Raw genomic sequence first — 225,828 nt, 5'->3', positions numbered from 1 at the left:
CTTCAGAAGTCGCCTGCTGTGATGCAGAACAAGCAATCCAGAGATCGGAGTAGGTCAGCGGATCACGGGTTGGATTACTGACGGATCCTGCACTGAGACGTTTGGATTGCGCGCCCCGCATTTCTTGCAGATAAAACGCGATTTCAATTCACCGATGGAGCAGTCATTGGTCGCAAAAAGTTTCAATTCTTCAGGCGAAAACAAAGCTTTGGTTCGGCACAAGATGCGAGAGCAAACTGTCAACATTCCCCATCCTTGATCGATCCAGACCTGTAGCGATGCTTCTGCCTTGCGCAGCACTTGGGTATGCTCCTTCAATTCGTCTGCCAATGCCTCATTCCATCCCTTTCCGTAATAGATGGACTTCACGTAAAACGCGCAAACACCAAGGTTTTTGGCTGGCTTACTTTCATCGCGTCCATCTTTGAACAACTCAGATTCATACTGCACCAGACTTTCGGGCGATAGTGGAGTGGTGTCAAAGACCACCCGCACCACATTGTCGTCATGGTCTTCATGTCCTGAGTGCTCTTCAGATCTCACGGTGATCGACTGAGTGCCCATTCCACTGATGTCACGGTTGTGGTTTGTCATCAACCCCCATCGTTGTTCAAAGACATGGCGGTGATCGCGCATCGTCACAACCAACCGCCCGATATCGTCATCTTTGAGGATCTGTTTCATGGTCGTCCTTGAGTGCTGATTACAACAGGGCGTCAGGTCCACACAGGATGCCTGTTGTGACAGCCACCAGTGTTCCACACACTGCTATCGTCGGCCACCAACTCCCCCGCTGCAACTTGACTGGCCACCGTTTTGCTGTCAAAGCAATACCGCCGCTTCAACGTGAACCGCCCCGGGATTCCTGGAGGCTCCAACTCTTGAGAGGATGGAGTCATGAACAAGCCAGTGAAGTATTCCAGGAAGTACGGGAGCGAGCGGTGCGGATGGTGCTGGAGCACCAGGACGGCCACAGTTCGCAGTGGTCGGCGATCGAGTCGATCGCCGGGAAGATCGGGTGTACGGCCGAGACGCTGCGCAACTGGGTGCGTCGGGCCGAGCGTGACGAGGGGCTGGGGCCGGGGCTGACGACGGACGAGCGGGCACGGATGAAGGCGCTGGAGCGGGAGAACCGCGAGCTGCGGCAGGCCAACGAGATCCTGGGCAAGGCGTCGGCGTATTTCGCCCAGGCGGAGCTCGACCGCCGCTTCAAGCCATGACGGGCTTCGTGGCCGACAGCGCCACGCCTACGGAGTCGAGCCGATCTGCCGGGTGCTGGAGATCGCTCCGTCGACCTATTACAGCCACGTAGTCCGCCAGTCCGATCCCGAGGCACGCCCGGAGCGCTGGCAGCGGGACTAGGCACTGGAGGTGGAGGTTCGCCGGGTCTGGGACGAGAACCGGCAGGTCTACGGCGTGCGCAAGGTCTGGAAGCAGTTGCTGCGGGAAGGCTGGCAGGTGGCGCGATGCGCGGCTGGCCGAGGCCGGGATCGAGCCGTCGGTGGGCAGCGTGGGCGACAGCTATGACAACGCGTTGGCCGAGACGATCAACGGCCTGTACAAGGCCGAGGTGATCCACCGTCAGTCGTGGCGCCGCCGCGAACAGGTGGAACTGGCCACGCTGGACTGGGTGTACTGGTTCAACCACCAACGACTGCTGGGGCCGATCGGGCACATCCCGCCAGCGGAAGCCGAAGCGGCTTACTATCGGCAGCAAGCCGGTCAGGCCAAGGCGGCCTGACTCAAACCAAACAGCCTCCAAGAAAGTCGGGGCGGTTCAGCTTCCATGAGGCCTAGCGCCTGAGTAAGCCGACTCGCGAAGCGGGTTTGGCTTGAATGAATTGTTAGCCACCACGACTGCTTGCTTTACGCGCCTCTCTGATCACGTCCGACGAGGCAGATGTCAAACCGCCTAATAGAAGACCTGCTAGTGATGAAGGAATGAGTCTTGCCGTTGTAATGAACCAACCGGGCATGTCAAGCGAGGAAAGATTGAGGAGCGTCGGAAGATTAAGCGCTAGAAATATCAAAAAGGTTGCGAACGAGACGCGGCGCACCACGAACGCCGTAAATGCGCTTGGGTACGTAAGGAACATCGTGGCACGCTCTGCCTCACGGGCATTGATTGCACGAATGGCCTCGCCACCACGTCCGAGCGCCTTGACAAAGAAACGCTTGATCTGGCCGTAAGCCGCGACGAAACCTAAAACGAGGCCTGCCAAGCTAAGAAGAATGCTGATCGTTCCAGAGTCCATAGAGTTTTTTCGTGGTGGCTAACGCCTGAATTAAGCCCGCCGCGAAGTGGCGTCGGCTTGAATAAATTGTTAGGTGGCTGCTGCATAGCCATTACACCCGCCCCTCACAAAGTGTTCCAATGATCTCAACATCTCTAAGGTCTTTGGCGCGTCCATAAGCGCGCTTCCAGTCAGCCAGCGTCTCTAAGTCTACGCATGGAATGCCATGTATTGATTCTGCATTATCTATAAGCCATGAGGTGTCTCTACCAAAACTATCGGTATTTACATCGAGATACGCCTCGAAACACCCCAGGCGAAGTCCAGGCTTCCCGTCTGGCCGCAACTTTTCGCTCCAGCCAGAGAGCGAGAGTAACTCGAAGAGCTCTGCTGTGACCACCAAATCAATGTCATCCGTGTCACGAATTCCGCGAATTGTTAGTGCGGCCCCGCCAACGACAACATACTGCGTCTCAGGCAGTTGAAGAGAACGAATCAGAGCAATGACTTCCTGTTTGTCCATCTTGCGAACAACTCTCTGGCCACCTGACGCCTGAATTAAGCCGCGCCGCGAATCGGCGTCGGCTTGAATGAATTGTTAGGCAGCAGTCTAGTCCTTATGGCGGTAGAAGGTGTAGCCAGAGGGTTTGCGACCAAAGACGCCGGTCATCCAGCCCACAGGAATTGACTGCTCGATGGACAGTGCAGGCAGCGAGCCACGGTTTGCTTGAGCATAGGTGCCGCCGGAGCGCCACTCGGACAGCACGAGCTCTTTAGCCAAAGACTCAGCGCTTGCATGGTCAGCAGCACGAATCAGCCTGGTGGTGAAGAATCCGGCAGCCGACTCACCCTCGAATGGCAGGTCAATGCCTCGGCCAGAGAGAATGAACTTGAAGTACGGCATAAGTTGTTCTGCTGCCTAACGCCTATTGGACCGCCTAAACGCGGTGTTGCGCCGAGTATCGGTCATGATCGATACGGTGGGAAGAGGGGAAATCCTACGCCGTATCAATAGCTTGCCGGGTTCCACTGGATGCTGCCGGTGCGGAAGCTGTCTGCGTTATCCGACATGGACACGGACGTATGAGTTACACCGCCGCGAACGAAGGTGTAACGGCGCCGAAGCCGCCTCGGCTTTGGGATCAGGTCCGGGCCCGGCCCCGGCTCCGGCATTACAGCCTGCGCACCGAGCAGGCGTACGTGGGGTGGATCCGGCGGTTCGTCATCGCGAACGGGCGACGTCACCCCGTGACTTGGGGCTGACGAGGTCGAGGGTTTCCTGACCCGGCTGGCCACGGAGGGGAATGTGTCGGCCGGAACGCAGAACCAGCTGCTCTCCGCGCTGCTGTTCCTGTATCGCGAAGTGCTGGGGCGAGCGGTGACGGGTGTTTCATGGACGGCTCCTCACGATGGAGAACGGCATCCGCCCCGATGCTGCGCGGACGCTCGACGTGATGGCAGGCAGCCGATCGTCAGCCACGCGTCTTCGCGCAGGCGCCCCGGTCCGCCATGCGGTACCCTCTGCGCGCCGAACGGGCGGCCGGATGCGCCCGCGGCTTCTTCCGGGGGAATCCACGCTTGCCTGCCGCGCCCGTCCACGCGACGCGTCCGTCGCTGCCCGCCGCGCGCCGATCCGGCGCGCCCGGCCCCGCGTGCCGTCTCCGCGGCATGCTGCGGCGATGCGCAGGGCTGCTCGCGGCCTGTGTACTGGCCGCGCCCCTCATGGCCGCAGCCGTACCTGTCGAGGACCGCCTCGATCCCGATTACCGCAACACCCTGCGCCACTACGGGGACGAGCAGGGGCTGCCGCAGGCCAGCGTGAACGCGATGCTGCAGACCCGCGACGGGTTCCTGTGGCTGGGGACGTTCGGCGGGCTGGTGCGTTTCGATGGGCGTGAGTTCCGCCTCTACGGCGCCGATGCGCACGACCCGGGTGCGTCGGGCGACGACGGGCCGCCGAGCAACCGGGTCCTCGCACTGCACGAGGATGCGTACGGCCGGCTGTGGATCGGGACGCAGGATGCGGGGATCGGCCTGCTCGAGCGCGGCCGCTTCCGGCAGTTGCCGGTGTGCGGGGAACGCTGCCAGGTCAACGCCCTGTATCCCGATGGCGACGGCGCGGTGTGGGCGCTGAGCACCCAGGGCGTGTTCCGGATCGACACCGCGACGCTGCAGGCCCGGGTCCAGGTGGATGCCTACAACGCGTTCGACTGGGCCGCGCCGATGGGCGAGGGCGTGCTCTATGCCGGTGGCCGGGACGGACTGTGGCGGCTGACGGCGACCGACAGCGTCCGTGTGCCGTTGCCCGACGGACGCGCGGTCGTTCGCCGGATGGCGTCGGCGCCGGATCTGCTGTGGCTCCTGCTCAGCGATCGTGCGCTGTACCGCTTTCGGCCCTCGACCGGCGCGTGGACCCTGATCCGGCGCGACCTGCCGCTCGAGACCCAACTGGTGCCTTCCAATGACGGCCGTGTGCACGTGTCGGACGAGGCGTCGGGGCTGCGCCTGCTCGCGGCCGATGGGCGCGAGGTGCCGGTGCAGGGCGCCGAGTCGCTGCATGCGCGCGTCCTGCATCTCGACGATGCGGGCAACACCTGGATCGGCACCACCGGCCAGGGCCTGTGGCGGATGCGGTCCGCGCGCGTGGCGATGCTGCACGCACCCGGCCTCGGCGGGCGGGCCCCCGGCCGGGTGGTCGAGGACGACGGCCGTGGCGGGCTGTGGATGGGCTTCGGCTGCGCGGGGCTGTGGCATCGACGCGCGGATGGCGGCACACGCCGGCTGGCGGTCGAGGCGGTGCTCGACGATGCCTGCATCTCCAGCCTGTTCCGCGACCCGGCGACAGATGCGCTGTGGATCGGCACCTCGAACGCTGGGCTCGGCCGGGTCCGCGATGGGCGCCTGGAGCGCGTCTGGCACTGGCCGGGCGAGGCGATGCTGGGGATCTGGCGTTCGCGCGGCGGCGACTGGTGGGCGGCGACGCTGCGCGACGTTTATCGGCTGCAGGTGGACGAGGACGGCACTGTGCGCGATGCTCGGCCGGTCGCCGCGTTCTCGGGCATGAGCATCGTCAGGATGGTCGACGCCCGCGCCGGCGGCGTCTGGTTCGTCGGCGACCGCGGCGCATTCCGGCTGGTAGGCGATGCCGTCGTGGAGCGGTGGACCGCCGAGCAGGGCGTGCCGGCGTTTGCGCGCGCGCTCCACGAGGACGACGACGGGCTGTGGATCGGCACCTACGGCGGTGGCCTGGTCCACGTCCGCGATGGCAAGGTGCAGCGCTACACCACGGCCGACGGCCTCTTCGATGACACCGTGTCGTGCATCCTGCCCGACCCCGACGGTCGGCTGTGGCTGGCCGGCAACCGCGGCCTGTCGGTGCTGCTGTCGCGCCCGATCGGTGCGGCCGGCCCGCGCCTGACCACCATCGGCACCGCCGACGGGCTCGACCCGGTGGAGTTCAACGGCGGTACCGTCTCGGCCTGCCGGACCGATGCCAACGGCCGGCACCTGTTCGCGATGATCCGCGGGTTCGCGCTGGTCGAACCATCGCGCTTCGAGCCGGCCGCCCGCCGGCCGCCGACGCCGTACGTCGATCGCGTGACGCTGTCGGGCCGCGCGCTCGACCCGTTCGACCTGCCCGAGATCGGCGTGGACGCAGCCAACCTGGAGATCGTGGTCGGCGTCATCGGGCTGGCCGATCCCGGGCGCACCCGCGTGCGCTATCGCGTCGGCGAGGGCGCGGACTGGGTGGAGGCCGGGCCAGGCCGCAGCCTGCTGTTGCCCGACGTGCCGTGGGGCGAGCTGCGGTTTGAGGCGCAGGCGCGTTATCTCGACGGCGACTGGTCGGCCCCGGTGACATTGCGCTTCCAGCGCCCGGTGCCGTGGTACCGCCGCGACTGGATCTGGCTGGCGGCGAGCCTCGCCGGCCTGCTGTGCCTGCTGTGGGCCACGCGCGAGCGCCGTGCCGACGAGGGCGACTACGCGGCGGTCGTCGCGCGCGCCCGCGCGCGGCTCGGGGACGGGCGCACGGCCGAGTGAACCGCGCCGCTATGCCGCCGCCCGGTCGGACGGCACGATCTGCAGCGGCAATCGCACGACGAACCGCGTGCCTGCGCCCGGTGCGCTGTCGCAGTCGATCGTGCCGCCGGCCTCGGTCACGATCCGGTGCACCATCGCCAGGCCGATGCCCGAGCCGCGCTCGCGCGGCTTGGTGGTGAAGAACGGCTCGAAGATCCGCGCCCGCGTCTGCGCCGACATGCCGTGGCCGGTGTCTTCCAGCCGCACGTGGACCGCCTCGCCCTGGATCTCGGTCGCCAGTGCCAGCCGTCCGCCGCCAGGCATGGCATCGACCGCGTTCTTGGCCAGGTTGAGCACCGCGGCCTCGAACTCCGCGCGGTCCATGCGGATCCAGGCCGCGTCGCCGCACAGCGCCGCCCGCGTCTCCACGCCGGGGCCGGCAATCGAATGCAGCACCGGCTGCAACTCGCGCAGGACCTCGTTCGCATCGAAGGTCTCGCGCACCGCGGCATCGTTGCGGGCGAGTGTCAGCAGCTTCGACGTCAGCCCGCGACCGCGTCGCGTCGCCGCCTCGATGCGCTGCAGGCAGTGTCGCGTCTCCTCGTCGATCCCGCGATGGCCCAGCCCGCGCTGCGCGAAGCCCAGCACCACGCCCAGCAGGTTGTTGAAGTCGTGCGCGACGTTGCTCGCCAGCTTGCCGAGCGCGTCGATGCGCTGGGACTGCAGCAGCTGCGCCTGCGACGCCTCCTTGTCGCGGATCTCGAGTTCCAGTTGGCGGCAAATCAGTGTCAGCTCGCGGTTGCGGCGCGCGGCGACGTCCGACTTGAGGATCAGCCGGTCGAGGATCAGCGCGACGATCGCGTTGGCCAGCACCGGCTGCAGCAGGTGCGAGGCGATTTCGCGCCATTCGTCGGCGTTCGGCACCTGGTGTTGCAGGTCGGCCCAGGCGCCGAGCAGCAGGATCGCCAGGTACGCCGCCGCCGTCGCCCACAGCCCGCGCCGGCCGAGCAGCAGGCCAGCGAACAGCAGCGGCAGGATGCTGAGCATCACGCTGCCCGACTGCGCCGCCAGCCCGTAGCGCACGTGGCTCAGCCCAAGCAGCACCAGGCCGGCGGCGACCAGCGCCGCGGCGATCGCTCGTTGGACGGGGTGGCGACGGAGGGGCATGCCGGGATTATGGCCGCACGGCCCCTCGGACGGCGTCTCGCATACGCAATTGGATCCGCGGCCGATCGGCTGTATCGATTGCCGCTACGGCGCCTGACCGCGGCACCGCGGGCTCTCGTAGGCCTGTTGGTAGCTCGCGTCGAAACAGCGCTCGAACGCCTCCAGTACGTCCAGGTTCGGTGGCCACGGGATCTCGATGGGCTTGCCGTCCGGCCCCTGGACCGTCACGGCGCCGGCGGGCGACTGCAGTCCGGGCGGCGGCGCCACGGTCGACAGCGTCTCGCGCGCCGCCTGCAGCGCGGCCCGGTCACGTTCCAGGAAGGCGATGCTGCCCGCGACATAGGCGTTCCAGCCCGTCAACTCGCCATCGACTTCGCGTATGGATCGGCGCATGAGCGCGATCGCTTCGGTCGTTTGGCCGGCTTTCGCACGCAGCTGCGCCTCGTGCCAGTCGAGCAGGTTGCGCCCCTCAGGCCGATGCACCCGGCGGTATTCGGCGATCAGGTCGGCGGCGGCGAGATGGCAGCCGCGGCCTTCGCCCAGCGGGCGCCATCCACCATCGATGTCCTGGTCGAACGCGTCGATCGACAGGGCCAGCATCGCATCGCGATCCACGCTGCAGTCGACGGGTGCGGGCTCCTCTGCGGTGACGCCGAGCGCGGCGGCCAGCAGCAACGGAATCCATGGCATCGCGGTGATCCTCGAACCGGGGTGGATCGCACCATACCGCAGAGGCCGATCGCGGTGCCGCCGCGATGAATCTGGGCCTTAAAGGCCTGCTACTGGAAGCAGGGCATCGTCAACGCCTGAGCTAAGCCACGCCGCGGAGCGGCCTCGGTTTGGATGAATTGTTAGATCTCACCATCGATTGCGGTCCTCGGATTTCCGAAGACGCGATCGCGCAGCGCCGGGAATAGATGGAGAACTATGCTGACACTTGGTGTGATCACTACCGATGCCAAAATCGGAACATAGAGATAGTAAAAGGCTTCAAATTTGGCGGGGATCATCAGCTGTGCCGCTAGCACAAGCGCAATCCCGACCATCAAGCCACCAGCAGGAAGCCAGAGCGCTTTTGCGCCAAACGTGAATAACAGTAGGCCAAAGAAAGATCCTGCTGCGCCAAGAGCAAGGAACGAGATTGGCCCGGCGAAGCCGACGCTGAGACCGGCGAACCATCCGATGGTGCCGAACGACAGTGCCGAGAGCGCAGCTGCAGCGATTGGTTTCATGAGAGCTAATGCCTTATTAAGCCGCGCCGCGAAGCGTATCGGCTTGAATGAATTGTTAGGCTGCATTCTGATCATCATTGAGCTTGAGTGCTTGCCTAAGGGTGGCTGGATCTAACGCAGGAAGCTTCGCTTCGATCGAATCTAAAAGTTTTGCATTGACTTGAGCAAGCATTGGCCTTAACTCGCGGTTGACGCGATGCGCATGGCCTGTCCAATCGGCCTTCTTGGACTTTAGCGAGCCAATGATTCGTTCGTGATGTTCAATCTTCTCTGAGAGGAGTCGTGCGACATGAATAAGAGAATTGATCTGACTATTGGCGCGGATCTCGTCGCGCTGCAGCTTCAATTGCCAAAGTGTGATGGCGAGAGCAGCGAGAGCAACTAGTAATTCCATGGATCTCTCCCTAGTTATCCGAATGTCCGAAATGTTTCCATGTGGCCTAACGCCTTAATTAAGCCGGCCGGCGAAGCCGGTTCGGCTCGAGTGAATTGTTAGGTGCGGATGAGGCGGTGCCGGGAACCATGCACCATGCGACGATGAGAATAACGACTGCGAGGAGAGTGTCAGCCAGCCGCTGAAGCAGGCCGCGAACTTGAGCAAGCTCTGGTTGAAGCATGAGCGCGAACAGAAAGAACCACATGCAGCCGGCTGCGACAAGGAGTGTGCGCCAGCGTGCCGTGAGCGCGGGTGAAAATGCCAGAAGGACAAAGGCAAGTGCCCCGGAAAAATAGGTGATAAGGCCGAGGAAGTCGTGCGCTACTTGAGATGGAGAACCGCCGATGGGACAGCCTGCGTCACAAGGGACAAGCGCAGCCCCGATAAAGGCGATTGGCTGAGACCAAAGCAGCCACAACCCGGCACGACTGATGCCACGAACATGCGTGATTGGCCAGGCTGCAACAAGAAAGGCGGAAAAAAGCGCGCCGAGGGGTATAAAGCCAAACAGACCAAGCGCCGTTGCCCAAGGCGTGCCACTGGCGTTGAGTTCACTGATGAAGTGGCTGATCTGTGAGTAGCCGGGCTTAAGGGCTGCCCCGGCGGTGTAGAACAACGCGCCAAAAAAGATTGTGACTGCGGCAAGAAGGCGAACAATCCGAACTTTGCTTCTCATGGGGTACGACATCCTTTCTTCCGCACCTAACGCCTGAGTCAAGCCGCGCCGCGAAGCGGCGTCGGCTTGAATGAATTGTTAGGCCACACCCGCCTCATAAATTTGACCAAGCTTGACGAAGTCCAAGGGCGTGGACAACGCTAAAGAACAAGCAAATGGCCGAGCTAACGTACCAAAAAGTCATGCTATTGCCTGGAAAGTGCGCCATGAGAGGGAGAAAAGCAACTCCCCGTAGCAAATAGACGGCAGTAATTGCAATTAAAGCAGGACGAAGAAAAGGGAGTCGACGGATAAGTCCCGAGCCGGAAAGAGCGTACATTGACCAAGCAAGCAAAACGGCAGCTATAACCGATGTGATTACAGTTGGGTACCGATGTCCGGACAAAGCCATCTGGGCCATTCCCTCTCCCGCGCCGAGCAAACGATACCCAGGAGCACCAACAGCGATACATGCCAGATGCAGCAAGGCAGCGAGCGCGCTTAGACCTGCTGCAATGACAAGAAGTGGACTGCGGATGTTAACCATGAGGTTTCCTGTGTGGCCTAACGCCTATCGGACCGCCTAAACGCGGTGTTGCACGGGGTATCGGTCATGATATGAACAGTGAGGAGAGGCCAAATATTACGCCGCATCAACACCTTGCCGGATTCTAATGAAGAGAGCTGTGCGGAAACTGTCTGCGTTATCCGAGACGGACACGGGCGTGTGAGTTGTACCAGTGCGAACGAAGGTATAACGGCGTCAAAGGCACACCGGCTTTTCAATCAGGCAGGCCCTCGAGTTCCTGGTTAAGCCATTGGCTACAACCCGTAGCCGCCGACCGGTGTCGTCTCGAAGCGCTCGCCGAAACCGGTGACGTGGGGTCGGGCCTTCGCGATGGCCTGCTGCACGGCGGACAGCGTGAGCGACGCTTCGTGGCGTTCCTTGCTGTCCCAGACCTCGGTAATCCAGACCGGATTCTCGTCGCTCGGATCCTGCGCCACGATATAGCTCAGGCAACCTGGCATTTCCCGGGTTCCTTCGAGCAGCGCAGCAATCACGAGGTCTCGCTGGCCCGGGGCCAGGGTCATCTTTCCGATCAATCCGTACATGGGCTGTGGTCCTTGATGGGCGCGGGCGCCGGGCGAGGCCGACACGATCGCGCCTGCTGCGATGGCCGTGATGAACGCGCGGCGGCTGAGGGTTTGCATGCCGATGTCCAGGCTCGCGCATCAGGTGCGAATGGCATCCGAATCGTTCGTCAGCCATGACTGTCGGGAAAGGACAGGCCGATCCCGCATTCGGTGCAGTACAGGCCCGTCTCGGCGGGCGTGTGCGGCGCCTTGGCGACAGCGTAGTACGAAACCGGGGGAGAGGCGTGTCGCGCTGCAGCGCGGAGGCCGCGTGGCAGACGGCCGTCGAAATGGAAGACGCACTTCGCGATCGACCAGCCTTGCGAGGCCCCGGTCACGGCCAGGCCATGGGACAGGGCGGCGGCGTAGAAAGATGCGAGGTGGCGGCACGGCGTCGGCATCGCTGCGACTGGCTACCGGCGGACGCCCATGCCGACCGGAATGGGTGCGCCGCCCCCATCATGGTCCCGCGGGCCGCACGTCGCAGAGATCGGACATGAGGCGCAAGCATGCGATCGGCGTGCAGACAGCGCTGCAGGGCGCGGCTGTGGCATCAGTGCGCACTGGTCTTCGAGAGCAGGTTCAGCACGGCAACGCCGCTGACGATGAGGCCCATGCCGACGAAGCCCCAAGGATCGAGCTTCTGGCCGTGGAAGATCCAGGCGATCGCGGTCACGAGCACGATGCCGAGCCCTGCCCAGACGGCATACGCGATACCGACCGGAATCGACTTGAGCGCCAGCGACAGGGCATAGAACGCGAGCCCGTAGCCGACCACCACGATCGCGGACGGAATCGGCCGGGTGAATCCCTCGCTGGACTTCAGCGCGGACGTCGCGACGACTTCGCCGACGATGGCGACCGCCAACAGCAACCAGCTCTTCATCGCCTCTCTCTATCACATCGGGAACGTCATCATGGGTGACGATGGGCGCCGGAGAACAGTCTTGAACAACCTGCGGCGCCGTGAGCACGCATCGCGCACGAGGCGCACTGCGACTTGGCTCGGTGCCGGGCAACAGCCTTGCGCAACGATGGCGAGGGACGCAACGCGTCAAGACATACGCCGGGCCGCCGCCCTATCAGGCATCCATGCGCCGCAGCCGGTCGCGCAACCATCCGGCGAGCGTGGCCTCGTCGAGATCGCCGGAAGCCACTTGCAACCAGACCTGTACGCAGTCGGCGTCGCTCGCGTCCAGCCGGTGGCCGTGCAGATCGATGAAGGTTTCCGCGGCGACGAGGGACGTGCGCTTGTTGCCATCGATAAATGGATGAAGCCGTGCGATCCCGTGGGCATAGGCGGCGGCGAGTGCGGCCAGGTCAGGAGATGGATTTCCGTAGGCCAGGCGCTGCTGCGGTTTGGCGAGGGCGGTGTCGAGAAGGCCCGGATCGCGAATGCCCACGCCCCCGCCATGTTCGGCTAGCTGGTCTTCGTGCATGGCGGTGATCAACTCGCGGCTCAGCCAGAGCCAATCGCTCACTTCGCCAGTTCCCGGAGCGCCGCCCGACGCCGCTTCATCACCTTGCGCGCGACCTCCATCTGCCGCTCGAACTCGGGGTCGTAGGGCGAAAGGCGATAACCGTCAGGAGATTCGCTGAGGTAGAGGGCATCGCCCGCTTCGAGATTGAGCCGGGAGAGAATGTCTTTCGGCAACACGACGCCGACCGAATTGCCGATGCGGGTGAGCTTGAGCATGGTCATGGCAGTGGCCAGAGGTTATTACGAACGTAATTACACTTTCATCGAGGGCCCTGGTCAAGCGGATACGCCAGCCGAGCCCACCGGCGTTCAGTCGCCGAGCAGGGAGAGATTACGGACCGCGCCCTTGTCCGCGCTGGTCGCCAGCAGTGCATAGGCCTTCAGCGCTGCGGTGACCTTGCGGGGACGCGGCTGGGCGGGCTTCCAGCCGGCCGACTGCTGCGCGGCGCGGCGGGCGTCGAGTTCGGCGGGGTCGACGAGAAGGTCGATGGCGCGCCCCGGGATGTCGATGCGGATGCGGTCGCCGTCGCGGACCAGGCCGATCGTCCCGCCGGCGGCGGCCTCGGGCGAAACGTGGCCGATCGACAGGCCGGAGGTACCGCCCGAGAAGCGGCCGTCGGTCAGCAGCGCGCAGCGCTTGCCCAGCCCCTTGGACTTCAGGTAGCTCGTCGGATACAGCATCTCCTGCATGCCGGGGCCGCCCTTGGGGCCCTCGTAGCGGATCACGACGACCTCGCCGGGCTGGACTTCGTCGCCGAGGATGCCGGCGACCGCGGCGTCCTGGCTCTCGTACACGCGCGCCGGACCCTCGAACACGTGGATCGCGGCGTCGACGCCGGCGGTCTTGACCACGCAGCCGTCGGCGGCAAGGTTGCCGGTGAGCACGGCCAGGCCGCCTTCCTGCGAGTAGGCGTGCGCGAGGTCGCGGATGCAGCCCCCGGCGCGGTCGAGGTCCAGCGTGGGCCAGCGCGTGGCCTGGATGAAAGCGGTCTGCGTGGGGATGCCGGCCGGGCCGGCGCGGAAGAACGTGTGCACCGCGTCGTCCTGCACGGTGGCGACGTCCCACGCCGCGAGCGCATCCCCCAGCGTCCTGGCGTGCACGGTCGCGACATCGGTGTGCAGCAGGCCGCCGCGCGCGAGTTCGGCCAGGATCGCCGGCACCCCGCCGGCGCGGTGCACGTCCTCGACGTGGTAGTCGGGCGAGTTGGGCGCGACCTTGCACAGCTGCGGCACTCGGCGCGAGAGCCGGTCGATGTCGGCCATCGTGAAGTCGACGCCCGCCTCCTGGGCGGCGGCGAGCAGGTGCAGGATGGTGTTGGTCGAGCCGCCCATCGCGATGTCGAGCGTCATCGCGTTCTCGAACGCCTCGAACGTGGCGATGCCGCGCGGCAGCGCGGTCGGGTCCTCGGCGCCGTACCAGCGGTGGCACAGCTCGACGGCGGTGCGCGCGGCCTGCAGGAACAGCCGCTCGCGATCGGCGTGGGTGGCCAGCAACGTGCCGTTGCCGGGCAGGGACAGGCCCAGCGCCTCGGTCAGGCAGTTCATCGAGTTGGCGGTGAACATGCCCGAGCACGAGCCGCAGGTCGGGCATGCGCTGCGCTCGACCGCGGCGACCTGCTCGTCGGTGGCGGCGGGGTTGGCGGCCAGCACCATCGCGTCGACCAGATCGAGCTTGTGGTCGGCGAGCTTCGTCTTGCCGGCCTCCATCGGCCCGCCCGAGACGAACACCACCGGGATGTCGAGCCGCAGCGCGGCCATCAGCATGCCCGGGGTGATCTTGTCGCAGTTGGAGATGCACACCAGTGCGTCGGCGCAGTGCGCGTTGACCATGTACTCGACCGCGTCGGCGATCAATTCGCGGCTGGGCAACGAGTACAGCATGCCGTCGTGGCCCATCGCGATGCCGTCGTCCACGGCGATGGTGTTGAACTCCTTGGCCACGCCGCCCACGCGCTCGATCTCGCGCGCGACCAGTTGGCCCATGTCCTTGAGGTGCACGTGGCCGGGCACGAACTGGGTGAACGAATTGGCGATCGCGACGATCGGCTTGTGGAAGTCGCCGTCGGTCATGCCGGTCGCGCGCCACAGGGCGCGGGCGCCGGCCATGTTGCGGCCATGGGTGGAAGTACGGGAGCGATAGTCGGACATGGGCGTGGCTGGAGTCGGCGGGCGCCGACGGTGGCGGCGGGAGGAAGGGGTTTAGATGACGCCCTGGGCGAGCATGGCGTCGGCGACCTTGATGAAGCCGGCGATGTTGGCGCCGGCGACGTAGTCCACGCGGCCGTCGGCGCGCTTGCCGTGGCGGACGCAATGGCCGTGGATGTCCTTCATGATCGCGTGCAGGCGCTCGTCGACCTCGGCGTGGTGCCAGGACAGGCGCAGCGCGTTCTGGCTCATCTCCAGGCCCGAGGTCGCCACGCCGCCGGCGTTGCTGGCCTTGCCGGGCGCGTACAGCGTGCCCGCGGCCTGGAACGCGTCGATCGCCTCGAGCGTGCACGGCATGTTCGCGCCTTCGGCCACGCACAGCACGCCGTTGTCGATCAGCGTGCGCGCATCGCGCTCGTCGAGCTCGTTCTGGGTCGCGCAGGGCAGGGCGATCTCGGCCGGGACGTGCCAGGGGCGCCGGCCTTCGAGGTACTCGAAGCGCGGGTCGTCGGCGAGCTCGGCCAGCCGGCCGCGGCGCTGGTTCTTCAGCGCCATGAGTTCTTCGACCGCATCGCCGTCGAAGCCGTCCTTCGCGTACAGCGTGCCGCCCGAGTCGGAGAAGGTCAGCACCCGGCCGCCGAGCTCGATGGCCTTGAGCGCGGCGTACTGCGCGACGTTGCCCGCGCCCGAGATCAGCACACGCGCGCCGTCGGTGTCGCGGCGCGCGTGGTGCAGCATCTGCTCGACGAAGTAGACGGTGCCGTAGCCGGTGGCCTCGGGCCGCATCAGGCTGCCGCCGTAGCTCAGGCCCTTGCCGGTGAACACGCAGCCGGCATGGTTGGCGAGCTTCTTGAGGTAGCCGGCCATGAAACCGATCTCGCGCGCGCCCACGCCGATGTCGCCGGCCGGCACGTCGGTGTCGGGGCCCAGATGACGATGGAGCTCGGCGACGAGCGCCTGGCAGAAGCGCATCACCTCGCCGTCGCTGCGGCCCTTGGGGTCGAAGTCGGCGCCGCCCTTGCCGCCGCCCATCGGCAGCGTCGTGAGCGCGTTCTTGAAGGTCTGTTCGAACGCCAGGAACTTCAGGATCGACAGGTTCACGGAAGGGTGGAAGCGCATGCCGCCCTTGAACGGGCCGATCGCCGCGCTGTGCTGCACGCGCCAGGCGCGGTTGACCCGGACGCGGCCGTGGTCGTCGACCCACGGCACGCGGAACTGCACGACGCGCTCGGGTTCGACCAAGCGCTCGAGCAGCGCCTGGTCGCGGTAGTGCGGGTGGCGGTCCAGGAACGGCCACAGGCTGGTCATGACCTCGCGCACCGCCTGCAGGAACTCAGGCTGGTGCGGATCGCGCGCGGCGACCGTGCGCAGGAAGTCCCCGAGCCCGGCCGGGGTGCCGTCGCCGCCGGTCATGCAGCCTGTTCGCTGGACAGGGCGAGCCGCTCCACGATCGCGTCGGTGGCCTCGCGGGTCGAGCGGGCACCGTCGTGCGGGGCGAGGTCGGCGGTGAACACGCCGGCATCGAGCGCCGCGTCCACGGCCTGTTCGATGCAGGCCGCTTCCTGCGACAGGCCCAGCGAGTAGCGCAGCAGCAGCGCGGCGCTGAGGATCGTGCCGACCGGGTTGGCGATGCCGCGACCGGCGATGTCGGGCGCCGAGCCGTGGATCGGCTCGAAGAGGCCTTTGGCGCGGTCCGTCGAAGTCGAACCGTCGGCGCCCACGCAGCCCTCGCCCAGCGACGCCGACGGCAGCAGGCCAAGCGAGCCGGCGAGCATCGAAGCCTCGTCGGTCAGGATGTCGCCGAACATGTTCTCGGTCACGATCACATCAAACGCGCGCGGCTTGGCCAGCAGATGCATCGCCATCGAGTCGACCAGCTGGTGCTCGAGCGTCACGTCGGGGAACTCGTCGCGCGCCACGCGGGTGGCGACCTCGCGCCACAGCCGCGAGGTCTCGAGCACGTTGGCCTTGTCGACCGAGGTCACGTGGCCGCGGCGTCCGCGCGCCAGCAGGCAGGCGCGCCGCACGACGCGCTCGACTTCCTCCACCGAGTACCGGCACAGGTCGGTGGCGTCCTCGGCGCTGCGCGTCTTGTCGCCGAAGTAGATGCCGCCGGTGAGCTCGCGCACGACCAGCAGGTCGACGCCGGCCAGCAGATGCGACTTGATCGGCGAGGCGCCGACGGCCGCGGCGTGCGGGCGCACCGGACGCAGGTTCGCGTACAGGCCGAGCGCCTTGCGGATCGCCAGCAGGCCCTGCTCGGGCCGCACCGGCGCGTCGGGCGCCGACCACTTGGGCCCGCCGACCGCGCCCAGCAGCACCGCGTCGGCATCGCGCGCGGCGGCCAGCGTGGCGTCGGGCAGCGGGTGGCCGGTCGCGTCGATCGCGGCGCCACCGATCAGGTGCTCGTGCAGCGAGAAACGGTGGCCGAAGCGGTCGGCGACCGCCTGCAGCACTTCGACCGCGGCTGCGGTCACTTCCGGGCCGATGCCGTCGCCCGGCAGTACGACGATGTCAGCGTGCATGGTGGCGCTCCTCGTAGGATCGGATCTCGGCGCTGCGCGCCAGCAGGTAGCCCATCTCGTCGACGCCCTCGAGCAGGCAGGTGCGCGCGAACGCGTCGAGCGGGAAGGGATGGACGGCGCCGCGGGGCGTGCGCAGCTCGCGCGCCGCGATGTCGACCTCCAGCACGTCGTCGGGCCGCGACATCAGGTCCTGCACGACCGCCTCGGGCAGCACGACCGCCAGCAGGCCGTTCTTGAGCGCGTTGTTGCGGAAGATGTCGGCGATCTCGCTGCTCACGACCACGCGCAGCCCCAGGTCGCGCAGCGCCCACGGCGCATGCTCGCGCGAGGAGCCGCAGCCGAAGTTGCGCCCGGCCAGCAGGATCTCGCGGCCGGCGTTGCGCGGCTGGTTGAATGCGAAATCGGGGTTGGGCGCGCCATCCTCGCGCCAGCGCCAATCGTTGAAGGCGTGCCGGCCCAGGCCCTGGCGCTCGGTCGTCGACAGGAAGCGGGCGGGGATGATCTGGTCGGTATCGATGTTGGTCTGGGCCAGCACGACGCTGGCCGAGACGATCCGGGTGTTCGAAGTCATGTGATGGACCCTGGCGTGACGCGGGGGGGCGCGGATTTAAGGCGTGGGGCGAAGGCGACGGGCGCACGGCGTGCCGGCGGGATCGCCCGCGTCCGTCCCGTGTCGTCTGCAAGGCTTGGCGGTCGGTACGCGCGCATCACGCCACCGCCCGGCGATCGTCGAACAGCTCGCGCGGATCGGCGACGACGCCGCGCACCGCGGCCCAGGCGGCGGTCGCCGGCGAAGCCAGCAGCGTGCGCGCGCCGGGCCCCTGGCGACCTTCGAAATTGCGGTTGCTGGTGCTCACGGCCAGTTGGCCGGGTGCGACCAGGTCGCCGTTCATCGCGATGCACATCGAGCAGCCGGGCTCGCGCCATTCGGCGCCGGCCGCGCGCACGATCGCGTCGATGCCCTCGGCCTCGGCCTCGCGCTTGACGATCTCAGAGCCCGGCACCACGAGCATGCGCACGCCGGCCGCGACGCGGCGGCCCTGCAGCACCTGCGCGACCTCGCGCATGTCGCGCAAGCGGCCGTTGGTGCACGAGCCCACGAACACCACGTCGACCGGCATGCCGGCCAGCGGGCGTCCGGCGGCAACGCGCATGTAGTCCTGGCCCTTGCGCTCGGCGGCATCGGACGCCTCGGGCACCGGCACGTCGACGCCGATCGCCGTGCCCGGGTGCGTGCCCCAGGTCAGTGTCGGGCGGATGTCGGCCGCGTCGATGCGCACCTCGACGTCGAACGTCGCGCCCGGGTCGCTGCGCAGTTCGCGCCAGCGTGCGACCGCGGCGTCGAAGTCCGCGCCCTTGGGCCCGCGCGGCGTGCGCGCGATCCAGTCGAACGTGGTGTCGTCGGGCGCGACCATGCCGGCGCGCGCACCGGCCTCGATCGACATGTTGCACAGGGTCATGCGCTGCTCCATGTCCATCGCCTCGATCGTCGAGCCGCGATACTCGATGACGTGGCCGGTGCCGCCGTTGACGCCGATCACGCCGATCGCGTGCAGGGTCACGTCCTTGGCACCGACGCCCGGGGCGAGTTCGCCGTCGACCGTGATCGCCATCGTGCGGGGGCGCCGTTGCAGCAGGCACTGCGTGGCCAGCACGTTGCCGACCTCGCTGGTGCCGATGCCGAAGGCGAGCGCGCCGAACGCGCCGTGGGTGGAGGTGTGGCTGTCGCCGCAGACGATGGTCATGCCCGGCTGGGTGAAGCCCTGCTCGGGCGCGATCACGTGGACGATGCCGCGCTGGTCGGAGGCCATGTCGAACAGCTCGATGCCGAACTGCGCGCAGTTGGCAGCCAGCGTCTCGACCTGCTTCTCGGCGGCGGGTGTGGCGTAGGGCAGGCGGCCGTCGGGACCGGCCGGCAGCGTCGGCGTGGAGTGGTCCATCGTCGCCTTGGTACGGTCGGGGCGGCGCGGGGACAGGCCGCGGGCGCGCAACTCGGTGAACGCCTGCGGGGACGTGACCTCGTGGATCAGGTGCAGGTCGATGTAGAGCACGGCGGGCGCGGCGTCGGTCTCGGGGATCACGACGTGCGCGTCCCACAGCTTGTCGAAGAGGGTTTTGGGTGGACTGGCGGTCATGCTGGTTCTTGTCTTGTTTGTAGGAGCGCGCTTGCGCGCGATGGGATTGCCGGAAAGCGTCATCGCGCGAGCGCGCCTACGGGAACGGGGGCGCTCAGGCGTGGACGGCCTGTTGCGGCGCGGGTGCGGTCGCGGCGCGGCCGCGCAGGATCCGGTTGGCGACGTCGAGCCAGGCCAGCGCGCTGGCCTCGATGATGTCGCGGCTGGTGCCGCTGCCGTCGAAGATGTCCTCGCCGTGGCGCACGCTGACGCTGGCCTCGCCGCGCGCGTCGCGCCCGATGCCGACACTGTGCACCTGATAGCTCTCCAGCGACAGCTCGACGCCGGTCGCCGAGGCCAGCGCGGCGAACAGCGCGTCGACCGGGCCGTCGCCGAGTGCGCTTTCGCTGACCTTGTTGCCGTCGGGGTCGGACAGCTCGATCACCGCGCTCGCGCGCTGGCCCCGGTCGCTGATCGTCATCGACGCCAGACGCCAGCCCTGGCCGTGCACGTCGCCGTGCATCAGCGCTTCCAGGTCGTCGTCGTCGACCACGCGCTGGCGCTCGCACAGCGCCTTGAACGCAGCGAACACCTGGTCGAGCTGCGCGTCCTCGAGCGTGTAGCCGAGCGCGCGCAGGCGGTGGCCGACCGCGGCGCGGCCGCTGTGGCGGCCCAGCACCAGCTTCGAATCGGGCCAGCCGACGTCGGAGGGATTCATGATCTCGTAGGTGCCGCGGTGGCGCAGCATGCCGTGCTGGTGGATGCCCGACTCGTGCGCGAACGCGTTCTCGCCGACGATCGCCTTGTTGCGCTGCACGCTCATCCCGGTCAGGCGGCGCAGCAGCTGCGAGGTCGGCACCAGGCGGCGGGTGTCGAGCCGGGTGTCGACGCCGTAGAACGCGTTGCGCACCTTCAGCGCCATCGCCAGTTCCTCGACGGCGCAGTTGCCGGCGCGCTCGCCGATGCCGTTGATCGTGCACTCGACCTGGCGCGCGCCGCCCTCGATCGCGGCCAGCGAGTTGGCGACCGCTAGGCCCAGGTCGTTGTGGCAGTGCGCGCTGAAGATCACGTCGCGCGCGCCGGGGACCGTGGCGATCAGCCGCTGGAACAGCGCGCGGCTCTCCTCGGGCGTCGCGTAGCCCAGCGTGTCGGGCACGTTGATCGTGGTCGCGCCGTTGGCGATCGCCGCGGCGATGACCTCGTCCAGGAAGTCGTCCTCGGTGCGGGTGCCGTCCTCGGTCGAGAACTCCACGTCATCGACCAGCCGACGCGCGTGCGCGACGCTGGTCGCGGCCATGTCCAGCACCTGCTGCCGGCTCATGCGCAGCTTGTGCTCGCGGTGCAGCGGGCTGGTGGAAACGAAGACGTGGATGCGCGGACGTGCCGTGCCCTCGAGCGCGCGCGCCGAGGCCTCGATGTCGGCCGGCAGGCAGCGCGAGAGCACCGCGAGCGTCGGGTCGCGGACTTCGCGGGCGATCAGCCGCGCGGCCTCGCGATCGGATTCGGAGCTGGCGGGAAAGCCGGTCTCGATGATGTCCACGCCCAGCTCGGCGAGCGCGCGCGCCATCACCACCTTCTGCTGCGGCGACATGCTGCAGCCGGGCGATTGCTCGCCGTCGCGCAGCGTGGTGTCGAAGATGCGGATCGTGTCGGGAGCGGTCATGCGGGAAGTTCCTCGGGAATGCGGTGTGGCGTGCGGTCGGGCTGTGCGGCGGCGGGGCTGCGTCGAAGTCGCGGCTCGCCGCCTCCGGCCGGCGCGGGCGCGGCGAGATCGTTGCGCCGCCGCGGGGTGGCGACCGGTGCGGGCGGAGACGCGATCACGGCGACCGGCTCGACTGCGCGCTGGCGACGCCGCGGCTTGCGCGGGGGCCGCGGCCTGACCTCCGACAGCAGGCGCGCCAGCACGCCGGCATCCACGTTGCCGCCCGAGACCACCGCGACCTTGCGGCGGCCGGCGACGCGTCGCCCCGCGGCCAGCGCCAGCGCGCCGGCGCCCTCGGCGATCACGTGCTCCTCGAGCGCCAGCCGGACCAGCGTCTCGCGCAGCTCGGCCTCGCGGACGATGACGACGTCGTCGAGCAGGTCGGCCAGCAGTGCGCGGGTCAGCTGGCCCGGGTCCGCCACGCGCACGCCGTCGGCGAGCGTGGCGACCGGCGAGAACGGGCCGTCCTCGCCGCGCAGCACGCGTGCCATCGCGTCGACGCCCTCGACCTGGGCGCCGACGATGCGCACGCCCTGGCTCCTGAGCGCCAGCGCGACACCGGCCGCCAGGCCGCCGCCGCCGATCGGCACGATGACGACGTCGGGGACCAGCGCGGCCGCGATCTCCAGGCCCACCGTGCCCTGGCCGGCGATCACGTCGATGTCGTCGAACGCCGACAGCAGGCGGAAGCCGTTCTGGGCGGCCAGTTCGGCCGCGAACGCCTTGGCCTCGTCGTAGGTGTCGCCATGCAGGCGCACCGTGGCGCCCCAGTGCGCGACGCCGGCGACCTTGGTCTGCGGCGCGTTGCGCGGCATCACCGTGATCGCCGGCACGCCGAGCCGATAGGCGGCCCAGGCCATGCCCTGGGCGTGGTTGCCGGCCGAGGCGGCGATGACCGTGCGGTCGTCGCCGCGCTCGCGCGCGGCCAGCAACGCGTTGAGCGCGCCGCGCACCTTGTACGAGCCGGTGCGCTGCAGGTTTTCCAGCTTCAGCCAGCAGCCGAAGCGCTCGGCATAGTGGATCGGCGTCGCGTCGAGGTGCCGGCGCAGCCGCGCCTGCGCCGCCAGCACGTCGCTGGCGGTCGCACGCGGGGCGCGGCCTACGTCGGGCTCGGACATGCTCAGACCGCCGTCAGCCAGCCGCGGCCGGTCTCGGCCTGGCCGCGGACGACGCGGCCGTAGAGCTCGGCCAGTTCGCGGGTCACCGGGTTGTCGCCGTAGCTGCGGTCCTCGATGGCCTGCACCGGGGCGACCTCGGCGGCGGTGCCGCAGGCGAACACCTCGTCGGCGTCCAGCAGTTCGGCCACGGTGACCGCGCGCACCTGCGCGCCGGTCAGCGCGATCAGCGTGTCGCGGGTGATGCCCGGCAGCGCGTCGCGGTGGTCGACCGACGTCACGCGCCCGTCCTTGACCAGGAAGACGTTGGCGCCGGTGCATTCGACGACGAAGCCGTCGGCATCGGTGAACAGCGCCTCGTCGAAGCCGCGCGACTTGCTCTGCCGCTTGGCCAGGATCGAGTTGACGTAGGCGCCGCACAGCTTCAGCGGCGGCAGCGAGTCGGCGGGGTTGCGCCGCCAGGTGCTGATGCCCAGGCGCGCGCGGGTGCCCGCCAGGTGCACGCGGGTCGCGGTCGTGGCGACCATCAGGTGCTCGGTGTGGCCCTCGACGTCGAGCCCGAAGCCGCCTTCGCCGAACCACGCCAGCGGGCGGACGTAGGCATCGCGGTGGCGGTTGGCGCGCAGCGTCGCCAGCACCGCCTCGGTCGCGAGCGCCGGGTCGAAGGCCATGCCCAGCAGCGCCGCGCCCTGGCGCATGCGTTCCATGTGCTCGGGCAGCCGGAACACCGCCGCGCCGTCGGCCGTGGCATAGGCGCGGATGCCCTCGAACACGCCGCTGCCGTAGTGCATCGCGTGCGTGGTGAGCCCGGCCTGCAGCGTGTCGATGTCGTGCAGCGCGCCGTCGAACCAGACCTGGTCTCTGGGGGCATGGGCGGCGTCGGCGATCGGCGTGACCGTCGCGGCCTCGGCGGTGGCGTTCAGCGACATGGCTGCACCTCCACCGACAGGCAGTCGTAGAGCTTGGCGAGCTGGCCCTGCAGCGCGCCGGCCGCGCGATCGCCCTCGACGGTCATGCGCAGGTTCCAGCGGTCGCTGTCCTCGCGCGCGGCGCCCTCGAACGCCAGCGGCCGGAAGCCGCGGCGTTCGGTGGTGCCCAGCACCCGCACCAGTGCGCCTTCGGCGCGGCGCAGGGTCATCTCAAACTGGTAACGCATGGCTCGATTCCTTGGGAGAGGTGGCGACGGGGTGTGCGGTGGGTGCGGCCGGCGTCCCGACGTCGAGCGAAGTGACCTCGTCGGCGTCGAGCATCTGCGCGTTGTTGTGGTTGGGCGGTACCAGCGGCCAGACGTTGGCGGCGGTGTCGATGGCGACGTGCAGCAGCGCCGGGCCCGGCGCGTCGAGCAGCGCCTGCAGCGCGGCCTCGACGTCGTCGGCGCGGTCGACCGACAGCGCCTGGATGCCGAATGCGCGCGCGACCTGCGCGAAGTCGGGGTTGTCGGACAGGTCGATCTCCGAATAGCGGCGCTCGAAGAACAGCTCCTGCCACTGCCGCACCATGCCCAGCGCCTGGTTGTCGAGCAGCACGATCTTGACCGGCACCCGGTAGCGCTTGAGCGTCGCCAGCTCCTGCACGTTCATCAGGAACGAGCCGTCGCCGCTGACGCAGACCACGCGCCGCGCCGGGTCCTCGATCTGCGCGCCGATCGCGGCCGGTAGGCCGAAGCCCATCGCGCCCAGCGCGCCGCTGGTCAGGTGCTTGCGCGGATGGTCGAAGCGCCAGTGCTGGGCGACCCACATCTGGTGCTGGCCGACGTCGCAGGCGACGACGGCGTCGGGCGCCAGCTCGCTCAGGCGCTTGAGCAGCGCCGGGGCATACACCTTGTCGCCGGGCGCGTCGTAGCGCGCGGCGAAGCGTTCACGCCGTTGCGCGCACAGCGCACGCCATTGCGCGCGCGCGGCCGCGTGCCGGCCCTGCATCTGCGCCGCGCACGGCGCGGCCAGGCGCGACAGGCTGGCCGCGACGTCGCCGCAGACCGCGACATCGGTCTCGCGCAGCTTGCCGATCTCGCAGCCGTCGCCGTCCAGGTGCACGATCCGCGCGTGCGGGGCGAACTCGGCCAGCTTGCCGGTGGCGCGGTCGTCGAAGCGCGCGCCCACGACCAGCAGCAGGTCGGCCTCCTGCACCGCCAGGTTGGCCGCGCGCGTGCCGTGCATGCCCAACATGCCCAGGTTCGCCGGGTGCGACGGCGCCAGCGCGCCGAGCCCGCGCAGCGTCAGCACGGTCGGGATCGCGGTCAGGTCGGCGAACTCGCGGAACGCCTCCAGCGCATCGCCCAGGATGATGCCGCCGCCGCCGTAGACCACCGGACGTTCGGCCTGCGAAATCAGCGCGGCCGCTTCGTGCAGCGCATGATCGGCGCAGGCCGGCATCGTGTCGGCCGTGGAGGGAACGTGCGCGCCCAGGTGGGCCGCATCGCCGACCTGCACGTCCTTGGGCAGGTCGATCAGCACCGGCCCGGGACGACCGGAACGCGCGAGCCGGAACGCCTCGGCGACCGCGCGCGGCAGTTCGTCGACGCTGCGCACCAGGAAGCTGTGCTTGACGATCGGCAGCGTCATGCCGAACACGTCCAGTTCCTGGAACGCGTCGGTCCCCATCAGCGGCGTGGCGACCTGGCCGGTGACGATCACCATCGGCACCGAGTCGAGCATCGCATCGGCGATGCCGGTGACCAGGTTCGAGGCGCCCGGACCGGAGGTCGCCACGCAGACGCCCACGCGCCCGCTGGCCCGCGCGAACCCGTTCGCGGCGAATGCCGCGCCCTGTTCGTGGCGGACCAGCACGTGCTTCAACGACGCGCCGTGCAGCGCGTCGTAGAACGGCATGATCGCGCCGCCCGGATACCCGAAGATCGTCTCGACCCCCTCGGCCTCCAGCGCCTGCACCAGCCAGCGGGCGCCGTTCATCACGCAGCCTCGCTCTGCGCCTTGGCAGGCGCCTGCGCCGCGTCGGCCTGCTCGCCCAGCCAGGTCATCTTCGCGCGCAGTTCGCGGCCGACCTTCTCGATCGGATGGTCGAAGTCGGCCTGCTTGAAGCGCTTGTAGTTCGGCAGCCCGGCCTCGTACTCGGCGACCCAGTTCTTGGCGAACGTGCCGTCCTGGATGTCGGCCAGCACCGCCTTCATGCGCGCCTTGACGCCGGCGTCGATCACGCGCGGGCCGCTGACGTAGTCGCCGTACTGCGCGGTCTCGGAGATGAACTCGAGCATGCGGGTGATGCCGCCTTCGTAGAACAGGTCGACGATCAGCTTGAGCTCGTGCAGCACCTCGTAATAGGCGATCTCGGGCTGGTAGCCGGCCTCGACCAGCGTCTCGAATCCGGCCTGCACCAGCGACGACGCGCCGCCGCACAGCACCGCCTGCTCGCCGAACAGGTCGGTCTCGGTCTCTTCCTTGAACGTGGTCTCGATCACGTTGGCGCGCGCGCCGCCCAGGCCCGCGGCATAGGCCAGCGCGGTGGCCTGCGCGTTGCCGCTGCGGTCCTGGTGCACCGCGTAGATGCACGGCACGCCGCGGCCGATCTCGTATTCACGGCGCACCAGCGCGCCCGGGCCCTTGGGCGCGACCAGCACCACGTCCAGGTCGTCGCGCGGGGCGATCATGCCGTAGTGCACGTTCAGGCCGTGGGCGAACAACAGTGTCGCGCCTTGCTTCATGTGCGGCGCCAGCACGTCGGCGTAGAGCTGCTTCTGCACCATGTCCGGCGTCAGCACGGCGACCAGATCGGCGTCCTTCACCGCATCGGCAGGCGCGTTGACCGCGAAGCCGTCGGCCTTGGCCTTTTGTTCGGTCGGCCCGCCGGGGCGCAGGCCGACGACAACGTCGAAGCCGGAGTCGCGCAGGTTCAACGCGTGCGCGCGGCCCTGGCTGCCGTAACCGACGATGGCGATGGTGGGGTGTGCAGTGCTCATGGGCGATCGTGTCCACTGGGTTGGGAGGAAGGGGCGGGCGCCGCGATCGGGGCCCGGATACGACGACGGCCGGAGGTCGAGGGCATCGCCCTGATCCATCCGGCCGTCCTGCGCGCCGTCGCGGCGCGGGTGCAGGCGGTGCGTCGAGACGTCCGCGCCGCGCTGCACGCCGCGTGGGCGGCGGTGCGGGCAGTGCGGCGGGCGGGCATCGACGTGGACATTTGTGTGCTCTCGGGAAGGTGGTCTGGCAGGGAGGCGGCAACAAAAAACCCCGCGCTTGTCGGCGCGGGGTTCGGTTCTTTCGACCTTGGTGTTCGTTTGCTCTACACGAACCCCGTTCCCGCGCCTGATTGGACGGTAATAAGAAGTACGGCGAGAAGGAGCGCGGTGCCCGCGGCGAACGCGAGGACCCGGCCGTCACCGGCGGCGGTGCGTGCGAGGGTCTGGGGGCGGGTGTTGCGCTGCGTCATGGGTCGAGAAAAGCACGGCCTTGCAGCGCATGTCAACAGTTGCGTCGACAACCAATCCCGTCGGCGCGGCGGATCAGCGTCTGCGCGCGGCACGATGCGCGCGCCGCAGCAGGCCCAGCGTCGCCTGTTCCCACTGTCGCGGTCCGCGCGCGTTCGCGGCCGCGCGCTGCAGGCTGCCGTCGCGCCACGCCGGGTAGAGCACCGGGTCCACGTAGGCCTTGCGGCAGACCGAGACCGTATTGCCGAGCGTGGCGGCGACATCGGCGATGACCTGTTTCTCCTGCAGCGCCAGCGCCCGCTCGCTCGGCGGACCGCCGTTGCGCCCGGTGGGCAGCGGCAGCGCGGCGAACCGACGGAACGCCAGCGCCGTGCCGCCCCAGGTGCGGAAGTCCTTCGCCGTGAACGCCTCGCCCATGGCCTCGCGCAGATAGTCGTTGACCATGCCCGAGTCCACGCCGCGGCATTCGCCGTCCTCGTCCAGGTACTGGAACAGCGCCTGTCCCGGCAGCTGCTGGCAGCGGCGCACGAGCCGGCACAGCCGCGCGTCGTCGAGCGCGATGTCCTGCGCCTGGCCGCTCTTGCCGCGGAAGCGCAGCCGCGCGCCGCCGGCCTTGGCCCGCTCGAAGTGCCGGTTGCGCAACGTGGTCAGCCCGAACGAGCCGTTGCTGCGGGTGTAGGTGTCGTTGCCGACGCGAATCAGGGTCTGCGACAGCAGCGACACGACGATCGCCAGCACCTTCTCGCGCGGCATGCCGGGCAGGGCGAGATCGCGGCGCAGCGCACGGCGCAGGCGCGGCAACGCCTCGCCGAAGGCCACGATCCGGTCGAACTTGCCCATCCCGCGCGTGGTCGACCAGTCGGGGTGGTAGCGGTACTGCTTGCGACCGCGCGCGTCGCGGCCGGTCGCCTGCAGATGGCCGTTGGCGTGGCGGCAGATCCACACGTCGGTGTAGGCGGGCGGAATCGCGAGCTGGCGGATGCGGGCCAGCGTGTCGCGATCGCGCACGATGCCGCCGTCGGGGTCGCGGTAGCTGAAGCCCTTGCCCGCGCGACGGCGGCGCAGGCCAGGATCGCGGTCGCAGACCCAGCGCAGTCCGGCGGCGCGCGCGGCCTCGATGCTGGCCTCGGTGGCGGGGGCTGACACGGGCGCGTTGCGGTTCATGAGCAGCTGATAACAACGCCGCCGGCAGTGCGCCGTGAACGCCGGCCCCTTCACCCCCCAGGCACGGCGGCCTGCGCAGACTCGCCCCACACACACTTCCGGAGGACGCCTCATGAAGACTCTGCACAAGACCCTGATGGCCGGCGCGCTGGCCGGTGCCGTCGCATTCACCGGCTCGGCCCTCGCGCAGGATCACGACCGTCACGACCGCAAGGACCAGACCGCGGCCGCGCAGACCGATTCCAACCAGCCGATGTCCGACACCTGGATCACCACCAAGGTGAAGGCGGATCTTCTGGCGTCGAGCGACGTCTCGGGCCTGGACATCAGCGTCGAAACGAGCAACGGCACGGTGAGCCTGTCGGGCGACGTCGAGTCGCAGGCGCAGATCGACCGTGCCACCGCGATCGCGCGCGGAATCGAAGGCGTGCAGCGCGTCGACACCAAGCAGCTGAAGGTCGCCACCGGCAACCGCGTCTCGCGTCCCTGATCGACGCCTCGCGACCAGCGAAGCCCCCTGCCATGCGGCAGGGGGCTTTTTCGTGGCGCGGGATTGCGGTCGATGCGGGCGCCAGCGGGAATTCCCGTAGGAGCGCGCTCGCGCGCGATGGGACATTCCCGGCCAAGCCCATCGCGCGCGAGCGCGCTCCTACGGGACAGCGGAGCGTGATTCGCGAAAAGCACCCGGCCCACGCAGGATCGACGAACTCGATCATTTCTGCACCCACAACCTTGCCGCGCCGCCGTCCCGTATCCCGCTTTTCGATCCGCTGTCGCACCTGTGTCCAGCGCCTGCCGGGTGCCGTGACCACCAAGCGGATATCGGGCCGCGACTGGGCACGGTACCCGGCAGGCGCCCACGCAGGATTTTCCGCCTGTCCCCGACGCCTCCAAAGATGTTCCTTCCGGCTTCCCGTTAGAGCGCAGCCGCCAGCGCCGCGTGATCCGCCGGCAAGGGCGTGCCCTGCGCAGGGCGCGCCAGGCACGCCGCGAGCGCGGGCGGCAGCGGCACGGCGTGGCCGACCAGCGGTTCGACGATGGTCTCGAACTTGGCCGGGTGCGCGGTCGCGACGACCGCCCAGTCGCGCGTGTCGCCCGCATCGCGCAGCCCGTCGAGCACGGACAGTGCCGTGGCCGTGTGCGGGCAGGGCACGATGCCGTGACGCGCAGGCGCCGCCGCGATCGCCTCTCGGATCGTCGCGTCGTCCACGCGTTCGGCGACGAAGCCCGCCCGCAGCGCCGCATCGTCGGCGTGCCAGTGCCGCAGCCGCTCGAAGTTGCTCGGCGCGCCCACATCCATCGCATTGGCGAGCGTGGCGCGCGTGGGCTGGGCGGCGTAGTCGGCGCCGGCGAAGAAACGCGGCAGCGTGTCGTTGGCATTGCAGGCCAGCCGGATCTCGCCCAGCGGCGCGCCCATGGCGCGCGCGAGCACCGCCGCGCAGGCGTTGCCCAGGTTGCCGGTCGGCACGATGAGGTTCAGCGTCGTGCCGTGGCGCGCGTGGTGCGCGACCGCCGCATGCACGTAGTACGCCGACTGCGGCAGCAGCCGTCCCAGGCTGATGCTGTTGGCCGAGCCCAGCGGCACGCGCGCCCGCAGCGCCGGATCCGACAGCGCACCCTTGGCCAGGTGCTGGCAGTCGTCGAAGCTGCCGTCGACGCGGAACGCCCGCACGTTGTCGCCCCAGCATTCCAGCCCGTGCGCCTGCCGCGGCGACACCCGCCCTTCGGGGTAGAGGATCGCGACACGGAAGCCGGGCCGCCGATGGAAGGCGGCGGCGACCGCCGCGCCGGTGTCGCCCGACGTGGCGACGACGATCGTGGTGTCGGGCGCGTCGGGCGACCGCAGCGCCTCGAGCGCGCCGGCGAGAAAGCGCGCGGCGTAGTCCTTGAACGCCGCCGTGGGTCCGTGGAACAGCTCGAGCACGTGATCGCCGGTGCCGTGCAGCGGTCGCAACGGCGCGTCGAACGCGAACGCCTCGCCGCACAGCGCGGGTAAACGTCCCTCGAGCCGCGAGCCTGCGAACCACGGCGCGAGCGTCGCTGTCGCGGTGTCGGCGAGCGTGGCGCGTGGCGTCGCCAGGTCGAGCACCGGGATCGACGCCGGCACGTACAGGCCGCCATCGGGTGCGAGTCCGGCGACGAGTGCGTCGTCGATCGGCGTCGGCGGCACGCCGCCGCGGGTGCTCAGGAAATCCATGGACGACTCGTCACTGGGGGAAGGACATGCGCGTGGCGCGATCGATGGCCGTGCGCGCCGGCGCCGCGCCGAGGAGCGCGGCACGCGGGCCCGCGACCGGGCCGACGTAGGCGCGCGCATCGAAGCCGGCGTCGGCGAAGGCCTGGCGCATGGCTGGCGCCGCCGTCTCGGCGTCGGCGCGCGAGGCGAACCACGCGAACACGCTCGGACCGCCGCCCGAGATGCTCGCACCGAGCGCCGCGTGCGCGAGCGCGGCCGCCTTCACCTGCGCGAAGCCGGGGATCAGCGCGGCGCGTCGCGGTTCGACCAGCACGTCGTGCAGCCCGGCGCGGACCAGGTCCAGGTCGCCGCGCTGCAGCCCGGTCAGGAACAGCGCCAGGTGCGTGCCGTGCGCGACGACGTCGTGCAGCGGATAGGGCTCGGCGAGCACGGCGCGCGAGCGTCGCGTCTCCAGCACCTGGTCGGGATGCACGACCACCGCGTGCAGCGTGGCAGGCACGTCGAGCGCGATCGCGCGGTCGGCGGTCGCCAGCGTCACTCCGCCCAGGAGCATCGGCGCGACGTTGTCGCCGTGGCGGCTGCCACTGGAGATCGACTCTCCGTCGAGCGCGAACGGATACAGCGCCCCGCGCGCCAGCGGCGCATCGAGCAGCGCGTTCGCGGCGACGAGCGCGGCGACGCACGAGGCCGCCGACCCGCCGAGTCCCGAGCCCAGGGGAATGCCCTTCTCCAGCCGCAGCGCGAACCCGTCCGGCAGCGACAGCGCCTCGCGCAGCGACTGCAGCGCGACCCCGGCGGTGTTGCGGGCCGGGTCGAGCGGGATCGCGTCGATGCCGGCGACGTCGCCGTCGATCGACTCGATGACGACCGTCGGCGCGGCGATGCGGCGGACCCGGGCGACGTCCCGCGGTCCGTCGATCGCATGGCCGAGCAGGTCGAAGCCGACGCCGATGTTGCCGACGCTCGCCGGTGCGAAGGCGGCGATCCAGGGGTGTTCGGGCATGGTGTGGTCTCGTGCGGAAGCGGGATCGGCCGCGCGTCGGCGCGTCCGGCCAGGCGGCGCGCCGGGCGGCGCAACGAAGTGCGGGAAGCCGTCGGTCATCCGTGCGGCCCGGCACCGATCCTCGATGCATCGCCGTCATCATGCCGCAGGAACGGCAGTCCGGCCTGCTTGCCCAGCGCATGCGCGATCGCGAGCACGTCGGCGAACACACCGGCCGCGGTGACCTCCGGGCCGGCGCCCGGGCCCTGGACCACCAGCGGGTTCTCGGCATAGCGGGCCGTGCGGAACTGCACGAGGTTGTCGGTCAGCCGGGTGTGGCGGCACGGGTGGTCGGCGGGCAGCGCGACGACGCCGACGCTGGCGCGGCCGTCGCCGTGCAGGCGGGCGAGGTGGCGCAGCGCATGGCCGTCGGCGTGCGCGGCATCGAGGCGGGCCTGCATCGGTGCGTCGAGCTCGGGCAGGCGCTCGAGGAAGACCTCCAGCGGCACGTCGCGCAGCGCCTCGGGTACCAGGCTCTCGACCGCGACGTCGTCGAGCGACAGCGTCCGGCCGGCCTCGCGCGCCAGGATCACCAGCTTGCGCGCGACGTCCAGGCCCGACAGGTCGTCGCGCGGATCGGGCTCGGTGTAGCCCAGCGCACGTGCCTCGCGCACCAGCGCGGAGAACGGGCGGCTGCCGTCGTAGCTGTTGAACAGCCAGGCCAGCGTGCCCGAGAGCATGCCGTCGATGCCGTGCAGCGTGTCGCCGGTGTCGAGCAGACCGCGCAGGGTCTGGATCACCGGCAGGCCGGCGCCGACGGTGGCCTCGTACAGAAAGCGGCCGCCGCCTTCGCGCTGCGCGCCGCGGATGGCCGCGTAGCGCGTCCACGGGCCGCTGCCGGCATGCTTGTTCGGTGTGACGACATGGATGCCGGCGGCGAGCCAGGCGGGGTAGTGCGCCGCGACCGCGTCGCTGGCGCTGCAGTCGACGATCAGCGCGTGCGGCAGGTGGCTGGCGCGCACGTGCGCGGCGAACGCATCGAGGTTGCAGGCGGGCGCGTCGGCGTCGAGCGCGGCCGCCGCGTGCGCAGGGTCGAGCGGCGCGTCGTCGAGGCGCATCCGCCGGCTGCTGGCGATCGCGCGCAGCCGCAGGTCGACGCCGGCCCGCGCGCGCAGCGCCGGCACCACGTCGGCCAGCTGCGACAGCAGTGCGCGCCCGACGTTGCCCGGTCCGATCACGCCGACCGAGACCGTCTGCGGCGACAGCCAGAACGCGGCATGCGCGGCGCGCAGCGCGCGGGTCGCGTCGGCCTGGGCGATCGCGACCGAGATGTTGCGTTCGCTCGCGCCCTGGGCGATCGCGCGGATGTTGACGTGCGCCTGGGCGAGACCGGCGAACAGCCGCGCCGCGACGCCCTGGGTCCCGACCATGCCGTCGCCGACCGCCGCCAGCACGCACAGGTCGCGGGTCACCGTCACCGCCTGCGCCCGGCCCTGGTCGATCGCGTCGGCGAACGCCGCGAGGATCGCCTCGCGGCCGCGCTCGACCTGGCCCGCCTGCACCACGCAGCAGATCGAATGTTCGGACGAGCCCTGGGAGATCATCGTCACCGACACGCCGGCCGCGTGCAGCGCCGCGAACATGCGCTCGGCGGTGCCGGGCACGCCGACCAGGCCGTTGCCGACGAGTTCGAGCACGGCCACGTCGCGGACCAGGCTCAGGCCCTTGACCGGGGAGGCGGCCGGGACGGATTCGGGCACGATCGTCGTGCCGGGCGCGGCCGGGTTGCGGCTGTTGCGGATGCGCACCGGGATGCCGCGGGCCTGCACCGGCGCCAGCGTCTGCGGATGCAGCACGCTCGCACCGAAGTAGGCGAGCTCGCAGGCCTCGGCGTACGACATCGCCTGCAGGCAGACGGCGTCGGGGACCAGGCGCGGGTCGGCCGACAGCACGCCATCGACGTCGGTCCAGATGGTCAGCGCGCCGGCATCGAACAGGTTGGCGAAGATCGCCGCCGAGTAGTCGCTGCCGTTGCGTCCGAGCGTGGTGTCGTGTCCGTCGCCGTCACGGGCCACGAAGCCGGTGATCACCACGTCGCGCGCGCCGTGCGCCAGGCGCCAGCGTGCGAGCCGGGCGCGGCTGGCGTCCCAGTCCACGACCGCGCCCATCTCGCCAGGCCGGACCACCAGTACCTCGCGCGCATCCAGGCGCTGCCAGCCCGGGCCGAGCGCCGCCTGGACCAGTCGCGAGGACAGCTGCTCGCCGCAGCCGTGGATGCGCGCCAGACGCGCGTTGTGGCCGTCGGCATCCGCGTTCAGGCCCTGCAGGTCGTGCGCGAGCGTGGCGAACTCGTCCTCGAGCGCTGCGTGCAGCGGGCCGCCGGTCTCGGGCTCGAACACGTCGGCGGTCGCCAGGTGGCGCTGGCGCAGCGCCTCCCAGGCCGGCTTCCAGTCCTCGAGCGCGGGCGCGGCGTCGGCCAGCGCGACCAGCGCGTTGGTCGTGCCCGCCATCGCCGACACCACCACGGGCCGTACTCGGGCATCGCCGGGCACCAGTGCCGCGAGCGCGGCGATGTGCGCGGCGTCGGCCAGGCTGCTGCCGCCGAACTTGTGCACGTGGCAGGCGAGCGCAGGCTGCGCCCCGGTGGCGGGCGCGGCGGGCGCGGTGGGGACGGCTGGGGCGAGTGGCGCGACGGCGGACGACATGGGAGCTCCTCGAAGGGGCTCCGCATCCGGTCGGGGCGGGACGTGGCGTCCGCATCCCGGGTCGGGATGCGGAGCGGGCGGTCAGGTCAACTGGCGGCGCGCGTCCACATCCCGGTCCCGGTGGTACCGGTGCCGGTAATGCCGACGATCGTCGTGATGCCCGACGCCGCGCATGCGCCCACGACCGCGCGGGGGGCGGTCGTCGGGGCGGTGCGGGCGTTGGTGCGATGCATCATGGCCGCAGGACACCACGCCGCCGCGCGCGCTGTCAACGGTTTTCGGCGAAACGATCGCGATGCCGGAAAACCCGCCGTGCGCCGAGCGCAATTCGAATCCGGGCGGTGCGCCGCTGTTGCGGCGCCCCTTGGGAGCCCACCGGCTTCGTGGTCTAATCGGCCCCGAAGCGGGGGTACCGGCGCACGCCGGTTGAGACAGTCCCTTCGAACCTGATCCGGCTGATACCGGCGTAGGGAAGCTTCGCAACCGGCTTTCGGACCGGAGGCGCGCGTTCGCGTGCCGGCGTCCGTCGGCCGGACGCGCCGCCGCTTCGTCCCCGCATCGCGAATCCCTCGCGAGCGCCGTGCCTCTGGGTGCGGATCCAACAGGACGAATGCCATGAACGCCCAGCCCGCCAGCCTGCTGCAGCAGGCCCAGCACCTCTCCGACTCGGTGACCCGGCCCATTCCCGGTTCGCGCAAGATCCACGTCCAGGGCTCGCGCCCCGACCTGCGCGTGGCGATGCGCGAGATCGCGCTGACCCGCACGCCCACGCTGTTCGGCGGCGAGGACAACCCGCCGGTCACCGTCTACGACCCGTCGGGGCCGTACACCGATCCGGACGTGACGATCGACCTGGCCGCGGGCCTGGCGCCGTTGCGCGCGGCGTGGATCGACGAGCGCGGCGACACCGAGGTCCTGCCAGGCCTGTCGTCGAGCTTCGGCCGCGCGCGCGAGCACGATCCCCGGCTCGCCAGTGTGCGCTTCCCGTCCCGCACGCAGCCGCGCGTGGCCAGGGCCGGTGCCAACGTCACCCAGATGCACTACGCGCGCCGCGGCATCGTCACGCCGGAGATGGAGTACGTCGCGATCCGGGAGAACCAGCGCCTGGATCTGGTGCGCGACGCGAGGCTGCGCAGCCAGCACCCCGGCGAGGCCTTCGGCGCGCGCATCCAGTCCTCGATCACGCCCGAATTCGTGCGCGACGAGATCGCACGCGGCCGCGCGATCCTGCCCTGCAACATCAACCATCCCGAGAGCGAGCCGATGATCATCGGCCGCAACTTCCTGACCAAGATCAACGCCAACATCGGCAACAGCGCGGTGTCGTCGGGCATCGCCGAGGAGGTCGAGAAGCTCGTCTGGTCGATCCGCTGGGGCGGCGACACGGTCATGGACCTGTCGACCGGCAAGCACATCCACGAGACGCGCGAATGGATCGTGCGCAACTCGCCGGTGCCGATCGGCACGGTGCCGATCTACCAGGCGCTGGAGAAGGTCGACGGCCGCGCCGAGGAACTGACCTGGGAGATCTTCCGCGACACCCTGATCGAACAGGCCGAGCAGGGCGTCGACTACTTCACGATCCACGCCGGCGTGCTGCTGCGCTACGTGCCGCTGACCGCCGGGCGGGTGACCGGCATCGTCTCGCGTGGCGGCTCGATCATGGCCAAGTGGTGCCTGGCGCACCATCGCGAGAGCTTCCTGTACGAGCACTTCGAGGACATCTGCGAGATCATGAAGGCCTACGACGTGGCGTTCTCGCTCGGCGACGGGCTGCGTCCGGGCTGCATCGCCGACGCCAACGACGCCGCGCAGTTCGGCGAGCTCGAGACGCTCGGCGAGCTGACGAAGATCGCATGGAAGCACGACGTGCAGACGATGATCGAGGGCCCCGGCCACGTGCCGATGCAATTGATCAAGGAGAACATGGACAAGCAGCTGCGCGAGTGCGGCGAGGCGCCGTTCTACACGCTCGGGCCGTTGACCACCGACATCGCGCCGGGCTACGACCACATCACCTCCGCGATCGGCGCGGCGATGATCGGCTGGTACGGCACGGCGATGCTCTGCTACGTCACGCCCAAGGAGCACCTGGGGCTGCCCAACCGCGACGACGTGCGCGACGGGATCATGGCCTACAAGATCGCCGCCCACGCGGCCGACCTCGCCAAGGGCCACCCGGGCGCGCAGGTGCGCGACAACGCGCTGAGCAAGGCGCGGTTCGAGTTCCGCTGGCAGGACCAGTTCCACCTCGGCCTCGACCCGGAGAAGGCGGAGGCCTTCCACGACGAGACCCTGCCCAAGGACGCCCACAAGGCCGCGCACTTCTGCTCGATGTGCGGGCCGCATTTCTGCTCGATGAAGATCACCCAGGACGTGCGCGACTACGCCGCCGAGCATGGCGTGGCGGCCGAGCAGGCACTGGCCGCGGGCATGGCCGAGAAGTCGGCGCAGTTCCGCGCCCAGGGCGGCGAGGTCTACCGGCCGGAATGATCCGCAGGCGGCGGCCGGATGAACCGTTCGTCCGGCCGTCGCGTCCGCTCCACGTCGCGCCGCGTATGTTCAGGACCGGTATCGGGACGTGCCGTCACGATCCGGCGATCCACAGGGAGATCCGAAGATGAAGACCTCGACGTCCCGCGTCGCCGCCTGGCTCGTGGCGCTGTGCGGCCTCGCGCTGCTCGCCGGTTGCGCGACCGGCCCCCGCATCACCACCGAGGCCGACCCGCGCGCGGATTTCTCGGCCTACCGCACCTGGTCGTTCTATTCGCCGCTGGCGATCGAGAAGGACGGCTACGAGACCCAGACCAGCGAAGTCACCAAGGCGGCCGTCCGCGCCGAGATGGAGCGCCGCGGCTACCGCTACAGCGAGACCAACCCGGACCTGTGGGTCAACATCAACGCCTACATGGAACGCCGCACCGACGTCAGCAGCTACCCGACGGTCGACTATGCCTACTATTACAGCTACCGCCATCGCGGCTACTTCGCGGTGCCGTACTGGAACGAGCGCACCAGTGTCTACCGCTACACCGAGGGCACGATGAACGTGGATCTCGTCGATGCCCGCCAGAAGCGGCTGGTGTGGGAGGGCATCGCGGTCGGCCGGGTCGCCAACCTCAAGCCGGAGCAGCGCGAAGCGCGGATTTACTCGACGATCGCGGAGATCTTCGCGAACTATCCGCATCAGGCGGGCGCACGCGGGCAGGCGCTGTAAGCGCGATTCATCCCGTTGCCGGAAAGCGGGCCTCAGGGCCCGCTTTTTTGTGGCTGTGTAGGAGCGCGCTTGCGCGCGAAGAACCGTTGCCGGTCGAGCGACATCGCGCGCGAGCGCGCTCCTACACGGCGGATCAGTCGGCGCTGCGGCCTTCGCCCAAGTCCTGCGCCAGCCGCTGCAGCCAGCCGCGCCACGTGGCGCCGTCGCGTGTGGGGTCGTATTCGCAGCCCAGCGCCGTGATGCGCGCGCCCAGTGCGGCTTCGTCGAGCTGCTCGCCCAGCAGCGCCTCGGCTTCCGCGCGGGCGTGGGACACCTGGTCCGGATTCTCGCTGTCGCGGTAGTAGGCGACCACAGCCTCGGGCGCGTCATGCTCGGCCGCCCAGTCCTGGTGGAAATAGCCCGCGAAGAAGTTCTCCAGTGTCGGATATGCGCGCATCAGGATTGCTGCCTCAGGGCTTGTTGGGATAGCCGGTGACGATTCTATAGCCGATGTCGAGCTGGCTGGAACGCTCGAGGACCAGGCGGACGGAGAACACGTCGACTGCGGCGGTGTCGCCGCGACTGACCGAGATGCCGGTCGTGGCGTCGAACGTGGTGTCGACGACCAGGCGGTTGCCGCCCGCGCCATCGACCCAGGCATCGATCCGCGCCTGGTGGTCGGCGATCGTCGCCGAGACGAAATGCTCGGCCTCGGGCAGGTCGCGGAAGCTGGACGCAGCGCTGATGTTCTCGCGGCTCACGCGGTCGAGCAGCCATTGCTCGCTCTTGCCGACATGGCGCTCGATCAGATGCCCGCCGACATCCTCGTGGGCCTCCAGCCCGCCGCCGGGCACCTCGCCGGCGCCATCGGGGCCGTCCACGCCGGCGAGGTGGTCGTCGATCCGCGCCACGGTGGCCTCGACCGCGTCGCGCTCCACCCGGGACAGGGTCGCGTCCGGCAGCGCCGCCAGGGCGTCGCGGATGTCGCCGAGCAGCGGCCTGAGTTCGTCGGCGAAGACCGGGCTGCGTTCGGAGAGCTGGACCGCATCCTCGGTCTCGGCGAGGAAGGCCTCCAGTCCGCCGCGTTCGACCAGCGCCGCGAGGTGCGCATCGAGCGCATCGCGCGAGGTCGCGGCCAGTGCGAGCGGCTGCGCGGCCGGTGCGTCGGCAGCGAAGGCGGGGCGGTCGGGCCCCGCGCGATCGATGCAGCCCAGGGAAACGTCCATCGTCCACGTCCGGGTCGTTCGGGAAGCGGCAGGGTAGGACGCCACAACGGGCGAAACATCTGGGAGCGACCCTAGGCGCCGGGCCTGCCGCCGTCGCTCATCGTGCAGGGCTGCTTTGCCGGATCTGGCGCCGGATCGTGCCGGGTTCAGCTGTCGTTGGCTAATCTCACCGACCTTGCAGGTCGCGTCAGAAGTATTGGAAGCAGCATGACCGGTTCATCCCACCCAGAGGAAGCCGCTCTACCGCAGCGTCTCCTCGTGGGGGCCGGCACGGTGGACTTCGCGACCCGCGAGATCGAGATGCCCGGCGGGCGACGCGCCATACGCGTGACGCCCAAGGCGGCCGCGGTGCTCCGGGCGCTGGCCCGTACCCCCGGTGCAGTCCTGTCACGCAACGACCTGCTGGCCGAGGCCTGGCCGGACACGCTTCCGACGGACGACGTGCTGACCCAGGCGGTCACCCAGTTGCGCAAGGCCTTCGGCAGCGGCAGCGCCGGCGCTGCCGAGGGACGACGCTACATCGAGACGATCGCCAAGGGCGGCTACCGCCTGACGGTGCCGGTGACGGTCCCGGGCGATGCCGTCTCGACAGCGGCCGCGCCAGCGGATGTCTCCACGACTGCAGAGGGCGAGCCCACGCGTGACGGCTCCGACACGCCTGCGCCCACACGGCCAGCGGGCACGACGCCCGCGCCGGCACCCGCGCCTCCGGGGCGCTGGACGCAGGCGTGGTGGGCGGGTGCGGTCCTCGCCGTGGTGGCGATCTGCGTCGTGAGCGCGGTCCTGCTGGCCTCGCGCGACCCCGGTCCGCGGCTTGCCGCGACGGACGACGTCTCGGCGCTGGCGCCGGGCAAGCCCTACCGGCTGGTCACGTCCGCTGCCGGATTCGAGCTGTCGCCGAGCCTGTCGCCGGATGCCGGCATGGTCGCCTATTCGGCCAGCATGCTGCCCGACGGCACCCCGCTGCCGGGCGCGTCCATCCTGGTGCAGGCGACCTCGGGCGCCGCCCCCCGCGCGGTGTCGCGCCCGCGGGCCGGCGAGCGCGACGACCTGCCGGCCTGGTCGCCCGACGGCCGGGATATCGCGTTCGCGCGCTGGGACGCGGCCGGCGGCTGCCGGATCCTGCTCGTGTCCGCCACCGCTGTGGGCGGCGAGCGGGAGATCGCGCGCTGCGACGGCAGCGAACTGCTGAGCTTCGACTGGCTTCCCGATGGCAGCGGACTGCTCTTCGGCACTATGACCGGCAGTCGGGACGGCGCGGGTCTGCGGATCCTCGACCTGGATCCGGCGGCAGGTGGCTGGCGTCCCCTCCGTTATTCCGCGACCCCGGGCGATCTCGACTATCTGCCGAAGGTCTCGCCCGATGGCAGATGGATCGCCTTCATCCGCAACCCGCAGCTGGGCGATCTGTGGCGCATTCCCATCGACGGCGGCGAGGCCGAGCAGCTGACCCGGCTGGGAACCGAGCTGCGCGGGCTGAGCTGGACGCGCGACGGGTACGCGCTGGTCTACGGTCGCCGGATCGACAGCGAGACGCGCCTGCACCGGCTGGACCTGCGGACGGGTGCGACCTCGGACCTGGGGGTCGAGGATGCGCAGATGCCGGTGATCGCGCGCGACGCGGACATGGTCGCGTTCGTGCACCGCCAGCCGCAGTTCGGGATCCAGCGGATCGATGCCGAGACCGGCCGGAGGCGACCGCTGTTCGCGTCCTCGGGGCGCGACACCCAACCCGTCGCTGCGCCGGATGGCCGGCAACTCGTCTTCACGTCCGATCGCACCGGCAGCTTCGAATTGTGGTGGGTCGATCTCGCGCGTCCCGGGTCGCTGCGGCCGATCGCCGGCGTGCGGCCGGACACGCGGCAACCGCCGGTGTGGTCGGCGGACAGCCGCCGCCTGCTGCTGTCGGCGCTGGATGCGCAGGGACGCCCCGGGGTCGTCGAGATCGGGCCGGCGTCCGGCCGGGTCACGCCGCTGCCGGTGCCCGCGGCGCGCCCGGTCCAGGCGGTCTACGGGGCGGGCGGCGGGCTGCTCGTGATCGAGGAGGAGCGCGAGGGCCGGACGGTGCTCGTCGCCTACGATCGCGACTGGCGGGTCCGGGGCCGAATGGAGGGCGTCTCGCATGTCCGATTCGATCCGCGGCACGCGCGGGTCCTCTACACCCGGCTCGACGGCAACGGTCTGTGGAGTGCGCCCGCCGATCTCGCGCTGTCCCGTACCCGCCAGCTCAGCGCGGATGTGCCGTCGCGCTGGCGCTATCGCAGCTGGGCGCTGACCACCGAGGGTCGCCTGTCGTACCTGGACAGCGACGCCGGCTGCCGGACCCGGATGACCCTGTTCGATCTCGGAGACGAGGGGCTGCGGCCCGCGCACAGCGATTGTCTCGACGCGTCCCACCGGAGCGCCGTGAACGGGTTCAGCAGCCTGCGCGACGACTGGCTGGTGGCAGTCGCAGTCGACGATGGCACCGACATCGGGCTCATGCCCGTGCCCAGCGACAGCGACGCGCCGACCAGCCTGATCGCCAAGTGGTTGATTTCCATGAAAAGAAAGTCGTCGTGACGGTTTCGGAAGAATTTCGGGGCGAATTCGGCAAACCCTAGGCGCCGCTTCGGGCAGGTCGTGGGCGCGGGTGGCACAAAGAGGCCCCTTCATCACCGGGTGTCTCGCGATGTCAGCCGCACTCTGGGCCCAGCGTGGCCATCTGCTCCAGTTCGACACTTTGTCCACATCGGCGCAATGCGTGGGTGCTTCGCGCCTGGGGGTCGTGCAGGTGACCGCTCCCGCCTTCAGCATCTGGATCCAGGTCCGTGGCGACGGCTGGATCGAGTCGCGCGAGGGACGGTTCCGCATGCGGCGCGGCGACTGGATGGCGTTCGAGAAGGAATCCGCGCCGTTGATCCAGACCGGGCCGAAAGGCATCTGCATCGGTCTCGCGCTCGATGCCCGGGCGCTGGACGAACTGCAGGCGCTCGACGACGGCGGCCTGTACGCAGGCCGCGGGCGGATCCCGCCGCGCGACGTTCGCGCGTTGCTGCGACTCTGGCGGGAGGCACAGCGAGGGAGTGGAGACGGACTGAGCGTCCGGCCCCTGCTGCTGCAACTGGCGATCATGCAGCGCGACCTGGCGGCCCGGGCACGCCGGTGCCCCGGCCGTTCGCGGAACCGCAAGCGCCAAGTGTTCGGCCGCATGCAGCGCGCCAGGCTCTATCTGGAAGGCCACAGCGACCGTGTGGTGCGCATCAGCGAGCTGGCCGACCTGACGAGCTTCTCCAGCTGGTACTTCTCCAAAGCGTTCCACGCCCTGTACGACGAGAGCCCGCAGGCGCTGTCGGTGCGCCTGCGACTCGAGCGCGCCGGTCATCTGCTGCGCACGACCCCGATGATGGTCGGCGAGGTCGCCGCCGCGACGGGATTCGACAACTGCTGCAGCTTCGCGCGGGCGTTCAAGGCGCACCATGGCACCTCGGCGAGTCGGTTCCGGGCCGCAGCCGGGCGTCAGGCGGGTATCGATGGCGCGACCGAGGAGCTTTACGCGAGTGCATGACATGTCGCTGTGACAGTGGTCGCATCATAACGGCGCATTCATCGAATAAGACAGATTCGGCAAAGCCTTAAGACCTGCAGTGCAAGGCGTGAATCCAGTGTGCAGACGTAACGTGCGATGGGCGTCTTAACGCGTCAGTAACGCAACCACTCTGGAGAGAGAATTTGATGAACCTTCGCACCCCCGCGATTCGCAAGGGCCTGCTGCCCGCGGCGATCGTGTTCGCGCTCGCGCCCGTCGCTGCCAGCGCGCAGGACCAGACGCAGGGCACCACCGAGCTCGACCGCATCCAGGTCACCGGTTCGCGTATCAAGCAGGCCGATATCGAGACCTCGCAGCCGGTCCTCACGATGACCCGTGCCGAGATCGAAAAGCAGGGCTGGACCTCCGTCGCGGACGTCCTGCAGCGCGTGTCGGCCAATGGCGCCGCGCTCAACCGCACGTTCAACAATGGCGGTGACGGCTCGGCCGGCATCAGCCTGCGCAACCTCGGTGAGGCGCGCACCCTGGTGCTCGTCAACGGCCGCCGCTGGACCTCGGGTCTGGGTGGCAGCGTCGACCTCAACACGATCCCGTCGGCGATCATCGAGCGCATCGACGTGCTGAAGGACGGCGCGTCCACGATCTATGGTTCCGATGCCATCGCCGGCGTCGTCAACATCATCACGCGCACCGACTTCGAAGGTGTCGAGGCGAGCGCGTACTACGGCCAGTTCGGCCAGGGCGACGGCGCCCGCGAAGCCTGGGACGCCACCATCGGCACGTCCAGCGACCGCGGTTCTCTGCTGATCGGCGCTTCGTATGTGAAGGAAGACGCGATCATGGCGGGCGACCGCCCGATCTCCGCCGGCGGTCCGCCCCACTTCGGCGGGCAGAGCGGTACCGGTTACCCGGGCTCGTTCGTCGATCCTGCGGACGATGTGCGTTATGTCATCGTCAATGGTGAGCGCGTGCCCTACGACGGCGTGACGCACGGCTACAACTCGTCGCCGGACAACTTCCTGCTGACGCCGTCGGAGCGCAAGTCGTTCTTTGCCCAGGGCACCTACTCGCTGACCGATACGGTCTCGGTGCGCACGGAAATGCTCTATAACGGGCGCATTTCCGAGCAGTTGCTGGCTGCCATGCCGGTGACCGGCCTGACGCTCGACGCCGACAGCCTGTACAACCCCTACGACCGCGACCTGATCTCGGTCAACCGCCGCTTCGGCGAGACCGGCGGTCGTTCGTTCAACCAGAACGTCAAGAACTTCCACTTCTACGGCGGCCTGGAAGGCTACTTCGAGGTCGGCGAGCGGACGTTCGACTGGGACGTCGGTTACCGCTACGACAAGACCGACAGCAACGACCTGACCTACGGCCTGTTCAACCTCGCCAATCTCGAGAATGCGTACGGTCCGTCCGAACTGCGCGACGGCGTGCCGGTCTGTGTGAGCGCGCCCGGCGGCGACATCATCGCCGGCTGCGTGCCGGTCAACCCGCTCGGGCCTCTGGGCTCGATCAGCCAGGAGGCGCTCGACTACACCTCGTTCACCGCGCACGATTCGACCCTGGTCGAGTCGAAGGGCATCACGGTCAACCTCAGTGGTTCGATCGTGGAGCTGCCCGCCGGTTCGCTCGGTTTTGCCGCCGGTTACGAGCGCCGTAAGGAGTACGGCCAGTTCGATCCCGACGCGTTCATCGCCGCCGGCCTGAGCACCGGCAACGGTACGTTGCCGACCCGCGGTGGCTACGACCTGGACGAGGTCTATCTCGAACTGTCGATCCCGGTGCTGGCGGATCTGCCGGGTGCCGAACTGCTCGACTTCAGCGTCGCCAGCCGTTACTCGGACTACAGCAACTTCGGCGACACCACCAACAACAAGGTGGGTTTCCGCTGGAAGCCGTTCTCCGACCTGCTGATCCGCGGTAACTACGCCGAGGGCTTCCGCGCGCCGAGCATCAACAACCTGTACGCGGGTGACTCGGATTCCTACGAGTCCTACGCGGACCCGTGCTCGACGCACTCCCCGCTGAACGCCAACCCGACCGTGCGGGAGCGTTGCGCGGCCGCCGGTGTGCCGGCAGGCTTCGAGCAGCCCGGCGATGGCGCCCTGCGTCAGACGAATGAGCCGTTCACCTGGCAGGCGAATGCCGACCTGCAGCCCGAGGAAGCGAAGAACAAGACCCTGGGCTTCGTGTACAGCCCGAGCTGGGCGCAGGGCCTGAACGTCTCGCTCGACTGGTGGAAGATCAAGATCGACAACGCGATCACCCGTCCCGAGGCGAACTTCATCCTCGAGAAGTGCTACGCGGGCAACGCGACCGAGCAGTCGATCTACTGCGGCCTGATCACGCGCGATCCGACGTACCCGGGCGCCCCGAACATGGTCACCAACATCGACATGCCGCTGCTCAACCTCTCGTCCTACGAGGTGGAAGGCTACGACCTGTCGGTCAAGTACCGTTTCCCGGAGACCAGCTACGGCCAGTTTGCGTTGTCGTGGGACAGCACCTACCTCTCCAACTGGGAGCGTCGCGCGACGGTGGATTCCGAGTCCGAGAGCCTGCAGGGCCAGTACCTGCAGCAGGATCCCTACTGGCGCATCCGTTCGAACGCTTCGCTCGACTGGGCGATCGGCGATGTGGGCGTCACCTGGACCGCGCGCTACATGTCGGGCCTGGAAGAAGCCTGCGCGTATAGCGTGGGCGAGGGTGCCGAGGAGTACTGCTCGGATCCGGGCCGCCGCATTGCGTCCGGTTCAGCGCCGCGCAACCACCTCGCCTCGACCACGTACCACGATCTGCAGGTACGCTGGAATGCACCGTGGAATGCGACGATCTCGGTGGGTGCGAACAACCTGTTCGAGAAGGATCCGCCGCTCGCGCTGCTGGCCCCGTACAACCAGTTCGACCCGCAGTACGACGTGCCTGGACGTTTCACCTACATCCAGTACCGTCAGCGCTTCTGATCGACGCTGGTAGAGGAACGGCCCCTTCGGGGGCCGTTTTTTTTTGAACCTTCCGCAAGATGCGATCCCGCATGGGCACGTCGCGACGCTGCGACGGCGCGCAGGGAGCACCGCCCACACAAGGTAAGGGCACGCGTGTTGCCGTTCACCGCATGTCAGATCGTCGGTGCCGTTGCGCCGCGCAGGGTCGGGCAGCGCCGTAGAGGCCGTCAGCCGGCCAGCCGCTCCATCAACCGCGCCGCCTGCGCCCGCCAGCCGTCGAGCTGCGCGTGGACGCCGGTCCGTGCCAGGTAGTCCTCCCGCACCGGCAGGTCGGCGACGAGCGAGGTCGCGACGTGGACTGCGCCGGCGATCCAGAAGCTGCGCGTGCCGGCGCGGGCGGGGTCGCGCTGGAACGCCACCGCCTCGATGATCGGCATCGGCAGGCCCCACAGGCCGAGCAGGTAGGCGCCGGCTTCCATGTGGCCGGGTGCGTCGGCATCGCGCGTGTCGTCGGGTGCCGTGGCGCCCGGGCGGGCGTCGCGCACGCCCGGCAGCAGCAGGCCGATGTCGGCGAGCAGGGCGGCGGTCGCACCGAGCTCGGCGCTGGATTCGGGCAGCATGCGCCGCGCGAGTTGCGAGGCGAGCAGTGCGCGCTGCTGCAGCGCGTGCCGGTCGATGTCGTGGCCGCCGGGCTGCGCGAAGACCTCGCTGGCGAGCACGAGGTCGCGCATCGTCGACAGGCCCAGGCGGGTCACCGCGGTGCGCAGGTCGGTGATCGTCCTGCCGGCCGAGAAGTACGCCGAATTGCACAGCTGCAGGACCTTGGCGGCGATCGCCGGGTCGCTGCCGATCAAGCGGGCGATATCGGCCGTGCCGGTGTCCTCGTCCGCCTCGAGCGCGTGCATCAGGGCCAGGTAGGTCTGGGGCGGCGGCGGTAGCTGCTCGATGCGACCGATGCAGGTGCGCAGGGCCGGGTCGTCGAGCAGTTCGCGCAGCTCCTCGAGGCTGCCGATCGCCTCGAGCAGTTGCGCCTCGCCGACCGGTACGGGCAGGAAGCGGTGTGCGAGCGACAGCACGCGCGCGTGCGGATGCGCGCCGATCAGCGCGATGCGCGAGGTTTCCGGGCGCAGGGTGCGGATCTGCCCGAGCAGCGTCGCGGCCGGCATGTCCGGCAGTGCGGGCGCCACGACGACGACGTCCTGCGGCGATTCGGCAGCCAGCGCGATCGCGGCATTGCCATCCTCGACGTGCTGGACGTGCCAGCGCTCGTCCATGTCGCCGACGAGCGCGAGCAGGCCGGCAGGCAGCCCGTCCCCGTCCCCTACGAACAGAATGCGCACCTGTGCAACTCCCCCTGCGGGACACCGCGCGGGCGCGGCATCGGGCGGACGGATCCGCCATGCGCGGCGCGCTTGGCGCGCCGCTCGGGCCCCGGCGCCATGGGCGCCGGCGGCGGATCAACCGGCCTGCTTGTAGGCCTCGATCGCGTCGACCAGGATCTGCTTGGCCTCGGCCGCGTCGCCCCAGCCCTCGACCTTGACCCACTTGCCCTTCTCGAGATCCTTGTAGTGCTCGAAGAAGTGGCCGATGCGCTCGAGCCAGTGCTTGGACACGTTCTCCAGGTCGTTGACGTGCGCATAGCCGGCGAAGACCTTGTCCACCGGTACGGCGAGGATCTTCTCGTCGCTGCCGGCCTCGTCGCTCATCTTCAGCACGCCGACCGGGCGGCAGCGGATCACCGAGCCGGGCACCAGGGGCAGCGGCAGCACGACCAGCACGTCGGCCGGATCGCCGTCGCCGCAGACGGTCGAGGGCACGTAGCCGTAGTTGCACGGGTAGCGCATCGGCGTGGACAGGATGCGGTCGACGAAGATCGCGCCGCTCTCCTTGTCGACCTCGTACTTGACGGGCTCGGCGTCCTTCGGGATCTCGATGATGACGTTGATTTCGTGCGGCGGGTTCTTGCCGGTGGAGACGGAATCCAGGCCCATGCTGCTGCGGTTCCAGTGCGGAAAGTGGGCCGTCATTCTACGCGCAAGCCCTGTTGCGGCGCAGCGCGCATCGGCCGGCGGTTTCGACTGAAACGGTTCCGCGCCGGCGCGGCCTCGGGTACGCCCTAGTACGGCGGCGCCATACGCTGGCGTACATATGGTCGCCACTCCTTCTCGCGCAGGCCTGCCATGACCACGTTCGACTCGCTGTCGCCCACGTCCGTCTCCCCATCGAGCGCCCAGGGTTACTGGGACAACCCGCTGGCACCGACCCCGCACCGCCACGACGGGTCGACGACCGAGGTCGAGCACGGCCATCCCGTCGACGGGATGGCCGACGACGGTCCGCAGGTCAGCACGCGCGACCAGCCGCAGCGCGCGGCCAATGGTGCGGTGGAGATCGACGGCACGGCCACCAATCCCGGCGAGAAGACCACCCGCAGCACGCCCGACGGCAAGCCGGTCCAGATCGAGCCGCTGCACAAGGACGACCAGGTGGACATCGCGCGCGAGCGCACCGTCGCCCAGGGCTACGTGAGCCGCGACCAGGTGGTGTTCACCACCGGCAGCGGCAACGACGACGTCGGCGTGAGCCAGCGCGACGACGGGACGCTCGACGTCACCGTCAACGGCGAAAGCTACGAGGTGCGGCTGGGCGAGGGTCAGGAGCTGACGCTGCGCACCGGCGAGGGCAACGACACGATCAAGGTCGCGCCCAACGTCGACGTCAACATCGTCGTCGATGCCGGCCAGGGCGACAACGACGTGCTGGTCGAGGGCAACGGGGACAACCGCATCTCCAGCGGCGACGGCGACGACCAGATCCGGGTGACCGGCGGCGGTCGCAACGACATCCACACCACCGGCGGCACCAACGAGATCCACGGCGGCAGCGGCGTCAACGTGATCTACGGCGGCGACGGCAGCGACACCATCCATGCCGGCACGGGCACCAACTACATCGAGGGCGGGCGCGGCGACGACGTCATCCACGGTGGCGGCGAGTTCGACATCCTCTCCGCCGGCCGCGGCGACGACGTGGTCCACGTCGGCGAGGGCCGCAGCACGGTGTACGCCGGCGACGGCCAGGACACGATCGAGGGCGCGAACGCGCAGACGACGGTCTATTCGGAGGTCTCGGACCTGGTCAACGCCGCGACCGGCGCCAAGCCGACCGTGGTCAACGTCGAGATCGACAACAGCGTCGGCGACCGCGGCATCGCGGTGAAGGGCTCGGAGGCGTTCGTGCAGCGGATGCAATCTGAGCTGGATTTCCTGAGGTCCTCGCCGAACGGCCAGCAGATGCTCGCCGAGTTCGACAAGGCCGCCGAGGCCAAGGGCAACACCGTGACGATCCAGGAGCTGTCGAACGAGGACAACGGCTACGCGCAGACCTTCAGCAACGATGCCGACATCGTCAACGGGCGTCCCGGGGCGGGTGGCGACGTGACCATCAGCTACAACCCGTCCTTCCACATGGACGCGTTCCCGGCGCCGTCGGTGGTGCTCTACCACGAGATGTCGCACGCCTATAACGGCGTCAACGGCACCTTCCTGCCGGGGACCTACCGCGGCGAGGGCCCGGACAGCGGGCAGGTGCCCAATGCCGAACGACAGGCCGTGGGCCTGGAGTCCAGTGCCCAGCCCTACGACTTCGACGGCACCGGCCCGATCACCCACAATCCGATCCACCTGACCGAGAACGGCATCCGCCGCGAGCTCGGCCTGCCGGATCGTCCCAGCTACGCGCTCTGATCGATCACGCCGCGATGCACCGCGGTGATCCGGGCTCGGAAGGCGGCGCATGCGCCGCCTTCCTCGTGCTGGGACGCGCGCCGGGATGCGGTTGAGGCCACGCGCGCCGTGCGCGCCGCGCTCACGGTGCCGGCCGCATGCTGGGCCCCGGTCGCGCGCCTTCCGCAATGCCTGGTCGGCGATGCTTCTGACGGCATCGCTCGCGATGTCTCACCCTTCGGTTTCCCGCGACACGAGGCCCTCCATGACGCCCACCGATACCGCCCGCGCCCATGTCGACGCCGAGGGCGCCGCACTCGACGCCGTGTTCGCCGCGACGGCCCGCGGCACGCTCGAAGTCCGCTACCGGCTGCGCAACACCGGCAACGCTGCGCTCGCCGTATTCGACCGCGGCGACCGCCACGCGGTCCTGACCGGGCGGCAGATGCAAGGCGCGGCGGGCATCCCGTACCTGCGCGACGAAGGCGAGGGCCGGGTCACGCTTTCGCACGTCGCGCAGTCGCTGCCCACGCCGGCGCCGACGGTGCCGCCCACCCCATTGGCGCGCCGCGTCGAGCCGGGCGGCGAACTGGCGGGCGAGTTCGCGTTCTCGCAGTGGCTGGGCGACACGCCGGTCGCGGTGCGCTGGTGTCTGGGCGTCGCCCCGGCCGACGCCGCGCGGCTGCTCTCGCCCGAAGCGGGCGAGGACGGCGAGGTCTGGCGCGCCGATTTCGCGTTCGCCGATGCGCAGCGCCTGCTGTGCACGCCTTGGTTCGACCTGGTGCGGGGCACGTTCCTGCGGGACTGAGCGCGCCTGCCCGCCGCCGACAGAACGGGCGCGGCGCCAAAGGTATCCGCCGTCGCTAGAGCAAGGGCACCAACAGCAGCGCCACGATGTTGATGATCTTGATCAGGGGATTGATCGCCGGGCCGGCGGTGTCCTTGTAGGGATCGCCGACGGTGTCGCCGGTGACGGCCGCCTTGTGTGCCTCGCTGCCCTTGCCGCCGTGGAAGCCGTCCTCGATGTACTTCTTGGCGTTGTCCCAGGCGCCGCCGCCGGTGGTCATCGAGATCGCGACGAACAGGCCGGTGACGATCGTGCCGATCAGCAGGCCGCCCAGCGCGCGGATGCCCGCCCCCGGCCCCATCAGCGCGTTCATGCCCAGCGCGACCACGACCGGGACCAGCACCGGCAGCAGCGAGGGCAGGATCATTTCCTTGATCGCGGATTTCGTCAGCATGTCGACCGCGCGGTCGTACTGCGGCTTGCCGGTGCCGGCCATGATCCCGGGGATCTCGCGGAACTGCCGGCGCACCTCCTCGACGACCGCGCCCGCGGCGCGGCCGACGGCCTCCATCGCCATCGCGCCGAACAGGTAGGGGATCAGGCCGCCGACGAACAGGCCGATGATCACCGCCGGGTCGGCGAGATCGAAGCGGAACTCGACGCCGGGGTACTTCGCTTCGAGGTTGTGGGTGAAATCGGCGAACAGCACCAGCGCCGCGAGCGCCGCCGAGCCGATCGCATAGCCCTTGGTCACCGCCTTTGTGGTGTTGCCGACCGCGTCGAGCGGATCGGTGATCTCGCGCACCTCCGGCGGCAACTCAGCCATCTCGGCGATGCCGCCGGCGTTGTCGGTGATCGGCCCGTACGCGTCGAGCGCGACGATCATGCCGGCCATCGACAGCATCGCGGTCGCCGCGATCGCGATGCCGTAGAGCCCGGCGAACGAGAAGCAGGCCCAGATCGCGAAGCACACCGCCACCACCGGCAGCGCGGTCGACTTCATCGACACGCCGAGCCCGGCGATGATGTTGGTGCCGTGGCCCGTCGTCGAGGCCTGCGCAATGTGCCGGACCGGCCCGTACTGCGTGCCGGTGTAGTACTCGGTGATCCAGACGATCGCGCCGGTGAGCAGCAGCCCGATCAGCGCGCACCAGTAGAGGTTGCCGGCGCCGTGCGCGTTGTCGGCCATCAGCTGCGTGGTGATCGGCCAGAACAGCGCCGCGGCGATCACGCCCGAGACGATTACGCCCTTGTACAGCGCGCCCATGATCGAGCCGCCCGCCCGCACGCGCACGAAGAACGTGCCGACGATCGAGGCCAGGATCGAGGCGCCGCCGAGCACCAGCGGATACAGCACACCGTTGCCGCCCACGCTGTCGGCCATCAGGTAGCCCAGCAGCATCGTCGCGATCACCGTGACCGCGTAGGTCTCGAACAGGTCGGCGGCCATGCCCGCGCAGTCGCCGACGTTGTCGCCGACGTTGTCGGCGATCACCGCCGGGTTGCGTGGGTCGTCCTCCGGGATGCCGGCCTCGACCTTGCCCACCAGGTCCGCGCCCACGTCGGCGCCCTTGGTGAAGATGCCGCCGCCCAGCCGCGCGAAGATCGAGATCAGCGAACTGCCGAAGGCCAGGCCGACCAGCGCATGCAGCGCCGCCTCGCCGACGATGCCGAAGCGCGGCAGCAGCATCCAGTAGCCGGCCACGCCCAGCAGCCCCAGCCCGACGACGAGCATGCCGGTGATCGCGCCGCCGCGGAACGCGACGTCCATCGCCGGGCCGATGCCGCGCCGCGCGGCCTCGGCGGTGCGCACGTTGGCGCGCACCGAGACATTCATGCCGATGTAGCCCGCCGCGCCCGAGAGCACCGCGCCCAGCAGGAAGCCCAGCCCGGTCGCCCATCCCAGGAACAGCCCGATCAGCACGAACAGCACCGCGCCGGCGATCGCGATCGTCAGGTACTGGCGGTTGAGGTAGGCGCGCGCGCCTTCCTGGATCGCACCGGCGATCTGCTGCATCCGTTCGTTGCCGGCCGGTTGCCGGTTGATCCAACCGGCGGAGACCACGCCGTAGACGATTGCGATGGCGGCGCAGCCCAGCGCCAGCCATAGACCGTGTTGCTCGAGCATGGACCCCCTCCCGAAAGTGGTGATGCCAGACAGAACAGCGATGGTGCGGCCCGACTATGGCACAGCGCAGGCATGAGGGCATGCCGCGGCGCCGCGAGGCCTCAATCGCCCGGAGCGACCTGCAGCGCGGGCACGCCGGCCGCGTCGCAGTGCAGGCGCAGCGGCGCGCCGAAGGCCTGCGATAGCAATCCGGCATCCAGCATGTCGGCCCGCGGCCCCTCGGCCAGTACCCGGCCCTCGCGCAGCAGCACGACGTGCCCGATCTCGGGCACCAGTTCCTCGGCGTGGTGGGTCACCAGCACCAGCGTGGTGCCGCCGCGCGCCAGCGCGCGCAGGCGGTCGAGCAACTGCGCGCGCGCAACGACGTCGAGTCCGGTCGAGGGCTCGTCGAGCAGCAGCGCCTCGGGCCGATGGACCAGCGCACGCGCGATGAGCACCCGCCGCGCTTCGCCGGCCGACAGCGTCGCGTAGCGGCGCCCGGCCAGGTGCGCGGCGGCCATCGCGGCCCGCGCCTCGTGCGCGGCGATCCGCAGTGCGTCGTCGACCAGGGCCGGCGCCACCGGCGCGATGCTGCCGTACGCGGCGGCAACGACCGCAGCGTCCACCCGGAGGGCGGGGACGGAGAGCAGGTCCTGGTGGATGCGGCCGGTGACGATGCCCAGCCGCGCGCGCAGCCGGGCCACGTCTCCCAGTCGCGCGCCGAACACGCGCACCGGCGGCGTGCCGTCGGGATGCGCCAGCGCGTGCAGCTCGCGGGTGAGCAACTGCACGAGCGTGGACTTGCCGCAGCCGTTCGCACCTAGGATCGCGGTGTGGCGACCGGCCGGGATCCGCAGCCGCAGTGCATGCAGCACGGTGCGGCCGTCGCGGACCACGGTCGCATCATGGAGCTCGAGCAGCGGTGGTGTCGGGACCTGGGGCGTGTTCATCTGGTGCGCAGTGTGACAGGCCTGAACGGCAGCGCTCACCATACGGCCGGGCAGGGATGGCAATCGTCCCGGGCCCGTCCCATCATGAGGCGCACCCGAACCCGATCGTCCGTCGCCATGTCCGTCTCGATCTTCGACCTGTTGTCCGGTGGCCTGCTGCAGCTGGGGTGGGGCGCAATGCTGCTCTACCTGCTGGCCGTCACCCAGCTCACCATCTTCGCCGTCACCCTGTACCTGCACCGCAGCCAGGCACATCGCGGCGTCGACTTCCATCCCGCCGTCGCGCACGTCTTCCGGTTCTGGACGTGGTTGACCACGTCGATGATCACCCGCGAGTGGGTCGCGATCCATCGCAAACACCACGCCAAGTGCGAGACCGAGGACGATCCGCACAGCCCCATGCACAAGGGCATCGGCAACGTCTTCTGGCGCGGCGTGGAGCTGTATCGCGAGGCGCGCGCGCAGCGGGCCGACATCGAGCAGTACGGCAAGGGCGCGCCCGACGACTGGATCGAGCACCGGCTCTACACCCCGCACGCGAACCTGGGGCCGACGGTGCTGCTGCTGGCGAGCTTCGTGCTGTTCGGCTTCAAGGGCGTCGCGGTCTGGGCGATCCAGATGGCATGGATCCCGTTCTGGGCCGCCGGCGTGGTCAACGGGCTGGGCCACTGGTGGGGCTATCGCAACTTCGAGACCACCGACACCGCGACCAACCTCACGCCATGGGGCGTGTGGATCGGCGGCGAGGAACTGCACAACAACCACCATGCGTTTCCCAGCTCGGCAAAGTTCGCGCTGCGCCGCTGGGAGTTCGACATCGGTTGGATGGTCATCAAGGGCCTGGAGAAGCTGCGCCTGGCGAAGGTGCTGCGCGTCGCGCCGTCGCTGGACGTGCGCCCGAACATCCACGTGCCCGACACCGACACGATGAAGGCGCTGCTGGCGCACCGGTTCCAGGCGATGACCGACTACCAGCGCAACGTGCTGGGCCCCGCGCTGCGCGAGGAAGCCCAGGCCGCGGGCGCGAAGCTGCGCGCGCTGCTGCCGCGCAAGCTGCGCAAGGGCCTGGTCGACGACGGCCGCTGGCTGCCGCCCGACGCGCGCGCGCAGCTGCAGAGCTGGGTCGCCCAGCGGCCGCGCATCCGGACCTTGGTCGAGTACCGCGCGCGCCTGGCAGCGCTGCTGGAAGCGCGTTCGCTCAACGCCGGCGAGACGCTGCAGAACCTGCAGGCGTGGTGCCGCGAGGCCGAGGCCAGCGGCATCCGCGCGCTGCAGGACTACTCGGCGCGGCTCAAGGGCTACTCGCTGCAGAGCGCACGCGCCTGAGCCGGCGCGGGGCGATGCCGCGTCCGACCGGCGCGCGCGTGGCGATCGTCGCATGGCTGGCGATCGCGCTGGCAGGCGTGGGCTTGGCGCCGGCCGCGGGCGCCCAGGTCGCGCGCACGTCCGAGTACCTGGAGCGGATGGACGCCGACGGCGACGGGCGCGTCTCGCTCGCCGAGTACCAGGCGTGGATGGGCTACGCCTTCGACCGCATGGACCGCGACGGAGACGGCGTGTTGTCGGCCGACGAATTGCCGGGCGGCCAGGGCCGCCCGATTACAAGGGCCGAGCATCTGGCGCGCCTCGCCGCGACCTTCAATCGCCAGGACCGCAACCGCGACGGCTTTCTCGACGCTCGGGAGCTTGCGGCGCCGCCGCAGCGCTGACGGTGTCCGCGATCCGGGCACGCGCGCGAAGCCGAGCCCGGTGGTGCAATCCCTGGGCTGCGCCGGTCGACGCATGCCTGCGTGCCCCCGCCGCGGCCTGTCGGCTTTGCTCCAGCTCCGAAGACCCCGTAGCCCGGCTACGTCCGGGTGCCTGGTTTCTCGCGCGCGGGCCATCACGAATCGGTATGGCATGGATGTCAGCCCCGGACGCGGAGCCCGCCCGCGCGACGACGTAGCAGGCGACGCATGCCGTGCCTTCGGTCTTTTGACACAGCGACTCCGACGCCTTGAACGACGAACGCCGGCCCAAGGCCGGCGTTCGGGTCTCGCGTGGCCGCTTGGCCCCGCCGATGTGGCTACTTGGTGATGTCGACGTTGCGCGTCTCGCGCAGGAAGAACGTCCCGATCACCAGGGTCATGATCGCGATGCCGATCGGATACCACAGGCCGTAGTAGATGTTGCCCGTGCCGGCCACCAGCGCGAACGAGATCGCGGGCAGGAAGCCGCCGAACCATCCGTTGCCGATGTGGTAGGGCAGCGACATCGAGGTGTAGCGGATCCGGGTGGGGAACAGCTCGACCAGGTAGGCCGCGATCGGGCCGTAGACCATCGTGACGTAGAGCACCAGGATCCACAGCAGCAGGATCGTCATCGGCACGTTGATGCGCTCGGTGGCGGCCTTCTCCGGGTAACCGGCCTGGGTCAGCGCCGCCTTCAGCACGCCACCGAACTCGCCCTGCTGGGTCTTGAGCGCATCGCCTGCCAGTCCCTCGGCCTCATAGGACGTGACGACGGTCTGGCCGACATGTACCTGGGCCAGCGAGCCGACCGGCGCCGCCTCGACGCTGTAGGGCACGCCGGCGCGGGTCAACGCGGCGGTCGCGACGTCGCACGAGCTGGTGAACTTGCGGATGCCCACCGGATCGAACTGGAAGCTGCAGGTCTTGGGATCGGCGACCACGACGGCAGGAGAGTTGGTGCTCGCTTCCTCGATCGCCGGGTTGGCATAGTGGGTGATGCCCTTGAAGATCGGGATGTAGGTGACCGCAGCGATCAGGCAACCGGCCATGATGATCTTCTTGCGGCCGATCCGATCCGACAGCCAGCCGAAGAACAGGAAGAACGGCGTGGCCAGCAGCAGCGCAGCGGCGATCAGCAGGTAGGACACCGTGAGGTCCACCTTGAGCATGCTCTGCAGGTAGAACAGCGCGTAGAACTGACCCGCATACCAGACCACGGCCTGACCGGCGGTCGCGCCGAAGAGCACCAGCAGCATCAGTTTCAAGTTGCCGCCCTTGAGCGAGTCGCGGAACGGCATCTTCGAGCCCTTGCCCTGTGCCTTCATTTCCTGGAACAGCGGCGATTCGGACAGCTGCAGGCGGATCCATACCGAGATGCCCAGCAGCACGATCGAGCCCAGGAACGGAATGCGCCAGCCCCAATCCTCGAACGCTTCGACGCCGAGGATCCAGCGGCAGCCCAGGATCACCGCCAGCGACAGGAACAGGCCCAGGGTCGCAGTGGTCTGGATGAAGCTGGTGTACAGCCCGCGCTTGCCGGCCGGGGCATGCTCGGCGACGTAGGTCGCCGCGCCGCCGTACTCGCCGCCCATCGCCAGGCCCTGGGCCAGTCTCAGCACGATCAGGATCACGGGTGCGGCGACGCCGATCGAGGCGTAGCTGGGCAGCACGCCGACCAGGAAGGTGGAGATGCCCATGATCAGGATCGTGACCAGGAACGTGTATTTGCGCCCGATTCGGTCGCCGAGGCTGCCGAAGAACGCGGCGCCGAACGGCCGGACGAAGAAGCCCGCGGCGAACGCCAGCAGCGTGAAGATCATGCCGGTGGTTTCGTTGACGCCACTGAAGAACTGCCGCGAGATGATGATCGCGAGCGAACCGTAGAGATAGAAGTCGTACCACTCGAAAACGGTGCCGAGGCTGGATGCGAAGATGACCTTCTTGTGGCCTTTCGTCAGCGCGCCCTTGGGCGCTGCGTTGGCGGTCGTGCTGGACATGGGAAGCTTCCCCTCCGAAGCGTGCGTGGGATGGACGGCCCCGGCGGAATGCCGGCGGTCCGGTCGTGCGTGCGGCAGGCGCGCGAGCGCAGTCCGGCGCGGTCGATGCGGCGACCGCGCCGGGGTGGATCAGAACGAGTAGCGGGCCATCGTGTGCAGGCGCATCAGTTCGCCGTCGGCGCCCGATTCGAGCGTGCGTTCGCCCCAGATCGCCTCGACGCCGAAGTCGAGCTTGGGCACCGGCGACCAGATCATGTTGGCGTGCACCGAATGCACCTTGTGGGTCACGCCCGGGCCGGTCCAGGCGATGTCGTTGTCCCACTGCGAGCGGGCATAGAACAGGTTGCCGCGCACCGTCGGGCTGAACACCTGGCGCAGGCCGAAGTAACCCGCCCAGCCGCCGAGCGCGTCGAGGTTGCCGGCGGCGTCGACCATCGCGTCCTGCTGGATCGTCGCCAGGCCGATGTAGCGGCCGATGCCCTCGCCGCCGCTGACTTGGTAGCGGATGTCGGTGCGCTCGCCCAGCTTGACCAGGCCGCTGACGGTCGCGCCGAAGCCGGTGTCGGTGCTGTCCAGGCCCGGTGCGGGCTCGTACTTGAGCTGGCGCGCCATGCCGGCGAAGCTCACGTGGCCCCAGTCGGCTTTGTGGGTGTAGCGGGCGATGACGTCGGGGATCGCGCTGTTGTCGCCGGCGATGATCCGCGCCGCGCCGCCGTAGGGCTGCACCGTCGTCTCCGGGCTCTCGACCGACACCGTCCACGGGCCGCTGGTGTAGCGGACCTGCGGCTGGCGCACGAACACGACCGCGTCGGTCGGGCCCACGAAGTCCACCGCGTCGATCAGCGCGTTGGTGTCCATGAAGTTCGACCAGGTCTGGCCGACCAGCCAGTTGTTGTAGGTCAGGTAGGCGTGGCGCAGCGTGGCGCCGTAGGTGTTGGTCGCCGCCGAGTTGCCGAGCGTGCCGCCGAAGAAGTCCATCTCCACGCGCGCACCAAGCTTGTCGCCCGAGTCGAGCACCGTGCTGGCGTCGAACCACAGCCGCGAGAACTTCGCGTGCGCGTCCATGTAGGTGTCCGGGCCCTCGCCGCCGACCGGGATCGCGCCGGGCACGTAGAAGTCGCGCCCCGCCGTCCCCTTGGCGATGTCGCCGTCGGTGGTCTTGGTGGCCATGCCGTCGACGCGGATCATGCCGCCGACCGTGAACGTCGTGCCCGGGTTGGCCTGCGGGGTGATCGTCGTGGCCTGGATCGGCTGGCTGCCGGCCGGTGCGGCGGCGACGGCCGGGGTCGAGGCCTGGGCGGTGCGGACCTCCTGCACCTGAGCGGCGGTCTGCTGCTGCTGGCCGAGCAGCGCCTGCACCTGCGCTTCGAGCTGGGCGATCCGGGCCTCGAGCTCGCGCTCCTTGGCGGTCTGTGCGAACGCGGCGCCCGGCAGCGCGAGCCCGACGAGCACGGCGGCCGTGAGCAGGCGCGGACGGGCCTTCGCGGCGATGGTCTGTGTCATGTCCCCTCCCGAGGGATGCGTGGAGCCTGGTCGAACCGGCGCGCGGTCCTTCACGCAGACTGCATGGCCGCGCGCCGCCCGCCCATTCGCCATTGGTCGAAGTGCGGCCGGGTGCGGGCAGGGCCGGTGGTCGCCATGCGCAGACGGGGCCGCCCTGCTAGACCAAGGTCCTAGCGTCGCCGGCGGACGAATGCGGCACACTGGCGCGACGTGCAAGAAGGGGAGATGTCCCGATGTCCAGTCCCGAAGAACTCCACCCGGTTCCGGCCGGTTTCGCCGGTCCCGACACCATCACCCGGGCCGACTACGAGCGCGACTACGCGCAGTCGGTCCAGGATCCCGAGGCCTTCTGGGGAAAGGTCGCCCAGCGGCTCGACTGGTACCGGCCGCCGACCCGGATCCGCGACGTCAGCTACGACCTGTCGGACTTCCGCATCCGCTGGTTCGACGACGGCGAGCTCAACGTCAGCGTCAACTGCCTGGACCGCCACCTGGCGCGCAACGGCGACAAGACCGCGCTGATCTGGGAGCCCGACGGCCCCGACACCGGGGCGCGCCACGTCAGCTACCGCGAACTGCACGCCCGCGTGTGCCGGCTGGCCAACGCGCTGCGCAACCTCGGTGTCGCCAAGGGCGACCGGGTCACGATCTACCTGCCGATGATCGTCGAGGCCGCGGTGGCGATGCTCGCCTGCGCCCGCATCGGCGCGGTGCACTCGGTGGTGTTCGGCGGCTTCTCGCCCAACTCGATCGCCGACCGCGTCGGCGACTGCGGCAGCAAGCTGATCATCACCGCCGACGAGGGCATGCGCGGCGGCAAGCGCGTGCCGCTGAAGGCCAACGTCGACGCCGCGCTCAGGCTGCCCGGCACGCAGAGCGTGGAGACCGTCCTCGTCGTGCGCCACACCGGCGGTGCGGTCGACATGCAGATGCCGCGTGACCGCTGGTACGACGCGGTCGTCGATGCGCAGCCCGACACCTGCGAGCCCGAGCGCATGAACGCGGAAGACCCGCTGTTCATCCTCTACACCTCCGGCTCGACCGGCAAGCCCAAGGGCGTGCTGCACACCACCGCCGGCTACCTGCTGTTCGCCAGCTACACGCATGCGTCGGTGTTCGACCTGCGCGACGACGACGTCTACTGGTGCACCGCCGACGTGGGCTGGGTGACCGGCCACAGCTACATCGTCTACGGGCCGCTCGCGAACGCGGCGACCTCGCTGGTGTTCGAAGGCGTGCCGAACTACCCGAGCGTGTCGCGTTTCTGGGAAGTCATCGACAAGCACAAGGTCACGATCTTCTACACCGCGCCGACCGCGATCCGCGCGCTGATGCGCGAGGGCGAGGCGGCGGTGAAGAAGACCTCGCGCGCGAGCCTGCGCCTGCTGGGCAGCGTCGGCGAGCCGATCAATCCCGAGGCCTGGCGCTGGTACGCCGACGTCGTCGGCGACGGGCGCTGCCCGATCGTCGACACCTGGTGGCAGACCGAGACCGGCGGCATCCTGATCTCGCCGCTGCCCGGCGCGATCGACGCCAAGCCCGGCTCGGCGACCAAGCCGTTCTTCGGCGTGCAGCCGGCGCTGGTCGACGCCAACGGCACGATCCTCGAGGGCGCGGCCGAGGGCAACCTGGTCATCACCGACTCGTGGCCGGGGCAGATGCGCAGCGTCTACGGCGACCATCAGCGCTTCATCGACACCTACTTCAAGGCCTATCCGGGCATGTACTTCACCGGCGATGGCTGCCGGCGAGACGAGGACGGCTACTACTGGATCACCGGGCGCGTGGACGACGTCATCAACGTGTCGGGCCACCGCATCGGCACCGCCGAACTCGAGAGCGCGCTGGTGCTCCATCCCAAGGTCGCCGAGGCCGCGGTCGTCGGATTCCCGCACGACATCAAGGGGCAGGGCATCTACGCCTACGTCACGCTGAAGGCCGACGAGGAGTACACCGAGGAACTGCGCAAGGAACTGGTCGCGCACGTGCGCCGCGAGATCGGGCCGACCGCGACGCCCGACCACATCCAGTGGGCGCCGGGCCTGCCCAAGACCCGCTCGGGCAAGATCATGCGGCGCATCCTGCGCAAGATCGCCGAGAACGCGCCCGACCAGCTCGGCGACACCAGTACGCTGGCCGACCCGTCGGTCGTCGACGCGCTGGTCAAGGAGCGGTACGTCCCCAACGCCTGACCCCGCCCCGATGACGACCCTGCTGATCGCCGACGACCATCCTCTGTTCCGCGAGGCCCTGCGCGGGGCGATCTCGCGCGCCGTGCCCGATGCCCGGCTGCGCGAGGCGCACAACGCCGAGGCGCTGTACGCGATGGTCGAGGCCGAGCCCGACGCCGACCTGCTGATGCTCGACCTCAACATGCCCGGCGCCCAGGGCTTCAGCGCGCTGGTGCACCTGCGCGCGCAGTTCCCGCAACTGCCCGTGCTGATGGTGTCCGCGCGCGAGGAGCCGGCGGTCATGCGCCGGGCGCTCGACCACGGCGCGGCCGGCTTCGTGCCCAAGTCGGCCGATGCCGAGACGCTCGGGCGCGCGGTCGCACAGGTGCTCGACGGCGACCGATTCGTGCCCGAGGCCGCGGTCTCCGCGCCGGCGGTCTCGGCCGGCGAGCACGATGTCGCTGCGCGGCTGCGCGACCTCACCCCGCAGCAGTTCCGCGTGCTGCAGATGCTCGGCGACGGCATGCTCAACAAGCAGATCGCCTACGAGCTCGGCGTCTCCGAGGCCACGGTCAAGGCGCACATGACGGCTGTGCTGCGCAAGCTCGGCGCCTCCAACCGCACCCAGGCGGTGCTGATCGCCGGCAAGCTCGCGGTCGATCCCGACCTCGACGGCATCCCGCCCGACGCGCGTTGAAGGCGCTTTAGCCGCGCGCTTGCGCGCGATGGGTCTTCCACGGAACGCGTGATGGGTTTCCAAGGAATGCGCCATCGCGCGCGAGCGCGCTCCTACAGGTCGTGGAGCGATCGGCGATGCGGATATGCGCACGACGGTCCGCCCCCCCGACACACTGATGTTCTTATGGCCGCCGTAGGCGCGCGCTTGCGCACGCCTGCGGAACGCGGCGATCAGCGGTGCCGGTACGCCCGCGGCAGGCCGCCTTCGCTGGCCGGTGTCGCCGGCGGCAGGTAGCGGTCGCGCAGTTCGGTCTGGCGCGAGCGCATCTCGATCGCGCGGCCGCCGAACCACACCTGGTCGGCGGTGTGGGCCACGTCCAGCGGGTCGCCCGACCACAGCACCAGGTCGGCGGTGCGTCCGACGGCGATCGTGCCGATCGCGGCGTCGACGCCGAACGCCTCGGCGGGCACGCGCGTGAGGCCGGCCAGCCCGGCGTCCCACGGCAGGCCGTGCGCGACCGCGTTGCCGGCGAGTTGGCGCAGCTTGCGGGCGTTGTGCGAGGCATCGCTGGCCTGCGCGAATCCCACGCGCACGCCGGCCGCATGCAGGCGCGCGGCGTTCTCGAGCGTGGCGCCGATCTGGTCGAAGTCCGACGGCAGGTTGACCAGCGGGTCGACGAACACCGGCACGCCCGCGGCCGCAAGCTCGGGCGCCAGCTTCCAGGCCTCGGCGCCGCCGCGGATCGCGATGCGCAGGCCGTGGCGCTTGCTCCAGCGCAGCAACTGGCGGATGTCGGAAGCGCGGTTGACGCCGACGACGATCGTGCCCTGGCCATCGAGGTAGGGCGCCAGCGCGCGCTTGCCGGCCGGCGTCAGCGACGCGACGTGGGAATCGGCCGGCAGCCGGCCGCGCGCCTCGTCGATCAGCTGGTCGAGCAGCATCCACTGCGCCGCGCGCGACTGCCCGCTCTGCTCGGCGCCGGCGCTGCCCAGCGCCAGGTAGAGCACCTTCGGCCCGGCCGGATCGACGCTGCCGTCCAGGCGCATCGCCGCGCCCTGGCCGCCGACGATCGCATTGGCGTTGCCGGCCGACAGCAGCGTGAAGCCGATGCCTTCCACGCGTGCGACCGGGATCACGATCGAGTCGGGATTGAACGCCAGCGTGACGTCGAACTCCGGCCGCACGACCATGTCCTCGGCCTGGCCGAGCGACAGGCGGTCGTCGCGGGTGCCGCGCTCGCCCGAGACCTCTTCGATGCCGATCCCGGTCACGCCGCCGAACAGCGTCGGCGTCAGCGGACGGCCGCCGGCCTCGACGACCGGCACGCCGGCCGCCGACAGCCCGGTGCCCACCGCGGCGATGCGTCCGCCGCGCACCAGCACGTCGGCCTCGCGCAGCGTGCCCTGCGGGCCGGCGGTGTGGACCGTCGCGCCGCGGATCAGCACGTCCTGCGCGGCGACGGGCAGCGTGGCGGCGACGAGCGCGCCCACGCACAGCAGGCGCGCGATCGCGCGCGGGAAGCGTCGGGTCGGGACAGGGCGGCTCATCGGGCACCTCCGGCGGCGGCCGCACCCTGGCCGAGCATGAAGTCCGTCACCGGCTGGCGCGACGGATCGAACCGGTCGTAGACGTGCGCGCCGTCGATCCACACCTGCTCGGCGAGCGCGTAGACGCTGAACGGGTTGCCGTTCCACAGCACCACGTCGCCCATCTTGCCGGGCGCCAGCGTGCCGGTGGACTCGAGCACGCCCAGCGACCGGGCCGCATTCTCGGTCAGCCAGCGGATCGCGTGCTCGGGCGCGATGTCGAGCCCGGCGCGCCTGGCGCTGGCCAGCACCTTCGCCGTCTCCTGGTTGAGGCGCTGGATGCCCTCGTCGGAGTCCGAATGCACGATCGCGCAGCCGCCGGGCGCGCGGTCGACGATCGCGATGTTCTCCTGGATGCCGTCGAAGGCCTCCATCTTGAAGCCCCACCAGTCGGCCCACAGCGCGCCGCACACGCCCTCGGCGGCCAGCCGGTCGGCGATCTTGTAGGCCTCCACGCCGTGGTGGAACGCGGTGATGCGGAAGTCGAACTCGCGCGCGAGATCCAGCATCTGCGCCATCTCGTCGGCGCGGTAGCAGTGGATGTGCACGAGGATGTCGCCGTCCATCGCGCCGGCCAGCGTCTCGAGCTTGAGGTCGCGCTTGCCGGGCGCGTCGCCCGCCTGCTTGCGGCGGTACTCGGCGGCGTCGATCAGCGCCGCGCGGTAGCCGGCGACGTTGCCCATGCGCGTGGCCGGGCCGCCCTTCTCGCCGTAGACGCGCTTGGGGTTCTCGCCGCAGGCCATCTTCAGCCCGTAGGGCGCGCCCGGGAACTTCATGTCCTGCACCGTGGTGGCGGCGACGTTCTTGAGTGTGACGCCGCGCCCGCCCACGAGGTTCGCCGAGCCGGGCAGGATCTGCAGCGTGGTGATGCCGCCGGCCAGCGCCGCGCCGAAGCCGGGATCCTGCGGCCACACCGAATGCTCGGCCCACACCTGCGCGGTGATCGGCGCGGTGGCCTCGTTGCCGTCGCTGTGCGCGCGTGCGCCGGGGCTGGGATACACGCCCAGGTGGGAATGCACGTCGATCAGGCCCGGGGTCACCCACTTGCCGGTGCCGTCGACGCGCAGCGCGTCGGCCGGCACGTCGAGCCCGCGGCCGACCGCGGCGATGCGGCCCTCGCGCAGCAGCACGTCGGCGCCGTCCAGGCGCTGGCCATCGCCGACGAGCACGGTGGCGCCGCTGATCAGCACCGGTGCGGCGGCGATCGGCGCATAGGTGCTGGCATAGGGCGTCTGCGCGGACGCGGACGTATGCGCAGACGATCCGGAGGATGCGGTGGTGGCGCAGCCGCCCAGCAGGGCGGCCGCCAGGGCGGCGGACAACAGGCGAGACATCGACAACTCCCCGAAGCGATGGTGAAGGCGGCGCCGCGTGCGTGCGCCGGCGAAACGAAGCAGGTCGAGTGTAACCGCGTCGTCACGCTGCGCACTGCGACTGCGCGCGCAGTTGGCGCCACGCGTGTCGCCGTCGCGGTGCGAGAATGCGGGCGGGACAACGGAGAAGACGATGAAAGAAAAAGAACAGATCGTCGGCAACTGGCTGCCGCGCTACACCGGCGTGCCGCTGGACCAGTTCGGCGACCACATCCTGCTGACCAACTTCGGCGGCTACCTGCACCACTTCGCCCGCCTGGCCGGCACCGAGGTCGTCGGCCTCGACAGGCCGATGCCCAGCGCCACCGCCGACGGCATCACGATGATCAATTTCGGCATGGGCAGCCCGAACGCGGCGACGATGATGGATCTGCTGTCGGCGATCATGCCCAAGTCGGTGCTGTTCCTGGGCAAGTGCGGTGGGCTCAAGCGCAAGAACCAGCTCGGCGATCTGGTGCTGCCGATCGCGGCGATCCGCGGCGAGGGCACCAGCAGCGATTACCTGCTGCCCGAGGTGCCGGCGCTGCCGGCGTTTGCGCTGCAGCGCGCGGTCTCGACGATGATCCGCGACCTCGGCCATGACTACTGGACCGGCACCGTCTACACCACCAACCGCCGGGTCTGGGAGCACGACGACGCGTTCAAGGAACGCCTGCGGGCGATGCGCTGCATGGCCATCGACATGGAGACGGCGACGATCTTCGCGGCCGGGTTCGCCAACCGCATCCCGTCCGGTGCGCTGCTGCTGGTCAGCGACCAGCCGATGATTCCAGAAGGGGTCAAGACCGAGGCCTCCGATGCCCGGGTGAGCGCGGACTTCGTCGAGCGCCACATCCAGATCGGCATCGAGGCGCTGAAGCTGATCCGGCGCCACGGCAAGTCCGTCCGGCATCTGCGCTTCGACGAGTGAGGCATCGCAGGGGAGCTGTCTCCGCTCGGGGCGGTTTCTGGAACTGAAGGCCGAGACGGCGTGAGCCGGTGGCGGAGCAGAGGGGCCGCCAGCCCGGGGAAGTCGGACAAAAAGGCTCTTCGCCGAAGTCCGGGGAAGCTTGCTCTGCACTCGATGGCGTTCGTCTTCGGGGCGCGCGTCGCGCCGGCCGGGAACTGCTCCCCGGCTCGGTCAGCCCGCTCCGCGGTCCGGCCCGGCGAAGCACGCCGGGCGTTCGTGTGGGCTGCGCGGCATGCCGCGCGAGCAGCCCACACTCACCCATGGCTGACTCGCCGCCGCGGACCATCCATGGCCCGCTATCGCAATCCCCGGCCAGCACGACGCACTGAGGCCGAAGGCGCACGACTTCTTCCAGCGGGCGACTCTGCGTCTACTCGAAATCGGGCTGCATACGTCCGCAGCAGTAGACCGACGGCCGGTGGCCGCGTTAAGCGCGCCATGGATGGCGCGCGCCCGAGTCAAGGCAGGATGCCTTGACCGAGGGGAGAGCGGCTTCCGGCTGGCGGGCTGCTGCCCATCCGAAGCGGCACTCCGATTCCCGCATCTGAGAGAAGAGCCAAAAAAACGCCCCGCGATGCGGGGCGTTCTTTCGTGCCCGGAGGCCTCAGCGCTTCATCGACGAGAAGAACTCGTCGTTGGACTTCGTGCTCTTCATCTTGTCGAGCAGGAACTCCATCGCCGCGATCTCGTCCATCGGGTGCAGCAGCTTGCGCAGGATCCAGATCTTCTGCAGCAGCTCCGGCTCGATCAGCAGGTCCTCGCGGCGGGTGCCCGACTGGTTGACGTTGATCGCCGGGTAGACGCGCTTCTCGGTGATGCGGCGGTCGAGGTGGACTTCCGAGTTGCCGGTGCCCTTGAACTCCTCGTAGATCACCTTGTCCATCGCGCTACCGGTGTCGACCAGCGCAGTGGCGATGATCGTCAGCGAACCGCCTTCCTCGACGTTGCGCGCGGCGCCGAAGAAGCGCTTGGGCCGGTGCATCGCGTTGGCGTCAACGCCGCCGGTGAGCACCTTGCCCGAACTCGGCACGACGTTGTTGTAGGCGCGAGCCAGGCGGGTGATCGAGTCGAGCAGGATGACCACGTCCTTCTTGTGCTCGACCAGGCGCTTGGCGCGCTCGATCACCATCTCGGCGACCTGCACGTGGCGCGCGGCCGGCTCGTCGAAGGTCGAGCTGATGACCTCGCCGCGCACGGTGCGCTGCATCTCGGTCACTTCCTCGGGCCGCTCGTCGATCAGCAGCACGATCAGGTGCACGTCGGGGTGGTTGTAGGTGATGGCGCTGGCGACCTGCTGCATCATCATCGTCTTGCCGGCCTTCGGCGGCGAGACGATCAGCGCGCGCTGGCCCTTGCCCTGCGGCGCCATCAGGTCGAGCACGCGGCCGGCGATGTCCTCGCTGGAGCCGTCGCCGCGCTCGAGCTTGAAGCGCTTGCGGGGGAACAGCGGGGTCAGGTTCTCGAACAGCACCTTGCCCTTGCTGGCTTCCGGCGGTTCGCCGTTGATCGTGTCGACGACCGACAGCGCGAAGTAGCGCTCGCCGTCCTTCGGCCAGCGGATGCGGCCGAGCAGATGGTCGCCGGTGCGCAGGTTGAAGCGGCGGATCTGGCTGGGCGAGATGTAGACGTCGTCCGGGCCGGCCAGGTAGCTGGCCTCGGCCGCGCGCAGGAAGCCGTAGCCGTCGGGCAGGATCTCGAGCACGCCGTCGGCGACGACGCCCTCGCCGTGGCGGGTCAGCACCTTGAGCAGCGCGAAGATCACGTCCTGCTTGCGCGCGCGCGCCACGCCCTCGATCGCGAGTTGGTCGGCGATGTCGAGCAGCTTGTGCGCCGGCATCCGCTTCAGGTCGCTCAGCGAGTACTGCGGGAAGCCCTCGGGCACGTTCGGCGGCGGCAGGCGCTGCGCGTGGTCGTTGCCGCCGTCCTGCGGCAGGCCGTCGTCGCGGCCACCGCGCTGGCGGTCGCGCCGGTTCTTGAAGCGGTCGCGGCGGTTGCCCTGGTCCTGGCGATCCTGGCGGTTGTTCTGGTAGGGCTGTTGCTGCTGCGGACGCTGCTCGCCGCCCTGGCGGGGCTCGCCGCCGTTGCGGGGCTGCTCGCCGCGCGGGGCGCCGTCCTGCGGCGCGGCATCGCCGGTCCGGGCGGGCGGGGCGCGCTGCGCATCGGCGGGGGGCGTCGCGTCGGCCGCCGGTCGCGGCGCGGCGGGCGCGGCAGGCGCGGTGTCCTGGGCCGGAAGCTGGAGCTGGGACTGGGCGGCGTCGGAAGCGGGCTCGGCGGCCTTTTTGGCCACGCGGGGCTTGCGGACGCGCTTGACGGCGGTGTCGCCGGCCGGCGTGCCGGCGTCGTCGGGGGTGTTGTCGGACAAGAGAAGGATCCTCGCTCGGTGCGAGCGCCCGGAGGGCGGAAGGTGGAAACGGGCAGGGCCGGGACGTCACGCCCGGCGGGTGCAGTTCAGATGGGTGCGGCAGGCGAATGCCTGCCGGAGTCGCGCAAACCTAGCATCGCCGCGGGGGCGGCGGCAAGCGCCTGCGGCCGCGGCGATTCAGGCCGGGGCCGCTCGCGGCGGCCTCGAAGGCCGCCGGGGGGTCAGAGCGCCTTGTCGATCAGCTGGGCCAGCTGGGCCTTGCCCACGGCGCCGATCTGGGTGCCGTGGACCTGGCCGTCCTTGAACACCAGCAGCATCGGGATCGAGCGTACGTGGTACTTCAGCGCGGTGGCCTGGTTCTGGTCGACATCGACCTTGACCACCTTGGCGCGCCCGGCGTAGTCGCCGGCCAGCTCGTCGAGCGCCGGGGCGATCATCCGGCAGGGCCCGCACCAAGGCGCCCAGAAGTCCACCAGCACCGGCACGTCGGCCTGCAGCACGGTGGCGTCGAAGTCGGAATCGGTGGCATGGATGACGCGTTCGCTCACGGGCTTCTCCGGATCAAGGAGGCGCCGGCTGCGGCAGCGGCGCCGGGATGGATGGTAAAGTGGGGGATCGTCGGCCCGAATCAAGGCGGCGCATCCGCGGGACGACCCACGCGTCCTGCATCCAGGCAGTCTGCGTTGCGGATGCCTCCCACGCAAGCACGCGGCGCCCACTGCCGGCGACGCCCGGATACAGACCTACGCATGAGCGACAAACCCCTGACCGACCTCACCTTCGCCTCCTTCGAGCTGCATCCGGCCCTGCAGGCCGGCCTGGAAGGCGCGGGCTTCACCCGCTGCACCCCGATCCAGGCGCTGACGCTGCCGCTGGCCCTCAACGGCCGCGACGTCGCCGGCCAGGCGCAGACCGGCACCGGCAAGACGCTGGCGTTCCTGGTCGCGGTGATCAACCGCCTGCTGACCCGCCCGGCGCTGGCCGACCGCAAGCCCGAGGACCCGCGCGCGCTGATCCTGGCGCCGACCCGCGAACTCGCGATCCAGATCCACAAGGACGCGGTCAAGTTCGGCAGCGAGCTGGGCCTGAAGTTCGCGCTCGTCTACGGCGGCGTCGACTACGACAAGCAGCGCCAGATCCTGCAGGAGGGCGCGGACGTCATCATCGCGACCCCCGGCCGGCTGATCGACTACGTCAAGCAGCACAAGGTCGTCAGCCTGCACGCCTGCGAGATGTGCGTGCTCGACGAGGCCGACCGGATGTTCGACCTGGGCTTCATCAAGGACATCCGCTTCCTGCTGCGCCGCATGCCGGTGCGCACCGAGCGCCAGACGCTGCTGTTCTCGGCGACGCTGAGCCACCGCGTGCTCGAGCTCGCCTACGAGCACATGAACGAGCCCGAGAAGCTCGTCGTGGAGACCGAGTCGATCACCGCCGCGCGCGTGCGCCAGCGCATGTACTACCCGGCCGACGACGAGAAGCTGCCGCTGCTGATCGGCCTGCTGTCGCGCAGCGAGGGCGCGCGCACGATGGTGTTCGTCAACACCAAGGCGTTCGTCGAGCGCGTCGCGCGCGCGCTGGAGAAGGCGGGCTACCGCGTCGGCGTGCTGTCGGGCGACGTGCCGCAGAAGAAGCGCGAATCGCTGCTCAAGAAGTTCCAGGCCGGCCAGCTCGAACTGCTGGTGGCGACCGACGTCGCCGCCCGCGGCCTGCACATCGACGGCGTGAGCCACGTCTTCAACTACGACCTGCCGTTCGACGCCGAGGACTACGTGCACCGCATCGGGCGCACCGCGCGCCTGGGCGCCGAGGGCGACGCGATCAGCTTCGCCTGCGAGCGCTACGCGACCTCGCTGCCCGACATCGAGGCCTACATCGAGCAGAAGATCCCGTCCGAGCCGGTCACCCAGGAACTGCTGACCGCGTTGCCGCGCAAGCCGCGCGAGGGTGTCGAGCTCGATGCCGCCGAGGGCGAGAGCGTGGGCGAGATCTTCCGCGAGGTGCGCGAGGCGCGTGCCGCCGAGGACGCCAAGCGCGGCGGTGGTCGCGATGGCCGTCCGGGCGGCGGCCGCGGTCCGCGCAGCGCGTCGGGCGAACGTGGTGAGCGCGGCGAGCGGCCGCGTCGGCGCAAGCCGCGGCCGGCGGGCGAGGCCACCGACGGCGTCGCCGCCGAGGCGACCGAGGCCGCACCCGCACCCGCAGCCGCAGCGCCGGTCATCGACGCCGCCGGCGCCGTGGCCCAGGCGATGCCCGATGCGTCCAAGCCGCCGCGCAAGCGCCGGCGTCGTCGTCGCGGCCAGAAGGTCGAGGGCGCCGAGGGCGCACCGACGCAGGCCGACGCCGCCGCACCGGTAGCCGCGCCTGTCGCGCCGGCGCCGCGCAATGGCGGCAATGGTGGCCAGGGCCCGCGCGAGGTCCGTCCGACCCAGCGCCAGGCGCCGGCCGCATCCGCCGAGAAGACGCCGTCGCTGCTGAGCCGGATCGGTCGCGGCCTGCGCCGGCTGGTCTCGGGTGGCGACACGCGCTGATCCGGGAGCGGGTCGCGTCTACCGGAAGCCCCGCTGCGGCGGGGCTTTTCGCGTTCTGACGACGACCCTCGCGAGCGTGCATGCGTGCGATCGGGCGCTCCCGGGGCCGCCTCGTCGCGCGCGAGCGCGCACCGGCAGGGACGGGAGCGCCGTCGACGCCGCAGCCCACGCGTTCCCTGCGATACTGGTACGCATGAGCGTTCTGCGATTCGACAACGTGAGCAAGCAGTACGCCGGCGGCCATGTCGCGCTGTCGGACGTCAATTTCGCCGTGTCGGCGGGCGAGATGCTGTTCGTCACCGGCCACTCGGGCGCGGGCAAGAGCACGCTGCTCAAGCTGATCCACCTGGCCGAGCGGCCGAGCCGCGGCGCGGTGGTGTTCGCCGAGCGCAACCTGCTGAAGGTGCGCGGGCGCAGCGTCGCGCTGCATCGTCGCGAGGTGGGCGTGGTGTTCCAGGATCACCGGCTGCTGTCGGATCGCAGCGTGTTCGACAACATCGCGCTGCCGCTGATCCTGCGCGGCCAGCGTCGCGGCGAGATCGGCAAGCGCGTGCGCAGCGTGCTCGAGCGCCTGGGCCTGGGCAACCGCGAGCGCGCGCTGCCGACGCAGCTCTCGGCCGGCGAGCAGCAGCGGGTGGGCATCGCGCGCGCGATCGTCGGCGAGCCGCGGCTGCTGGTCGCCGACGAGCCGACCGGCAACCTCGACCCGACGCTGTCGGCCGAGATCATGGCGCTGTTCGCCGAGCTGCCCGAGCGCGGCACCAGCGTGCTGATCGCCAGCCACGACCTGGGCCTGGTCAAGCGCATGAAGAAGCGCACGCTGGTGCTCGACCACGGCACGCTGGCCGACGACATTGCGCCCGAGGACCTCGCCGATGCCTGAGGCGCCCCGCAACCAGCCGGCCCGCGCCGGCGCATCCCCGGTCGGCACCTGGGTCGACCACCACGTCTACAGCTTCGTCGCCAGCCTCGGCCGCGTGTTCCGCAAGCCCTGGTCGACCGCGCTGACGATCGGCGTGATGGCCGTCGCGCTGGCGCTGCCGCTGGGCCTGTGGCTGGTGCTCGACAACGTCGGCCGGCTCGGCGGCAGCATCGACGCCTCGCGCGAGATCAGCGTGTTCCTGCAGCAGGACGTCGACGCCGCGCGTGCCGATGCGCTGGCCGGCGAGCTGCGCGCGCGCCCCGACGTCGGCAGCGTGGTGCACCGCACGCCCGACGAGGGCCTGGCGGAGCTGCGCGAGCGCGGCGAGTTCGGCCAGGCGATCGACGTGCTCGACGAGAACCCGCTGCCGCACGTGCTGGTCCTGACGCCCGCCGGCGACGAGATGCTGCTGGCCGATGCGCTGCGCGGCCTGCCCGAGGCCGAACTGGTGCAGCACGACGCCCAGTGGCGCCAGCGCCTGGACGGCTGGCTGCGTTTCGGCGGGCGCGTGGTCTGGGTGCTAGCCGCGCTGCTGGGACTGGGCGCGCTGCTGGTCGTGGGCAACACGGTGCGCCTGGACATCCAGTCGCGGCGCGAGGAACTCGGCGTGCTGCAGCTGCTGGGCGCCACCGACGGCTTCATCCGCCGCCCGTTCCTCTACCTGGGTGCGTGGTACGGCCTGGCGGCCGGCGCGGTCGCGCTTGCGCTGCTGGGCGCGGCGGCCAGCGCGTTGCGTGCGCCGCTGGCCGAGCTGGCAGCGAGCTACGGCGCCGCGTTCGCGCTGCGCGGGTTCGGGCCGCTGGGCGTGCTCGCGGTGCTCGCCGGCTCGACGGCCCTGGGCTGGCTCGGCGGCGGCATCGTCACCGGCCACTTCCTGCGGCAGACGCGGCCCGACAATGCCTGAGTCGCACGTGGCAGTCGCCGAGGCCGAGGCCGGGTCCCGGATCCGGCTTGAGCCGTCGTGGAAGGCGCACGTGGGCGACTGGCTGCGCCGCGACGACATGCAGGCGCTGTCGGCGTTCCTGCGCGCGCGACGCGCCGACGGTGCGCGGATCCATCCGCCGGGACCGGACATCTTCGCCGCGTTCGAGGCGACGCCGTTCGATGCGGTCAAGGTCGTGATCCTCGGGCAGGACCCGTACCACGGGCCCGGCCAGGCCCACGGGCTGTCGTTCTCTGTGCGCCCCGACGTGCGGATCCCGCCGTCGCTGGACAACATGTTCAAGGAGATCGCGCGCGACCTCGGCCTGCCACGGCCCGACCACGGCTGGCTGATGCCGTGGGCGCGCCAGGGCGTGCTGCTGCTCAACGCGGTGCTGACGGTCGAGGAAGGCCGGGCCGGCTCGCACCAGGGCAAGGGCTGGGAGGGCTTCACCGACCACGTCGTCGACACCCTCAACCGCGAGCGCGAGGGCCTGGTGTTCCTGCTGTGGGGCAGCTACGCGCAGGCCAAGGGCAAGCTGGTCGACACGCGTCGTCACCGGGTGCTGCGCAGCACCCACCCCTCGCCGCTGTCGGCGCACCGCGGCTTCCTGGGCTGCGGCCATTTCTCGGCCGCCAACGACTACCTGCAACGTCGCGGCGAGCATCCGATCGACTGGTCGCTGCCACCGCGGGCCTCGCTCGCATAAAAAAACCCGGCAGCGCGAGCTGCCGGGTCGGCCCGGGCGAGGGAGGGAGCGCCCGGGTGTTCGGGGGCCAGCGGGCCGTGGCCCGCTGGCGGTCAACGCTTGGCGGTGGACTTCGCGGCGGCGGCCTTGGCGACGGTCTCGGCCTGCGCGCGGACGTCGGCGGTGGCCGACTCGAGCTGCGACTTCGCCAGCTCGGCGATCGCCTCGTGCGTCTTCACGGTACGGCCGATGACTTCCTGGCCCGCGCTGACCAGACGCTCGACGTTCTCGCGGGCGATCTGCGCGCCCTTGGGCCACAGCGCCTTGACGCCTTCGAGATCGCGGACTTCGATCGCCTCGTTGACGAACGCGAAGGTCGCGTTGGCGTTCTCGCCCAGCGTGGTGAAGTGGACGCCGAACACCTTCTCGACGTTCTCGAGGGTCAGGCGGTTGATCTGGGCCGCGGCATCGGCGAACTGGCGCGACGCGGCGGTGAACTGCTCGTTGAACTGGTAGGACATGGCGGTTACCTGCGTGGGCCGGCGATTGCCGGGTTTGTGCAGTGCAGCATAACGCCGCCATGTTGCATTGCAACATCGAGCCGACGAACGGTCGTCGTGTATTCAGTTTGGTAACGGGATCAACGGCTTGCGCGCGTCGGCGGCATCGCGGCCACGGCGTTGGCGACCGCGGCGCCTGCACGTCGCGGACGCCTGTGGGACGCGCAGGCCGCCGGCCGCCCCCGGGCTCAAGGCCCGGTGTAGCGGCAGCCCGAAGTGCAGGTCTCGCGGATCACGACCGCGCTCAGCGCCGGCAGGGCGGGCTTGAGCCGTTCCCAGATCCAGATCGCCAGGCGCTCGCTGGTCGGGTTCTCGAGCCCCGGAATCTCGTTGAGGTAGTGATGGTCGAGCTGGGCGTAGAGCGGCGCGAACGCGGCCTTGAGGTCGCCGAAATCCATGATCCATCCCGACGTCTCGCCCGGCTCTCCCGAGACGTGGATCTCGATCTGGAACGAATGGCCATGCAGTCGCGCGCATTTGTGCCCGGGCGGCACGTTGGGCAGGCGATGCGCCGCCTCGACGGAGAAGACCTTGAAGATATCCATGGCGGCATTGTCGAGCGTGGCCGGCAGCGCGGCAATCGCGGCGTGCCGCAGCGGGTGGCGGTCCGGTGCTCGCGGGGCCGCGGCGAAGCGCGGCGGCGCGCCGGTCGCGCATAGAATGCGGGCATGCATCGTCGCGCGCGCTTCCGCTGGGCCTGGTGGCTGCTGGCCTATGCCAGCCTGGGCCTGGGCATCCTGGGCGTCTTCGTCCCGGGGCTGCCGACGACGGTTTTCGTACTGATCGCCGCATGGGCGGCCTCGCGCGGTTCCGAGCGCCTGCACCGTTGGCTGCTCGCGCATCCGCGTTTCGGTCCGTCGATCCGCGACTGGCAGGCGCATCGCGCAGTCAGCCGCCGCGCGAAGTGGCTGGCGACGGTGACGATGCTCGCCTCGTCGGCGATCCTGCTGGCGCTGATGCTGTGGATCCCGGCCCACCGCTGGTGGATGACCGCGCTGCCGATCGGCTGCATGGCCGTCGTCGGGACCTGGCTGTGGCTACGGCCCGAGCCGCCGCCGGGCTGACGCGCGGATGGGCGGTCGTCGTCGATGCCGCTACGGCGTGCCGGTCTCGGCCTTGTAGCGCTCGAGATAGTCGCGATACCGGGTGTCGTTGAGCTGGCCGCCCAGGCGATAGGGCGGGGTGTAGGCGAACTGGAAGTCGTAGCGGCCGTCGCGCTCGACGACCAGCGTGCTGGTGGTCCAGGTCTGGCCCTTCTGCGCCTGCATGATCCGGCCGATCTCGGCGAAACCCGCCTTGGCGGCGGGTGAGAGCCGGAACGCGACCTTCTCGAGCGGGCCGTCGGGCGCCCGGGCGATCGCGAAGGAGATGCTGCTCGTGCGCGGCGCGCCACCGTCCTCGGCCAGCGACTCGAAGTCCACGACCAGCCGCAGCCAGTCGCGATCGCCCCACTGCCCGTCGTTCACGTCGCGGACGCTGGCCGCGACCTCGCGGACGGTCTGCGCATAGGCGGCGTTGAGGTCATCCATTCGGCGATCGCATCACTTGTTGGGGAAGGTCTGGTCGATCCAGTCCCCGCCATCCACGCGGTACTCCGCGACGAAGGCATCGGGGCGGGTGCTGGTGTTGCCCGGATTGTATTGGGGCGATACCCGCATATCCACCTCGTGCCCGGCCTCGGTCAGGCGGGCGAGCTGGTTCTCGAACCGCTTGTAGTCGCCATTGTTGAGGTTGGGCAGGCCGTCGCCGATCGGCTTGCCGTTGCCGGGCACGACGTTGAGCCGGTTGGTCGGTCCGCCGAGGCGGTCGGCGATGACGTGGAAACCGACGTCGGTCGAGCGCCCCTCGTTGCCGATGTCGCGCTGCAGGCCGGGATCGTTGCGATGGACCGGTTCGAGATCGACCCGGCCCTCGGCACGGATCAGCCGGGCCTGGTCGTCGGTGCTCCAGCGGTAGTTGCCGAACTCGTAGACGGTATCGGGGCGCGCGGCGTTCGCGGCGACGTTGAAGTCGTCCATCGAGTCGAACTGCAGCAGGGGCCGTCCGCCGACCGTGCGGCCGGTGTCGGCGCGGGCCAGGATGTCGGCCAGGTCGGCGGTGTCGCTGCCGCGCGCGGCGGTGCGCGCGGTCTCGCCCGGGCCCTGCGCATGCCCGGCCACGCGCGCCGCGTCGCCGAGATCGCCGGCGGCATCGGCGGCCTTCGCCCCCTTGGCGGCCTTGTCGACGCCCTTGGTGCCGGCGACCGTGAGCACCAGTTCGGCCGCCCCGCGGCCGATCGCTTCCCCGTAGTGACCGGCCTGCCAGTCGGCGACGATCGGGTCGACCACCGCGTCGACCAGCAGGCCCGGATTGCGCGCGATCGTCGACACGACCTCGGCCGCGGCCTCCATGCGCTGCCCGCCGCGTTCGGCCGACGGCAGCCAGTCGGGCGTGTCGAGCGTGTCGCCGGTCGCGTGCGTGTACAGCGCGGACGCGCCGTCGGCCACCCAGCCCGCCGGGCCGAGGTCGTAGCCGGTCTTCAGCGCGTTCGCCCCCAGCGTGGCGACGCCCTCGCCGGTTTCCCAGAGCACCTCGCCTGCGCCCTTGAATGCACCGCCGACCTGCGCGGCCGCGTTGCCCAACCCTTCGAGAATGCCCATCGTGTGGTCCTGTCGACGCGTGACGCGTGGCAGTCTGGCCGGCGGGTCGGATGCCGACAATCTGGGGCCGACCCTACGACCTGCCTGAACGCGGCGCCGGGAGACGTTTCCGGACCGTCTGCGTGCGGGCGAGGATGCGGACCGGCGGGGCGTGGCGCCTGTACACTTTGCCGATGACCAACCGTCTTCCGATCGCGCTGGCCGCCGCGCTGCTGCTGGCCGCCTGCGGCAACAAGGCCGACCTGCTGATGCCTTCCGAGGTGCCGCCGGAGGATGCCGGCCGCTTCCTGATCAAGTCCTCGGTGCCGACCCAGGCGCAGCGCGAGGCGGACGAGGACGCGGCCTGGGACGAGGCCGATGCCGGCGCGGACCAGGACGTCGACGATGCGCAGGGCGCGCAGGACGACGCCACCGCACCGGCCGTACCGGTGATCCGCGACGTGCCAGCGTCGTCCGGCACGCCGTGACCGGGCGCGCACCCGTCGATCCGAGGCGCCGGTGCCGGTGATGTCCGCGTCTTCCCTGCCGCTGCGGTTCTCCAAGATGCACGGCGCCGGCAACGACTTCGTCGTGCTCGACCTGCGCCACGGCGCGTCGCCGCCCGACGCCGCCGCGTGTCGCGCGCTTGCCGATCGCCACGTGGGCGTCGGCTGCGACCAGATCCTGACGATCGAGGCGGCGCGCGCGCCCGGGGCCGTGGCGCGCTACCGCATCTGGAATGCCGACGGCTCGTCGTCGCGGCAGTGCGGCAACGGCGCGCGCTGCGTGGCCGCATGGCTGGTGCGCGACGGCGCGGCCGGAACGGGTGGGTTCGTGCTCGAGAGCCCGGCCGGCCTGCACGCGGTCGAGCGCGACGGCGCGCACTTCCGCATCGCGATGGGCGTGCCGGCGTTCGCGCCGGCCGACGTGCCGCTGGCCGGCTTCGACGCCGCGCAGCCGCTGTACGCGGCCGCGCTGGACGACGGCGAACCGGTCGCGTTTGGCGCCGTGTCGATGGGCAATCCGCACGCGGTGATCGAGGTCGACGACATCGATGCGGCGCCGGTGGCGCGCATCGGCGCCGCGCTGCAGGCCTCGCGCTGGTTTCCCGAGTCGGTCAACGTCGGTTTCGCGCAGGTGCTGTCGCCGGACCGGATCGCGCTGCGGGTGTTCGAGCGCGGCGTCGGCGAGACCCGGGCCTGCGGCAGCGGCGCCTGCGCGGCGGTCGCGGTGCTGGTCCGGCGCGGTCGCATCGCGCGCAGCGCCGACGTATCGTTGCCCGGCGGCACGCTGCGCATCGCCTGGCCCGGCGACGCGGCCACATTGACGATGGCCGGACCGGCCGCATTCGTATTCGAAGGGGAGTGGAGCGCATGAGCGAGACCACCGAAAGACTCGGCGCGCACGAAGTCGCCGCCTGGCTGCGTCGGCAGCCCAAGTTCCTGCAGCAGTTCCCGGACCTGGCGCTGACACTCGTCGTGCCGCGCGACGACGGCCCGGCCGCGTCGCTGGCCAGCTACCAGCTCGAGGTGCTGCGCGACAAGAACCGCGAACTGTCCAAGCGCCTGCGCGAGCTGGTCGCGATCTCGCAGGAGAACGAACGGCTGGCCGTGCGCACGCATCAGCTCACGCTGGCGCTGATGCGCCAGTGCGATGCGGCCTCGACGGTGCGCGCGCTGGTCGCGACGCTGGCCGAAGATTTCAACGGCGACCTGGTCCGCGTGGTGTTGTTCGCGCCGATTGCCGGGCTCGACGAGGACTGGCTGCAGGTCGTCGCGAGCGACGACCGCCGCCTGCAGCCCTTCGTCGACTGCCTCAAGGACGAGGAGCCGCTGTGCGGCCGCCTGCATCCCGACAAGCAGTCGCTGCTGTACGGCCCGCGCGTGGACGAGGTGCACTCGAGCGCGCTGCTGCCGGTCGAGGGTGTCGGCCTGGTCGCGGTCGGCAGCCGCGATCCGAACCGGTTCTATCCCGGCATGGGCACGCTGTTCCTGCGCATGATGGGCGAGGCGTTCGCGGCCGCGATGAAGCGCTTCGCCGACTGAGCGCGGCGATGCCGGCAGACATCGAGGCGTTCCTGGCGCACCTGCAGGTCGAGCGGCGCATGTCGGCGCATACGCTCGACGCCTACCGCCGCGACCTGGCCGCGCTCGCCGGCTGGGCCGAAAGTGCGGGGCACGAGAGCCTGCGTGCGCTGCAGGCCGACGACATCCGCGCCTTCGTCGCCGCCGGCCACCGCGGTGGCCTGTCGGCCAAGAGCCTGCAGCGGCGGCTGTCGGCCTGCCGCAGCTTCTATCGCTGGCTGCTGCGGCACGGCCACGTCGTCGCCAACCCCGCGGCCGGCGTGCGCGGCCCCAAGGCGCCGCGCAAGCTGCCGCAGGTGCTCGACGTCGACGAGGCGACGCAACTGGTCGAGGTGCCGACCGACGCGCCGCTGGGCCTGCGCGACCGTGCGCTGCTCGAGCTGTTCTATTCCTCGGGCCTGCGCCTGGCCGAGCTGGTCGCGCTGCGCTGGCGCGATCTCGACCTCGACGGCGGGCTGGTGACCGTGCTCGGCAAGGGCAGCCGCCAGCGCAGCGTGCCGGTCGGCTCGCACGCGGCGAACGCGCTGCGCGACTGGCGCGCCGACAGCGGGGGAAGGGCCGAGGCGCCGGTGTTCCCCGGGCGCGGCGGCGGCCCGATCACCGCGCGCGCGGTGCAGATGCGGCTGCGACTGCTCGCCCAGCGCCAGGGCCTGTTCAAGCGCGTGCATCCGCACCTGCTGCGGCACTCGTTCGCCAGCCACGTGCTCGAGTCGTCGGGCGACCTGCGCGGCGTGCAGGAACTGCTTGGCCATGCCGACATCGCCACCACGCAGATCTACACCCACCTCGATTTCCAGCACCTGGCCAAGGTCTACGACGCCGCGCATCCGCGCGCGCGGCGCAAGCGCACGGCGGGCGACGACGGCGGCTGAGCCAAGCGTCGATCCGTGCGTGCGGCGGTGCGACGACGCATGGGCCCGTCGCCCGACCGCCGGCTCAGCACTTCGCGTGCTTCGGGCGCTCGGCTTCGGGCTCGATGCCCCAGGCGATGTACCAGTCCTCGCCTTCGTTCTCGATCGGATGCTGGGTGCGCCCGGCGCCGTTGCCGCAGGCCAGCGCATCGGCGGCGCAGTACTTGTCGCAGCCCCAGCAGATGCGCTCGGGGTGCCTGGGATGCAGCGGAAACGGTTTGGCCATGCCTGCGCCTCGTCGGTGCCGAATGCCAGCATCGCGCGGTGCGCGACGGCGCGCATTGATCCAGGACAAGCGGCGTGCGATCCGGTGCGTGCCGGCGGCGGATGTTCAGCTTCGAGCGTCACGTCGCGCCGTGCGGGTTGAATGGGGCGCGGCCACGCCCCACTGATGGGATTCGATCCACGGAGGCCGCATGGACCCCAGCCAGAATCCCAATGTCTTCCACGCCACGACGATCGTCTCGATCCGCAAGGGCGGCAAGGTCGTCGTCGCCGGCGACGGCCAGGTCACGCTCGGCCACACCGTGATGAAGGGCAACGCCCGCAAGGTGCGGAGGCTCGGCGACGGCAGCGTGCTCGCCGGCTTCGCCGGCGCGGCCGCCGATGCGTTCACGCTGTTCGAGCTGTTCGAGGCCAAGCTGCAGCAGCACGGCGGCCAGCTGGTGCGTGCCGCGGTCGAGCTGGTCAAGGACTGGCGCACCGACCGCCGCTACGGAAAGCTCGAGGCGCTGCTCGCGGTGGCCGACAAGGACACCTCGCTGATCATCAGCGGCAACGGCGACATCATCGAGCCCGAGGACGGCATCGTCGCGATCGGCTCGGGCGGGTCCTACGCGCTGTCGGCCGCCCGCGCGCTGCTGGCCCACACCGACCTCGACGCCCGCACGATCGCCACCGAGGCGCTGCACATCGCCGGCGACATCTGCATCTATACGAACCGGAACGTCGTCGTCGAAGAACTCTAAAGGCGGGACAGGGGATCCGGGCACCGGGATTCGGTCCAGCCGATTCCGTCCGCGGATCCCGAGTCGCGCGACCCTCCGCTCTTACGAATCCCGAATCCCCCATGCCCAATTCCAGCTCTTCCACCATGACCCCGCGCGAGATCGTGCAGGAACTCGACCGGCACATCGTCGGCCAGAACGCGGCCAAGCGCGCCGTCGCGATCGCGCTGCGCAACCGCTGGCGCCGGGCGCAGCTGCCCGACGACCTGCGCAACGAGGTCATGCCCAAGAACATCCTGATGATCGGCCCGACCGGTGTCGGCAAGACCGAGATCGCGCGCCGGCTGGCGACGCTGGCCAACGCGCCGTTCGTCAAGGTCGAGGCGACGCGCTTCACCGAGGTCGGCTACGTCGGCAAGGACGTCGAACAGATCATCCGCGACCTCGCCGACACGGCGGTCAAGCTCTATCGCGAGCAGGCCAAGGTGCGCGTGCGCACGCAGGCCGAGGACCGCGCCGAGGACCGCATCCTCGACGCGCTGCTGCCGCGGCGCGAGACGCCGTCGCAGCCGTTCGGTTTCGGCGCGCAGCAGACGACCGTCGACATCGGCGCCGAGCCGTCGTCGAAGGAGTCCGAGACGCGGCAGAAGCTGCGCCGCCAGCTGCGCGCGGGCGACCTTGACGAGCGCGAGATCGAGCTCGAGCTCAGCGCCGGGCAGGGCATGGACATCATGACCCCGCCGGGCATGGAGGAGATGGGCCAGCAGCTGCGGCAGATGTTCGCCAACCTCGGCGGCGGCAAGACCCAGAAGCGCAAGCTCACGATCCGCGCCGCGCGTCCGCAGCTGATCGAGGAGGAGGCCGGCAAGCTGGTCAACGAGGACGACGTGCGCGAGGCCGCGATCGAGGCCTGCGAGCAGCACGGCATCGTGTTCATCGACGAGATCGACAAGGTCGCCAAGCGCAGCGAGGCGGGCACCACCGGCGGCGACGTCAGCCGCGAGGGCGTGCAGCGCGACCTGCTGCCGCTGGTCGAGGGCAGCACGGTCAGCACCAAGTACGGCTCGGTGAAGACCGACCACATCCTGTTCATCGCCTCGGGCGCGTTCCACCTCGCCAAGCCCAGCGACCTGATCCCCGAGATGCAGGGTCGCTTCCCGATCCGCGTCGAACTGACCGCGCTGACCAAGGACGATTTCGTCCGCATCCTCACCGAGCCCAAGGCCGCGTTGACCACGCAGTACGTGCAACTGCTGAAGACCGAGGGCGTCGACCTGACGTTCGCGCCGGATGCGGTGGACCGGCTCGCCGAGATCGCCGCGCACGTCAACGAGCGGCAGGAGAACATCGGCGCGCGGCGCCTGCACACGGTGCTCGAGCGCCTGCTCGACACGCTGAGCTTCGAGGCCCCCGACAAGGGCGGCACGGTGACCATCGACCGCGCCTACGTCGATGCGCACCTGGGCGAACTGGTGCAGGACCAGGATCTCAGCCGCTACATCCTGTAAGACACCCGGGGCCGGTCCCCGGGCCGGCTTCACGACGCGGAAAGGGGAAAATGGGTATATTGGCCTCCAGTCAACCGGAGGCTGTCCCCATGTCCGTCGCACCGAAGTTCGATGCCCTCGACGCGCTGCCGCGCACGCCGGCGTCCGACTTCAAGAAACTGGGTTGGCGCGGGGTCATGAAGTCGGTCGCCCGAAACGGGCAGGTGGTGGTGACGAACCACAGCACGCCCGAGGCGGTGATCTTCTCGGCCGAGACCTACGATGCGATGCTGCGCGCCCTCGATGCCGCTGCCGCGCCGCAGCGCTCGGCGCTGGAGGAACTTCAGGCGAAATTCGACGCGCGACTGGCCTCGCTGCAGACCGTCGACGCCGGTGAGCGCCTGCGCGGTGTCATGGCACGGCCTGCCGCGCTGCGCGGCAAGGTCAAGGCCGGCGCCTCGCATTGACGCCGCGCGCGCGTCCGGGTGGACGGCGAGCGCGCCGCCCACGCGGGCGGACGCCTGCGGGCGATGCGGCGACGCCCGTCGCGCGCGCCCGGACGAAGAAACGTGTCCCACCCGAGCACGGGAGCGCCGCGCCGCGGCCGGTGCTGTTCGTGCTCGCCGGCGTCAACGGCGCCGGCAAGAGTTCGATCGGCGGCCACCTGCTCGCGCAGGCCGGCGTGAGCTGGTTCAACCCGGACGATTTCGCGCGCGAACTGTTCGCGCGTACCGGTTGCACGATGCCCGAGGCCAACGCCGCCGCGTGGCAGGAAGGCATGCGCCGGCTCGAGGTCGCGCTGGCCGCTGGCCACGACCATGCCTTCGAAACCACGCTCGGCGGCAACACCGTGCCGGCGAGGATCGCCCAGGCCGCGCGTACGCACGACGTGCTGATGTGGTTCTGCGGGCTGTCGTCGGCCGAGCAGCACATCGCCCGTGTGCGGGCGCGTGTCGAAGCGGGCGGACACGACATTCCCGAAGCGAACATCCGTGCGCGCTGGACACGTGCGCGCGAGCACCTGGTCGCGCTGATGCCGCATCTTGCGCATCTGCGGGTGTACGACAACAGCGCGGATGTCGCGCGTGGCAAGCCGGTGCCGGATCCGGTGCTGCTGCTGGACATGGTCGCCGGACGGCTCGCGTATCCGGCGAGCGACGACGTGGCCGCGCTGAGGGCGACACCCGGATGGGCGCAGCCGCTGCTCGAAGCCGCGCTGGCCAGCGAAACGCCAGGCCGTTAGCGGGAACGCCGATTCGCCACCCTGTAGGAGCGCGCTCGCGCGCGATGGGGCTTTGGCGGGAGACCGGTCGCGCGCGAGCGCGCTCCTACGGGAAGGTTGCTCGCCGCAAGGCGACAGAAGATCCAGGCCGCTCCGGGCTTCCTGCCCGGGGGGGGGGGGGCGGGGGCACCCGGCACCCGAGCGCCTGCGCGTCTACGGCGAACCGCCCCGGTCCGCCTCCCCCGACGTCGCGGTATCCACACTCACCACGACCGACATGCCCGGCCGCAGGCGCCCGGCGAGCGGCTGGTCGGGATCGACCGCGATGCGGACCGGGATGCGCTGTGCGATCTTGACGAAGTTGCCGGTCGCGTTGTCGGCCGGCAGGACACTGAACTCCGAGCCGGTCGCCGGCGCGATCCGCTCGACCCGGCCGGTCAGCCGCGCGCCGCCCAGCGCGTCGACGGTGAACGTCGCGGCCTGCCCGACGCGCATGTCGGCCATCTGCGTTTCCTTCATGTTCGCCACCACCCAGACGTCCGACGGCACTATCGCCATCAGCTGGGTGCCGGCATTGACCAGTGCGCCTTGCCGCACGGCGACCTGGCCGAGCAGCCCGTCCTCGGGCGCGACGATGCGGGTGTTGTCCAGGTCGATCTTCGCCAGCCGCACTGCGGCCTCGGCGCTGGCGACCGCCGCCTCCAGGCTCTCGCGGTCGATGTCGACGGTCTGCGCCTGCTGCTCGGAGATTTCGAGCGAGGCCCGCGCCTGCGCGGCCGACGCGCGGGCCTGCGCACTGCTGGCGCGGGCCAGGTCGCGGTCGTGCTGGGAAACCAGCTGCTGGTCGGCCAGCGCCTCGATCCGGCGCAGGTCGATCGCCGCGACGTCCGATTGCGCGCGGGTGGCGGCGATGTCGGCGGCGCTGCGCGCGATCGCGGCCTGTGCGCTGCGTCGCGACTGCGGCGCGTTCGCCAGCGCGGCCTGCTGGATGCGCAGGTTCGCCTGCGCCTGCTCGAAGCGCTGCCGGTAGATGCGGTCGTCGATCGTCGCCAGCAGTTGCCCGCGCCGGACCGCCTCGAAATCCTGCACGGCCACGCGCGTGACGTAACCCGAGACCTGCGGCGCGATCAACGTGACGCGGCCGCGCACGGTCGCGTTCTCGGTGCTCTGCACCGCACTGCCGAACGGCGGCAGGCGCCAGGCGTAGAGCACCAGCAGCACGCCGGCCAGCGCGACCGCGGCGAACGCCGACACCGACAGCGCGCGCCAGCGACGCGATGGCGCGGCGGGCTGTTCCGGTGGCGATGGCGGGGGGGGTGGCGTTGCGCTCATGCGGCATCCGTGGCGGGGGCGGGCGGCGACGCGACCGGCGCCGGGACGGCGCGCAGGCGCGCCCAGGCCCGCGAGGCGATGATCCACACCAGCGTGCAGAACGCGATGAAGGCGATCAACAGGAACACGTCGTTGTAGGCCAGCACGTTGGCCTCGCGGGTGGCGGCGGTACCGAGCGCGCGCAGCGCGAGCGCGTCGCGAAGTGCCGGGTCGGCGACCGTCGGCGCGTAGGCCTGGGCGCTCGCGTGCACGCGTGCGGCGACCTGCGGGTCGAGCAGCGTCAGGTGCTCGTCGAGCACGCTGGAATGGAACTTCTCGCGCACCGTCTGGAACGTGCCCAGCAGCGCCGAACCGAGCAGGCCGCCGAGATTCTGGGTCATGCCGAACAGCACGACGAAGCTGATCAGGTTGCGCGGCTGCCCGATCACCGGGCCGATGCCGGCGAGCATCACCGGTCCGAGAAAGAACGTACTGCCGAACGCGAGCAGGAACTGGCTCGCATACATCTGTTCGGGGCGGGTCGCATTGCTGGCCTGCGCGTCCATCAGCGCGCCGGCCATCATCAGCAGCAGCGAGATCACCACGGGCGGCCAGGTACGCGCGGGATTGATCGTCAGCGCGCTGGTCACCAGCCCGGCCACGCTGCCCAGCAGCACGATCGAGAACAGGGTGCGCATCTGCGCGTTGCCCAGCCCGAGCGCCTGCAGGAACCCCACCGCGCCGGTCGCCTGCTCCGAGAGCACGATGCGGATCAGCACGATCGCCAGCGCCAGCCGCAGCATCGGCCCGGTCGCCAGCCAGCGCGTGTTGAGCAGCGGGCGTGCGCGGTAATGCTCGATCGCGATCGCCGCAGTGGTCAGCACGATCGACCCCGCCAGCGCCCAGCCCAGCCAGGCGGTTTCGGTCCACCAGGCCAGGCGGCCCTGGGCGAGCACCGCGGTCAGCAGCGCCATGCCGGGTGCGAACAGGCCGAAGGTCACGAAGTCCAGCGGCTCGAACGCCTTGTGGCGATCGCCCGGCGGCAGCTTGAGCAGCAGCACGCAGCCCAGCGCGACCAGCGCCAGGCCCAGTTCGAACAGGTAGAGCCCGCGCCATTCGCCGAACTCGAGCAACTCGGTCGAGAACACCCGCGCCAGCGGCAGCGCCAACTGCCCGATGCCCAGCCCCAGCACGAGCCCGCGGATCCGGTAGCGCTGCGGGAACGCCTGCAGCATGTAGTACAGGCCCAGGGTGTTGAGCGCCGCGCCGGCGATGCCGTGGCCTGCGCGCACCGCGATCGCCGAGCCCAAGTCGTTGACGAACAGGTGTCCGAGCGCAATCAGCGCGTACAGCACCAGGAACACCTCGGTGAACAGGCGCAGCCCGAACTGCTGGCGGAACTTCACCAGCAGGATGTTCATCGACACGTTGGTCATCACGTACGCGGCCGGCAGCCACGCGACCTCGGAGGCGTAGGCGCCCAGCGCACCCTGCAGGTCGAGCAGATTCGCCGTGACCAGTGCGTTGCCCAGGCCGCCGGTGATCGCGATCACAAAGCCCACCACGCCGTAGGCGATGCGCAACCGCGTGGGATGCAGCGGCGTCGACGGCGAGCCCGGCATCATCGGCCGCTCGTGCGGCGCCCAGGCACGCGGCGCGTAGCGGCCCGTGCCCGTGGCCGGCGCTGGGGACGGAGCAGGGGACGGGACGCGCGGCATGGCGCGCAGTCTGGCGGCGCGCTCGCGCGCCGGCAAGGCGCTGCGCGCACCGGATCGTTGCGGACGGTCCGCGACGCGGGCGGGCGTGACGGCAGCGTCCACGCCGCCACGATGCCGGCGTCGGACAATGCCGGCTCCATCGTGCACGAGCATCGCGATGCCCACGCTGCGCCCCATCGTCCTGGCCTGTGTCGCGCTGCTGGCCGCCTGCGCCGAACCGGCACCCCCGGCGGCGGATGCGTCCGCGACGGCACCGGCACCGGCGACCGGAACGCCCGACGCGGCCGCGGACGCGGCGCCCGGGGAGACGGACCCCGCCGAGGTCGCGCCGCTGTACCGGCAACTGCGCGATTTCACCGTGGCCTGCGACAACGGCCTGGCCTGCGAGGCGATCGGCGTGAACGACGGCGCGTTCGGTCTGGTGCTGCGGCTGTCGCGCGCGCCGGGCGACGACGGCGCGCAACGGCTGCGGCTGGGATCGGCGGACGGCGCGCCCGATCCGGCGGCATTGCGGCTCGACGGCGCGGCCGTGCCCGGCCTGGCCGGGCTGCCTTGGCAGCGCGACGACGATGCCGATGCGCTGACGCTCGACGCGGCGGCGGACATCGACGCGTTCCTGGCGCTGGTCGGCGACGGCACCCGGCTGTCGGCCGGCACCGGCGAGGACGCGCCATCGCTGTCGCTGTCGGGCCTGCGCGCGGCGTTACTGCTTGTCGACGAACACCAGCAGCGGCTGGACACGCCGGGCGCGTGGGCGCGGCGCGGCGGGCGCGATCCGGCCGCCGTGCCCGGCGCGCCCGCGCTGCCGAGGCTGCACGCGGCCGCGGCGCCGCCGCCGCTGCCGCCGGAGGACACGGCGCGGCTGACCGCCGCGGTCCGTACGCAGGCGGACGCGGCGCTGCGCGAGGCCCACTGCGATGCGCCGCTCGACGGATTCGACATCCGCGAGCAGGACGCTGCGTATCCGCTCGACGCCGAACACGCCCTGGTCTTCGTCGCGTGCCTGAACGGTGCCTACCAGGCTTCGAGCCTGGCGTTCCGCGTCGCGCGCGAAGGCGGCGAGGTGGCGCGCGTCGTTCCGCCCGCGCCACCGGGGTTGGACGACGTGAGGGACGAGGACTTCGCGCTGCTGACCAACGCCGGCTACGACCCGGGCACCGCCACGCTGTCGCATTTCGCCAAGGGCCGCGGGCTTGCCGACTGCGGCGAGGCGGCGCAGTGGCGCTACGACGGAGAGGTGTTCCGGCTTGCCGACTACGCCGCGTTGCGCCGCTGCGGCGGCGCTGCGCCCGGCGATTTCCCGACGTTGTGGCGCACCGGCGCGGCGCCCTGACCGCGCTGCGCTGCGACCGGCGCGTCAGTCCTCGCCGATGTCCTCGTTCCAGACCTGCGGGTGTGCGGCGATGAAGCCGCCGAGCAGGTCGATGCAGTCCTGGCTGTGCAGGTCGATCACCTCGACGCCGTTGTCGCGCAGCCAGTCGATGCCGCCCTGGAAGGTCACCGACTCGCCGACAACGACGGTGCCGATGCCGAACTGGCGCACCAGGCCGCTGCAGTACCAGCACGGCGCGAGGGTGGTCACCATGATCGTGTCGCGGTAGCTGCGCTGGCGGCCGGCCTTGCGGAAGGCGTCGGTCTCGCCGTGCACGGACGGGTCGTCCTCCTGCACGCGGCGGTTGTGGCCGCAGCCCAGCAGCCGGCCGTCGCGGTGGTAGAGCGCCGCGCCGATCGGGATGCCGCCCTCGGCCAGCCCCTGGCGGGCTTCGGCGATGGCGGTGTCGAGCAGGGCGCGGTAGTCGGGCGTGGCGATCATGCGGCGGCCGTGGCAGGGCGGACCGTGCAGTCTGACGTGCCCGCCGGGCGCGGTCGAGCGGGTGCCGCGGCCTCGGCGAATTCTTAACATCCGCGTGTCAGAATCCGCGCTCCTCCCCACGCGCGATGCAAGAACACCTATGGAATGGCTGGCCGACCCGACGATCTGGATGGGTCTGGCGACCCTGGTGGTCCTCGAGATCATCCTGGGTATCGACAACCTGGTGTTCATCGCCATCCTCGCCGACAAACTGCCGCCCGAGCAGCGCGACAAGGCGCGGATCATCGGCCTGACGCTGGCGCTGCTGATGCGCCTGGTGCTGCTGGCGCTGCTGGCGTGGATCATGAAGCTCACCGCGCCGCTGTTCTCGGTCTGGGGCAACCCGTTCTCCGGGCGCGACCTTATCCTGCTCGTCGGCGGCCTGTTCCTGCTGTTCAAGGCGACGATGGAGCTGCACGAGCGGCTCGAGGGCCGCGAACACGAGAACGGCGGCAAGAAGGCCTATGCCGCGTTCGGCGTGGTGGTCGCGCAGATCGTCGTGCTCGACGCGGTGTTCTCGCTCGACTCGGTGATCACCGCGGTCGGTATGGTCGAGCACCTGGGCGTGATGTACGCCGCGGTGATCATCGCGATGGCGGTCATGATGCTGGCCAGCAAGCCGCTGACGCGCTTCGTGAGCCGCCACCCGACGGTCGTCGTGCTGTGCCTGGGCTTCCTGCTGATGATCGGCTTCAGCCTCGTGGCCGAGGGCCTGGGCTTCAAGATCCCGAAGGGCTACCTGTACGCGGCGATCGTGTTCTCGATCCTGATCGAGGCCTTCAACCAGTGGTCGCGCTACAACCGCGAGCGCCACGTGCGCCAGCTGCCGTTCCGCCAGCGCACCGCCGACGCGGTGGTGCGGCTGCTGGGCGCGCGGCCGGAGGCGGCCGGCGAGGGCGGCGCCAGCGAACCGGCCGAGCAGGCGCCGGCCGGCGAGCGCCTGGAGGCGGCCGAGCACGACATGATCCGCAGCGTGCTGACCCTGGCCGAGCGTCCGGTGTCGAGCGTGATGACGGTGCGCGGCGACATCGAATGGATCGATGCCACGCGCGGGCTCGAGCATGCGACCGAGCGGCTGGTGCAGTCGCCGCACACGCGCCTGCCGGTCTGCGACGGGGAGCTCGACCGCCTGCTGGGCGTGGTGCAGAGCAGCGACCTGCTGTCGAGCGTGCTGCAGGGCCGTGCGCTGAACGTCGCCGAGTTCGTCCGCGAGCCGCTGGTCGTGCCCGAGGGCACGTCGACGCTGCGCGTGCTCGAGCAGATCCGCGCCCACCCGATTCCGCTGGCGGTGGTCGTCGACGAGTACGGCAGCATCGAGGGCATCGTCACCGCGAACGATCTGCTGGCGACGATCGCCGGCGACCTCGCCGACACCCAGGACGCCGACTACGGCGCGGTGCGCGGCGAGGACGGGGCATGGCTGGTCGACGGCTCGATGTCGATGCAGGACCTGGAACTGGCGACCGGCCTGTCGCTGCCGACCAGCCCGACCTACGTGACCCTGTCCGGGCTCGTGGTCCATGCGCTCGACCGCATCCCGGTCGAGGGCGACGAGGTGGTCATCGGCGGGCATGCGCTGCGGGTCGAATCGCTGGAGCGGCGCCGGGTCGGCCGGCTGCGGATCGCGCCGGCCCCGAATGAGGGATAATCGGCCCATGAGCGACGAATCCTCCAGACCCGGCACCACCCATTTCGGCTTCCGCGACGTCCCCACCGGCGAGAAGCAGAAGCTGGTCGGCCAGGTGTTCTCCTCGGTCGCGGGCAACTACGACCTGATGAACGACCTGATGAGCCTGGGCATCCACCGGGTGTGGAAGCGCTACTTCGTCGCGACCGCGCAGGTGCGTCGCGGCGACCGCGTGCTCGACCTGGCCGGCGGCACCGGCGACATCGCCGCGCTGCTCAAGAGCCGGGTCGGCGAATCGGGCGAGCTCGTGCTCGGCGACATCAACGCCGCGATGCTGCGCACCGGGCGCGACCGCATGACCGACCGCGGGCAGGTGCGCGGCTTCGAGTACGTGCAGTGCAACGCCGAGACGCTGCCGTTCCCGGACAACAGCTTCGACCTGGTGACGATCGCCTTCGGCCTGCGCAACGTGACCGACAAGGACGCCGCGCTGCGCGAGATGCGGCGCGTGCTGCGCGTCGGCGGCCAGGCGCGCGTGCTGGAGTTCTCGCAGGTCAAGCCCGAGTGGTTCCGGCCGCTCTACGATTTCCACTCGTTCCAGGTGCTGCCGCGGCTGGGCCGGCTGTTCGCCGGCGACGCCGACAGCTACCGCTACCTGGCCGAATCGATCCGCAAGCACCCACCGCAGGACGAGCTGAGGTCGATGATGGACGCGGCCGGCTTCGTGCGCTGCCGCTACCGCAACCTGTCGGCCGGCATCGTCGCGATCCACGACGGCTTCAAGGCCTGAGCGGGGACGCCGAAGGACCCGCGGTTCAGAACAGCGCCGGCGCGACCTCGATGGTGCCGCGCCGCGATGCGAGTCGGTCGGCCAGCCGGGTCGGCTCGGGCAGCCGGTAGCCGCGCAGGCAGCGCAGCGTCCAGTCCAGCGCACCGTCGATCGAGACCCGGTGCCCGGGCGAGACGATCAGCGGATTGCAGCGCGCCCGGCTGCGCAGCGCCCAGCCGATGTGCGCGCCGCGATCGCGCAATGGCGACCGGTCGCCGGGCGCATCCCCTGGCGGCTCGAACTGCCCGGCCAGGCGCTTCTTGGCCACGCCGATGCTCGGCAGGCCGGTCGTCACACCGAAATGCGCGGCGATCCCCAGGCGTCGGGGATGCGCGATGCCTTGGCCGTCGACGAACACCAGGTCGGGCGGCTGCGACAGCCGCGCGAGCGCGTCCAGCAGCGCCGGCAGCTCGCGGAAGCTCAGCAGGCCCGGCACGTAGGGCATGCGGGTCGGCACGCGGGCGACATGGGTTTCGATCGGCTGCAGCGACTGCGCATCCAGCAGCACCGCCGCGGCGCGCGTCACCGCGCCGGCCTCCTCGAAGCCGACATCGAAGCCGGCGATCCAGCGGACGCGCGCCGGCAGGCGGTCCTCGAGCTCGACCTGCGCGGCCAGGCGCGACTGCAGGCCGCGGGCCTGCGCCGCGCTGCCGTCCCAGTCGCCGAAGGGGGATGCGTGCATCGGCGCATGCTGCCTGCGGGGCGGTCGCCGCGACGTGCACGAAGCGTCACGGACGGGGCGGGGCGAGGCCGACGGAGTAGACTGCGCTGGAGTTTTTCCGCCGCGAGACGCCCGTGATCCGAATTCCCCCGTTCCGTTTCCCGCAGCTGGCCTCCGTGCTGCTGCTGTCCCTGTCGGCTCTGGCGGTCGGCGGCTGCAAGCCCGAGGCCGGGACCGCGACGCCGCCGCCGGCCAGCGAGACGCCACCGGCCGAGCCGGCCGATCGCGACGAGCATTCCTACGCCGAGCCCGACAAGGTGGTCACCGATCACCTGGCGCTCGAGCTGGCGCTCGACTTCGATGCCCGGACCATCGCCGGCACCGCGACCTACACGCTGCAGTGGAAGGACCCGGCCGCGACCGAACTGGTCCTCGACACGCGCGCGCTGACGATCGGCAAGGTCGAGGGCGAGGCCGGCGGGCAGTGGCAGCCGCTGCAGTACGCACTGGCCGACGCGGACGCCACGCTGGGCAGCAAGCTGACGATCCAGGTGCCGGACCGCAACGCACAGGTCCGGGTGGCCTACACGACCTCGCCGGATGCGTCCGGCCTGCAGTGGCTGACGCCCGAGATGACCGCGGGCAAGAAGCTGCCCTTCATGTTCAGCCAGTCGCAGCAGATCCACGCCCGCTCGTGGGTGCCGCTGCAGGACACGCCGGCGATCCGCTACACCTACGCCGCGCACGTCACCTCGCGTCCGGACGTGATGGTGCTGATGAGCGCCGACAACGATCCCGACGCGCAGCGCGACGGCGACTACACGTTCGAGATGCCGCAGAAGATCCCGTCCTACCTGATGGCGATCGCCGCCGGCGACCTGGTGTTCGAGTCGATCTCGCCGCGCAGCGGCATCTGGGCCGAGCCGGCGACGCTCGAGCGCGCGGTGGCCGAGTTCGCCGACACCGAGAAGATGATCGCCACCACCGAGCAGCTCTACGGGCCCTACCGCTGGGAGCGCTACGACCTGCTGATCCTGCCGCCGTCGTTCCCCTACGGCGGCATGGAGAACCCGCGGCTGTCGTTCATCACCCCGACCGTCATCGTCGGCGACAAGTCGCTGGTCTCGCTGGTCGCCCACGAGCTCGCGCACAGCTGGTCGGGCAACCTGGTGACGTTCTCCAGCGCCAAGCACGGCTGGCTCAACGAGGGCTTCACCAGCTACGTGGAGAACCGCATCGTCGAATCGGTCTACGGCAAGGAGACCAGCGACATGGAGTTCGTGATCGCCCGCAACGCGCTCAAGGAGAGCATCGTCTCGATGCCCGAGCCGGTGCAGGCGCTGGCCGTGAAGCCGGGCACCGAACTCGACGCCGACGACGCGCTGAGCGCGGTGGCCTACGACAAGGGCGCCTGGTTCCTGCAGTTCCTCGAGCAGCGTTTCGGCCGCGAGCCGTTCGACGCGTTCCTGCGCGGCTACTTCGATCACTTCGCGTTCCAGAGCATCACCACCGAGCAGTTCCTCGCGTATGCGAAGGAACACCTGTTCGACAAGTACCCCGGCACGGTGACCGACGCCGAGATCCAGGAATGGGTCTACGGCCGGGGCATCCCGGCCTCGGCGCCGCAGGTGATGTCGCGCAACTTCGGCATCGTCGACTCGGCGCGGCTGGCGTGGCTGGGCAGCGCCGAGCTGCCGCCGCGCCAGATCACCGACGCCTGGTCGACGCAGGAATGGCTGCATTTCCTCGACAGCCTGCCGCAGACGCTGACCGCCGAGCAGATGGCGCAGCTCGACGGCGCCTATCACTTCACCGGCACCGGCAACGGCGAGATCGCGATGCGCTGGTATCCGCTGGCCGTGCGCAGCGGCTACGCCGAGGCCAACGAGGCGCTGGCGGAGTTCACCGCGCGCGTCGGCCGTCGCAAGCTGATCATGCCGATCTACGACGCGCTGGTGCAGACCGAGCCCGGCCTGGCGCTCGCCAAGGAGATCTTCGCCAAGGCGCGTCCGGGCTACCACCCGATCACGACCGGTTCGGTCGAGAAGGTGATCGCCGAGGCCAAGCCGGTCCCGGCCGCCGACGACGAGGCCGTGTCGCCGGCCAACTGATACGGTCCGTCCGTTCCCTGCGCGGCCGCCTTCGGGCGGCCGCGTGCGTTCGGGCCCGGCCGCGGCGACGTCGGCCGTCCATCGGGGCGCGCGACCGTTGCGACGTCGCGGCGGCCTGCTAGGCTGGTGCGGCGCGTCGCATCGGCGGCGCCCCTGCCCAGATCTCCGAGGAACGCCCCCATGCCTGCCGCCGCCCGCCCGCTCGCCGCCGCCCTGTTCGTCGCGTCCCTGGCGCTCGCCGGCTGCCAGGATCGCGAGACGCAGGCCGCCGCCCAGGCCCAGGCGCAGGCGGCCGCCGCCGAACAGCAGGCGATCGCCGGCGAACGCGACTTCGAGGCGGCCGTCGCCGCCGAGAACTGGGCGCTGGCGAAGGCGCAGGCCGACGTGCTGCTGTCGCGCCATCCCTACACCGAGGCGGCCGGCCGCGTGCGCGCGAAGTTCGACGAGGTCCGCCGCCGCGGCGACGCGGTGCGCGAGCAGGCCCGGACGGCCGCGCTGTGGAGCTACGACACCCGGCCCGCCGACGGCGGCCAGCAGGTGTCGGCGGCGATCTACGCGCGCGACCCGGTCGACGTCGACGGTCGCGGCGCCAAGCCCGTGCGGCTGATCTTCCGCGACCACCCGTCGTGGGGGCGCAGCAGCTACCTCGTGCTGGAAGCCGGCGATTTCGACTGCTATCCCAGCTGCCGCGTCGAGGTCGCCATCGACGATGCCGCGCCGCGCCGCATGGCCGCGAACCGGCCGCAGACCGACGAGGCGATCGCGATGTTCATCGACGACGAAAAGGCGCTGTGGCGGCTGCTCGACGGTGCGAAGACGGTCTCGATCGTCTTCCCGGTCGAGGCCGGCGGCACCCGCACCGTCGTGTTCGAGGTCGCGGGACTCGATCGGGCGCGGATGCCCGGCTGGGAGTGAACGCGCCAGTGCGCCCGATGGCCGGGCGCCTGCGCTGATGGACGTGGCGATCGTCGTGGTCGTCAGCGCGCTGGCCCTGGGGCTGCACGTCGTGCTGTTCGTGGTGTTCCGGCGCTGGATGGACCGCGACCTCGCGCTGTCGTTCGCCGGCGACGACCCCGCGCGGCGCGCCTACATGCTGGCCCGGCTGCAGCAGGCCCGGGCGCAGGGCATCCGCCGGCGCGCGCTGCCCGACTGGCTGGCGCGCGCGGCTGCGGACGCGCCCGGGGACGCGCCCGCACCCTGACGCGCGCCCAGTTGCAGTTGGCCTGGGCGACGGCCAGCCGCTGGGCCGCGGCGTTGCGTTCGCGTGAGATGGTCCGCTGCTGGGCATCCTGTTGCGCGCGCAGCCCGGAGCGGTCGGCCGGGTCGCCGGCGTCGGCACCGATCGCCGCGCGCCGGGTCTGCGTCGCCGCCAGGCGCCGCTGCGCGGTGGACACGCGCTGGTCGGATGCGGGCTGGACCGCGCCCTGGGCGGTCTGCAGGCAGCGCTCGCGCGTCGACAGCGCCGGGGTCGGCGAGACCGGCCGGGTCACGTCGTTCGACAGCTGCGGGGTGGGCTGCACGCGGCGCAGCGTCGCGTTCGGCGGCGGGGCCGCGGGCGCACGCAGCTGCTGCGGCGGGGGCGCGGGTTGCGCGGGGCGCGAGATCGCCGCGGGCGGGGGATCGGCGGGGTTGCGCAACTGCTGCGCGGTGACGGGGGTGGCGAGGACCGCGCAGGCGAGGGCGGCGGTCAACAGGGGAAGGGGACGCATGGCGGCTCCGGAACGGGCGCAGGGAGGTCCTCCCTACATGGCCCCGCGACGTCGCGGCGTCAACGCGGCGGGTGTCGCGGGTGATCCGGGGTTCATCGGCCCGCTGGCTCCAGGTGCGGCCGGCACGGCGGTACTCCGGCGACCGGTGCCGGCGGCGGGGCCGCCACTTCGGCCGGGATCGCGACCTCATCGTCGGCAAGCATGCGTGCTGCGCGCCAGCCGCCCCAGCGGTAGTAGCCGATCGCCAGCACCATCGCGACCAGCGCGCTGGCAGGAAAACTCCACCAGATCGCGTCGGCACCGAGCGTGGGCTGCAGCCAGGTCGCGAACGGCACGCGCACGCCCCACAGCGTGGCGCCCAGGATCAGCAGTGGCGGCAGCACCGCGCCGGTCGAGCGCACCACGCCGAACAGCACGAACGTCACGCCGAAGAACAGGAACGACCAGATCGCGATGTGGTTGAGGTGGCGCGCGGTGTCGAGCACGGCGCTGCCCTCGGGCAGGAACAGCGCCAGCGCATGGCGGTCGAGGCCGATCAGCACCGCGATCAGCACGCCGGTCATCAGGAAGTTGATCCCCACGCCGGTCTTCGCCACCTGGCCCACGCGGTCCCAGTGGCCGGCGCCGACGTTCTGGGCGGCCATCGTCGAACAGGCTGCGCCGATCGCCATCGCCGGCATCTGCACGTAGGTCCACAGCTGCAGCGCGGCGCCGTAGGCGGCGGTGGTCTCGATGCCGTGCGCGTTGACCATCGCGATCATCGCGATCATCGCCGCCGACAGCATCACCATCTGCAGGCCCATCGGCAGGCCCTTGGCGAGCAGCGCGCGGACGATGGTCCAGTCGGGCCGGTACAGCGCACGCTCGTGGCGGCCGATCCACAGCCGGTGACGACGATGCCGCAGCCAGGCCAGCATCGCGGCCAGCCCCAGCGCGTTGGCGATCAGGTTCGCGGCCGCCGCGCCGGCCATGCCCATCTCCGGCAGCGGGCCGACCCCGAACAGCAGCAGCGGCACCAGCACGATGTCCAGTGCGACGACCAGCAGCAGGAACAGGAACGGCGTGCGCGAATCGCCGGCGCCGCGCAGGATCGCCGACAGGAACGCGAGCGCATACAGGAACGGCACCGCCAGGAAGATGATCCGCAGGTACGCCTCGGCGTGCGGCAGCGCCGAGGCCGGCGTGCCCATCCATTCGAGCACCGGGCCCGAGAGCGGCAGGCCGGCGATGGCGACGAGCACCGAGGCGCTCAGGAAGAACGTCGCGCTGGTCCCGATCGCGCGCTTGGCCGCCGGCAGATCGTCCCGGCCGACCGCCTGCGCCACGAGGATCGTCGCCGCCATGCCGACCCCGAACACCGCGCCGAGCAGGAAGAACAGGATGTTGTTGGCGTTGGCGATCGCCGCGATCGCGTCCTCGCCGAGGAACCGGCCGATCCAGATCGCGTTGACCGAGCCATTGAGCGACTGCAGTGCGTTGCCGCCGAGGATCGGCAGGGCAAAGGCGAACAGCGTGGCGGAAATGGGGCCGCGGGTCAGGTCGCGGGGCGGGGTGGGAGAGGCGGTGGCGCGGGGCATCCGCGTATTCAAGCGTGTATCGGATCGTGATTCGGTGATGAACAGGCTGAGAAAGCAACGTCCATTGGCGGGAAGTCTGCCCGACATCGATCAATCCAGGCCGACAGCCCGGTCAGGTTTGCGGGCCATCACCGAACAGTTCGCCCGTACTTGGGAATGAATGCGGCGATCGTCGCGCTATGGCGGGCTCTAGGGTGTTCCCCAGCATGTGCAAGCCGATCCGCCTCCATAAGATTTCCCAACCCTCGCCCTGGAGTGACTCGGATGACGAATGTCGATTCTGCAGTCAACATTGCCAAGGACCGTCTGGAGCAAGGCATCTTTGATTGGGATGTCACGAAAGGCGATCTCGACGACATCACCGCTGCGGTCGTCGATCTGACGCCGCGGGAGCGCAACGAGTTCATCAGCCGGCTCAGCGACGACGACATCAAGAACTGGACGCAGGAAATCGATGGGCTGAACGGCTCGTTGAGCGCAAACGAGCGCGCTGACCTGTTCAACGCGTTGGCCGAAGGCATGGACGCCACGCAGATGACGCGTTTCGTCCAGGCCTTCGACGGCAGCTCGAGCGGGCGCGTCGCACTTGCCGATGCCGTCGCGACCCACGGGAGCATCGAGGCCAAGACCGGTTTAATCGAAGCGACCCGGAGCAGCATCAACAGCGAGTACAGCGCGACGCAAGGGACATGGGGCAACGCCGAGACCGCTGCGATCGGCAATATTCTCGCTAGCCTGGAAGGCGATCCGGCCGCATTCGAGCAGGCGGTAGGATCGCTCAGCCCCGACCAGTTGCAGGACGTCATGTCCGTTGCGATGGGACGTCGGTACATCGCTGACTTCTCCGGCATGACCGCGGGAACCACGAGCTACGATCCAGCCACGCTCACGGGCATCTTGGGCGCAGCGGAAGGGACAGACTTGGCGACGCGCACTGCGATCTTCGAAGCCGCGATGCCTCAGCTCGCGACGATGCAGGGCGACAACGCAGGGCTGCTGGGGGCGGCCTCCTTCGTCGACGACGTGGCCCAGGCGATGGGGCAGGTGATGTCCCGCGAAGAAGCCGCGGCGGCCGGTCTGGTCAACACGCCCGAAGCGCCCCCGGCGATGTCGATCGACGACAACATCGCCGAGGCCCAGACGCATGGGTTCCCGCAGGATCTCCCCTGGTTCTACGAGCAGGTCAAAGGCCGCGCTGAGTGGGACTACAAGCAGCAGGGCGCGCAGTACGAGAACTTCGGCAACTTCCACTATGGCGTAGTGGCGGCCGCGATGGGCATTCCTGAGGACGTGGCGCTGCGTGCCGCTGGCTACGCGCAGACACAGGCGGACACGTCGAGGGACGAGTGGGGCAATCCCTACGACCTTGGCGGCTCGTATGGCGACGACCCCGCCGATCAGCAGCAGATCAAGGATGGCTACGACTACTACAATGCGGGCCTGCATCGGGTTTGGCCCGATTGACCTCGACTGCGCCGATATGACATGCAGGGCATATGGACCTCAGACGATCGATGGTGCGTGCGACCCACGTGATTGCGCTGCTGGCCGCCCTGGTAGCTTGCGCACCGGTATCGGGCGGCGCTGAAGTGGAGGTCTCCAGACTGACCTCGCCCGACGGCGCGATCGATGCGGTGCTGACGGAAGGCAACCCCGGTGCGAGCGCGTCGTTCGTCTACCGGGTCCATGTCGTGCCGAAGGGGGAAACTCCGAGCCAAGCGGCCTACGCTGCGCAACTGTATGGCGCGACCCGCAGCCCCAGTGCGTACGGAGCCGACCTGCATTGGCGCGCGCCAGGCGTGCTGGATGTCCGTTACTTGCAGGCGCGGTCGATCGACATCCCTGCCCATGTAGTCGAGGTGAATGGTCGCAAGGTGTCGATCGCCCTCCAGGAGGGCGTCGAGAATCCGGAAGCGCCTGCGGGAGGGATGGCGCCGCGGGATTGACGGTCCGAGCCGCCCGAGGCGGAACGACCCGGGCGCGTACCTGGAGCCGTCGGTTCGCCCGTTCGCCGTGTGGTGCGAGACGCAAGACCGGAGTCTTCGTCAGGCGCGCCTTCCAAGGACGGTTGATACGTCTGCCAATCCGGCGCGCCCATCATTCGAGCACCGGGCCTTCGGCCGGGCGAGGACCAGCAGCGTGGATGCGATCGGGCCGCGGGTCAGGTCGCCGGGCAGAGCGGAGGTGGTCGGGAGACGGCGGGGCATCCGCGCGTTCAAGCGGGCGCCGGATCGCGGGGAAGTGCGGGTCGGGGCGGCGCCCGGCGCCGGGCTGCCCGTGAGCCGGCATGCGCTGCGCCGGTCACGGGATTTCATCCGCGCTCGCGTGTCCTTGGCCCATGGTGGATGCCGTCGACCGCCGCCGGTTCACTCACCTCAAGGAGACCCCATGTCCGCCCCTCGGATCGCCGTTCTCGTCGGTAGCCTGCGCAAGGCCTCGATCAACCGCCGCCTGGCCCACGCCCTGGAGCGCCTCGCGGCCGACCGCGCGACGTTCGTGCACGTGGAAATTGGTGACCTGCCGCTCTACAACCAGGACGACGACGACGCCCCCACGGCGCAGGTGGTGCGCCTGCGCGATACGGTGCGGGACAGTGACGCAGTGCTGTTCGTCACGCCCGAGTACAACCGCTCGGTGCCCGGCGTGCTGAAGAATGCGATCGACCACGGCTCGCGGCCCTATGGTCAGAGCGTGTGGGCGGGCAAGCCGGCCGGTGTCCTCGGGGCCTCGATCGGCAGCATCGGCTCGGCGCTCGCCCAGCAGCATCTGCGCAACATCCTCGCCTACCTCGACATGCCGACCCTGGGCCAGCCCGAGGTCTTCCTGCACGTCAAAGACGGCGTCTTCGACGACGACGGCGGCTTCGGCAAGGCCAGCCGCGACTTCATGCAGGGCTGGTTGGACGCCTACCTGGCGTGGATCGCGCGGCACGGCGGGCCGTCGCGCGACTAGGCGACGCGATGCGGGCGGTGTTCGGTCGTCGCGCGGGCACCCGCCCGCCCGCCCGCGTCACGGGGTGTGCCGCGGGCGCGGCCGACTGTCCGCGCTTCGTGCCCGCCCTCAGGCGTGCTTGCTTTCCAACGAATACCCGAACTGCTGCCGGAACTGCAGCGAGAACTCCTCGTAGTCGAAGCGCTGGTTCTGGGTGCCGGGGTGCTCGACCTTCAGCGCGCCCATCAGGTTGCCGATGCGGCCGATGGTCAGCCAGTCGTAACCCTTCTCGATGCCGAACAGCAGACCGGCGCGGAAGGCGTCGCCGCAGCCGGTCGGGTCGGTCACGCGGCGCTCGTGCGCGGGCGGCACGTCGTGGGTCTGGCCCTCGGCATGGATCACCACGCCCTTGGGGCCGCGCGTGCAGATGTAGGCGCGCACCTTGCCGGCGATGACGGTCTCGTCCCAGCCGGTGCGTTCCTGCAGCAGGTTGGACTCGTAGTCGTTGACGATCACGTAGTCGGCCAGCTCGATGAATTGGCGCAGCTCGTCGCCGTTGAACAGCGGCATCGCCTGGCCCGGGTCGAACACGAACGGGGTGCCGGCCTCCGAGAACTCGCGCGCGTTCTGCAGCATGCCCTCGCGGCCGTCGGGACCGACCAGGCCGATCGTGATGCCGGGCACGTCCTTCACGTGGTTCTCGTGGCTGCGCATCATCGCGCCGGGGTGGAAGGCGGTGATCTGGTTGTTGTCGTGGTCGGTGGTGATGAACGCCTGCGGCGTGAACAGCTCCGGGATCTCGCGCACGTGGTCGAGATTGATGCCCAGCTCGGTGAACCACTCGCGGTAGGGGCCGAAGTCCTGGCCCACGGTGCCCATCGGGATCGGGTCGCCCCCCAGCAGCTTGAGGTTGTAGGCGATGTTGCCGGCGCAGCCGCCGAACTCGCGGCGCATCCGCGGGACCAGGAACGAGACGTTCAGGATGTGCACCTTGTCCGGGAGGATGTGGTTCTTGAACTGGTCCGGAAACACCATGATGGTGTCGTAGGCCAGGGAACCGCAGATCAGTGCAGGCATCGCGCGCAACTCGTCAGTCGTCGAAGGCCGGCTAGTCTACGGCACCCCGGCTGCGGCGGGCCGGGCGGCGGGCGTCCACGCGCCGGCGGCGGAGGCCCGGGCGCGGTCCGGAAGCGGGCCGGAGCGGGGTGCAGCGGACGCCGGGACGGCGCGTCCGAAAGCGCAATACGGGTCGTCCCGGGGCCGCGGGGCGGCGGCTTTTTTGCTAGGCTAGCGCGCTTGTGTCGCCCCCTCTGACGGACGCCTTTTCCCGATGTTCAAGAAGTTCCGCGGCCTGTTCTCCAACGATCTGTCCATCGACCTGGGCACCGCCAATACCCTGATCTTCGTCCGTGGCCAGGGCATCGTGCTCAACGAGCCGTCGGTCGTCGCCGTCCGCCAGGACCGCACCGCCGGCCAGAAGGTCGTCGCGGCGGTCGGCGCCGAGGCCAAGCAGATGCTCGGCCGCACGCCGGGCAACATCACCACGCATCGCCCGATGAAGGACGGCGTCATCGCCGACTTCACCTACACCGAAGAGATGCTCAAGCACTTCATCAAGAAGGTGCACAAGTCGCGCTTCCTGCGCCCGAGCCCGCGCGTGCTGATCTGCGTGCCGGCCGGGTCGACCCAGGTCGAGAAGCGGGCGATCAAGGACTCGGCGCTCGAGGCCGGCGCCCGCGAGGTGTCGCTGATCGAGGAGCCGATGGCCGCGGCGATCGGCGCCGGCATGCCGGTGACCGAGGCGCGCGGCTCGATGGTCGTCGACGTCGGCGGCGGCACCACCGAGGTCGCGGTCATCGCGCTCAACGGCATCGTCTACTCGCAGTCGGCCCGCATCGGCGGCGACCGCTTCGACGAGTCGATCATCAACTACGTGCGCCGCAACCACGGCATGCTGATCGGCGACGCCACCGCCGAGCGGATCAAGCTCGAGATCGGCTGCGCCTACCCGCAGGAGCCGGTGGTCGAGATCGAGGTCTCGGGCCGGCACCTGGCCGAGGGCGTGCCCAAGGTCATCACGATCAGCTCCAACGAGGTGCTCGATGCGCTGCGCGAGCCGCTGTCGGGCATCGTCGAGGCGGTCAAGCAGGCGCTCGAGCAGACCCCGCCCGAGCTGTGCGCCGACGTCGCCGAGCGCGGCATCGTGCTGACCGGCGGCGGCGCGCTGCTGCGCGACCTCGACCGCCTGATCAGCGAGGCCACCGGCCTGCACGTGCAGGTCGCCGAGGATCCGCTGACCTGCGTCGCCCGCGGCGGCGGCCGGGCGCTGGAGCTGCTCGACCTGCACGGCAACGAGTTCTTCGCCGCGGACTGACGGCGCGCCGCGATCGGTCATTCGTGATCCGCGGGGCGCGGCGCCGGTGCGGCACCCGGCGCCCCGGATGGCCGGGGCACCCGTCCGTGCGTCCGGCCACCGGTCGTTTCCCATCACGAATCACCCATCACCCATCACGGCGCGCCTCAGTGTCCTCTTCCGCCAGTTCCCCCGCCCCGCGCCCCGGCGACGTCTCCGGCACGTTGCGGCTGCTGGCCTACCTGGCGCTGTCGTGCACGCTGATCGTCATGGACCACCGCGGCAGCTGGCTGTCGGAGGCCCGGCACCAGGCGGCCGTCGTGGTGCAGCCGCTGTGGTGGCTGGCCGGGTTGCCGTCGCGGCTGGGCACGAGCATGCGCAACGACGCGGCGACCCGTGCCCAGCTCGCCGAGGACAACCGCCGGCTGCGCAACGAACTGCTGGTGCTCAATGCCCGCCAGGCCCGGCTGCGGGTGGAGGCGACCGAGAACGCGCGCCTGCGCCGCCTGCTCGGGGCGGTCGGGCAGGGCAATCTCCAGGTGCAGCTGGCGCCGATCCTCGACGTCGACCAGGACCCCACGCGCCAGCGGCTGCTGCTCGATGCCGGCAGCCGCAACGGCGTGCGCGCCGGGCAGAGCGTCATCGACGCCGGCGGCCTGCTCGGCCAGGTGATCGCGGCGACCCCGACGACCGCGACCGTGTTGCTGGTGACCGACCTCGAGCACGCGGTGCCGGTGGTCGTGGCGCGCAACGGCGTGCGTCTGGTCGCCTACGGCAGCGGCCATGCCGACGCGTTGCTGCTGCGCAACGTGCCGCTGTCGGCCGACGTGCGCGTGGGCGATGCACTGGTGACCTCGGGCCTGGGCGGGCGCTTCCCGCCCGGCTTTCCGGTCGGCACGGTCGCCGCGCTCGAGCCCGACGACAGCCGCGCGTTCCTGCTCGGGCGGCTGACGCCGGCCGCGCAGGTCGACCGCGGGCGCGACGTGCTGCTGCTGCGCGACGTCGTCGTGCCGGTGACCACGGCCGACCTCGACGCCGCGGCGGCCGAGCGCGAGGCCGCGCTGCGCGCCCAGGCCGAGGCCGAGGCCGAAGCGGCGGACGCACCCGAAGTGCCCGAAGCGCCGACCGGGGCCGCGCCCGCCGGAACGCCGGTCGACGCCCCGCCGACGCCGCCCGATGCGCCGCCCGCCACGGAGCCTGCACGATGATCCGCCGCCGCAAGCGCTGGCTGCTGCCGGTCAGCCTGCTGGCCGCGCTGCTGCTCGGCCTGCTGCCGCTGCCGGCCGGCCTGCAGCCGCTGCGCCCGTTCTGGCTGGCGCTGGTGGTCGCCTACTGGGTGATCGAGGATCCCGACCGCGCCGGGCTCGGCCTGGCGTTCGTCGTCGGGCTGGTCGCCGACCTCGCGTTCGGCGGGCTGCTCGGCGAGCAGGCACTGCGACTGGTGGTGATGAGCTTCATCCTGCAGCGCTTCCGCTCGCAGATGCGCTTCTTCCCGGTCGCTCAGCAGGCGCTCGCCATCGGCGGCCTGCTGCTCAACGACCGCATCGTCAGCGCCGCGATCCACGGCGCGCTGGGCATCCCGCAACTGCCGTGGACGTACTGGATCGCGCCGGTGCTGGGCATGCTGCTGTGGGCGCCGCTGTACCTGGTCATGGACGCGCTGCGCTTCGGACGGCGCGGGTAGGGCGGCCGTGGCCACGCGCCGCCGCCGCTCCGATGTGCGCAACAACGCCGCCGAGGCCGCGGCGTTCGCGCGCCGCGCGCTGGTGGGCTTCGGTCTGGTCGTGGTCGCGCTGACGGTGCTGGCCGGCTGGTACTTCAAGCTGCAGGTCGTCGACCACGAGATCTACGCCAAGCGTTCGGAGGCCAACCGGATCAAGCCGCGCCCGGTGGTGCCCGGCCGCGGCCTGATCTACGACCGCCAGGGGCGCATCCTGGCCGGCAACGAGCAGGCCTACCGGCTCGACGTCACGCCCGAGGAGGCCGGCGACCCGCGCCAGCTGATCGCCGAGCTGTCGCGGATCATCGCGCTGTCGCCCGACGACGTCGCCCGGTTCGAGCGCGACCGCAAGGGCCAGCGCGGCTTCCGGCCGGTGACGCTGAAGCTGCGCATCAGCGAGGACGAGATGGCGCGCTTCGCGCTCGACCGCTGGCGCTTCCCGGGCGTGGAGGTCGTGCCCTACCTCAACCGGCACTATCCCTACGGCGACCTGTTCGCGCACGTGGTGGGCTATGTCGGGCGCACCGACGAAAGCGACGTCGAGCGCTACGGACAGGCGCACCTGCTGTTCCCGCAGACCGGGCGCACGGGCCTGGAGCGCTATTACGACGAGCAGCTGCGGGGCCGGATCGGCTACGAGCAGGTCGAGACCAACGTGGAAGGGCGCGCGCTGCGCCGGCTCGGGCTGGTCCCGGCGACCGCCGGCACCGACCTGCGGCTGAGCGTGGACGCCGACCTGCAGCGTGCGATGGTGCTGGCCTTCGGCGGCCTGCACGGTTCGGCCGTCGCGGTCGAGCCGGCGACCGGCCACATCCTGGGCATGGTCAGCCTGCCCAGCTTCGACCCCAATCTGTTCGTCAACGGCATCTCGCACACCGACTACCGCCGGCTGATGGACGACCCGGCGCGGCCGCTGTTCAACCGCAACGTGCTCGGCGGCGGCCCGCCGGGCTCGACGATCAAGCCGCTGGTCGCGCTGGCCGGCGTCGACAGCGGCCTGCGTACGCCCGAATGGCGGGTGTTCTCGACCGGCGAGTTCTTCATTCCCGGCCAGCGCCGCGGCTATCGCGACGCCGGCCGCGGCGGCGGCTGGACCGATCTGCGCGACTCGATCTCGCGCTCGATCAACTACTACTACTACCAGCTCGCCTACGAGATGGGCATCGAGCGCTTCGACCAGTACATGACGCGCTACGGCTTCGGCCAGCCGACCGGGATCGACCTGCTCGGCGAGAACGCCGGCGTGGTGCCGTCCCCGCGCTACAAGGCCCAGCGCAGCAAGGAGCCCTGGTACGCGGGCGAGACGGTGATCGCCGGCATCGGCCAGGGCTACTGGATCGCGACCGCGCTGCAGCTCGCGCGCGGCACCGCGGCGATCGCCAACGGGGGGACGCTCAACACCCTGCACCTGGCCGCCGAGCGCCGCGACGGCTTCGACGCGCCGTGGCGGGCGATCGAGCGCCCGGCCGCCGAGCGCATCACCGACCGGCCCGACCACCTGCGCGCGGTGCAGGAGGGCATGGTGAATACGATCCACGGCCGCGGTACCGGCACCGCGATGGCGCGCGGCGCGCAGTACCGGATGGCCGGCAAGACCGGCACCGCGCAGCGCGTGAGCCGCCGCGGCAGCGCCAGCCTCGACCCGCGCGCGCTGCCCTACCACCTGCGCCACCAGGCGTTGTTCGTCGGCTACGCGCCGGCCGAGAACCCGACCATCGCGGTCGCGGTGATCGTCGAGCACGGCGGCTACGGCGGCACGACCGCTGCGCCGATCGCGCGGCGCATCTTCGACGCCTGGCTGCTGGGCAAGATGCCGGAGGTCGAGGTGGACCCGGCGACCGGTGCGCCGGCCGCGGTCGCCGCCGCCGGCCCGCAGGCCGCGCTCGCGCGCGAGGTCTCGTTCGACGCCGTCGTCGACGGCGTGCGCACGGTGCCGCCGGCCGAGGTCGTCGCGCCGGTGACCCCGGAGGCGCCGCGATGAGGGTCATCCTGCGCTGGCTGCTGGACCTGTGGCTGCGCTTCACGCGCACGCTCGACTGGCCGTTGCTCGCCGCGCTGGCGGCGCTGATGGCGATCGGCCTGGCGGTGCTGCACAGCGCCAGCGGCAAGAACCTGGCGATGGTCGGCTCGCAGGCCGGGCGCTACGCGGTCGGCCTGGCCGCGATGTGGCTGCTCTCGCGCATCCCGGCGGTGCAGCTGCGGCGCTTCACGCCGCTGGCCTACGCCGCCTCGCTGCTGCCGCTGGTCGCTGTGCTGTTCCTGGGCACCGGCCGCAGCGGCCAGCACTGGCTCAACCTGGGCGTGTTCTACGTGCAACCGGCCGAGCTGATGAAGCTCTCGCTGCCGATGATGGCGGCGTGGTGGCTGGGCCAGCAGCCGACGCCGCCGCGGCTGGGGACGATCGCCATCGCGGCGGCGATCATCGGCCTGCCGACCGGCCTGGTGCTGCTGCAGCCCGATCTCGGCACCGCGGTGCTGGTCGCCTCCGGCGGCGCGTTCGCGCTGTACCTGGCCGGGCTGTCGTGGTGGTGGTTCGCCGGCGCCGCCGCCGCCGCCGCGCTCGCCGCGCCCGCCGCGTGGTTCTGGTACCTGCAGCCCTACCAGAAGGACCGCATCCTGACCTTCCTCGACCCGGAGTCCGATCCGCTGGGCACCGGCTGGAACATCATCCAGTCCCGCATCGCGATCGGCTCGGGCGGGCTGGGCGGGCAGGGCTGGGGCGACGGCTCGCAGTCCCACCTCAACTACGTGCCCGAGCACACCACCGACTTCGTGTTCGCGGTGCTCAGCGAGGAATTCGGCTGGATCGGCGTCGTGGTCACGCTGGCGCTGTACCTGTTCGTGATCGGCCGCTGCCTGTGGATCGCCGGCCAGGCGCGCGACGGGTTCTCGCGGCTGCTGGTCGGCAGCCTGGGGCTGGCGATGTCGGTCTACGTGGTCGTCAACGGCGGCATGATCTCGGGCCTGCTGCCGGTGGTCGGTGTGCCGATGCCGCTGCTCAGCTACGGCGGTACGGCCGCGGTGTCGCTGCTCGCCGGCTTCGGCGTGGTGATGGCGGTGCAGGCGAGCGGCCGGCGGCGTCGCTGACCGCGTCACAACGATCGCGGCGACGCAGTGTTGGCCTTGCGCGCACGCGTGCTACCCTCGCCGCCGATGAGCCGACGCCCGTTCTTCCGACTCTCCCTGGCCGCGCTGCCGCTCGCATTGGCGGCATGCGCGACGCCCGCCAATCATGCCGAGGCCCAGGCCGAGGACTACCGCGCGATCACGCCGCTGGCCGAGCCCGGGCGTCCGCAGGGTGCGCTGCTGCCGTCGGTGCCGCAGCCGCCCGAGCGGCCGGCAGCGCCGCCGTCGGTGACCGATCCGGCGATTCCCCGCGCCCAGCGCGTGGAGAACTTCGTCGCGTACGCCGCGACGACCTACGGCGTGGAGCCGGCGCGCGTACGCGCCGCGCTGTCCCAGGCCCAGGTCCAGCAGAAGATCCTCGATGCGATCAGTCGCCCCGCCGAGGCCGTGCGGCCATGGCGAGACTACCGGCCGATCTTCATCAATCCGGCGCGCATCGACGGCGGCGTGGCCTTCTACCGCGAGAACCGCGCGGCGCTCGAGCGCGTGGCCGCCGACAGCGGCGTGCCGGCCGAGTACATCGTCGCGATCATCGGCGTGGAGACCAGCTACGGCCGGGTCACCGGCAACTGGAAGGTGCTCGACGCGCTCTACACGCTGGCATTCGACTATCCCCCGCGTGCGCCGTTCTTCGCCGGCGAGCTGGCGCAGCTGTTCGCGCTGCAGAAGGCCGAGCCGCAGCTGGCGATCGGTGAGCTCAAGGGCAGCTACGCCGGCGCGATGGGCATGGGCCAGTTCATGCCGTCGAGCTACCGGCTGTGGGCCAAGGACGGCGACGGCGACGGCCGCCGCGACCTGCTGACCCACAAGCCCGACGTGTTCGCCTCGATCGCCAACTATTTCGTCGTCCACGGCTGGCAGCGCGGCGGCCCGGTCGTGGCGCGCGCGCAGCGCGCCGACGGGGCCGCGGACTTCAAGCCCGAGAACTGGGAGCCGGTGTATCCGCTGGCCGACCTGGCCGCTCGCGGCTACACGCCGCGCCCCGGCGAGCCGACCGCCGAGGGCGCGACGCTGCTCTCGCTCGAGGGCGAGGCCGGCACTGAGCACTGGCTGGCGTACCGCAACTTCTACGTGATCACCCGCTACAACCGCTCGCCGATGTACTCGCTGTCGGTGCACCAGCTGGCACAGGCGATCCGGACGGGGGTCGGTCCGTGATCCGCTGGCTGCTGCCGGCGGCCGCCCTGCTGATGCTCGCCGGCTGCGCGGGCGCGCCCAAGAAGCCCGCGACGGCGTCCGGCGGCGAGCGGGTCGGTGCGCCGACCGCATCGGACGGCAAATCCGGCAGCGGTGCGCGCCGGGTGTCGCCGTACGCACCGGCCCAGGAGGACCCCAGCACCCGCGGGCACTACACCGCCGGCGGCCTGTACCGGCCGGGCGTGCCCGACAGCCTGCCCGACTACCTGCCCGACGTGGACGCGATTCCCGAGCCGGACGTCGTCGACCTGCCGCGCTCGGAGATCGGCAACCGCAGCCCCTACCAGGTGCTCGGCAAGACCTATCGCGTGCTCGACGACCACAGCGAGTTCGTCGAGACCGGGACCGCGTCGTACTACGGCGCCAAGTTCCACGGCCGCCTGACCTCCAACCGCGAGGTCTACGACATGTACGCATTCACCGCGGCGCACAAGTCGCTGCCGCTGCCCAGCTTCGCCCGCGTCACCAACCTCGACACCGGCAAGTCGGTGGTGGTGCGCGTCAACGACCGCGGTCCGTTCCACGACGGCCGCGTGGTCGACCTGAGCTACGCGGCGGCGGTCAAGATCGGCATCCACCCCGCCGGCACCGGCCGCGTCGAGGTGCGCGCGCTGAGCCCCGGCGAGAACGCCCGCCACGACTATCGCGCGATCGCCCAGGCCCCGCCGGCGCCCGCGTCGGCGCCGACCGCTGCGGCCGCTGCGCCGCAGGCCGCGCCGCCTGCCGCGGTCGCCGCGGCCACGACGCGACCGACGCCGCCGGCGACGAGCGCGATTGACGCCATCGTCGAGGCGCTGCCGATCGCCACCGCGCGTGCGGGCGAGCGGCCCGCACCGCTGCCGCAGGCCAGCGCCGCGGACGGACGGTTCAACATGTACCAGAACGGCAAGGTCATGACCGCCGACGACTTCGACGCCTGGCTCGCCGCGCGCGGGCTCAAGCTCGAGAACGGGCGCCAAGTCCCGATCGATGGCGCCGCGGCCCCGACGGCCGCAACGCCGGCCGTCGCCGCACCGGCCCCCGCGCCGGTTGCCGCCGCGCCCGCGCGCCCAACCGCGGCCCCTGCGGGCGGCGTCACGCTGCAGGTCGCCGCGTTCGGTGCCCGGGCCAACGCCGAACGGGCGCTCGCCACGCTGCGCGGCGCCGGCATCGGCGGCGCCCAGCTGCAGGACGGCACTGCCGCCGGCAAGCCGGTCTGGCGCCTGCGCGTGGGCCCGGTCGAGGCCGCCCGCGTCGCCGAGATGACCTCGCGCGTCGCCGGGCTCGGCTTCGGCGCGCCGACCGTCGTGCGCGACTGATATCCATCCATCCCCCGCCGGCCGCGACGGCCGGCATTCCGGAGTTCCGTTTCAGATGAAAGTGCCCGTCGTCGTTTCGCGCATGCTGCTGGCCGCCATGGCCACCGCGGTGGTCGGTCTCGCGCTCGCCCAGGACCCCGCGCCGCGGCCCGCGCCGGCGCCGGCGCCCGCTGCGCAGGGCGGCGCCGAGGGTGCGCTCAGCGACGCGTTGCCGACCCCGCCGCCGCCCGAGGTGACCGGCACGGCCTGGGTGCTGATGGACTTCGCGACCGGCCAGGTCCTGGCCGGCGAGAATGCCGACCAGCGCGTGGAGCCGGCCAGCATCACCAAGGTGATGACCAGCTACGTCATCGCCGCCGAAATGGCCGCCGGCAAGGTCAAGCCTGACGACCAGGTGCTGATGAGCGAGAACGCCTGGCGCAAGGGTGGCGCGGGCACCGATGGCAGCTACAGCGGCTTCCCGGTCAACCAGACCGCGCCGCTGCTGGACATGGAGATCGGCATGGTCGTCCAGTCCGGCAACGATGCGGCGATCGCGCTGGCCGAGCACGTGGCCGGCAGCGAGGAGGCGTTCGCGCAGCTGATGAACGCCTATGCCGCGCGCATCGGCATGAAGAACACCCACTTCACCAACGCCACCGGCCTGTCGGGCCCGGAGCACTACTCGACCGCGCGCGACCTGGCCATCCTCGGCCGCGCGATGGTGCGCGACTACCCCGAGGAATACGCGCACAACAAGATCAAGGAGTTCACCGTCGGGCCGATCACGCAGCACAACCGCAACCGGCTGCTGTGGCGCGACGACAGTGTGGACGGCATCAAGACCGGCCACCATTCGGGCGCCGGCTACTGCCTGATGGCCTCGGCGCTGCGCGGCGACCAGCGGCTGATCTCCGTCGTGATGGGCTCGAGCAGCGAGGCCCAGCGCGCGACCGATTCGCTGGCGCTGCTCAACTGGGGCTTCCGCTTCTTCGAGACGCACGCGGTCTACGACGGCGACAAGGCGGTGTCCACCCAGAAGGTCTGGAAGGGCAAGGCCGACGAGGTGCAACTGGGCGTGGCCGAGCCGATGCTGGTCAGCATGCCGCGCGGCAAGTACGCGCAGCTGCAGCCGTCGATGGACATTCCCGAGACCCTGGTCGCGCCGATCGAGAAGGGCCAGCAGATCGGCACCGTGCGCGTCGTGCTCGACGGCAAGGTCATTGCGCAGCGCCCGCTGGTGGCGCTGGAGGCGGTCGAGGAGGCCGGCTTCTTCAAGCGGCTGTGGCACGAGTTCCTGATGTGGTGGAACTCCTGAGTCCACGCATCGCGAGAAAAAAGGCCGGCAAATGCCGGCCTTTTCTTTGCTCTTCTCCCCAAATGCGGGGACAGGAGTTTCACTCCGGATGGGCAGCAGCCTGCCAGCCGGAAGCCTCTCCCCCTCGGTCAAGGCCGCTTCGCGGTCCGGCCACGCGAAGCACGCGTGGCGTTCGCGTGGATGCGCGGCAGTGCCGCGCACGCCATCCAGGCTCACCCTGCCTTGACTCGGGCGCGCGCCCGCTCCGCTGCACGGATCGGTCCGGCCCGGCGCAGCGCGCCGTGCGTTCGCCCGTTCGCGCGGCATGCCGCGCAGGCAAAGCGGGCTCTACCCATGGCGCGCTTGACGCGGCCACCGGCCGTCAGTCCGCTGCTACGGACGCTTGCAACCCGACTTCGGTAGGTGCGGAGTCGCCCGCTGAAAGAAATCGCGCGCCTTCGGTCTCAGTGCGTCGTGCTGGGTGGGGATTGCGATAGCGGGTCAAGGATGGCCCGCGGCGGCGAGTCAGCCATGGGTGAGTGTGGGCTGTTTGCGCGGCATGCCGCGCAGCCCGCACGAACGCCCGGCGTGCTTCGCCGGGCGGGACGCGGAGCGGGCTGACCGAGCCGGGGAGCAGTCCCCGGCCGGCGCGACGCGCGCTCCGGAGAAGAACGCCGCGATCGAGCGATCAGAAGCCAGATGCCTCTGACTTCGGCGCAGGCCCTTTTTGTACATCTACCCACTGCGGCGAAGTCGAACCTCGGCTATCCGTCGAACCTTCCGACCTCGCGCTCGGGAGGAGGCGCCCTGCCTCGGTGGCCGACCGGGCGCGAATGGAGACAGGGCACGGTCGGGCGCGCGGTCGCCCGCCGCCATCGCTTGGGTTCAGCGGCGGCAGCCCCGATAATCCACCGATGGAGATCAAATCCGACAATCCCGAGCACGGCTTCCAGTTTCCCGGCGTGTTCGAGCTCACCGCGATGGGCGCGGCCGACGCCGGTCTCGACACCGAGATCCCGCGGCTGCTCGGCGAGGCCGGCATCGCCGTGCTGCACGAGACCGTGACCACGCGCGCATCGAGCGCCGGACGCTATGTGTCCGTGCGCCTGAGCATCCGGGCCGAGACCCGCGCGCAGTATGACGCCGCGCACGCGGCGCTGCGCGCGCACCCCGAGGTCAAGTGGACGCTGTGACCTGCAGGGACCGTCTGCCCGAGGCGCGCCGGGCGTGAATCGCCAACTGCTCTATCGCAGCGGGCAGCTGTACGAGTTCACCGCGTCCGACATGATCCGGTTGCTGCTGCAGTCGCGCGAGGACAACGCGCGGCGCGGCGTCGGCGGCATGCTGGCGCTGCGCGATGGCCTGTTCATGCAGCTGCTGGAGGGCCCGGCCGAGGTGGTGGACGCGCTGTTCTCGCGGATCGCCGCCGATCCCCGGCATTGCGAGGTCCGGCTGCTCGTCCGCGGGGAGCGCGCCGAGCCGCTGCTGCCAGGCTGGCGCATGGCCTGGGCCGAGGCGCCGCTGGGCGAGGGCGAGACGGCGACGTTCGCCGGGCTCGACACCGACCGCCGGGCGCTGGTCCTGCTCGAACGGGCGGGCGACGACCCGGTCGCACGCACGCTGCGCGCATTCCTGCACGGCGAACCGGTGCCGCCCGGCGGCCTCGTCCCGGCCGCGGCGGGAGGCTGGCGTTGAACGCCGGCGCGCCGCCGCCGTCCGCCTGCGTGCGCCGTCTCGGGCGCCTGCCCTACGAGCCGGTCTGGCGCGCGATGCAGCGCTTCACCGACGGCCGGGACGCGGCGACCCCGGACGAACTGTGGGTCGTCGAGCACGACCCGGTGTTCACGCTCGGCCAGGCCGGCAAGCCCGAGCACGTGCTCGCCCCGGGCGACATCCCGGTCGTGCAGGTCGACCGCGGCGGGCAGGTGACCTACCACGGGCCCGGCCAGCTCGTCGTCTATCCGCTGCTCGACCTGCCGCGGCTGAGGATCGGCGTGCGCGACTACGTCTGCCGGATCGAGCAGGCGATCATCGACACGCTGGCCGACTGGAACATCGAGGCCGTGCGCCGCGAAGGCGCGCCCGGCGTCTACGTCGCCGAAGCCAAGATCGCCGCGCTCGGCATCCGCGTGCGCCGGGGCCGCACGTTCCACGGCCTCGCGTTCAACGTCGCGATGGACCTCGAGCCGTTCCGGCGGATCAATCCCTGCGGCTACCAGGGGCTGCAGGTGGTCTCGCTGGCCGACCTGGGCGGGCCGGCCTCGGTGGACGCGGTGGCACCGACGCTGCTTTCGCAGCTGGCGCGGCAGTTCGGGCTGACGCTGTCGCAGGCGCCGGCGACCGGGCTGCCCGACGCGGCCGCGGCCCGGTGACACGCAGCGTCCCCCGGCCGCCGCAGACACTGCGGGGGCGGGGGCCTACAATGGACCGTCCGAGCCGCGCAATGCCCCCGCCATGACCCGAACCGCCGACAAATCGATCCCGCTGCAGGTGGTGTCCGCGCCGCCGGCATCGCTGCAGACCGGCGTCAAGCAGGTCGCCGGCGACAAGATCGCCCGCTCACCGGTGCAGTTCGCGCAGGCGCCGGTGCTGCGCAAGCCCTCGTGGATCCGCGTGCGCATCCCGTCCAACGGCGCGGTCGCCGCGCTCAAGTCGAAGCTGCGCGAGAACCGCCTGGTCACGGTGTGCGAGGAGGCCAGCTGCCCGAACATCCACGAGTGCTTCGGCCACGGCACCGCGACGTTCATGATCCTGGGCGAGGTCTGCACCCGTCGCTGCTCGTTCTGCGACGTCGCCCACGGCCGGCCCAAGCCGCCCGACGCGTCCGAGCCGCTGAACCTGGCGAACACGATCGCCGACATGGGCCTGAAGTACGTGGTCATCACCTCGGTCGACCGCGACGACCTGCGCGACGGCGGCGCCCAGCACTTCGTGGACTGCATCCGCGAGGTCCGCGCGCAGTCGCCGCACATCCGCATCGAGATCCTCACCCCGGACTTCCGCGGCAAGGGCCGCATGGAACGCGCGCTGGAGATCCTGCGCACGCATCCGCCGGATGTGTTCAACCACAACGTCGAAACCGTGCCGGACCTGTACCGCAACGTCCGGCCGGGCGCCGACTACCAGTGGTCGCTGACGCTGCTGCAGAAGTTCAAGGCCCAGCATCCTGACGTGTCGACCAAATCCGGCATCATGCTCGGGCTGGGCGAGACGATGGAGCAGGTGCAGGGCACGCTGCGCGACCTGCGCGCGCACGATGTCGACATGGTCACCATCGGCCAGTACCTGCAGCCCTCGGCGCACCATCATCCCGTGCTGCGCTACTGGACCCCCGACGAGTTCAAGGCGCTCGAGGACTACGGCATGGCGCTGGGCTTCAGCCATGTCGCCTCGGGACCGCTGGTGCGCTCGTCCTACCACGCCGACCGCCAGGCGATGGAAGCCGGCGTCGCGGCCTGAACGGTGCCCGGTCCGCGGGGCCGAGCCTGACGAGCAGGTGAATGCCGGCCCGCCGGCGGGACGTTCGTGTCCGGAACGCAACGGATCGCGCGTCCGGCTTGCATCGGACGTGCAACTTTCGGCACTGTCGACACGTCCATTCACGCGACAGGCTCGACCGCCTGTCCATGATTCCCGACTCCGCAGCGCAGGACACCGAATGAAAGCTTCCCGTGTCGTTTCCGGCTCCCTGATCGCCCTGGCGCTGGCCGTGCCGCTGGCGTTGATGGCCAGGCCCGACGCCATCGCCGACGTCCCGGCGGCACCCAACGTCGACCAGGTCGCGGCCTCGAAGCTCGTCTACGGGTTGCTGTCCGACAGCCGCTACGCCTATCGGCCGCGTCCGCTCGATGCCGGCATGTCGAGCGAGATCTTCGACCGCTACTTCGACAACCTCGACCCGGGCAAGGTGTTCTTCACCCAGCAGGACATCGCCCGCTTCGAGGCGCTGCGCCCGAAGATGGGCGCAGCGGTGCGCGACGGCGACGTCGCACCGGCGCTGGAGATCTTCGCGCTGTTCAAGACCCGCGTCGCCGAGCGCACCGCGCAGGCCCGCAACCTGCTCTCGCAGGACATCTTCGACTTCGGCGGCAACGACCGCTGGGAATACGACCGCAAGGACGCCGCGTGGGCGGCCGACGGCGCCGAGCTCGACACGCTGTGGCGGCAGTCGGTGCGCAACGACTGGCTGCGCCTGAAGCTGGCCGGCAAGGCGCCCGACGAGATCCGCAAGACGCTCGACCGCCGCTACCTCAACCAGGCGAACACGGTCGCGGCCTACAACGACGAGGACGCCTTCAGCAGCTTCCTCAACGCCTACACCGGCGTCATCGACCCGCACACCGACTACTTCAACCCGCGCGCGGCGCGTCTGTTCAACCAGAGCATGTCGCTGTCGCTCGAGGGCATCGGCGCGCAGCTGCAGAAGCAGGACGACGTGGTGGTGATCCGCGAGGTCATCGCCGGCGGTCCGGCCGCGCTGAGCAACCGTTTCAAGCCCGGCGACCGCATCGTCGGCGTCGGGCAGGGCACCAATGGCCCGATGGAGGACGTGATCGGCTGGCGCATCGACGATGTCGTCGAGAAGATCAAGGGGCCCAAGGACACCCAGGTGCGCCTGGACGTGATCCCCGCCGAGGCCACGCTCGACAGCGACCCGGTGCGCATCACGCTCACCCGCGCGCGCGTGCGGCTCGAGGAGCAGGCGGCGAAGGCCGAGACGCTGACGCTGCCGGCCACCGAGGGCGGCGTCGACAAGCGCATCGGCGTGATCAAGCTGCCGGCGTTCTACCAGGACTTCGAGGGCCGTCGCAGCCGCAACGGCGAATACGCCTCGGCGACGCGCGACGTCGCGCGCCTGCTGGAGCAGTTCAAGCAGGAGAAGGTCGACGGCGTGGTGCTGGACCTGCGCAACAACGGCGGCGGCTCGCTGAACGAGGCGGTCGAACTGACCGGGCTGTTCATCGACCAGGGCCCGGTCGTGCAGGTGCGCGAGTCCGGCGGCCGCGTCGGCGTGCAGGCCGACCGCGACCCCGGCGTCGCCTGGGACGGCCCGATGGCGGTGCTGATCAACCGCGGCTCGGCCTCGGCGTCGGAGATCGTCGCCGGCGCGATCCAGGATTACGGGCGCGGCCTGGTCATCGGCGAGACCACGTTCGGCAAGGGCACCGTGCAGAACCTCGTCGACCTCGACCGCTGGCCGGCCAACGAGGCCAAGCGCTACGGCCAGGTCAAGCTGACGATCGCGCAGTTCTTCCTCCCCGGCGGCAGCAGCACGCAGAACAAGGGTGTCGAGCCGGACATCCATTTCCCGGTGACGGTCGATGCGACCGAATTCGGCGAAAGCACCTACGACAACGCGCTGCCCTGGTCGCGCATCGCCGCCGTGCCGCACACCCAGTACGGCAACTTCGGAGAACTGCTGCCGCAGCTCGAGCAACTGCACGAATCTCGCGTCGCCACCGACAAGGAGTTCCAGTGGTGGGCCGAGGACATCGCCGAGTTCCGCGCCGAACGCGAGAAGAAGTGGGTTTCGCTCAACGAGGCCGAGCGCCGCACAGAGCGCGACCGCCAGGCCGCCAAGCGCACGCAGCGCCAGGAGGAGCGCAAGGCGCTGGGCCTGGAGCTCGACCCGCTGGCCGAGGATTCCGACGACGACGGCCTGCAGGCAAGCGAGCGCGCGATCGCGCAGCAGACCCGTCTGGAAAAGGCGGCCGAGGAGCGCCCGGATCCGCTGCTGCGCGAGTCGGCGGCGATCCTGGCCGACGCCGTGCGCCTGCTCAACAACGACCGCAAGCTCTCGGCGACCGTGCTGCCCGAATCGACCGCTCCGGGGCGCTGGGCGCGCTGAGTCTCTTCGGCTGTCGTCTCCCGAAGCCGCCGCGATCCGTCGCGGCGGCTTTTTGTTTTCTCCAGATGCCGGCGCGCCCGCTGTGTCCGCCCGCGTGGTCGCGATGTCGTCCGCTGCGTTCGGCGCTGCCCCCACCCGGCGCCGGTGGCACCGACCTCCCCCGCACGCGGGGGAGGTGATACGCGCGCCGACGGCTGCGCGCCAGACTGCCAGCGACCAAGTCGCGCCGCCCCTGGATCCTGCTTTTCGGCCCGCCGTCGCATCCGTATCCAGCGCCTGCCGGGTGCCGTGACCACCAAGCGGATATCTTGCCGCGACTGGGCGCGGTACCCGGCAGGCGCCCACGCCAGACTGCCGCACACCAAGTCGTGCCTGCCCCTTGGATCCTGCTTTCCGACCCGCCATCGCATCCATGTCCAGCGTCTGCCGGGTGCCGTGACCACCAAGCGGATATCGTGCCGCGACTGGGCGCGGTACCCGGCAGGCGCACGCGCCAGACCGCGGTACTTGGCAGGCGCACACGCAGAACTGCTATGCCGGGCAGGTAAGCCGGGCAGGACGTAGACGCCCGCGATGCAACGCCACCATTCCAGCCATGCAACGGGCCGCGGGCGTAGAATCTCCGGCCCCGCCGATGCGGGGCTCCCCCTTCCTTCGGAACTGCCATGAGCGTCGCGTCCGGTCCGCGTCCCGCGTCGGTGTTGGCCATCGCCCTGGCGTTGACGGCGGTCTATCTGGTCTGGGGCTCGACCTACCTCGCGATCCGCTTCGCCCTCGAGGGCGGCTATCCGCCGCTGCTGATGGCCGGTTCGCGCTTCATCGCCGCCGGTGGCCTGATGTACGCCGTGCTCCGCCTGCGCGGCGTCCCCGCCCCGACGCGCGCCCAGTGGAAGGCCCTGGTCGCGATGGGCGTGCTGCTGCTGGGCCTGGGCAACGGCATGGTCTGCATCGCCGAGCAGAGCGTGTCCTCGGGCATGGCCGCCGTGGCCGTGGCCTCGGTGCCGATCTGGGTCGCGCTGTTCGCCGTCATCCGCGGCGACCGCCCCGGTCCCGTCGAATGGGCGGGCCTGGCGATCGGGTTCGTCGGCGTGCTGTGGCTCAATGCCGGCAGCTCGCTGACCTCGACCCCGACCGGCCTCGTCGCCCTGCTGGTCGCGCCGCTGGCCTGGGCGTTCGGCTCGGTCTGGAGCCGCGGACGCGACCTGCCGTCGCCGTTCATGGCTGCCGCCGCGCAGATGCTCGCCGGCGGCGTGCTGATCCTCGCCGCCGGCCTCGTGCTTGGCGAACGGCTGGACGTCCCCCCGACGCCCAAGGGTCATCTCGCACTCGCCTACCTGGCCTCGTTCGGGTCGATCGTCGGCTTCACCGCCTACGTGTGGCTGCTGCACAACGTCCGCCCCACGCTGGCCAGCAGCTACGCCTACGTCAATCCCGCGATCGCGGTGGTGCTCGGCGCCTGGCTGGCCTCGGAGCGCTTCACCGGACACGACCTCGGTGCGATGGCGGTGATCCTGGCCGCCGTCGTGGCGATCACGCTGGGCCGTGCGCGCAAGCCCGGCCCGCCCCCCGTCCAAGGAGACGACGCATGAACGACGCCGCGCAGAGCCGCCGTGGCACCTGGATCGCGGTCGCCGCGTTCGTCATCTGGGGCCTGATGCCGCTGTACTGGCACCTGCTGCGCGAGGTGCCGTCGCTGCAGATCGTGCTGCACCGCGCGATCTGGTGCGCGATTCTCGTCGCCGCGTGGCTGACGCTGCGCCACGGACGCGGCTGGCTGCGCGAGACGATCGCCCAGCCGCGGCTGGCCGGCATGCTGGCGCTGTCGGGCGTGCTGATCGCCGGCAACTGGAGCCTGTACGTCTGGGCGGTCAACAGCGGGCACGTCGTCGAGGCCAGCCTGGGCTACTTCATCAACCCGCTGCTCAACGTCGTGATCGGCGTGCTGTTCCTGCGCGAGCGGCTGTCGCCGCCGCAATGGATCGCGGTCGCGCTGGCCGCCTGCGGCGTGGCGTGGCTGACCTTCAACTACGGCAGCTTTCCGTGGATCGCGCTGTGCCTGGCCGGCTCGTTCGCGCTGTACGGCCTGATACGCAAGTTCGCCGCGGTCGAGGCGGTCAAGGGCCTCGGCGTGGAGAACCTGTTCGTGTTCGGTCCCGCGCTGCTGGCGCTGGCCTGGTTCGAACTGCGCGGCGGCGGCGGGTTCTTCTCACTGCGCTGGGGCGGCATCACCGACGTGCTGCTGGTGATGGGCGGCGCGCTGACCGCGATCCCGCTGATCTGCTTCGCCTACGCCGTGCGGCGCGTGCCGCTGACGGTGGTCGGCCTGCTGCAGTACATCGGCCCGACGCTGCAGCTGCTGCTGGGCGTGTTCTTCTTCGGCGAGGCGTTCGGCGCAGACCGGGCCGCGGGCTTCGGCTTCATCTGGGCCGGGCTGGTGATCTTCGCGGTCGACGGCTACCTGCAGGCGCGCCGGCGCATCGTCGCGCAGCAGGCCTGATCTCGCGGGCCCTGTCGGCGCGCTCGCGCGCGATGACGCTTTCCCGGGAACGCCGTTTGCGCGCGGGCGCGCGCCTACGGGCGTGCGGCGAGGGCGGTGTCCGGGCAGGTCGGCGCGTCGAACCAGTCGACGACGGTCGGCGCCAGCCGGTCGAGCCGCATCGGCAGGCTGAGGTGGTCCTCGCCGGCCAATTCGAGATAGCGCGCCCGCGGCGCGGCGGCGGCCAGCGCACGGCCGTGCGCGACCGGCACGTGGCGGTCCGCACCGCCGTGGACCAGCAGCACGCAGGCGGGCGCATGCGCGAGCGCCGCGCCGACGTCGACGCCGTCCAGCGGCAGGTCGAGCGCTGCCCCGGCCTGCGCGATCGCCGCGTCCAGCGTCGCCGCGTCGATCCGCCAGCGCAGCCATCGGCGCGTGAGCTTCGCCTGCCAGTCGCCGGCGTCCTCGGCCAGCATGTGCGGCACCATCGCGCGGATCGCGCCGCCGGCGTTGTCGAACGATTCGAGGGCGACGATGCGCTGCGCGTCCAGGCGCGGATCGGTCGCTGCGAACAGCGCCGTCGCCGCGCCGTAGGACACGCCGAACAGATGCAGCGGGCCGACGACCTCGCCGCGCGCGCGCAGCGCCGCCACCGCATCGACGACGTCGGCGGCCTCGCGCGTGCCGTAGCCCGACGGCGCGGCGCCCGAGCGGCCGTGGTTGCGCAGGTCGAGCGCGATCGTGCGGTAGCCGGCCTGCGCCAGCGCCAGCGACCACGGCAGCAGCGAGCCGCCGTCCATCATCCAGCCGTGCAGCAGCACCACGGTGCCGCGTGGCGGGGCTCCGGTCGCGACCGGCGGCTGGAAGTCCAGGCGGAAATCCAGGCCGTCGGCATCGCCGGGCGCGCGCGTCCAGGCGTAGTCCATCCGGTAGTCGCCTGGATCGAGCGCACGCCAGAACACCGGCACGCCCGCACTGGTGGTCACGCGACCGCTGCGATGCGGCAGCCGCGCGTATGCCGCATCGATGCGCGCCTGCGGCAGCAGCGGGGACGCGCCGTCGGGCGCGACCAGGTGCGCGGCGAGCGAGGCCGACAGGCCCGGCCACGAGGAGAACCCTGCGACCAGCAGGCAGGCGAGCAGCAGGGCGGCGAGGCGGAACATCGGACGGCCGGATCGGAAACGGCCGCGCAGACTATCGACCCGGTCGCCCGCCCCGCTATCGCATCCAGGTGACAACGGCATGACAGACGGTCCGCGTTCAGCGCGGCGCGCAAGCCCGCGGAAGGTCTGGCACAGTGATGCGATGTCGCCTGTTCTCACGCCGGCCCGCCGCCGGATCTCCGATCGCCGCGCGTTGCCGGGCGCGGCCCGATGAGCGCCGGCCATGCCATCGTGGTGCTCGCCGCTGGAGGCAGCGTGCGCCTGGGCCGGCCCAAGCAGTTGCTGGCCCGGGACGGCGAGCCGCTGGTCGCGCGCGTGGTGCGGCTTGCGGCAGGCACCGCGCCCGACAGGCTGGCGGTGATGCTGGGCGGCCATCGCGAGGCGGTCGCCGCCGCGTTGGCGACGGCGCCGGGCGAGCGGCACGACGTGTCCGACTGGCGCACGGGTCTGGCGGCGAGCCTGGCGGCCGCCGCGCGTGCGCTGCAGGGCCATGGCGGTCCGGTGCTGGTGGTCGGCATCGACCAGCCGGCGCTCGAGGCGACGCACCTGCGCGCGCTGCTCGAAGGTGCGTCGTCGGCGGCGTCAGGCTGCGCGGCGACGATGCACGGCGATCGCCCCGGCGTACCGGCGGTGCTGTCGCCGGCGCTGTTCGCGCAGGCCCCCGCGCTGCGCGGCGATCGCGGCTTCGGCGGGCTGCTCGCGGCATTGCCGCCCAGCACGCTGTTCCGCCTGCACGCGCCGGCGCTGCAGCGGGACCTCGACACACCCGACGACGTGCGGCAGGCGCAGGACGACGGCCTGCTGGATCGTGATGCCTGAGCGACCGCGCCGCCTCGGCGCGCGCTGCTAGCGGGTCACCGCCAGCCAGACGATGGCGGCGGTGCCGGTGACCGCGACGGCGATCGCGGCCCGTCGCCAGCGCGCCGCACGGCGGCGGTAGCGCGCCACGCGTTCGGCATTGAGCGTGTTGGCACGGTCGATCAGCGGCGCGGTCTCGCGTTCGGCCCGGGCATAGATCGCCTCGGCGCGATCGGGCGCGGCCTCGGCCTGCAGCGCCGCGTCCTCGTAGCGTTCGAACGCGCGGGCCTGCAGCGCCTGGATCTCGCGCTGCAGGTCCGCGTTCGACAGCGCGGCCGGCTCGGGGCCGCTCATGCCGCGCGCAGCGCCGTGGTCACCGGCAACTGCGCCGCGCGCACCGCCGGGAACAGGCCGCCGACGAACCCGATCGCCAGCGCCCACTTCAGCCCGCTCCACAGCAGCGCAGGCGTGACCCGGAACTCGAACGTCATCTGCCCGATGCCGCCGGCGAGCGTCGATGCGCCGTAGCCGTCGAACAGCAGCCAGGCGATCGCGCCGCCGAGCAGGCCGCCGAGCAGCGCCAGCAGCATCGTCTCGAGCATCACCGCCACCACGACCGGCAGGCCGCGGAAGCCGATCGCGCGCAGCGTCGCGATCTCGCGCGCCCGCGCCGCGACCGTGGCGAACATCGTGTTGAGCGCGCCGAACACCGCGCCGACCGCCATGATCGAGCCGACGACGATGCCGATGATGCGCAGCACTTTCGACATGCCCTCGGACTGCTTGGCGAAGTACTCGAGCGTGGTGCTGGTCTCGACCTGGGTGCGCGGGTCGGCGTCGAGCGTGGCCTTGAACGCCGTGAAGGCACCCGGGTCGGTCAGTCGCACGGTCACCGACGCGCGGCTCGACCCGCGGCGATAGGTCGTGGCGACGACCTCGGCATCGGCCCAGATCTCCGAGTCCGTCGCGTCGCCCGCCTCGAACGCGCCGACCACCTGCCACGTGTCGCTGCCCAGCCGCACCGACCGGCCCGGCTCGAGGCCGGCGAACTGCTGGCGCGCACCCTTGCCGACGACCAGCTCGCGCTTGCCGGTCTCGAACATCCGGCCCTCGACGATGCGCAGGTCCGGCCGCACCTGGAACGCCATCTCGCCGACGCCGCGGAACTGCACGCTGCCGTCCTCGTCGGGCGCACCGCCGCGCAGCGGCAGGTTCGCGGCGACGACCAGCTCGGGCGAGGCCAGCGGCCGGCCATCGGCGTCGCGCGCGATCTGCGGTGCCTGCACCACGGCATTGATGAGGTTACGGTCGATCACCGACATCACCTCGGCGGCCGAGCCGCCCCGCAGCACGATCGCGGTCGACGCGTCGCCGGTGCTGCCGACGGTATGGCGGTAGCCCTCGGCCATCGACAGCAGCGCGACCAGCACCGCGACCACGCCGGCGATACCGATCACGACCACCGACGACGCGCCCAGCCGCTGGCTCAGCGTGCTGATGCCGACGTGGCTGACGGACGCAGCCTGGCGCCCACCGCGGGCCAGCGTCATCCACAGCGCGACCGCGACCGCCGCGGCAAGCAGCACGTACCAGGGCGCGAGGATCCAGACGACGAGCGCGACGACCAACGCGAGCACCAGGCCGGCGTTCTGCAACAGGGTCTTGAGCAATGGATGCATGGTGGTCTCCTCAGCGGCCCGCGAGGGCGTCGACGATGTTCAGGCGCATCGCGCGGACCGCCGGCAGCGCGCCGACGACCAGGCCGATCGCGACCATCAGGCCCAGTCCCAGCGCCCAGCTCTGCCACTCGACCCCCGGCAGGCGGATCATGTCGCCGGCCGCGACGTTGACCACGGCGCTCGCGACCGCCGACAGCCCAAGCCCGACCACACCGCCGAAGACCACCAGCACCACCGATTCGGCCAGCACCAGCATCAGCACGCTGGTGCTGGAGAAGCCGATCGTCTTGAGCACCGCCAGCTCCGACGTGCGTTCGCGCACCGCCTGCGCCATCGTGTTGCCGGTCAGCAGCAGCAGGGTGAAGAACACCGCGCCCATGATCGCACCGACGATCATGCCGACGTCGGCCATCTGCTTGAGCTGCGAGGCGAACGCGGCGGCCTCGGTCATCGTGCGGGTCTCGTTGGGCGAGTTGGCCGACAGCGCGTCGATCGCCTTGGCCGCACGGTCGGCCCGGCGCACGTCCGATACCCGGCTGACGTACCAGCCCACGTCGCTGTCGACGTACGGTGTGGACTCGGCGAAGTAGTCGTAGTGCATCAGCAGCATCTGGTCGTTGAACCCGCCCTGCTTGCCGTCACGGTTGCGCAGCACGCCGACGATGTCGAACGACCAGTTCAGCGAGCCGTCGCTGTTGGGGAAGATCGACGACTGCAGCGGGATCCGGTCGCCGACCGTCCAGTCGAAGCGCTGCATCAGCTTCTCGCCGACCAGGATGCCGGTGCGCGTGCGCGCGAACGCGTCGCGCTCGGCCTGTGCGACCTCGATCTCCGGATACAGGTCCAGGTAGTTGGGCGCGACCGCGAAGCTGAAGATCTGGTTGCGCGGGCCCTGGTAGGTGCCGCCGAACCAGCTCGCGTAGGTGACCGCCTCGATGTTGTCGACCAGCTCGATGCGCTTGCCCAGGGCCTGCGGCAGCGTCTCGATGAACGACAGCCGCGACGAGGTCTGCAGGCGCTGCGCGCCGTCGGCGTTCTGGCCGAGCTGCGCGAATGCCACGCGGATGCCGTCGAGCAGGCCGAACAGCAGGAATGCAGCGACGATCGACGCGACCGTCAGTGCGGTGCGGGTCTTGCGGCGCATCAGCGCGGCCCAGACCAGGTGCAGGTATTTCATGGGATGTCCTGCCGGTGTAGTTCAGGAATTCGGTGTTGCAGCGAGTCGGCTCTTCTCCTTCCCCCGCATGCGGGGGAAGGCTTTCAGATCACGTCGCTTCCGCGTGCTCGCCGACCAGCGTGCCCTTGTCCAGGTGCAGCGTGTGGCTGGCGTACTCGGCCGCCTTCGGGTCGTGGGTGACCATGACGATGGTCTTGCCGTGTTCGCGGTTGAGCGTCTGCAGCAGACCCAGGATGTCCTCGGCCGACTGCCGGTCGAGGTCGCCGGTGGGCTCGTCGCAGATCAGCAGCGTGGGGTCCGACACGATCGCGCGCGCGATCGCCACGCGCTGTTGCTGCCCGCCCGACAGTTCGTTGGGCTTGTGCGAGGTGCGGTCCGACAGCCCGACCAGGGTCAGCGCGATCTGCGCGTTGCGCTTGCGCTGCGCGCCCGAGAGCCTGGTCAGCAACAGCGGCAGCTCGACGTTCTTCTGCGCGGTCAGTGCCGGCATCAGGTTGTAGAACTGGAACACGTAGCCGACGTTGCGGCTGCGCCAGCCCGACAGCTGCCCGCCGCCCATGCGGTCGATGCGCTCGCCGTCGACGGCGATCTCGCCGCCGGTGGGCGTGTCGAGCCCGCCGATCAGGTTGAGCAGCGTCGTCTTGCCCGAGCCCGACGGGCCCATCAGTGCGACGAAATCGCCCTGCGCGATATCGAGGTTCACCCCGTGCAGCACCTCTACCTTCTCCGGTCCGCGCTGGTAGGTCTTGGTGAGGTTGCGGATCGACACCAGTGCCATCGTCATTCCCCTTGGTGATCTGGAAGTGTTGCGCCCGTAGGAGCGCGCTGGCGCGCGATGCGGGTCCACCGCAACCCTTTCGCGCGCGAGCGCGCTCCTACGAGGAATGCGTCATTGCTTGATCGTTACGCGGCTGCCGTCGTCGAGCGCATCGGGCGCGTCGACCACGAGCTCGTCGCCCGGATTCACGCCGTCGGCGATCTCGACGTTGCCGCCGACGCGCTCGCCGGGCGCGACCGTGCGCTGGCGCACGACGTCGCCGTCGACGACGAACACCACCGGCGCGCCGCCGCGCTCGGACAATGCCGTGGCCGGCACGCGCACGCCGCGGGGGGCGTCGGCGTCCTGCGCCGGACGCGCCTGTTCGAGGAAGCTCACCGTCGCCCCCATGTCCGGCACGATGCGTGCGTCCCTGGCATCCAGCGCGATGCGCACCTTGACCGTTGCCTTGCCGCGGTCGGCGGTCGGCACGATCGCGATCACGCTGCCGGGGATCTTCCAGTCCTGGTAGGCGTTGAGCGTGGTCTCGACCGGCATGCCCGGCTTGACCCGGCCGATGTACGACTCGCCGACGTCGACCTCGACCTCGAGCGAGTCCATGTCGACGATCGTGCCGATGCCGGTGCGGGTGAAGCCACCGCCGGCCGACAGCGGCGAGACGATCTCGCCCGGCTGCGCCGCCTTGGCGATGACCACACCGGCGAACGGCGCGCGGACCAGCGTGTCGTCGACGCCGATATCGGAGATCCGCAGCTGCTCGCCGGCGACGCTGGCATTGCGGCGTGCGGTGGCCAGCTGGGCACGCAGTGCGTCGCGCTGGGCGACGGCCTGCTCGTACTGCGCCTTGGACACCAGTTGCTGGCCGACCAGCGCCTGCAGTCGCTCGGCATTCGCCGCGGCCTCGGTCAGCTGCGCCTGCACGCCGGCGACCTGGCTGCGCGCGGCCTCGAGCTGCGCGGCCGACAGGTCGCGCCGGGCATCGGCGTCGATCGGGTCGAGGGTCGCGAGGACCTCGTCGGCGTCCACGTGCTGGCCTTCCTCGATCCGCACTTCGCGCACGCGGCCGGTGATCTTGGCCGACACCGTGGCCATGCGCCGGGCGACGACGTAGCCGCTGGCATCGAGCACCGAGCCGCCGGCGGTGCCGGGGGCGCTGGGCGCGGCGACAACCGTGGTCTCGACCTCGATCGCGTGCGGCACCAGCAGCCAGGCTGCGAGCAGCACGACGATCGCGACCACGGCCGCGATGCCCAGCCCGATCCACAACCGGCGACGCGACGGTGGCGGCGGCGCGCTGCGATCGATGCGGAGTTCCTTGAGTAGGTCGGCGTTCGTGTTCATTGGAGCCTGGACGGGAGGACCGGGGCCAGTGTGACCGCGGGCGGCGGGGGTTTCCAACCTGCCGGAAGTCAGCAGCGCAGCGCCGGGACGGGCCGCAGCGCCGGCACAGTCTGTCGCCGCCCGGCCCCGCGGTCACGTGACAGCTGTCAGGCGATCGCGCTGACGTTTGCGCCTGATGCCGCGCCGGTCCGACACCGAGACTGGGGTTCCCGGTTAGAAGGAGACGCGACGATGTCCATGACTGCGATCACCAACGCGCCCGCGCCCGCTGCCATCGATCCGCTGGCGTGTCTGCGCGGCGTCACGCGCACCCGCGGGCGTGTCCGCGTGCTCGATGAGGTGGATCTGACGGTGCCGCCCGGCGAGGTCACCGCGCTGCTCGGCGTCAACGGGGCGGGCAAGTCCACGACGATCGATATTCTGCTCGGCCTGCAACCTGCCGACCGGGGTGAGGCCCGGTTGTTCGGGCGCCCGCCTGCCGACCCCGTCGCACGACGGCGGATCGGGGTGATGCTGCAGCAGGCGCAATTGCCGGAGCGGCTGCAGGTCGGCGAACTGCTGGCGCTGGTGCGCAGCTGGTATCCGGCGCCGCACAGCCCGGCGGACTGCGTCGCCCTGGCCGGGCTCGAAGGGCTGCTGGCGCGCCGCTATGGCCGGCTCTCGGGCGGGCAGCAACGACGTGTGCAGTTCGCGCTGGCCTTGTGCGGCCGTCCGCAGTTGCTGTTTCTCGACGAACCGACCACCGGTCTGGACCCCGAGGCCCGGCAGCAAGTCTGGCTGGCGATCCGCGCCCTGGTGGCCGGTGGGGTAGGCGTGTTGCTGACCACGCACGACATGACCGAAGCGCAAGCGCTGGCGGACCGGGTCGTGGTGCTGGCGGCAGGGCGCGTCTGCGTCGCCGGCAGTGTCGACGCGGTGCGGGCGCGGGTCGCGCAGCGGCGCGTCGCCTGCGACAGCGCACTGCCGGAAAGCGAGATCGCGACCTGGTCGGGTGTCGCATCGGTGCCCCGGACGGGGCACCGCCTGACGATCGTGGCCGACGACGCAGAATCGGTGGTGCGCCGGCTGTTGCAGGCCGATCCGCACGCCGGCGGGCTCGAGGTACGCCGCGCGGATCTGGCTGAGGCGCTGACGGCCATGCCTGGGCAGGCGCAGGCGGGAGCAGACGCATGAGCGCGCAGGCACGGGGCGATGCGCCGGCCGGCCGGGCCCGGATGCTGCGCGCGGTGGCGCAGACCGTGCGCTGCGAACTGCTGCGGCTGCTGCGTGAGCCGATGTACGTGCTGCCGACGCTGCTGTTTCCCGCATTGTTCTACGCGATGTTCGGACTCCTGCTCGGCGGCAACCGGGGCAGCGCCGAAGTCGCCCGCTATCTGCTGGCCACCTATGGCGTGTTCGGTGCGATGGGCGCGGGCCTGTTCGGGTGCTCGGTGACGCTGGCGATCGACCGCGAGCGCGGGTTCTTCGCGCTGCAACGCGCGTTGCCAGCGCCGGGTGGCGCCTGGCTGGTGGCGCGGGCCGCGATCGCGCTGCTGTTCTCGCTGGTGATCGTGCTGGGGCTGGCGGCGCTGGCGACGGCGTTCGGCGGTGTGTCATTGGCGCCGGCGCAATGGGCGCAGCTGTGGGCGGTCACCGTGCTCGGCGCGCTGCCGTTCTGTGCGATCGGCCTGCTGCTGGGCAGCGTCGCCAGCGCCAATGCCGCACCGGCCTGGGCGAACCTGCTGTTTCTGCCGATGGCTTTCCTGTCGGGACTGTGGCTGCCGCTGTCGATGCTGCCCGATGCGCTGGCGCAACTGGCGCCGCTGTGGCCGGCCTACCACCACGGCCAGCTCGCGCTCGCGGTGCTGGGGGCCGATGTCGGGGGCGGCGCTGGCGGCCATATCGCGGTGCTGACCGCGACGACGCTGGTGTGCGCGGGGCTTGCGCTGCGCCGGCTGGCGCGGGTGGGCTGAGGGCGTGGACGCTGATCGCCTGCCGCCCGCCGGGCCGGTTACGCTGGCGGCCGTGAGCGCACAGACACCCGACGACGCACACCCCCGGCCCATCGCAGGACTGCGCCCGGCGCCCGATTCGGTGCTCGGGATGGCGCTGCGCCAGGGACGGCCGGCCTGGAGCGAGGGCATCCACGCGCTGTGGTCGGTCTGGGTGTTCGTGGTGCCGATGTTCTCGCTGCGCGGCTACGACCTGCGCTGGCTGATGCTGACGCTGCTGTCGTATCCGGTGTTCCTGGCGCTGTTCGTCGGTGCCCTGGTCCTGCCGCCGCGCCGCGCGCCCTGGTGCGCGGCGGCGATGATCGCGATGTGCCTGGCGATGCTGCCTTGGTACGTGTCGGGCTTGAGCTACTTCGTGTTCGGCTGCGTGTTCCTCGGCACGCTGTCGCGCGGGTCGGTGTGGCGCTATGCGCTGGCGCTGGCGGCGCTCAACGCGGTGTTGCTGGTGTGGGCGCGCTTGCTCGGCTATCCGTGGACGGCGCTGGCGTGGATGCCGCTGACCACCGGGGTGATCGGCATGCTGGTGCATGTCGACCGCCTACGGCACGCGCAGGATGCGGCGCTGCGGCTGTCGCACGACGAGGTCAGGCGCCTGGCGGCGGTCGCCGAGCGCGAGCGCATCGGACGCGACCTGCATGACCTGCTCGGCCACACGCTGTCGATGGTCGCGCTGAAGGCCGACCTCGCATCGCGACTGGTCGCGCGCGATCCGGCCGGCGCGCAGCGCGAGATCGGCGAGGTCGGCGGCATCGCGCGCGATGCACTGGCGCAGGTGCGCCAGGCGGTCAGCGGCATCCGCGCGGCCGGGCTCGCCGCCGAGCTCGCATCGTCTAGGCTGCTGCTCGAGACCGACGGGGTCGCGTTCGACTACGTGCTCGACAAACACGTTGCCGGTGCAGGCCTGCCGCCCGAGGTTGAAACGACGCTGGCGATGACGCTGCGCGAGGCGGTCACCAATCTGCAGCGCCACGCAGGCGCGCACGCCGCGCGAGCGACGTTCTCGCGCGAGGGCGACACGATCCGTCTGCAGGTGATCGACGACGGTCGCGGCGGTGCGATCGTGCCGGGCAACGGCCTGTCGGGCGTGCGCGAACGCATCGAGGCGCTCGGCGGCGTCCTGCACGTGGAAGGCGGCCCCGAGGGCACACGCGTCGATGCGCGCATCCCGCTGCAGCCCGCATCCGCGCGGTCGGCCGGGACGCGCCTGCGCGCCGGGGCCTGCTAACGTCCCGCCATGCCCCGCATGCCCACCGCCGACGATCCGCTGCGCGTCCTCATCGCGGAGGACCAGGCGATGCTGCGCGGCGCGCTGGCCGCGCTGCTGAATCTGGAAGACGACCTGACCGTGGTCGGCAGCGTCGGCGACGGCGAATCGGCCTGGCGCGAGGTGCAGCGGCTGGCACCTGACGTGCTGGTCGCCGACATCGAGATGCCGGGGTTGACCGGCCTGGAACTCGCGCAGCGCATCCAGCGCCACGGGCTGCCGCTGCGCGTGGTGATCGTCACCACCTTCGCGCGCGCCGGCTACCTGCGCCGCGCGCTCGACGCCGGCGTCGGCGGCTACCTGCTCAAGGACGCGCCGGCCGAGCAACTGGCCGAGGCGCTGCGGCGGGTCCACGCCGGCGGGCGCGCGATCGATCCGCAACTCGCACTCGAGGCCTGGAGCGAACCCGATCCGCTGAGCGAGCGCCAGCGGCAGGCGCTGCGGCTGGCGGGCGAGGGCCTGGACGCGCCCCAGATCGCGGCGCGGCTGCAGCTCTCGCACGGCACCGTGCGCAACTACCTGTCCGAGGCGATCGGCAAGCTCGGCGTCGTCAACCGTATCGAGGCCTACCGCCTCGCGCGGCAGAAGGGCTGGCTGTAGCGGAGCGATGTCGGCAGGACCGGGGCGGAAGACCGCCCGGGGTGGGCGCGCCGGCGGCGGGCTGCTAGCCTCGTGCGCCCGTGCCGCCGCGCACGCCCGCCGGAAGCGCCATGTCCCGATCCCCGATGCCCCTGGGCGCGCGCGTCATCGCGCTCATCGCGCTGCTGTGGAACCTGTTCGGCCTGGCGCTGCTGGTGCTGCGGCTCGGCGCGACGCCGGCCGCTGCGGCGCCGGCAGTGCCGCTGTGGTTCGATCTGGTCTCGGGCCTTGCGGTGATCACCGGGACCGGCGGAGCGCTGGCGCTGCTGCTGGCGCGACGCCAGGCGGTGCCGATGCTGCTGCTGGCCTTCGTCGCGGTCGCCGTCTCGGTGGTGGCCGGCCTGGCGCTGCAACCGGCGCTGTTTCCCGGCGGTCCGGCGATGCCGGTGTTGCTGGTTGTGGTGGTCGGCGCGTTCTCGGGGTTCGCGCGCTCGGCCGCCCGTCGCGGCTGGCTGCGCTGACGGCGCGGCTCGCCGCACCGCCCGCGAGCCGGCGCGTCAGCCGCAGCGCGCCTGGAGCATCGCCCACGCCGCACGCAGGCCCAGCGCCTCGCCGCCCTGCGGATGGCCGGGCCGGCTGCTGTCGTTCCAGGCGTAGGTGTCCAGGTGCGCCCACGGCAGGTCGCCGGGCACGAAACGCTCCAGGTACAGCGCCGCGGTGACGCTGCCGGCCATGCGCGAGCCGGCGTTGGCGATGTCGGCGATGCCGCTGGCCAGGTAGCGCAGGTACGGGCGCCACAGCGGCATGCGCCAGACCGGGTCGCGGGTCGCCTCGCCGCCGGCGATCCAGGCGGCCGCCAGCGCGTCGTCGTTGGCGAACAGCGCCGGCAGGTCGGGCCCGAGCGCGATGCGCGCCGCGCCGGTCAGCGTGGCGAAGTCGAGCAGGGTATCGGGCGACTGCTCGGCGGCGTAGGCGAGCGCGTCGCACAGCACCAGCCGGCCCTCGGCGTCGGTGTTGTCGATCTCCACGCTGATGCCCTTGCGCGTGGCGATGATCTCGCCCGGACGCAGCGCGTCGGGGCCGATCGCGTTCTCGACCGCCGGCACCAGCAGCGTGATCCGCAGCGGTAGCCTGCGCGCCATCACCAGCTCGGCCAGCGCGATCGCGTGCGCGGCGCCGCCCATGTCCTTCTTCATGTTGCGCATGCCGTCGGCCGGCTTGATGTCCAGGCCGCCGGTGTCGAAGCACACGCCCTTGCCGACGATCGCCACGTGCGGATGCGAGGGCTCGCCCCACTGCAGGTGCAGCAGGCGCGGCGCGCGGTGCGAGGCGCGGCCGACGGCGTGGATCGCAGGGAAGTTCCTTGCCAGCAACGCGTCGCCGGCGATGCTCTCGAACGTGGCGCCGTGCGTGTCGGCGATGCCGCGCACGACGTCCTCCATCTGCGCGGGCCCCATGTCCTCGGTCGGGGTGTTGACCAGGTCGCGCACGCGGGTGGTGGCGGCGATCAGGTCGACGACCGTCGCGTCGGGCGCATCCACGGCCAGGCGCGCGGGCCGGCGCGCAGTCGCCTTGTAGCGGGTGAAGCGGTAGGCGCCCAGGCCCCAGCCCAGCTGCAGCGCGTCGGCCTGGTGCGGGCCGGCCGGTCGCCAGTCGCCTTCGGGCAGGCCGTACGCGGCGTGCGCGTAGCTGTCGGGGTCGCGCGCATCGCCGATGCCGATCGCCGCGCCGCCCAGCCCGTCGTCGCCCGGCAGCAGGACCAGCGTGCCCGGCCCGGCGTCGAAGGTCTGCGCGTCGAGCCAGCCGCGGATCGCGGCGGGCTGTCCCTCGCGCCAGGCCGCGTAGTCCGCGCGCGAGACGATGTGCAGCGGGCGGGCGTCGCGCGCGTCGGTGGCGAACAGGCGGGCGGTGGTGTCGGTCATGGGCGTGTCCGGTCAGGCGTCGTCGGCGGCGGTCGGCACGGTGTCGAGCCAGTCGGCGAGCGCGGTGAGGGTGTCGAATTCGAGGTCCGGGGCCAGCTCGGGATGTTCCCAGCGGCGGTCCTCGCGGTTGATCCAGCAGGTGCGCAGTCCCGCGCGCGCGGCACCGGCGACGTCCATCTCGATATGGTCGCCGACGTGCAGCACGTCGCCGTGCGCGCAACCCAACCGTGTGCACGCGGCGTGGAAGATGCTCGCCTCCGGCTTCGCCGCGCCGTGCTCGCGCGCGGCCAGCTTGAACGCGAACAGATGCGACAGGCCGATGTGCTCGATGTCGGCATTGCCGTTGGTCAGCGCGGCCATCGGTACGCGTGAGGCGATCCGCGCGAGCGCATCGAGGCTGTCGGGATAGAACTCGATGCGGTTGCGCTCGGCATGGAACACCCGGTAGGCCGGATCGAGCAGGCCGACGTCGCCGCCGCTGTCGCGCAGCGCGTGCTCGATCGTGAGCTGGCGCAGCGCCTCGACGTCGTGCGCCAGGTGCGCGTTCTCGGCGTACACCCGGGCGCGCAGCTCGCGCATGCGCTCGATCGGATAGCGCTCGGCGGTCGCCGGGCTGTGCTCGCGCAGGAACGCGTCGAGCGCCTGCTCGATGCGCGCGCCGATCGGCGCGAACGGCCACACGGTGTCGTCGAGGTCGATGGTGATGGCACGGATCGGGAACTGCATGCGTGCATTGTAGCGGGGGACTTTCCGCGAAGCCGCCAGCTTGCGGCACATGCGTAGGCGCGCCTACGCAAGCAGTCGCGCCCAGCCCTCGAAGCCCTCCACGCGCGCGAGCACCAGCTTCACGCAGACCAGCAACGGCACCGCCAGTAGCAGCCCGACGATGCCCCACATCCAGCCGAACATCAGCAGCGCCAGCACCAGCATCAGCGGCGACAGCGCCATGCGCCGGCCCAGCACGATCGGAGTCACGAACTGGCCCTCGAGCGTGTGCAGCGCCAGGTAGATCGCTGCGGGGATCACCGGGGCCCAGGCCGGGGTCGGCCAACTCCCCTCGTAGCTGACGAAGCCCATCAGCAGCATCAGCAGCACGCCGATCAGCGGTCCGACGTACGGGGCGAAGTTCAGCAGCGCCACGACCGTGCCCCACAGCAGCGCGTCCTGCAGCGGCAGGCCCATCCACAGCAGGATGCCGGCGAAGATCGCACCGAGCAGCGTGTTGATGATCGAGATCGTCAGCACGTAGCGCGAGATCTCGCGTTCGATCGACTGCAGGATGTCGACGGTGAGCTTGCGGCGCTGGCGATCGGGCAGCAGCGCGATCGCGTTGCGCTGCAGGTTCTCGCCGTAGACCATGAAGAAGAAGGTCAGCAGCACGACGGCCAGCACCGAGGCGAGCATCTTGGGCGTGGCGACGAGCGTGCGCCACGAGCTGTCGTCCTGGATCCGCACCAGCTGTACCCGTCGCTGCGGGCGGTCCTCGGTGGCCCGGGCGAACGATTCGGCCGCCTGGTTGGCCTGGTGCACCGGCTGGGTCATCTGCTTGAGCCGCGGCGCCAGCGTGCGCAGCTGTTTGGGCGCCTGCTGGACCCATTCGCTGGCCGGTCCGTAGAGCTGTGTGCCCAGCAGGCCCGCGGCGGTGAGCCCGGCGGCCAGCACGAGCACGGCGCCGACGAAGCGGGGAATCCACAGCCGGCGCAGGCCGCGCAGCACCGGGTTGCCGACCAGCGCGAAGAACATCGCCAGCAGCACCGGCAGGATCACCCCTTGCGCGGCCCACAGCGTGGCGAGTACCACGAGCGAGGTCAGCACCACCAACGCGGTCGAGGCCCGCGGTCGCGGAGCGACCGGGGTCGGGACCGGTGGCGGCGCGCCCTCCGGCGGCGGCGGGCTGATCGGGGTGCTCATCGTCGCGCGCCGCGCCGCTGCGCGCTCAGCGCTCGGGTTCCGAGACCTCGGTCGCGGCTTCGGCCGGCCGCGGCTGGGTGTCGTACGCCGGCTCGGGCCGGCGGCGATCGGTGCGCGGCACCGGGCCCGATGCGTCCGTGGGCAGATCGGCGAAGGCCGACGTCTGCGCCGTCGGGACGGCCACCGCCGGCGCACCGGCGGCCGCGGGCGATGCAACCGGGGAGGCCGCAGCGTCCGCGGTCTGCGCGGCGTCGTCGGCGGTCTCGGCCGCCGTGTCGGCGGTATTCGCCGCCTTCTTGGCGGTCACCGCGGCGATCGTCGCCTGGATCGAGGACGCCAGCCCGGACAACGCGCTGACCATCTGCAGCGACTTCGGCCCGCCGATCTTGCCCAGGCGCCGGAGCGCGCGCGTCGGCTTGGAGACGCCCATCGCGAAACCGCCGATCAGGCCGGCGATCACGATGCGGGACGGGGTCCAGCCCTCGCGCCAGCTCGAGCGCAGCGCGGCGTAGCGATCCTGGGTCTGGATCACACGGCCGTCCACGAGCGCTTCGGCGCGTTCGACCCGGTTCTTGATGCCTTCGAAATTCATGGGGCTCGCGGCTCCGTGGTCGGCCGTCGCTCGACGCCGGTCAGTGCCGCGTCGTCATCGTCGTCGTCGTCTTGGCCGTCCTCGGAGAACAGCCCCAGCCGGGTCAGCTGCCGCCGCGTGGCGTGCATGCCGGCGTAGTCGAAGAACACCGACACCCGCCAGGCGGCCAGACCGGTCACCAGCAGGCTGATCAGCATCGAGATCGAGATCGACTGCAGCCACGACAGTCCCCAGGACTGCAGCAGCGCGATCGCCGCGCCCATCGCCAGCAGCCATGCGGACGCGCCGAAGACCACCGACACCGCCGACCACGCCAGCGCCCGTCCCAGCGCGCTGCGGGCCAGGGCGAAATCGGCGGAAATCAGCTTGCGCAACGCGCGCCCCGTGTCGAGGCCCGACCCCAGGGTTTCCTTGGCCGCCGCGCGGACGCGGCGGACGCTCTCGTCCAGGTGCGGCGCCTCGCCGGGCGCACGCTTCGCGCTGCCGGCGGGCACCTCCTCGCGCGGGTCTTCCCCGGTCACGCGCTCGGTCATGTCGATCCGCGATTACTTGCTGCGAGCGAGCTTGGCGATGATCCAGCCCGCCGCGAAGGCGGTGCCGAACGCCGCGATCGGACGCTCGCGGATCAGGTCGGCGGCGCTGTCGATCAGGTCGCGGCCCTTCTCCATCAGCAGGTCGGCCTGCTCCTTGGCCGCCGCAGTGCCTTCCTCGACCGCGGCCAGTCCGGCGGTGGCCGTCTCGGCCAGCCCCGACTTGATGCTCGCCTTGCCGAGCTTGAGTTCGTCACCCGCCACGCCGGCGGCGTTCTTGACCGCGGAGGTCGCGTCGCGTGCGGCCTGGGCCAGGTGGTTGCCGGCTTCGCCAAGGTTGGTCTTTACCGCTTCGGTCGAGGTGGGGCTCATGTTCGCTCGCTCCTGTGTGGGTCGGTCGTACCGCGCGGAGGCGCACGGCACGGGTGGGGTCAACGCATGATCACGTTGTAGATGCGTCCGCCGCGTGAAATGCGCATTGCCAGATCCGCCGGACGGCTGGCCAGCGAATCGCGGAAGCCGGCGAGGTCGCGGAACTCGCCGCTGTTGGCGGCCAGGATCAGGTCGCCCTCGCGCAGGCCGTTGTTGTGGGCGCGGCTGCCTGGCTCGACCTTCTCGATGCGCACGCCGCCGATGCGGTCGTTCTGCCGGCGGATCGCCTCGGGCAGGTCGGCCAGCGTCGCACCGGCCAGCCGCGGATCGAAGCTCGCGCCGTCGCGCGGCAATGCGCGCAGGCGGGTCTCGATCTTCATCGGCTTGCCGTCGCGCAGTACCTCCAGCGTCACCGGGGCGTCGAGCGCCTGCAGGCCCTGGAAATTGCGCAGCGCCTCGCTGTTGTCGATCCGCTGCCCGTTGGCCGAGACCACGACGTCACCGGTGCGCAGGCCCGCGTTCGCGGCCGACGAACCGCCGTACACGCGCGTGACGACCGCGCCGCGCGGCGCATCGAGGCCCAGCCCCTGGGCGATGCGCGCATCGACAGTCTGGGTGTCGACGCCGAGCGTGCCGCGCTGCACGCTGCCGGTGGCCGCCAGCTGCGTCATCACGTTGCGCGCCAGGCCGATCGGGATCGCGAAGCCCAGGCCGATGTTGCCGGCCATGCTGCCCTGGGTGTTGAAGCTCGCGGTGTTGATGCCGACCAGCTCGCCGCGCAGGTTGACCAGCGCGCCGCCCGAGTTGCCCGGGTTGATCGACGCGTCGGTCTGGATGAAGTTCTGGAAGCCCACGCCCGGCACGTTGCTGCGCTCGACCGCCGAGACGATCCCCGAGGTCACCGTCTGCCCGAAGCCGAACGGGTTGCCGACCGCGACGACGAAATCGCCGACCTGCAGGTTGCTGTCGCGGGCGAGCGGAATCGCGGTCAGGCCGGAGGCCTTGACCCGCATCAGCGCCACGTCGGTGTCGACGTCCGACCCGATGAACTCGGCCTCGAGCGTGCGACCGTCGGCCAGCGTGACCGAGACGTCGTCGGCGCCCTCGATGACGTGGTGGTTGGTCAGCACGTAGCCCTGGGCCGCGTCGACGATCACGCCCGAGCCCAGCGATTCGTTGATCCGCTCCTGCGACAGCTCGGGGAACATCCGGCGGAAGAACGGGTCGTTGCCGAACGGGCTCACCCGCACGCGCTGCTTGGTGTGCACCGACACGACCGACGGCGTGACCTGGCGCAGCATCGGCGCCAGCGACGGCAGGGCCTGGCCGTCGACGGACGCCGGCAGCGCGGCGAGCATCGGCACCGCGGCGGCGGCGGGCGGCGTCGCGATGGCGGGCTGCTGCAGCGCGTCGCGCATCGCGGTCGCGGCGAAACCGCCGAACGCGGCAGCGAGGGTCAGGGCGAGAAGCGTGGTCTTGGCGCGCATGGTGGTGGCATCCCCTGTCGGCATGGCCGTGGCGAAACGGATGGAAGGCGAACGTGGCGCCTCGGGCGGCGCCGGTCAAGCGGACGGGGCCCGCCGCCCGGCGGCGCGGGGCAAGTGTCGCGCCGCGCGCTTGAATCGGCGTTGAAGTCCGCATTCATCGATGGGCCGCGGCGCGCTACATTGGCGCTCGCGGGCGACGGGCCCGCGCAGGCAGCACGAGGGCAGCAGCATGGGCAACGAGAACCCGAAGGCCGAGGGCGGGACGACGGCATTGGCGGCGAAGGTGCGCAAGCGGGCCGGCACCGCGGTCGCATCGGCCAGGCGATCGGCGCAGCAGGCCGAGACCGCGGTCGCGGGCAGTGCACGCACGCTTGGCGAGCGTGCCAGCGGGGTGCTGGCACTGGCCGCAGATGCGGTGAGTCGACGGGTCGCGGCCGCGCGCGAGAAGCTCGAGGGCGCCCAGTCCGCCGCGGCGGCGGAGATTGCCGCGCTCAGGCGCAAGGGCGCGGGCAGGACGGCCGCCGAGCGCGCCGCCGCGAAGCGCGACGCACGGGCGGGCGCCGGCAAGGCCGCGAAGCCGGTTGCGAAGAAGGCGACGCCGGCTGCGAAAAAGGCCACGCCGGCCGCGAAGACGCCCGCGAAGAAGACCGCGACGGCAGCGGTGGGAACGCAGGCGAGGAAGGCGTCCGCGGGCAAGGCCCCGGCCGCTGCCGCTGCCGCCGCGAGCAGGACGCCCGGCACGAAGACGGCCGGCACCAAGGCGGCCGTGAAGTCCGGCGCGAAGGCGACCGCGAAGACGAGCGCGAGGAAACGTGCGGCAGGCAAGGGCGGAGACGACGCCCCGGCGAGCGGTCGGGGCGCAGGTGCGAAGACCGCCGCCAGGCGCGGGTCCGGCGGCAAGGCATAGCGGACCCAGGGCCGACAGGTCGGCCCCGGCGTGTGGGCCGGGTTCGTTGCACCGGGCAGGCGCGTGCGGGGACTGCGAGCCGCCACGCCCGGACGGGCGCGGCGGCGGCCGGCTTCAGGCGACGGCCTGGCTCAGGTCGGCGATGCGATAGCCGGCGCCGGTGATCGTGTGCAGCAACTGCACCGGCTGGTCGCGGTCGATGATCTTGCGCAGGTTGTAGAGGTGGCTGCGCAGCGTGTCGGAGTCGGGCAGGCTCAGGCCCCAGATCTCCTGCTCGATCTCGCGGCGGGTCACCACCCGCGGCGCCTCGCGCATCAGGATCGTCAGGATCTTCATCGCGATCGGCGCCAGGTTCAGTTCCTTGCCGCCGCGCTGCACGCGCAGCGACACCGGATCCAGGCGCAGGTCGCCGACTTCCAGCACCGCGGCCCCGACCTCGCGCCGGTCGCGGCGGATCAGCGCGCGGATGCGCGCCTCGAGTTCCTTGATGTCGAAGGGCTTGGTGAGGTAGTCGTCGGCGCCGGCTTCCAGGCCTTCGATCTTCTCCTCCAGCGAGTCGCGCGCGGTGAGCATCAGGATCGGGGTGGAGTTGCGGCCGTCGGCGCGCAGGCGGCGGCAGACCTCGATGCCGCCCAGCCGCGGCAGCATCAGGTCGAGCACGATGACGTCGAACGGGTTTTCCGACGCGATGTTGTACGCGTCCAGGCCATCGGCGGCGTAGTCCACCTCGAAGCCCCGGCTTTCCAGGTATTCGCCGACGGGTTCGGAAATGTTGCGGTTGTCCTCGACCAGGAGGACCAGACCCCCGGGGCTGTGATGCGCCATCCAACGAACTCCGACTGCAATTAAGGTCCGCGAAGGTCGCATCAAGGCGGTGCAGACGCGGTGAACGCTGCCGGGACGGCCGAGACGACACGCGCCGCGTATTCAGGCGACTGCGAGCACCGCCGTCTCGGTCCGGTCCCGCCCGCCACGCTTGGCGGCATACATCGCCGAATCGGCACGCCGGAGCAGGGACGCGGTCTCCACGTCGTCGGGGTGCAGCGCGCTGACGCCGGCGCTGAGGGTGACCTGCAGGTCCGGCACGCCCAGCGCTTCGGCCGCACCCTGCAACGAGATGCGCAGCACGTCGATGCGGGTCGCCGCGTGCATCGGGTCGGCGCCGGGCAGGATCGCGAGGAACTCCTCGCCGCCCATGCGCGCGATGTGGTCGGCGTCGCGGAACGCGGCGCGCAACGCGTGGGCGACGTGGCGCAGCACGCGGTCCCCGGTCTCGTGGCCGTGGAGGTCGTTGATGCGCTTGAAGTGGTCGACGTCTAGGAAAGCGATCGTCAGCGGCTCGCCGGTGTCGCGGGCATGCGCGATGCACTGCTCGAGCCGCTCGAGTGCGGCGCGGCGGTTGGGCAGGCCGGTCAGCGCATCGGTCTGCGCGAGCAGCCGCATCTCGTCGCGCTGGCGGCGCAGCCGTCCCAGCCGCAACGTCAGCACCATGCTGCAGGTCAGCGCCAGCCAGCCGCCTGCCAGCATGAAGGCCTCGACCTTCCACTGCGCCAGCGCGTCGGGCAGCAGCGCCTGCAGTGCGGCGATCGGCAGGAACGGGACCACCCCGGCGAGCAGCAGCAGGCCGTCGCCGCGACGCCGCACGATGGCGGTGATCGCGGTGATCGTGAACACCAGGCACAGCAGGTAGAAGCCGACCTCGACCGCCACCGACAGTGCGCCGACCGCACCCGGCGGCAGCCACGGGACCGCGACCGACGCCAGCACCAGCCCGCGCGCACTCCACGTGGCGGCGCGATCGAGCCGCGGCCGCCGTCGCCGCAGCCGCGACTGGCGCAGCAGCGCGGCCGCGGTCAGTCCGGCCATGCCCAGCCCGAGCGCGACCAGTGCCGGGACCGTGGCCCCGGCGACCGGCAGCCAGGGGCGCGGCCAGGCCCACAGGCCCGACAGCAGCGCCTGCCACAGTGCGAACAGCGACGCGGCCGCGGCGTAGCTGGCGAACGCGCGCTCGCGCGTGGCGAAGAAGGCCAGCAGCGCCGAGGCCAGCAGCGTCAGCACCATCACGATCGATGCGATGCGCACCGCGAAGCGGGCGATGTCGGCGCGCTGGATCGGCGCGGGTTCGCCCAGTTGCACGATCGGACGCCAGAGCGGCAGCGCGTTGTCGTCGAACCCGACCTCGATGGGCGCGGTGTCGCCGGCCTCGGGCACGATCACCGCGCCGACGCCGGCGCGGAAGCGGGTGTCGAGCGAACGGGCATCCTCGGGCGAGCCGCAGCGGATGCGCGCGCCGTGCCGGATGTCGACCGAGCCGGCGAAGGTGTTCATGACGACGACCGCCTGCGGCGCGCCGGGCCAGCCGCCCTCGGGCGCGGGCAGGCTTAGCGCGAGGTGCGCGCCGGTGTGGACGTGCGTGCAGGTCGGGGTCGCTTCGGCGGACGTCGCCGGCGCACCGGTGACCAGCGGCAGTTCGCCATCCACCCCGCGGCAGGCGGTCAGCAGCAGCACCCCCGCGGCGATCGTCAGCAGTCCCGCCTTGCCCATCCCCGCTCCAGCCCTCATGCGCCCTTGGTCCGCCGCTCGCGGCAGATGCGTTCCCGTCGTCCCCGCCGAGGGAGAAGGCACATGGTACCGGGGTGGCGTGAAGCGGACCGACGTGGCGCGGGGGACCGACGTCGTCCGGCCGGCGGTCGCGTACGCTGTCGCGCCCGCCAGGAGACCCCGCGATGGGCACGCGCGCGATCATCCACCTGCTGTTGCACGCCGCCGTGCCCGCACTGCTGGCCTGGCTGTTCTGGCGCGAGCGGTTCCTGCGCGCCTGGGGCCTGTTGCTGCTCGGCTGGCTGATCGACCTCGACCACCTGCTCGCCGATCCGGTCTACCAGCCCGACCGCTGCAGCATCGGCTTCCACCCGCTGCACACCGCCCCGGCCGTCGCGCTGTACGGCGCGCTCGCCCTGCCTCGGCGTACGCGGCTGCTGGCGCTCGGCCTGCTGGTGCACGTCGCGCTCGACGTGATCGACTGCCTGTGGATGCACCACGGCTGATCGCCGCGGCCAGCGGCGATTCAACGACCGGCTGGTAGCGTGGGACGTCGCCGTCGAGGCGGGAAACGGGAATCGCCGATGCGCACTTCGCTGCTGACGTGGATGCTGGCCGCCGCGCTCGCGCCGTCGATCGGATCCGCCACCGAGGCGCTGCGCGCCGACCTCAGCCTGCCCGAGACACCGATGTTCACCGGCCCGGCCGCGTTCGGTGACGGCGAGTACACCGGTCCGCGCACCGCGACGCCGGCCTGGCGTCGTCACCGCGACAAGACGCTCGTGCGCCGCGGCGGGTGCCCGACCGCCCCCGACGGCCAGGAACGGGCGGTCACCGGCAGCGTGAGCACCGGCATCGGCCATTCCTCCCGCGGCGGCACCAGCCACTGGAACGCGGCCGACCTGAACCTGTGCCGCGAGCGCGACGGCGAGGCCGGCGGCACGATGAACCTCAATCTCCGCGTGGCGCGCTACGACGGTCCCGGCGGCTATTACGGGATGGGCCCGGGACTCGGCTACGGTCCCTACGACGGCTTCGATGGCATCGGCGATTTCGGGCCGACCTGGCGCGACCTCCACGGTCCCTGGCCGGGTGGGCGCGGGCGCACGGAGTCGTGGAGCGAGGGGCGCCAGCCCTGGCGCTGAGCGCCACGCGATCCGAACGTCCGCATTGCGTCGCGCTCACATTCGGCTGCCTACATTGGCTCGGCGCCGTCCGGCGCGATGCAGGAAGTGGAGACGAGACGATGGCGATGAAGATTCCCCAGGGGGCGCTGGTGGTGGTGGCCAACGGCGGCGCGGCGCGCGTGTTCACCAACGTCGGCGAGAACGGCGCGCTGACGCTGCGCCAGGAAGCACTGCTGGAAGGCATGAACCTCGACGACGACGGTCCGGCCGGCGCGATGCCCGCCGAATCGAGCGCATCGCAGCTCGACGAGGCGACGTTCGCCAAGCAGCTGGCCCTGGGGCTCAACGACGGTGCGCTGAAGAACAAGTTCGCCCACCTGGTGCTGATCGCCGATCCGCAGACCCTCGGGCGCGTGCGCCCGCTGCTGCACAAGGAGACCAGCCAGCGGCTCGTCGCCGACCTGGCCAAGGACTACACCAACGCGCCGCTCGATGCGATCGAGCGTGCGCTGTCGTGACCGGGAGCCGCCGACCATGAGCTGGCAGGCACGTTATTCGGCCGACGCGCCCGACCGCGCGGGCGTCGAGGCGACGGCCGGTGCGCTCGCCCTGGAGTTCGGCACCGACTGGTGCGGTCATTGCCAGGCCGCCCAGCCCTTGCTGCGCGCCGCGATCGAAGCGCGCCCGGACCTCGCGCACGTCAAGGTCGAGGACGGCAAGGGGCGGCCGCTGGGCCGCAGCTTCGGCGTCAAGCTGTGGCCGACGCTGGTCGTGCTGCGCGACGGCGTGGAGGTGGCACGCGTCACGCGGCCCGGGTCGGTCGCCGACGTGGCGCGCGCACTGGCCGCGCTCGACTGAGCGCGGGCAGCCCGCTCAGCGGCGGGCCGACCCGTGCGCGGGCGTGGCCCGGAACCTGGAAACGTGAGGATGGCCGGGCACGGTCCAGCGCCAGGGCCGATCGACGGCGCGGCGGATGCCGATGCGCGGCGTCGTCGCCGGCAGCTCGGGGGGCGGCGTCCCGTCGTCGCCGATCCACAGTCGCGACTGCGCGCACGTCAGGTCCAGTCCGCCGTCCGCGGCCGATACGCCGAAGGCCTGGGCGAGCCGGCCCGGGCCCGAGGCGAACAGCGCCGGCGCGGTCGTGCCGCGTGCGGCCGCCATCGCCGGCAGACCCGCCAGCGGTTCGGCCGCGCGCAGCAGCACGCCGTGGCCCGAACGGTCGCCGCCCACGGCGTTGACCGCCCAGTGGATGCCGTAGATGAAGTAGACGTACAGGTGGCCCGGGGCGCCGAACATGACCCGGTTCCGGGGCGTCGGGCCGCGGAACGAGTGCGCGGCCTCGTCGTCGGCGCCGCAGTAGGCCTCGACCTCGACGATCCGGGCCTGACGCCCGTCGTGCGCGACCAGGCGCTTGTTCAGCAGTTCCGGCGCGACGCTGCGGGCGTCGCGCGCGTAGAAGGACCGGGGCAGGGGGTGCATGGTGAGAGCGTGCCGCGGCCGGCATCGCCGGCACGCGAACGCGGCGCCCGGCTCAGGCCGCGGGTGGCTGGACCGAGGTGACGCGCAGGCGCAGCACGCCGCCCGGGGTCGGCCAGTCGATGCATTGGCCGATCGACAGGCCGAGCAGTGCGGCGCCGACCGGGGCGAGCACCGAGACGTGGCCCTTGGCGACGTCGGCTTCCTGCGGATAGACCAGCGTGAGGTGGCGCGGCGCGCCATCGGCATCCTCGCACTCGACGACGGTGTGCATCCGCACCACGTCGGCGGGCATCGCGTCGGGCGGCAGCACGTCGGCGCGGTCGAGTTCGCGCTGCAGCAGCGCGGCGGTGGGGTGGTTGCGCAGTGCGGGCGACTGCAGCATGGCCTCGAGCCGGGCCAGGTCGATGCTCGAAACGGTGATCGCGGGCGTGGCGCCGGCGTCGGACGGCGGCAGGCCGCTGCGGGGAAGCGTGGACATCGGGTTCTCCATGAAGGGGTGCCGGCGGCGCTGGCCGCGGCGACACAGACGAAAGGCGACGCCCTCGCGCCGCCCCAACGCGGATTGTGCCCCGCCGCGCGCCGGCTGGCGATCCCGCGCCCCGCGTCCGGGGCCGTGTCCGGTCAGCCGGCCTGCAGATCCTGCAGGCGAGGCGGCGATCGACGACATCATCGTCATGCGACACCGTTCAGGATGTGGAACTGCCGGTGAACGCCGGGAAACATTTCGCTATCGAACAGGACCGTCATGACGCCCATCCGCTACCTGCTGCGCCACTGCGCCACCTCGCTCGACTGGGTCCTGGTCGACGCAGGCTCCGGACGCGAGCTGTCGCATCATCCCACGCGCGATGCGGCGTTCCGGGAGCTGGCCTGCAACGCTTCCGTGCTGCTGTGCGGGGCGGTCGTGCGCGTCCATGGCGTGGACGGCGGCTACGAGGGCGAGCGCGTCGTATCGGCGATCGCCCCGGCACCGCCGGTCGCCCGGCGCGACCCGGACGCCTGCTGGCGGAGCCCGGCGCCCGCGATGGCCTGACAGGCCGCAGGTCGCGGCCCCTGGCGCCGCGACCGCGAGATGCCTGCCTCACGCGGGACGCGGCGGGTCCTGCGGCTGCGTCGGCGACGGGGGATCGCGCTGCGGCTGCGGATCGCGCTCGGGATCGCCCGGCGTCGGCAGCGGCGGATCGATCGGCCGGTCGGGAATCGGATCGTGCATCGGGTGCGGCAAGGAGCCGGGCACGTCGCCATCGGGCATCGGCGGGTACTGGGGATCGGGGCTGCGTTGCATGGCAGGTTCCTGGGCTGGGGAACTGCCACGGTGGGCCGCGCGTCGCCGCGGGTGCGTGAAGGTGGCCGCGGCCGCTTCACGCCGGCGTGGAGAGAATGCGCGCATGCCCAGCCGACGGCTTCCACCGATGCTTTCCGGCTTGCACGATGCGTAGGTTCGTGCAGGCTTTCGGCGATGCGCCCTGGCCGCCGGCGCTGCCCGGGTCGGTCGGTGAGGCGCTGTCGGCGACCCCGCCGCGCTACAACATTGGCAAGCGGCGGCCGGCGGCGGTCATCTTCGACCGGGGCGACGGCCCGGTCGTCGAGGATTTCGACTGGGGCCTGGTGCCGCGCTGGTCGCCGTTGCCCGAGACGCCCTACACGACAGTGACCGCGCGGCTGGCGCGGGCCCCGCGCAGCCGGATCTTCCGCCGGCCTTGGGAGACCCGGCGTTGCGTGGTGCCGATGAACGGCTACTACAAGTGGGCCCGCAGCGGCGAGACGCCAGTGCCGTACTTCATCCAGGCGCAGGACGGCGAGGCGTTGTTCGCCGCCGGCCTGTGGGACCACTGGGACAAGGACGCGCCCGAGCTGTACACGTTCGCCGTGTTGACCCATCCCAACCCGGCGATCCCGGCGCCGCTGGTGCCCGACGGCCCGGTGTTCATGCCGGCCGCCGCGATCGCCGACTGGCTGGCCGGCCCGCCGGCGGCCCAGCGGTTCCTGGACACGATGCCGCAGCCAATGCTGGAGGCGTACCCGGTCTCGCGGCGCATCCGCAGCCCGGACGTCGACGACTACACGTTGCTGGAGCCCGCGCCGCGCGACGCGGCGGACGACGACGCGGACCGCGACTGGCTCGCGCGTGCGTTCGAAGAAGACGACGACTGAGCGTCCTCCGCCCGCGTCCCGGGCGCTGGCGCGCAGCTCAGAAGCGCTTGCCGGTCACCGGGTCGCGTCGGGGATCGGAGACTGCGTGCATGCGCTCGAGCGTGGTCGCGTCCGGCGCGCTGCGCTGGATGTCCCAGTCCTGGCCCTGGGGATAGGCCCCGACGACGCGAAAGCCCTCGTCGGCACGGACGCAGCAGTGGCCGGTGCCGACCGGCAGCAGCAACGCATCGCCCGCGGACACGTCGACGACCGTGCCGTCGGGGCCGCCGAGCATCAGCGAGGCCGTGCCCGCGGCCACGCCGAGGACCTCGTGGGCGCTCGAATGGTAGTGGTGGTAGTCGTAGACCCCGCCGCGCCAGTCGGCCGGCCAGCCGTTCGCCGCGAACCGCGCCTCGAACGCCGTGGCATCGAACGGGGCGTCCGTCGCCGTGCGCAGGCCACGGTAGATCCGCACCGGAAGCCGGGGGTTGTTGGGCATCCAGCCGTTGCGGCTCAGGGTCAGGCGTTCCTCGTGCATGGGGCGGGCGGCGGCTTGGGGGCACCGCACGATAGGCCGGCCCCCGTCGAAGCGCCGCGACGACGCGACGGTGCACGCGCCCCGCCCCTGGCGCGGTCAGCCCGGCAGCGCGACGTGCAGCGGCACCGCGACGTCCCAGCGCGCACGTCCGCCGAGCGCCTGCAGTTCGACCAGCACGGCCGCGCCGACGACCTCCGCACCCTGCGCCCGCGCCAGCGCATGGGCCGCACGCAGCGTGCCACCGGTCGCCAGCACGTCGTCGACCAGCACCACGCGCGCGCCCGGCGGCAGCGCGTCGGCATGGATCTCCAGCCGGTCGCGGCCGTACTCCAGTGCGTAGTCGTGGTGCAGCACGCGCGCGGGCAGCTTGCCCGGCTTGCGCACCGGCACGAACCCGGTACCCAGCGCCTGGGCGAGCGCCGCGGCGAAGATGAAGCCGCGCGACTCGATGCCGACGAACGCGGTGGGCGGCGCGTCGCGCCACGGCGCGGCCATCGCCTCGATCGCCGCGGCGAACGCGGCACCGTCGGCCAGGACCGGCGTGATGTCCTTGAACACGATGCCGGGCTTGGGGAAATCGGGAATCTCGCGGATCAGCGTCGACCAGTGCGGCATCGAAGGGCGCTCGAGCGGGGGGCGGGGATGATCGCCGCAATCGCGCCGCCGACACAATGTTCACCGCGCCGGGCGTATTCGCCGGGATCCCCCGCCGGAGCCCGCATGCCCCGCCATCGTCCCGCGCTCGTCGCCTGCTGCGTCGCGCTGCCTGCGCTGCTGGCCCTCGCCGCGCCGGTGCAGGCCCGCACGGTCTGGCGCTGCGTGCGCGACGGCACCGTGAGCCTGTCGACGGCGCCCGAGCCCGGCTCGACCTGCGAGGCGCGGGAGATCGCCGACGACGCGGTGCAGGCGCCGAACCTGTGGGGCGCGATGGGCGTGTTCAGTGGCGTGCTGTACGAGCGCGAGCAGGACGGCGTGCTGGTCTACGGCACGCGCCGGCTGCCCGGCGCGCGCGAATACCTGCGCTTCACCGCGCGCACGCCGCCGGGCGAGCCTGCGCACGAGGGCCTGGGCGCGGTGGGCGCGCCCCGGCTGCAGCCGCACTCGGCACTGTTCGCGGCGGCGGCCAGGACCTACGGGCTCGACGAGGCCTGGCTGCGCGCGATCGCGCATGCCGAGAGCGGCTTCGATGCCGACGCGGTGTCGCCCAAGGGCGCGCGCGGGGTCATGCAGCTGATGCCCGACGTGATCGCGGACTACGAAGTCGCCGATCCGCACGCACCCGGCGAGTCGATCCGCGCCGGCGCACGCCACTTGCGCGGCCTGCTGCGTCGCTACGACGGCGACCGCACGTCGGCGCTTGCCGCCTACAACGCCGGGATTGGCGCGGTCGCGCGCCACGGCGGCGTGCCGCCCTACGCCGAGACGCAGGCCTACATCGCGAAGGTGCAGGCGCTGTACCTGCGCTACCGCGCGGCGATGGGCGATCCGGTCGAACGGCCGGCGCTCTGACCGGCGCGTACGGGGCCAACGAAGAAGGCCGCGGAGCTCCGCGGCCTTCGGTCCTGCGGCAGGGCATCGCGCCGCGACGCCCGGTGCGCTCAGCCCTCGCGCGGCGCCAGTCGGATCAGGCGGCCGTCCTTGCCGTCCTCGATGACCCACAGCGCGCCGTCGGGGCCCTGCTCGACGCCCCGGATGCGCGCGCGCATCGCGAAGCGCTCGGCCTCGCGCGCGCTGTCGCCGTCGATCTCCACGCGCACCAGCGTCTGGCCCGACAGGCCGCCGATGAAGGCGTCGCCGGTCCACTCGGGGAACAGCGTGCCCGTGTAGAACATCAGGCTCGACGGCGAGATCACCGGCGTCCAGGTGACGGCCGGCTTCTCGAACTCGGGGCGGGTGTCGTGGTCGGGAATCGGCCGGCCGTCGTAGTGGTTGCCGTTGGAGACGAGCGGATAGCCGTAGTTCGCGCCGCGCTTGACCAGATTCAGTTCGTCGCCGCCGGCCGGGCCCATCTCGCTGTTCCACAGCCGGCCCTGCGCGTCGAACGCGATGCCCAGCGGATTGCGGTGACCGAGCGACCAGACCTGCGCGGCGACGCCGCCCTGGTCGGCGAAGGGATTGTCGGCCGGGACGCGGCCGTCGTCCTCCAGCCGCACGATCTTGCCGAGGTTGGAGGCCATGTCCTGCGAGGGATCGAACTTCTGTCGCTCGCCCGAGGAGATCCACAGCTTGCCGTCGCGGTCGAACGCCAGGCGGTGGCCATAGTGGCCGTTGCCTTCGACCTTGGGCACCTGGCGCCAGATCACCTGGACGTCCTCGAGCGTGCCGGCCTCGACGTCCAGGCGCGCGCGCGCGACCGCGGCGCCGCGACCGCCTTCGCCGTCCTCGGCGTAGCTCAGGTACACCAGGCCGTTCTGCGCGAACTGCGGGTGCGGTTCGACATCGCCCAGGCCGCCCTGGCCGCCGTAGCCGACGGCGGGCACGCCCGCGATCTCGCGCACCTGCCCGTCGGGCAGCGTCACCAGCTTCAGCGTGCCGGCCTTCTCGGTCACCAGCAGGCGGCCGTCGGGCAGGAAGGCCAGTGCCCACGGCTCGTCGAACGTGGCGACCGCGGTGCTCGCGAACGGCAGTCCCTCGATCGCGTCGCCGGCGGTCGCATCGGGCGCGGCCTGGTCGGCAGCCGGCGCCTGGGTCGCGGCCGGGGCGCTGCTGGCAGCATTGCCGTCGCAGCCGATCGACAGCAGCAGCGAGGCGGCGAGCGGGGCGAGCGCGAGGGAACGCAGTCGTGGCATGCGGATCTCCAAGGAACAATCGGGGAAAACCCGAGTGTCGCACAGGCGGCTGCGCCCTCGACGAGCGCGCTGCCATCGGCACGATTCGTAAATGTTTTGTTTCCGTTCATGCGCGCGCGCGGTAGCGAGGCCTCGATGGTCGCGTGACGCGGGCGTCACGAAACCCACCACGACGGGATCCCCGCAGTCGCGTTCACACGACGCCAACATCGGCTTACCTGCGGTGCGTCTGCAGGGGGTTAAGACGCCGTAACCCTCGGGCCTGGCAGGACGGGTCCGTTCATTCGAGTCGCGGCAGGGTAGGCGCCGTGCGGTATCCACGACGAGGATGAAACAACCCCCGCGCCAACTTCCCATCGAAACGCAGGAGAGACCATGATGAAGAATGCTCGCACGCCGCTGATCGCCGCCGTTGCACTGGGTGCCGCGGTGGCCATGCCGATGGCATTCGCGCAGGATCCGACCGCGCAGCAGGCGCCGCCGACCACCGAGGCGACCACGCAGAACTATGCGCAGGACGCGACCGCCGAGGCGCCGCAGGCGCAGCAGGGGCAGGTCACCTGGGCCGATCTCGACACCGATGGCGACGGCCGCCTGAGCCAGACCGAGGCCGCTGGTCTGGAGGGGCTGGGCCAGGTGTTCAGCGACGTCGATGCCGACGGCGATGGCTTCATCACGCCCGAGGAATACCGCAACTACGTCAACGCCCAGACCTCGGGCGCGGGCGCCAGCGAGAACTGAGGGTCTCGACCTTCCGCAGGCCGCGATTCGATCGCGGCCTGCGCATCAGCGCGAAGCGGCTCCCCATGCGGGGGCCGCTTTTCTTTTGGTTCCTCACCGAGCTCAGGGGAATCCTGTTTTTGCTCGATCAACCAATAGGTTCTTCTTCGGGGCGCGCGTCGCGCCGGCCGGGGACTGCTCCCGGCTCGGTCAGCCCGCTCCGCGGTCCGGCCCGGCGAAGCACGCCGGGCGTTCGTGCGGGCTGCGCGGCATGCCGCGCGAGCAGCCCGCACTCACCCCTGGCTGACTCGCCGCCGCGGGCCATCCCTGGCCCGCTATCGCAATCCCCGAACAGCGCGACGCACCGAGACCGACGGTGCGCGACATCTTTCCAGCAGGCGACTCTGCGTTTAGCCGAAGTCGGGTTGTAAACGTCTATGGCAGGCCGCTGCCCATCCGAAGCGGAGCGCCAATCCCGCACTTGGAAAAAGAACTTTTTTAAGACGTCTCGGGACACCTGCGGCCGCATCGCACCCCGGTCGCGGACCGGCATAATCGCTCGATGACGCACGGCATCCGACTGGTCGGCTTCGACGCCGACGACACGCTCTGGCGCAGCCAGGACTACTTCGACGAGGCGCAACTGGAATTCGAGCGCATCGTCGGGCGCTACGTCGATCTCGCCGACGGGCGCGTCGCCGAGGCGCTGTACGCGGTCGAGACCGCCAACATCGCGGTGTTCGGCTATGGCGTGAAGGGCATGGCGCTGTCGATGATCGAGTCGGCGACGCAGATCACCGGTGGCCGCATCACCGCTGCCGACCTCCACCGCATCGTCGAGATGGCCAAGACGCTGCTGCGCCATCCGGTCGAACTGCTGCCCGGGATCCGCGGGGCGGTCGCCGCCGTCGCCGAGCGCTTCGACGTCGTGCTGATCACCAAGGGCGACCTGTTCCACCAGGAGGCGAAGGTCCGCGATTCGGGCCTGTCGGATCTCTTCGGCCGCATCGAGATCGTCAGCGAAAAGGATCCGGCGACCTATGCGCGCGTGCTGTCGGAATTCGATGTCGACGCATCCGCATTCCTGATGGTCGGCAACTCGCCGCGTTCGGACATCGCGCCGGTGCTCGCGCTCGGCGGCTGGGGCGTGTACATGCCCTACCGCACGACCTGGGCGCACGAGACCCATGCCGAGATCGTCGACGGCCGCGAGCGCATGCGCGAGGTCGCCACGCCCGATCTGCTGCCCGGCGCGGTGGGCGAGCTGGCGACGCAGGCGAGCGCGATGCAACGCATCGACGACGGCGAAAACGCTTGCGACGCGAGGTAACCGTTTCCAGTTTGAATGCGCTCTTTACGCGCGCGCTTCACTTGCGACCGCGGCGGAAAAATTGCGGGTCGATTCATTTCCCGCGCGGCATGTTGAAGTCGAAGGCCGCTGCAGTGGTGGCCGCGCCGCCGGAGAGTTCGATGACGACCCACACCCTGACCCGCTGGATCTGGCCGGCCGCGCTGGCCACCGGCCTGGCCGCGACGCTCGCGCTGCCGACCCCGGCCAGGGCGAACGACGACCTGGTCCGCGTGATCGTCGACATCGCCGACGTCGTCATGCGCGGCGATACCGCCTACGATCGGCGCGGCCGCTACGGTCATGACGACCGCCTGCGGGTGTCCTACGACCGCCACGGCCGCCCGGTCTACTACCGCACCGCGCCGCGTGGCTACGCTCGCTACGACCGCGCGCCCGTGCGCTACGCGTCCGACCGCCATCGGCACCAGGGCCGGCAGCACGGCAGGACCGAATGCGACCGCCGCGGGCGTTGCACCACGCACTACTACGACCCGCGCCAGGACCGGGGGAACCGGGGCGGCTGGCGTTGAGGCCGGGGGTCGGTCGAAAACGCGCATGACCGGATCGCCGCCTTCGGGCGGCGAACCGTGTTCGGGGCGGCATCGGGGCCAGGCGGGGTGACGGCGTCGAAGGGCGCTCAGTCGGCGCGGTGGCGGGTGTCGTCGTTGAGCGGCGCGCTGCGCAGACTGCTCTCGGCGTCCTGGCCGATGCGCGTGGCCACGTGATCGAGCGCGACCCAGTAGGCGCCCAGCGCGAGCACGACGGCGCCGGCGGCGATGCCCCAGCGCAGCGTGCGCGGCGCGCGCGATGTCGTGCGGTGCGGTTCCATCCCGGGTGTCCTCGCTTGCGGTGTTGGGCTATCGTCGTGTCTCGCGCGTCGCGGCGGCGTCGAAGCCGCTGCGGCCATCCGTCCGTCCCGTTCCGAGTGACCGCCCGTGCGCCTGCCGTTTGCCGCGTTGTGCCTGTCGTCCGTGCTGCTGGCCGGGGCGCCGTCCCAGGCGCCGGCGCAGGACGCGGCGCCGCAGGCCGGGACCACCGATGCGGAAGAGGCGGTGCCCGATCCCGGCACCGGCGATCCCTGGGTCGACACCTGGCTGGCCGACGTCGACCTCTACGCGGCGCGCTATCGCGACGCGTTCGTCGACGAGGTCGCGCGCTACCAGGCAGCGCCGCGTGCGCTGGTCGAGCAACTGCTCGACGAGGCGGGCATGCGCGCCGGCGACGTCTACTTCGCCTGCGCCGTGGGGCGCGCGCTGGGCCGGCCGTGCCGCGAGATCGCCGCGCACTGGCGGCGCGACCGGACCGGCGGCTGGGCGGGCGTGCTCGAGCGGCTCGCGGTGGAGCCGGGGGCGGAGCCATTGGTCCGGGTCAAGCGCGGCCTGGTGGCGAGCTACGACCGCTGGGCGCGGCCGATCCGGCTCGACGCGTCGCTGCGGCGGGCGTTCCCCGACCGCGAGACCTGAGCCAGGCCGGCGCGCGACCCGCACGCGCCGGCGGCCGCGGGATCAGCCGATCGCCAGCGTCTTGTTCTTGCGCTCGGCCAGGCGCTTTTCCAGGTAGTGGATGTTCTGCCCGCCGGCGTGGAAGCCCTGGTCGCGCATGATCCGCTGCTGCAGCGGGATGTTGGTCTTGATGCCGTCGACGACCATCTCTGACAGTGCCACGCGCATCCGGCAGATCGCCTGCTCGCGGTCCGCGCCGTGCACGATCAGCTTGCCGATCATCGAGTCGTAGTTGGGCGGCACCGCGTAGCCCTCGTAGACGTGCGTGTCGACGCGCACGCCTGGACCGCCGGGCGCGTGGAAGTGCAGGATCGTGCCGGGCGAGGGCAGGAAGGTCTCCGGATCCTCGGCGTTGATGCGGCACTCGATCGCATGGCCGGTCAGCACCACGTCCTCCTGGCGGATCGACAGCCGGTGGCCCGAGGCGATCATCAGCTGCTCGCGCACCAGGTCGATGCCGGTGACCAGCTCGGTGACCGGGTGCTCGACCTGGATGCGGGTGTTCATCTCGATGAAGTAGAACCGGCCGTTTTCGTAGAGGAACTCGAACGTGCCCGCGCCGCGGTAGCCGATGCGGATGCAGGCCTCGACGCAGACCCGGCCGATCTCGGCGCGCTCGTCGGGCGTGATGCCCGGCGCCGGCGCTTCCTCGACGACCTTCTGGTGCCGGCGCTGCATCGAGCAGTCGCGCTCGCCCAGGTGGATCGCCCCGCCCTGGCCGTCGGCCAGCACCTGGATCTCCACGTGCCGCGGGTTCTCTAGGAACTTCTCCATGTAGACCATGTCGTTGCCGAACGCGGCCTTGGCTTCCTGCTTGGTCGTGGCGATCGCGTTGACCAGCGCGGCCTCGGTGTGGACCACGCGCATGCCGCGCCCGCCGCCGCCGCCGGCCGCCTTGACGATGACCGGATAGCCGATCTCGCGCGCGATCTTGACGTTGGTCGCGGCGTCGTCCCCGAGCGGGCCGCCGGAGCCGGGCACGCACGGCACGCCGGCCTCCTGCATCGCGCGGATCGCCTCGACCTTGTCGCCCATCAGGCGGATGGTCTCGGCCTTGGGCCCGATGAACACGAAGCCCGACTGCTCGACGCGCTCGGCGAAGTCGGCGTTCTCGCTCAGGAAGCCGTAGCCGGGGTGGATCGCCTGGGCGTCGGTGACCTCGGCCGCGGCGATGATCGCCGGCATGTCGAGGTAGCTGCGGTTGGACGGTGGCGGGCCGATGCAGACCGACTCGTCGGCCATCGCCACGTGCTTGAGGTTGCGGTCGACGGTGGAATGCACCGCGACCGTACGGATGCCGAGCGTGTGGCACGCGCGCAGGATGCGCAGCGCGATCTCGCCCCGGTTGGCGATGACGACTTTTTCAAGCATGGGATTCGGGATTCGGAATTGGGGATTCGGAAAGGGCATCCGGCTTTCGGATGCGGCGTTCGTGCGTTCGAATCAGAGCGTTGAGTCGGGCGAAGGTGCGGTCGATGAGATCGGGCTCGATGGCTGTACGCTCGCATAACCCAAGCCGGTACGCGATTTCCAGCTGGGTGGATAGCTCCGCGAGCGAGCCTCGGGCGAACGCCAGGTGTCGGAGATAGTCGGAGGTCGAGCGGCGCGCGGCGCCTTCGGCGATGTTCGACGGAACGCTGACAGCTGCGCGTCGTAGTTGCGTCGTCAGGCCGAAACGTTCATCGGAGGGGAAGGATGATGTGGTGCGATAGATCGCCTCGACCAGGCGCATGGCGTCTTGCCACACGTCCAGTCGTTCATGAGGCCTGAGCGCTGACCGACTGTCCGCCAAATCCCGAATCCCCAATCCCGAATTCCGTCGTGATCGGCCTTATCCGATCACGAACAACGGCTGATCGAACTCGACCGGCTGGCCGCTTTCGCACAGGACCGCGACGACGGTGCCCGAGGTCTCGGCCTCGATCGGGTTGAACATCTTCATCGCCTCGATGATGCCCAGGGTGTCGCCGGCCTTGACCTGCTGGCCGACCGAGACGAACGCCGGCTTGTCGGGCGCGGGGGAGGCGTAGAAGGTGCCGACCATCGGCGACTTGGTGACCTGGCCGGCCGGCAGGTCGTCGCCGGCCTTCGGGGCGCTGCCGGTGGCGGCGTCGACCGGCGAGCTCATCGGCATGACCGGTTCGGGGGCGCGCGGTGCGGGGAGCGGCGCGGGCGCGTAGGCCACGGGCGCGGCGGCGGCCGAGGTGCGCGACAGCCGGACGGACTCCTCGCCCTCCTTGATCTCGATCTCGGTGAGGTTGGACTCCTCGAGCAGGTCGATGAGCTTCTTGATCTTTCTCAGGTCCATGGCGGGCCTCTTGGTTCGTGGAACGCGCGTGGGCGCAGTACGGGGATGGGAGGGGAACGCGGTCAGGCGGCGCGCAACGCCGCGCAGGCCGCATCCAGCGCGTAGCGGTAGCTGTCGGCGCCGAAGCCGCAGACCACGCCGGTGGCCAGGTCGCTGAAGTAGCTGGTGTGGCGGAACGGCTCGCGGCGGTGCGGATTCGACAGGTGGATCTCGATGAACGGGATCGCCACTGCCGCCAGCGCGTCGCGCAGGGCGACCGAGGTGTGGGTGAAGGCGGCGGGGTTGAGCAGGATCAGCGCGGTGCCATCGGTGCGCGCGGCCTGGACCCGGTCGACGAGCACGTGCTCGGCGTTCGACTGCAGGCTCTCGAGCGTGTGGCCGGCGGCGGCCGCGCCTTCGCGCAGCATCGCGTCGATGTCGGCGAGCGTCGCATGGCCGTAGACCTCCGGCTCGCGCGTGCCGAGCAGATTGAGGTTGGGACCATGCAGGACGAGGATCGACGCCATCGGGCACCGGGTGCGGGAAGTGCGCGAAGTCTGCGGGATGTCTCCATTGCTGTCCAGTTCGCAGACGTTCGGCGATTTTAAACGGCCGTTTGATTTTTCGGCGTCACGGCGACGCCCAGTCTCCCGTTTCGCCGGGCGCGAACGGCCCGATCCGCTGCCGGCGCAGTCGGCCGTCGGCGTCGATCAGCACGGTGTACGGCAGCACGCCGCGCGGATTGCCCAGACGCACGCCGGCGTCGGCCGGGCCGGGAGTGTCGATCGCGATCGGATAGTCGACCGGGATGCGGTGCAGGAAGGCCGCGACCGCGTCGCGGTCGTCGAGCGCGACGCCGAGCACCTGGACGCCGTCGGCGCCCTGTTCGCGGGCGAAGCGGTCGAGTTCGGGCATCTCCTCGATGCACGGGCCGCACCAGCTGGCCCACAGGTTCACCAGCACCGGGCGTCCGGCGTAGGCATCGGGCAGGCGCAACCGGTCACCGTCGAGCAGGGCGACCTCGAAGCCGGACACGGGCTCGCCGCGCCGGGCCACGTGCACGCCGTCGGGCGGCGGGTCGGCGGCGGCGACCAGCGCATCGTTGTACAGGCGCTGGCCGGTCTCGGTGCCCAGCAGCGGTCCCGGCCCGGACACGAACAGGCTGGCGAGCACGCCGAGCCCGCCGGCCACGACGGCGACCGCGACGATCGCCAGCGTGCCGCCGCGCGGCCTCATGGCGCCGCGCCCGCGCGCTCGAGCGCTCCGGTCACGACCGCATCGCTCAGCAGCGCAGGCAGCACCTCGCCGTCGCCGCCGCCGCGCGGGTAGACCACGTACAGCGGCACGCCGACCGCGCCGTGCGTCTCGAGGAATGCGCCGATCTGCGGGTCGACGTTGGTCCAGTCGCCGACCATGTAGGTCGCGCCGGCGCGCGCCAGAGCCTCGCGGAACGGCGGTCGCGACAGCACCCGGCGCTCGTTGGCCTTGCAGGTCACGCACCAGTCGGCGGTCATGTTGACGAACACCGGCGTGCCGGCCTCGCGCAGCGCCTGCAGGCGCTGCGCCGAATACGCCACCTCATCCTCTGTGTCGGCAGCGACTGCGTGGGGCGTGTCGGACTGCGCGTGGCGGACCGCGTAGGCGGCCGGCAGCAACGACAGCGCCAGCAGGCCCAGCGCCAGTACGCGCGACACCGCGCCCCCGGTCCAGCGCCGCCGCTCGAACCACCACAGCGCGAGCGCGAACAGCACCAGGCCGGCGAGCAGCAGCGTCATCGCGTTCACGCCCGACTGCCGTCCGAATACCCACAGCAGCCACAGCGCGGTCAGGTACATCGGGAACGCCAGCGCCTGCTTGAACGTCTCCATCCACGCGCCGGGCCGGGGCAGGCGGTCGGCGAGTGCCGGCACCAGACCGATCGCCAGGAACGGCAGCGCCAGGCCCAGGCCGAGCATCAGGAACACCGCCAGCGCGAGCGGCGCGGGCGCAGCGAACGCGTACGCCAGCGCGCCGCCCATGAACGGCGCGATGCAGGGGCTCGCGACCACGCAGGCGAGCACCCCGGTGAAGAAGTCGCCGCTCGGCCCGGTGCGCGCGGCCAGCGCCTGGCCCAGGTTGCCGACCCGCCCGCCGAGCGTGAACACGCCCGACAGGCTCAGGCCGACCGCAAACATCAGATACACCAGCGCGGCCACGAACCACGGCTGCTGCAGTTGGAAACCCCAGCCCAGCGCCTGGCCGGCGGCCCGCAGCGCGAGCACCAGCAGGCCAACCGCGGCGAACGCGACCAGCACGCCGGCCGTGTACCACAGCGCATGCGCCCGGGCCCGCGCGCGGCTGCCGCCGCTCTGCGCCAGGCCCAGCACCTTCAGCGACAGGATCGGCAGCACGCAGGGCATCAGGTTGAGCACCAGGCCGCCGAGCAGGGCCAGGCCCAGCGCCGCGAACAGGCCGGTGCGCGGCGTCGTGGGCGGCCGGGTGCGGGCCGCGTTGTCGGCGGTCGCGTCGGTGCCTGGGTCGGGGGCGGCCCCCGCGACGGGGACGTCCCCGGCCGCCGGTGGCGCGGTCTGCGCGTCGGCGCCGGCCTGCGCTGCGCCGGGCCCGTCCGTCGGCCCGGCGTCGGGCCCGGACAAGGGCGACGCGGGCGCGGTCGCAGCGGCCACGGTCGAGCCCGCAGGCAGCGCCACCGGCACCCGGCGCGTCATCGGCGGATAGCAGATGCCGTCGGTCTGGCAGCCCTGGAACGTCGCCACGATCTCGACGTCGGCGGCATCGGGCCGGCTGCGCAGCAGCGGCAGCGGCACGTCGACCTGGTCGAAGTAGACGGTCACCGCGCCGAAGTGGTCGTCGTGATGCGCGGTGCCGGCGGGCCAGCGCGGCGCGCCGGCGCGGATGCCCGCCGCGCCCTCGACGGCGAAGCGGTTGCGGTCCCGATAGAGGTAGTAGCCCGGCGCCGGGGTGAAGCGCATCAGCACCGTGTCGCCGTCGTGCGCGATGGCCTCGAACGCGAACGCGCGCTCGGGCGGCAGCGCGCTTCCCGGCGCGCCAAGGACGGGGGCCGCGCCGCCGCCGGGGCCCGATAGTGCGCGCCCCAACGCCGCGAAACCGGCATCGGCATCGCCGGTCCCGCCTGCGGCCGCGGCCGGTTGCGGGGCTGCGGTCGGCGCCCGGGATCCCGGTTTCGGGCCAGGCAACGCGACCTGCAGCGTGCGGGTCTGCGGCGGATAGCAGATGCCGGCATCCGCGCAGCCCTGGTACTTGACCTGCAGCGCGACCCGTCGCGTGCCGGGCGCCGGCTGTCCGTCCAGCGTCGCGACCAGGCGGCCGCGGTAGGTCTCGACCTCGCCGAAGAACTCGTCGACGTGGCGCCGGCCGTCGGGCAGCGCCAGCGTGCCCGCGCCGAAGCTGCCGTCGGGGACCCGGGCCGCGGTGCGGTGGCGATAGAGATAGTAGCCGTCTGCGATCCGCCAGCGGATCTCGATCCGGTCGTGCGCGACCGCGGCCGCGGAGACGGCCAGCGCCTCGTCCACGGGCAGCACGTCGTCGAGGCCGACCGCGGCGGCCGGCAGCGCGGTGCCCAGCAGGCAGGCGGCGAGCAGGCCGTGCCAGATGCGGCGGGTGAGGTGGCGAACGTGCCCGGCCGGGAAAATGCGGGCGGCGGGAGAGGATGGACGCATCGCGGCAGTATCGCAGGGCGCGGCGCGCGATGCCCAACCGCGGTTCAGGGCGCGTCGACGTCCCGGGCAGTGCCGGTCTCGGCGTCGATCCAGTGCAGGTAGTCGGCGAGGCCACCGGCGACCGGCAGCGCGACGAGCTCGGGCACGTCGTAGGGGTGCAGCGTCGGCAACCGTGCCGTCAACGCCGCCAGGCAGGCGTCGGTGGTCTTGATCACCAGCAGCGTCTCGGCCTCGGCGTGCACGCGGCCGTCCCACCGGTACACCGACCGCACGCCGGGCACGATGTTCACGCAGGCCGCCAGCCGGTCCTCCACGAGCGCCTGCGCGAGTCGCTGCGCGCTGGCGTCGTCGGGGCAGGTGCTGAGGCAGACGAGGGCGGGCATGCGGCCACGGTATCGGGTCGGCCCCGAACATGCACGGGCCGTGCACGCGGGCCGCGCCACGCTGCGGCCGCCCGGTGGGGATGCACCATCCCGCCGGTGGGGCGGCGCACCGCGCCTTATTAGTGAACCCGCCGGTATAATTTCTCCCCCTTTCCCCGAGCCGTCCCGGCGGTCCCCCATGCGTCCAGTCCACTCCCTCGTCCTCGCCGCCACCCTGTCGCTGGCCGCCCCGCTCGCGGCGCAGGCCGCTTCCCCCATCGACGTCGGCCTCGGCGCCTCCGCCACGCGCGAGAACGAGACCACCGCCGTCGCCACCGTCGCCTGGCTGCCCGAGTGGCGGCGCACCGCCAGCGGCGTGCTGCGCTGGGAGCTGGGCGCGATCTACGTCCGGGGGCGCGACGGCACCCGCTTCGACCTCGACGAGGATGTCGGTGTGGTCCACGGCGGCGCGCGCTACGAGCGCGACAACGGCTTCACCGCCGGCTTCGGCGTCGGCGCGCAGATCGGCCGCACCGACGCGCTGTCGGGCAACCCGCAGTTCGTCAGCACGATCGGCTGGCGCTGGCAACGCTTCTCGCTGCTGGCCCGGCACATCTCCAACGCCAGCATCAAGCAGCCCAACGACGGCGAGACGATGCTCGTCGCGGCCTGGCGCTTCCGCTGAGTGGCCGCCCGACGGGTCGGCTCCGAGTCGGGGGCCGCGCATCGTCGGTTCGATCGAAAAATTTTCGACGCGCCCCTTGTAAACCTGCGACGGGGTCCCATCTCCCGTCGCGTCCCGGTTTGCCGGGCTGCGTGCGCCGCGCGTTCTGGCAGTCCCTACGGGCGAGTGCTAGAATTCGGGCCCGTTTTCTTCACAATCAATCACTTAGAGAGGGTTGGAATGAGCAATCTCAAGCCGCTGTACGACCGCGTCGTGGTCAAGCCCGTCGAGGCCGAAGAGAAGAGCGCCGGCGGCATCCTGATCCCGGACAACGCGAAGGAAAAGCCGACCAAGGGCGAGATCGTCGCGGTCGGCGAGGGCAAGGCCCTGGACAACGGCAGCGTGCGTGCGCCGAAGGTCAAGGTCGGCGACATCGTGATCTACGGGCAGTACTCGGGCAGCGCCTACAAGGCCGACGGCATCGAATACAAGATCGTGAAGGAAGACGACATCCTCGCCATCGTCGGTTGATTGACGGCGGGGATTCGGGATTCGGGAACGGGGATTGGAGACGGCAACCGCCGCGCCCCGTTCCCTGCGAGTCGACCGTCCCCCCGCCTTTTCGAATCCCCAATCCCAAATCCCCAATTCCGGAGTTTGTTCAATGGCTGCTAAGGAAATCCGCTTCGGCGAAGACGCGCGCACCAAGATGGTCCGCGGCGTCAACGTCCTCGCCAACGCCGTCAAGGCGACCCTCGGCCCGAAGGGCCGCAACGTCGTGCTCGAGAAGAGCTTCGGCGCGCCGACGATCACCAAGGACGGCGTGTCCGTCGCCAAGGAGATCGAGCTGGCCGACAAGTTCGAGAACATGGGCGCGCAGATGGTGAAGGAGGTCGCGTCCAAGACGTCCGACAACGCCGGTGACGGCACCACGACCGCGACCGTGCTGGCCCAGGCGTTCATCCGCGAGGGCTCCAAGGCCGTCGCCGCCGGCATGAATCCGATGGACCTCAAGCGCGGCATCGACAAGGCCGTGCAGGCCGCCGTCGCCGAGCTCAAGAACCTGTCCAAGCCGACGGCCGACGACAAGGCGATCGCCCAGGTCGGCACGATCTCGGCCAACTCCGACGAGTCGATCGGCACGATCATCGCCGACGCGATGAAGAAGGTCGGCAAGGAAGGCGTGATCACGGTCGAGGAAGGCTCGGGCCTGGAGAACGAACTCGACGTCGTCGAGGGCATGCAGTTCGACCGCGGCTACCTGTCGCCGTACTTCGTCAACAACCAGCAGTCGCAGACCGCCGACCTCGACGATCCGTTCATCCTGCTGCACGACAAGAAGATCTCGAACGTCCGTGACCTGCTGCCCGTCCTCGAGGGCGTGGCCAAGGCCGGCAAGCCGCTGCTGATCGTCGCCGAGGAAGTCGAGGGCGAGGCCCTGGCCACGCTCGTCGTCAACACCATCCGCGGCATCGTCAAGGTCGTGGCCGTCAAGGCGCCGGGCTTCGGCGACCGTCGCAAGGCGATGCTCGAGGACATGGCCGTGCTGACCGGCGGCACCGTGATCTCCGAGGAAGTGGGTCTGTCGCTCGAGAAGGCGACGATCAACGACCTGGGCCGCGCCAAGAAGGTGCAGGTCTCCAAGGAGAACACCACGATCATCGACGGCGCCGGCGACACCGGCTCGATCGAGTCGCGCATCAAGCAGATCAAGGCGCAGATCGAGGAGACCTCCTCGGACTACGACCGCGAGAAGCTGCAGGAGCGCGTGGCCAAGCTGGCCGGCGGCGTGGCGGTGATCAAGGTCGGCGCATCGACCGAGATCGAGATGAAGGAGAAGAAGGCCCGTGTCGAAGACGCCCTGCACGCCACGCGCGCAGCGGTCGAGGAAGGCGTGGTCCCGGGCGGTGGCGTCGCGCTGATCCGCGCGCTGGCCGCGATCTCCGACATCAAGGGCGCCAACGAGGACCAGAACCACGGCATCGCGATCGCGCTGCGTGCGATGGAAGCCCCGCTGCGCGAGATCGTGACCAACGCCGGCGAAGAGCCGTCGGTCATCGTCAACAACGTCAAGGGCGGCACCGGCAACTACGGCTACAACGCCGCCAACGGCGAGTACGGCGACATGGTCGAGTTCGGCATCCTGGACCCGACCAAGGTCACCCGCACCGCGCTGCAGAACGCCGCGTCGATCGCCGGTCTGATGATCACGACCGAGGCGATGGTCGCCGAGCTGCCGAAGAAGGAAGAGCCGGCGATGCCGCCGGGCGGTGGCATGGGCGGCATGGGCGGCATGGATTTCTGATCCGGCGCCTCCGTCGTACCGCGACACCCGAAGACCCCCGCGCAAGCGGGGGTCTTTTTTTTTGGCCGACAGGCACTGGCATCTGTCACACGATTGGTGTCTGCTGCAGGGACGGGGGGACATCACGGAGCGGCGGGGCCGTGCCGGTTCCCGGCCGCGCGTCGACGTCCCGCCAACGGGGCCAGGCACCATGACGACAGAGCAGCAGACGCGGTGGACGGTGAGCGGCGCCGTATCGAGACGAGTCCGGGACTTCGGCAAGGCGACGGCCAAGGCGCGGTCATGGCAATGTCCCTGGCCGGTCGCGGCGTGGGTGGGACTGCGCTATGCGCTGACCGGCGACAGTGGGCGCTTCCGCAGCCACGCCGGGTGGCGCGTGTCGCGGATCAGCCGGGAATAGCGGTCCTGTCCGGCCAACGAGCGCGATGCCGGCCCCGGCGTGTTCGGTGTCGTCACCGGCGATCGGCGATGCTGTCGTCATGACGACCGCGTCCACCTCCTGGCTCCGCGCGCATCGGCGCGGGCTGCGTCGTGGTGCGTTCGCGTTCGCGATCCTCTACGCGGTATACCTCGTCGCCGCCAACATGTTCCTCAACAGCGCGCTCGGCGAGCGGATCATCAACCGCAAGCCCGGGCGCTACCACGCGCAGTGGACCTGGGCGATGAGCCTGTATCCCGGCCACATCCATGCACGTGGCGTGGTGATGGGTGGCCATGCGCGGACGAATCGCTGGACGGTCGCCAGCCCGCGCGCCGACGGGCGGATCAAGCTGCTGCCGTTGCTGTGGCGCGAGGTCGCGTTCGGCACGATCCGCGCACGCGACGTGTCGGTACACGTGGCGCGCACGCCGGACGACATGCCGACCACCAAGCGGCCCGGCCGGGCGCCGTGGACGCTGCGCTTCGATGCGATCACCACGCCGAGCCTGCTGCGCTTCGACTTCTACGAGGCCCGGGTGACCGGCCATGGCAAGGCGCGCTTCGTGTTCGAGAAGCAGCTGCAGGGCGGGGCGATGGCGGTCGGGCGCTCGACGCTGGAGATGCCCGATGCGACGCTGCACGTGGGCGACGTGGCGCTGCTGCGCCAGGGCGCGCTGACGTTCGAGATCGCGATGCCCGCGCACATCCGCGAGCAGGCGCAGGGCGCGGAGAAACTGGTGCTGCTCGATGCGCGCATGCGCGTCGACGGGCCGGCGCCGGGCATCGATCTGGTCGCGCGCAACGACGATGCGCTGCCGATCGGCGCCGCCGCGACGTCCGGCCATCTGCGCGCCGACCTCGCCCTCGAGCGCGGCGTGCTGATGCCCGGCAGCCGGCTCGACTGGTCGGCCCCGGTGTTCTCGCGCGGGGCCGACGGCACGGCCCTGCGCCATCCGCTCGGGGTCGCGCTGCGCACCGCGCCCGATGCGATCGCGTTCGCGGCCCGGGTTCCCGCGCCTGCGGCCGGGGCGCCCTGGCTACGCGCCGACCTGCGCGTCGACGACCGCCGGCTCGGCCCGGACGACTGGCTGCGCCCGGTGCGGGCGGTGGCCGGCACCGTCGAGACGCAGTGGCCGGCGGTGCCGCTGCGCTGGATCGACCTCATGCTCGACGACGTCGACTGGCTCGCCTTCGACGGCCGCGCCGATCTCGACGCCGCGCTGGCGCTGCAGCAGGGCCGGCTGCGGGCGGGCAGCCGGATCGACGTGCGCGATGCGCGCCTGCGCGCCCGCGTGCTCGACAACCGGTTCGAGGGCGCGGCGCACGCCGCGATGCGGCTGGATGAGGCCGATGGCGGCGAGCCGCGCACCACGATCGCGATCGCGATGGACCGCTTCACGCTGGCGCCCGAGGCCACGCCTGCCCGCATCGACCTCGAGGGACGCGACCTGCGCCTGGACCTGGCCGCGACCGGGCCGCTGGCCGAGTTCCACGAACACCTCGACGCGCGGCTGCGCTTCGAGGATGCCCAGGTGCCCGACCTGCGCAGCTTCAACCGCTACCTGCCCGGCGACAGCGCCCGGCTGCTGGGCGGCAGCGGGCAGGCGAGCGGCGACCTGCGGCTGGACAACGCCGGCGAGATGGCGAGCGGGCGCATGCAGGTGCGCGGGCGCGGTGTCCGTCTGGCGCTGGGGCCGTCGCGGCTGACCGGCGACGTCGCGCTCGACAGCCGGCTCACGCGCATGCAGAAGGTCGGCCGGCGCTACACGATCGACGCGCTGGCCGTGACGCTGGACGGCGTGCGGCTCGAGGAGGCGTCGCGCACGCAGGCGCCGCCGTGGTGGGCGCGCCTGGCGCTCGAGCAGGGCACGCTCGACTGGCGCGAGCCATTCGAGGTGAGCGGCCGCGGCCGCGTCGACATGCGCGACGTCAGCGTGCTGCTGGGCCTGTTCGCCGAACGCCGCGTGCTGCCGCGCTGGATCGGCAACCTCGTCGACGCCGGGCAGGTGCACGCGACCGGCGACCTGCGCGTGCGCGGCAACGAACTGGTGTTCGACCGCATCGCGGCGCGCAACGACCGCGTCGACCTGCAGGCGCGCCTGCGGATCGCCGACGGGCGGCCCCATGGCGATCTGTACGCGCGCTGGGGGATCCTGGGCCTGGGCGTGGAACTGCAGGACGGCGAGCGCACGCTGCACATCGCGGGCGCCCGGGACTGGTACGAGGGGCGGCCGCCGCTGCTGCCCAGGTGAGGCCGGCCGGCGAATCGTCGCAGATGCAACGGTCGCATCGCCGCGATCGACGTGGTATCAATGCCCGCATGAACCGTCGCGCCGCCGCCTTCTTCTACTGGTATTCGTTTCCGACGCCCCCGGCGGTGGAAGGTCTGCGCGTACCCTGACGATCACGGTTCACACGCATCCCCGAAAGCCGCCAGCGACCCTGGCGGCTTTTTTCATGCCCGTTCCTTTCTCCTCTTCCCAGGAATGTCCCCGATGCCCCCCGATACCGACGACCTGCGCATCCGCGACCTGCAGCCGCTGACGCCGCCGATGCGACTGCTGGCCGAACTGCCGTGCGACGAGGCGATGTCCGCCACCGTCGCCGGCGCGCGCGCGGCCTGCCACGCCATCCTGCACGGCCATGACGACCGGTTGATCGTCGTCGTCGGCCCCTGCTCGATCCACGACCCGGTCGCGGCGATGGACTACGCGCGCCGGCTGCGCGCATTGCGCGACACGCTCGGCGATGCGCTGGAGCTGGTCATGCGCGTGTACTTCGAGAAGCCGCGCACGACGATCGGCTGGAAGGGGCTGATCAACGACCCGGATCTCGACGGCAGCTTCCGCATCGACCGCGGCCTGCGGCTGGCGCGCGGGCTGCTGCGCGACGTCAACGCGCTGGGGTTGCCGGCCGGCGTGGAATTCCTCGACATCATCAGCCCGCAGTACCTGGCCGACCTGGTCGCCTGGGGCGCGATCGGCGCGCGCACGACCGAGAGCCAGGTGCATCGCGAAATGGCGTCCGGGCTGTCGTGCCCGGTCGGCTTCAAGAACGGCACCGGCGGCGACGTGCGCATCGCGGTCGACGCGGTCGGCGCGGCCTCGCACCCCCACCATTTCCTCGCCGTGGGCAAGGACGGCCGCTGCGCGGTCGCCGCGACCGCCGGCAATCCCGATTGCCACGTCATCCTGCGCGGCGGCGCGCAGCCCAACTACGACGCGGCGAGCGTGGACGCCGCGGCGCAGGTGCTCGCCGCCGGCGGCCTGCGTCCGGCGCTGATGGTCGACGCCAGCCACGCCAACAGCGGCAAGAACCCCGACAACCAGCCCGGTGTGATCGCCGACATCGCGCGTCGGATCGAGGGCGGCGAGCGGCGCATCGTCGGCGCGATGATCGAAAGCCACCTGGTCGCCGGCAAGCAGGCGCTGACGTCCGGCCGGCCGCTGACCTACGGCCAGAGCATCACCGACGGCTGTATTGACTGGGCGACCACGGTCGACGTGCTCGACCGGCTGGCCGACGCGGTGCGCGCGCGTCGCACGCGCGAGGCCGCGCAGGCCGCCTGAGCGGCGAGGTCCTGCGTAGGCGCGCGCTCGCGCGCGATGGGCTGCCCCGGGGATGCCCTCGCGGCCAAGGCCGCTCCTACAGGGATTGGCGCGCTGCTGTAGGCGCGCGCTCGCGCGCGACGGGTCGGCTCGGAGTGTCGCGCACCCGAATCACGCCGCCTCGCCGGCCGCCATCCCCGAGGCCCATGCCCACTGGAAGTTGTAGCCGCCCAGCCACCCGGTCACGTCGAGCACCTCGCCGACGAAGTACAGCCCCGGCGCGTGCCGCGATTCAAGGGTGCGCGAGGACACCGCGTCGGTGTCGACGCCGCCGAGCGTGACCTCCGCCGTGCGATAGCCTTCGGTACCGCTGGCGACCAGCGGCCAGGCCTGCAGCAGCGCCGCGGTGTCGTGCAGTTGCGCCGGCGTGTACTGGCGCATCGGCCGGCTCGCCAGCCACACCTCGCACAGCCGCTGCGCGAAGCGGCGCGGCATCACGTCGGCGAGCACGGTCCGCAGTTCGGCCGCCGGGCGCTCGGACTGCTGCGCCTGCAGCCAGGCCAGCGCGTCGCGGCCCGGCAGCAGGTCCAGGCGCAGGTCGTCGCCGGGCTGCCAGTACGAGGAAATTTGCAGGATCGCCGGCCCGCTGAGGCCGCGGTGGGTGATCAGCATGCGGTTGCGGAACGCGGCGCCGTTGCAGCCGGCCTCGACGTCGAGCGCGACGCCCGACAGCGCGGCCAGCCGTTCCTGGTGCTTGCCGCTGAGGGTCAGCGGCACCAGTCCGGCGCGCGTGGGCAGCATCGAGTGACCGAACGCGCGCGCGATCTCGTAGCCGAACCCGCTCGCGCCCAGGCTCGGGATCGACAGCCCGCCGGTCGCCACGATCAAGGACGCGCAGTGCAGCGTGCCGATCGCGGTCTCGAGCCGGAAGCCGCCGTCGACCGCCCGCGGCAGCTGCACCGCGCAATGCGTGCGGACCTGCACGCCGACCGCCTGCGCCTCGTCGAGCAGCAGGCGCACGATCTGCTTGGAGGAGCCGTCGCAGAACAACTGGCCCAGCTCCTTCTCGTGCCAGGCGATGCCATGGCGGTCGACCAGTTCGATGAAGTCCTGCGGCGTGTAGCGGGCGAGCGCGGACTTGCAGAAATGCGGATTCGACGACAGGTACTGCGCCGGCGTGGTGCCGGTATTGGTGAAATTGCAGTGGCCGCCGCCCGACATCAGGATCTTCTTGCCGACCTTGTTGGCGTGGTCGAGCACCAGGACGCGTCGGCCGCGCCGTCCGGCCGCGATCGCCGCCATCAGTCCGGCCGCGCCGGCGCCCAGCACGATCACGTCCGGGTCCTGGCGGGGCGGCGGGGCGGGAGCGGGGTCGGACATCGGGTCGGGCGCGGCGAGGACGGGGGCGCAGTCTAGGCGGTCCGCGGCCGCACTGCCTCGCGAGCGCCCGCGCCGTGGAGCGACGCGGCCGACCGGCACGTCCTCCGCGCCGCACTCACATGGCGATGAATAGGCTGCGCCATCTTCCCCGGTGGCGATGCCATGGATCTCAAGAGCGGCTATCCGTTCTGGGCCGTCCGCAACGGCCTGATGCACGCGTTCCCGAAGCTGGACGAGGACCTGCGGTGCGACGTGCTGGTGATCGGCGGCGGCATCACCGGCGCGCTGATCGCCGACGAGCTGGCCGCTCACGGCCACGAGGTCGTCGTGGTCGAGCAACGCGACGTCGCCTGGGGCAGCAGTTCGGCGAGCACCGCGCTGCTGCAGTACGAGATCGACACCCACCTGGTGGACCTGGCACGGCGCTACGGCGAGGACGCCGCGGCGCTGGCCTACCGCGCCTGCGGCGAGGCGATCGACCTGCTTGCCGGCGTCGCCCGCGACGTGCGCGACGTCGACTTCGAGCGCACCGGCAGCCTCTACTACGCCAGCCGGCGGCGCGACGTGTCGGCGCTGCAGGACGAGTACCTCGCGCGCCGGCGGCACGGGTTCGACGTCGAGTACCTCGACGGGCCGTCGGTGCAGGCGCGCTACGGCTTCGAGGCGCCGGCCGCGCTGCTCAGTGCGCAGGCCGCGCAGGTCGATCCCTACCGCTTCGCCTCGCGACTGCTGGCGCGGCTGGCTCGGCGCGGGGCGGGCGTCTTCGACCGCAGCACGATCGTCGACCTGCAGGCGCGCAGCCGCGACGTGGTCGCCACGACCGAAGCGGGCGCGCGGGTGCGGGCCCGCCACGTCGTCGTGGCCGCGGGCTACGCCAGCCAGCACTGGCTGCCGCGGCGCGTGGCGCGCAACCGCAGCAGCTATGCCTTCGTCACCGACCCGCTGGACGACGACCTGCCCGAGCGGCTCGCGCGGCTGCTGGTCTGGGAAACCGCGCGGCCGTACCTGTACCTGCGCACCACCGGCGACCGCCGGCTGTTGATCGGCGGCGAGGACGACGACATCGACGTGCCGGCCCGCCGCGATGCGCGCGTGGACAAGAAGGCACGGCGGCTGATGAAGCGCGTCCACGCGTTGTGGCCGGAGCTCGATCTGCAGCCGACGTTCGCCTGGGCCGGCACGTTCGCCGAGACCGACGACGGGCTCCCGTTCTTCGGTCCGCACCCGGCCACCGGGCCGCGCGTGCACTACGCGATGGCCTACGGCGGCAACGGCATCACCTACTCGATGCTCGGCGCCGGCCTGCTGCGCGCGGGGATCGAGCGCCGCCGGCATCCGCTGGCCCGGCTGTTCGCGTTCGATCGCGTGGATTGACGCCTGCGCGCGCGGGCGCCGATCATCCCGCGATGACCGCTGCGCGCCCCTGGTACCTCTACCTGCTCGAATGCCGGGACGGCAACTGGTACGCCGGCATCACCAACGATCTCGACGCGCGGTTCGAAGCGCATGCGGCCGGTCGCGGCGCGAAGTACACGCGCGCGCATCCGCCGCTGCGGGTCCTCGCCAGCCGGCCCTACGCCGACCGCGCCAGCGCCTCGCGCGCCGAATGGCAGCTCAAGCGTCAGCCGCGCGCGCGCAAGCTGGCCTGGCTGCAGGCGCAGCCCGAGGTCTGACCTCGCGCCGCGTCCGTCCGGCCGCGCGACCGCCGGCTCAGCGCACCGCGCGCATGTCGCCGGTGTCGAGCCAGCGCTGGTGCCATGACAGCGCCTCGGGCAGCAGGTGCGGCGTGTGCTTGCCGTAGCTCTCGCGCAGCGCGCGCGCGAAGTAGTCCTCCAGCGCGTCGCGGTAGAGCGGATGCGCGCAGCGGTCGATCAGCACGCGCGCGCGCTGCTTGGGCGACAGGCCGCGCAGGTCGGCCAGGCCGTGCTCGGTGACGACGATCGAGACATCGTGCTCGGTGTGGTCGACATGGCTGACCATCGGCACGATCGAGGAGATCGTGCCGCCCTTGGCGGTGCTCGGGCTCATGAAGATCGACAGGAAGCCGTTGCGCGCGAAGTCGCCCGAGCCGCCGATGCCGTTCTGCATCCGGCTGCCCATGATGTGGGTCGAGTTGACGTTGCCGTAGAGGTCGACCTCGACCATGCCGTTCATGCCGATGCAGCCCAGGCGGCGCACGAGTTCGGGATGGTTGGAGATCTCCTGGGTGCGCAGCACGATGCGCTCGCGGAAGAAGCCGATGTTGGCCTCGAAGCGCAGGCTGGCCTCCGGGCTCAGCGCGAAGCCCGTGCACGAGGCGCTGCGCAGCACGCCCGATTCGAGCAGGTCGAGCATGCCGTCCTGGATGACCTCGGTGAACGCGGTCAGGTCGCGGAAGCCGCTGTCGGCCAGGTTCGCGAGCACCGCGTTGGGGATGTTGCCCACGCCCGACTGCAGCGGCAGCAGGCCCTTGGGCAGCCGGCCCTTGGCGACTTCGTGCTGCAGGAACTCGACCAGGAACGCGGCGATGCGCTGGCTCGCCTCGTCGGGCGGATTGAACGGGCTGTTGCGGTCGGGGGCCGCGGTGCGCACGATCGCCACGATCTTGTCCGGGTCGCAGCGCAGCGCGGTGTCGCCGATGCGGTCGTCGGCGTGCTCGAGCGGGATGGGGCGCCGCTGCGGCGGCAATGCGGTGCCGTAGTAGATGTCGTGCATGCCCTCGAGCGCGAGCGGCTGCGCGTCGTTGACCTCCACGATCACGCGCTTGGCCAGGTCGAGCCAGGTCTTGCTGTTGCCGACCGAGGTCGACGGCACGATCGTGCCGTCCTCGCGGATCGCCACCGCCTCGATCACCGCCACGTCGATGTCGCCGTAGAAGCCGAACCACGCGTGCTGGGCGACGTGGCTCAGGTGCGCGTCGATGTAGGCCAGCGTGCCGTCGTTGATGCGCCGGCGGGCCTCGGGGTCGCTCTGGAACGGCAGGCGCAGCGCGATGCCGTCGACCTTGGCCAGCGCGCCGTCGAGCTCGGGCGCGGTCGAGGCGCCGGTCAGCAACCGGATCTGGAACGGCTGCCCCGCCGCGTGGACCTGCTCGATGCGCGCGGCCAGCGCCACCGGCACCGCCTTGGGATAGCCCGAGCCGGTGAAGCCGCTCATCGCGACGGTCTGGCCCGGCTCGATCAGCGCGGCGGCCTGTTCGGGCGTGACGATGCGGCTGCGCAGGCCGGCGTGGCGGATACGGTCTTCGGTCATGGCGGGCACGAGGGGACGGAAGCGGCGATTATCGCGTGGGCGGATGGATCGTGCAGGGGCGATGCGCCGGCGCGCGCTCGCTATAGTCGTGCCCCCCGTTCGCGCCCGGATCCGCCATGTCCCCGCCTGTCGCCCGTTTCTCGCTTCCCGCCGTCGCCTGCGCCGCAGGCGGCACCGGGGGCCACCTGTTCCCGGCCGAGGCCCTGGCGCGGGAGCTGCAGCGGCGCGGGCATCCGGTGGTGATCTACACCGAGCGCCGCGGCGCGGCCTACACCCAGGCGCTGGCCGGGCTCGACCACGTGGTGCTGCCCGCGCGCAGTCTCGAAGGCGGGCTGCGCGGCAAGCTCGCCGCCGGGCTGACGATCCTGCGCGCGGCCTGGCAGGCGCGCACCGACATGCGCCGCCGCGGCGTCGGCGTGCTGGTCGGCTTCGGCGGCTACCCGAGCTTCGCCCCGGCGCTCGCGGCCAGGAGCCTCGGCAAGCCGCTGCTGCTGCACGAGCAGGGCGCGCGGCTGAGCCTGGCCAACCAGAAGCTGCTGCGGCTGGCCGACGGCGTGGCGACCTCGTTCCCCGCGACCGCGGGGCTCGACGGGTTCGATCCGGCGCGCGTCGTCGACACCGGCAACCCGGTGCGCGCCGCGATCCTCGACGCGCGCGGCGACTACCCCGCGCTCGGCGGCGACGCGCCGCTGCGGCTGCTGGTCGTGGGCGGCAGCCAGAGCGCGCGCGTGTTCGGCGAGGTCGTGCCGCCGGCGCTGCTGCAACTGCCCGATGCCCTTCGCCGGCGGTTGCAGGTCTCGCTGCAGATGAAGGGCGGGGCGGCCGGCGAGGTCGAGACCGCATTGCGCACGGCCGGCATCGAGGCGACCGTGCGCCCGTTCTTCGACGACATGGGCGCGCGGTTGCGCGACGCGCACCTGGTCGTCACCCGAGCCGGCGCGACGACCGCGGCCGATCTGCTGACCGTCGGGCGTCCGGCGGTCATGGTGCCGATCCCGCAGGGCGGCTCGCGCGACGAGCAGCGCCGCAACGCGGAGGCGCTCGCGGCCGCGGGCGTGGGCTGGTGCGTGCCCGAGCCCGAGCTAACTGCGGAGCGCCTGGCCGCATTGCTCGTGGACGCATTCGCATCGCCGACCGTGCTGCCCGCGGCCGCGCGTGCCGCCCTGGCGCTCGGGCGCCCGGATGCCGCGTCGGCCCTGGCCGACCGCGTCCAGGCCGCACTCGGGATCGGCGACGGCACGGCGGCCTAGCCCCACACCGGGCGTGTTCGACCTGAATGCGTAGGGTTTGGTGAACCCGCGAGTATCGTTTTGCAGTGCAGCGTGCATCCCGCCGAAGAGTCTTCCAATATCGCCCCGCACCCGACGTGGGGGAGGGAGCAAGCCCGTAACCGGTTCGCCGGAAGCGGGCTTTTTTTTTGGCTCTTCGGCGAGCGCGACTTCTTCCAGCGGGCCGCTCTCGGTCCCCGAACTCAGGTTGCAAACGTCCAAGGCAGCGGACTGACGGCCGGTGGCTGGGCCGGACCGATCCGAGAAGCGGAGTGGGCGCGCGCCCGAGTCGAGGCAGGGTGAGCCTGGATGGCGTGCGCGGCACTGCCGCGCATCCACGCGAACGCCACGCGTGCTTCGCGTGGCCGGACCGCGAAGCGGCCCTTGCCGAGGGAAGAGCGGCTTCCGGCCGGTAGGCCGCTGCCCATCCGAAGTGGAACGTCCATTCCGCTAGTTTGGGAGAAGAGCCTTCTTTGACGCTTCTTCTCGGTCGTGGAAGTGAGCGTCTCCTGTTTCGGACCGGCGGCCACTGTCATGATGGCGGGATGACCGCCGATCCCCGTGCCGCGCTCGATGCGCATGTCGAACGCCTGCTGGCCCGCCTGCCCGATGACGTGCGAGGCGACGCCGCGGCGATGGCGCGCCTGCGCCCGGTCGCGATCGCCAGCGACGTCGCGATCGAGGTCCTGCAGCGCCAGCCCGAGCTGCTGCGGGCGTTGCTGGCGGACGACGGCGACACGGCGCCCGCGCCGCCGCGACTGCATGCCGGCAACGGCGGTGACTGGCCGATGCTGCTGCGCCGCTACCGGCTCGCCTGCTCGACGCGGCTGATCTGGCGCGACGTGCATGGCATCGACGACGTTGCCGCGACGCTCGCCGGCAGCACGCAGCTGGCCGAGGCCTGTCTGCAGTGCGCGCTCGATGCGCTCGAGCATGCGTTCGCGGGCCGCCACGGCGTCGTGCGCGACGGCGACGGGCGCGTCGTGCGCCTGGTCGTGTTCGGACTCGGCAAGCTCGGCGGCGGCGAACTCAACTTCAGTTCCGACATCGACCTGGTCTACGGCTTCGAATCGGCCGGCGAGAGCGACGGTGCGCGTCCGCTGGCGGCCGAGGACTATTTCACCCGGCTGGGGCAGCAGTTGGCGCGGCTGCTCGACGAGATCACCGGCGACGGCTTCTGCCATCGCGTCGACCTGCGCCTGCGTCCGTTCGGCAACGCGGGCCGCATCGCGCTGAGCTTCGCAGCGATGGAGCAGTATTTCCAGCGCGAGGGACGCGACTGGGAACGCTACGCCTGGCAGAAGGCGCGGCCGGTGGCCGGCGACGTCGCGGCGGGCGCGCGGTTCCTCGACCTGCTGCGGCCGTTCGTCTACCGCCGCTACCTCGACTTCGGCGCGCTCGACGGCCTGCGGCAGATGAAGGACATGATCGCCGCCGAGGTCGCGCGCCGGGAGCTGGCCGACGACATCAAGCGCGGCGACGGCGGCATCCGCGAGATCGAGTTCCTGGCCCAGGCGCTGCAGCTGATCCGCGGCGGCAGGGAACCGGCGCTGCGCGAGCGCCGGCTGCTGCCCGCGCTGCGGGCGCTGCACGCGGCCGGCCAGCTCTCGGACGAGGCGTTGGCGCGGCTGCAGGCCGCGTACCGGTTTCTGCGCCGGCTGGAGAACCGGTTGCAGATGCTGCGTGATGCGCAGACCCACGTGTTGCCGGCCGATCCGCTCGACCGACTGCGGATCGCGTCCGGGCTCGGGTACGCCGACTGGGACGCGCTCGATGCCGAGTTGCGGCGCCAGCGCGGCCACGTCGCGCACGAATTCGACGCGCTGCTCGCGGTCCGCAGCCAGCAGCGGCATGTCAACACCGACAGCGACCTGGCGACCTGGTGGCGCGCACTGCCCGATGGCGGCGATGCGCAGACGCTGGCGGCCGCCGGCTTCGACGACGCGGGCAACGTCGCCGACGCGTTGCGCGACTTCGCGCGTTCGCCGAGCGTGCGCGACCTGTCGGACAACGCCCGTGCGCGGCTCGACCGGCTGATGCCGGTGCTGCTGCAGGCGTCGGCGCCGGCCGACCGGCCTTTGCAGGCGGTGCGGCGACTGCTGGCGCTGCTGCACAACATCCTGCGGCGCGCGAGCTATCTCGCCCTGCTCGACGAGCAGCCGGCCGCGCTGGCGCGGCTGGTGGACGCAGTGACCCGCAGCGCGTTCCTCGCCGAGCGCCTGGCCGCGCATCCGCTGCTGCTCGACGAACTGCTCGACGCGCGCGTCGAGGGGCCGCTGCCCGAGCGCAAGGGCCTGGCGGCGCAATGCGCGCGCGCCCTGCAGCAGCCCGACCTGGAGGCCGCGCTGCTCTCGCTCAACGAGATCCGCCAGCAGCTGAGCTTCCGGATCGCACTGGCCACGCTCGACCGCCGGCTCGACGCACCGGCGGCGACCCGCCAGCTCGCCTGGCTGGCCGACGCGGTGGTCGAGGTGGTGCTGGCGCTGGCGATGCGCGAACTCGCGGCCGCGCACGGCCGGCTGCCGGATGCGCGCTTCGCGGTGGTCGGTTACGGCAGCCTCGGCGGCGAGGAGCTGGGGTTCGGCTCGGACCTCGACCTGGTGTTCCTGTACGACGCGCCGGCCGACGCGCAGTCGGACGGCGCGCGTCCGCTCGACGCCCAGCGCTGGGCCGCTCGGCTGGCGCAGAAGATCGTCGCGCTGCTGGGCACGGTCACCGGCGGCGGCCGGCTCTACGACGTCGACGTGCGCCTGCGCCCCGACGGCGGCAAGGGGCTGCTGGTCTCGTCGCTGGCCAGCTATGCGGAGTACCAGCGCGGGCGCGCGTGGACCTGGGAGCACCAGGCGCTGGTCCGGGCGCGCGTGGTGGCCGGCGAGCCGTCGATGCGCGAGGCGTTCGAGTCCGTCCGCAACGCCACGCTGGCCCGGCCGCGCGACCCGGCGGCGCTGCGTGAGGAGATCGCGGCGATGCGCCGGCGCATGCGCGGCGAACTCGACCGCTCCACTGCCGACCGGTTCGATCTCAAGCAGGGCGACGGCGGACTGGTCGACCTGGAGTTCCTGGCCCAGTCGCTGGTCCTGCAGGGCGCCCCGACGCACCCGGCGCTGCTCGGCCCCAGGGCCACCCCGCTGCTGCTGGAGGCCGCCGCGACCGCGGGCCTGCTGGCGCCAGCGCAGTGCGACGCGCTCCAGGCGGCGCACGCCCGGCTGCTGGCGTCCGCGCTGGCGTGCATGCTCGACCGCCGCCCGCGCATCGCCGCACAGTCGCAGGCGCTCGCGGACGTCCGGGACACGATCCGGCGCATCGCGGCCTGGGGCTGACTTTCATCGTGGATTCGCGTGGCGGCGGGCACACTGTCGGCGCTCGTCGGTGCTGCAACGGGCCCACGCTGAATCCATCCGTTTTCGTGAACGAAGCCTGTCCAGACCCCGCGTAACGTTCCATGACCGGAACACTCGGGAACTTCCGGCGGCCTTAGCAGTCATAACTGGAGACTGCTACCATCCTTTTCATGAGCACGCAGACGATGACCCAAGCCCTGGTTGCCAACAGCCTGCCGATTCCCAGCCCGCTGGGTTCGCTCGATGCCTACATCGGCGCCGTGCACCAGATCCCGGTGCTGACGGTCGAGGAAGAGCAGGCCCTCGCCCAGCGCTACCGCGACCACGAGGATCTGGACGCGGCGCGCGAGCTGGTCCATTCGCACCTGCGCTTCGTCGTCCACGTCGCCCGCGGCTACAACGGCTACGGCCTGCCGCTGGGCGACCTGATCCAGGAAGGCAACATCGGCCTGATGAAGGCCGTCAAGCGCTTCGATCCGGATGTCGGCGTGCGGCTGGTGAGCTTCGCCGTGCACTGGATCCGCGCGGAGATGCACGAGTTCATCCTCAAGAACTGGCGCATCGTCAAGGTCGCCACGACCAAGGCGCAGCGCAAGCTGTTCTTCAACCTGCGCAAGAGCAAGACCCGCCTGGGCTGGCTCAACGCCGAGGAAGTGCGCACCGTCGCCGCAGACCTCAACGTGTCCGAGCGCGAGGTGCTGGAGATGGAGTCGCGCCTGTCGGGCCGCGACATCGGCTTCGACGCGCCGGCGGGCGAGGACGACGACAACGCACCGCCGGCGCCGGTGGCCTACCTCGTCGCGCAGGACGAGGACCCGGCCCAGGCGTACGAGCGCAGCGACAGCGAGGCCGACCAGCTCGAACTGCTGCGCGCGGGGCTCGCCAACCTCGACGCCCGCTCGCGCGACATCATCCGGCGCCGCTGGCTCGACGACGAGCACAAGGTGACGCTGCAGGAACTGGCCGACGAGTACGGCGTGTCGGCCGAGCGCATCCGCCAGGTCGAAGCCAACGCGCTGAAGAAGATGAAGGCGCTGTTCGCGGCCTGAGCCCGCGCCCATCGATGGTGTTCCAGGACGGCCCGCGCAAGCGGGCCGTTTCCGTCTGGATCTCTGCTCGGATGGTTCGAGGGGCGCGACGCCGTGGGATCACGTCCGCGCAGCGCGAGTCTTCAGCGCCGAACCTGATGCATCCTCACCACTTGAACAGCACCAGGCTCAACGCCAGTGCGGCCATGCCGGCGACGAGGCCGTAGACGGTCTCGTGGCCCTTGGCGTAGCGCTTGGCGGCGGGCAGCAGTTCGTCGAGCGCGAGGAAGACCATGACGCCGGCGATGAGGCCGAAGACGGTGCCGAACACGGGCTCGGACAGAAACGGACGCAGCAACGCATAGCCGATCAGCGCGCCCAGCGGCTCGGCCAGGCCCGACAGCAGGCACGCCAGGAACGCGTAGATCTTGTTGTTGGTCGCGAAGTAGACCGGCACCGCGATCGCGATGCCTTCGGGGATGTTGTGGATCGCGATGGCGAACGCGAGCGGCAGGCCGACGCCGGGGTTCTCGAGCGTGGCGAAGAACGTCGCCAGCCCTTCCGGGAAGTTGTGCGCGGTGATCGCGACCGCCGTCAGCAGGCCGACGCGCTTGATGTAGCCGGCGTTGTGCTCGCGGAAGTAGGGGTCGTCCACCTCCAGGCGCTCGTGCGGGTTGGGCACCAGCCGGTCGATGGAGACGATGAACAGCACGCCGCCCAGGAACGCGAGCGTGCCCCAGGTGAAGCCGAGCTGCTCGCCGTAGGCCTCGGTGAAGGCGAGGATCGACTTGTCGAGGATCTCGGTCAGCGACACGTAGACCATCGCGCCGGCCGCGAACGCGAGCCCGAAGGCGAGCAGGCGGGCGTTCGGCTGCCGGGCGAAGATCACCAGCAGGCTGCCCAGGCCGGTGGCCAGGCCGGCCGCGGTGGTGACCCCGAGCGCGGTCAGGAAATGGTGGGTCGAGATGTCGAGCATGGCGGGCCGGATCGGAGAAGGCTCAGTCCGGCGCCGTGTCCGGCGTCGACGGATGAGCGGCCATGCTATCCGAAGCCTGCAGCGGCCGGTCGTGTACCGGCGCGTCGGGGCCGACCTCAGGCGGCGGGCCGAAGATGATCCGTGCCGCGCGCCGGTGGGTCCAGTACGCGAGCGTCCAGTTGAGCAGCACGACGACGCGGTTGCGGAAGCCGATCAGGAAGAACACGTGCGCGACCAGCCAGAACCACCACGCAGGCGCGCCCGAGAGCTTGAGCCGGCCCAGGTGCACGACGCCGGCCATGCGACCGATCGTGGCGAGGTTGCCGTAGTCGCGATAGGCGAACGGGGCCCGCGGCCGCCCGGCCAGGTCGGCGCGCAGGTTCGCCGCGGCGTGTTCGCCCATCTGCTTGGCTGCCGGCGCCACGCCCGGCACCTGGCGGCCGCCGCTGTCGACGGCGACCATGTCGCCGATCGCGTAGATGTCCGGGTGGCCGGGCACGGTGAGGTCCGGCTCGACGCGCAGGCGGCCGGCGCGGTCGCGCGGCGTGTTAAGCAATGCACCCAGCGGCGAGGCGGCGACGCCGGCCGCCCAGATCACGGTCCGCGCGGCGATCCGCCGGTCGCCCAGCCGGTAGCCCTCGGCGTCGATGTCGGCGACCGGCTCGCCGGTGAGCACTTCCACGCCGAGCTTCTCGAGCTGGCGGCGGGCCCGGGCCGACAGGTCCTCGGGGAACGACGCGAGCACGCGCGGCCCGGCCTCGAGCAGGCGTACCCTGGCCAGCGCCGGGTCGATGTGGCGGAACTCGCTGCGCAGCGTATGGCGCGCGATCTCGGCCAGCGTGCCGGCCAGTTCCACGCCGGTCGGCCCGCCGCCGACGATGGCGAAGCTCAGCCATGCGGCGCGGGCGTCGGGATCGGTCTCGGCCTCGGCGCGCTCGAAGGCCAGCAGCATGCGGCGACGCAAGTGCAGCGCGTCGTCGAGCGTCTTCAGGCCCGGCGCGTGCGGCGCCCACTGGTCGTTGCCGAAGTAGGCGTGGGTGGCGCCGGCCGCCAGCACCAGGCGGTCGTAGCCGAGCGTCATGCCGCCGTCGAGCGTGAGCGTGCGTGCGGCGGGATCGATGCCCTCGACCTCGGCCATGCGGATCTCGACGTTGCGCTGGCGCCGCAGGATGTGGCGCAGCGGCGCGGCGATGTCCGGCGCCGACAGCCCGGCGGTCGCCACCTGGTAGAGCAGCGGCTGGAACAGGTGGTGGTTGCCGCGATCGATCAGCGTGATGCGGACCGGTGCGCCGGCCAGGGCGCGCGTGGCCCAGAGGCCGGCGAAGCCGCCGCCGACGATGACGACGCGCGGATGGTCGGAAGAAGCGGACATCGCGGCCCCACGGTGCGGAGATGCCTCGATTCTAAGGCGCCGGCGCGACGACGCGCCGTGTTCCGATGCATCGGCGTGTTCCACCGCAATCCCGTGTGCGGGCACTCCCGTCCGTGCGTTCTGTGTCGAGAATCGCATCGCGCCGGCATCGGGTCGTCCTGCTCTCCGATCCGCTCTCGCAATGCGTCCAGCGCCTGCCGGGTGCCGTGACCACCAAGCGGATATCGGGCCGCGATTGGGCGCGGTACCCGGCAGGCGCACCCGCAGGCACCGCATCATCACCCGCTGCGTCGCGCGCGCGTCGCCTTACAGCCGCGCGCGCTGGGCCGCGAGCGCGTCGCGTTGCGCGGTCCAGTCGGCCAGGCGCTGGCGCTCCTGTTCGACGACCGTCATCGGCGCGTTCCTGACGAAGGTCTCGTTCGACAGCTTGCCGTGGCACTTGGCCAGCTCGCCCTCGACGCGCTTGAGCTCCTTGTCCAGGCGCACGCGCTCGGCGTCGAGGTCGACGAGCCCTTCGAGCGGCACGTACAGCGCGAGTTCGCCGACCAGCGCGGTCGCCGCCGGCGGCGGGTCGCCCTCGAGCCGGTCGATGCGCTCGAGCCGGACGAGGAAGCGCAGCTGCGAATCGAAGCGGTGCAGGCGCTCGGTCGACAGCGGGTGGTCCTCGCGCGTCAGCAGCACGATCTGGCGCGACGGCGACACGCCCAGCTCGCTGCGGATGCGGCGCAGTGCGCTGACCATCTGCTTGAGCCACTCGACGTCGGCGTCGGCCTTGGAATACGCGGCCACCGCCTGCGCATCGGCCTGCGGGTAAGGGCGCAGCGAGATCGTCGTCGCCTCGATGCCCAGCCGCGGCGCGACCTGGCGCCACAGTTCCTCGGTGACGAACGGGATCAGCGGGTGCAGCAGTCGCAGCAGCGATTCGAGCACGTGCAGCAGCGTGCGACGGGTGCTGTCGGCGGCCGCCGCGTCGGTGCCCGACAGCGCGGGCTTGGCGAGCTCGACGAACCAGTCGCAGAACTGGTTCCAGGCGAATTCGTACAACGTCTGCGCGAGCAGGTCGAAGCGGTAGCTCTCGAAGTGCGTGCGGGCCTCGTTGGCGACCTTGTCGAGCCGGGACAGGATCCACTGCTCGGTGTCGGTCACCGGCCAGGCGGCGTCGGCCGCGGGGGCGAAGCCCTCGGTGTTCATCAGCACGAAGCGCGTCGCGTTCCACAGCTTGTTGCAGAAGTTCTTGTAGCCCTCGGCCCGGCCGAGGTCGAACTTGATGTCGCGGCCGGGGCCGGCGAGCGCGGCCATCGTGAAGCGCAGTGGGTCGGCGCCGTGCGCGGCGATGCCCTCGGGGAACTCCTTGCGCGTGGCCTTCTCGATCTTCGGCGCGTCCTTGGGCTTCATCAGCCCGGTGGTGCGCTTGGCGACGAGGTCCTCGATCGCGATGCCGTCGATGATGTCGAGCGGGTCGAGCACGTTGCCCTTCGACTTGGACATCTTCTGGCCGTCCTTGTCGCGGACCAGGCCGGTCATGTAGACGTCGCGGAACGGCACCTGGCCGACCAGGTGGTCGGTCAGCATGATCATCCGCGCCACCCAGAAGAAGATGATGTCGAAGCCGGTGACCAGCACGCTCGAGGGCACGAAGTGCGCGAAGCCGCGTTCGCCCATCGCCGTCGCGTCCGGCCAGCCCATCGTGCCGATCGGCCACAGGCCCGACGAGAACCAGGTCTCTAGCACGTCGCTGTCCTGTGTCAGCGCGACGTCCGGCCCCAGGCCCGCCTTCTCACGCGCCTCGGCTTCGGTGCGGGCGACATAGATGTTGCCTGCCGCGTCGTACCACGCCGGGATGCGGTGGCCCCACCACAGCTGGCGGCTGATGCACCAGTCCTGGATGTTCTCCATCCAGTGGCGATAGGTGCTGGTCCAGTTCGGCGGGACGAACCTGACCGCGCCGCTCTCGACCAGTTCCAGGCCGCGTTGGGCCAGGCCGTCCATCGCGACGAACCACTGGTCGGTCAGATACGGCTCGATGACCTGGCCGGTGCGGTCGCCGCGCGGCACCTGCAGCTTGTGCGGACGTGCCTCCAGCATCAGCCCTTCGGCTTCGAGTTCGGCGAGCACGGCCTTGCGCGCGTCGAAGCGGTCCAAGCCGCGGAAGCGCTCGGGCGCCGCGTCGTTGAGCGCGGCCTCGGGCGTGAACAGGTTGATCGTCGGCAGGCCGTGGCGCTGGCCGACCTGGTAGTCGTTGAAGTCGTGCGCGGGGGTCACCTTGACCACGCCGGTGCCGAAGGCACGGTCGACGTAGGCATCGCCGATCACGGGGATCGTACGGCCGGTCAGCGGCAGTGCCACGGTCTTGCCGATCAGCTGCGCGTAGCGCGGATCCTCCGGGTGCACCATGACCGCCGTGTCGCCGAGCATCGTTTCCGGACGCGTGGTGGCCACGACCAGATGGTCGCGCGTCTCGCGCAGCGTCTCGTGGCCGTCGGCGTCGGTCTCGACGTGTTCATAGGTCGCGCCGTCGGCCAGCGGATAGCGGATTTCCCACAGGAAGCCGTCCTCCTCCTCACTGACGACCTCAAGGTCCGAGATCGCGGTCTTGAGCACCGGATCCCAGTTGACCAGGCGCTGGCCGCGGTAGATCAGGCCCTGCTCGTGCAGGCGCACGAAGGCCTCGACGACCGCCTGGGACGGCTGCGGGTCCATCGTGAACGTCGTGCGCGACCAGTCGCCCGACGCGCCCAGCCGGCGCATCTGGCGCTCGATCGTGCCGCCCGACTCGGTCTTCCACTCCCACACTTTCTCGATGAAGCGCTCGCGGCCCAGCGAATCGCGCGTGTCGCTGCTGCCGGCGAGCTTGAGGTTGCGCGAGACCACCATTTCGGTCGCGATGCCGGCATGGTCGGTGCCCATCTGCCACAGCGTGCGGTAGCCGCGCATCCGGTGGTAGCGCACCAGCGCGTCCTGCAGCGTGTGCTGGAACGCGTGGCCCATGTGCAGCGTGCCGGTGACGTTGGGCGGCGGCAGCAGGATCGTGTAGGCCGGCCCGTCGCCCTGCGGCGCGAACACCCCGCCGGCCTCCCATTCGGCGTACAGGCGGGCTTCGAAGGAACCGGGGTCGTAGCTGGAGGCGAGGGGCATGGGGCGTCGGGATTCGGAAGTGGGGATTCGGGATTGGGAAGGCGGGGCTCCGGAGCGGGGCGGGATTCATCGCTCGAATCCCGAATCCCCAATCTCGGATCCCGGCCCTCCACTCACATGTCGTGCTTGGACACCTCGAGTCCGGCAGCCTTGTAGTGGCGCCAGCGCTCGCGCAGGGGCTCGCGGGCCGAGTCGTCGGCGGGGACGACCTCGAGCACGCGCTCGAAGCCGCCGTCGACCGCGGCGTCGCGCAGGTTGATGACCAGCGCGCGCATCGGGGTGTCGGCGCCGGGAGCCGCGATCAGCACCGGCGCCTCGTCGTCCTCGTCGTCGGTGCCGGCGATCTGGTGCGGAATGTACGCGTCCTCGCCCATGTCCCACAGCATGTCGTCGAGCATCTCGGCCTGCGCCATGTCGCGCGCGAGCACCAGCGTCCACTGCTGCGCGGCATAGGCCTTGCGCACCAGTTCGCAGACCAGCCGCAGCGGCTCGTCGCGGAACCGGGGCTTGGCGATCAGATAGAAGTCGGCGCGCATGCGGGCAGGGATCGGAAATTCGGGGGTCGGGATTCGGAAGAACGGGACCGGGCTTCTCCTAATCCCCGGTCCCCCGTCCCGAATCCCGGGCGCATCGACGGTGCCTCAGGCACGGTCCATGAGCCACTGCGACAGCAGGCCGACGGGGCGGCCGGTGGCGTAGGCCATCTTGCCGCTGCCGCTGGCGCTGCCGGCGATGTCGAGGTGGGCCCAGCGCTGTCCTTCCGTGAAGCGCGAGAGGAAGCAGCCGGCCGTGATCGCGCCGCCCCAGCGGCCGCCGATGTTGTAGACGTCGGCGAAGTTGGAATCGAGCATCGACTGGTATTCGTCCCACAGCGGCAGACGCCAGGCGCGGTCGAAGACGTGCTCGCCGGCGGCCAGCAGCTCGGCGGCCAGATCGTCGTGCTTGCTCATCAGGCCGGTGGCCTGCGAGCCGAGCGCGACCATGCACGCACCGGTCAGCGTGGCGACGTCGACCAGTGCGGCCGGCTCGAAGCGCTCGGCGTAGGTCAGCGCGTCGCACAGGATCAGCCGGCCCTCGGCGTCGGTGTTGCCGACCTCGATGGTCTTGCCCGACATGCTGGTGATGACGTCGGACGGGCGATAGCTGTTGCCGTCGATCGCGTTCTCGACCGCCGGTACCACGACGTGCAGGTTGATCGGCAGGTCCAGGCCCACCGCGGACACGAACGTGCCCATGACCGTGGCCGCGCCGCACATGTCGAACTTCATCTCCTCGATGCCGCCCTGCGTCTTGAGGTTGACGCCGCCGGTGTCGAAGGTGATGCCCTTGCCGACGAGGACGTAGGGCTTGGCGTCGCCGCCGTTCTTCCAGCTCAGCACGACCAGGCGGGGGCGGTTGGCCGAGCCGCGCGCGACCGCCAGCAGCGAGCCCATGCCCAGCGCCTCCATCTGCGCCTCCTCCAGGACCTCGCACGAGGCCTTGTCGAAGCGGTCGGCGAACGTGCGCGCCTGCTCGGCGAGGTAGGCCGGGTTGCAGACGTTCGGCGGCAGGTTGCCGAGCTCGCGCGCGAACTTCACGCCCGCGGCGATCGCCTTGCCCTGCGCGAGGGCCTGCGCGTCGTCGCCGACGATCGAGATGGCGGCCAGCGCCGCGGGCTCGCGCTTCTTGTTGCGCGCGCCCAGCGTGGCGACGTAGCGGTAGGCGGCATGGTCGGCGGCGATCGCCGCCTGGCGGATCTTCCACGCCGTGTCGTGGCCGGCGACCTCGAGGTCGGCCAGCGCGATCGCGGCGTTCGTGGCCGTGCCGTCCTTGAGCGCGCGGATCGCGTCGCCGACGGCGCGGATGTACTGCGCGGCGCCGAACTTGGCGCGCTCGCCCAGGCCGACCGTGAGCACGCGCGGCGCGGTCACGCCGGGCAGGTCGTGCAGCAGCGTGGTGCGCCCGGGCTTGCCGGGCAGGTCGCCGCGCTGGGCGAGCGCGGACAGGCGGCCGCCGCTGGCGGTGTCGATGCTCTCCGCCGCGCCCGACAGCGGACCGTCGGCGAAGATGCCGACGACCACGCAGTCGCTCGACAGGGTGGAGGGCGTGTCGCGGTTCAGGGAGAATTCGAGGGTCATCAACCAGATTCCATGGGGTGATCGGTACACTTCACGGTCCAGCGGGCGTCGCCTGTGACAGGCTGCGCCGTCGCAGATGCGTCGTGAAGGCGCGGCTGGACGAACTCCCAAGTCTAAAGCAAAGCCCCCGCGCCCGATGCCGAAGCTCGACCGCTACCTGTTCCGCGAATTTGCCCAGGCGACCTTCGCGGCGCTGGTGGTGCTGATGATCGTCAGCCTCGGCGGGGTGTTCGCCGACGTGCTCGGCGACATCGCGCGCGGCCGGGTGCCGGCCGGCCTGATGCTGGCCCAGCTGGGCCTGCAGGTCATCAACTACCTGCCGCTGATCCTGCCGCTGGGTCTGATGCTCGGCCTGATGCTGGCGTTCGGGCGCCTGTACCGCGATTCGGAGATGCCGGTGCTGACCTCGGTCGGCGTCGGCCCGGTGCGCCTGCTGCGGCCGCTGGCGCTGGTCGTGGTGCCGATGGCGCTGTTCATCGGCGCCTGCTCGCTGTGGCTGGGGCCGTGGGCCCGGGCCTACTCGCAGCAGATGATCGAGGCCGGCCAGCGCAGCCTGCTCGTCTCGGGGCTGGAGGCCGGCCGGTTCGTCGAATTCCCCGGCGGCAACGGCGTGGTCTACGTCAATGCGATGTCCGACGACGGCAGCCGGCTGGGCCGGGTGTTCGTCTACCGGCAGGACGAAGGCCGCATGGACGTGACCACCGCGCTGAGCGGCGAGCTGAGCGTCGAGGGCGCCGAGCGCTTCCTGCGCCTGGACGGGGGCTTCCGCGTCGAGGGCCCGCTCGACGCCGGGCTCGACTACCGGCTGATGCGCTACGCCAGCAACGAGATCCGGCTGCCGACCGCCGACCTGAGCGCCGATGGCGACGACCCCGAGCTCAAGCCGACGCTGGCGCTGCTGGGCGACGCGCGGCCCGAGGCGCATGCGCAGCTGCACTTCCGACTGGCGCCGCCGCTGCTGGCGCTGGCGTTCGCGCTGCTGGCCGTGCCGCTGGCGCGCAGCCCGCCGCGCCAGGCCCGCTACGGCCGGATGATGATGGGTTTCCTGGCCTACGTGCTGGGCATGAACCTGATGATGCTGGGCACCGACTGGGTCGGCGAGGGCCGGATCCCGGTCGCGCTCGGCCTGTGGTGGCTGGTGCTGCCGCTGCTGGGCTTCGGCGCCTGGCTGTACTTCCGCGACGGCCGGGTCGTCGCACCGAAGTGGAGGCGCGCGCGATGAGGCCGCTGCTGCGCATCCACGACCTGTACGTCGCCCGCGTGGTCACCATCGCGGTGTTCGCGACCTGGGTGGTGCTGGTGGGGCTGGACGCCCTGATGGCCGGCGTCAACGAGATCGGTGCGGTCGGGCAGGGCGACTACACCTACCTGTCGGCCGTGGCCTACATCGCGCAGACGCTGCCGCGCCGCGCCTACGTGATGTTCCCCACGGCCGCGGTGATCGGCTCGCTGATGGGCTTGGGGCAGCTTGCGGCCACCTCGGAACTGATTGCGATGCGCGCGCTGGGCCTGTCGCGGACGCGGCTGAGCATCTCGGTGGCGCTGCCGCTGCTGGTGTTGACCGCGCTGATGGTGGTCAACGGCGAGACGCTTGGCCCGATGGCGCAGCGCAACGCCGACAGCATGAAGTCGGCCCAGCGCTCGAACAACATGGTGGTCGGCCGGTATTCCGGCCTGTGGGCGCGCGAGGGCGACACCTTCCTCAATGCGCAGAACGGCAGCGAGATCGCCGAGGCGGGCGGCAGTCGCATCCAGCTGCAGGACGTGCGGCTGTTCGAATTCGCCAGCGACGGCCGGCTCGAGTCCGTCGCGCATGCCAAGACCGCCGAGCACGGCGCCGACGGCTGGCTGCTGCGCGAGGTGCAGCGCACGTGGTTCGAGCCGCGCGCGGTGACCCGGACCGAGGCGCTGGAGGAACACTGGGCCTCGCAGCTCGACGCCTCGACGCTGGCGGCCAGCGCCAGCAGCATCTGGCGCCCGCGCTACATGCCCTCGAGCGAGCTGCGCGCGGGCATCGAGTACCGCAAGCGCAACCAGCTCGACGCGGGCGAGTTCGAGGAGCATTACTGGGGCCGCTGGTTCTACCCGCTGAACGTGCTCGCGTTGTGCCTGGCCGCGATCCCGTTCGCGTTCGGCTCGCTGCGCAGCGGCAATGCGGGCAAGCGGCTGTTCATCGGCGTGGTGTTCGCGCTCGGCTTCTGGCTGACGCAGATGCAGGTGGTGAAGTTCGCCGCCGTCTACCGGATCGATTTCCGCCTCGCCTACCTGCTGCCTCCGGCGGTGATGCTGCTGGTGTCCTGGCTGCTGTTCCGGCGGCGCAGCGCCTGATCGACGCGTGCGCGTATCGCGATGATGCGCGCTCGCCGGACCGCCGCCGCGTCAGGCGGACGGACGGCGTGGTTCGCGGAGGATGCGCGTCCCGCTGGCGCGGTCGTGCCAGGTCAGCCGGTCACGGTCGATCCATGCCCACCAGAAGCCAAGCCCGCCGGCCAGCAGCGACACCGTCCCGACCGCGAAGCGCAGCCACAGCGCACGCAGACTCGGCTGCCCGCCATCGTGGCCGCGCACGCGGATGCGCCAGGGTCGCATGCCCAGGGTTTGCCCGCCATGGCGCCAGCTCGCGACCGCGTAGGCCCCGGTCGCCAGCCAGCAGCACAGCCACAGCAGCCACTGCAGTGCGCTCATCGGCGGGATGTTCTCGTGCGGGTCGTGGTGGCCCGCGAACGTGTAGCCGGCGGTGAACAGCGCCGAGAGCAGCAACCACAACGCGAGCGCGGGCCACAGGTCGTAGACCAGCGCCAGCATCCGCCAGCCGATCCAGGGGCGTGCGGCCGGGGACGCGGCGGCGGAAGGCGGTGGCGATGCGGGCATCGCGACAGCATAGCGGCTGCGGCGCGCGAACCGGCGCCGGCGCGGCGAGCGTGCGCGCCGGACGGGTGCCGCGCACGCGTCGAGGCCCTAAGCTGCGCACGATGACGCATGCGACCGCCACGCCCGCCGAACGCCGCGCCCTCGTGGTCGCCCTGCCGCCGCTGCGCGACGACGATCGCCGCGTGATCGAGGACTTCCTGGATGCGTTCTGGGCCGACACCGGCATCGCGACCCAGACCGGCGACGCGTACCGGCGCGATCTCGAGGGCCTCGCGCGCTGGCGCGACGGGCGCGATGGCGGCATCGCCCGCGCCGACCGCGCCGCGCTGTTCGGGTACCTGGCCTGGCGCACGCGGCACGGCTGGTCGCCGCGCAGCAACGCGCGGCTGCTGTCGGCATTGCGGGCGTTCTACGCCGATCGCCAGCGTCGGCACGGACGGGCCGACGACCCGACCGCCCTGCTCGAACCGCCGAAGCTGCCGCGGCCGCTGCCCAAGGCGCTGGGCGAGTCGCAGATCGAGGCCCTGCTCGCCGCCCCCGACGTGGGCTCGGCGGCCGGCCTGCGCGATCGCACGATGCTCGAGCTGATGTACGCCTGCGGCCTGCGCGTCAGCGAGCTCACCGGCCTGCCGGCGAACGGCGTCAACCTGCGCCAGGGCGCGCTGCGGGTGACCGGCAAGGGCGAGCGCACGCGGCTGGTGCCGCTGGGCGAGGAGGCCCAGCACTGGTTGCAGCGCTATCTCGCCGAGGCCCGCCCGGTGCTGGCCGGCGGCAAGCCGTTGCCGGCCGACGCCCAGGGCGGGACGCCGCTGTTCCTGACCGCCCGGCGCCTGCCGTTGACCCGGCAGCAGTTCTGGGCGCTGGTCAAGCGCTACGCGGCGGTCGCGGGCATCGACCCGGCGCGCATCAGCCCGCACGGCCTGCGCCACAGCTTCGCCACCCACCTGCTCAACCACGGCGCCGACCTGCGCGCGCTGCAGATGCTGCTCGGCCACAGTTCGCTGTCGACGACGCAGATCTACACCCTCGTCGCCCGAGAACACCTCAAGCGCCTCCACGCCACCCACCATCCGAGGGGGTGAGCGCATGCGCTTGCGAGCCACTGGCTCGCGCATGCGCGAACGCCTGGCCAAGGATGGCCGGGCAGGGCGCTCATCAGGTGACCAGGTTCCGCCATGGATGGCGGCGGGGCGTATCGACTCCGAGGCGGCATGCCGCGTGACGGGGGCGAACGCCTCGCGTGCTTCGCGAGGCCGGGCAGGCGCCGGAACGAATAGCCGATACCAACTCGACGCCGACCGCGCGCATGCGCGAACGCCTGGCCAAGGATGGCCGGGCAGGGCGCTCATCAGGTGACCAGGTTCCGCCATGGATGGCGGCGGGGCGTATCGACTCCGAGGCGGCATGCCGCGTGACGGGGGCGAACGCCTCGCGTGCTTCGCGAGGCCGGGCGAGCGCCGGAACGAACAGCCGATAACAGTTCGACGCCGATCGCGCGGAAGACCACGATCCGACGTGCAGGTCGCATCGCTTCCCCGCCTGCGGACACAGGATCGCGAAATGCACCTCATCCCAACCTTCCACCCGTCAAGGGCGCAATGCCCCGCAGGCGGGGGAAGGGGTCGAAAAGCAGGGCCGCGCGCGGGTTACCTCCTCCGCTTGCGGGGGGGGGGGGTCGGCGCCGCAGGCGCCGGGTGGGGGCGGCTGCGGGCATCGTGATCGACACGGCGCCTGCCCCCTGCGGCGCCGGGCACCCGGATGCCCCGTTCGCCATTCTGCCCGTGAACACCAATGCGATCGCAAGGCCCCCGGGTCGATCCCCGGTCCCCGCTTCGTGCCAGAATCGCCGGTCCCGGAGTTCCTCCGTCCGCGGTAGCCCGATGCGATGAAGCGATACGTGTTCGCCCTGTTCAGCGCCTTCAGCCTGTCCGCCTGTGCCCAGGGCACGAGCGCGCCCGACGCGACCGCCGCGTCGCCGCAGCCGCCTGCTGCCACGGCCGCGGAGGCGCCGCCTCCGCCGCCGGGTACGCCGGCCGCGAGCGCGCGCAACGCCATCCTGTCGATCAATCCGCGGGTGTCGATCGAGAGCATCGACGACGCGCCGCTGCCCGGCTTCCAGGAAGTGATCGTCGCCGGCCAGGTGCTGTACGTCAGCAACGACGGCCGCTACGTCATGCAGGGCAGCCTGTTCGATGCGCAGGAAAAGCGCGATCTGAGCCAGTCGGGCCTGTCGCAGCTGCGCAAGCGGCTGCTGTCGGAGGTGCCGGAGGAACAGCGCATCATCTTCGCGCCGGCCAATCCGAAGTACACCGTTTCGGTGTTCACCGACGTCGAATGCGGCTACTGCCGCCGCCTGCACGACGACATCGCCGAATACAACAAGCGCGGCATCGCCATCGAGTATCTGGCCTACCCGCGCATGGGGCCGGGCAGCGACGACTTCCGGCTGATGGAGTCGGTCTGGTGCGCCGACGACCGCCGCAAGGCGCTCACCGATGCCAAGGCCGGCCGCCGCGTGAACGCGCAGGCCTGCGACAACCCGGTGGCCGCGCACTACGCGCTGGGCCAGCGCGCGGGGCTGACCGGCACGCCGATGATCGTCGCCGAGGACGGGACCCAGATGCCCGGCTACATGCCGCCCGACCAGCTGCTCGCCGCGCTGCAGCGCCTGGCCAGCGAGGCCGGCACGCCCTGAGGCCGTCCGCGCGTCGCCGGACCCGGCGGCGCGCCCGGCCATTGGCTACAATGGGCGGCCCTGGATCACGGTTTGCCCGGACATGATCGTCCTCGAGGGCCAGCAGGCCCTGTCGCCGTTCCGACGCGAGCGGCTTGAAGCGCGTCTGCAAGCGGTCTCGCCGGCGCTGCGCGTCGCCGATGCCTGGCACGTCTACTTCGTCGAGGCCGAGCCCGGGCACACGCCCGACGACGCCACGCTGCGACGGCTGCTCCAGGTCGACGCCGGCCCCGGTCCGGCGCTGGCGCCGGGCGCGGTGTCGCGCACGGTCTCGCCGCGGCTGGGCACGATCTCGCCGTGGGCGAGCAAGGCCGGCGAGCTGTTGCGCGGCGCCGGATTGCCGGTCCACCGGGTCGAGCGCGGGCTGCGCATCGACCTGCTCGGCTGGCCCGATGCGCCGGCCGAGCGCGCCGCGGTCTCCAAGCTGCTGCACGATCCGATGACCCAGTCGCTGCTCGACGACGTCGACGCGGCGCAGGCGTTGTTCGCCGAGCCGGCGCGTGGTTCGCTTGAGCGCATCCCGCTCGACGGCCTCGAGGCCGCGAATGCGCGGCTGGGCCTGGCGCTGGCCGACGACGAGATCGACTACCTGCGCGAGCGCTTCGGCGCGCTCGGACGTGCGCCGTCGGACGTCGAGCTGATGATGTTCGCGCAGGCCAATTCCGAGCACTGCCGCCACAAGATCTTCAACGCCACGTGGAGCATCGACGGCGAGGCGCAGCCGCAGTCGCTGTTCCGCATGATCCGCCACACCCACGCCCAGACGCCCGAACACACGCTGTCGGCCTACAGCGACAACGCGGCGGTGGTGGAAGGCTATCCGGCGCGCCGCTTCCGGCCCGACCCGGTGTTGTTCGAGTACCGCAGCGAGCCGCTGCAGGGCAGTGCGTTCTGCATCAAGGTCGAGACCCACAACCACCCGACGGCGATCTCGCCGTTTGCCGGCGCGGCCACCGGTGCGGGCGGCGAGATCCGCGACGAAGGCGCGACCGGCCGCGGCGGCAAGCCCAAGGCCGGCCTGACCGGGTTCACGGTTTCGCACCTGCGCATCCCGACGCTGCCGCAGCCCTGGGAGGGCGCGCGCGCGCTCAACCCGCGCATGGCACCGGCGCTGGAGATCATGCTCGACGGTCCGCTCGGCGGCGCGGCGTTCAACAACGAGTTCGGCCGGCCGAACCTGCTGGGCTACTTCCGCAGCTTCGAGCTGGCCGAGGGCGAGGACGGGCTGCAGCGCGGCTACGACAAGCCGATCATGCTCGCCGGCGGACTGGGCGCGATCGATCGCACGATGGTCGAGAAGAAGCGCCTGTCGCCGGGCGACGCGGTCGTCGTGCTCGGCGGTCCGGCGATGCTGATCGGCCTGGGCGGCGGCGCCGCCAGTTCGGTGGCCTCGGGCGAAAGCGCCGAGGACCTGGATTTCGCCTCCGTGCAGCGCGACAACCCGGAGATGGAGCGCCGCTGCCAGGAGGTGATCGACCGCTGCGTCGCGCTCGGCGAGCGCAATCCGATCCTGTGGTTCCACGACGTCGGTGCCGGCGGGCTGTCGAACGCGATTCCCGAACTGCTGCACGACTCGGGCGTGGGCGGCCGCATCGACCTGGACCGCGTGCCCAGCGACGACCCGTCGCTGTCGCCGATGCAACTGTGGTGCAACGAGTCGCAGGAGCGCTACGTCCTGGGCATTCCGCAGGACCGCGTCGACGACTTCACCGCGATCTGCGCGCGCGAGCGCTGCCCGTTCGCGGTCGTCGGCGTGGCCACCGCCGAGGAGCACCTGACGGTCGGTTACGGCGTATTCCCCACAGCTGACGCGCCCGGCCCGGCGCAGCACGCCGGGCGTTCGGACACGCCGCGCGGCAATGCCGCGCAAGCGGCGCATCCTCACCCAATCGACCTGCCGATGGACGTGCTGTTCGGCAAGGCGCCGAAGATGCATCGCGACAGTACGCGCCCGTCGCCGCACCGCTGGCCGGCCGTGGACACCCGCGCGATCGACCTGCACGAGGCGGGCCTGCGCGTGCTCGCGCACCCGACCGTCGCGGCCAAGCAGTTCCTGGTCACGATCGGCGACCGTTCGGTGGGCGGGCTGACCGCGCGCGACCAGATGGTCGGCCCGTGGCAGCTGCCGGTCGCCGACTGCGCGATCACGTTGTCGGACTTCGACGGTTTCACCGGCGAGGCGATGGCGATCGGCGAGCGCACGCCGCTGGCGCTGATCGATGCCGCCGCCGCTGCGCGCATGGCCGTCGGCGAGGCGATCACCAACCTGTGCGCCGCGCCGGTGGAGACGCTGCACCGGGTCAAGCTGTCGGCCAACTGGATGGCGGCCGCCGGCCACCCCGGCGAGGACGCGCGGCTGTTCGACGCCGTCCGCGCGGTCGCGATGGAACTGTGCCCCGCGCTCGACCTGTCGATCCCGGTCGGCAAGGACTCGCTGTCGATGCAGACGCAGTGGGTCGAAGCCGGTGTCGGGAATTCGGGATTCGGGGGTGGAACGGCTGCGGATGCCTCCGCGACCGGGGCGCCCGCTTCTTCGAATCCCGAATCCCGAACCCCGAGTCCCCCGAGCCACAAGGTCGTCTCGCCGGTCTCGCTGATCGTCAGCGCGTTCGCGCCGGTGCCCGACGTGCGTGCGCAGCTGACGCCGCTGCTGGCGCGCGAGCCGGCGAGCGAGCTGTGGCTGATCGGCCTGGGCGCCGGCAAGCAGCGGCTCGGCGGCTCGGTGCTGTCGCAGTGCTTCGGTGCGTTCGGCGGTCCATGTCCGGACGTCGACGATCCGGCGCGCCTGAAGGCGTTCTTCGAACTGATCTGCGATGCGCGCGAGGCCGGCCTGCTGCTGGCCTACCACGACCGCTCCGACGGCGGCGCGTTCGCCGCGCTGTGCGAGATGGCGTTCTGCTCGCGCCAGGGCCTGGAGATCGATCTCGAGGGCTGGGGCGATGCGCGCCAGCGCGATGCGGTGCGCACGCTGTTCTCCGAGGAACTGGGCGCGGTCGTGCAGATCGCGTCCGGGGACCGCGCCGAGTTCGCCGACCTCGTCGAGCGCCACGGGTTGATCGAATGCGCACAGCGCATCGCCCGGCCCACGTCCTCGGCGACGATCCGCGTGCTCGACGGCGAGGACCTGCTGGCCGAATGGAAGTGGGAAGCGCTGTTCGACGCGTGGTGGTCGGTGACCCATGCGATGCAGGCGCTGCGCGACAACCCCGAATGCGCGGACGAGGAGCGCGCGTCCGCGCGCGACTTCGCGGCGCCGGGCCTACGCCCGGTGCTGCGTTTCGACCCGGCGCAGGCGCCCTTCGTCGCCACCGGCGCGAAGCCGCGCGTGGCGATCCTGCGCGAGCAGGGCGTCAACGGCCAGATCGAGATGGCGGCCGCGTTCGACCGCGCGGGTTTCGCCGCGATCGACGTGCACATGAGCGACCTGATCGAGGGCCGGGTGGATCTGGCGTCGATGCAGGGCCTGGCGGCGTGCGGCGGCTTCAGCTACGGCGACGTGCTCGGTGCCGGGCGCGGCTGGGCCACGTCGGTGCTCGAGCGCGCGCAGCTGCGCGACGCGTTCGCGGCGTTCTTCGCGCGGGGCGACACCTTCGCGCTGGGCGTGTGCAACGGGTGCCAGATGCTGTCCCAGCTCAAGGCGATCATCCCCGGCGCGCAGCACTGGCCGCGGTTGCTGCGCAACCGCAGCGAGCAGTTCGAGGCGCGCGTGGGCCTGCTCGAGGTCGTCGACTCGCCGTCGCTGTTCCTGGCGGGCATGACGGGCTCGCGCATCCCCGTCGCGGTGTCGCACGGCGAAGGCCGCGTGCAGTTCGACGATGCGGCCGCACGTGCATCGGCACGCGTCGCGCTGCGCTACGTCGAGGGGGACGGCACGCCGGCCACCCGCTACCCGGCCAATCCCAACGGCTCGCAGGACGCGATCGCCGGGCTGTGCTCGGACGATGGCCGCGCGACGATCCTGATGCCGCATCCCGAGCGCACGCCGCGCACGGTCAACCTCAGCTGGGCGCCGGCAGACTGGCCGGACGACAGTCCATGGCTGCGGATGTTCCACAACGCGCGCAGGCATCTGGCCTGAACTGACACGATTCGTCACTTTTCGCGCAAACCCATCCAGATAGGGGCCCGGAGCGATCCGGGCCCCTGATCGTTTGCGGGACCGCGAACCCGTCGCCTGCAGCACCCGGGCATCCGTCGCGCTCCTGCCGGGCGCAGGATTTCCCTCGTGGATTCATGGGGTTGCCGGTGGGGGGCGAGGACTCCTGGTGGCACTCGGCACATCCGGCCCGCCACGACGCCCGCGTTCCGGTCGCACGTCGGTATGCGGCAACCCTTGACGCCGGACGTCAGGCTGGCGAGAGTCGGCATCCGGTCGGTCGTTTGGGGACGGTTCAAGTTGCGTACATTCCGCATTCATGAAAGCCGCGTCATCCCACGTGTCCGTGTGGGGGTCGCCGGCCCCCGCCCCGCCTGAATTCCATCGCAAAGCCGCCTGGTCGACCGTCGACCCGCGGCTTTTTCTTCGCCCATCCATCAGCCCAACAAGCACTTCGAGGGGAAGCCCGCATGAACCGGATCTATCGCAAGGTGTGGAACAAGTCGCTCGGCCAGGTCGTCGTGGCTTCCGAACTCGCCACGGGCGACGGCGTCGGCACGACCGTGGTCGTGGGCCGCGGCGCGCGTCCGGCGTTGCTGGCGCTGGCACTGATGGCGGTCATGCCGGGCGCCTGGGCCCAGGCGGCCGGGGTCACGATCGACGGAACGGAACCCTGCGTCGTCGAAGGCGTGACCTACGAGTGCATCGTGCCCGGGGATGCGAGCGCTGCGGCGGGCGCGGTGGCGATCGGTGGCGCGGCGCAGGCGGGCGGCATGACCGCCACCGCGGTGGGCACGCAGACGGTCGCCACCGGGTTCGCATCGGGGGCATTCGGTGCCTCCGCGCGGGCCACGGCCAACCAAGCGCTCGCGCTCGGTGCGAATGCGCGGGCGATCGCGGCCGACAGCGTCGCGCTGGGGGCCAACGCGCGCGCGACCCGCGCCAACACGGTGTCCGTCGGCGCCGAAGGCGAGGAGCGCCAGATCGTCAACGTGGCCGCGGGCGAGCAGGCCACCGATGCGGTCAATCGCGCGCAGCTCGATGCCGTCGCCGCCGTCGCGGAGGGGACCGCCCAGTATGTCGCCGGCACCGGTGAGGGCGAAGCGGCCGCCGACGGCGACGTCGCGTTCGCTGCGGGCTCGGATGCGACGGCCGGCGGCGATGGCAGCGTCGCGATCGGCGCGGACAGCAGCGCGTCCGGGCTCGAGACCACCGCCGTGGGCTACGGTACCGACGCGTCGGGCGAATACGCGACCGCGATCGGGGCCGAGAGCGCCGCCAGCGGCGGCATGTCGGCCGCGCTCGGCTTCCTGGCGGCGGCGGAAGGCGACTGGTCGACCGCGGTCGGCGCACTGGCATCGGCGAGCGCGCAGGAAGCCACGGCACTGGGCAACGGCAGCGCCGCCAGTGGCATCGCATCGACCGCCGTCGGCACCGGCGCCGCGGCGTCGGCCGACAACAGCGTCGCGCTGGGCGCGAACTCGGTCGCCGACCGCGAGGACAGCGTCTCGGTCGGTTCGGAAGGCAGCGAGCGCCAGATCACGAACGTCGCCGAGGGCACCGAGACGACCGACGCGGTGAACCTGGGCCAGCTGCAGGAGGCGACGGCGTACAACCAGTACTTCCGCGCGACCGGCGACGGCGAGGCCTACGCCGAGGGCGAGGACGCGACCGCGTCGGGCTCGAACGCGATCGCCGAGGCGGACTATTCGACCGCCGTCGGCTCGACGACCTACGCCTCGGGCGTCGGGTCCTCGGCGTTCGGTAGCGGTACGGTCGCCAGCGGCCAGTACGCGACGGCGTCGGGCTACAACGCCGTGGCCGAGGGCGACTCGAGCACCGCGGTCGGCGGCTGGCTGTACTACGAGGACGAGGAAGGCACCGTCCTGCTCGACCAAACGACCACGGCCAGCGAGGTCGGCGCGTCGGCGCTGGGCGCGGGCGCGCAGGCGCTGGGTGCGTTCAGCACCGCGACCGGCGCGGCGGCGACGGCGCAGGGCGCGCAGTCGACGGCGCTGGGCTACAGCAGCAGCGCGGACACCGACGGTTCGAGCGCGCTGGGCGCGTTCTCCGAGGCGACCGGCGGGTTCGCGACCGCGGTGGGTTACGGCAGCGTGGCGAGCGGCGACTACGGGCTGGCAGTGGGCGGCATCGCCGACTACGGCGACCTGCTGATCGGCTTCCCCGGCCTGATCCTGCAGACGACCGAGGCCAGCGGCGTGGCGTCGACCGCGCTGGGCAACGGTGCGCTGGCGACCGACCTCGGTGCGACCGCGGTGGGCACGCTGGCCGAGGCAACGGGGATCCAGGCGACGTCGGTGGGCACGCTGGCCTACGCGACCGCGGACGGCGCGTCGGCATTGGGCAGCGGCAGCGAGGCCAGCGGCGCGGATTCGACGGCGATCGGCTTCCTGGCCGACGCCTCGGCGGCCAACAGCGTCGCGCTGGGCGCGAACACGGTGGCCGACCGCGCCGACACGGTGTCGGTCGGCTCGGCGGGCGCCGAGCGGCAGATCGTCAACGTCGCGGCCGGTACCGAGGCCACCGATGCGGTGAACCTGGGGCAGCTGGAGGCGGTGACCGGAGACACCCGTTACTTCGCCGCGTCCGGCGGGGAGGACAGCGACGGCGCCGCTTATGCGGATGGCGACTATGCGACGGCTGCGGGCGAATCGGCGCTGGCGGCAGGCCAGGGCGCATCGGCGTTCGGCAGCGGCGCGTTCGCGTTCGCCGACAACGCGACGGCGGTCGGCTTCAATGCCGTGGCCAGCGGCCAGAACAGCGCGGCGTTCGGTGCCGGCGCCGAGGCCGGCGGCGCGGCGAGCGTGGCGATCGGCGGCAATGCCGTCGACGAGGACGGCGAGCCGCTGCTGACGCTCGGCGGGCAGCCGGTCGAGACTTCGGCCACCAGCGCCGGCGTGGCCGGCACGGCCGTGGGTGCGAGCGCGGAGGCCAGCGGATTCGCAGGCAGCGCGGTCGGCGTCGGCGCCACGGCCAGTGGCGACATGGCGGCTGCGTTCGGTGCGGTCGCCACGGCGGCGGGCGACCAGTCGACCGCGCTCGGCTATGCGGCGGTGGCCACGACCGCCGATTCGACGGCGATCGGTTCGTTCTCGGTCGCGAGTGGCGTCAACAGCGTCGCGGTCGGCGGTGGCGCGGGCCTGTTCGATCTCTTCCCGACCGAGGCCTCGGGCGACTACTCGACCGCGATCGGTGGTGGCGCATGGGCCAGCGGCGACAACAGCACGGCGGTGGGCAACTTCTCGACGGCCTCGGGCGACGACAGCCTGGCGCTCGGCTCCGATGCGATCGCCTCCGCCAGCGGCAGCGTCGCGCTCGGCCAGGGGTCCGAGGCCGATCGCGACAACACGGTCTCGGTCGGTTCGGAGGGCAACGAGCGCCAGATCACGAATGTTGCCGAGGGCACCGAGACGACCGACGCGGTGAACCTGGGCCAGCTGCAGGAGGCGACGGCGTACAACCAGTACTTCCGCGCGACCGGCGACGGCGAGGCCTACGCCGAGGGCGAGGACGCGACTGCATCGGGCTCGAACGCGATCGCCGAGGCGGACTATTCGACCGCCGTCGGCTCGACGACCTACGCCTCGGGCGTCGGGTCCTCGGCGTTCGGCAGCGGTACGGTCGCCAGCGGGCAGTACGCGACGGCGTCGGGCTACAACGCCGTGGCCGAGGGCGACTCGAGCACGGCGGTCGGCGGCTGGCTGTACTACGAGGATGAAGAAGGCACCGTCCTGCTCGACCAAACGACCACGGCCAGCGAGGTCGGCGCGTCGGCACTGGGCGCGGGCGCGCAGGCGCTGGGTGCGTTCAGCACCGCGACCGGTGCGGCGGCGACGGCGCAGGGCGCGCAGTCGACGGCGCTGGGCTACAGCAGCAGCGCGGACACCGACGGTTCGAGCGCGCTGGGCGCGTTCTCCGAGGCGACCGGCGGCTTCGCGACGGCCGTGGGCTACGGCAGCGTGGCGAGCGGCGACTACGGCCTGGCAGTGGGCGGCATCGCCGACTATGGCGACCTGCTGATCGGCTTCCCGGGCCTGATCCTGCAGACGACCGAGGCCAGCGGCGTGGCGTCGACCGCGCTGGGCAACGGTGCGCTGGCGACCGACGTCGGTGCGACCGCGGTCGGCACGTTGGCCGAGGCGACGGGCATCCAGGCGACGTCGGTCGGCACGCTGGCCTACGCGACCGCGGACGGCGCGTCGGCGCTGGGCAGCGGCAGCGATGCCAGCGGCGCGGATTCGACGGCGATCGGCTTCCTGGCCGACGCCTCGGCGGCCAACAGCGTGGCGCTGGGTGCGAACTCGGTGGCCGACCGCGAGGACAGCGTCTCGGTCGGTTCGGAAGGCAGCGAGCGCCAGATCACGAACGTCGCCGAGGGCACCGAGACGACCGACGCGGTGAACCTGGGCCAGTTGCAGGAGGCGACGGCGTACAACCAGTACTTCCGCGCAACCGGCGACGGCGAGGCCTACGCGGAGGGCGAGGAGGCGACTGCATCGGGTTCGAACGCGATCGCCGAGGCGGACTATTCGACCGCCGTCGGCTCGACGACCTACGCCTCGGGCGTCGGGTCCTCGGCGTTCGGCAGCGGTACGGTCGCCAGCGGGCAGTACGCGACGGCGTCGGGCTACAACGCCGTGGCCGAGGGTGACTCGAGCACCGCGGTCGGCGGCTGGCTGTACTACGAGGACGAGGAAGGCACCGTCCTGCTCGACCAAACGACCACGGCCAGCGAGGTCGGCGCGTCGGCGCTGGGCGCGGGCGCGCAGGCGCTGGGTGCGTTCAGCACCGCGACCGGCGCGGCGGCGACGGCGCAGGGCGCGCAGTCGACGGCGCTGGGCTACAGCAGCAGCGCGGCGACCGACGGTTCGAGCGCGCTGGGCGCGTTCTCCGAGGCGACCGGCGGGTTCGCGACGGCGGTGGGCTACGGCAGCGTGGCGAGCGGCGACTACGGGCTGGCGGTGGGCGGCATCGCCGACTACGGCGAGCTGCTGATCGGCTTCCCCGGCCTGATCCTGCAGACGACCGAGGCCAGCGGCGTGGCGTCGACCGCGCTGGGCAACGGTGCGTGGGCGACCGACCTCGGTGCGACCGCGGTGGGCACGTTGGCCGAGGCAACGGGGATCCAGGCGACGTCGGTGGGCACGCTGGCCTACGCGACCGCAGACGGCGCGTCGGCATTGGGCAGCGGCAGCGAGGCCAGCGGCGCGGATTCGACGGCGATCGGCTTCCTGGCCGACGCCTCGGCGGCCAACAGCGTGGCGCTGGGTGCGAATGCGGTGGCCGACCGCGCCGACACGGTGTCGGTCGGCTCGGCGGGCGCCGAGCGGCAGATCGTCAACGTCGCGGCCGGTACCGAAGGCACCGACGCGGTGAATCTCGACCAGCTTGAAGAAGCGACCGCCTACAACCAGTACTTCCGGGCGACCGGCGAGGACGAGGCCTACGTGACCGGCGAGGAGTCGGTCGCGGCGGGCTCGGGTGCGGCCGCCGACGGCGACTACGCCACGGCCGTGGGTTCGGCCGCGCAGGCGCAGGAGCAGGGCGCATCGGCGTTCGGCAGCGGCGCATTCGCGCTCGCCGAGAACGCAACCGCGGCCGGCTTCAACGCCGTCGCCAGCGCCAGCAACGCGCTGGCGGCCGGTGCCCTGGCCGAGGCCTCGGGCGAATACGCGGTCGCGGTGGGCGCCGAGAGCCTGGCGTCGGGCGAACTGGCGACCGCCACTGGTGCGGGCGCGGTCGCGAGCGGCGACGGCAGCCTGGCGTCCGGTTCGCTGGCCGAAGCCGGTGGCGAGGAGTCGACGGCAGTGGGCTTCTATGCCGCCGCGACGGGGGACGGTGCGACCGCGGTCGGCGCAGAGAGCGTCGCCGATGGCGTGACCGCCGCGGCCTTCGGCTTCGGGTCGGCAGCCTCCGACGACTACGCCACCGCACTCGGTGGCTATGCGACGGCCTCGGGTTTCAACAGCACGGCGGTCGGCAACTTCAGCACCGCGAGCGGATCCAATGCCCTGGCGGTCGGCTCCGACAGCACCGCCTCGGGCGCCTACAGCACCGCGGTCGGTCAGGCGGCGACGGCCACCGGCGTCAACAGCGTCGCGGTGGGCGGCGCCTTGCTCGGCCTGCTGCCGGCCGAGGCCTCGGGCGACTACTCGACCGCGGTCGGCGGCGCCGCTTGGGCGGCGGGCACCAACAGCACCGCGCTGGGCAACTTCGCCGAGGCGGTTGCGGTCGACAGCGTGGCGCTGGGCGCCGATTCGATCGCCGACCGCGAGAACAGCGTGTCGGTCGGTTCGGAAGGCAACGAGCGCCAGATCACGAACGTTGCCGAGGGCACCCAGGACACCGACGCGGTCAACCTGGCACAGCTCAACGCCGCCGCGGACGGCGCGCTGCTCGCGGGCCGTTATTTCCGGGCCACCGGAGACGGCGAGGCCGTTGCCGAGGGCGAGGACGCGACCGCGTCGGGCTCGAACGCGATCGCCGAGGCCGACTACTCGACCGCAGTCGGTTCGACGACCTATGCGGCCGGTGTCGGCGCGTCGGCGTTCGGCAGCGGCGCCCAGGCGTCCGCTGCGAACAGCGTCGCGATCGGCTTCAACAGCTATGCCGCGGCCGAGGGTGCCGTGGCGATCGGCGGTCTCGGCCAGGCCTACGACGCGTTCAACGCGCCGATGCTCGACGAGAACGGCGATCCCATCCTGGTGTCCACGCAGGCCGAGGCGGGCGGTACCGCTGTGGGTTCGGGCGCGCTCGCGACCGGGCAGAACGCCACCGCACTGGGCAACGGCGCGCAGGCGCTGGGCGACGAGAGCTATGCGGGGGGCGTGAAGTCCCGCGCGACCGGGGACTGGAGCACGGCGATCGGCAGCAACGCTTGGGCCAGCGGAGGTGATGCGACCGCTGCCGGCGCCTATGCGTGGGCGACTGCCGACGGCGCCACCGCGTTCGGCACCTCGGCATGGGCGACGGCGACGAACGCGTCGGCGTTCGGCTACGGCGCCTGGGCCGCGGGCTCGGGGGCGACCGCGCTGGGCATGGACACCTGGGCCGAGGGCGTCAATGCCATCGCCGTGGGGCGTGGCGCGCTCAGCACCGCCGACCAGGCGATCGCGGTCGGTGCGATCTCGCTCGCCGACGGCACCAATGCCGTCGCGATCGGCCGCGGCTCGCTGGGCCTCGCGGACGACGGCGTCGCGCTGGGCTCGCGCGCGAGCGTGAACGCCGACGCGACCGGGGGCCTCGCCCTGGGTGCCAACGCTAACGCTGCGGCCGAGGGCAGCGTGGCGCTCGGTGCCGGCTCGCAGGCCGACCGCGCGGGCACCGTGTCGGTCGGCGCATCGGCGGACTGGACGGACGAGTACGGCGTCACGCACGAGGCCAGGCAGCGTCAGATCACCAACGTCGCGGCCGGTACCGAGGACACCGATGCGGTGAACCTGGCACAGCTCAACACGGTGGCCGACAGCGTGGGGGATCTCGCCGAGAACGCACTGGTCTACGACGATGACAGCAAGTCGCGGGTGACCCTGGCCGGTGTCGACGGTACGGTGATCGGGAATGTCGCGGCCGGCGAGATCAGTGCCGACAGCACCGAAGCGGTCAACGGCAGCCAGCTGTTCGAGACCAACGCACGCGTCGATGTCGTGGAGGGTCGCGTCGATGCGCTTGACGGGCGCATCGGCGACATCGAGGACGTGACCGCGAATGCGGTGACCTTCGACGACGAGAGTCGCGGCTCGATCACCCTGTCTGAAGACGGCACGGTGATCGCCAACCTCGCCGAGGGCGAGGTCTCGGCGACCAGCACGCAGGCGATCAACGGCAGCCAGCTCCACGAGGCGTTGGCCTCGACCGCCGATATCCTCGGTGGCGGCGCATCAGTGACCGCGTTCGGCACGCTGGCCGCGCCGAGCTACACGATCCAGGGGACCGAGTACGGCAACATCGGTGCGACGTTCGCCGCACTCGACATCGAGATCAGCAACCTCAAGACGCGCGTCGGGAACGTCGAGGACATCATCGATTCGAACACCGGCACCAACGACCGCGTCGCGGTCGGCGGCGACACGCCGGCATCGATCGCCGACGGCAGCAACGGCGTCGCGGTCGGCGACGGTGCGCAGACGGGCGGCCAGAACGGCGTGGCGGTCGGCGGCGATGCCTACGCGCACGGGCCCAACGACACCGCGCTCGGCGGCAACGCCAAGGTGTACGCGGACGGCAGCACGGCGGTCGGCGCGAACACGACGATCACCGCCGAGGCGACGAATGCGGTGGCCGTCGGCGAGGGGGCGAGCGTGAGCGCCGCGTCGGGCACCGCGCTGGGGCAGGGCGCATCGGTCACCGCGGAAGGCGCGGTCGCGCTGGGCCAGGGCTCGGTCGCCGACCGCGCGAACACGGTATCGGTGGGCAGCGCCGGCAACGAGCGGCAGATCGCCAACGTGGCGGCTGGCACCGCCGCGACCGATGCCGCCAACGTCGGCCAGGTCAACGCCGGGGTCTCCGAGGCCAAGGCCTACGCCGACACCACCGCCACGCAGGCGGTGGCCACCGCGAACGCCTACACCGACCAGAAGTTCGCGACCTGGAACGACAGCTTCGAAACGTTCAAGGGCGACGTTGATCGCCGCTTCTACGACACCGAGCGCCGGATCGACCGGCAGGGTGCGATGGGCGCGGCGATGCTCAACATGGCCACCAGCGCGGCAGGCATCCGGACGCAGAACCGGGTCGGCGTCGGCGTCGGCTTCCAGGGCGGGGAAAGCGCGCTGTCGGTCGGCTACCAGCGCGCGATCAGCGAACGCGCGACGGTGACCGTGGGCGGTGCGTTCAGCGGCGACGAGAAATCCGTGGGTCTGGGCGCCGGCTTCGGCTGGTGACCGCGCGGGAACCGGCGGTGGGCGAGTGCCCCCGCCGGTCTGCGGTTCGACGCCGTCGGGGCGACCCGGCGACGTCCGTACGACATCCGTCGTCGCGTCGGCCTCCACGCCGGCGGGACGACGCTTCCGAGGTCCAATTCTCCAACGAGGGTCCGAAATGAAGAAGAGCATCATCCCCTGCACGCTGGCCGTCGCGGTCGGCGCGGCGCTCGCCGCCGGTGCCGTCCATGCCGGCAAGGCTCCGCGCCCGGCCGACAAGGTGGCGACCGAAACGCCGTTGCTGCAGTCGGACGCGACGCCGATCCGGCGCTTCATCGTCGAGTACCGCGACGGTGCGCGCGAGCGGCAGGACCAGCAGGCGGCCGTGGCCGGCGTCCGCAGCGCGCTCGCCCGCTCGGGCGTGGTGCGCGGGGCCGGCAAGGCGAACAACGTGCAGTACCTGCGCACGCTGGCGACCGGCCACCAGGTGCTGCGCCTGGCGCAGGGCGTGGACCGCGTCGCAGCCGAGGCGCTGATGCGGCAGATCGCCGCCGATCCGAACGTCAAGTCGGTCGCGCCCGACCGGCTGCGCCAGATCGCCGCCGCGCCGGTGCAGCCGGCCTACGTGCCCAACGATCCCGGCCTGGAATGGCAGTGGCACCTGCTCGCGCCCGATGGCGGCGCCACCACCGATGGCGGCCCGAACCGCGGCGGCATCGATGCGCCGGCGGCGTGGGACCTCACCGATGGCGAGGGCATCACGATCGCGGTGCTCGACACCGGCATCACCGAGCATCCGGACATCGACAGCTCGCTCGGCGACGCCGGCTACGACTTCATCTCCGATGCGTTCGTGTCCGGCCGCGACAGCGACGACCGCGTCGCCGGCGGCTGGGACCTGGGCGACTGGACGATCGGCTATCCCGGCGCGGAGACCTGCCAGCAGCGCAACAGCAGCTGGCACGGCACGCACGTCGCCGGCACCGCCGGTGCGCAGCGCACCGACAACGGCATCGCGGTCAGCGGCGTCGCATACGGCGCGAAGATCCTGCCGGTGCGCGTGCTCGGCCATTGCGGCGGCTACGACTCGGACATCGTCGACGCGATCATCTGGGCGGCAGGCGGTGACGTCGACGGCGTCCCGGCGAACGCGAATCCGGCGCAGGTGATCAACCTGAGCCTGGGCGGCAGCGGGGCGTGCTCGGCGGCCGAGGCCGACGCGATCGCGCAGGCGAACGCGCTCGGTGCGACGGTGGTGATCGCGGCCGGCAACAGCAATGCAGACGTCGCGAACTTCTCGCCGGCCAACTGCCCGGGTGCGATCGCGGTGGCGTCCAACGGCGTCACCAGCCGCCGGGCGTACTACTCGAACTACGGCACCGGCATCGACATCTCGGCACCGGGCGGCGGCGTCTACGCGAACGACGGCAACTCGGGCTCGCAGATCGACGACGGTTTCGTGTGGCAGGCGAAGAACCCGAGCACGACGACGCCGACGCCGCTGGCGAGCATCACCGGGGCGCCGACCTACGGCACGGCGGGCACCTCGCAGGCGTCGCCGCATGTCGCAGGTGTAGTCGCGCTGATGCAGAGCGCACGCCTGGCGGCCGACCTGCCGCTGCTCGATCCGGAGGAGGTGCTCGACGTGCTCACGCGCACGGTCACGCCGTTCACGGTCGCGCCGTCGACCAGCCAGCCGATCGGCCCGGGCATCGTCAACGCCGGGGCGGCGGTGCTCAAGGCGATCGAGCCGCCGTGCGATCCGGACGTCGAGGAATGCGCGCCGGACGCGACGCCGGTCGTCAACGGGGTGCCGGTCCGGGCGCTGTCGGGCGCGGCGGGCGGCGAGACGCTGTACTCGATCGAGGTGCCGGCCGGAGTGACCGGTGCGCTGACGATCACCACCAGTGGGGGCAGTGGCGACGTGTCGTTGCATGTCAGCCTGGACGAGGCGCCGGCGCAAACGGGGACCTGGAACTCCGCGCGTCCGGGCAACAGCGAGACCGTCCGGATCAACCGGCCGGCGGCGGGCGTTTACTACATCAAGCTGGCAGGCACGCGGGCGTACAGCAACGTGTCGCTGCAGGCGAAGTTCACGCCGCCGGCGTGACGTTGCCGCCGCACCCGCAAGGACGCGGGTGCGGCGATGCAGGCGTCTTTCGAGCCCGCGGATTCCGCGGGCTTCTTTGTTTCAGGAGGGCCCGGGTGCCGCAATTCTCTGGACGACGTCAAGCCCCGCGGCGGTCAGCCGCTTGCGTGCCACTCATGGCGCCAATGCGCGCAGCCTTCACTGGCCGGTGCCGCCCGCATCACCATTTGCTCGAAGCCCGTGCCACCACCTCGCCGCTCCAGTCCACGAAGGCGCGCACTGCTGGAGACAGGTGCCGGCTGTGCGGATAAAGCACTGAAATCGGTTCCGGCTCGGCGTGCGCGTCTTCCAGTACGCGGATCAGCCGTCCTGCGGCCAAATGTTCGCGCACCATGTAGCTCGCGACGCGGATCAGGCCCAGGCCGGCGATGCCGGCATCCACATAGGCATCGGTGTCGTTGACGCGAACGCTTTCCTTCATGCCTATGTTGGTCGTCTGCGCGGCCCCCTGAAATTGCCAGTGGGCAAAGCGTCCGGCGTGGCCGCCGAGATAGCCCACGGCGACGTGCTGTTGCAACGCCTGCACGCTGCGGGGCGCGCCATGTTGCGCCAGGTAGTCCGGGGCGCCGCAGACGATCCAGTGGAAGCGGCCGATGCGCCGGGCCACCAGTTGCGAACTGCGCGGGGCGCCGGTGCGGATGACGCAGTCCAGGCCCTGCCGAACGACGTCGACCATGGTGTCGGAGAGGTGCAGCTCCAGTTCAATTTGGGGATGGCGGCGCATGAATGCCGGCAAGGCTGCGATGAGGCAGTGCCTGGCCAGCGACGAGGTGGTGCCGATCCTGATCGTGCCGCGCAACGCTTCGGTACGCTGGGACGCTTGAGCCTCGGCTTCCTGCAACTCGCGCAGGATCGCTTTGCAGCTGTCGTAGAAGCGCAGGCCGGCGTCGGTGGCGCTGACGGCGCGCGTGGTGCGGTTGAGCAGCCGCGCTCCCAGGTGTGACTCCAGTTCCTTGATGTTGCGCGTGACGGTCGAGGGAAGCACGTTCAGCGTGTCGGCGGCCTGCCGGAAGCTGCCGGCCTCGATCACGCGCACGAAGGTCTCCATGGCTTGCAGCTTGTCCAAGGGGGGCGGGATCTCCTGGGAGGGACGATGAGGTGGGAGCGCAGCGTCGACGCCTGTGACCACTGTCGAGCGCGATGGCGGATTGTTGCATTTATTCAAATATTAAAAGCTGTTTCTTCCGATTTTTCATGTGCCGCTGAAAACCTACGATGCAGGGGCTTCGACATGAATCCTGCTGGAGAGGGCGATGAAGGGTCACTGATCCGGCTTTCTGGTCGGCAGGTCCGTCAAGGCGAAATCACGAATTATTCAGAGTGAAGCAATTATGACAAAGTCTGACGATGAAGCCGGTTGTCCCGGCGTGCTGGTTCTCGGAGCCGGCCAGCTCGGTATGGCGGTGCTGCGCGCACTTGCTCCGCGCATGGCCGAGCGCCGCCGGTCGGTCACGGTTGTCGTCTCGCCGCACACCCTCGCCAGCGCCATGCCCGGCGACCTCGAGAATCTTGGCGTCCTGCGGGAGTTGGGCGTGGAGGTCGTGGGCTTCGACCTGGCGGGCGATCCCGCCGCCCTGCAGGCCTTGTTCGCGCGCTATCGCACGGTGATCAACTGCACCGGCTTCGTGGCTGGTCCCGGCACCCAACTCAAGATCACCCGCGCCGCATTGGATGCCCGCGTCGAGCGCTATTTCCCCTGGCAGTTCGGCGTCGATTACGACGTGGTCGGGCAGGGCAGCGGCCAGCCGGTGTTCGACGAGCAATACCAGGTACGCCAGCTGCTGCGTGCCCAGCAGCAGACCGAGTGGGTGATTGTCTCCACCGGCATGTTCACCAGCTTCCTGTTCGAACCGGCGTTCGACGTGGTGAATCTGGAGGCTGGGACGATCCATGGACTGGGCACCTGGGACACCAAGGTCACGGTGACCACGCCAGAAGACATCGGCAGGCTCACCACGGAGATCCTGCTGACCGAACCGCGCATCGCCAACGAAGTGGTGTTCGTGGCCGGCGACACGATTTCCTACGGAAAATTGGCCGAGGTCATCGAGCGGATCACCGGCCGGACCTTCGACAAGACGCTGTGGACGCTGGACAAACTGCGCGCCGATCTGGCGCAGTCGCCCGGTGACGTCATGACGCGCTATCGCGCCGCCTTTGCGTTGGGGGACGGCATGTGGTGGGACAAGGCCGGCACCTTCAATGCCCGGCATGGAATTGAAACCGTCGACGTGGCGCACTACCTGACGCGTCTGTTGAAGGCCTGATCCGGCTATTGGCACGCCACCGCGCACGCGCCCGCCCCGGGGCGGGCCGTGCATGACGTCGCCCTGGGCCACGTGCTGGCCCGAAAAGTCGACCGCCGGGCGGATGCGGCCCTCTCCCACCGCCCATCGCCGGATCGGGTGTCGCGATCGAGCGGCATGGCGCGGACGCCTGTCAGGTACCGCGCCCATCTGCGGCCCGAACTCCGCTTGGTGGTCGCGGCATTCGGCAGGCGCTGGACACGGTGCGGCGGCGGGCCGGTAGGCGGGGGAGATGGTGTGGGCCGGTGGCGATGCTCGGAATCGGGCGTCGCGATCGAAGGGCTGGTGGTTCGGCGCCGCTCACTCCGGAGTCTCGCGCTCGTCGTCAGTCGATGCGCAGCCGGCCGACCATGCCGGCTTCGGCATGCCCGGGAAGATTGCAGGCGATTTCCAGCTCGCCGGGACCGGTGAACCGCCAGACGAGCTCGCCGGTGCGGCCGGGCGCGACCAGGACGCTGTTGGGATCGTCGTGGGCGCCGTGCGATGCGATCGCGGTCCCGGTGATGGTGCCAGCCTGCAGCATGTCGAGCATCTCCTGGCGATGGGCGGCGTGCAGGGCGGCATCGCCGAGATTGAATTCGTGCAACAACCGGCCGCGGTTGCGCACGACGAAACGGACCGTCTGGCCGTCTTCGACCGCCAGGGTGTCGGGGGCGAACCGCATCTCGTCCATGTCGATCTCGACGGTGCGCCGCGCCTTGGCGGCCGGGGCGGGCTGCCCGAAGGCGAAGCCGTGGGCGCCGTGGGCCAGCGCGCCGCCGCTCGCGGCGCAGGCCAGCGCCACGACGGCGGCGATCGGGGATTTCATCGGAGGTCTCTGTCTGGAATGCCCGGCCAGCGTGCCGGTGGCGGGCCGGCGGCGCCTTGATCTGGGACAAGGCGCGTGCCGGCGGCCGGCTTGAGGGCGACGGCGGATCGAGGGATACGGCGAAGCGCTGCGCCGCGCGTTCAGTGCATGGGCTGCAGCACGGTCTCGCCCAGCGCGCGGCCCAGTGTCTGGAAAGCCTGCTCGGCCTGCGTCAGCGCGTCGAAGTCCTCGGCGCAGGCCAGCACGATCGTCGCGCCGTCGCGGGCGGCCTCGGGGTCGATCACGCCGACGTTGCAGGCGCGGCGGACCTGGGTGCCGGTCTTCTGCGCGAAGTCGGTCCCGGGCGGCAGGCCCGCCGACAGGCGACGGTCGCCGGTGCCGATGGCGCGCATGTGCCCGAGCATCAGCGCGGTGCTCTCCGGCGACAGCAGTTCGCCGGCGATCAGCCGTTCGAGCAGCGTCGCGAATGCCGGCAACGTCGCCTGGTTGCGCTCGCCGCGGTAGTAGTCGGCGAACACCGCATCGAAGGTATCGGCCTTCAGCGCGCTGCGCGGCACGCCCAACTCGCGCGCGAGCGCCTGCAGCCGGGGCTCGCCGGCCTCGGCATTGCGCAGGCGCACGATCGCCACGTTGTCGAGGTCGGCGACGCCAGGATGGAGCGGGCCGTAGGCGTCGTAGCGCACCTGCAGGATCGTCGTCACCGGGCCGAAGCCGCCGCCGGTCCAGGCATGGATGCGTGCGTTGAGGTGGGCTTCGCCGATGCGGCGGATCAGCATGTCGGTCGCGGTGCTGTCGCTGTCGCGAAGCGACTTCTCGACCAGCGTGCCGATGCTCAGGCGCGCGCCCGGATCGTGCTGCAGCAGGTCGCCGGCGCCGTCGACGTAGTCGGTGCGGGCGAGTGTCAGCGTGTCGTCGAGCGACAGCGTGCCGGCGTCGACGGCTTCGAGCACGGCGATCGCGACCGGGATCTTGATCGTCGAGGACAGGTACCAAGGGCGGGCGTCGCCGCGGTCGAGCGTGCCGGGCGCGTCGCCGTAGCGGCGCACGTAGACGCCGAAGTCGCCAGGCATCGCGTCGTCGATGCGGGACACCGCCGCGTCGAGCGGTGCGATCCACGCGGCCTGCGTACCGCGCGCCTCGGCGGCCGCGGCGGCCTGGGCGGGATCGGAAGGCGCAGGCGCTTCGCCGGCGCGACAGGCGGCGAGCAGCAGCGCGGACAGCGCGAGCGACAGGCGGCGGGCTCGGATCATCGATGCACCTCTGGTGGGGGCGCTGCCGCGCTCGGGATCTTGGCTGCGGCGACGGCCGCACCGATTTCGCGCAGCGCGCGCTCGCCGGCCTGGGTATCCGCACCGCGGACGCAGGCGACGATCACGACGTCGATTGCGGGGTGGGCGGGCGCGCCGGGCAGTGTCGCGATGCCCGAATCGCACAGGCGCCGGTACTGGGTGCCGGTCTTGTGTGCGAACCGCGTGCCGGGCGGCAGGCCGGCGCGGATCCGCCGGGTGCCGGTCTGCACGCGCGCCATCAGGCCGAGCAGCTGGCGGGTGCCTGCCGGGTCGAGGGCCTGGCCGCGCTGCAGCGCGGCGAGCATGCGGCCGTAGTCGCGCAGCGTCGCGCTGTTGACGTGGGTCGCGTAGTAGGACTCGAACGCGCTGTCGAGATCGGGCAGCAGGAAATCCGACGCCGGCACGTCGAGCAGGTCCGCGAGCCTGCGCACGCGCGCCTGTCCGGGGCCGGCGCGCTGCAGCGCCAGCAAATCCTGCGACGACAGACCCGCCGCCGCGGGATGGAGCATGCCGTAGGCGCGTCGTCGCACGTCGGACAGCGTGGTGATCCGCACGCCCTGCGCGGCGATCAGCTCGGCGGCAACCGCATTGACCTGGCCGAGGCCGACGGTGCGGATCAGCACGTCGCTGGCGGTGTTGTCGCTGTGGACGATCATCTCCTCGAGCAGGTAGGCGATGGGCAACCGGGCGCCGGCGCGATGCGCGTTGGTGCCGCCGGCGCCGTCGACGAAGTCGTCGTCGCGCAGGGCGACCTGCGTGTCGAGGGTCAACCAGCCCTGCTCGATCTCGCGCAGCACCGCGATCGCGATCGGCACCTTGACGCCGGACGCGAGGTACCAGGACTCGTCCGCGCGCAGGCCCCAGGTCGCATCGTCGTCCAGACGCTGCACGTAGACGCCGATCTCGCCGGACAGGCGCGCATCCACCGCGCGCAGGCGCCGGTCGAGCGCGGCGGCCCACGCCGGCGGCCCCTGTAATGCCGCGTCCGCGACCATCTTCGGGCGCGGTGACGCGGGCTGCGCGGCAGCGGTCGCCGCGAAGAGGCCCGCGATCGCGACGCCGGCGACGGTCACGAGGTTCCGGCGCAGCATCGCGCCCCATCGCGGCGGGGCCTCGCCGCGCGGCCGCAGGGCGCGCCGGGCGGCCATCATCGACGCCGGTCCGGCGGCGGGCGAACCGCCGTCCTCAGGCGCGCCCACAGCCAGATCCACCCGGCGGTCGCCAGGATCAGGCCCGCCGTCAGCGCCAGCGCCTGCGTGTACGAGACCGCCTGGTACCAGCCCAGCACCTGGCGGAACAGCAGGAAGATCACCGCGATGTGCACGATGAACGCCATCAGCGCGTCGCTGCCGACGACCGCCACCGGCCGCAGCCAGGCCGCAAGCCGTTCCCCGCCCGCAACCGCCAGGGCGAGCAGCGCGAGCGCGCCGCCGACGCTGAAGAGCATGAACATCAGTTCGGGCGGGTGCTTGCCGGTATTGCGCGCGATCTCGACAAGCAGCGGTCGCAGCTCGCCCGCGCGCAGTGCAAATACGCCCAGCAGCGCCGCGCCGCACAGCGCCAGCGCGCAGGCCAGCGCCAGCCGCGTGCGCGCATCGCCGTACCAACGCAGCAGCAACCCGCCGATCAGCAGGCCGAGCAGCACCAGCGGTCCACGCGCGAGCTGGCCCCAGGTGTAGTAGTCGGGATGCTCGACGACGAGCGCCTGCAACTGCGGCACGCCCCAGAAATCAAAGTGGTGCAGCAGCCACCACGACGCGAACGCGACCGCCAGCGGACTGAGCCAGCGCAGCCAGGCCGGCGTGCGCGCCCACAGCGGCAGTAGCCACGGCATCCACAGCAGCGCGATCGCGTAGAACCCCAGGATCTCGACGAACGACGGGAAGTTCCGGTACAGCAGCGTGTCGACGATGGTCTCGCGGTCGTAACGGCCGGCCATCTCCACCACGGTCAGCACCTTGTACCAGAACAGCACCACCAGGCCCCGCCACAGCAGCCGGTTGCGGCGGCGCGGCCAGTCCGGCGCGCCGGTCCTGGGTACGAACGCGACCGCCAGCGCGACGCCGAACACGATCACGAACAGCGACGAGGAGAACTTGGTGATCGCATGGACCGGCACCTGGCCCCACGGCGGGAAGTCGTCGAACGGCATCAGGCCGTTGGTCCCGTGGCTGAGGATCATCAGGCAGACCGCGAAGCCGCGCGCCAGGTCGATCGTGCCGATGCGGCCCGGCGTCGGGAAGGCGGGGGACGCCGCGGTGCCGGCGTCGCGGCCGGTGGTCGCCGCCATGCGTCAGCGCGCACCGGCCGGCGTCAGCCGCCAGACCGCATTGCCGACGTCGTCCGCCACCAGCACGCCGCCGCGCGCGTCGATCGCCACGCCCACCGGCCGGCCCTGCGCATCGCCCTCGTCGTCGACGAAGCCACCCAGCACGGTCTCGATCGGTCCGGACGGCTTGCCGCCGGAGAACGGCACGAACACGACCGAGTAGCCGATCTTGGGCTTGCGGTTCCACGAGCCGTGCAGACCGATGAACGCACCGTCGCGGTAGCGCGCATCCAGTGCGTCGCCGGTGTAGAACGCCAGCCCCAGCGGCGCGACGTGCGCGCCGAGCGCGTAGTCGGGCGTGATCGACCGCGCGACCAGCTCGGGCTTCTGCGGCTGCACGCGGGCATCCACGTTCCGGCCCCAGTAGGCGTAGGGCCAGCCGTAGAAGCCGCCCTCGCGCACCGAGGTGAGGTAGTCGGGCGGCAGGTCGTTGCCGATCTCGTCGCGCTCGTTGACCACCGCCCACAACTGGCCGTTCGACGGGTGCAGCGCGAGTGCGGTCGGGTTGCGCAGGCCGCCCGCGTACTCGCGCACCGCGCCACCGGCCGCGTCCACTTCCAGCACTGCGGCCCGGTTGACCTCCTCCTCCATGCCGTTCTCGGCGATGTTGCTGTTCGATCCCACGCCCACGTACAGCTTGCCGCCGTCGCGCGCGGCGACCAGCGACTTGGTCCAGTGGTGGTTGCGGCCGGCCGGCAGTTCGGCGACGCGCTCGGGCGTGGTGGAAATCGAGGTCGCGCCGCTGGCGTAGGGCACCTTGACCAGCGCGTCGGCGTTGGCGACGTAGAGCGTGTCGCCGACCAGCGCCATGCCGTAGGGCGAGGTGAGCCCGGTCAGGAACGCGTGACGCTCGTCGGCCACCCCGTCGCCGTCGGTGTCGCGCAGCAGGGTGATGCGGTCGGCGCTGGCCACGCCGGCGCCGGCGCGCTTCTGGACCGCGCCCATGGCCAGCTGCTTGGGGCCCGGCGTGGTCTCGGTCTCGGGCTTGTTGGCCTCGGCGACCAGCACGTCGCCATTGGGCAGCACCAGCACCTGGCGCGGATGGTCGAGGTCGCGCGCGAAGGCCGTGACCGAGAAGCCGTCGCCCGGCACCGGCATGGCGTCGACCGGCCAGCCGACCGCGGGCGCGATCTCGACGACGGGCAGCGCGGCGGATTCGGGCGCGGGCAGGTACGGGTCCGGGCCGGTGCCCGTCGCGGCGCCGTCGGCGCGGTCTGCGCCCGCCTGCACCTGCGCCGGGTTCTCGGTCGGGGGATCGTCGCTGCTCATGCAGCCGGCCAGCGCGAGCGCCAGTACGGCGAGGACGGGCGCGGCGCGCAGGGCGCGGGCCGGCGATGCCGGCACGGTCGGGATCCGGGACATGGCGGGCCTTCCTGAAGGAGGACGGGTCATTGCAGCAGCGGCGCCGTGACGGACCGGTCAGCGGCCGGCGCATCTGGGATACTGTCGAGCCTGGTTTCCCGCACCGATCGCCATGTCCAACAGTCCCGGTTCGCGTCGTTCCCCGGCGGCGAAGGCCGCCCGCCAGGCGCAGGGCGCACCGATCCACGCGCAGTTGCGCGACGGCAGCGGCCGCGTACTGGCCGGCGCGACGCTGGAGGACGGCGAATGGACGATGGTGCTGGGTGGGCGCCCGGTGGCGAGCACGCCCAGCGCCGCGATGCTGCTGGCGATGCTGCGCCACACCGCCGCGGTGCAGGGCCGCGCCGGCGTGCGCACGCGGCTGTCGGTCTCCAAGGTGCTCGACGCGGCTGCGTGCGCCGAGGCGCAGGCCGCGGGCCGCACGCTCGCCGCGCACCTGGACTGGCTCGAGGCCGAGCGCCGCTCGCGCAACGATCCGGCGCCGGCGCTGCACTGACCCGGGAAGGTACCGGCGACGCCAGATCCCGCACCTGGGCGGGCCAAGCCTGGCGGCCTGCTGGACGATGAACCGGGCAGGCGGCATCGAGGAGCGCGGGGAGCGGCCGCCGCTATCATCCGCCGGTCGTCCGCCCGGTAGTGCCCGCAATGGTCCGCGTCCGTTCGTTGTCCGTCCTCGTGTCGCTGCCGCTGGCCCTCGCGCTGCTCGCGGGTTGCGGGCGCAACGCGCGCGAGGACGCGCCGTTCATGGGCGAGTCGTTCGACGCCGACGACACCTATTCGCGCACCTACGCGCTCGCACCGGCCCAGGCCTGCAGCGCAGCGCGGCTGGCGTTGCTGGGCCAGGGCTACGCGGTCGGCAGGGCCGGCGACGACGCGGTCGAGGCGACCAAGAACTTCCAGCCCGAGGACGAGGTGCACACGCAGCTGTCGGTGCGCGTGTCGTGCGTGCCGCGCGGCGCCGACCGCACGCTGCTGTTCGTCAGCGCGCTGCTCGACCGCTACGTGCTGCGCAAGAGCTCCAACTCGGCCAGCCTGGGCGTCGGTGCGCTGGGCTCGCTGTCGGTGCCGATCGGCAGCCGCGAGGATTCGCTGGTGCGCGTGGCCAGCAGCACCGTGCAGGACGCCGGCTTCTACCGCCGGTTCTTCGAGCGCGTGGGTTACTACGTGCCCACGCCCGCCACCGGCGAGCGTCGGCCGCACGCGGCGCAGGACGCCGGCGAGGATCCGCCGCCGACCGACCTGCACCGGCGTCCGGCGCAGGACGACGCGCCGCGCTGAGCCCCGCCGGGGGCGAACTGCTACAGTCGGCGCGGTCCGTCGCCGCTGGGGTCGCGTCTGGTGAATGCCGTGCTGGAAGGAGTCGAGGCGTCGTCCACCGCGCCGGAGCTGCGCGTGATCGCGCGGTTGCGCGGCAACGGCCGGCTCAAGGACGTCGACCTCGCCCGTGCGCAGCGTCTGCATGCCGAGGCCGGCGGCAGCCTGCTCGCGCTGCTCGCCCGGCTGGGCCTGGTCTCCGAACGCGACCACGCCGAGGCCTGCGCCGCGGAGTTCGGCCTGCCGCTGCTCGCCGCGCGCGAACTGCCCGAGGAACCGCCGGAGGCGGCCGAGGGCGCGACGCCGCTGTCGGTGCGCTTCCTGCGCCAGTTCCACGTCGTGCCGATCGGCGAGGACGGCGGCCGCCTGCGGCTGTGGATGTCCGATCCCTTTGATGCCTACGCGCTCGACGCCGTGCGCCTGGCCACCGGCCGCGAGCCGGCACCGGCGGTCGGCCTGCGCTCGGAGATCGACGACGCGATCGAGCGCTGGTACGGGCAGGGCCGCAGTGCGATGGGCACGATCGTCGAATCGGCCGACGGCGAGGGCGGCGGCGACGTCGACGACGTCGAGCACCTGCGCGACCTGGCATCCGAGGCGCCGGTGATCCGGCTGGTGAACCTGGTGATCCAGCGCGCCGTGGAATTGCGCGCGTCCGACATCCACATCGAGCCGTTCGAGAGCCGGCTCAAGGTCCGCTACCGGGTCGACGGCGTGCTGATCGACGGCGAGAGCCCGCCGGTCAACCTCACCGCCGCGGTCATCAGCCGCATCAAGATCATGGCCCGGCTCAACATCGCCGAGCGCCGGCTGCCGCAGGACGGGCGCATCATGCTGCGCGTGCAGGGCAAGGAACTCGACCTGCGCGTGAGCAGCGTGCCGACCGCGCACGGCGAGAGCGTGGTGATGCGCCTGCTCGACCGCGAGACGGTGGTGTTCGACTTCCAGCGGCTGGGCTTCACCGACGATTTCCTGCCGCAGTTCCAAAAGGTGCTCGACCAGCCGCACGGGATCCTGCTGGTGACCGGGCCGACCGGCTCGGGCAAGACGACCACGCTCTACACGGCGCTGTCGCAGCTCAACACGCCGGACGTGAAGATCATCACCGTCGAGGATCCGGTGGAGTACCAGATCGAGGGCATCAACCAGATCCAGGCCAAGCCGCAGATCGGCCTGGACTTCGCCAACGCGCTGCGCTCGATCGTCCGCCAGGATCCGGACATCATCATGATCGGCGAGATGCGCGACCTGGAGACCGCGCGCATCGCCATCCAGTCCGCGCTGACCGGCCACCTGGTGCTCAGCACGCTGCACACCAACAACGCCGCCGGCGGCATCACCCGCATGCTCGACATGGGCGTGGAGGACTACCTGCTGACCTCGACCGTCAACGGCATCCTGGCCCAGCGCCTGGTACGCCGGCTTGAGCCGGTGCACGCGGTGCGCTATGCGGCGTCCCCTGAGGAGATCGAGCGCTTCGAGCTGCGCCGGCACCAGCCCGAGGGCGAGATCCATCTCTACCGTCCGGGCCCGTCGGCCGCCGCGCCGACCGGCTATCTGGGACGCACCACGATTGTCGAGTTCCTGGTCATGAACGACGAGATCCGGCGCGCAGTGATGCGCCATGCCGGCATGGGCGAACTCGAGGACCTCGCGCGCCGCGCCGGCATGCGCACGATGTACGAGGACGGCATCGCCAAGGCCCTGCGCGGCCTGACGACGATCGAGGAAGTGCTGCGGGTGACGGAGGAGGCCTGATGCCGCACCCACCGCGAACCGCCCGACGTCCATCGCCCGTCGCGACGCAATGACCCTTTACCGCTACAAGGCCCTCAATCCGCGCGGCGAAGTGCTCGACGGCACGATGGACGCGTCCAGCGAGGCCGAGGTCGCGCTGCGGCTGCAGGAACAGGGGCACCTGCCGGTGGAGGCGCGGCCGGCGAGCGAGGCGCGCGGGCTCGGCGACTGGCGGGCGGCGTTCAAGCCCAGGCCGTTCTCCGGCCAGCGGCTGGTGCAGTTCACCCAGCAGCTGGCGACGCTGCTGCACGCCGGACAGCCGCTCGACCGCGCACTGACGATCCTGCTCGATCTGCCCGAGGAACCGGAGGCCAAGCGCACGATCACCGAACTGCGCGACGCGGTCCGCGGCGGGGTGTCGCTGTCGACGGCGCTCGACCGCCAGCACGGCACGTTCTCGCGCCTCTACGTGAACATGGTCCGCGCGGGCGAGGCGGGCGGCAGCCTCGAGGACACGCTGCAGCGACTGGCCGACTACCTTGAGCGCGCGCGTGCGTTGCGCGGCCGCGTGGTCAACGCGCTGATCTATCCGGCGATCCTGATCGTCATGGTCGGCGCGTCGCTGCTGTTCCTGCTCGGCTACGTCGTGCCGCAGTTCGCGGCGATGTACGACAGCCTCGATGCCGAGTTGCCGGTATTCACGCGCCTGGTGCTCGGCGTCGGCGGCTTCGTGCGCGACTGGTGGATCGTGCTGCTGTTCGCGCCGGTGCTGGCGGTCTACGCGTTCGTGCTCAAGCTGCGCGACGCGCGGTTCCGCGCGCGCTTCGACGCCTGGCTGCTGGAGCGCCGGCTGGTCGGGCCGCTGGCCGCGCGCATCGAGACGGCGCGCCTGGCGCGGACGCTCGGCACGCTGCTGCGCAACGGCGTGCCGCTGATCACGGCGCTGGGCATCGGCCGCAACGTGCTGGGCAACCTCGCGCTTGCAGCCGATGTGGAGGCTGCGGCGGCGGAAGTGAAGAACGGCGTCGGGCTGTCGTCGGCCCTTGCGCGTGGCGGACGCTTCCCGCGGCTGGCGATCCAGATGGTCCAGGTCGGCGAGGAATCCGGTGCGCTCGACGCGATGCTGATGCGCACCGCCGACACCTTCGACCAGCAGACCGGGCAGTCGCTCGACCGCATGCTCGCCGCGCTCGTGCCCGCGATCACGATGCTGCTCGCGCTGGTGGTGATGGTCGTGATTCTGGCGGTGCTGGTGCCGATCTACGACCTGACGAGCGTGATCGGGTGAGGCGCCGCGATGGGTGACCGGCGATGCATGGCAGATCCCCTCGCGGTCGAAGACCGCTTTTCCGATCGCCGATCATCCGCTACCCGATTGCGCCGATCACGGCGTGCCGCGCTGCTGCGCAGCGCGCTGCGGCTCGCGCCAGCGCAGCCACAGCACGACCGCGGCGGCGGCAACGCTCGCGACGCCCCACAGGCCCACCGCGCCCTGCGCCGCGCCCCAGGCGCGCACGCACAGGCAGGCCGCCAGCGCCAGCGCGAGTGCGCCCGCCCAGCGCAGTGCGCGTCGGCGACCGGGACCGGGCGCGCCACCGAGGACCGCGGCGTGGTGGCGGTCCATCGCCAGCGCCAGCGCCGCGAAGCCGGCCGTCGCCAACAGGGTGGCCAGCACGACCAGTGCCACGCTCATGCCGGCACCTGCGCATCGGCGACGCGCGCGCGCCGTGGCCGTCGCATGGGGGCGCGGCGCGCGTGGCGATCGACTGCCCAGGCCATCCAGCCCAACGCAGCGCCCAGCACCAGCAGGCCGATGTCCATCGCCGCCATCGCCGTGTCGCCGGCGGCGAGGCTGGCGAACAGCCCATGGCGCGTTGCAACCACGTTGTAGAGCGGGAGCGCGGCGAACAGCAGTGCGCCGATCATCAGTTGCTCGCGCCAGGCCGCGACCGGCCGGCGCACGCACGCATGCAGCATGCACGCCAGCCAGAACAGGAAGAACAGGTGGATCTCCCACTGCGCGCGCTCGGCCATGCCGGCTGGCAGCAGCCGGTTGGCCCACAGGAACACCGCCATCGCCGCCGGCAGGCCGGCGACGAAGCCGATGTTGAGCGATTCGACCAGCCGGAAGCCGACGTGCGGGCGTGCCGGGTCGGGCAGTTGCGCTCGCCGCTTGACGGTCCACAGCACCAGCCCGCTGGCGACCATCAGCGTGCCGGCCAGGCTCGAGAGAAAGAACAGCCAGCGCATCGTCATCGGCGCGAAGCGCGCCGCGTGCAGCCCGACCATGCCGCCGCGGGTGTCGGCGGCCGCGCCCCGCGGTGGCGTGCGCCAGACGAGTTCGCCGCTGGTGCCAGAGAACGCCATCGACTCGAAGTCGTAGACGATGCGTGTGTCGGGGCTGCGCGAGGCCACGACCTGCGCGGCGGCATCGCCGGGCAGGTCGATGCGCAGGGTGCCGATGCGGTCGGTCCGCCAATCGGCCGACGCGCGCGCGAGCATCGCCTCGACGTCGCCCAGCGGCGCCGGCGTGCCGCTGCGCTCCACGGTCGGCGCCTGCGGGAACAGCTCGGCGTAGAACGCCTGCTCGTCGGCGTAGCGGGCGTCGACGCCGAACGGCATGTACAGCGCCATCAGGGTGATCAGGCCGGTGTAGGTGATCATCAGGTGGAACGGCAGCGCCAGCACCGCCAGCGCGTTGTGGCCGTCGAGCCAGCTGCGCTGGCCCTTGCCGCGGCGGAACGTGAAGAAGTCGGCGAAAATCTTGCGGTGCGTGACCACGCCGCTGACGATCGCCACCAGCATGAACATCGCGCAGATGCCTGCCAGCCAGCGGCCCCACACCACCGGCATGTAGTGCATGTCGAAATGCAGCCGGTAGAAGAAGTCGCCGCCGCGGGTGTCGCGCACCGCGACCGCGCGGCCGTCGGCGTCGATCCAGGTGCGCGACGCGAACGTCTCGCGGAACGACTGGCCCGGCATGCGCCACGACACCTGCGTGCCGGCGGTGCGCGGCCCGGGCAACTGCACCGTCCACGTGTCGGCGCCCTGGGCATGGGTCTCAAGCCACGCCAGTGCCTGGCGCGCCGAGGTCGCCGTCTCGACCGGCGGCCCCAGCTCGGGCGTCATCCAGCGGGTGATCTCCTCGCGCCAGTAGGCGCTGGTGCCGGTCAGGAACATCGCGTAGAGCGCCCAGCCCACCAGCAGGCCGCTCCAGGTGTGCAGCCACGCTTGCGACTGGCGGAAGCCGCGGCTCATGCCGGCGCCCCGGTCAGCGCGACCAGGCCGCCGGCGGCCGCTGCGATGCCGGCCAGCCATGCCCCTGCCCGCAGGCCGTCGCGCGCAGCGAACGTGGCCATCACACCGGCCGCGAACAGTGCGAACGACAGCAGCGTGGCGGTCAGTGCGGCCGGCAGCGCGCCGCCGGGCAGCAGCCGCGCGATCGCGATCACCACCAGCGAGGTGGCCGCGTAGTTGCCGGGTACGGCGACCAGGACGCGGCACAGCACGTCCAGGCGGGCGACCGCGGCCGTCCGGTCGCGCGGTGACCGGACGGGGATCGGGGATGGGGTGGACATCGCGGGCAGGCGTCTGAATGGGAGCGCGGACTGCACATGATATCAAATGCGAATCATTTTCAATTGTGCCCGTGCGTGGCCGGCACGACGGCCCCGGGGCCGGGGCTTCCCGGCGCGCCCCGGTCGCGGCATACAATCCGGTCTCGACCCCAGACGAGGCAGGCCCAATGCACAACACCGTCCGATCGCATCGCGGGGGCCGCAGGGCGGCACAGGGCGGCTTCAGCCTGATCGAGATCATCCTCGTGGTGGTGCTGATCGGCGGCATCGTCGCCTTCGCCGCGAGCCGCATCCTCGGTGGCGGCGACCGCGCCCGCGTCAACCTGGCCAAGGCGCAGGTCCAGACCCTGGCCGAGAAGGTCCACCAGTTCGAGATGGACACCGGCCGCCTGCCTAGCGCCCTGAACGATCTGGTCGTGCAGCCCGGTGACGCCGGCGGCTGGCTGGGGCCATACGCGAAAGAGGGCGAGTTGCGCGATCCCTGGAACACGCCCTACGAGTTCAGGGTGCCGGGCGACGGCCAGCCCTTCGACATCATCAGTCTCGGCGCCGACCGCAAGGCCGGCGGCGACAGCGTCGACGCGGACATCCGCTACGAATGAGCCTGCGGCGGCCGCGGCCATCGGCGTCGCGCCCGCTTCCGGCCCGCGGGACCGCCGGCCGCCGGCGCGCGGTGCCGGGACGCCAGCGCGGCTTCTCGCTGCTCGAGGGGCTGCTGGTCGTGGGCCTGATCGCGGTGACCGGCGTGCTCGCGGCCGCGGCGATGGGCGGCGGCTTCGACCGCATCGCGCTGCAGTCGACGGCCAAGGAACTGGCCGCGCAATTGCGCTACACGCGCACCCAGGCGATCGCGACCGGACAGCCGCAGCGCTTCGTGCTCGATCCGCAGGCGCGTACCTGGCAGGCGCCCAACGGCCGGCGCGGCGAGATCCCCGAGCGGCTCGACGTCGAGTTCACCGGCGCGCGCGAACTGCAGGCATCCGCCAGCGAGGGCGCGATCGTGTTCTTCGCCGACGGCGCGGCCACCGGCGGCCGGATCCGGGTGGCGCTGCGCGGCGCGGCCTGGCAGGTCGACGTCGCGTGGCTCACCGGCGAGGTCCGGCTGGGCAGGAGCGCGCAATGAGACGCCCGGGCGCAGGACGCGGCCAGTCGGGCTACACGCTGATCGAGGTGATCGTGGCCTTCGCCGTGCTCGGGCTGGGCCTGATGCTGCTGCTGGGCACGCTGTCCAACGGCACCCGGCAGGTGCGCTGGGCAGCCGATGCCGGGCGCGCGGCGCTGCATGCGCGCTCGCTGCTCGACGGCGTCGGCCTTTCGATCCCGGTCGCGCCCGGCCAGAGCACCGGCACGTTCGAGGACGGGCGCTACCGCTGGACGCTCGACATCGCGCCGTTCGTCGATCCCGACCTGCCGCCGGTGGCGGCGGCGTCCCCGGGCGGGCCGCAGCTGTTCGAGCTGACGCTCGCGATGGACTGGGGCGAGGCCGGCCCGCGCGAGCGGCTGCTGCTGCGCACGCTGCGTCTGCGTGCGCCCGACGCGGCCGGCCCGGCGACGCCATGAACCGCAGCGCCCGCGGCTTCACGCTGATCGAGGTGCTGGTGGCGACCACGCTGCTCGCCGCCGGCCTCGCGCTCGCGCTGACCACGCTGCGCGCGGCGACCGCGACGGTCGAGCGCGGCGAGTCCCTGGCCCAGCGCAGCGAGCGCATGCGCGCGGTCGAGGGCTTCCTGCGCCGGCGCATCGCCTCGGCGCTGCAGATCGGCTTCGAGGTCGACGATACGACCGGCGAGCCGGTGCGCTTCGTCGGCGAGCCGCAGCGGCTGCGCTTCGTCGCCGACCTGCCGGACTACCTGGGCCAGGGCGGCCCGCACCTGCACACGCTCGCGGTCGACGACGACGGTGCGCCGCAACGCCTGACCGCGGCGTTCGCGATGGTGCTGGGCGGCCGCACGATCGAGGACGCCCGGCCGCGCCCGCCCGAGCCGTTGATCGACGACCTCACCGCGCTGCGCCTGCGTTACCGCGGCTTCGATGCCGCCGGCGCGCTCGGCGACTGGGGCGAACGCTGGGGGCCGGCAACGTTGCCGCTGCAGGTCGAGGTCGCGATCGAGACCGAGCGCGACGGCGCCTGGCCGCTGCTCGTCGTGACCCTGCCGCAGGGCACCGGGCAGGCGGCACCGGAGTCGATGCCGTGACCGGCATGCGCGGCGCGGCGCTGCTGCTGGTGCTGTGGCTGATCGTGCTGCTGTCGGCGCTGGTCGGCGCGTTCGCGCTGACCGCCCGCATCGAGAACCAGCAGGGGCGCGTGCTCGCGCGCGGCACGGTCGGCGATGCGGCCGCGCGCGCCGGGCTGGAGTACGCGCTGACGCGCCTGGTGGCGCCGGAGCCGGCGCTGCAGTGGCAGCCCGACGGGCGGCCCTACGCCTGGCGGTTCCACGACATCGAGGTCGAGATCCGCATCGTCGACGAGACCGGCAAGGTCGATCTCAACGCCGCCGAGGCGGGGTTGCTGACAGCGCTGCTGCACACCGTCGGCGCCGAACCCGACGTGGCGGCCCGCGTGGCCGGCGCGCTCGTCGACTGGCGCGACGAGGACGATCTGGTGCAGGCCGTCGGCGGCGCCGAAAGCGGCGACTACGCGGCGCAGGGACGTCCGTACGGCGCCAAGAACGCGCCGTTCGAGACCGTCGCCGAGGTCCAGCAGGTCCTGGGAATGACGCCGGCGCTGTTCGAGGCCGCGGCGCCGCATCTGACCGTCCACGGCCGCCTGCCCGCGCCCGATCCGCAGTTCGCCGATGCCGTCGTGCTGCAGGCGATGGGCGTGGACGCCGACCCGATCCTGGCCGCGCGTGCGGCCACCGGCGCGCTGCTCGCCGACGCGGTGCTGGGCGGCGGCAGCGGCACGTATAGTATCGACAGCCGTGCGCGGCTCGAGGGGGAGCGGAGCGCAAGGTTGCGGGCAGTGGTCAGGACCGGCGCAGGCGCCGTACCGGGCACGGCTTACAGCGTGCTGCGTTGGGAGGAGGGAGCTTCACCGCGATGATGTCCGCAACACCCGCAACACCCGCACCACCGGCCGCGTCGGCGCCGGCGCGCCGTGGCTGGCGCCCCGATGGACGCACATGGGCCCGGGCCCGCGCCGCGCTCGCCTGGTGGCGCACGGCGCTCGCGGCCTGGTTGCCGGCGCGCGTGCGCGAGGCGTTCGGTCTGTCCGGCCGCCGGCTGCTGCTGCAGCCGCAGGGCGAGGTCCTGCGCCTGGCCCTGCACGAGGCGGGACGGGTCCGGGAACTCGCGCAGCTGCCGTTGTCCGAACTGGCCGCGCCGGCCGGCGACCCGCTGGCGCCGCTGCTGGGCGACCGGCTGGCCGAGACGCCGCGCTGGCTGCTGCTGCCGGCCCGCACCGGCCTGCGCCGGCGCATGCAGTTGCCCGAGGCCGCGGCCGACCGCCTGCACGACGTGCTCGGCTTCGAGATCGACCGGCAGACACCGTTCGCCGTCGGCGACGTGCGCCACGGCCACCGGTTGCTGGGGCGCCGCGGCGAGGGACAGCTCGACGTCGAACTCGTCGTGGTGCCGCGGACCACGATCGACGCGCAGCTGGCTGCGCTCGGGGCGCTGGCGCCCACGCTCGCCGGCATCGACCTGGCCGACGACGACGGACCGCTCGGGGTCGACCTGATCGACGCCGATAGACGCCGGCGCCGCGAGGACCCGCAGCGGCGCCTGCAGTGGCTGCTGGCGGCGATCGCGGTGCTGCTGGCGACGGGCGGCCTGTGGCAGATGCGCGAGAACCGCCGCGAGGCGGCCGACGCACTGCAGGCGACCGTCGACGCCGCGGCGACGCGCGCGCGCGGCATCGGCGCAGCGCCAGCAACTGGTCGACCTGCGCGAGGGCATGGCATTCCTGCAGGCGCAGCGCGCGGCGCGGCCGACGACGGTCGCCGTGCTCGACGAACTGAGCCGGCGCCTGCCCGACAGCACGTCGCTGGAGAAGGCCGCGATCGAGGGCGACCGGATCCTGCTGATCGGCCTGAGCACCGAGGCCTCGGCGCTGGTCGGTCACCTGCAGGGCTCGCCGCTGTGGCGCTCGCCGGCGCTGGCCGGTGCGCTGCAGAACGATCCGCGCACGCGCTCCGACCGTTTCACGCTGACCGCCGAACTCGCGCCGCCGCCCGCAGCCGCCGCGCCGGCACCGCAGGAGGCCGCCCGTGCCGACGATGCCCGATAGCCCGGTGCCGGCGCGCGACCGCTGGCTGGCGCTGGCGCTGCTGCTCGGCGCGCTGCTGCTCGGCTACCTGGTGCTGCTGCATCCGTGGTGGACGCAGCCGATGCGCGAGCTGGGTGCGCGCATCGACACGCTGCAGGAGCGCGAACTGCGCGTGCGCCGCGAACTGGAACAGGCGCCGCGCGTGCGCGCCGAGCTCGAACGCGCGCGCGAGGCGATGGCGGCCGCCCCCGGCTTCATGCCGCAGTCGAGCGTCGAGCTGGCGACCGCGGCGCTGGTGCAGCGGCTCGAGAACGCGGTGCTCGAGGCCAGTCCCGGCAACCGCAGCTGCGCGATCAGCAACCGCTCGCCGCTGGCTGGCGGCCGCAACGAGCGTTACCCGCGCGCCACCGTCCAGGTGCGGCTGCGCTGCGGCATGCCCGAACTCGCCGCGGTGCTGCATTCGCTCGAGGCCGGCACGCCGCGGCTGTTCGTCGACAACCTCAACATCCTCAGCCAGCGGCACACGCTCGCCGCCGGCACCGCCAGCGGCGGCGTCGACGTGAGCTTCGACCTGTCGGGCTACGTGCTGCCCGGTCCGGCGGCCCAGGGCGCCGCGCCCGCCCGGGGCGCCCCGGCCACGGAGGGTTCCGCCGATGCGGGTTGACCGCTTCAACCCGCGGACCTGGCTGCTCGGCGCGGTCGCCGCGTGGGCGCTGGCGTTCCTGCTGCTGACGCTGGCCGGGCTCGGCGGGCGGATCGGCCAGCGCGAGGACGACGGCAGCGATCCGGCCGCGGCCGGCCAGGCGCTGCCGGCCGTACCGGCGCAGCCGCCGCTGTCGCAGTACGGGGAGATCGCGTCGCGGCCGCTGTTCTCGGCCGACCGCCGGCCCCATCCGTTCTTCATCGATCCGCAGGACGAGGGCGGGGAGGGCGCACCCGGCTTCGACTTCGTGCTGACCAGCGTGCTGCGCACGCCCGACTTCGCGATGGCGATTCTGCAGCCCAGCGGCGGCGGCGAGTCGATCCGCCTGCGCGTCGGCGAGGCGCCGCAGGCCACGCCCGGCTGGGTGCTGGGTAGCGTCGAGGCGCGCAGCGTGGTGTTCAACGGCCCCGAAGGCCCGCGTACGCTGGAACTGCGCGTGTTCGACGGTACCGGGGGCCAGCCGCCGACCCCGATGGCGCCGCCGGTCGCGCAGGACCGTGGCGTGCCGGTGCCGTTGCACGCACGGCGCATGCCCGTTCCAGCACCGCCACCGCCGCAGGACACGCCGCAGTCCGGCGACGCAGGACGCGCCCAGGCGCGCAACCGTGGGCCGTCGGGAAGTGGCGAGGCCGCCGCCGGCGGCGCCGCTGTCGAAGGCGCCGCCGGCGCGGCGGAGGCGCAGGTCGAGGCGATCCGCCGCCGCATCGAGGAACGGCGTGCGCGCCTGCGCCAGGAACAACAGCAGCAGCAACGGCAGCCGTCGCCGTCCAACCCCGCCCAGGATCCGTAGACTCCAGTCGATGAAGCCTCTTTCGATGACGCCAGCCCTTCCGTTCAGGACGATCGCGATCGGCACCTGCATCGCACTGCTCGCCGGTTGCGCCAGCGCGCCGCCGCCGACCCTGCGTCGCGATGCCGACCTGCGCCAGGGGGTGGAGGCCGATGCCACCGGCGTCGCCGACGGGCCGCGCGTGCAGCCGCTGGTCGACGACGACGACCGGCCGCGGCCGCAGATCCGTCGCGGCAGCGGCACGGTCATCAACCAGGGCGCCGCGGCCGCGCCGCCGCCGACGCTCGGCGGCGGCACGACCGGGCAGGCCTCGTTCAATTTCGAGGGCGAGTCGGTCCACGCGGTCGCCAAGGCGATCCTCGGCGACATGCTCGGCCAGAACTACGTCATCGCGCCGGAAGTGCAGGGCACGGTCACGCTGGCCACGCCCAAGCCGGTGAGCGCGGCGCAGGCGCTGAGCCTGCTGGAGATGGTGCTGGGCTGGAACAACGCCCGGATGATCTACAGCGACGGCCGCTACAACATCGTGCCCGCCGACACCGCGCTCGCCACCGGCACGGTCGCGCCGCGCACCGGCGGGACCGGTGCGGCGCGCGGCTTCGAGGTGCGCACCGTGCCGCTGCGCTACATCTCGGCGACCGAGATGGAGAAGGTGCTCGAACCGTACGCGCGGCCCAACGCGATCGTCGGCGCCGACAACGCGCGCAACGTCATCACGATCTCGGGCAGCCGGTCCGAGCTCGACAACTACCTGCGCACGATCGAGATCTTCGACGTCGACTGGCTGTCGGGCATGTCGGTCGGCGTGTTCCCGCTGCAGTCGGGCAAGGCCACGCAAGTGGTCGCGGACCTGGAAAAGGTGTTCGGCCAGGACAGCGAATCGCCGGTCTCGGGCATGTTCCGCTTCATGCCGCTCGAGGGCGCGAACGCGGTGCTGGTCATCACGCCGCAGGCCGACTACCTGGGCGAGATCCAGCAGTGGCTCGAGCGCATCGACAACGCCGGCCAGGAACCGCGGCTGTTCTCGCACGAACTGAAGTTCATCAAGGCACGCGAGCTCGCGCAGCGGCTGTCGGAGGTGTTCGGCGGCAGCGGTGGCAGCAGCAGCGGCCAGGACGGCGCCTCGCTGATGCCGGGACTGAGCGGCAACACGCTGCGCAGCGGCGGTCTCGACGGCGGCACGTCGGGCGGCCGCGGCGGATTCGATTCGACGACGGGCGGCCTGGGCAGCAGCTCGGGCATGGGCGGCGGCCGCGGCGGCATGCGCGGTGGCGGCGGCAGCGGCGGCGACATCGGCCAGATGCAGCTCGACGAGCGCCAGGACGGGCCCAGCAGCGTGACGCTGGAGGTCGGCGGCGACCGCGTCGGCGTGTCGGCGGTCGACGAGACCAACACGCTGCTGGTGCGCACAACCCCGGCCGCGTGGCGCTCGATCCGCGACGTCGTCGAGCGGCTCGACGTGATGCCCGCGCAGGTGCACATCGAGGCGCAGGTGGTGGAGGTGCTGCTGCGCGGCGAGCTCGAATACGGCGTCAACTGGTTCATCGAGAAGGGGATGACCGACAACAACCTGCCGGTGTTCGGACCGCCGGGCGGAGATCCCGGCGTCAGCGGCCCCAGCCGCTGGAGCACGCTCGGCGCCAGCATCGGCGGCGTGTCGGGACCGGGCCTCGCCTGGTCGCTGGTCAAGAACGATGCGGCGGCGGTGATCCGCGCGCTGGACGAGGTCACCGACGTCAACATCCTGCAGTCGCCGTCGGTGTTCGTGCGCAACAACGCGATGGCCGAGTTCAACGTCGGTGCGAGCATCCCGATCTCGTCGAGCAGCATCAATCCGATCCTCGGCGACAGTGCCTACACCAACGTGCAGTACCTGGAGACCGGCACGATCCTGAAGGTTCGTCCGCGCGTGACCCGCGACGGCATGGTGTTCCTGGACATCGTGCAGGAGGTCAGCTCGCCCCAGCCGCAGAACACCGCCGACGAGCTGGGCAACGTGCGCATCGATACCCGACGGCTGAAGACCGAGGCCGCGGTGCAGGCCGGCGACACGGTCATGCTGGCTGGCCTGATCCGCGACGAGGTGTCGAGGTCGTCCTCGGGCATTCCCGGCTTGAGCCGGATCCCGGTGATCGGCAGCCTGTTCGGGTCGCAGGCGACGAGCAACGAACGCAGCGAAGTCATCGTCCTGCTGACGCCGACGATCGTGCGCAATCCCCAGGAAGCGCGCCAGCTGACCGACGAGTACGGCCGCCGCTTTCGCGCGCTGCAGCCGCTGCGTCCGCGCGACTGACCATGACCGGGGACGCGCGCGCATGACGGAGTTGCCGGTCGTGCTGCTGCCGGTCGGGCACGACGACGATGCGCTCGACGCCTGTCTGGCCGCGCTCGACGCCGGCACGCCCGCGGGCGCGCGCGTCTGGCTGGCCGACGACGCGCGCATCGGCCCGCGCGGCGCGCAGATCGTGCAGCGCTGGCTGGCGCGCACGCCGTTGCAGGCCGACTACACCTGCCGCCAGCGCGGCATCGGCGAGGTCGCGCACCTGGACGACGTGCTGCGCGCCTGCGGCGATGCCGACGTTGTCGTGCTCGCCCCCGATGCGGTGCCGCTGCCCGGCTGGCTGGTCGAACTGGCCGCGTGTTTCGCGCGCGATGCCTCGATCGCCACCGCGACGCCCTGGTGCAATGCCGGCGAGGCGGCGTCGTGGCCCCGCATCGGCGAGATCGCGCCGGTGCCCGACGATCCGGCGCGGCTCGCGCGCGCCTGCCAGCAATTGCCGCCGCTGCATCCCGAACTGCCGGCCGCGATCGACCACGCGGTGCTGCTGCGCGGCAACGCCCGGCGCAAGGCCGGCGGGCTCGATGCCGCGAGCTACGGCTCGTGGTATGCCGCGCTGATCGACCTGTCGCTGCGCATGGCCGGCCTGGGCTGGCGCAACGCCCTGTGCGAGACCGCGTTCGTCGCGCGTGGCGGCGAGGGCGGCCCGGCCGAAGGCGACCTGGACGTGCTCGCGGCCCGCTGGCCGGCGTGGCACGCGCGGTTGGCCACGTACCTGATGGACGACCCGCTGCATGCCTGCCGCGCGCGGCTGCAGCAGCGCTGCGCGGCGCTCGGGGAGGCCCCGACCCAGGCGGGGCTGTTTCCCCCGCAGGACGCGGCTGCGGACGATGGCGCGTCATCGTCCTCCATCGGCGTCGCGGGTGGGGCGGGCGACGCCGGTCGCGACGCGGCGGCAGACCCGGTGTCCGCGCACGAACCCGCCGCTGGGCCCGGGCCGGCGACGCGATGAGCACGATCTCCACGCCCCGCCGCGCGGCCGACGTCGTTGCGGTCGTCGTCACGTACCAGAGCGCGAGCACGATCGACGATTGCCTGCGGCGCCTGCGCGCGGCCGACGGCGTCGCGCAGATCCGCGTCGTCGACAACGGCTCGGTCGACGAGACGCTGGCGATCGTGCAGCGGCACGCCTCGCTCGATCCGCGCGTGCGCTTCATCGGCAACCCCGACAATCCCGGTTTCGCGGTCGCCTGCAACCAGGGCGCCCGCGACGCCGACGCGCCGTGGATCGCGTTCGTCAATCCGGATTGCCTGGTCGAGCCCGACACGCTGGTGCGTCTGCGCGCGCACGCCGATGCGCTTGGTGGCGACTGCCTGCTCGGCACCGAACTCGTCGGCGAGGACGGCGTGCGCGACCCCGCGGCGCGGCGCCGGGATCCCGATTTCGCCGCGATGCTGCGCAGCGCCACCGCCCGCGACCTGGCGCTGCCGCGCGACGACGCGCAACCACTGCAGCGCGTGGATGCGGTGTCCGGCGCGCTGATGCTGCTGTCGCGCACGCTGTTCGCACGGATCGGCGGTTTCGATACCGGCTATCGACTCCACGCCGAGGATCTCGATCTGTGCCGCCGCGCCCGCGAGGCGGGAGCCGTGGTCGCGATCGCCAACGACGTCGCGGTGCTGCACGTGCGCGGCGTGTCCAGCCGCGCGCGACCCCTGTTCGTCGAATGGCACAAGCACCGCGGCCTGTGGCGCTACTTCCGCCGGTTCGAGGCCCCACGACGCAGCATCGCGCAGCGAATGGGCGTGTGGCTCGCGATCTGGCTGCGGTTCGTGCTGGTGGTCCTGCGGCCGTCGCGCCAACAGGGCATGCCACCCGCGTAGCCGGCCGGCGACGG

At 71.3% G+C, this 225,828-nt stretch carries 200 protein-coding genes, 4 pseudogenes, 1 riboswitch and 1 other annotated feature (1 of these 206 cut by a window edge); of the genes and pseudogenes, 105 read left to right on the top strand and 99 right to left on the bottom strand.

What is annotated here, in order from left to right; translation table 11 throughout:
* Window positions 1-81: the final stretch of a hypothetical protein gene (locus tag WQ56_RS18985; RefSeq protein ID WP_197076414.1), read on the top strand. 168 nt of this gene lie to the left of the window's left edge; only the last 81 of its 249 coding nucleotides appear in the window; its start codon lies off the left edge, out of view; it ends in the stop codon at window positions 79-81.
* Here WQ56_RS18985 and WQ56_RS18440 read toward each other — a convergent pair.
* Complete coding sequence (locus WQ56_RS18440; RefSeq protein WP_156170244.1) at window positions 55-684, bottom strand: hypothetical protein; 630 nt, start codon at window positions 682-684, stop codon at window positions 55-57. The genes WQ56_RS18985 and WQ56_RS18440 overlap by 27 nt on opposite strands.
* A gap of 263 nt (window positions 685-947) precedes the next feature.
* Between WQ56_RS18440 and WQ56_RS17895 the strand changes: the two are divergent.
* Window positions 948-1,741 (top strand): annotated as a pseudogene (locus tag WQ56_RS17895) (IS3 family transposase).
* Window positions 1,175-1,290 (top strand) — a sequence feature (AL1L pseudoknot). Its footprint overlaps the pseudogene before it by 116 nt.
* 103 nt (window positions 1,742-1,844) lie before the next feature.
* Here the strand turns inward: WQ56_RS17895 and WQ56_RS18435 are convergent.
* From WQ56_RS18435 to WQ56_RS18430, 3 genes are all read right to left on the bottom strand, one after another.
* Window positions 1,845-2,255 carry a hypothetical protein gene (locus WQ56_RS18435; RefSeq protein WP_156170241.1) on the bottom strand — a complete coding sequence of 137 codons (411 nt, stop codon included), beginning with the start codon at window positions 2,253-2,255 and terminating at the stop codon, window positions 1,845-1,847.
* A 91-nt stretch (window positions 2,256-2,346) separates the two neighbouring features.
* Window positions 2,347-2,757, bottom strand: coding sequence for a hypothetical protein (locus WQ56_RS17890; protein WP_082132152.1), 411 nt, complete (start codon window positions 2,755-2,757; stop codon window positions 2,347-2,349).
* A gap of 87 nt (window positions 2,758-2,844) precedes the next feature.
* Window positions 2,845-3,138: a hypothetical protein gene (locus WQ56_RS18430; protein ID WP_156170238.1), complete on the bottom strand. Its 294-nt coding sequence runs from the start codon at window positions 3,136-3,138 to the stop codon at window positions 2,845-2,847.
* Between the two features lie 179 nt (window positions 3,139-3,317).
* On the opposite strand from WQ56_RS18430, the pseudogene WQ56_RS19210 reads away from it, so the two are divergent.
* Window positions 3,318-3,606 (top strand): annotated as a pseudogene (locus WQ56_RS19210) (phage integrase N-terminal SAM-like domain-containing protein); the annotation flags it as partial.
* Between the two features lie 350 nt (window positions 3,607-3,956).
* Entirely contained in the window at window positions 3,957-6,272 is a 2,316-nt protein-coding gene (locus WQ56_RS03110) for a two-component regulator propeller domain-containing protein (RefSeq protein WP_197076413.1), read from the top strand.
* Between the two features lie 9 nt (window positions 6,273-6,281).
* Here the strand turns inward: WQ56_RS03110 and WQ56_RS03105 are convergent, their stop codons facing one another.
* The 21 genes from WQ56_RS03105 to WQ56_RS03020 form a co-directional block, all read right to left on the bottom strand.
* Window positions 6,282-7,418 carry an ATP-binding protein gene (locus tag WQ56_RS03105; RefSeq protein ID WP_047135586.1) on the bottom strand — a complete coding sequence of 379 codons (1,137 nt, stop codon included), beginning with the start codon at window positions 7,416-7,418 and terminating at the stop codon, window positions 6,282-6,284.
* Between the two features lie 84 nt (window positions 7,419-7,502).
* Window positions 7,503-8,108, bottom strand: coding sequence for a hypothetical protein (locus tag WQ56_RS03100; protein WP_047135585.1), 606 nt, complete (start codon window positions 8,106-8,108; stop codon window positions 7,503-7,505).
* Between the two features lie 161 nt (window positions 8,109-8,269).
* Window positions 8,270-8,716 carry a hypothetical protein gene (locus tag WQ56_RS18425; protein WP_156170235.1) on the bottom strand — a complete coding sequence of 149 codons (447 nt, stop codon included), beginning with the start codon at window positions 8,714-8,716 and terminating at the stop codon, window positions 8,270-8,272.
* Window positions 8,706-9,044 (bottom strand): hypothetical protein, encoded by a 339-nt coding sequence (locus WQ56_RS18420; protein WP_156170232.1) that lies wholly within the window; start codon window positions 9,042-9,044, stop codon window positions 8,706-8,708. The genes WQ56_RS18425 and WQ56_RS18420 overlap by 11 nt, the downstream gene beginning before the upstream one ends.
* A 58-nt stretch (window positions 9,045-9,102) precedes the next feature.
* A complete protein-coding gene (locus WQ56_RS17880) occupies window positions 9,103-9,762 on the bottom strand; it encodes a DUF998 domain-containing protein (protein WP_197076412.1) in 660 nt (219 codons plus the stop codon).
* A gap of 801 nt (window positions 9,763-10,563) precedes the next feature.
* Window positions 10,564-10,953: a putative quinol monooxygenase gene (locus tag WQ56_RS03095; protein ID WP_197076411.1), complete on the bottom strand. Its 390-nt coding sequence runs from the start codon at window positions 10,951-10,953 to the stop codon at window positions 10,564-10,566.
* 475 nt (window positions 10,954-11,428) lie between these two features.
* Window positions 11,429-11,761: a Qac family quaternary ammonium compound efflux SMR transporter gene (locus WQ56_RS03090; protein WP_047135584.1), complete on the bottom strand. Its 333-nt coding sequence runs from the start codon at window positions 11,759-11,761 to the stop codon at window positions 11,429-11,431.
* A 196-nt stretch (window positions 11,762-11,957) separates the two neighbouring features.
* Window positions 11,958-12,356 (bottom strand): type II toxin-antitoxin system death-on-curing family toxin, encoded by a 399-nt coding sequence (locus tag WQ56_RS03085; protein ID WP_082132148.1) that lies wholly within the window; start codon window positions 12,354-12,356, stop codon window positions 11,958-11,960.
* A complete protein-coding gene (locus WQ56_RS03080) occupies window positions 12,353-12,571 on the bottom strand; it encodes an AbrB/MazE/SpoVT family DNA-binding domain-containing protein (RefSeq protein ID WP_197076421.1) in 219 nt (72 codons plus the stop codon). Before WQ56_RS03080 ends, WQ56_RS03085 begins: the two co-directional genes overlap by 4 nt.
* Window positions 12,572-12,664: 93 nt before the next feature.
* On the bottom strand, window positions 12,665-14,503 hold the full coding sequence (gene ilvD / locus WQ56_RS03075) for a dihydroxy-acid dehydratase (protein WP_047135582.1): 1,839 nt from the start codon (window positions 14,501-14,503) through the stop codon (window positions 12,665-12,667).
* Between the two features lie 51 nt (window positions 14,504-14,554).
* Window positions 14,555-15,913, bottom strand: a complete 1,359-nt coding sequence (gene gdhA, locus WQ56_RS03070) for an NADP-specific glutamate dehydrogenase (RefSeq protein WP_047135581.1) — start codon at window positions 15,911-15,913, stop codon at window positions 14,555-14,557.
* Complete coding sequence (gene leuB / locus WQ56_RS03065) at window positions 15,910-17,025, bottom strand: 3-isopropylmalate dehydrogenase (RefSeq protein WP_047135580.1); 1,116 nt, start codon at window positions 17,023-17,025, stop codon at window positions 15,910-15,912. Before leuB ends, gdhA begins: the two co-directional genes overlap by 4 nt.
* On the bottom strand, window positions 17,015-17,596 hold the full coding sequence (gene leuD / locus WQ56_RS03060; RefSeq protein ID WP_047135579.1) for a 3-isopropylmalate dehydratase small subunit: 582 nt from the start codon (window positions 17,594-17,596) through the stop codon (window positions 17,015-17,017). Before leuD ends, leuB begins: the two co-directional genes overlap by 11 nt.
* A gap of 136 nt (window positions 17,597-17,732) precedes the next feature.
* The gene (gene leuC, locus WQ56_RS03055) at window positions 17,733-19,160 is read right to left on the bottom strand and encodes a 3-isopropylmalate dehydratase large subunit (protein WP_047135578.1); all 1,428 of its coding nucleotides are present in this window, start codon (window positions 19,158-19,160) and stop codon (window positions 17,733-17,735) included.
* A 94-nt stretch (window positions 19,161-19,254) separates the two neighbouring features.
* Complete coding sequence (locus WQ56_RS03050) at window positions 19,255-20,802, bottom strand: 2-isopropylmalate synthase (RefSeq protein WP_047135577.1); 1,548 nt, start codon at window positions 20,800-20,802, stop codon at window positions 19,255-19,257.
* Window positions 20,799-21,959: a threonine dehydratase gene (locus WQ56_RS03045; protein WP_082132147.1), complete on the bottom strand. Its 1,161-nt coding sequence runs from the start codon at window positions 21,957-21,959 to the stop codon at window positions 20,799-20,801. Before WQ56_RS03045 ends, WQ56_RS03050 begins: the two co-directional genes overlap by 4 nt.
* Window positions 21,960-21,961: 2 nt before the next feature.
* A complete protein-coding gene (locus WQ56_RS03040) occupies window positions 21,962-22,885 on the bottom strand; it encodes an aminotransferase class IV (RefSeq protein ID WP_082132146.1) in 924 nt (307 codons plus the stop codon).
* Window positions 22,876-23,112: an ACT domain-containing protein gene (locus WQ56_RS03035; RefSeq protein WP_047135576.1), complete on the bottom strand. Its 237-nt coding sequence runs from the start codon at window positions 23,110-23,112 to the stop codon at window positions 22,876-22,878. The genes WQ56_RS03040 and WQ56_RS03035 overlap by 10 nt, the downstream gene beginning before the upstream one ends.
* Window positions 23,096-24,865 (bottom strand): acetolactate synthase 2 catalytic subunit, encoded by a 1,770-nt coding sequence (gene ilvG / locus WQ56_RS03030; protein WP_082132145.1) that lies wholly within the window; start codon window positions 24,863-24,865, stop codon window positions 23,096-23,098. The genes WQ56_RS03035 and ilvG overlap by 17 nt, the downstream gene beginning before the upstream one ends.
* A complete protein-coding gene (gene ilvC / locus WQ56_RS03025) occupies window positions 24,865-25,869 on the bottom strand; it encodes a ketol-acid reductoisomerase (protein WP_047135575.1) in 1,005 nt (334 codons plus the stop codon). The genes ilvG and ilvC overlap by 1 nt, the downstream gene beginning before the upstream one ends.
* Window positions 25,870-26,412: 543 nt before the next feature.
* The gene (locus tag WQ56_RS03020; RefSeq protein ID WP_231583332.1) at window positions 26,413-27,483 is read right to left on the bottom strand and encodes a DNA topoisomerase IB; all 1,071 of its coding nucleotides are present in this window, start codon (window positions 27,481-27,483) and stop codon (window positions 26,413-26,415) included.
* Window positions 27,484-27,613: 130 nt separating this feature from the next.
* On the opposite strand from WQ56_RS03020, the gene WQ56_RS03015 reads away from it, so the two are divergent.
* Window positions 27,614-27,991 carry a BON domain-containing protein gene (locus WQ56_RS03015; protein WP_047135573.1) on the top strand — a complete coding sequence of 126 codons (378 nt, stop codon included), beginning with the start codon at window positions 27,614-27,616 and terminating at the stop codon, window positions 27,989-27,991.
* A 426-nt stretch (window positions 27,992-28,417) separates the two neighbouring features.
* On the opposite strand, the gene thrC is transcribed toward WQ56_RS03015, so the two are convergent.
* The 4 genes and pseudogenes from thrC to WQ56_RS18415 all read right to left on the bottom strand — a co-directional run bounded on the left by thrC (window position 28,418) and on the right by WQ56_RS18415 (window position 33,621).
* Complete coding sequence (gene thrC, locus WQ56_RS03010; RefSeq protein WP_047135572.1) at window positions 28,418-29,698, bottom strand: threonine synthase; 1,281 nt, start codon at window positions 29,696-29,698, stop codon at window positions 28,418-28,420.
* Window positions 29,699-29,708: 10 nt separating this feature from the next.
* Window positions 29,709-30,701 carry a homoserine kinase gene (locus WQ56_RS03005; protein ID WP_047135571.1) on the bottom strand — a complete coding sequence of 331 codons (993 nt, stop codon included), beginning with the start codon at window positions 30,699-30,701 and terminating at the stop codon, window positions 29,709-29,711.
* 182 nt (window positions 30,702-30,883) lie between these two features.
* Window positions 30,884-33,385: pseudogene (gene thrA, locus WQ56_RS03000) on the bottom strand (bifunctional aspartate kinase/homoserine dehydrogenase I); the annotation flags it as partial.
* Window positions 33,386-33,471: 86 nt separating this feature from the next.
* Window positions 33,472-33,621 (bottom strand): hypothetical protein, encoded by a 150-nt coding sequence (locus WQ56_RS18415; RefSeq protein ID WP_156170226.1) that lies wholly within the window; start codon window positions 33,619-33,621, stop codon window positions 33,472-33,474.
* A 159-nt stretch (window positions 33,622-33,780) separates the two neighbouring features.
* Window positions 33,781-33,876: riboswitch (TPP riboswitch) on the top strand.
* Window positions 33,877-34,000: 124 nt separating this feature from the next.
* On the opposite strand from WQ56_RS18415, the gene thiC reads away from it, so the two are divergent.
* Both thiC and WQ56_RS02990 read left to right on the top strand, forming a co-directional pair.
* Window positions 34,001-35,878: a phosphomethylpyrimidine synthase ThiC gene (gene thiC / locus WQ56_RS02995; RefSeq protein WP_047135570.1), complete on the top strand. Its 1,878-nt coding sequence runs from the start codon at window positions 34,001-34,003 to the stop codon at window positions 35,876-35,878.
* A 127-nt stretch (window positions 35,879-36,005) separates the two neighbouring features.
* Window positions 36,006-36,602, top strand: coding sequence for a DUF4136 domain-containing protein (locus tag WQ56_RS02990; RefSeq protein WP_047135569.1), 597 nt, complete (start codon window positions 36,006-36,008; stop codon window positions 36,600-36,602).
* Between the two features lie 133 nt (window positions 36,603-36,735).
* On the opposite strand, the gene WQ56_RS02985 is transcribed toward WQ56_RS02990, so the two are convergent.
* Window positions 36,736-37,038, bottom strand: coding sequence for a contact-dependent growth inhibition system immunity protein (locus tag WQ56_RS02985; RefSeq protein WP_052772791.1), 303 nt, complete (start codon window positions 37,036-37,038; stop codon window positions 36,736-36,738).
* Between the two features lie 13 nt (window positions 37,039-37,051).
* Window positions 37,052-37,807 (bottom strand): RNase A-like domain-containing protein, encoded by a 756-nt coding sequence (locus WQ56_RS17555; protein WP_052772790.1) that lies wholly within the window; start codon window positions 37,805-37,807, stop codon window positions 37,052-37,054.
* Window positions 37,808-38,014: 207 nt separating this feature from the next.
* Here WQ56_RS17555 and WQ56_RS02975 point away from each other — a divergent pair, with 207 nt between their 5' ends.
* The 3 genes from WQ56_RS02975 (at window position 38,015) to WQ56_RS02965 (ending at window position 44,305) form a co-directional block, all read left to right on the top strand.
* A complete protein-coding gene (locus WQ56_RS02975) occupies window positions 38,015-40,369 on the top strand; it encodes a winged helix-turn-helix domain-containing protein (RefSeq protein ID WP_047135568.1) in 2,355 nt (784 codons plus the stop codon).
* A gap of 109 nt (window positions 40,370-40,478) precedes the next feature.
* Entirely contained in the window at window positions 40,479-41,354 is an 876-nt protein-coding gene (locus WQ56_RS02970) for an AraC family transcriptional regulator (protein WP_047135567.1), read from the top strand.
* 167 nt (window positions 41,355-41,521) lie between these two features.
* Entirely contained in the window at window positions 41,522-44,305 is a 2,784-nt protein-coding gene (locus WQ56_RS02965; protein ID WP_047135566.1) for a TonB-dependent receptor, read from the top strand.
* Window positions 44,306-44,514: 209 nt separating this feature from the next.
* Here WQ56_RS02965 and WQ56_RS02960 read toward each other — a convergent pair whose 3' ends face one another.
* Both WQ56_RS02960 and ppa read right to left on the bottom strand, forming a co-directional pair.
* Entirely contained in the window at window positions 44,515-45,627 is a 1,113-nt protein-coding gene (locus WQ56_RS02960; protein WP_047135565.1) for an HDOD domain-containing protein, read from the bottom strand.
* Window positions 45,628-45,744: 117 nt separating this feature from the next.
* The gene (gene ppa / locus WQ56_RS02955) at window positions 45,745-46,278 is read right to left on the bottom strand and encodes an inorganic diphosphatase (protein WP_047135655.1); all 534 of its coding nucleotides are present in this window, start codon (window positions 46,276-46,278) and stop codon (window positions 45,745-45,747) included.
* 189 nt (window positions 46,279-46,467) lie between these two features.
* On the opposite strand from ppa, the gene WQ56_RS02950 reads away from it, so the two are divergent.
* Together WQ56_RS02950 and WQ56_RS02945 are read left to right on the top strand one after the other, a co-directional pair.
* The gene (locus WQ56_RS02950) at window positions 46,468-48,033 is read left to right on the top strand and encodes a M91 family zinc metallopeptidase (protein ID WP_047135564.1); all 1,566 of its coding nucleotides are present in this window, start codon (window positions 46,468-46,470) and stop codon (window positions 48,031-48,033) included.
* Between the two features lie 244 nt (window positions 48,034-48,277).
* Window positions 48,278-48,820 (top strand): hypothetical protein, encoded by a 543-nt coding sequence (locus tag WQ56_RS02945; RefSeq protein WP_047135563.1) that lies wholly within the window; start codon window positions 48,278-48,280, stop codon window positions 48,818-48,820.
* 55 nt (window positions 48,821-48,875) lie between these two features.
* On the opposite strand, the gene WQ56_RS02940 is transcribed toward WQ56_RS02945, so the two are convergent.
* Together WQ56_RS02940 and WQ56_RS02935 are read right to left on the bottom strand one after the other, a co-directional pair.
* Complete coding sequence (locus tag WQ56_RS02940) at window positions 48,876-50,927, bottom strand: sodium-translocating pyrophosphatase (protein ID WP_047135562.1); 2,052 nt, start codon at window positions 50,925-50,927, stop codon at window positions 48,876-48,878.
* 101 nt (window positions 50,928-51,028) lie between these two features.
* On the bottom strand, window positions 51,029-51,856 hold the full coding sequence (locus WQ56_RS02935) for an ATP-binding cassette domain-containing protein (RefSeq protein WP_082132143.1): 828 nt from the start codon (window positions 51,854-51,856) through the stop codon (window positions 51,029-51,031).
* Window positions 51,857-51,973: 117 nt separating this feature from the next.
* Here WQ56_RS02935 and WQ56_RS02930 point away from each other — a divergent pair, with 117 nt between their 5' ends.
* Together WQ56_RS02930 and WQ56_RS02925 are read left to right on the top strand one after the other, a co-directional pair.
* Window positions 51,974-53,182, top strand: a complete 1,209-nt coding sequence (locus tag WQ56_RS02930) for a fatty acid desaturase (RefSeq protein ID WP_047135561.1) — start codon at window positions 51,974-51,976, stop codon at window positions 53,180-53,182.
* 14 nt (window positions 53,183-53,196) lie between these two features.
* On the top strand, window positions 53,197-53,565 hold the full coding sequence (locus WQ56_RS02925) for an EF-hand domain-containing protein (protein ID WP_082132142.1): 369 nt from the start codon (window positions 53,197-53,199) through the stop codon (window positions 53,563-53,565).
* Window positions 53,566-53,921: 356 nt separating this feature from the next.
* Here WQ56_RS02925 and WQ56_RS02920 read toward each other — a convergent pair whose 3' ends face one another.
* Window positions 53,922-55,583, bottom strand: coding sequence for an MFS transporter (locus WQ56_RS02920; RefSeq protein WP_047135560.1), 1,662 nt, complete (start codon window positions 55,581-55,583; stop codon window positions 53,922-53,924).
* Between the two features lie 129 nt (window positions 55,584-55,712).
* On the bottom strand, window positions 55,713-57,086 hold the full coding sequence (locus tag WQ56_RS02915; protein WP_047135559.1) for a DcaP family trimeric outer membrane transporter: 1,374 nt from the start codon (window positions 57,084-57,086) through the stop codon (window positions 55,713-55,715).
* Between the two features lie 233 nt (window positions 57,087-57,319).
* On the opposite strand from WQ56_RS02915, the gene acs reads away from it, so the two are divergent.
* Window positions 57,320-59,278: an acetate--CoA ligase gene (gene acs, locus WQ56_RS02910; RefSeq protein WP_047135558.1), complete on the top strand. Its 1,959-nt coding sequence runs from the start codon at window positions 57,320-57,322 to the stop codon at window positions 59,276-59,278.
* Window positions 59,279-59,288: 10 nt separating this feature from the next.
* Window positions 59,289-59,954, top strand: coding sequence for a response regulator transcription factor (locus tag WQ56_RS02905; RefSeq protein WP_047135557.1), 666 nt, complete (start codon window positions 59,289-59,291; stop codon window positions 59,952-59,954).
* Between the two features lie 212 nt (window positions 59,955-60,166).
* On the opposite strand, the gene WQ56_RS02900 is transcribed toward WQ56_RS02905, so the two are convergent.
* Together WQ56_RS02900 and WQ56_RS02895 are read right to left on the bottom strand one after the other, a co-directional pair.
* Window positions 60,167-61,483, bottom strand: coding sequence for an amidohydrolase family protein (locus tag WQ56_RS02900; RefSeq protein ID WP_047135556.1), 1,317 nt, complete (start codon window positions 61,481-61,483; stop codon window positions 60,167-60,169).
* Window positions 61,480-62,856 carry an amidohydrolase gene (locus WQ56_RS02895; protein ID WP_047135555.1) on the bottom strand — a complete coding sequence of 459 codons (1,377 nt, stop codon included), beginning with the start codon at window positions 62,854-62,856 and terminating at the stop codon, window positions 61,480-61,482. Before WQ56_RS02895 ends, WQ56_RS02900 begins: the two co-directional genes overlap by 4 nt.
* 172 nt (window positions 62,857-63,028) lie before the next feature.
* Between WQ56_RS02895 and WQ56_RS02890 the strand changes: the two genes are divergently transcribed.
* Complete coding sequence (locus WQ56_RS02890) at window positions 63,029-63,805, top strand: AMP nucleosidase (protein WP_047135554.1); 777 nt, start codon at window positions 63,029-63,031, stop codon at window positions 63,803-63,805.
* A gap of 643 nt (window positions 63,806-64,448) precedes the next feature.
* On the opposite strand, the gene rho is transcribed toward WQ56_RS02890, so the two are convergent.
* A complete protein-coding gene (gene rho / locus WQ56_RS02885; RefSeq protein WP_047135553.1) occupies window positions 64,449-66,206 on the bottom strand; it encodes a transcription termination factor Rho in 1,758 nt (585 codons plus the stop codon).
* Window positions 66,207-66,427: 221 nt separating this feature from the next.
* A complete protein-coding gene (trxA, locus tag WQ56_RS02880) occupies window positions 66,428-66,754 on the bottom strand; it encodes a thioredoxin (RefSeq protein WP_047135552.1) in 327 nt (108 codons plus the stop codon).
* Window positions 66,755-66,955: 201 nt separating this feature from the next.
* Here trxA and rhlB point away from each other — a divergent pair, with 201 nt between their 5' ends.
* The 4 genes from rhlB (at window position 66,956) to ung (ending at window position 71,287) form a co-directional block, all read left to right on the top strand.
* Window positions 66,956-68,734, top strand: coding sequence for an ATP-dependent RNA helicase RhlB (gene rhlB, locus WQ56_RS02875; RefSeq protein ID WP_047135551.1), 1,779 nt, complete (start codon window positions 66,956-66,958; stop codon window positions 68,732-68,734).
* A gap of 193 nt (window positions 68,735-68,927) precedes the next feature.
* Window positions 68,928-69,617 carry a cell division ATP-binding protein FtsE gene (ftsE, locus tag WQ56_RS02870; protein ID WP_047135550.1) on the top strand — a complete coding sequence of 230 codons (690 nt, stop codon included), beginning with the start codon at window positions 68,928-68,930 and terminating at the stop codon, window positions 69,615-69,617.
* On the top strand, window positions 69,610-70,560 hold the full coding sequence (gene ftsX / locus WQ56_RS02865) for a permease-like cell division protein FtsX (RefSeq protein ID WP_047135549.1): 951 nt from the start codon (window positions 69,610-69,612) through the stop codon (window positions 70,558-70,560). The genes ftsE and ftsX overlap by 8 nt, the downstream gene beginning before the upstream one ends.
* The gene (gene ung, locus WQ56_RS02860) at window positions 70,553-71,287 is read left to right on the top strand and encodes a uracil-DNA glycosylase (RefSeq protein ID WP_047135548.1); all 735 of its coding nucleotides are present in this window, start codon (window positions 70,553-70,555) and stop codon (window positions 71,285-71,287) included. Before ftsX ends, ung begins: the two co-directional genes overlap by 8 nt.
* Before the next feature lie 92 nt (window positions 71,288-71,379).
* On the opposite strand, the gene WQ56_RS02855 is transcribed toward ung, so the two are convergent.
* Together WQ56_RS02855 and queD are read right to left on the bottom strand one after the other, a co-directional pair.
* Window positions 71,380-71,787 carry a phasin family protein gene (locus WQ56_RS02855; protein ID WP_047135547.1) on the bottom strand — a complete coding sequence of 136 codons (408 nt, stop codon included), beginning with the start codon at window positions 71,785-71,787 and terminating at the stop codon, window positions 71,380-71,382.
* A gap of 227 nt (window positions 71,788-72,014) precedes the next feature.
* Window positions 72,015-72,371 (bottom strand): 6-carboxytetrahydropterin synthase QueD, encoded by a 357-nt coding sequence (gene queD, locus WQ56_RS02850; protein ID WP_047135546.1) that lies wholly within the window; start codon window positions 72,369-72,371, stop codon window positions 72,015-72,017.
* 123 nt (window positions 72,372-72,494) lie between these two features.
* On the opposite strand from queD, the gene WQ56_RS02845 reads away from it, so the two are divergent.
* Complete coding sequence (locus WQ56_RS02845; RefSeq protein WP_047135545.1) at window positions 72,495-72,890, top strand: YbaN family protein; 396 nt, start codon at window positions 72,495-72,497, stop codon at window positions 72,888-72,890.
* Between the two features lie 30 nt (window positions 72,891-72,920).
* On the opposite strand, the gene WQ56_RS02840 is transcribed toward WQ56_RS02845, so the two are convergent.
* Window positions 72,921-73,355, bottom strand: coding sequence for a hypothetical protein (locus WQ56_RS02840; RefSeq protein ID WP_047135544.1), 435 nt, complete (start codon window positions 73,353-73,355; stop codon window positions 72,921-72,923).
* Window positions 73,356-73,367: 12 nt separating this feature from the next.
* Complete coding sequence (locus tag WQ56_RS02835; RefSeq protein ID WP_082132141.1) at window positions 73,368-74,465, bottom strand: DNA/RNA non-specific endonuclease; 1,098 nt, start codon at window positions 74,463-74,465, stop codon at window positions 73,368-73,370.
* Window positions 74,466-74,638: 173 nt separating this feature from the next.
* Between WQ56_RS02835 and WQ56_RS17550 the strand changes: the two genes are divergently transcribed.
* Genes WQ56_RS17550 through xerC form a run of 4 tightly spaced genes read left to right on the top strand, consistent with a single transcriptional unit; the run spans window position 74,639 to window position 77,400 of the window.
* The gene (locus tag WQ56_RS17550) at window positions 74,639-74,932 is read left to right on the top strand and encodes a lipoprotein (RefSeq protein WP_052772787.1); all 294 of its coding nucleotides are present in this window, start codon (window positions 74,639-74,641) and stop codon (window positions 74,930-74,932) included.
* 40 nt (window positions 74,933-74,972) lie between these two features.
* A complete protein-coding gene (gene dapF / locus WQ56_RS02830) occupies window positions 74,973-75,821 on the top strand; it encodes a diaminopimelate epimerase (protein ID WP_047135542.1) in 849 nt (282 codons plus the stop codon).
* Window positions 75,818-76,489 (top strand): DUF484 family protein, encoded by a 672-nt coding sequence (locus WQ56_RS02825; RefSeq protein ID WP_047135541.1) that lies wholly within the window; start codon window positions 75,818-75,820, stop codon window positions 76,487-76,489. Before dapF ends, WQ56_RS02825 begins: the two co-directional genes overlap by 4 nt.
* A gap of 8 nt (window positions 76,490-76,497) precedes the next feature.
* Entirely contained in the window at window positions 76,498-77,400 is a 903-nt protein-coding gene (gene xerC / locus WQ56_RS02820) for a tyrosine recombinase XerC (protein ID WP_052772786.1), read from the top strand.
* 64 nt (window positions 77,401-77,464) lie between these two features.
* Here the strand turns inward: xerC and WQ56_RS02815 are convergent, their stop codons facing one another.
* Complete coding sequence (locus tag WQ56_RS02815) at window positions 77,465-77,665, bottom strand: DUF3079 domain-containing protein (RefSeq protein WP_047135540.1); 201 nt, start codon at window positions 77,663-77,665, stop codon at window positions 77,465-77,467.
* Between the two features lie 190 nt (window positions 77,666-77,855).
* Here WQ56_RS02815 and hslV point away from each other — a divergent pair, with 190 nt between their 5' ends.
* From hslV to WQ56_RS02795, 4 genes are all read left to right on the top strand, one after another.
* Complete coding sequence (gene hslV, locus WQ56_RS02810; protein WP_047135539.1) at window positions 77,856-78,407, top strand: ATP-dependent protease subunit HslV; 552 nt, start codon at window positions 77,856-77,858, stop codon at window positions 78,405-78,407.
* 101 nt (window positions 78,408-78,508) lie between these two features.
* Entirely contained in the window at window positions 78,509-79,894 is a 1,386-nt protein-coding gene (hslU, locus tag WQ56_RS02805) for an ATP-dependent protease ATPase subunit HslU (protein ID WP_047135538.1), read from the top strand.
* An 89-nt stretch (window positions 79,895-79,983) separates the two neighbouring features.
* The gene (locus tag WQ56_RS02800) at window positions 79,984-80,340 is read left to right on the top strand and encodes a type II toxin-antitoxin system prevent-host-death family antitoxin (RefSeq protein WP_047135537.1); all 357 of its coding nucleotides are present in this window, start codon (window positions 79,984-79,986) and stop codon (window positions 80,338-80,340) included.
* Between the two features lie 140 nt (window positions 80,341-80,480).
* Window positions 80,481-81,116: an AAA family ATPase gene (locus tag WQ56_RS02795; RefSeq protein WP_047135536.1), complete on the top strand. Its 636-nt coding sequence runs from the start codon at window positions 80,481-80,483 to the stop codon at window positions 81,114-81,116.
* Between the two features lie 192 nt (window positions 81,117-81,308).
* Here the strand turns inward: WQ56_RS02795 and WQ56_RS02790 are convergent, their stop codons facing one another.
* Together WQ56_RS02790 and WQ56_RS02785 are read right to left on the bottom strand one after the other, a co-directional pair.
* Window positions 81,309-82,427, bottom strand: a complete 1,119-nt coding sequence (locus WQ56_RS02790; RefSeq protein WP_047135651.1) for an HlyD family secretion protein — start codon at window positions 82,425-82,427, stop codon at window positions 81,309-81,311.
* On the bottom strand, window positions 82,424-84,124 hold the full coding sequence (locus WQ56_RS02785; protein ID WP_047135650.1) for an MFS transporter: 1,701 nt from the start codon (window positions 84,122-84,124) through the stop codon (window positions 82,424-82,426). Before WQ56_RS02785 ends, WQ56_RS02790 begins: the two co-directional genes overlap by 4 nt.
* A gap of 157 nt (window positions 84,125-84,281) precedes the next feature.
* Here WQ56_RS02785 and WQ56_RS02780 point away from each other — a divergent pair, with 157 nt between their 5' ends.
* Window positions 84,282-85,457, top strand: coding sequence for a DUF1176 domain-containing protein (locus WQ56_RS02780; protein WP_047135535.1), 1,176 nt, complete (start codon window positions 84,282-84,284; stop codon window positions 85,455-85,457).
* A gap of 24 nt (window positions 85,458-85,481) precedes the next feature.
* On the opposite strand, the gene WQ56_RS02775 is transcribed toward WQ56_RS02780, so the two are convergent.
* Window positions 85,482-85,937, bottom strand: coding sequence for a nucleoside deaminase (locus WQ56_RS02775; RefSeq protein WP_047135534.1), 456 nt, complete (start codon window positions 85,935-85,937; stop codon window positions 85,482-85,484).
* 139 nt (window positions 85,938-86,076) lie between these two features.
* On the opposite strand from WQ56_RS02775, the gene WQ56_RS02770 reads away from it, so the two are divergent.
* Both WQ56_RS02770 and ubiE read left to right on the top strand, forming a co-directional pair.
* Window positions 86,077-87,624: a TerC family protein gene (locus WQ56_RS02770; RefSeq protein WP_047135533.1), complete on the top strand. Its 1,548-nt coding sequence runs from the start codon at window positions 86,077-86,079 to the stop codon at window positions 87,622-87,624.
* A 7-nt stretch (window positions 87,625-87,631) separates the two neighbouring features.
* The gene (ubiE, locus tag WQ56_RS02765; RefSeq protein WP_047135532.1) at window positions 87,632-88,393 is read left to right on the top strand and encodes a bifunctional demethylmenaquinone methyltransferase/2-methoxy-6-polyprenyl-1,4-benzoquinol methylase UbiE; all 762 of its coding nucleotides are present in this window, start codon (window positions 87,632-87,634) and stop codon (window positions 88,391-88,393) included.
* A 25-nt stretch (window positions 88,394-88,418) separates the two neighbouring features.
* Here ubiE and nfi read toward each other — a convergent pair whose 3' ends face one another.
* Entirely contained in the window at window positions 88,419-89,114 is a 696-nt protein-coding gene (gene nfi / locus WQ56_RS02760; RefSeq protein WP_047135531.1) for a deoxyribonuclease V, read from the bottom strand.
* A gap of 113 nt (window positions 89,115-89,227) precedes the next feature.
* Here nfi and WQ56_RS02755 point away from each other — a divergent pair, with 113 nt between their 5' ends.
* The 3 genes from WQ56_RS02755 to WQ56_RS02745 all read left to right on the top strand — a co-directional run bounded on the left by WQ56_RS02755 (window position 89,228) and on the right by WQ56_RS02745 (window position 92,405).
* Window positions 89,228-91,204 (top strand): M1 family metallopeptidase, encoded by a 1,977-nt coding sequence (locus WQ56_RS02755; RefSeq protein ID WP_047135530.1) that lies wholly within the window; start codon window positions 89,228-89,230, stop codon window positions 91,202-91,204.
* Window positions 91,205-91,384: 180 nt separating this feature from the next.
* Window positions 91,385-92,119: a hypothetical protein gene (locus WQ56_RS02750; RefSeq protein ID WP_047135529.1), complete on the top strand. Its 735-nt coding sequence runs from the start codon at window positions 91,385-91,387 to the stop codon at window positions 92,117-92,119.
* 37 nt (window positions 92,120-92,156) lie between these two features.
* Window positions 92,157-92,405: a hypothetical protein gene (locus WQ56_RS02745; RefSeq protein WP_047135528.1), complete on the top strand. Its 249-nt coding sequence runs from the start codon at window positions 92,157-92,159 to the stop codon at window positions 92,403-92,405.
* A 600-nt stretch (window positions 92,406-93,005) separates the two neighbouring features.
* Here WQ56_RS02745 and WQ56_RS02740 read toward each other — a convergent pair.
* Entirely contained in the window at window positions 93,006-94,490 is a 1,485-nt protein-coding gene (locus WQ56_RS02740; protein ID WP_047135527.1) for an MATE family efflux transporter, read from the bottom strand.
* A 264-nt stretch (window positions 94,491-94,754) separates the two neighbouring features.
* On the opposite strand from WQ56_RS02740, the gene WQ56_RS18980 reads away from it, so the two are divergent.
* The 3 genes from WQ56_RS18980 to WQ56_RS02725 all read left to right on the top strand — a co-directional run bounded on the left by WQ56_RS18980 (window position 94,755) and on the right by WQ56_RS02725 (window position 97,442).
* The gene (locus WQ56_RS18980; RefSeq protein WP_197076410.1) at window positions 94,755-95,954 is read left to right on the top strand and encodes a polymorphic toxin type 44 domain-containing protein; all 1,200 of its coding nucleotides are present in this window, start codon (window positions 94,755-94,757) and stop codon (window positions 95,952-95,954) included.
* A 53-nt stretch (window positions 95,955-96,007) separates the two neighbouring features.
* Window positions 96,008-96,436, top strand: a complete 429-nt coding sequence (locus WQ56_RS02730; protein WP_197076409.1) for a hypothetical protein — start codon at window positions 96,008-96,010, stop codon at window positions 96,434-96,436.
* A gap of 442 nt (window positions 96,437-96,878) precedes the next feature.
* Window positions 96,879-97,442 carry an NAD(P)H-dependent oxidoreductase gene (locus tag WQ56_RS02725; protein ID WP_047135525.1) on the top strand — a complete coding sequence of 188 codons (564 nt, stop codon included), beginning with the start codon at window positions 96,879-96,881 and terminating at the stop codon, window positions 97,440-97,442.
* Between the two features lie 108 nt (window positions 97,443-97,550).
* On the opposite strand, the gene WQ56_RS02720 is transcribed toward WQ56_RS02725, so the two are convergent.
* Entirely contained in the window at window positions 97,551-98,498 is a 948-nt protein-coding gene (locus WQ56_RS02720) for a carbohydrate kinase family protein (protein WP_047135524.1), read from the bottom strand.
* A gap of 253 nt (window positions 98,499-98,751) precedes the next feature.
* On the opposite strand from WQ56_RS02720, the gene WQ56_RS02715 reads away from it, so the two are divergent.
* The 15 genes from WQ56_RS02715 to rarD all read left to right on the top strand — a co-directional run bounded on the left by WQ56_RS02715 (window position 98,752) and on the right by rarD (window position 116,736).
* Window positions 98,752-99,795: a rod shape-determining protein gene (locus tag WQ56_RS02715; RefSeq protein WP_047135523.1), complete on the top strand. Its 1,044-nt coding sequence runs from the start codon at window positions 98,752-98,754 to the stop codon at window positions 99,793-99,795.
* 149 nt (window positions 99,796-99,944) lie between these two features.
* Complete coding sequence (mreC, locus tag WQ56_RS02710) at window positions 99,945-100,982, top strand: rod shape-determining protein MreC (protein ID WP_047135648.1); 1,038 nt, start codon at window positions 99,945-99,947, stop codon at window positions 100,980-100,982.
* The gene (mreD, locus tag WQ56_RS02705) at window positions 100,979-101,458 is read left to right on the top strand and encodes a rod shape-determining protein MreD (RefSeq protein WP_047135522.1); all 480 of its coding nucleotides are present in this window, start codon (window positions 100,979-100,981) and stop codon (window positions 101,456-101,458) included. Before mreC ends, mreD begins: the two co-directional genes overlap by 4 nt.
* 7 nt (window positions 101,459-101,465) lie before the next feature.
* Window positions 101,466-103,475 (top strand): penicillin-binding protein 2, encoded by a 2,010-nt coding sequence (gene mrdA / locus WQ56_RS02700; protein WP_047135521.1) that lies wholly within the window; start codon window positions 101,466-101,468, stop codon window positions 103,473-103,475.
* Window positions 103,472-104,581 (top strand): rod shape-determining protein RodA, encoded by a 1,110-nt coding sequence (gene rodA, locus WQ56_RS02695; protein ID WP_047135520.1) that lies wholly within the window; start codon window positions 103,472-103,474, stop codon window positions 104,579-104,581. The genes mrdA and rodA overlap by 4 nt, the downstream gene beginning before the upstream one ends.
* A 66-nt stretch (window positions 104,582-104,647) precedes the next feature.
* Window positions 104,648-105,778 carry a lytic murein transglycosylase B gene (mltB, locus tag WQ56_RS02690; RefSeq protein ID WP_047135519.1) on the top strand — a complete coding sequence of 377 codons (1,131 nt, stop codon included), beginning with the start codon at window positions 104,648-104,650 and terminating at the stop codon, window positions 105,776-105,778.
* 32 nt (window positions 105,779-105,810) lie between these two features.
* Window positions 105,811-107,115 carry a septal ring lytic transglycosylase RlpA family protein gene (locus WQ56_RS02685; protein WP_047135647.1) on the top strand — a complete coding sequence of 435 codons (1,305 nt, stop codon included), beginning with the start codon at window positions 105,811-105,813 and terminating at the stop codon, window positions 107,113-107,115.
* Window positions 107,116-107,197: 82 nt separating this feature from the next.
* Window positions 107,198-108,412 (top strand): D-alanyl-D-alanine carboxypeptidase family protein, encoded by a 1,215-nt coding sequence (locus tag WQ56_RS02680; protein ID WP_047135646.1) that lies wholly within the window; start codon window positions 107,198-107,200, stop codon window positions 108,410-108,412.
* Window positions 108,413-109,305: 893 nt separating this feature from the next.
* On the top strand, window positions 109,306-109,584 hold the full coding sequence (locus tag WQ56_RS02675; RefSeq protein WP_047135518.1) for a DUF493 family protein: 279 nt from the start codon (window positions 109,306-109,308) through the stop codon (window positions 109,582-109,584).
* 34 nt (window positions 109,585-109,618) lie between these two features.
* Window positions 109,619-110,086: a BLUF domain-containing protein gene (locus WQ56_RS17545; protein WP_052772785.1), complete on the top strand. Its 468-nt coding sequence runs from the start codon at window positions 109,619-109,621 to the stop codon at window positions 110,084-110,086.
* Window positions 110,077-110,763: a lipoyl(octanoyl) transferase LipB gene (gene lipB, locus WQ56_RS02665; protein WP_156170279.1), complete on the top strand. Its 687-nt coding sequence runs from the start codon at window positions 110,077-110,079 to the stop codon at window positions 110,761-110,763. The genes WQ56_RS17545 and lipB overlap by 10 nt, the downstream gene beginning before the upstream one ends.
* An 82-nt stretch (window positions 110,764-110,845) precedes the next feature.
* Window positions 110,846-111,850, top strand: coding sequence for a lipoyl synthase (lipA, locus tag WQ56_RS02660; protein ID WP_047135516.1), 1,005 nt, complete (start codon window positions 110,846-110,848; stop codon window positions 111,848-111,850).
* Between the two features lie 199 nt (window positions 111,851-112,049).
* Entirely contained in the window at window positions 112,050-114,239 is a 2,190-nt protein-coding gene (locus tag WQ56_RS02655) for a carboxy terminal-processing peptidase (RefSeq protein ID WP_047135515.1), read from the top strand.
* Window positions 114,240-114,904: 665 nt separating this feature from the next.
* Window positions 114,905-115,828 carry a drug/metabolite exporter YedA gene (gene yedA / locus WQ56_RS02650; protein ID WP_047135514.1) on the top strand — a complete coding sequence of 308 codons (924 nt, stop codon included), beginning with the start codon at window positions 114,905-114,907 and terminating at the stop codon, window positions 115,826-115,828.
* On the top strand, window positions 115,825-116,736 hold the full coding sequence (gene rarD, locus WQ56_RS02645; protein ID WP_047135513.1) for an EamA family transporter RarD: 912 nt from the start codon (window positions 115,825-115,827) through the stop codon (window positions 116,734-116,736). The genes yedA and rarD overlap by 4 nt, the downstream gene beginning before the upstream one ends.
* A gap of 74 nt (window positions 116,737-116,810) precedes the next feature.
* Here the strand turns inward: rarD and WQ56_RS02640 are convergent, their stop codons facing one another.
* A complete protein-coding gene (locus tag WQ56_RS02640; protein WP_052772784.1) occupies window positions 116,811-117,878 on the bottom strand; it encodes an alpha/beta fold hydrolase in 1,068 nt (355 codons plus the stop codon).
* 210 nt (window positions 117,879-118,088) lie between these two features.
* Here WQ56_RS02640 and WQ56_RS02635 point away from each other — a divergent pair, with 210 nt between their 5' ends.
* Entirely contained in the window at window positions 118,089-118,697 is a 609-nt protein-coding gene (locus tag WQ56_RS02635; RefSeq protein ID WP_047135512.1) for an NTP transferase domain-containing protein, read from the top strand.
* A 27-nt stretch (window positions 118,698-118,724) separates the two neighbouring features.
* Here the strand turns inward: WQ56_RS02635 and WQ56_RS02630 are convergent, their stop codons facing one another.
* From WQ56_RS02630 to WQ56_RS02610, 5 genes are all read right to left on the bottom strand, one after another.
* Window positions 118,725-119,030: a hypothetical protein gene (locus tag WQ56_RS02630; protein ID WP_047135511.1), complete on the bottom strand. Its 306-nt coding sequence runs from the start codon at window positions 119,028-119,030 to the stop codon at window positions 118,725-118,727.
* Window positions 119,027-120,355, bottom strand: coding sequence for an ABC transporter permease (locus tag WQ56_RS02625; protein WP_047135510.1), 1,329 nt, complete (start codon window positions 120,353-120,355; stop codon window positions 119,027-119,029). Before WQ56_RS02625 ends, WQ56_RS02630 begins: the two co-directional genes overlap by 4 nt.
* Before the next feature lie 10 nt (window positions 120,356-120,365).
* Window positions 120,366-121,532, bottom strand: a complete 1,167-nt coding sequence (locus tag WQ56_RS02620; RefSeq protein WP_047135509.1) for an ABC transporter permease — start codon at window positions 121,530-121,532, stop codon at window positions 120,366-120,368.
* An 88-nt stretch (window positions 121,533-121,620) separates the two neighbouring features.
* Complete coding sequence (locus WQ56_RS02615; protein WP_047135508.1) at window positions 121,621-122,316, bottom strand: ABC transporter ATP-binding protein; 696 nt, start codon at window positions 122,314-122,316, stop codon at window positions 121,621-121,623.
* A gap of 105 nt (window positions 122,317-122,421) precedes the next feature.
* A complete protein-coding gene (locus WQ56_RS02610) occupies window positions 122,422-123,651 on the bottom strand; it encodes an efflux RND transporter periplasmic adaptor subunit (protein ID WP_047135507.1) in 1,230 nt (409 codons plus the stop codon).
* Between the two features lie 231 nt (window positions 123,652-123,882).
* On the opposite strand from WQ56_RS02610, the gene WQ56_RS02605 reads away from it, so the two are divergent.
* The 5 genes from WQ56_RS02605 (at window position 123,883) to WQ56_RS02585 (ending at window position 128,006) form a co-directional block, all read left to right on the top strand.
* Window positions 123,883-124,824 (top strand): ABC transporter ATP-binding protein, encoded by a 942-nt coding sequence (locus tag WQ56_RS02605; RefSeq protein WP_231583331.1) that lies wholly within the window; start codon window positions 123,883-123,885, stop codon window positions 124,822-124,824.
* Window positions 124,821-125,603: an ABC transporter permease gene (locus tag WQ56_RS02600; RefSeq protein ID WP_047135505.1), complete on the top strand. Its 783-nt coding sequence runs from the start codon at window positions 124,821-124,823 to the stop codon at window positions 125,601-125,603. Before WQ56_RS02605 ends, WQ56_RS02600 begins: the two co-directional genes overlap by 4 nt.
* A 52-nt stretch (window positions 125,604-125,655) precedes the next feature.
* Window positions 125,656-126,867 (top strand): sensor histidine kinase, encoded by a 1,212-nt coding sequence (locus tag WQ56_RS02595; protein ID WP_231583330.1) that lies wholly within the window; start codon window positions 125,656-125,658, stop codon window positions 126,865-126,867.
* A gap of 18 nt (window positions 126,868-126,885) precedes the next feature.
* The gene (locus WQ56_RS02590) at window positions 126,886-127,506 is read left to right on the top strand and encodes a response regulator transcription factor (protein ID WP_047135503.1); all 621 of its coding nucleotides are present in this window, start codon (window positions 126,886-126,888) and stop codon (window positions 127,504-127,506) included.
* Between the two features lie 110 nt (window positions 127,507-127,616).
* The gene (locus WQ56_RS02585; RefSeq protein ID WP_156170216.1) at window positions 127,617-128,006 is read left to right on the top strand and encodes a hypothetical protein; all 390 of its coding nucleotides are present in this window, start codon (window positions 127,617-127,619) and stop codon (window positions 128,004-128,006) included.
* Window positions 128,007-128,042: 36 nt separating this feature from the next.
* On the opposite strand, the gene WQ56_RS02580 is transcribed toward WQ56_RS02585, so the two are convergent.
* From WQ56_RS02580 to WQ56_RS02550, 7 genes are all read right to left on the bottom strand, one after another.
* On the bottom strand, window positions 128,043-129,407 hold the full coding sequence (locus tag WQ56_RS02580) for a leucyl aminopeptidase family protein (protein WP_047135501.1): 1,365 nt from the start codon (window positions 129,405-129,407) through the stop codon (window positions 128,043-128,045).
* Between the two features lie 12 nt (window positions 129,408-129,419).
* Window positions 129,420-130,133 carry an HAD-IA family hydrolase gene (locus WQ56_RS02575; protein ID WP_047135500.1) on the bottom strand — a complete coding sequence of 238 codons (714 nt, stop codon included), beginning with the start codon at window positions 130,131-130,133 and terminating at the stop codon, window positions 129,420-129,422.
* Between the two features lie 63 nt (window positions 130,134-130,196).
* Window positions 130,197-131,318, bottom strand: a complete 1,122-nt coding sequence (locus tag WQ56_RS02570) for an AI-2E family transporter (protein WP_047135499.1) — start codon at window positions 131,316-131,318, stop codon at window positions 130,197-130,199.
* 25 nt (window positions 131,319-131,343) lie between these two features.
* Window positions 131,344-131,910, bottom strand: coding sequence for a hypothetical protein (locus tag WQ56_RS02565; protein WP_047135498.1), 567 nt, complete (start codon window positions 131,908-131,910; stop codon window positions 131,344-131,346).
* Entirely contained in the window at window positions 131,907-132,443 is a 537-nt protein-coding gene (locus WQ56_RS02560) for a phage holin family protein (protein ID WP_231583329.1), read from the bottom strand. The genes WQ56_RS02565 and WQ56_RS02560 overlap by 4 nt, the downstream gene beginning before the upstream one ends.
* Before the next feature lie 12 nt (window positions 132,444-132,455).
* Entirely contained in the window at window positions 132,456-132,812 is a 357-nt protein-coding gene (locus WQ56_RS02555; RefSeq protein WP_047135497.1) for a hypothetical protein, read from the bottom strand.
* Between the two features lie 59 nt (window positions 132,813-132,871).
* Window positions 132,872-134,299, bottom strand: coding sequence for a Do family serine endopeptidase (locus tag WQ56_RS02550; protein WP_047135496.1), 1,428 nt, complete (start codon window positions 134,297-134,299; stop codon window positions 132,872-132,874).
* A gap of 229 nt (window positions 134,300-134,528) precedes the next feature.
* Here WQ56_RS02550 and WQ56_RS17540 point away from each other — a divergent pair, with 229 nt between their 5' ends.
* The gene (locus tag WQ56_RS17540; RefSeq protein ID WP_156170213.1) at window positions 134,529-135,206 is read left to right on the top strand and encodes a hypothetical protein; all 678 of its coding nucleotides are present in this window, start codon (window positions 134,529-134,531) and stop codon (window positions 135,204-135,206) included.
* 114 nt (window positions 135,207-135,320) lie between these two features.
* Here WQ56_RS17540 and WQ56_RS02540 read toward each other — a convergent pair whose 3' ends face one another.
* Window positions 135,321-136,031, bottom strand: coding sequence for a response regulator transcription factor (locus tag WQ56_RS02540; RefSeq protein ID WP_047135495.1), 711 nt, complete (start codon window positions 136,029-136,031; stop codon window positions 135,321-135,323).
* 102 nt (window positions 136,032-136,133) lie between these two features.
* Window positions 136,134-137,750, bottom strand: coding sequence for a GGDEF domain-containing protein (locus tag WQ56_RS02535; RefSeq protein WP_047135494.1), 1,617 nt, complete (start codon window positions 137,748-137,750; stop codon window positions 136,134-136,136).
* Between the two features lie 182 nt (window positions 137,751-137,932).
* On the opposite strand from WQ56_RS02535, the gene WQ56_RS02530 reads away from it, so the two are divergent.
* The 4 genes from WQ56_RS02530 to WQ56_RS02515 all read left to right on the top strand — a co-directional run bounded on the left by WQ56_RS02530 (window position 137,933) and on the right by WQ56_RS02515 (window position 139,732).
* Complete coding sequence (locus WQ56_RS02530) at window positions 137,933-138,253, top strand: DUF6122 family protein (RefSeq protein ID WP_047135493.1); 321 nt, start codon at window positions 137,933-137,935, stop codon at window positions 138,251-138,253.
* 78 nt (window positions 138,254-138,331) lie between these two features.
* Window positions 138,332-138,892 (top strand): hypothetical protein, encoded by a 561-nt coding sequence (locus tag WQ56_RS17535; RefSeq protein WP_052772782.1) that lies wholly within the window; start codon window positions 138,332-138,334, stop codon window positions 138,890-138,892.
* A gap of 101 nt (window positions 138,893-138,993) precedes the next feature.
* The gene (locus WQ56_RS02520; protein WP_047135492.1) at window positions 138,994-139,392 is read left to right on the top strand and encodes a host attachment family protein; all 399 of its coding nucleotides are present in this window, start codon (window positions 138,994-138,996) and stop codon (window positions 139,390-139,392) included.
* 16 nt (window positions 139,393-139,408) lie between these two features.
* Complete coding sequence (locus WQ56_RS02515; RefSeq protein WP_047135491.1) at window positions 139,409-139,732, top strand: thioredoxin family protein; 324 nt, start codon at window positions 139,409-139,411, stop codon at window positions 139,730-139,732.
* A 15-nt stretch (window positions 139,733-139,747) separates the two neighbouring features.
* On the opposite strand, the gene WQ56_RS02510 is transcribed toward WQ56_RS02515, so the two are convergent.
* Window positions 139,748-140,344: a DNA-3-methyladenine glycosylase gene (locus WQ56_RS02510; protein ID WP_197076419.1), complete on the bottom strand. Its 597-nt coding sequence runs from the start codon at window positions 140,342-140,344 to the stop codon at window positions 139,748-139,750.
* A gap of 61 nt (window positions 140,345-140,405) precedes the next feature.
* Window positions 140,406-140,831, bottom strand: coding sequence for a nucleoside diphosphate kinase regulator (rnk, locus tag WQ56_RS02505; protein ID WP_047135641.1), 426 nt, complete (start codon window positions 140,829-140,831; stop codon window positions 140,406-140,408).
* A gap of 267 nt (window positions 140,832-141,098) precedes the next feature.
* On the opposite strand from rnk, the gene WQ56_RS18410 reads away from it, so the two are divergent.
* The gene (locus tag WQ56_RS18410) at window positions 141,099-141,386 is read left to right on the top strand and encodes a DUF2188 domain-containing protein (RefSeq protein WP_047135489.1); all 288 of its coding nucleotides are present in this window, start codon (window positions 141,099-141,101) and stop codon (window positions 141,384-141,386) included.
* 48 nt (window positions 141,387-141,434) lie between these two features.
* On the opposite strand, the gene WQ56_RS18405 is transcribed toward WQ56_RS18410, so the two are convergent.
* A complete protein-coding gene (locus WQ56_RS18405; RefSeq protein ID WP_047135488.1) occupies window positions 141,435-141,638 on the bottom strand; it encodes a hypothetical protein in 204 nt (67 codons plus the stop codon).
* A gap of 146 nt (window positions 141,639-141,784) precedes the next feature.
* Here WQ56_RS18405 and WQ56_RS17530 point away from each other — a divergent pair, with 146 nt between their 5' ends.
* Window positions 141,785-142,507: an SOS response-associated peptidase family protein gene (locus WQ56_RS17530; RefSeq protein WP_197076408.1), complete on the top strand. Its 723-nt coding sequence runs from the start codon at window positions 141,785-141,787 to the stop codon at window positions 142,505-142,507.
* A 37-nt stretch (window positions 142,508-142,544) separates the two neighbouring features.
* Here WQ56_RS17530 and WQ56_RS02485 read toward each other — a convergent pair whose 3' ends face one another.
* Together WQ56_RS02485 and WQ56_RS02480 are read right to left on the bottom strand one after the other, a co-directional pair.
* Window positions 142,545-143,024, bottom strand: coding sequence for a cupin (locus tag WQ56_RS02485; RefSeq protein WP_052772780.1), 480 nt, complete (start codon window positions 143,022-143,024; stop codon window positions 142,545-142,547).
* Between the two features lie 96 nt (window positions 143,025-143,120).
* Complete coding sequence (locus WQ56_RS02480; RefSeq protein WP_047135486.1) at window positions 143,121-143,639, bottom strand: adenine phosphoribosyltransferase; 519 nt, start codon at window positions 143,637-143,639, stop codon at window positions 143,121-143,123.
* A gap of 105 nt (window positions 143,640-143,744) precedes the next feature.
* Here WQ56_RS02480 and WQ56_RS02475 point away from each other — a divergent pair, with 105 nt between their 5' ends.
* Window positions 143,745-144,533 carry a lytic transglycosylase domain-containing protein gene (locus WQ56_RS02475; protein ID WP_047135485.1) on the top strand — a complete coding sequence of 263 codons (789 nt, stop codon included), beginning with the start codon at window positions 143,745-143,747 and terminating at the stop codon, window positions 144,531-144,533.
* 89 nt (window positions 144,534-144,622) lie between these two features.
* On the opposite strand, the gene WQ56_RS02470 is transcribed toward WQ56_RS02475, so the two are convergent.
* Window positions 144,623-145,813: a PQQ-dependent sugar dehydrogenase gene (locus WQ56_RS02470; RefSeq protein WP_052772779.1), complete on the bottom strand. Its 1,191-nt coding sequence runs from the start codon at window positions 145,811-145,813 to the stop codon at window positions 144,623-144,625.
* 378 nt (window positions 145,814-146,191) lie between these two features.
* Between WQ56_RS02470 and WQ56_RS02465 the strand changes: the two genes are divergently transcribed.
* The 3 genes from WQ56_RS02465 to WQ56_RS18400 all read left to right on the top strand — a co-directional run bounded on the left by WQ56_RS02465 (window position 146,192) and on the right by WQ56_RS18400 (window position 148,414).
* On the top strand, window positions 146,192-146,554 hold the full coding sequence (locus tag WQ56_RS02465; protein ID WP_156170210.1) for an EF-hand domain-containing protein: 363 nt from the start codon (window positions 146,192-146,194) through the stop codon (window positions 146,552-146,554).
* A 541-nt stretch (window positions 146,555-147,095) separates the two neighbouring features.
* Complete coding sequence (locus WQ56_RS02460; protein ID WP_047135483.1) at window positions 147,096-147,863, top strand: HAD family hydrolase; 768 nt, start codon at window positions 147,096-147,098, stop codon at window positions 147,861-147,863.
* A 140-nt stretch (window positions 147,864-148,003) separates the two neighbouring features.
* Window positions 148,004-148,414, top strand: coding sequence for a hypothetical protein (locus WQ56_RS18400; RefSeq protein WP_156170207.1), 411 nt, complete (start codon window positions 148,004-148,006; stop codon window positions 148,412-148,414).
* 107 nt (window positions 148,415-148,521) lie between these two features.
* Here the strand turns inward: WQ56_RS18400 and WQ56_RS02450 are convergent, their stop codons facing one another.
* Window positions 148,522-148,713 carry a hypothetical protein gene (locus tag WQ56_RS02450; protein ID WP_047135481.1) on the bottom strand — a complete coding sequence of 64 codons (192 nt, stop codon included), beginning with the start codon at window positions 148,711-148,713 and terminating at the stop codon, window positions 148,522-148,524.
* Window positions 148,714-148,819: 106 nt separating this feature from the next.
* On the opposite strand from WQ56_RS02450, the gene WQ56_RS02445 reads away from it, so the two are divergent.
* Entirely contained in the window at window positions 148,820-149,347 is a 528-nt protein-coding gene (locus WQ56_RS02445) for a hypothetical protein (RefSeq protein ID WP_082132133.1), read from the top strand.
* 42 nt (window positions 149,348-149,389) lie between these two features.
* Here the strand turns inward: WQ56_RS02445 and accC are convergent, their stop codons facing one another.
* From accC to cutA, 7 genes are all read right to left on the bottom strand, one after another.
* On the bottom strand, window positions 149,390-150,757 hold the full coding sequence (gene accC / locus WQ56_RS02440) for an acetyl-CoA carboxylase biotin carboxylase subunit (protein WP_047135480.1): 1,368 nt from the start codon (window positions 150,755-150,757) through the stop codon (window positions 149,390-149,392).
* Window positions 150,750-151,178, bottom strand: coding sequence for a four helix bundle protein (locus WQ56_RS17855; protein WP_082132162.1), 429 nt, complete (start codon window positions 151,176-151,178; stop codon window positions 150,750-150,752). Before WQ56_RS17855 ends, accC begins: the two co-directional genes overlap by 8 nt.
* Before the next feature lie 39 nt (window positions 151,179-151,217).
* Window positions 151,218-151,694, bottom strand: coding sequence for an acetyl-CoA carboxylase biotin carboxyl carrier protein (accB, locus tag WQ56_RS02435; protein ID WP_047135479.1), 477 nt, complete (start codon window positions 151,692-151,694; stop codon window positions 151,218-151,220).
* Between the two features lie 62 nt (window positions 151,695-151,756).
* On the bottom strand, window positions 151,757-152,200 hold the full coding sequence (gene aroQ, locus WQ56_RS02430; RefSeq protein WP_047135478.1) for a type II 3-dehydroquinate dehydratase: 444 nt from the start codon (window positions 152,198-152,200) through the stop codon (window positions 151,757-151,759).
* A gap of 103 nt (window positions 152,201-152,303) precedes the next feature.
* Window positions 152,304-152,909, bottom strand: a complete 606-nt coding sequence (locus WQ56_RS02425) for a TlpA disulfide reductase family protein (RefSeq protein WP_047135477.1) — start codon at window positions 152,907-152,909, stop codon at window positions 152,304-152,306.
* Window positions 152,906-155,350, bottom strand: a complete 2,445-nt coding sequence (locus WQ56_RS02420; protein ID WP_047135476.1) for a protein-disulfide reductase DsbD — start codon at window positions 155,348-155,350, stop codon at window positions 152,906-152,908. Before WQ56_RS02420 ends, WQ56_RS02425 begins: the two co-directional genes overlap by 4 nt.
* Window positions 155,351-155,394: 44 nt before the next feature.
* Complete coding sequence (gene cutA / locus WQ56_RS02415; RefSeq protein ID WP_047135475.1) at window positions 155,395-155,733, bottom strand: divalent-cation tolerance protein CutA; 339 nt, start codon at window positions 155,731-155,733, stop codon at window positions 155,395-155,397.
* Between the two features lie 178 nt (window positions 155,734-155,911).
* Here cutA and WQ56_RS18975 point away from each other — a divergent pair, with 178 nt between their 5' ends.
* From WQ56_RS18975 to WQ56_RS02390, 5 genes are all read left to right on the top strand, one after another.
* Complete coding sequence (locus WQ56_RS18975; protein WP_052772778.1) at window positions 155,912-156,397, top strand: acyloxyacyl hydrolase; 486 nt, start codon at window positions 155,912-155,914, stop codon at window positions 156,395-156,397.
* A 219-nt stretch (window positions 156,398-156,616) separates the two neighbouring features.
* Window positions 156,617-156,907 (top strand): co-chaperone GroES, encoded by a 291-nt coding sequence (groES, locus tag WQ56_RS02405; protein ID WP_047135474.1) that lies wholly within the window; start codon window positions 156,617-156,619, stop codon window positions 156,905-156,907.
* 133 nt (window positions 156,908-157,040) lie between these two features.
* The gene (groL, locus tag WQ56_RS02400) at window positions 157,041-158,681 is read left to right on the top strand and encodes a chaperonin GroEL (protein ID WP_047135473.1); all 1,641 of its coding nucleotides are present in this window, start codon (window positions 157,041-157,043) and stop codon (window positions 158,679-158,681) included.
* Window positions 158,682-159,160: 479 nt separating this feature from the next.
* Window positions 159,161-161,353: a hypothetical protein gene (locus WQ56_RS02395; RefSeq protein WP_047135472.1), complete on the top strand. Its 2,193-nt coding sequence runs from the start codon at window positions 159,161-159,163 to the stop codon at window positions 161,351-161,353.
* Between the two features lie 243 nt (window positions 161,354-161,596).
* On the top strand, window positions 161,597-162,670 hold the full coding sequence (locus WQ56_RS02390) for a 3-deoxy-7-phosphoheptulonate synthase (RefSeq protein ID WP_047135471.1): 1,074 nt from the start codon (window positions 161,597-161,599) through the stop codon (window positions 162,668-162,670).
* A gap of 150 nt (window positions 162,671-162,820) precedes the next feature.
* Here WQ56_RS02390 and WQ56_RS02385 read toward each other — a convergent pair whose 3' ends face one another.
* Window positions 162,821-164,029 (bottom strand): NAD(P)/FAD-dependent oxidoreductase, encoded by a 1,209-nt coding sequence (locus tag WQ56_RS02385; protein WP_047135470.1) that lies wholly within the window; start codon window positions 164,027-164,029, stop codon window positions 162,821-162,823.
* A gap of 162 nt (window positions 164,030-164,191) precedes the next feature.
* Between WQ56_RS02385 and WQ56_RS02380 the strand changes: the two genes are divergently transcribed.
* On the top strand, window positions 164,192-165,403 hold the full coding sequence (locus WQ56_RS02380; RefSeq protein WP_047135469.1) for an FAD-dependent oxidoreductase: 1,212 nt from the start codon (window positions 164,192-164,194) through the stop codon (window positions 165,401-165,403).
* Between the two features lie 32 nt (window positions 165,404-165,435).
* Entirely contained in the window at window positions 165,436-165,702 is a 267-nt protein-coding gene (locus tag WQ56_RS02375; protein WP_047135468.1) for a GIY-YIG nuclease family protein, read from the top strand.
* Window positions 165,703-165,739: 37 nt separating this feature from the next.
* Here the strand turns inward: WQ56_RS02375 and WQ56_RS02370 are convergent, their stop codons facing one another.
* The gene (locus WQ56_RS02370) at window positions 165,740-167,260 is read right to left on the bottom strand and encodes an acetyl-CoA hydrolase/transferase family protein (protein ID WP_047135467.1); all 1,521 of its coding nucleotides are present in this window, start codon (window positions 167,258-167,260) and stop codon (window positions 165,740-165,742) included.
* A gap of 116 nt (window positions 167,261-167,376) precedes the next feature.
* On the opposite strand from WQ56_RS02370, the gene WQ56_RS02365 reads away from it, so the two are divergent.
* From WQ56_RS02365 to rpoH, 3 genes are all read left to right on the top strand, one after another.
* On the top strand, window positions 167,377-168,510 hold the full coding sequence (locus WQ56_RS02365; protein WP_047135466.1) for a UDP-N-acetylglucosamine--N-acetylmuramyl-(pentapeptide) pyrophosphoryl-undecaprenol N-acetylglucosamine transferase: 1,134 nt from the start codon (window positions 167,377-167,379) through the stop codon (window positions 168,508-168,510).
* Window positions 168,511-169,073: 563 nt separating this feature from the next.
* Window positions 169,074-171,848 (top strand): bifunctional [glutamate--ammonia ligase]-adenylyl-L-tyrosine phosphorylase/[glutamate--ammonia-ligase] adenylyltransferase, encoded by a 2,775-nt coding sequence (gene glnE, locus WQ56_RS02360; protein ID WP_047135465.1) that lies wholly within the window; start codon window positions 169,074-169,076, stop codon window positions 171,846-171,848.
* Between the two features lie 191 nt (window positions 171,849-172,039).
* Window positions 172,040-172,918: an RNA polymerase sigma factor RpoH gene (rpoH, locus tag WQ56_RS02355; RefSeq protein ID WP_047135464.1), complete on the top strand. Its 879-nt coding sequence runs from the start codon at window positions 172,040-172,042 to the stop codon at window positions 172,916-172,918.
* A gap of 145 nt (window positions 172,919-173,063) precedes the next feature.
* On the opposite strand, the gene zupT is transcribed toward rpoH, so the two are convergent.
* The 5 genes from zupT to WQ56_RS02330 all read right to left on the bottom strand — a co-directional run bounded on the left by zupT (window position 173,064) and on the right by WQ56_RS02330 (window position 180,497).
* Complete coding sequence (zupT, locus tag WQ56_RS02350) at window positions 173,064-173,873, bottom strand: zinc transporter ZupT (RefSeq protein ID WP_047135463.1); 810 nt, start codon at window positions 173,871-173,873, stop codon at window positions 173,064-173,066.
* A gap of 22 nt (window positions 173,874-173,895) precedes the next feature.
* Window positions 173,896-175,245, bottom strand: a complete 1,350-nt coding sequence (locus WQ56_RS02345) for an NAD(P)/FAD-dependent oxidoreductase (protein WP_082132131.1) — start codon at window positions 175,243-175,245, stop codon at window positions 173,896-173,898.
* Between the two features lie 306 nt (window positions 175,246-175,551).
* Window positions 175,552-178,380 (bottom strand): valine--tRNA ligase, encoded by a 2,829-nt coding sequence (locus tag WQ56_RS02340; protein ID WP_047135462.1) that lies wholly within the window; start codon window positions 178,378-178,380, stop codon window positions 175,552-175,554.
* A gap of 113 nt (window positions 178,381-178,493) precedes the next feature.
* Entirely contained in the window at window positions 178,494-178,916 is a 423-nt protein-coding gene (locus tag WQ56_RS02335) for a DNA polymerase III subunit chi (RefSeq protein ID WP_047135461.1), read from the bottom strand.
* A 105-nt stretch (window positions 178,917-179,021) separates the two neighbouring features.
* A complete protein-coding gene (locus tag WQ56_RS02330) occupies window positions 179,022-180,497 on the bottom strand; it encodes a leucyl aminopeptidase (RefSeq protein ID WP_047135460.1) in 1,476 nt (491 codons plus the stop codon).
* A 136-nt stretch (window positions 180,498-180,633) separates the two neighbouring features.
* Here WQ56_RS02330 and lptF point away from each other — a divergent pair, with 136 nt between their 5' ends.
* Complete coding sequence (lptF, locus tag WQ56_RS02325) at window positions 180,634-181,719, top strand: LPS export ABC transporter permease LptF (protein WP_047135459.1); 1,086 nt, start codon at window positions 180,634-180,636, stop codon at window positions 181,717-181,719.
* Window positions 181,716-182,825 carry an LPS export ABC transporter permease LptG gene (gene lptG, locus WQ56_RS02320; RefSeq protein ID WP_047135635.1) on the top strand — a complete coding sequence of 370 codons (1,110 nt, stop codon included), beginning with the start codon at window positions 181,716-181,718 and terminating at the stop codon, window positions 182,823-182,825. Before lptF ends, lptG begins: the two co-directional genes overlap by 4 nt.
* Window positions 182,826-182,876: 51 nt before the next feature.
* Here lptG and WQ56_RS02315 read toward each other — a convergent pair whose 3' ends face one another.
* On the bottom strand, window positions 182,877-183,368 hold the full coding sequence (locus WQ56_RS02315; RefSeq protein ID WP_047135458.1) for an RDD family protein: 492 nt from the start codon (window positions 183,366-183,368) through the stop codon (window positions 182,877-182,879).
* A gap of 101 nt (window positions 183,369-183,469) precedes the next feature.
* Here WQ56_RS02315 and xerD point away from each other — a divergent pair, with 101 nt between their 5' ends.
* The 5 genes from xerD to WQ56_RS02290 all read left to right on the top strand — a co-directional run bounded on the left by xerD (window position 183,470) and on the right by WQ56_RS02290 (window position 201,190).
* Window positions 183,470-184,450: a site-specific tyrosine recombinase XerD gene (gene xerD / locus WQ56_RS02310; protein WP_047135457.1), complete on the top strand. Its 981-nt coding sequence runs from the start codon at window positions 183,470-183,472 to the stop codon at window positions 184,448-184,450.
* Window positions 184,451-185,253: 803 nt separating this feature from the next.
* Window positions 185,254-186,063 carry a DsbC family protein gene (locus tag WQ56_RS02305; RefSeq protein WP_047135456.1) on the top strand — a complete coding sequence of 270 codons (810 nt, stop codon included), beginning with the start codon at window positions 185,254-185,256 and terminating at the stop codon, window positions 186,061-186,063.
* Between the two features lie 82 nt (window positions 186,064-186,145).
* On the top strand, window positions 186,146-190,180 hold the full coding sequence (gene purL, locus WQ56_RS02300; RefSeq protein WP_047135455.1) for a phosphoribosylformylglycinamidine synthase: 4,035 nt from the start codon (window positions 186,146-186,148) through the stop codon (window positions 190,178-190,180).
* A gap of 488 nt (window positions 190,181-190,668) precedes the next feature.
* A complete protein-coding gene (locus tag WQ56_RS02295) occupies window positions 190,669-199,101 on the top strand; it encodes an ESPR-type extended signal peptide-containing protein (RefSeq protein WP_047135454.1) in 8,433 nt (2,810 codons plus the stop codon).
* Between the two features lie 157 nt (window positions 199,102-199,258).
* A complete protein-coding gene (locus tag WQ56_RS02290; protein ID WP_047135453.1) occupies window positions 199,259-201,190 on the top strand; it encodes a S8 family peptidase in 1,932 nt (643 codons plus the stop codon).
* 199 nt (window positions 201,191-201,389) lie between these two features.
* Here WQ56_RS02290 and WQ56_RS02285 read toward each other — a convergent pair whose 3' ends face one another.
* A complete protein-coding gene (locus WQ56_RS02285; protein ID WP_047135452.1) occupies window positions 201,390-202,295 on the bottom strand; it encodes a LysR substrate-binding domain-containing protein in 906 nt (301 codons plus the stop codon).
* A 265-nt stretch (window positions 202,296-202,560) separates the two neighbouring features.
* Here WQ56_RS02285 and WQ56_RS02280 point away from each other — a divergent pair, with 265 nt between their 5' ends.
* Complete coding sequence (locus tag WQ56_RS02280) at window positions 202,561-203,496, top strand: aromatic alcohol reductase (RefSeq protein ID WP_047135451.1); 936 nt, start codon at window positions 202,561-202,563, stop codon at window positions 203,494-203,496.
* 364 nt (window positions 203,497-203,860) lie between these two features.
* On the opposite strand, the gene WQ56_RS02275 is transcribed toward WQ56_RS02280, so the two are convergent.
* The 5 genes from WQ56_RS02275 to WQ56_RS02255 form a co-directional block, all read right to left on the bottom strand.
* Window positions 203,861-204,343, bottom strand: a complete 483-nt coding sequence (locus WQ56_RS02275; RefSeq protein WP_047135450.1) for a cupredoxin family protein — start codon at window positions 204,341-204,343, stop codon at window positions 203,861-203,863.
* Window positions 204,344-204,483: 140 nt separating this feature from the next.
* The gene (locus tag WQ56_RS02270) at window positions 204,484-205,593 is read right to left on the bottom strand and encodes a serine hydrolase (RefSeq protein WP_047135449.1); all 1,110 of its coding nucleotides are present in this window, start codon (window positions 205,591-205,593) and stop codon (window positions 204,484-204,486) included.
* Complete coding sequence (locus tag WQ56_RS02265; protein ID WP_231583327.1) at window positions 205,590-206,783, bottom strand: serine hydrolase; 1,194 nt, start codon at window positions 206,781-206,783, stop codon at window positions 205,590-205,592. The genes WQ56_RS02270 and WQ56_RS02265 overlap by 4 nt, the downstream gene beginning before the upstream one ends.
* Entirely contained in the window at window positions 206,780-207,922 is a 1,143-nt protein-coding gene (locus WQ56_RS02260; protein ID WP_047135448.1) for an acyltransferase family protein, read from the bottom strand. Before WQ56_RS02260 ends, WQ56_RS02265 begins: the two co-directional genes overlap by 4 nt.
* A gap of 3 nt (window positions 207,923-207,925) precedes the next feature.
* Window positions 207,926-209,323 (bottom strand): sorbosone dehydrogenase family protein, encoded by a 1,398-nt coding sequence (locus WQ56_RS02255; RefSeq protein ID WP_231583326.1) that lies wholly within the window; start codon window positions 209,321-209,323, stop codon window positions 207,926-207,928.
* Between the two features lie 112 nt (window positions 209,324-209,435).
* Here WQ56_RS02255 and WQ56_RS02250 point away from each other — a divergent pair, with 112 nt between their 5' ends.
* The 4 genes from WQ56_RS02250 to WQ56_RS02235 all read left to right on the top strand — a co-directional run bounded on the left by WQ56_RS02250 (window position 209,436) and on the right by WQ56_RS02235 (window position 213,662).
* Window positions 209,436-209,819, top strand: coding sequence for a hypothetical protein (locus WQ56_RS02250; RefSeq protein WP_047135447.1), 384 nt, complete (start codon window positions 209,436-209,438; stop codon window positions 209,817-209,819).
* A gap of 167 nt (window positions 209,820-209,986) precedes the next feature.
* Entirely contained in the window at window positions 209,987-210,601 is a 615-nt protein-coding gene (locus WQ56_RS02245; RefSeq protein ID WP_197076407.1) for a DUF2242 domain-containing protein, read from the top strand.
* A 60-nt stretch (window positions 210,602-210,661) separates the two neighbouring features.
* The gene (gene gspE, locus WQ56_RS02240; protein ID WP_047135446.1) at window positions 210,662-212,395 is read left to right on the top strand and encodes a type II secretion system ATPase GspE; all 1,734 of its coding nucleotides are present in this window, start codon (window positions 210,662-210,664) and stop codon (window positions 212,393-212,395) included.
* A gap of 49 nt (window positions 212,396-212,444) precedes the next feature.
* The gene (locus WQ56_RS02235) at window positions 212,445-213,662 is read left to right on the top strand and encodes a type II secretion system F family protein (RefSeq protein ID WP_047135445.1); all 1,218 of its coding nucleotides are present in this window, start codon (window positions 212,445-212,447) and stop codon (window positions 213,660-213,662) included.
* A gap of 96 nt (window positions 213,663-213,758) precedes the next feature.
* On the opposite strand, the gene WQ56_RS02230 is transcribed toward WQ56_RS02235, so the two are convergent.
* Genes WQ56_RS02230 through WQ56_RS02220 form a run of 3 tightly spaced genes read right to left on the bottom strand, consistent with a single transcriptional unit; the run spans window position 213,759 to window position 215,952 of the window.
* Window positions 213,759-214,067 (bottom strand): DUF3325 domain-containing protein, encoded by a 309-nt coding sequence (locus tag WQ56_RS02230; protein ID WP_047135444.1) that lies wholly within the window; start codon window positions 214,065-214,067, stop codon window positions 213,759-213,761.
* Window positions 214,064-215,632: a PepSY-associated TM helix domain-containing protein gene (locus WQ56_RS02225; protein ID WP_047135443.1), complete on the bottom strand. Its 1,569-nt coding sequence runs from the start codon at window positions 215,630-215,632 to the stop codon at window positions 214,064-214,066. The genes WQ56_RS02230 and WQ56_RS02225 overlap by 4 nt, the downstream gene beginning before the upstream one ends.
* Complete coding sequence (locus WQ56_RS02220; RefSeq protein WP_047135442.1) at window positions 215,629-215,952, bottom strand: hypothetical protein; 324 nt, start codon at window positions 215,950-215,952, stop codon at window positions 215,629-215,631. Before WQ56_RS02220 ends, WQ56_RS02225 begins: the two co-directional genes overlap by 4 nt.
* 167 nt (window positions 215,953-216,119) lie before the next feature.
* Here WQ56_RS02220 and gspG point away from each other — a divergent pair, with 167 nt between their 5' ends.
* From gspG to WQ56_RS02195, 5 genes are read left to right on the top strand one after another with little or no spacing between them, the layout of a single operon-like run.
* Window positions 216,120-216,554: a type II secretion system major pseudopilin GspG gene (gene gspG / locus WQ56_RS02215; protein WP_047135441.1), complete on the top strand. Its 435-nt coding sequence runs from the start codon at window positions 216,120-216,122 to the stop codon at window positions 216,552-216,554.
* Window positions 216,551-217,075: a GspH/FimT family pseudopilin gene (locus tag WQ56_RS02210; protein WP_047135440.1), complete on the top strand. Its 525-nt coding sequence runs from the start codon at window positions 216,551-216,553 to the stop codon at window positions 217,073-217,075. Before gspG ends, WQ56_RS02210 begins: the two co-directional genes overlap by 4 nt.
* On the top strand, window positions 217,072-217,512 hold the full coding sequence (locus WQ56_RS02205; RefSeq protein WP_047135439.1) for a prepilin-type N-terminal cleavage/methylation domain-containing protein: 441 nt from the start codon (window positions 217,072-217,074) through the stop codon (window positions 217,510-217,512). The genes WQ56_RS02210 and WQ56_RS02205 overlap by 4 nt, the downstream gene beginning before the upstream one ends.
* Window positions 217,509-218,147, top strand: coding sequence for a prepilin-type N-terminal cleavage/methylation domain-containing protein (locus WQ56_RS02200; RefSeq protein WP_047135438.1), 639 nt, complete (start codon window positions 217,509-217,511; stop codon window positions 218,145-218,147). Before WQ56_RS02205 ends, WQ56_RS02200 begins: the two co-directional genes overlap by 4 nt.
* Window positions 218,144-218,995, top strand: coding sequence for a type II secretion system protein GspK (locus WQ56_RS02195; RefSeq protein ID WP_047135437.1), 852 nt, complete (start codon window positions 218,144-218,146; stop codon window positions 218,993-218,995). Before WQ56_RS02200 ends, WQ56_RS02195 begins: the two co-directional genes overlap by 4 nt.
* Here WQ56_RS02195 and WQ56_RS19205 read toward each other — a convergent pair.
* Window positions 218,953-219,849, bottom strand: coding sequence for a hypothetical protein (locus WQ56_RS19205; protein ID WP_231583324.1), 897 nt, complete (start codon window positions 219,847-219,849; stop codon window positions 218,953-218,955). The two genes, WQ56_RS02195 and WQ56_RS19205, sit on opposite strands and share 43 nt — an antisense overlap.
* Between WQ56_RS19205 and WQ56_RS19200 the strand changes: the two genes are divergently transcribed.
* From WQ56_RS19200 to WQ56_RS02165, 6 genes and pseudogenes are all read left to right on the top strand, one after another.
* Entirely contained in the window at window positions 219,848-220,180 is a 333-nt protein-coding gene (locus WQ56_RS19200; protein ID WP_231583323.1) for a PilN domain-containing protein, read from the top strand. The genes WQ56_RS19205 and WQ56_RS19200 overlap by 2 nt on opposite strands.
* Window positions 220,170-220,823, top strand: coding sequence for a type II secretion system protein GspM (gene gspM, locus WQ56_RS02185; RefSeq protein ID WP_047135436.1), 654 nt, complete (start codon window positions 220,170-220,172; stop codon window positions 220,821-220,823). Before WQ56_RS19200 ends, gspM begins: the two co-directional genes overlap by 11 nt.
* A complete protein-coding gene (locus tag WQ56_RS02180; RefSeq protein ID WP_047135435.1) occupies window positions 220,813-221,652 on the top strand; it encodes a hypothetical protein in 840 nt (279 codons plus the stop codon). Before gspM ends, WQ56_RS02180 begins: the two co-directional genes overlap by 11 nt.
* A gap of 25 nt (window positions 221,653-221,677) precedes the next feature.
* Window positions 221,678-223,945: a type II secretion system secretin GspD gene (gspD, locus tag WQ56_RS02175; RefSeq protein ID WP_047135434.1), complete on the top strand. Its 2,268-nt coding sequence runs from the start codon at window positions 221,678-221,680 to the stop codon at window positions 223,943-223,945.
* A 22-nt stretch (window positions 223,946-223,967) separates the two neighbouring features.
* A pseudogene (locus WQ56_RS02170) lies at window positions 223,968-224,750 on the top strand (glycosyltransferase); the annotation flags it as partial.
* 188 nt (window positions 224,751-224,938) lie between these two features.
* A complete protein-coding gene (locus WQ56_RS02165) occupies window positions 224,939-225,814 on the top strand; it encodes a glycosyltransferase family 2 protein (protein WP_047135433.1) in 876 nt (291 codons plus the stop codon).
* The last annotated feature ends 14 nt before the right edge of the window (window positions 225,815-225,828 follow it).

This window comes from Luteimonas sp. FCS-9 (assembly GCF_001014645.1).
Lineage (GTDB): Bacteria > Pseudomonadota > Gammaproteobacteria > Xanthomonadales > Xanthomonadaceae > Luteimonas.
This window is presented reverse-complemented; position numbering and strand designations above follow the sequence as displayed.

Bases quoted from the DNA above. Each gene is read 5' to 3' on its own strand.
- WQ56_RS18440 (WP_156170244.1), bottom strand. From the start codon at position 684: ATGAAACAGATCCTCAAAGATGACGATATCGGGCGGTTGGTTGTGACG.
- WQ56_RS18435 (WP_156170241.1), bottom strand. From the start codon at position 2,255: ATGGACTCTGGAACGATCAGCATTCTTCTTAGCTTGGCAGGCCTCGTT.
- WQ56_RS17890 (WP_082132152.1), bottom strand. From the start codon at position 2,757: ATGGACAAACAGGAAGTCATTGCTCTGATTCGTTCTCTTCAACTGCCT.
- WQ56_RS18430 (WP_156170238.1), bottom strand. From the start codon at position 3,138: ATGCCGTACTTCAAGTTCATTCTCTCTGGCCGAGGCATTGACCTGCCA.
- WQ56_RS03110 (WP_197076413.1), top strand. From the start codon at position 3,957: ATGGCCGCAGCCGTACCTGTCGAGGACCGCCTCGATCCCGATTACCGC.
- WQ56_RS03105 (WP_047135586.1), bottom strand. From the start codon at position 7,418: ATGCCCCTCCGTCGCCACCCCGTCCAACGAGCGATCGCCGCGGCGCTG.
- WQ56_RS03100 (WP_047135585.1), bottom strand. From the start codon at position 8,108: ATGCCATGGATTCCGTTGCTGCTGGCCGCCGCGCTCGGCGTCACCGCA.
- WQ56_RS18425 (WP_156170235.1), bottom strand. From the start codon at position 8,716: ATGCAGCCTAACAATTCATTCAAGCCGATACGCTTCGCGGCGCGGCTT.
- WQ56_RS18420 (WP_156170232.1), bottom strand. From the start codon at position 9,044: ATGGAATTACTAGTTGCTCTCGCTGCTCTCGCCATCACACTTTGGCAA.
- WQ56_RS17880 (WP_197076412.1), bottom strand. From the start codon at position 9,762: ATGAGAAGCAAAGTTCGGATTGTTCGCCTTCTTGCCGCAGTCACAATC.
- WQ56_RS03095 (WP_197076411.1), bottom strand. From the start codon at position 10,953: ATGCAAACCCTCAGCCGCCGCGCGTTCATCACGGCCATCGCAGCAGGC.
- WQ56_RS03090 (WP_047135584.1), bottom strand. From the start codon at position 11,761: ATGAAGAGCTGGTTGCTGTTGGCGGTCGCCATCGTCGGCGAAGTCGTC.
- WQ56_RS03080 (WP_197076421.1), bottom strand. From the start codon at position 12,571: ATGCTCAAGCTCACCCGCATCGGCAATTCGGTCGGCGTCGTGTTGCCG.
- ilvD (WP_047135582.1), bottom strand. From the start codon at position 14,503: ATGTCCGACTATCGCTCCCGTACTTCCACCCATGGCCGCAACATGGCC.
- gdhA (WP_047135581.1), bottom strand. From the start codon at position 15,913: ATGACCGGCGGCGACGGCACCCCGGCCGGGCTCGGGGACTTCCTGCGC.
- leuB (WP_047135580.1), bottom strand. From the start codon at position 17,025: ATGCACGCTGACATCGTCGTACTGCCGGGCGACGGCATCGGCCCGGAA.
- leuD (WP_047135579.1), bottom strand. From the start codon at position 17,596: ATGACTTCGAACACCCGGATCGTCTCGGCCAGCGTCGTGCTGGCCCAG.
- leuC (WP_047135578.1), bottom strand. From the start codon at position 19,160: ATGACCGCCAGTCCACCCAAAACCCTCTTCGACAAGCTGTGGGACGCG.
- WQ56_RS03050 (WP_047135577.1), bottom strand. From the start codon at position 20,802: ATGACCGCTCCCGACACGATCCGCATCTTCGACACCACGCTGCGCGAC.
- WQ56_RS03045 (WP_082132147.1), bottom strand. From the start codon at position 21,959: ATGTCCGAGCCCGACGTAGGCCGCGCCCCGCGTGCGACCGCCAGCGAC.
- WQ56_RS03040 (WP_082132146.1), bottom strand. From the start codon at position 22,885: ATGTCGCTGAACGCCACCGCCGAGGCCGCGACGGTCACGCCGATCGCC.
- WQ56_RS03035 (WP_047135576.1), bottom strand. From the start codon at position 23,112: ATGCGTTACCAGTTTGAGATGACCCTGCGCCGCGCCGAAGGCGCACTG.
- ilvG (WP_082132145.1), bottom strand. From the start codon at position 24,865: ATGAACGGCGCCCGCTGGCTGGTGCAGGCGCTGGAGGCCGAGGGGGTC.
- ilvC (WP_047135575.1), bottom strand. From the start codon at position 25,869: ATGAGCACTGCACACCCCACCATCGCCATCGTCGGTTACGGCAGCCAG.
- WQ56_RS03015 (WP_047135573.1), top strand. From the start codon at position 27,614: ATGAAGACTCTGCACAAGACCCTGATGGCCGGCGCGCTGGCCGGTGCC.
- thrC (WP_047135572.1), bottom strand. From the start codon at position 29,698: ATGGATTTCCTGAGCACCCGCGGCGGCGTGCCGCCGACGCCGATCGAC.
- WQ56_RS03005 (WP_047135571.1), bottom strand. From the start codon at position 30,701: ATGCCCGAACACCCCTGGATCGCCGCCTTCGCACCGGCGAGCGTCGGC.
- WQ56_RS18415 (WP_156170226.1), bottom strand. From the start codon at position 33,621: ATGATGCATCGCACCAACGCCCGCACCGCCCCGACGACCGCCCCCCGC.
- thiC (WP_047135570.1), top strand. From the start codon at position 34,001: ATGAACGCCCAGCCCGCCAGCCTGCTGCAGCAGGCCCAGCACCTCTCC.
- WQ56_RS02990 (WP_047135569.1), top strand. From the start codon at position 36,006: ATGAAGACCTCGACGTCCCGCGTCGCCGCCTGGCTCGTGGCGCTGTGC.
- WQ56_RS02985 (WP_052772791.1), bottom strand. From the start codon at position 37,038: ATGCGCGCATATCCGACACTGGAGAACTTCTTCGCGGGCTATTTCCAC.
- WQ56_RS17555 (WP_052772790.1), bottom strand. From the start codon at position 37,807: ATGGACGTTTCCCTGGGCTGCATCGATCGCGCGGGGCCCGACCGCCCC.
- WQ56_RS02975 (WP_047135568.1), top strand. From the start codon at position 38,015: ATGACCGGTTCATCCCACCCAGAGGAAGCCGCTCTACCGCAGCGTCTC.
- WQ56_RS02970 (WP_047135567.1), top strand. From the start codon at position 40,479: ATGTCAGCCGCACTCTGGGCCCAGCGTGGCCATCTGCTCCAGTTCGAC.
- WQ56_RS02965 (WP_047135566.1), top strand. From the start codon at position 41,522: ATGAACCTTCGCACCCCCGCGATTCGCAAGGGCCTGCTGCCCGCGGCG.
- ppa (WP_047135655.1), bottom strand. From the start codon at position 46,278: ATGGGCCTGGATTCCGTCTCCACCGGCAAGAACCCGCCGCACGAAATC.
- WQ56_RS02950 (WP_047135564.1), top strand. From the start codon at position 46,468: ATGACCACGTTCGACTCGCTGTCGCCCACGTCCGTCTCCCCATCGAGC.
- WQ56_RS02945 (WP_047135563.1), top strand. From the start codon at position 48,278: ATGACGCCCACCGATACCGCCCGCGCCCATGTCGACGCCGAGGGCGCC.
- WQ56_RS02940 (WP_047135562.1), bottom strand. From the start codon at position 50,927: ATGCTCGAGCAACACGGTCTATGGCTGGCGCTGGGCTGCGCCGCCATC.
- WQ56_RS02935 (WP_082132143.1), bottom strand. From the start codon at position 51,856: ATGAACACGCCCCAGGTCCCGACACCACCGCTGCTCGAGCTCCATGAT.
- WQ56_RS02930 (WP_047135561.1), top strand. From the start codon at position 51,974: ATGTCCGTCTCGATCTTCGACCTGTTGTCCGGTGGCCTGCTGCAGCTG.
- WQ56_RS02925 (WP_082132142.1), top strand. From the start codon at position 53,197: ATGCCGCGTCCGACCGGCGCGCGCGTGGCGATCGTCGCATGGCTGGCG.
- WQ56_RS02920 (WP_047135560.1), bottom strand. From the start codon at position 55,583: ATGTCCAGCACGACCGCCAACGCAGCGCCCAAGGGCGCGCTGACGAAA.
- WQ56_RS02915 (WP_047135559.1), bottom strand. From the start codon at position 57,086: ATGACACAGACCATCGCCGCGAAGGCCCGTCCGCGCCTGCTCACGGCC.
- acs (WP_047135558.1), top strand. From the start codon at position 57,320: ATGTCCAGTCCCGAAGAACTCCACCCGGTTCCGGCCGGTTTCGCCGGT.
- WQ56_RS02905 (WP_047135557.1), top strand. From the start codon at position 59,289: ATGACGACCCTGCTGATCGCCGACGACCATCCTCTGTTCCGCGAGGCC.
- WQ56_RS02900 (WP_047135556.1), bottom strand. From the start codon at position 61,483: ATGAGCCGCCCTGTCCCGACCCGACGCTTCCCGCGCGCGATCGCGCGC.
- WQ56_RS02895 (WP_047135555.1), bottom strand. From the start codon at position 62,856: ATGTCTCGCCTGTTGTCCGCCGCCCTGGCGGCCGCCCTGCTGGGCGGC.
- WQ56_RS02890 (WP_047135554.1), top strand. From the start codon at position 63,029: ATGAAAGAAAAAGAACAGATCGTCGGCAACTGGCTGCCGCGCTACACC.
- rhlB (WP_047135551.1), top strand. From the start codon at position 66,956: ATGAGCGACAAACCCCTGACCGACCTCACCTTCGCCTCCTTCGAGCTG.
- ftsE (WP_047135550.1), top strand. From the start codon at position 68,928: ATGAGCGTTCTGCGATTCGACAACGTGAGCAAGCAGTACGCCGGCGGC.
- ftsX (WP_047135549.1), top strand. From the start codon at position 69,610: ATGCCTGAGGCGCCCCGCAACCAGCCGGCCCGCGCCGGCGCATCCCCG.
- ung (WP_047135548.1), top strand. From the start codon at position 70,553: ATGCCTGAGTCGCACGTGGCAGTCGCCGAGGCCGAGGCCGGGTCCCGG.
- WQ56_RS02855 (WP_047135547.1), bottom strand. From the start codon at position 71,787: ATGTCCTACCAGTTCAACGAGCAGTTCACCGCCGCGTCGCGCCAGTTC.
- queD (WP_047135546.1), bottom strand. From the start codon at position 72,371: ATGGATATCTTCAAGGTCTTCTCCGTCGAGGCGGCGCATCGCCTGCCC.
- WQ56_RS02845 (WP_047135545.1), top strand. From the start codon at position 72,495: ATGCATCGTCGCGCGCGCTTCCGCTGGGCCTGGTGGCTGCTGGCCTAT.
- WQ56_RS02840 (WP_047135544.1), bottom strand. From the start codon at position 73,355: ATGGATGACCTCAACGCCGCCTATGCGCAGACCGTCCGCGAGGTCGCG.
- WQ56_RS02835 (WP_082132141.1), bottom strand. From the start codon at position 74,465: ATGGGCATTCTCGAAGGGTTGGGCAACGCGGCCGCGCAGGTCGGCGGT.
- WQ56_RS17550 (WP_052772787.1), top strand. From the start codon at position 74,639: ATGACCAACCGTCTTCCGATCGCGCTGGCCGCCGCGCTGCTGCTGGCC.
- dapF (WP_047135542.1), top strand. From the start codon at position 74,973: ATGTCCGCGTCTTCCCTGCCGCTGCGGTTCTCCAAGATGCACGGCGCC.
- WQ56_RS02825 (WP_047135541.1), top strand. From the start codon at position 75,818: ATGAGCGAGACCACCGAAAGACTCGGCGCGCACGAAGTCGCCGCCTGG.
- xerC (WP_052772786.1), top strand. From the start codon at position 76,498: ATGCCGGCAGACATCGAGGCGTTCCTGGCGCACCTGCAGGTCGAGCGG.
- WQ56_RS02815 (WP_047135540.1), bottom strand. From the start codon at position 77,665: ATGGCCAAACCGTTTCCGCTGCATCCCAGGCACCCCGAGCGCATCTGC.
- hslV (WP_047135539.1), top strand. From the start codon at position 77,856: ATGGACCCCAGCCAGAATCCCAATGTCTTCCACGCCACGACGATCGTC.
- hslU (WP_047135538.1), top strand. From the start codon at position 78,509: ATGCCCAATTCCAGCTCTTCCACCATGACCCCGCGCGAGATCGTGCAG.
- WQ56_RS02800 (WP_047135537.1), top strand. From the start codon at position 79,984: ATGTCCGTCGCACCGAAGTTCGATGCCCTCGACGCGCTGCCGCGCACG.
- WQ56_RS02790 (WP_047135651.1), bottom strand. From the start codon at position 82,427: ATGAGCGCAACGCCACCCCCCCCGCCATCGCCACCGGAACAGCCCGCC.
- WQ56_RS02785 (WP_047135650.1), bottom strand. From the start codon at position 84,124: ATGCCGCGCGTCCCGTCCCCTGCTCCGTCCCCAGCGCCGGCCACGGGC.
- WQ56_RS02780 (WP_047135535.1), top strand. From the start codon at position 84,282: ATGCCCACGCTGCGCCCCATCGTCCTGGCCTGTGTCGCGCTGCTGGCC.
- WQ56_RS02775 (WP_047135534.1), bottom strand. From the start codon at position 85,937: ATGATCGCCACGCCCGACTACCGCGCCCTGCTCGACACCGCCATCGCC.
- WQ56_RS02770 (WP_047135533.1), top strand. From the start codon at position 86,077: ATGGAATGGCTGGCCGACCCGACGATCTGGATGGGTCTGGCGACCCTG.
- ubiE (WP_047135532.1), top strand. From the start codon at position 87,632: ATGAGCGACGAATCCTCCAGACCCGGCACCACCCATTTCGGCTTCCGC.
- nfi (WP_047135531.1), bottom strand. From the start codon at position 89,114: ATGCACGCATCCCCCTTCGGCGACTGGGACGGCAGCGCGGCGCAGGCC.
- WQ56_RS02750 (WP_047135529.1), top strand. From the start codon at position 91,385: ATGCCTGCCGCCGCCCGCCCGCTCGCCGCCGCCCTGTTCGTCGCGTCC.
- WQ56_RS02745 (WP_047135528.1), top strand. From the start codon at position 92,157: ATGGACGTGGCGATCGTCGTGGTCGTCAGCGCGCTGGCCCTGGGGCTG.
- WQ56_RS02740 (WP_047135527.1), bottom strand. From the start codon at position 94,490: ATGCCCCGCGCCACCGCCTCTCCCACCCCGCCCCGCGACCTGACCCGC.
- WQ56_RS18980 (WP_197076410.1), top strand. From the start codon at position 94,755: ATGACGAATGTCGATTCTGCAGTCAACATTGCCAAGGACCGTCTGGAG.
- WQ56_RS02725 (WP_047135525.1), top strand. From the start codon at position 96,879: ATGTCCGCCCCTCGGATCGCCGTTCTCGTCGGTAGCCTGCGCAAGGCC.
- WQ56_RS02720 (WP_047135524.1), bottom strand. From the start codon at position 98,498: ATGCCTGCACTGATCTGCGGTTCCCTGGCCTACGACACCATCATGGTG.
- WQ56_RS02715 (WP_047135523.1), top strand. From the start codon at position 98,752: ATGTTCAAGAAGTTCCGCGGCCTGTTCTCCAACGATCTGTCCATCGAC.
- mreD (WP_047135522.1), top strand. From the start codon at position 100,979: ATGATCCGCCGCCGCAAGCGCTGGCTGCTGCCGGTCAGCCTGCTGGCC.
- rodA (WP_047135520.1), top strand. From the start codon at position 103,472: ATGAGGGTCATCCTGCGCTGGCTGCTGGACCTGTGGCTGCGCTTCACG.
- mltB (WP_047135519.1), top strand. From the start codon at position 104,648: ATGAGCCGACGCCCGTTCTTCCGACTCTCCCTGGCCGCGCTGCCGCTC.
- WQ56_RS02685 (WP_047135647.1), top strand. From the start codon at position 105,811: ATGCTCGCCGGCTGCGCGGGCGCGCCCAAGAAGCCCGCGACGGCGTCC.
- WQ56_RS02680 (WP_047135646.1), top strand. From the start codon at position 107,198: ATGCTGCTGGCCGCCATGGCCACCGCGGTGGTCGGTCTCGCGCTCGCC.
- WQ56_RS02675 (WP_047135518.1), top strand. From the start codon at position 109,306: ATGGAGATCAAATCCGACAATCCCGAGCACGGCTTCCAGTTTCCCGGC.
- lipA (WP_047135516.1), top strand. From the start codon at position 110,846: ATGACCCGAACCGCCGACAAATCGATCCCGCTGCAGGTGGTGTCCGCG.
- WQ56_RS02655 (WP_047135515.1), top strand. From the start codon at position 112,050: ATGAAAGCTTCCCGTGTCGTTTCCGGCTCCCTGATCGCCCTGGCGCTG.
- yedA (WP_047135514.1), top strand. From the start codon at position 114,905: ATGAGCGTCGCGTCCGGTCCGCGTCCCGCGTCGGTGTTGGCCATCGCC.
- rarD (WP_047135513.1), top strand. From the start codon at position 115,825: ATGAACGACGCCGCGCAGAGCCGCCGTGGCACCTGGATCGCGGTCGCC.
- WQ56_RS02640 (WP_052772784.1), bottom strand. From the start codon at position 117,878: ATGTTCCGCCTCGCCGCCCTGCTGCTCGCCTGCCTGCTGGTCGCAGGG.
- WQ56_RS02635 (WP_047135512.1), top strand. From the start codon at position 118,089: ATGAGCGCCGGCCATGCCATCGTGGTGCTCGCCGCTGGAGGCAGCGTG.
- WQ56_RS02630 (WP_047135511.1), bottom strand. From the start codon at position 119,030: ATGAGCGGCCCCGAGCCGGCCGCGCTGTCGAACGCGGACCTGCAGCGC.
- WQ56_RS02625 (WP_047135510.1), bottom strand. From the start codon at position 120,355: ATGCATCCATTGCTCAAGACCCTGTTGCAGAACGCCGGCCTGGTGCTC.
- WQ56_RS02620 (WP_047135509.1), bottom strand. From the start codon at position 121,532: ATGAAATACCTGCACCTGGTCTGGGCCGCGCTGATGCGCCGCAAGACC.
- WQ56_RS02615 (WP_047135508.1), bottom strand. From the start codon at position 122,316: ATGACGATGGCACTGGTGTCGATCCGCAACCTCACCAAGACCTACCAG.
- WQ56_RS02610 (WP_047135507.1), bottom strand. From the start codon at position 123,651: ATGAACACGAACGCCGACCTACTCAAGGAACTCCGCATCGATCGCAGC.
- WQ56_RS02605 (WP_231583331.1), top strand. From the start codon at position 123,883: ATGTCCATGACTGCGATCACCAACGCGCCCGCGCCCGCTGCCATCGAT.
- WQ56_RS02600 (WP_047135505.1), top strand. From the start codon at position 124,821: ATGAGCGCGCAGGCACGGGGCGATGCGCCGGCCGGCCGGGCCCGGATG.
- WQ56_RS02590 (WP_047135503.1), top strand. From the start codon at position 126,886: ATGCCCACCGCCGACGATCCGCTGCGCGTCCTCATCGCGGAGGACCAG.
- WQ56_RS02585 (WP_156170216.1), top strand. From the start codon at position 127,617: ATGTCCCGATCCCCGATGCCCCTGGGCGCGCGCGTCATCGCGCTCATC.
- WQ56_RS02580 (WP_047135501.1), bottom strand. From the start codon at position 129,407: ATGACCGACACCACCGCCCGCCTGTTCGCCACCGACGCGCGCGACGCC.
- WQ56_RS02575 (WP_047135500.1), bottom strand. From the start codon at position 130,133: ATGCAGTTCCCGATCCGTGCCATCACCATCGACCTCGACGACACCGTG.
- WQ56_RS02570 (WP_047135499.1), bottom strand. From the start codon at position 131,318: ATGAGCACCCCGATCAGCCCGCCGCCGCCGGAGGGCGCGCCGCCACCG.
- WQ56_RS02565 (WP_047135498.1), bottom strand. From the start codon at position 131,910: ATGAATTTCGAAGGCATCAAGAACCGGGTCGAACGCGCCGAAGCGCTC.
- WQ56_RS02560 (WP_231583329.1), bottom strand. From the start codon at position 132,443: ATGACCGAGCGCGTGACCGGGGAAGACCCGCGCGAGGAGGTGCCCGCC.
- WQ56_RS02555 (WP_047135497.1), bottom strand. From the start codon at position 132,812: ATGAGCCCCACCTCGACCGAAGCGGTAAAGACCAACCTTGGCGAAGCC.
- WQ56_RS02550 (WP_047135496.1), bottom strand. From the start codon at position 134,299: ATGCGCGCCAAGACCACGCTTCTCGCCCTGACCCTCGCTGCCGCGTTC.
- WQ56_RS17540 (WP_156170213.1), top strand. From the start codon at position 134,529: ATGGGCAACGAGAACCCGAAGGCCGAGGGCGGGACGACGGCATTGGCG.
- WQ56_RS02540 (WP_047135495.1), bottom strand. From the start codon at position 136,031: ATGGCGCATCACAGCCCCGGGGGTCTGGTCCTCCTGGTCGAGGACAAC.
- WQ56_RS02535 (WP_047135494.1), bottom strand. From the start codon at position 137,750: ATGGGCAAGGCGGGACTGCTGACGATCGCCGCGGGGGTGCTGCTGCTG.
- WQ56_RS02530 (WP_047135493.1), top strand. From the start codon at position 137,933: ATGGGCACGCGCGCGATCATCCACCTGCTGTTGCACGCCGCCGTGCCC.
- WQ56_RS17535 (WP_052772782.1), top strand. From the start codon at position 138,332: ATGCGCACTTCGCTGCTGACGTGGATGCTGGCCGCCGCGCTCGCGCCG.
- WQ56_RS02520 (WP_047135492.1), top strand. From the start codon at position 138,994: ATGGCGATGAAGATTCCCCAGGGGGCGCTGGTGGTGGTGGCCAACGGC.
- WQ56_RS02515 (WP_047135491.1), top strand. From the start codon at position 139,409: ATGAGCTGGCAGGCACGTTATTCGGCCGACGCGCCCGACCGCGCGGGC.
- rnk (WP_047135641.1), bottom strand. From the start codon at position 140,831: ATGTCCACGCTTCCCCGCAGCGGCCTGCCGCCGTCCGACGCCGGCGCC.
- WQ56_RS18410 (WP_047135489.1), top strand. From the start codon at position 141,099: ATGACGCCCATCCGCTACCTGCTGCGCCACTGCGCCACCTCGCTCGAC.
- WQ56_RS18405 (WP_047135488.1), bottom strand. From the start codon at position 141,638: ATGCAACGCAGCCCCGATCCCCAGTACCCGCCGATGCCCGATGGCGAC.
- WQ56_RS17530 (WP_197076408.1), top strand. From the start codon at position 141,785: ATGCGTAGGTTCGTGCAGGCTTTCGGCGATGCGCCCTGGCCGCCGGCG.
- WQ56_RS02485 (WP_052772780.1), bottom strand. From the start codon at position 143,024: ATGCACGAGGAACGCCTGACCCTGAGCCGCAACGGCTGGATGCCCAAC.
- WQ56_RS02480 (WP_047135486.1), bottom strand. From the start codon at position 143,639: ATGCCGCACTGGTCGACGCTGATCCGCGAGATTCCCGATTTCCCCAAG.
- WQ56_RS02475 (WP_047135485.1), top strand. From the start codon at position 143,745: ATGCCCCGCCATCGTCCCGCGCTCGTCGCCTGCTGCGTCGCGCTGCCT.
- WQ56_RS02470 (WP_052772779.1), bottom strand. From the start codon at position 145,813: ATGCCACGACTGCGTTCCCTCGCGCTCGCCCCGCTCGCCGCCTCGCTG.
- WQ56_RS02465 (WP_156170210.1), top strand. From the start codon at position 146,192: ATGAAGAATGCTCGCACGCCGCTGATCGCCGCCGTTGCACTGGGTGCC.
- WQ56_RS02460 (WP_047135483.1), top strand. From the start codon at position 147,096: ATGACGCACGGCATCCGACTGGTCGGCTTCGACGCCGACGACACGCTC.
- WQ56_RS18400 (WP_156170207.1), top strand. From the start codon at position 148,004: ATGACGACCCACACCCTGACCCGCTGGATCTGGCCGGCCGCGCTGGCC.
- WQ56_RS02450 (WP_047135481.1), bottom strand. From the start codon at position 148,713: ATGGAACCGCACCGCACGACATCGCGCGCGCCGCGCACGCTGCGCTGG.
- accC (WP_047135480.1), bottom strand. From the start codon at position 150,757: ATGCTTGAAAAAGTCGTCATCGCCAACCGGGGCGAGATCGCGCTGCGC.
- accB (WP_047135479.1), bottom strand. From the start codon at position 151,694: ATGGACCTGAGAAAGATCAAGAAGCTCATCGACCTGCTCGAGGAGTCC.
- aroQ (WP_047135478.1), bottom strand. From the start codon at position 152,200: ATGGCGTCGATCCTCGTCCTGCATGGTCCCAACCTCAATCTGCTCGGC.
- WQ56_RS02425 (WP_047135477.1), bottom strand. From the start codon at position 152,909: ATGAGGCCGCGCGGCGGCACGCTGGCGATCGTCGCGGTCGCCGTCGTG.
- WQ56_RS02420 (WP_047135476.1), bottom strand. From the start codon at position 155,350: ATGCGTCCATCCTCTCCCGCCGCCCGCATTTTCCCGGCCGGGCACGTT.
- cutA (WP_047135475.1), bottom strand. From the start codon at position 155,733: ATGCCCGCCCTCGTCTGCCTCAGCACCTGCCCCGACGACGCCAGCGCG.
- WQ56_RS18975 (WP_052772778.1), top strand. From the start codon at position 155,912: ATGCGTCCAGTCCACTCCCTCGTCCTCGCCGCCACCCTGTCGCTGGCC.
- groES (WP_047135474.1), top strand. From the start codon at position 156,617: ATGAGCAATCTCAAGCCGCTGTACGACCGCGTCGTGGTCAAGCCCGTC.
- groL (WP_047135473.1), top strand. From the start codon at position 157,041: ATGGCTGCTAAGGAAATCCGCTTCGGCGAAGACGCGCGCACCAAGATG.
- WQ56_RS02395 (WP_047135472.1), top strand. From the start codon at position 159,161: ATGACGACCGCGTCCACCTCCTGGCTCCGCGCGCATCGGCGCGGGCTG.
- WQ56_RS02390 (WP_047135471.1), top strand. From the start codon at position 161,597: ATGCCCCCCGATACCGACGACCTGCGCATCCGCGACCTGCAGCCGCTG.
- WQ56_RS02385 (WP_047135470.1), bottom strand. From the start codon at position 164,029: ATGTCCGACCCCGCTCCCGCCCCGCCGCCCCGCCAGGACCCGGACGTG.
- WQ56_RS02380 (WP_047135469.1), top strand. From the start codon at position 164,192: ATGGATCTCAAGAGCGGCTATCCGTTCTGGGCCGTCCGCAACGGCCTG.
- WQ56_RS02375 (WP_047135468.1), top strand. From the start codon at position 165,436: ATGACCGCTGCGCGCCCCTGGTACCTCTACCTGCTCGAATGCCGGGAC.
- WQ56_RS02370 (WP_047135467.1), bottom strand. From the start codon at position 167,260: ATGACCGAAGACCGTATCCGCCACGCCGGCCTGCGCAGCCGCATCGTC.
- WQ56_RS02365 (WP_047135466.1), top strand. From the start codon at position 167,377: ATGTCCCCGCCTGTCGCCCGTTTCTCGCTTCCCGCCGTCGCCTGCGCC.
- glnE (WP_047135465.1), top strand. From the start codon at position 169,074: ATGACCGCCGATCCCCGTGCCGCGCTCGATGCGCATGTCGAACGCCTG.
- rpoH (WP_047135464.1), top strand. From the start codon at position 172,040: ATGAGCACGCAGACGATGACCCAAGCCCTGGTTGCCAACAGCCTGCCG.
- zupT (WP_047135463.1), bottom strand. From the start codon at position 173,873: ATGCTCGACATCTCGACCCACCATTTCCTGACCGCGCTCGGGGTCACC.
- WQ56_RS02345 (WP_082132131.1), bottom strand. From the start codon at position 175,245: ATGTCCGCTTCTTCCGACCATCCGCGCGTCGTCATCGTCGGCGGCGGC.
- WQ56_RS02340 (WP_047135462.1), bottom strand. From the start codon at position 178,380: ATGCCCCTCGCCTCCAGCTACGACCCCGGTTCCTTCGAAGCCCGCCTG.
- WQ56_RS02335 (WP_047135461.1), bottom strand. From the start codon at position 178,916: ATGCGCGCCGACTTCTATCTGATCGCCAAGCCCCGGTTCCGCGACGAG.
- WQ56_RS02330 (WP_047135460.1), bottom strand. From the start codon at position 180,497: ATGACCCTCGAATTCTCCCTGAACCGCGACACGCCCTCCACCCTGTCG.
- lptF (WP_047135459.1), top strand. From the start codon at position 180,634: ATGCCGAAGCTCGACCGCTACCTGTTCCGCGAATTTGCCCAGGCGACC.
- lptG (WP_047135635.1), top strand. From the start codon at position 181,716: ATGAGGCCGCTGCTGCGCATCCACGACCTGTACGTCGCCCGCGTGGTC.
- WQ56_RS02315 (WP_047135458.1), bottom strand. From the start codon at position 183,368: ATGCCCGCATCGCCACCGCCTTCCGCCGCCGCGTCCCCGGCCGCACGC.
- xerD (WP_047135457.1), top strand. From the start codon at position 183,470: ATGACGCATGCGACCGCCACGCCCGCCGAACGCCGCGCCCTCGTGGTC.
- WQ56_RS02305 (WP_047135456.1), top strand. From the start codon at position 185,254: ATGAAGCGATACGTGTTCGCCCTGTTCAGCGCCTTCAGCCTGTCCGCC.
- purL (WP_047135455.1), top strand. From the start codon at position 186,146: ATGATCGTCCTCGAGGGCCAGCAGGCCCTGTCGCCGTTCCGACGCGAG.
- WQ56_RS02295 (WP_047135454.1), top strand. From the start codon at position 190,669: ATGAACCGGATCTATCGCAAGGTGTGGAACAAGTCGCTCGGCCAGGTC.
- WQ56_RS02290 (WP_047135453.1), top strand. From the start codon at position 199,259: ATGAAGAAGAGCATCATCCCCTGCACGCTGGCCGTCGCGGTCGGCGCG.
- WQ56_RS02280 (WP_047135451.1), top strand. From the start codon at position 202,561: ATGACAAAGTCTGACGATGAAGCCGGTTGTCCCGGCGTGCTGGTTCTC.
- WQ56_RS02275 (WP_047135450.1), bottom strand. From the start codon at position 204,343: ATGAAATCCCCGATCGCCGCCGTCGTGGCGCTGGCCTGCGCCGCGAGC.
- WQ56_RS02270 (WP_047135449.1), bottom strand. From the start codon at position 205,593: ATGATCCGAGCCCGCCGCCTGTCGCTCGCGCTGTCCGCGCTGCTGCTC.
- WQ56_RS02265 (WP_231583327.1), bottom strand. From the start codon at position 206,783: ATGATGGCCGCCCGGCGCGCCCTGCGGCCGCGCGGCGAGGCCCCGCCG.
- WQ56_RS02260 (WP_047135448.1), bottom strand. From the start codon at position 207,922: ATGGCGGCGACCACCGGCCGCGACGCCGGCACCGCGGCGTCCCCCGCC.
- WQ56_RS02255 (WP_231583326.1), bottom strand. From the start codon at position 209,323: ATGTCCCGGATCCCGACCGTGCCGGCATCGCCGGCCCGCGCCCTGCGC.
- WQ56_RS02250 (WP_047135447.1), top strand. From the start codon at position 209,436: ATGTCCAACAGTCCCGGTTCGCGTCGTTCCCCGGCGGCGAAGGCCGCC.
- WQ56_RS02235 (WP_047135445.1), top strand. From the start codon at position 212,445: ATGACCCTTTACCGCTACAAGGCCCTCAATCCGCGCGGCGAAGTGCTC.
- WQ56_RS02230 (WP_047135444.1), bottom strand. From the start codon at position 214,067: ATGAGCGTGGCACTGGTCGTGCTGGCCACCCTGTTGGCGACGGCCGGC.
- WQ56_RS02225 (WP_047135443.1), bottom strand. From the start codon at position 215,632: ATGAGCCGCGGCTTCCGCCAGTCGCAAGCGTGGCTGCACACCTGGAGC.
- WQ56_RS02220 (WP_047135442.1), bottom strand. From the start codon at position 215,952: ATGTCCACCCCATCCCCGATCCCCGTCCGGTCACCGCGCGACCGGACG.
- gspG (WP_047135441.1), top strand. From the start codon at position 216,120: ATGCACAACACCGTCCGATCGCATCGCGGGGGCCGCAGGGCGGCACAG.
- WQ56_RS02210 (WP_047135440.1), top strand. From the start codon at position 216,551: ATGAGCCTGCGGCGGCCGCGGCCATCGGCGTCGCGCCCGCTTCCGGCC.
- WQ56_RS02205 (WP_047135439.1), top strand. From the start codon at position 217,072: ATGAGACGCCCGGGCGCAGGACGCGGCCAGTCGGGCTACACGCTGATC.
- WQ56_RS02200 (WP_047135438.1), top strand. From the start codon at position 217,509: ATGAACCGCAGCGCCCGCGGCTTCACGCTGATCGAGGTGCTGGTGGCG.
- WQ56_RS19200 (WP_231583323.1), top strand. From the start codon at position 219,848: ATGGCATTCCTGCAGGCGCAGCGCGCGGCGCGGCCGACGACGGTCGCC.
- WQ56_RS19205 (WP_231583324.1), bottom strand. From the start codon at position 219,849: ATGCCCTCGCGCAGGTCGACCAGTTGCTGGCGCTGCGCCGATGCCGCG.
- gspM (WP_047135436.1), top strand. From the start codon at position 220,170: ATGCCCGATAGCCCGGTGCCGGCGCGCGACCGCTGGCTGGCGCTGGCG.
- WQ56_RS02180 (WP_047135435.1), top strand. From the start codon at position 220,813: ATGCGGGTTGACCGCTTCAACCCGCGGACCTGGCTGCTCGGCGCGGTC.
- gspD (WP_047135434.1), top strand. From the start codon at position 221,678: ATGACGCCAGCCCTTCCGTTCAGGACGATCGCGATCGGCACCTGCATC.
- WQ56_RS02165 (WP_047135433.1), top strand. From the start codon at position 224,939: ATGAGCACGATCTCCACGCCCCGCCGCGCGGCCGACGTCGTTGCGGTC.